Genomic DNA, 230686 nt, shown 5'->3' with positions numbered 1-230686 from the left:
ACTTGCTGAAAAAGAATGGTCCCGGCCTCGGTCAACTCGATGCCGCGATAAATGCGGTCGAACAGGCGCGTGGCCAGCTGATCCTCCAGTTTCTTGATCTGCTGGCTGATCGCCGGCTGCGTGGTGCCCAGCTCCACTGCGGCAGCGGTGAAGCTGCGCTGGCGGGCCGCTGCTTCAAAAGCCCGAAGCAGGTCCAGGGACAAATCACCCAAGGCGTCATACATAAGCTGTGCTTATCCTAGTCATTGTCTGGCATGGGCTTTACCACAACCCGCATGGAATCCATGCTCGATCGCAGCACTCTCGCATAAATATTCACTATGGAATGCCGCGATCACATGAAGCGCAAGAACATTCTTTTCATCATGGCCGATCAAATGGCCGCGCCAATGTTGCCGTTCTACGGTCCTTCGCCCATCAAACTGCCGAATCTCAGCCGCCTCGCCGCCGAAGGCGTGGTGTTCGACGCCGCGTATTGCAACAGCCCCCTGTGCGCGCCCTCGCGTTTTACCCTGGTCAGCGGTCAGTTGCCGAGCAAGATCGGCGCCTACGACAACGCGGCCGACTTTCCCGCCGACGTACCGACGTACGCCCATTACCTGCGCCGCCTCGGCTACCGCACGGCACTGTCAGGCAAGATGCACTTTTGCGGCCCGGACCAGTTGCACGGTTACGAAGAACGCCTGACCAGCGATATTTATCCGGCCGACTATGGCTGGGCAGTGAACTGGGACGAACCGGACGTGCGGCCGACCTGGTACCACAACATGTCGTCGGTGCTGCAGGCCGGACCGTGCGTGCGCACCAACCAGCTGGACTTCGATGAAGAGGTGGTGTTCAAGGCCCAGCAGTACCTGTTCGATCATGTGCGCGAAGACGGCGACCAGCCGTTCTGCCTGACCGTATCGATGACTCACCCGCACGATCCGTACACGATTCCCAAGGCCTTCTGGAACCTGTACGACGAGACCGAGATCCCGATGCCCGAAACGCCCGCGCAGACCGGTCTCGATCCGCATTCCCAGCGCTTGCTCAAGGTCTACGACCTGTGGGAAAAGCCACTGCCTGTGGATAAGATCCGTGACGCCCGCCGCGCTTACTTCGGTGCGTGCAGCTATATCGACAGTAACGTCGGCAAACTCCTGCAAACACTCGAGGAAACCGGGCTGATCGACGACACCATCATCGTCTTCTCCGGCGACCATGGCGACATGCTCGGCGAGCGCGGGCTCTGGTACAAGATGCACTGGTTCGAAATGGCCGCGCGCGTGCCGATGCTGATCAGTGCGCCGGGGCAGTTCGGCGCCCGCCGGGTCAGCGCAGCGGTGTCGACCGCCGACCTGTTGCCCACCTTCGTCGAACTGGCCGGCGGCTCCCTGGAGCCGGGCCTGCCGCTGGATGGCCATTCGCTGGTGCCGCACCTGCAAGGGCAGGGCGGTCACGACGAAGTCTTCGGCGAGTACATGGCCGAGGGCACAGTCAGCCCGCTGATGATGATTCGTCGCGGGGCCTACAAATTTATCTACAGCGAACAGGACCCTTGCCTACTCTTCGACGTACGCAACGACCCACGTGAGCAGGAAGAACTCAGCCAGTCGCCGCAACATCGCCTGCTGTTCGAGGAATTTCTCGCCGAAGCACGGGCCAAGTGGGATATCCCGGCGATCCACCAACAGGTGCTCGCAAGCCAGCGTCGTCGGCGTTTCGTCGCCGATGCGCTGACCATCGGCAAGCTGAAGAGCTGGGATCACCAGCCGCTGGTGGACGCCAGTCAGCAGTACATGCGCAACCATATCGACCTCGACGACCTGGAGCGCAAAGCACGTTATCCACAACCCTGCCAAAACCAATAATGTTAAGGGGAAGTCCATGCAAAAGTTATCCACAGTACTGACGGTCGGTCTGCTGGCTCTGGGCAGTGCGTCGGCCTATGCCGACCAGAGTTGCGAGACGGTGAAAATGGCCGACCCTGGCTGGAGCGACATCGCCGCGACCAACGCCATCACCGGGTTTCTGCTGGACGGCATGGGCTACAAGGCCAAGGTCGACACCCTTGCGGTGCCCATCACCTTCGGTGGGTTGAAGGACGGCCAGGTCGATGTGTTCCTGGGTAACTGGATGCCGGCGCAGCAGGGCTTCTACGACAAGTTCGTGGCCACCGGCGACGTGACGCAACTGGCGAAAAACCTCGACGGCACCGAATTCACCCTCGCGGTCCCGGATTATGTCTGGGACGCGGGTGTGCATAACTTTGCCGACCTGAACAAGTTCGCCGACAAGTTCGACAAGAAGATCTACGGCATCGGCTCCGGCGCGCCGGCGAACATTTCGCTGCAGGACATGATCAAGAAAAACGACTTCGACATGGGCCAGTGGAAGCTGGTGGAATCCAGCGAGCAGGCCATGCTGGCGGAAGTGTCGCGGGCCGTTAAGAAGCAGAAATTCGTGACCTTCCTCGGCTGGACCCCGCACCCGATGAACGTGCAGCTGAAAATGCATTACCTCAAGGGCGGCGAGAAATACTTTGGAGACACCGGCACCGTGCACACCCTGACACGCAAGGGTTACGCCCAGGCCTGCCCGAATGTCGGCAAGTTGCTGACCAACCTGACGTTCACCCAGGACATGGAAAACAGCATCATGGCCGACGTGGTGAACAAGAAGCTCAGCAATGCCGATGCGGCCAAGGCCTGGATCAAGGCCAACCCGGCGGTGCTGGACAAGTGGCTGGACGGGGTGAAGACCGTGGACGGCAAGGATGCGTTGGCGGCCGTCAAAGCCAAGCTTTAAGCCATTGTGTGGGAGCGAGCCTGCTCGCGATAGCGGTGTATCAGTCAGAATCACTCCATCTGATACGCCGCTATCGCGAGCAGGCTCGCTCCCACAGTGTGTTCTGCTGATACCCTTGCGCAAAATCTCCACCCGAGAGGACCCATGGCCCTTCCAAGCCGCCATTCACTCTTCCCCTTCCTCACCTGGTTGCCCCGGCAAACCCGCGCCAGCGTCGGTCGTGACCTGATCGTCGGCCTCAGCGGCGCCATCCTTGCGTTACCGCAGTCCATTGCCTACGCCCTGATCGCCGGCCTCCCGCCCGAGTACGGCCTGTACGCCGCCATCATCCCGGTGTTGATCGCCTGCCTCTGGGGTTCGTCCTGGCATCTGATCTGCGGCCCGACGGCCGCCATTTCGATTGTCCTGTACGCCAGTGTCAGCCCTCTGGCGGTACCGGCGTCCAAGGACTACATCACGCTGATCCTGCTCCTGACGTTGCTGGCCGGGATTTTCCAGTGGCTGCTGGGCTTGCTGCGATTCGGCGCCCTGGTGAACTTTGTCTCCCACTCGGTGGTGCTGGGGTTCACCCTGGGTGCGGCGGTGGTCATCGCCATCGGCCAGATGCCCAATCTGCTGGGGCTGGACGTGCCGAACCAGGCCACGGCGCTGGACAGTTTCATGATGCTGTTCCATCACCTGGGCGAGGTCGATCGACCCTCGCTGGTGCTGGGTCTGGCCACCGTCGTGGTCGGCGTGATCCTGAAAATGCTGCTGCCACGTTGGCCAACGTTGTTGATGACGCTGGTCCTGGGCGGGCTGGTGGTGTGGTTGTGGCCCTCGATGTTCGGCCACGTCGGCCTGGTCAGCGCTTTCGTCGGCCGGCTGCCGCCTTTGAGTCCCTTGCCACTGGACCTGGACATGATCCTGCGGCTGTTGCCCAGCGCCGTGGCGGTGGGGATGCTCGGGCTGGTGACGAGCCTGTCGATTGCCCGTTCCCTGTCAGCGCGCTCGCAGCAGTTGCTCGACGCCAACCAGGAAGTCCGGGCCCAGGGCTTGTCGAACATCGTCGGGGCGTTCTTTTCCGGGTCGCTGTCCGCGGGTTCCTTCACTCGCTCGGGACTGAGCTTCGAAGCAGGCGCCTGCTCGCCGCTGGCAGGGATCTTTTCGGCGGTGTGGGTGGCGTTGTTTGCCATCTTCGGCGCCAATCTGATTGCGCACATTCCGATCCCGGCCATGGCCGGCAGCATTCTGCTGATCGCCTGGGGCCTGGTGGACCACCGTGGCATCCGCGCGTTGCTGCGGGTCAGCCGCGCCGAGTTCGTCGTCATGGCGCTGACCTGCGTCGCCACGCTGTTGCTGGAACTGCAAACGGCGATCTATGCCGGGGTGCTGGCCTCGCTGTTCTTCTACCTCAAGCGCACCTCGCAACCGCGGGTGCAGCATTGGCGCGACGGCGACGAAGACATTCTGCGCGTCGGCGGCTCGATCTTCTTCGGCGCCAGCCATTACCTGCAGGTGCGCCTGCAACGGATGCACGGCGCGCGCGTGGTGATCGAGGCGCAGCAGATCAACTTCATCGACTATTCAGGGGTGGAAATGCTGCATCAGGAAGCGCGACGGCTATTGCGCCAGGAGCGCAGCCTGACATTGCGCGGCGCACGCCCACCGGTGGTGGAGGAGTTGAGAAAGCTGGAAGGCGCGGAGAAATGCCCGATCCGGTTTGAGGATTGATTGACGCGCAACCCTAGTGGGAACGAGCAGGCTCGCTCCCACAGGTCGGTTACAACGCGAGTTGCCGGCGCAGCTCGGCCAGCACCGGCACGGTGTCCGGTCGCACGCCGCGCCACAGCAAGAACGCTTCGGCCGCCTGTTCGGCGAGCATGCCCAGGCCATCCATCGACACCGCCGCCCCCTGTTCCGTCGCCCAGCGGCAGAACGCTGTCGGCTCCTTGCCGTACATCATGTCGTAGCAGACGGTCTTGCCCGGCTCGACCAGGCTGCCGGCAATCGGTGGGACTTCACCTGACAGGCTGGCCGAGGTCGCATTGATGATCAGGTCCACCGGCTCGCACAACCAATCGAAACCACTGGCCGACACCGGGCCCAGGTCGGCGAACAGCTCCGCCAGCAATTCGGCTTTTTCCACCGTGCGGTTGGCGATGATGACCGAGGCGGGCTGTTCGGCCAGCACCGGTTCAAGCGCGCCGCGCACCGCGCCGCCGGCACCCAGCAGCAGGATGCGTTTGCCCTTGAGGCTGACACCGGCGTTGACCGTCAGGTCCCGCACCAGCCCGGCGCCATCGGTGTTGTCGCCCAGCAACGTGCCATCGGCGAGTTTGCTCAGGGTGTTCACCGCACCGGCCCGCTGGGCACGCGCGGTCAGGTTGTCCGCCAGGCGAAATGCTTCCTCCTTGAACGGCACCGTTACATTCGCCCCGCGCCCCTCAACGAAAAACGCCCGGGCAAAGTCGGAAAAATCATCAAGCGGCGCCAGCGAAGTGCTGTAGTCCAGTTGCTGGGCGGTCTGCCCGGCGAACAAGCGGTGGATCAGTGGCGACTTGCTGTGGCCAATCGGGTTGCCGAATACGACATAACGGTCCATCAGAACTCCTCGTTCAGGCCTGCGCCAACCAATCGCGATCCTGCAGGAAGTAGTCGGTCAAGCGCGCTTCCTCGCTGCCGGGCTCGGCTTTCCAGTCATAGCCCCAGCGCACCTGCGGCGGCAACGACATGAGGATCGACTCGGTACGCCCACCCGATTGCAGGCCGAACAAGGTGCCGCGGTCGTAAACCAGGTTGAACTCGACGTAGCGTCCGCGACGGAATTCCTGGAACTCGCGCTGCTTGGCGGTGAATGCGTCGTGCTTGCGGCGCTGCACGATCGGCAGGTACGCGTCGATGTAGGCGTCCCCAATGGCACGGATGAACGCGAAGCAGGTGTCGAAGTCCCACTCGTTCAGGTCATCGAAGAACAGGCCGCCAATGCCGCGTGGTTCGTGGCGATGCTTGATGTGGAAATAGCTGTCGCACCAGGCCTTGTAGCGCGGATAGACGTCCGGGCCGAACGGCGCGCAGGCCTGCTCGGCGACCCGGTGCCAGTGCACGCAGTCTTCTTCATTGCCATAGTACGGGGTCAGGTCGAAGCCGCCGCCGAACCACCAGACCGCTTCTTCGCCTTCTTTTTCAGCGATGAAAAAGCGCACGTTGGCGTGGGAAGTCGGCACCTGCGGGTTGTGCGGGTGAATCACCAGCGACACGCCCAGGGCTTCGAAGCCGCGCCCGGCCAGTTCAGGCCGATGGGCGCTGGCAGATGGCGGCAGGCCGCTGCCGAAGACATGAGAGAAATTGACGCCGCCCTTTTCGATGACAGCGCCATTCTCGATCACCCGGGTGCGACCTCCACCCCCGGCCGCACGGGTCCAGGCGTCCTCAACGAACCGCGTGCCGCCGTCTTCGGCTTCCAGGGCAGCGCAAATGCGGTCTTGCAGATCGAGCAGATAGGCTTTTACGGCCTCGGTGCGGGTCGTCATGTCTTCACCTTGAATCAGGGCAAAACTACGCGGCGCTCCATCGGAGCAGGGGCCGGCGCAAATGGGCGCGTAGCATAACATCGCCGGCGCCCGCGTCGCAGTTGACGAAGATCAAGCTTAGGAGTCCGATAGGGGGCTTGGCATTTCAACCCTGGTCACCAGACCCAAGGAGCATTCCGATGGCAAAGCGTGTGCAGTTCCGCACCCATGGCGGGCCCGAAGTACTTGAGTATGTGGATTACCAACCGGCCGAGCCCGGCCCGCTGCAAGTGCGCGTGTCCAACAAGGCCATCGGCCTGAACTTTATCGACACCTACTACCGCAGTGGCCTCTATGCGCCGCCGGCCTTGCCGTCGGGCGTGGGTTCCGAAGGTGCGGGGGTGGTCGAGGCGGTGGGCAGCGACGTGACCCGTTTCAAGGTCGGTGATCGCGTGGCCTACGGCAGCGGTCCGCTGGGTGCCTACAGCGATGTGCATGTGCTGCCGGAAGCCAATCTGGTGCACCTGCCGGAGGCGATCAGCTACGAGCAGGCGGCCGGTGTCATGCTCAAGGGCCTGACGGTGCAGTACCTGTTGCGCCAGACCTACGAACTCAAGGGTGGCGAGACCATTTTGTTTCACGCGGCCGCCGGCGGCGTCGGTTCCCTGGCCTGCCAATGGGCGAGAGCCCTGGGCGTGAAGCTGATCGGCACGGTCAGCTCGCCGGAGAAAGCCGCGCTGGCGAAGGCCAACGGTGCCTGGGCGACGATCGATTACAGCGTGGAAAACGTCGCCCAACGCGTACTGGAATTGACTGACGGCAAAAAGGTCCCGGTGGTGTACGACGGCGTGGGCAAGGACACCTGGCTGACGTCGCTGGACAGCACGGCGCCTCGCGGCCTGGTGGTCAGCTTCGGCAATGCCTCCGGTGCCGTGGACGGCGTGAACCTGGGGATCCTGTCGGCGAAAGGTTCGCTGTATGTCACCCGGCCGACCCTGGCGACCTACGCCAACAATGCCGAAAACCTGCAGCGCATGGCCGACGAGTTGTTCGAGATGATCATCAGCGGCAAGCTGAAGGTGGACATCAGCCAGACATATCCATTGGCTGAAGCGGCAAAAGCGCAGGCCGAGTTGTCGGCGCGACGTACGACGGGGTCGACCGTTCTATTGCCCTGAGAACGCCTTCGCGAGCAGGCCCGCTCCCACAGGGGAATGTGAACTCCTGTGGGAGCGGGCTCGCCCGCGAAGAACGATCACGCGATCTCAATCGGGGCGAATAACGTTGCCGGTCGCCAGGTCGCGAATCACGCTGGGGTTCTTGCGCCCACCGAGGTTGCCGCCCAGCACCCCGTCAATCTGCCCGCGGAAGTACTGCTCGACGCGCAGCCGGGTGCGTGCCGCCGGCCGACCTTGCGGGTTGGCGGATGTCGAGACAAGCGGCCCGACCAACGAACACAAATCCCGCACCAGCGGGTGATCGCTGACCCGCAACGCGACCGTTTCGTGCACTCCGGTGATCCATTCGGGCAACAGGTTCTGGTGGGGCACCAGCCAGGTGTTCGGCCCCGGCCAGGTGCTGGCCATGCGATCCATCCACAGCTCGGGGAAGTCTTCGAAGAGAAAATCGAACTGGCGAATGTTGTCCGCAACCAGGATCAGGCCCTTGTCCACCGAACGACCCTTGATCAGCAGCAGACGTTCCACCGCTTCTTCGTCCCACGGGTCGCAACCCAGACCCCAGACCGCTTCGGTTGGGTAGGCAATCACCGCACCTGCGCGTACGGCTTGCGCGGCTTGTTGCACACGCCAACTGTTGACCATGAAAAACTCTCCGGAAAAAGGCTCTGCGCAGTTTACCGATCTTCTTTGTAAAACCTAGCTCACCCGCGCAAACCAGCGCCCGCTTTCGCAGATTGCGCGGCCGTCCATTTCCAGTTCGGTCAGCGCCGCCAGCACGTTGGGCAGCGCCCAACCGCTGCTGTGCGCCAACGCTTCACTGGTGTGGGGCGCTGCATGCAACAGCGCCAGCAGCGGGTGAGTGGCTGACGGCGCCTCGGTGGACAGCGGCAGCCGTTGCCAACCGCGCAAGGCTTCAAGGATATGCTCGATGGTTTCCACCAGCATCGCACCGTCCCGGATCAACTGATGACAGCCCTTGGCGCCCGGGTGATGGATCGATCCCGGAATCGCGTAGACCTCGCGGCCTTGCTCCGCCGCCAGCCTGGCGGTGATCAACGAACCACTGGCGATGCTGGCTTCGACCACCAGCACACCCAGGGACAGACCGCTGATGATCCGGTTGCGCCGGGGAAAGTTGCCCGCACTGGGTCCGGCCTCCAGGGGGAACTCGGAAATCACTGCGCTGCCCGTCGCCACCATGGCGTCCGCGAGCCGGCGGTTGCGCTGTGGATAAAAGTTTTCGAGTCCGGTGCCCAAGACACCGATCGTTCGCCCGCCCACGTCCAGAGCGGCTTGATGCGCGGCGGCATCGATCCCCAGCGCCAGTCCACTGGTGATGACAAAACCGGCGCTGGCCAGGCTGCGGGAAAAGGCGGCGGCGGTGTCCATCCCCGGTCGCGATGCACGGCGGCTGCCGACCATTGCCAGTTGCGGTTTTTCCAGGATGTCCGGATCACCCGCGACAAACAGCAACGGCGGTGCATCGCTGATTTCCGCCAGCAGGGCGGGGTAGTCAGGCTGGTCCCACATCCGTAAATGCTGGCCCGGACGCTCCAGCCAGGCCAATGCGTGGCTGGCGCCATCGCGCACTTCACTGCTGCGCCGGGCCTCTGCGCAAGCCGATGGCAGGCCCAGCGAGCGCCAGGCGCTCGCCGGTGCGCCGATGGCTTTGGAGGCCGAGCCGAAGGCTTCGAGCAATTTCCTGAAACGCGCGGGACCCAGTTCCGGCAAGCGGTGCAAGCGCAGGCGGGCTTCCAGTTCCGCAGGGGAAACCGGTGTAACGGCAGACAGCGACATGGATCATCCTTGATCGTTATAAGTCCCGAGCACACGGGAACAAGCTGTGGATAACTCTGTTGGTAACTTGTGAAGCAGGCTAAGGATTGCGCACCTTGTCCATCACCGCCAATGAGCGCGAGGCGTTGAGCACCAGTCCATAGCTGAGCTTGTCGTAGGTGCGGAAAACCATGAGCAATCCGGCACGTTCATCGGGAATCTTCAACGGCTGGCCGGTGATCCGGTCCCGCACGGTTTCGCCGGTCTTCATCACCACCAGCACGTTGCCTTCGGCCAGGCCGTCACGCTGGCCCTTGTTGAGCGTGACCACATCCAGCGCACCGATCTGCGTGACCCCGCGAGGTACATCGATGATCAGGCCGTTGATATCGCTGGCCGGCGCACTGGGCATGAAGGTCGAATTGATCGATCGCTCCTCGCTGCTGAACAGGCGATCGCCCAGCCGCACCTCCTGAGTGGTGCGTTGCAGGGCGAGGGTGGCGACATCGCCTTCGGTGGCGATCACTTCCCCACCGCCGATGTCATCGGCGTTGATTCCCAGAAACTCCTTGCTGTCGGGGTCGGTGTAGACCTTGCCCTGGCGGAAGATGCCGTAGACCGGATGGTTCTGGTCAAAATGGCCGCGGGCGAAGATCCGATCCCCGGTGCCGCTGAGCACCCGCTCGGCATCACCGGCGACGATGTAGGGCGCCTGGTCGAAATCCTCGACCTTGTCGACGATGCGGTTGCTCAACAGAAAACTGTTGATGGCCTGCAACGGAATGCTCGGGATCGCGTCGGCCACAGGGGAGCTGCGCACCCGTGGCGACAGCTTGATGGTGCCCCGGGAGGCCCCGCGGTTCAGGGTCAGCCGCGGCTGGCCATCGACGTAGACCAGCGACAGCACATCGCCTGGATAGATCAGGTTGGGATTCTGGATCTGCGGATTGACCTGCCAGAGTTCAGGCCACTTCCACGGCTCACGCAGGTATTTGCCGGAGATGTCCCAGAGTGTGTCGCCCGTGACGACCGTGTATTGCTGTGGAAAACCTTCCCTGAGCTGCACTTGCCCATGCGCGAAACCGGCCGAGGCCAGAAGGAGCAGGGCGAGTAGTGATTTCCTCATGCGGTGAATCCCTTTATTATGTGCGTTCGCGTGAAACGCCAGAGCCTTCGTGGCCCGCTCCCGGCTCACTATTGAGACCTTCTCATTATTAAGAAAAGGGAGCTACGTTTTACAACGGTAGCCGGCATCTTCAGACCCGCCAGGCCATCGACCCGACTTTACCTCACACGTGCATCAGTTGAGCTTATGGCCATTTTAGACATCCTCGAATTCCCCGACTCGCGCCTGCGGACTATCGCCAAACCCGTGGCCGTAGTGGACGACGAAGTGCGTCAGTTGGTCGATGACATGTTTGAAACAATGTATGAAGCGCCGGGCATCGGCCTTGCCGCGACCCAGGTCAACGTGCACAAACGTATCGTCGTCATGGACCTCTCCGAAGACCGCAGCGAGCCGCGGGTGTTCATCAACCCCGAGTTCGAGCCCCTGACCGACGAGATGGAGCAATACCAGGAAGGCTGCCTCTCGGTACCGGGCTTCTACGAAAACGTCGATCGCCCGCAAAAGGTCAAAATCAAGGCCCTGGACCGCGACGGCCAGCCTTACGAACTGATCGCCGAAGGCCTGCTCGCGGTGTGCATCCAGCATGAATGCGACCACCTCAATGGCAAATTGTTCGTCGACTATCTGTCCAGCCTCAAACGCGACCGAATCAAGAAGAAACTGGAAAAGATCCATCGCCAGAACGCTTGATGCCCTCCTTTCAAAGGCTTGCTGCGGCAAGCCTTTTTCTTTTGCGGCTGATTTGTAAATGACTGCTTCGTAAAATGAGAACTCTCCATGACTGAGCCACTGCGCATCGTCTTTGCCGGCACCCCGGAATTCGCCGCCGAACACCTCAAGGCCCTGCTCGACAGCCCTTACGAGATCATCGCGGTCTACACCCAACCGGACCGTCCGGCGGGTCGCGGGCAAAAATTGATGCCCAGCCCGGTCAAGCAGTTGGCACTGCAACACAGCATCCCGGTGCTGCAACCGCCGACCCTGCGCAACGAACAGGCCCAGGCCGAACTGGCGGCGCTGAAACCCGACCTGCTGGTGGTGGTCGCCTACGGCCTGATCCTGCCGCAGGTGGTGCTGGACATTCCGCGCCTGGGTTGCATCAACAGCCACGCGTCGTTGCTGCCACGCTGGCGCGGGGCGGCGCCGATCCAGCGTGCCGTCGAAGCCGGCGACAGCGAGAGCGGCGTGACGGTGATGCGCATGGAACTGGGTCTCGACACCGGACCGATGCTGCTCAAGGTCACCACCCCGATCAGCGCTGAAGACACCGGCGGCAGCCTGCACGACCGTCTGGCGCAAATCGGCCCACCGGCGGTGATCCAGGCCATCGCCGGTCTCGCGGCCGGCACGCTGGAGGGCGAAGTGCAGGACGACAACCTCGCCACCTACGCGCACAAATTGAACAAGGACGAAGCGCGCATCGACTGGAACCGTCCGGCCATCGAGCTGGAACGTCTGGTGCGCGCCTTCAACCCCTGGCCAATCACCCACAGCACGCTGAACGGCGAAGCGCTGAAGGTGCTGGCCGCCAGCCTCGCACCAGGCAAGGGCCAGCCGGGGGAAATCCTCGACGCCAGCAAGGACGGGCTGATCGTCGCCTGCGGCGAGCAAGCGCTGTGCCTGACTCGCCTGCAATTGCCCGGTGGCAAGGCGCTGAACTTCAGCGATCTGTACAACAGCCGTCGTGAGAAATTTGCCGTCGGCACCCTGCTCGGTCAAACGGCGGACGCTCGATGAATCCACGTCTGGCCGCCGCCAAGGCACTGGCCGCCGTCCTTAACGGCAAAGCCTCACTCAACAGTTCGCTGCCGACACAACTGGACAAGGTCGAGGATCGCGATCGCGGCTTCACCCAGGACCTGGCGTTCGGCACCGCGCGCTGGCAACCGCGCCTGTCGGCGCTGGCGGCCAGGTTGTTGCAAAAACCGTTCAAGGCTGCGGATGCCGATGTCGAGGCGCTGTTGCTGGTCGGCCTCTATCAACTGCTCTACACCCGCGTGCCGGCCCATGCCGCCATCGGCGAAACCGTCGGTTGCGCCGACAAACTGAAAAAGCCCTGGGCCAAGGCGTTGCTCAACGCCGTGTTGCGCCGTGCCCAGCGTGAAAGCGAAGCGCTGCTGGCCGAACTGGAACACGACCCGGTGGTGCGCACTGCCCACCCCCGCTGGCTGCAAAAATCCTTGAAGGCGTTCTGGCCACAGCAATGGGAAGCCATTTGCGCGGCGAACAACGCTCACCCGCCGATGATTCTGCGGGTCAATCGTCGCCATCACACTCGCGAGGCTTACCTGGGGTTGCTGGCTGACGCCGGCATCGCCGCCACGGCGTGCACCTACAGCCGCGACGGCATCATTCTTGAGGTCGCCGCCGATGTGCGCAGCCTGCCAGGGTTCGCGCAAGGCTGGATCAGCGTGCAGGACGAAGCCGCGCAACTGGCCGCCGACCTGCTTGACCTCGCCCCGGGCCAGCGCGTGCTCGACGCCTGCTGCGCACCGGGCGGCAAGACCTGCCACATGCTCGAAGCCGAACCTGCGCTGGCCGGTGTGGTCGCGGTGGACCTGGAAGCCAAGCGCCTGGTGCGAGTGCGGGAAAACCTCGAACGCCTGGGCCTGAGCGCCGAACTGATCGCCGCCGATGGCCGTGACACTGCAACCTGGTGGGACGGCAAACCGTTCCAGCGCATCCTGCTCGACGCACCGTGCTCGGCCACCGGTGTGATCCGCCGTCACCCGGACATCAAGCTGACTCGCCAAGCGCAGGACATCGCCGCGCTTGCGCAACTCCAGGGCGAGTTGCTCGATGCCCTGTGGATAACCCTGGAAGTCGGCGGCATCCTGCTGTACGCCACCTGTTCCACACTGCCGACCGAGAACACCGAGGTGATCGAGGCCTTCCTCGCCCGCACGCCGGGCGCCCGCGAACTGGACCTCGCCACCACAGCCGGCGTCAAGCAACCTCACGGTCGCCAGTTGCTGGCCCAGGAAGGTGGCCACGACGGGTTCTACTACGCCAAGCTGATCAAGATCGCCGCCACACGCGGTTAACCGGTTTAAGGGAGTGACTGGATGAAAATCATCATCCTCGGCGCGGGGCAGGTCGGCGGTTCGCTGGCGGAACACTTGGCCAGCGAGGCCAACGACATCACCGTGGTCGACACCGACGGCGAACGCCTGCGCGACCTCGGCGACCGGCTGGACATCCGCACCATCCAGGGCCGTGGTTCGCTGCCGACGGTGCTGCGCCAGGCCGGCGCGGACGACGCCGACATGCTGGTGGCGGTGACCAACAGCGACGAGACCAACATGGTCGCGTGCCAGGTCGCCCACACCCTGTTCCATACCCCCACCAAGATTGCCCGGGTTCGCGAAGCGTCTTATCTAACGCGGGCCGAACTGTTCGATAACGAAGCGATTCCGGTGGATGTGCTGATCAGCCCGGAGCAGGTGGTCACCAACTACATCAAGCGCCTGATCCAGTATCCCGGCGCGCTGCAGGTGATCGACTTCGCCGAAGGCAAGGCACAACTGGTGGCGGTCAAGGCCTACTACGGCGGGCCGTTGGTCGGCCAGCAACTGCGTCAATTGCGCGAACACATGCCGAATGTCGAGACCCGCGTCGCGGCGATTTTCCGCCGTGACCGGCCGATTCTGCCGCAGGGCGACACGGTGATCGAAGCCGACGACGAAGTCTTCTTCATCGCCGCCAAGGCCAACATTCGTGCGGTGATGAGTGAAATGCGCCGCCTCGACGAGAGCTACAAACGCATCGTCATCGCCGGTGGCGGGCAGATTGGCGAGCGCCTGGCCGAAGCCATCGAAAGCCGTTACCAGGTGAAGATCATCGAGATGAGTCCGGCGCGTTGCCGTCACCTCTCGGACACCCTCGACAGCACCGTGGTATTGCAGGGGAGCGCTTCGGACCGCGACCTGCTGCTGGAGGAAAACATCGCCGACGCCGACCTCTTCCTCGCCCTGACCAACGACGACGAAGCCAACATCATGTCGTCGCTGCTGGCCAAACGGCTGGGCGCGAAGAAGGTCATGACCATCATCAACAACCCGGCCTACGTCGACCTGATCCAGGGCGGCGACATCGACATCGCCATCAGCCCGCAACTGGCCACCATCGGCACCTTGCTCGCCCACGTGCGGCGCGGCGATATCGTCAGCGTGCATTCATTGCGTCGCGGTGCGGCGGAGGCGATCGAGGCGATTGCCCATGGCGATGCCAAGTCGAGCAAAGTGATTGGCAAGGCCATCGAGAACATCGGTTTGCCGCCGGGAACGACGATTGGTGCGATCATTCGCGATGAAGAAGTGCTGATTGCCCACGACGACACGGTGATCGCAGCAGGCGACCATGTGATTCTGTTCCTGGTGGACAAGAAGCATATTCGGGATGTGGAGAAGCTGTTTCATGTGGGGCTGAGCTTCTTCTGATCCGATTTTCGCTGAATCGGACGGCCCCATCGCGAGCAGGCTCGCTCCCACATTGGAATGCATGCCCCTGTGGGAGCGAGCCTGCTCGCGAAGCGGTTTCACAGATACGACAACGCGCCAGACAACCCTCAGCCAAGGAACTCAACATGCTCGAATCCCTGGAAAAAATGCTCGCCAAGGGTGTGGATAACGCGCTGCTGCGCTTCGGCCTGGGCAAGGGTTACCTGGACCTGGGTGACCACGCCAAGGCTGCCGAACATTTCCAGCGTTGCGTGGCATTCGACCCCAAGTACTCGGCGGCGTGGAAGCTGTTGGGCAAGGCGCGACTCGGGCAGGCCGATTATCCGGCCGCGCGCCAGGCGTGGGAGCAGGGCCTGGAAGCGGCCCGTGCGCACGGCGACAAGCAGGCAGAGAAGGAAATGACGGTGTTCCTGAAAAAGCTCGAGCGTCAGGCCGCTGATCAGAGGTAACGCAGGCCGATGCCTTCGGCATCCACTTGCACTACTTCCATCTTCACCCTCGGTGCACCGGTGGGCAAATCCTGTACCTGCCCGTAAACCACCGCCCCCTTGGGCAACGCCGATAACGCCGGGTGCTTGACGTACACACCTGTGGTGGACAGGTTGCGCGTCTGGCCGAGGCATTCGCCGAAGCTTTCATGGCTGATCTTGATGCGAAACGACTTGCGGTGTTCGGACATCTATTGCGCCCTTTCCTCAACAGCTGTGGATAAACCTCGATGCAAGTTTATCCACAGATCATGCCAATTGAATCAGTACCAGCGCTCTTCACCCGGCGGGCGTTTCTTGAAGCGCTTCATACTCCACATGTATTGGCTTGGATACGCCCGCACGTACCGCTCGACCACCTGGCTCATGGCGGCGCAGGAGGTTTCGGTGTCGGTGCTGTACATCGCTGGCGGCGCGGCTTCGAGGATCACCTTGTAGCCGGAACCGTCCGGCAGGCGCAGCGCATGCAGGAACACCCCGACCGCTTTGCCGCCGGCCAGCATGTTCGGTACGAACTTGCTGGTCAGCGCCTGGGTGGCGAAGAACGGCACGAAGATCCCGGCGGATTCTGCCGGTTCCGGGTCCGCAGGAATGCCCACTGCACCACCTTTGCGCACTTCCTTGATGACACTGAGGATGCCTTCCTTGGTGGACGCAGCGACCTTGTTGCCCAGTTGCACCCGCTGCTTGCGCAACAGCTCGTCCACGGCCTTGAGCTTGGGCGGACGATAGAAAATGATCGGTTTGCACTGGCTGCAATAGAAGTGGTTCAGCACTTCCCAGTTGCCCAGGTGGCTGGTGATGCCGACGACACCCTTGCCCGAGGCGAGGGCGTCTTTCAATACGTCGAGCCCTTCGACTTCACGCACCAGGTCGATGGAGCGTTGCGCCGGCCAGATCCACGCGCAGGCGCTTTCGGTCAATGACTTGCCGATGTCCTTGAGGCTCTGGCCGACCAGGCGCTCGCGCTCGGCAGGGTCCATGTCGGGAAAACATTTGGCCAGGTTGATCCGCACCACGTCGCGGGAGCGGTTCGGGGTTTTCCACATCACCCAGCCGATGGCCGAGCCCACGGCCTGTACGGCCCGCCACGGAAGCAGGGCAAACAGCCGCAGAGCGCCTACCAGCAAGGCGCCTTTAAACTTATCCACAGGTCACTCCTGATCTTGTGCTGTGCGCGAGGCGGCCATTCTAACCGGCGTTGGCCAAGGTCGCGTAGCGGTCGCAATCGCGGGTATGGTCCATGACCATTCCCGACGCCTGCATCAATGCGTAGCAGATGGTCGGACCGACGAAGGTGAAGCCGGCCTTTTTCAGGCCTTTGCTCATCTGCACCGCCTCGGGCGTGATGGCCGGCACTTCGCTGCGGTCCTTGAAATGGTTGATCTTCGGCACGTTGCCGACGAAAGACCAGAGCAGCCCCACGGGGTCCTCCAGCGCCAGCCAGGCCTGGGCGTTGCGCCGGGCGGCATTGAGCTTGAGGCGATTGCGGATGATGCCCGGGTCGAGCATCAGTTCATCGATTTCCGCGTCGCTCATCTGCGCCACGCGCTGGACGTCGAAGCCGAACAGCACCCGGCGATAATGCTCGCGTTTGCGCAATACGGTGATCCAGGACAGGCCGGCCTGGAACCCTTCGAGCAAAAGCAACTCGAACAAACCCTGCGCATCGCGCAGCGGCGTACCCCACTCCTGATCGTGATAAGCCATGTACAGCGGATCTTCGGAACACCAAAAGCAGCGTGGCATAAGGCTCCAGGGGGCGTGCGCAGTCGTGAATCGGGTATACTCCCGCTCTTTAAATCGCAGCCCAAGAAACAGGTGAATTTCGTGAGCCAGCCTACGCCAGCCGTGCGTACCTTCCAAGACTTGATCCTCGCGCTCCAGCAATACTGGGCCGAGCAAGGTTGCGTGGTACTTCAGCCCTACGATATGGAAGTAGGCGCCGGGACTTTCCACACCGCCACGTTTCTGCGCGCCATCGGCCCGGAAACCTGGAACGCCGCTTATGTGCAGCCCAGTCGCCGCCCGACTGACGGCCGCTACGGCGAAAACCCGAACCGCCTGCAGCACTACTACCAGTTCCAGGTGGTTCTGAAGCCAAACCCGGACAATTTCCAGGAGCTGTACCTGGGCTCCCTCAAGCATGTCGGCCTGGACCCGCTGGTCCACGACATCCGCTTCGTCGAAGACAACTGGGAATCGCCGACCCTGGGCGCCTGGGGCCTGGGCTGGGAAGTCTGGCTCAACGGCATGGAAGTGACGCAGTTCACTTACTTCCAGCAAGCGGGCGGCATCGAATGCTACCCGGTGACCGGCGAGATCACCTACGGCCTGGAGCGCCTGGCCATGTACCTGCAAGGCGTGGACTCGGTCTACGACCTGGTCTGGGCTGACGGCCCGTTTGGCAAGGTGACCTACGGCGACGTGTTCCACCAGAACGAAGTGGAACAGTCCACCTACAACTTCGAACATGCCAACGTCGAAAAGCTGTTCGAGCTGTTCGATTTCTACGAAAGCGAAGCCAAGCGCCTGATCGAACTCGACCAGCCGCTGCCATTGCCGAGCTACGAAATGGTGTTGAAGGCTTCCCATACTTTCAACCTGCTGGATGCGCGCCGAGCGATCTCGGTGACCGCGCGTCAGCAATACATCCTGCGCGTACGCACCCTGGCGCGTTCCGTTGCGCAAGCCTACCTGCTGGCGCGTGCCAAGCTGGGCTTCCCGATGGCGACCCCGGACCTGCGTGACGAAGTACTGGCCAAGCTGGAGGCTGCACAATGAGTGCTCAAGATTTCCTGGTTGAACTGGGCACCGAAGAACTGCCACCCAAAGCCCTGAACACCTTGGCCGAAGCGTTCCTGGCCGGTATCGACAAGGGTCTGCAAAGCGCTGGCCTGAACTACGGGACCAAGACCGTCTACGCCGCGCCACGTCGCCTGGCCGTGCTGATCACCTCGCTGGCCACCCAGCAACCGGATCGCAGCATCAACCTCGACGGCCCGCCACGCCAGGCCGCGTTCGATGCCGACGGCAACCCGACCCAGGCCGCCCTCGGCTTTGCCAAGAAGTGCGGGGTCGAGCTGAGCGAAATCGACCAGAGCGGTCCGAAACTGCGCTACAGCCAGAACATCGCCGGCAAGCCGACCGCCAGCCTGCTGCCGACCATCGTCGAGGATTCCCTGAACGACCTGCCGATCCCGAAGCGCATGCGCTGGGGCGCGCGCAAGGAAGAGTTCGTGCGTCCGACCCAGTGGCTGGTCATGCTGCTCGGTGACCAGGTCATCGACTGCACCCTCCTGGCCCAGAAGGCCGATCGCGATTCCCGTGGCCACCGCTTCCACCACCCGGAAAAAGTGCGCATCGGTTCGCCGTCCAGCTACCTGGCCGACCTGCGTGCCGCCTACGTGCTGGCCGACGCCAACGAGCGCCGCGAGATCATCAGCAAGCGCACCGAAGAGCTGGCCACCCGCCAGGAAGGCACTGCCATCGTGCCACCGGCGCTGCTCGACGAAGTGACCGCACTGGTGGAATGGCCGGTGCCGCTGGTGTGCTCGTTCGAGGAACGCTTCCTCGACGTGCCGCAGGAAGCGCTGATCACCACCATGCAGGACAACCAGAAGTACTTCTGCCTGTTGGACGCCGACGGCAAGCTGCTGCCACGTTTCATCACCGTGGCCAACATCGAAAGCAAGGACCCGCAACAGATCATCGCCGGTAACGAGAAAGTGGTTCGCCCACGCCTGACCGACGCCGAGTTCTTCTTCAAGCAGGACAAGAAGCAGAAACTCGAAGACTTCAACCAGCGCCTGCAGAACGTGGTGTTCCAGGAAAAACTCGGCAGCGTCTATGACAAGGCCGAGCGCGTTTCCAAACTCGCCGCCTACATTGCCGCGCGCATTGGCGGCAATGCATCCTGGGCGGCGCGCGCCGGCCTGCTGTCCAAGTGCGACCTGGCGACCGAGATGGTCGGCGAGTTCCCGGAAATGCAGGGCGTTGCCGGCTACTACTACGCCGTCAACGATGGCGAGCCGCAAGACGTCGCCCTGGCACTGAACGAGCAATACATGCCGCGCGGTGCCGGCGCTGAATTGCCGACGACCCTGACCGGTGCGGCCGTGGCCATCGCCGACAAGCTCGACACCCTCGTGGGCATCTTCGGTATCGGCATGCTGCCCACCGGCAGCAAGGACCCGTATGCGTTGCGCCGTGCCGCGCTGGGCGTGCTGCGCATCCTGATCGAGAAACAACTGGATCTGGACCTGAACGACGCGGTGGCATTCGCCGTCAATGCCTTTGGTGCCAAGGTCAAGGTAGCCGGCCTGAACGACGCGGTGCTGGAGTTCATCTTCGACCGCCTGCGTGCGCGCTACGAAGACGAAGGCGTCGACGTGGCGACCTACCTGTCGGTTCGCGCTCTGAAGCCGGGCTCGGCGCTGGACTTCGACCAGCGTGTGCAAGCGGTTCAGGCCTTCCGCAAATTGCCGGAAGCGGCGGCGCTGGCGGCGGTGAACAAGCGTGTGTCGAACCTGCTGAGCAAGGTGGAAGGCTCCGTGCCGACCGTCGTGGAAGCCAAGTACTTCGACAACGCCAACGAGTTCTCGCTGTATTCGGCGATCCAGCAGGCTGACCAGGCCGTGCAGCCGATGGCCGCTGCTCGCCAGTACAGTGAATCGCTGGCGCGCCTGGCCGCGTTGCGCGAACCGGTGGATGCCTTCTTCGAAGCCGTCATGGTCAACGCGGATGACGCCAATGTGCGCGCCAACCGTTATGCGTTGCTGTCGCGTCTGCGCGGGCTGTTCCTCGGCGTCGCCGACATTTCGCTGCTGGGTTGAGGGGTTGCCGTTGAAGCTGCTGATTCTCGATCGGGACGGGGTGATCAACTACGACTCCGACGCTTACATCAAGTCGGTGGCAGAGTGGATCCCTCTGCCCGGCTCGATCGAAGCCATCGCGCAGTTGAGCAAGGCCGGCTGGACGGTAGCGGTCGCTACCAACCAGTCGGGCATCGCTCGCGGCTATTACGACCTCGCCACCCTCGACGCCATGCACGAGCGCTTGCGCGGGCTGGTGGCGGAGCAGGGCGGCGAGGTCGGGCTGATCGTCTATTGCCCGCACGGGCCGGACGAAGGCTGCGAATGCCGCAAGCCGAAACCGGGGATGTTGAAAACCATCGCCGCACATTACGACGTGCCGCTGGCGAATCTATGGTTCGTCGGCGACAGTCTCGGTGACCTGGAGGCCGCCAAAGCCGTCGATTCTCAGCCAGTTCTGGTGAAGACCGGAAAGGGCGAGAAGACGTCAGCCAAGGCGCTGCCGGTGGGCACCCTGATTTTTGACGATCTTGCGGCGGTTGCCGCGCAACTTATCCACAATTAGAGTGCTTTCGAGTTCCTGACCAGGGATTGATCGGGAGTGCGCTTTATATAGACGGGCAAAGCCCGCACGGTAAACGTCGCCATGTCGATACTGCAGGCCATCAGAATCTTCCTCTTTTACCTGCTGCTGGGCACCAGCTCCTTGCTCTGGTGCAGCCTGAGCTTTTTTATCGCGCCGTTCCTGCCATTCAAGGCGCGCTATCGTTTTATCAACGTGTACTGGTGTCGATGCGCCCTGTGGTTGAGCAAGGTGTTCCTGGGCATCCGTTACGAAGTCAAAGGCGCCGAGAACGTGCCGAACCAGCCCTGCGTGATCCAGTCGAATCATCAGAGCACCTGGGAAACCTTCTTTATCTCGGCGTACTTCGAGCCGTTGAGCCAGGTGCTCAAGCGCTCGCTGCTGTATGTACCCTTTTTCGGCTGGGCCATGGCCATGTTGCGACCGATCGCCATCGACCGGGACAACCCGAAGGCGGCGCTCAAGCAGGTGGCGAAACGAGGCGATGAACTGCTCAAGGATGGCGTCTGGGTGCTGATCTTCCCTGAAGGAACCCGCGTTCCCTACGGCACCATCGGCAAGTTCTCCCGTGGCGGCACCGCACTGGCGGTCAACGCGGCACTGCCGGTGCTGCCCATCGCCCACAACGCCGGCAAGTTCTGGCCAAAGACCGGCTGGGCGAAGAAGCAAGGGGTCATTACCGTGATCATCGGCAAGCCCATGCATGCCGAGGGAAGCGGGCCACGTGCCATTGCCGAGCTCAATGATCGCGTACAGGCCTGGAACGAGCAGATGCAACGGGAAATGGGATCGCTTCCTCCCGCCCCACAAGCCCCGGCAGCCAGCGACCAGATGGCCGTGTGAACATCTGTGGATAACCTGTGTGCCGTTTTGCTGACACCTGCTGCATTTTCATTTTAAGTATTTGATTTAATTATATATTTCTTAAACTCATAAAACCCGGAAAAATGTGCATAGGTTTTTCCGGAGTTCAAAAAACCGGCTCATCGAGCCGGTTTTTTTATGCGCAAATACTCGCCGCAGCCATCAACCTAGTACATGACACCGCGCCCGCTGTGTTTCGTCTCCCAGCAGTGCCTGGGGATTTTCACAACCGACCGTGCACAGACTGCAGCGCTCTCGAAAGAAGCAGCCCTTGGGCAGATTTCGGTTACCCGGCAATTCGGTGGGCGCCGCCACCTGTTCTGCATGCAACGCGACGCCCAGTCGCGGCACCGCTTCGAGTAACAGGCGGGTATAGGGATGGCGCGGGTGATCGAGCACCTGAGCCGCGTGGCCAAGCTCAACGATCTGCCCCAGGTACATCACCGCCACCCGGTCGGCCATATGACGCACGACGGAAACGTTGTGCGAGATCAGGATGTAGGTCAGGTTGCGGGCACGTTGCAGCTCTGCAAGCAGGTTGAGGATCTGCGCCTGCACCGAGATGTCCAGCGCCGAGGTGGGTTCGTCGAGGACGATAATGTCCGGGTCGGAGGAAAGGGCCCGGGCAATGGCAATCCGTTGACGCTGGCCGCCGGAAAACTGGTGGGGAAAGCGGTCCAGGTATTCCGGACGAATGCCGACCTGGGACGCGACCCGGGCAGCCAGTTCGCGCATCTGCGTACGATCGACAAGCCCCCGGGCGTACAGCGGCTCGGTGATGATGCGCCAGATCGGCAGGCGTGGATCGAGCGAAGACTGAGGGTCCTGGAACACGATCTGCACGTTGCTGCGACCCTCGTCATCGCGGCGACTGGCCCAGTTCAAAGCGCCGCTGCTGGGTGCAATCAAGCCCATCAACAGCTGCGCCAAGGTGCTTTTTCCACAGCCGGACTCACCCACGATCCCCAGGGTTTCGCCCGCCCGTACCTGCAGATCAATGCCATTGAGGGCGTGGGCATAACCTCGCGGTCGACCCAGCCAGTCGTTACTGACGGGAAAACGCACGCGAACATCGTTGAGTTGAAGGATCGGCGGGGCCGTTGGGGTAGTACGTTGAAGGACGGCACTGTTCATCACGAAAGCTCCTTGACGGGCAACCAGCAAGCGCTTTTACGTTGGTCGTTGATGGCATTGAGGGTCGGGCGCCTGGCACAGACGGGCATGGCATATGAGCAACGCTCCTGAAACGTGCAGCCCTCGGGTAGGGAGGCGAGGTTGGGAACTTGCCCGGGAATGGTCAGCAGCGGCTGGCCTGGCTCCACCATTTCCGGGAGACCACTGAGCAGCCCGCGCGTATAGGGGTGCTGCGGATTGTTCATCACGTCGACGGTGCGACCTTCCTCGACCACCGCACCGGTGTACATGACATACACCCGGTCACAGAATTGCGACACCAGCGCCATGTCATGGGTGATGAGCAAAATGGCCGTGCCGCGTTGCCGGGCCTTTTCCCGCAACAGCAACAGCACCTGGCGTTGCACGGTCACGTCGAGGGCGGTGGTCGGCTCGTCGGCGATCAGCAGTTGGGGTTCGCAGGAGAACGCCAGCGCAATCATCACCCGTTGGCGCATGCCTCCGGAGAGTTCGAAAGGGTAGCTCTCCAACACGTGCTCGGGGCTGGCGATGTGCATGTCGCGTAGCAGGGCAATCGCCTTGATCCGCGCCTGTTCCGCACTGATCTTCTGGTGATGGATGATCACATCGAGCATTTGCCGACCGATGCGCCGGGTCGGGTTCAGGGCCGTCATCGGCTCCTGGAAGATCATCGCCGCATCGCGCCCGCGAATCTGCAGCAGGTCCTTTTCAGGGGTGGTGAGCATGTCGCGGCCGAGCATGCTGAGGCTGCCCGCCGTGATGCGATAGCTGCGCTCGGGCAGCAGGCGCATGCTGAGCATGGCCGTGACCGACTTGCCCGAGCCGGACTCGCCCACCACGCCGACGATTTCGCCGGGATTGACGTGCAGCGTCACGCCGTTCAGGGCCTTCACGTTGTTCTTGTAAGCCGGGAACTCCAGGCTCAGGTTGTCGATGGCCAGTACTGGACTCGAAGTCTGCATGATCATTTCCCCTGTTGCCGTGGGTCGAGCAGGTCGCGGACACCATCGCCCAGCAGGTTGAATCCGGTGGCGGTAATCAGAATCGCCAGGCCGGGAAAGGTCGAGTACCACCAGTTGTCGAGGATATAGTTGCGCCCGGTGGCGACCATCGCGCCCCATTCGGCGGTGGGTTGCTGGGCACCCAGGCCAATGAATCCCAGGGCCGAGGCCATGAGGATCGCGCTGCCGATATCCAGGCTCAATTGCACCAGCAACGGCGGCATGGCGTTGCGCGCCACGTGCCAGTGCACCACATGCCAGCGTCCGGCGCCGAACGTCTGGGCCGCCTTGACGTATCCCATCTGTCGAATGCTCAAGGCCTGGCCCCGGGCCAGTCGCACGTAGGATGGAATTCGCACCAGGGTAATCGCCAGCATGGCGTTGAACAGGCTCGCGCCCAGTGCAGCCGCCAATGCCATGATCAGGACCAGCGACGGCACCGACAGCATGATGTCCATCAGACGCATGACGAATGCATCGAAGCGCCCGCCGATCACCCCCGAAAAGCACCCCAGCAAGCCGCCGATAAAACAGGAGGCAAACGCCACGAACAGGCCGACGCCCACCGATTGCTGGCTGCCGAACAGCACCCGGCTGAACAGGTCGCGGCCCACTTCGTCAGTGCCAAACCAATGGTCGGCGGACGGTGGGGCCAGGCGCTCGCCGAGGTTCAGGGCATTCGGGTCATGGCTGGCCAGCCAGGGTGCGAAAATCATGCACAGCAATACGATGGAAGTGATCAACAGGCCCGCCATGGTCAGCGGGCTGCGGCGGATCTGGTACGCCAGGTAGGCCAGTTTTTCAGCCCTGCGCGGGCGACGCGCTGCCGTCAGAGTCACGGACATTTCAATTCACCTCGCCAATGCGTGGGTCGATCACGCGGTACAAAAGGTCGATGGCCATGTTCAACAGCACATAGATGAACGACACCAGAATGGCGAAGCCCATCACCGCCGGGAAATCCAGCGATTGGATCGACTTGACCACATAGGCGCCCATGCCGGGCCAGGCAAATACGGTTTCGGTCAGTACCGCGCCATACAATAAGTCCCCCAGGGTCAGCCCGAGGACGGTGACCGATGGGATGAGTGCGTTGGGCAGTGCATGACGCAGTATCACGGTCCACCGGGACAGCCCATAGGCGCGCGCGGTGCGGATGTAGTCTTCACCCAGTTGATCCAGCATGGCCGAGCGGATCTGTCGGGCGACCACCCCCAGGGTCACGAAGCCCAGCGTTGCGGCTGGAAGGATCAGGTGTTCGGCTGCATCGAGAAACAGTCGCACATCCCCTGCCAACAGCGAATCGATCAGGTAAAAACCGCTGATCGTCGGGGGCGGCGAGAGCCCTTCGGACAACCGGCCACCGCCGGGCAACCAGCCCAGATGGCCGTAGAACAACACGATTGCACCCAGGCCGAGCCAGAAGGCCGGCGTGGAAATACCAGTGACCGCCAGGGTCCGGGCGATCTGATCGATCAGTCGGTTGTGGTAGACCGCAGACAACACGCCCAGCGGCACACCCACCAGAATCGCCAGCGCCAGGGCCACCAGCGCCAGTTCCAGGGTCGCCGGGAAGAACGCCTGCAAGTCTTCCAGAACGGGGCGGTTGGTTCGGATCGAGGTCCCCAAGTCCCCGTGCAGCAGGTCCATCAGGTAACGACCGTATTGCTGATACAGCGGCAGGTCCAATCCCAGTTGATGACGGATGCCTGCCACGAGGGCATCGCTGGCACGGTCGCCGGCGATCAATCGCGCAGGGTCGCCCGGGATCAGGTGGGAAATCGAAAAGGTAATCAGCGAAACACCGAACACGACCAGGATCAAGCCGAGCAGGCGCTTGCGCAACATTGTCAGGAAGGCCATCTGGCACCTCAGTTACACGCGCGACGAAAATCAGAAGCCGCGCCAGCCACCGGGGCTGGCGCGAGGAAGCCTGTTTACTTGCTCATGCTTCCCAGGTTGAACACTTGTTCGAGCATGGGGTTGAACACGTAGCCCTTGACCGAATCACGCATCGGCAGGGTGTAGCTCTTCTGATAGAGGTAGGCATAGACGCTGTCGTCGAGCACCTTTTTCTGCGCGGTCTGGTACAGCTCGACGCGTTTGGCGGTGTCGCTGACAGCGGCCGCTTCACGAATCAGCTTGTCGACTTCCGGGTTGCTGTAGAACGAGCGGTTGCCCTGCAGGCCCTGCATCTTTGAGTCGAACCAGAAGTTCATGAACATGTACGGGTCAGCGAAGTCCGGGCTCCAGGTGCCCACGGCGATGTCGTAGTCGGCCTGGCCGACGCGTTCACGCAGGGTGGCGTTGGCGGTCTTCTCCAGCTTGAGGTTGATGCCCAGGGGAGCCAGGGCCGCCTGCAGGGTCAGGCCGATCGGTTCCCAGTTGGCGTCCTTGTCCGAGTACATGTAGTTCAGGTTGGTGATCTTCTGGGGAGCCTTGGCCAGGCTGGCCTTCGCGGCGGCCAGGTCCTGCTTCATCACCGGCAGCGAACTGTCGTAGGCCCACATGCCATCCGGGATCGGCCCGTTCAGCAGCTTGGCCTTGTCCTTGAGAATGCCCTTGACGATGCCGTTGTAGTCCACCGCCTCGGTGATCGCGCGGCGGGCATTGACGTCGGTCAGAGGCCCCTTCTTGTTGTTCAGGTACAGGTACGTGACGCGCAGTGAGGGGAAATCCCTGACCGCGACACCGGGCTTGCTGGCCAGTGCGCCCAATTGGTCTTCGGGCATGTCCTCGATGATGTCGAGGTCCCCGCGTTCCAGTTGCAGGCGACGCACCGATGGCTCCGCAATGGTCTTGAGGATCACGGTCTTGAACGCAGGCTTGGGACCGGCGAAATGAGGGTTCGGCTCCATGGTGATGGACTGGCCCTTTTGCCAGTTGGTCAGGCGGAATGGGCCGGAGCCTGCAGTGTGGCTGGACAGCCAGGCGTTGGTTTCAGCGCCCTTGTTGGCCACCAGCGGGTTAACGATCGAGGCGCCGTTATGGGCCAGGGTGAACAGGAAAGGGGCGAACGGCGTTTTCAGGGTGAAACGGATGGTCTGCGGGTCGATCACCGCCACCACCATGTCCTCCGGGAACGCACCGGATGGCCCCTGCTTCATGGTCATCAGACGATCGAAGGAAAACTTCACGGCGGCGGCATCCACGGCGGTGCCGTCGTCGAACTTGTTGCCGGGCTTGATCTTGAATTCCCAGACCAGGTTGTCCGGCGACACGGTCCAGCTTTCCGCCAGGTCGCCTGTCACTTCAGTGCTGCTCTTGTCACCGTCGGTCTTGTAGCTCACCAGTCGCTGGTAGGACGGGTAGGTGATGGTCCAGTCGTTGTTATCGAAGGTGACCGCCGGATCGAGTGTTTGCGGGTCGGCGGGCTTGCCGATGACCAGAGTGTCCTGGGCTGTTGCCGCAGAGGCGGCTTGCCAGGCGCCCAGGCTCATTGCGCTGCACAGTAAGCCAAGCGCGAGCCGGGTGGCGCGTGGAAAGGTTTTGCTGGTCACGGTGTTGATTAGGGTCATGCCGGTTTCCTTGATCATTCGATGTATGGAAGTAGGTCAGGTTTTTTATAAAAGCTATAACCGGGCAGTTGCAGGTGAAGCAGGTAACGCTGACGTTGTTGTTATCAGCCGACTGAACGTGGGCTGTGCTGCGTTTTCCCGAAACTCTGTGGTTTCTCGGGGTGTGTTGCGGTTTCAGTTGTTCGAAAAGGTGGTCTGGTCGTCTTCCAGCAAGGGGTAGTCATCGGCTTCCGGAAGCTCGTAATGCCACCACTCGGTGGGAATTGCGCGGAACCCGGAAGCGAGCATGATTCCCAGCAACAGCAGACGATTGCGCTGCACATTGACGGGCAGGTCGGGGTAGAACTGATGGGACTTCTCTTCCATGGCGTCGAAGGCGGTGCCCATGTCCAGCGGCTGTCCGTCCCCATCCACCAGGGTCAGGTCCACGGCCACGCCACGGCTATGGTGGGAACCCAAATGGGGATCGCGCACGTAATTACCGTCAGGCAATGCCTCCCACAACAGGAACTGGGCGAAGGGCGGGCGGTAGGCGTCATAGATACGCAGCGTGTAGCCGGCCAGCCGCGCCAGCTCACTGGCCTTGCCCAGGCAATCGGCCGCCTGGCGATGCAGCAGGCAACGGGCACTCGGGTAAATCACCTTTCCAGCCAGATTGTCGGCACTGGCGTAGATCAGATCGATTTGCACCTGATAACGCTCGGCATCAATCTCTACAAGGGGGCTGTTGTTCACGCAAAAACTCCAGTTGGATTGCTAGCCTTCGAACTGGCCGAAGGCCTTTTGCAGTTGACGATTTTTGGTCAGGCGTTCATCGAGACGGTCGCCATACTTCTCGGCGACCGCCGACACCATCAGGTTCAACAGGCAGGCCAGCGGGGCAGGGGAGTCCCAGAACTGTCCGACATCGGTCTTGAGTTGCAGCAGGTCCAGCGAGTAGTCACGGGCCCATGGGCACTGCAGGTCAGTGATCAGGGCCAGGGGCAGGTTGTTATCGATGGCGGCGTCGCAAAACGTCCGGGTCACACTGGAATAGGCGCGGAAATCCGAAATGATGGCATAGGGATTGGCAAAGCCCGAGTTCAGGGTTTCGGCGTAGATGCCGGACAGGCCGTCGACGTAGTAGACCTTGGGCCGGATGTATTCAAGGTGGCTATGAAATGCGGTGAGAATCCCGCGGGTCGACTGAATACCGAGAATGAACACCGCATCGGCTTCGTAGATGCGCTGCACGATATCGTCGAAGACACTGCTGCGTGCCAGGGCATAAACGTGCCGGATGGCTTCGATCTCGCGAGTCATGGAGCGGTCGAGGGCGTCTTCGCGAGTGCTCTCGGTGCGAAAGGCGCCGATACGGTCCGTGATCAGCCAGGACGCCGGCGCTTCGCCGCGCAGACTCTGTTTGACCTCATCGATGTTTTGATAGCCCAGCGACCGGAAAAAGCGCCCCACGGAAATCCCGGTGGTGGATGCCTGCTGCGCGATACTGTCGGCCGACTCGAACGGAAGCTGGTCCGGATTACCCAGTAGGTAACTGGCAATACGTTTGCCCGTCGGGGTCAGGTTGGAGAACTCCTGCTCGAGCAACTGAAGAAAGCTGTTCTTTTCTGTCGACATGTCAGCGCCACCGATCGAGGTATTGTTATTGCGGTGTCATTATCTTTATCTATGTTACATATATAACATCTATCCTCCTGACAACACCATGTTTTTTTGGTGCTTTTTGCTCCCCCACCGAGAGCGGAAAAAACCGAAAAAAAAAGCCAGCGCAATGCGCTGGCTTTTTGTTTGGCAGATCCGCTGGATCAGAAGTCCAGGTTGGACACCGCCAAGGCATTGCTTTCAATGAAGTCGCGACGAGGTTCGACCGCATCACCCATCAGGGTGTTGAAGATCTGATCCGCGCCAATGGCGTCTTCGATGGTCACCTTGAGCATCCGGCGAACACTTGGGTCCATGGTGGTTTCCCACAGCTGATCCGGGTTCATTTCGCCCAGACCTTTGTATCGCTGGATGGTGTGACGCTTGGTGCTTTCAGTCATCAGCCATTCAAGGGCTTCCTTGAACTCGGTGACGGCTTTCTTGCGCTCGCCACGCTGGACGTAGGCCCCCTCATCCAACAGGGTGCTCAACTGCGCCCCCAGCGAAACGACGGTCTTGTAGTCATTGCTGCCGAAGAAGTCGCGGTTGAAGGTGACGTAGCTCGACAGGCCGTGGGAGGTCAGTTCGACTTCCGGCAGCCACACGCCACGCTCGCGGTCTTCACGCAGGCTGGCCTTGTAGACCAGGCCAGACTTCTCGACCAGGCGCAGACGCGCTTCGTACTGGGTCAGCCACTCCTGCATCGCGGCGTGATCGCCGAGTTTTTCCAGGCTGACGGCCGGCAGGTAGATGAAGTGCTCGGTCAACTCCTGCGGGTACAGGCGCGACAGACGCTTGAGGGTCTTCATGACCATGCGGAAGTCGTTCACCAGACGTTCCAGCGCTTCGCCGGAGATGCCCGGTGCGTCTTCGTTCAGGTGCAGGCTCGCATCTTCCAGGGCCGACTGCGTCATGTATTCTTCCATGGCGTCGTCGTCTTTGATGTATTGCTCTTGCTTGCCTTTCTTGACCTTGTACAGCGGCGGCTGGGCGATGTAGATATAACCACGCTCGATCAGCTCCGGCAGCTGACGGAAGAAGAAGGTCAGCAGCAGGGTACGGATGTGCGAACCGTCGACGTCAGCATCGGTCATGATGATGATGTTGTGATAACGCAACTTGTCGATGTTGTACTCTTCGCGACCGATGCCGCAGCCCAGCGCAGTGATCAAGGTGCCCACTTCCTGGGAAGAGATCATCTTGTCGAAACGCGCCTTCTCGACGTTCAGGATCTTGCCCTTGAGGGGCAGGATTGCCTGGGTTCTGCGGTTACGACCCTGCTTGGCGGAACCGCCAGCAGAGTCACCTTCCACCAGGTACAGTTCGGAAAGGGCAGGGTCCTTTTCCTGGCAGTCGGCGAGCTTGCCGGGCAGGCCAGCGATGTCCAGCGCGCCTTTGCGGCGAGTCATCTCGCGTGCTTTACGTGCCGCTTCGCGGGCACGTGCTGCGTCGATCATTTTGCCGACGACCAGTTTGGCTTCGTTCGGGTTCTCCAACAGGAAGTCGGAGAAGTACTTGCCCATTTCCTGCTCGACCGCGGTCTTCACTTCGGAAGACACCAGCTTGTCTTTGGTCTGGGAGCTGAACTTCGGATCCGGCACCTTCACCGAGATGATCGCGGTCAGGCCTTCACGGGCATCGTCACCGGTGGTCGCGACCTTGTGTTTCTTGGCCAGACCTTCCGCTTCGATGTAGGTGTTGAGGTTACGCGTCAGCGCAGAACGGAAACCCACCAGGTGAGTACCGCCATCGCGCTGCGGAATGTTGTTGGTGAAGCACAACAGATTCTCGTTGAAGCTGTCGTTCCACTGCAGGGCGATTTCCACGCCGATGCCGTCTTCACGCTGGATGTTGAAGTGGAACACCTGGTTGACCGCAGTCTTGTTGGTGTTCAGGTATTCAACGAACGCACGCAAACCGCCTTCGTATTTGAACAGCTCTTCCTTGCCCGAGCGCTCATCCTTGAGGACGATGCCGACACCGGAGTTGAGGAACGACAGCTCACGAATTCGCTTGGCCAGGATGTCCCAGCTGAAGTGAATGTTCTTGAAGGTTTCGCTGGAAGCCTTGAAGTGGATCTGGGTGCCCGTGGTGTCGCTGTCGCCAACGATGGCCATCGGTGCCTGTGGCACACCGTGAACGTAGGTCTGTTCCCAGATCTTGCCGCTGCGGCGAACGGTCAGGACCAGTTCTTCGGACAAGGCGTTCACGACCGACACACCTACGCCGTGCAGACCGCCGGAGACCTTGTAGGAGTTGTCGTCGAACTTACCGCCGGCGTGCAGCACGGTCATGATGACCTCGGCTGCCGATACGCCTTCTTCTTTGTGCACGTCTACCGGGATGCCACGACCATTGTCGCGAACGGTGATGGATTCATCCGGGTGAATGATGATGCTGATGTCGTCACAGTGGCCGGCCAAAGCTTCGTCGATCGAGTTATCGACCACCTCGAACACCATGTGGTGAAGACCGCTGCCATCGTCAGTGTCACCAATGTACATACCGGGACGTTTGCGCACGGCATCCAGGCCTTTCAGCACTTTAATGCTCGATGAGTCGTACGTATTTTCTTCGCTCAATGCCTTCACTCCCGATGGTCGTGGGTCTGGGTGATACGGCCCTGTTCCACGTGGAACAGAGCGACCGGCGTTTCCGTCTGCCAGCCGTCCCTCAATAATTCGTGATCTACACAGGTAATGAACACCTGGCAGCGTAAGTCTTCCAACAAGCGGCAAAGCGCGCGACGGTGCTGCTCGTCCAACTCGGACGGCAAGTCATCCACCAGATAAATACACTGTCCGCGTCGGGCCTGGCTGACCAGATGCCCCTGGGCAATCCGCAATGCACAGACCACCAGCTTCTGCTGACCGCGGGACAATATGTCCGCTGCGTTGTTCGCGCCCAATCTGAGGCGCAAATCAGCACGCTGTGGCCCGGCCTGGGTGTGACCCATTTGCTGATCCCTCTGCAGGGACCCGGAGAGCACTGCACTCAGCTCGCGGTCTTTGTCCCAGCCTCGGTAATAGCTGAGCGTCAAACCCTCAAGCTCAACCAATTCGCTCAAGGTCTGTTCAAAGACTGGTTTCAAGGCTTTGATATAGGCGCGGCGGTATTCATCTATTTCAGCGCTGGCCTGGCACAGTTCCCTGTCCCAAACCGCTTGCGAAACGGCGTCAAGTGTACCATGTCGCAGCCAAGAGTTTCTCTGACGCAGGGCCTTCTGCAAGCGTTGCCAGGTCGACATGAATCGCGGTTCCACGTGGAACACACCCCAGTCGAGAAACTGTCGACGAATCTTCGGCGCACCTTCCAGCAAGCGGAAGCTGTCCGGGTTGATCAGCTGCAATGGCAGGATCTCTGCCAACTGAGCGGCACTGCGGGCATTCTGACCGTCAATGCGGATCTGGAATTCGCCTTGGCGATCCCGGGAAATCCCCAGCGCACTCTGCCCACCCTCGGCCAATTCGACTTGGCCAAACACCGTGCATGCCAGCTGTTCGTACTGGATCACCGGTAACAGACGGGTGCTGCGAAATGAACGGGCAAGCCCCAGCAGGTGAATGGCTTCCAGAACACTGGTTTTGCCGCTGCCGTTGGCGCCGTAAAGAATGTTGATTCGGGGGGAGGGGGAGAAGGTCACCGGGTGCAGATTGCGCACCGCGGTGACCGAGACGCGACTTAAGGACATCTAGTTTCTGCTGATTACAGACGCATCGGCATGACGACGTAGGCCGAGTCATCGTTGTCGGACTCTTGCACCAGCGCACTGCTGTTGGAGTCGGACAGGATCAGGCGTACCTGCTCGGTGGTCATCACACCCAATACATCGAGCAAGTAGCTAACGTTGAAACCGATCTCCAGGTTACCGCCGTTGTACTCAACGCCAACCTCTTCTTCCGCTTCTTCCTGCTCCGGGTTGTTGGCCTGGATTTTCAGTTGACCGTTGGCCAGTTGCAGGCGGATACCGCGATACTTTTCGTTGGACAGAATCGCGGTACGGCTGAACGCTTCACGCAGTGCCTGGCGGTCACCCAGTACCAGCTTGTCACCACCCTTGGGCAGTACACGCTCGTAATCCGGGAACTTGCCGTCTACCAGTTTGGAGGTAAAGGTGAACTCGCTGGTGGTGGCGCGAATGTGGTGCTGGCCCAGCACGATGCTGACAATGCCATCCGGTTCGGTGAGCAGGCGCGCCAGCTCGAGGATACCCTTGCGCGGCACGATCACCTGGTGGCGTTCCTGCTGACCGATATCGGCCTGCATCGAGCACATCGCCAGACGGTGGCCGTCGGTGGCTACCGCGCGGATCACGTCGGTGGACACTTCCAGCAGCATGCCATTGAGGTAGTAGCGCACATCCTGCTGAGCCATCGCGAAGCTGGTGCGTTCGATCAAGCGGCGCAGCTTGCTCTGCTCCAGGCTGGTGGTCAGCGAGCCTGGACCTTCTTCCACCGTCGGGAAGTCGTTGGCCGGCAGGGTCGACAGGGTGAAGCGGCTACGGCCAGCCTTGACCACCAGCTTCTGCTCATCAACCTTGATGTCGATCAGCGCGTCGTTCGGCAAGCTCTTGCAGATGTCCATCAGCTTGCGCGCCGGCACAGTGATGGAGCCTGGATCAGCAGGCTCTTCGAGTTCGACACGACCGACCAGCTCGACTTCCAGGTCGGTACCGGTCAGCGACAGTTGCTGGCCTTCGACAACCAGCAGCACGTTGGAGAGCACCGGCAAGGTCTGGCGGCGCTCGACGACGCCTGCGACCAGTTGCAGGGGTTTCAACAGGGCTTCGCGTTGAATGGTGAAATGCATGGTCTAGTCCCTTGCCTTAATTAGCTGCGCTGGAGTTCATCAAGTGGTCAGTGTACGCAGCAGGTTCTTGTAGTCCTCGCGGATGTCCGCGTCGGATTCCTTAAGCTCGTTGATCTTGCGACAGGCGTGCAAAACCGTGGTGTGGTCGCGGCCGCCAAACACATCGCCGATTTCCGGCAAGCTGTGGTTAGTCAACTCCTTGGACAACGCCATGGCAACCTGACGCGGACGTGCGACCGAGCGTGAGCGACGCTTGGACAGCAGGTCGGAAATCTTGATCTTGTAGTACTCGGCGACGGTGCGCTGAATGTTATCCACAGAGACCAGCTTGTCTTGCAACGCCAACAGGTCTTTCAGGGATTCGCGAATCAGCTCGATGGTGATGTCGCGGCCCATGAAGTGCGAGTGAGCGATGACGCGTTTGAGCGCACCCTCCAGCTCGCGGACGTTGGAACGGATACGCTGGGCGATGAAAAATGCCGCATCGTGAGGCAAATCGACTTTGGCCTGGTCGGCCTTTTTCATCAGAATCGCGACGCGGGTTTCCAGCTCCGGCGGCTCGACGGCCACCGTCAGGCCCCAGCCGAAGCGCGATTTCAGGCGCTCTTCCAGGCCCTCGATCTCTTTCGGGTAGCGGTCACTGGTCAGAATGACCTGCTGGCCGCCCTCGAGAAGGGCATTGAAGGTGTGGAAGAACTCTTCCTGGGAGCGTTCCTTGCGGGCGAAGAATTGAATGTCATCGATCAGCAATGCATCCACCGAACGGTAGAAGCGCTTGAACTCGTTGATGGCGTTCAGTTGCAGCGCCTTGACCATGTCGGCCACGAAACGCTCGGAATGCAGGTAAACGACCTTGGCATTCGGGTTCTTCTTCAGCAGGTGATTACCCACCGCGTGCATCAAGTGGGTTTTACCCAGGCCGACACCGCCATAAAGGAAGAGCGGGTTGTAGCCATGCTTGGGGTTGTCGGCCACCTGCCAGGCGGCTGCCCGCGCCAGTTGGTTGGACTTGCCCTCGACGAAGTTCTCGAAGGTGAACGTGCGGTTCAAGTAGCTGGTGTGCTTGAGCGCACCTTCAACCTGCACGGTTCTCTGTTCGGAACGGACCGGAGCCTGTTGCGAACTTGCGCCGGCCATCGGGTCGAAGCTGTCCCGCGAGGGTTCTTCATCGACGTGCGCCAGATTCTGGGTGGACGGCTTTGGCGTAGCTGCCGGAGCAGATACCGGTGCCGGGGCAATGGCCGGCGCTTGCGCGGCCTGCGCCTGGGACGCGGCGGCGGCCAGCGGTGCATTCGGTGCCGCACGGGGAGCCGAACTGCGTTTGCTGCCTATTAATAAGGAAAGCGCAGGCGCCATGCCATTGCCGTGTTCATCCAGCAGCTCGAGGACACGGCCCAGGTACTTTTCATTGACCCAGTCGAGAACAAAGCGATTCGGCGCATAGACGCGCAACTCGTCGCCTTCGGCTTCGACCTGTAGTGGACGGATCCAAGTGTTGAATTGTTGGGCAGGCAGCTCATCGCGCAAAAGCTCCACGCACTGCTGCCAAAGTTCCACTGACACGGATATCCCCTAAGTTGAAAGCCGGTGAGGCAAAAACAAGCGGCCATTGTAGCGACCAGACGCGGACTTATCCACACGAAGGTTGTTCACGGGACACGAAGAATCAACGCTTTATACGCAAAAAAGACGACCAGCGGTCTGTGCATAAGCACTGTGGATAAAAGCCCTTGAGATCGTTGCACAACTCGAGGGAAAACCCGGTGGATAACCAGCCTGTGGATAAGTACCGCTTTCACACACAGCTTATCCGACAGTCCGGCACAGGCTGAACACGGTTTTCCACTGTAGTTGTCATTCTCTGTACATCACGTCATAGAAGGCCTGGTGCCAGTTATCCACAGAGAAACGCCGCCTAAGCTTCTATAAGCTTTACAGAAAAGCTTTAAATACTTTCCTTTCTTATTTTTATATTTGCGCCGGATTGAAGGCGAGCGGAATCGCTGGAGATCTATTTATAAGGAAACGCTGGTTGGAAATTGACCTAGAGGCTTGCTTTCTCTAGAATCCCCGGTCTCTTAAAACGGGGGCCATTCCGGCCCGTTGTGGACGAACCAGGTAACACGACATGAAACGTACTTTCCAACCAAGCACTATCAAACGCGCTCGTACCCACGGTTTCCGTGCTCGCATGGCTACCAAGAACGGTCGTGCCGTCCTGTCGCGTCGTCGCGCCAAAGGTCGTGCGCGTCTGGCAGTTTGATAATCCGGCACTGCAGGTGAGTCAGGACTTCAGTCGGGAAAAGCGTCTGCTTACACCCCGGCATTTCAAGGCAGTCTTTGACTCCCCTACCGGCAAGGTTCCGGGGAAAAATCTCCTGCTCCTTGCGCGCAACAACGATCTTGATCACCCCCGTCTCGGGCTGGTTATCGGGAAAAAGAGCGTAAAGCTCTCTGTTGAGCGCAATCGCCTCAAACGTCTGATGCGCGAATCGTTCCGCCTGAATCAGGATTCCCTGGTCGGTTGGGACATCGTTATCGTCGCGCGCAAAGGTTTGGGTGATGTAGAAAACCCCGAATTGATTCAGCATTTCGGCAAACTCTGGAAGCGTCTGGCACGCAGCAAGCCAGTACCAGCAGTCAACACCGAAACTGTAGGGGTAGACAGTCCCGATGCGTAAACTGGCACTCGTTCCGATCCAGTTTTATCGCTACGCCATTAGTCCCCTGATGGCCAGTCACTGTCGTTTCTACCCCAGTTGTTCCTGCTACGCGTTGGAAGCCATCGAAAATCATGGCCTTCTGCGCGGTGGCTGGCTGACCTTTCGTCGTTTAGGTCGCTGTCATCCGTGGAATCCCGGTGGTTATGACCCGGTTCCACCTATCCCTACCTCCCGTTCTTCTTCGATGGCCGAGTAATCATGGATATCAAACGCACGATCCTGATCGTCGCCCTGGCAATCGTGTCCTACGTTTTGGTTCTGAAATGGAACCAGGACTATGGCCAGGCTGCCCTGCCGACTCAGAATGTTGCTTCCAGTACGACCGCACCGGGCCTCCCGGATACGGCCACTGGCAATAATGCTTCTGTCAGTGACGACATTCCCCGCGCCGCAAGCGATACCAGTGCACCCGCTGAAACACCAGTGGCTGCCAGCAAGGATCTCATCCAGATCAAAACGGATGTGCTCAACCTGGCTATCGATCCACAGGGTGGCGATGTTGCCCAGTTGACGCTGCCGCTGTATCCACGTCGCCAGGACCATCCGGACATCCCGTTCCAGTTGTTCGATAACGGCAACGAGCGGACTTACCTGGCTCAAAGCGGCCTGATCGGCACCAACGGCCCGGATGCAAATCCTGCCGGTCGTCCGGTTTACTCGTCGGAGAAGAAGGTTTATCAACTGGCTGACGGTCAGGACCAATTGGTCGTGGACCTGAAGTTCAGCAAGGACGGCGTTAACTACATCAAGCGTTTCACCCTGAAACGCGGCCTGTACGACGTGACCGTCACGTATCTGATCGACAACGAAAGCGCCCAGCCATGGTCGGGTGCGATGTTCGCGCAGCTGAAACGTGACGCCAGCTCCGATCCGTCTTCCAGCACTGCCACCGGCACCGCGACTTACCTGGGCGCCGCCCTGTGGACAAGTTCCGAGCCGTACAAGAAAGTGTCGATGAAAGACATGGACAAGGCTCAGCTGAAAGAAACCGTCAGCGGTGGTTGGGTTGCCTGGTTGCAACACTACTTCGTGACTGCGTGGATCCCGGCGAAGGGCGAAAACAACGTCGTCCAGACCCGCAAGGACAGCAAAGGCAACTACATCATCGGTTACACCGGTCCTTCGCTGACCGTTGCTCCGGGTGCCAAGGCTGAAACCAGCGCCATCCTCTACGCCGGTCCGAAAAGCCAGGCGGTGCTCAAAGAGTTATCCCCAGGCCTGGAACTGACCGTCGACTACGGCATTCTGTGGTTCATCGCCCAGCCGATCTTCTGGCTGCTGCAACACATCCACGCGATTGTGGGTAACTGGGGCTGGTCGATTATCTTCCTGACCATGCTGATCAAGGGGATCTTCTTCCCGCTGTCGGCGGCCAGCTACAAATCCATGGCTCGCATGCGTGCCGTCGCGCCGAAACTGGCTGCCCTGAAAGAGCAGCATGGCGACGACCGGCAGAAAATGTCGCAGGCCATGATGGAGCTGTACAAGAAAGAGAAGATCAATCCGCTGGGTGGTTGCTTGCCAATCCTCGTGCAGATGCCGGTATTCCTTTCGTTGTACTGGGTTCTGCTGGAAAGCGTTGAAATGCGCCAGGCGCCGTTCATGCTGTGGATTACCGACCTGTCGATCAAGGATCCGTTCTTCATCCTGCCGATCATCATGGGTGCAACCATGTTCATCCAGCAGCAGTTGAACCCGACGCCTCCGGACCCGATGCAGGCCAAGGTCATGAAAATGATGCCAATCATCTTCACCTTCTTCTTCCTGTGGTTCCCGGCCGGTCTGGTGCTGTACTGGGTAGTGAACAACTGCCTGTCGATCGCCCAACAGTGGTACATCACACGTAAAATCGAAGCGGCTACCAAAGCGGCTGCCTGATTTACACTGTGGATAACCACTCAAAACGCCCCCTAGTGGGGCGTTTTGCTATCTGTCACTTTTGTCTGGATACCGGTTTATGAGCGTTCCTCGTGAAACCATCGCCGCCGTCGCCACCGCTCAAGGTCGTGGTGGTGTCGGCATCGTGCGTCTTTCCGGGCCGTTGGCCAGCGTGGCGGCCAAGGCTTTCAGCGGCCGCGAGCTCAAGCCGCGTTTCGCTCACTACGGACCGTTCCTCGGTGAAAACGACGAGGTTCTGGATCAGGGCATTGCGCTGTATTTCCCGGGGCCGAACTCGTTTACCGGCGAAGACGTACTGGAATTGCAGGGACACGGCGGGCCGGTCGTTCTGGATATGCTGCTGCAGCGCAGCCTGCAACTGGGTTGCCGCCTGGCCCGGCCGGGGGAATTCAGCGAACGTGCGTTCCTCAACGACAAGCTCGACCTGGCTCAGGCCGAAGCCATCGCCGACCTGATCGAGGCCAGCTCCGCACAGGCTGCCCGCAACGCGCTGCGTTCGCTGCAGGGGGCGTTTTCGGCGCGCGTGCATCACCTCACCGAACAACTGATCAGCCTGCGCATCTACGTCGAGGCGGCGATCGATTTCCCGGAAGAGGAAATCGATTTTCTGGCAGATGGCCATGTGTTGAGCATGCTCGACAAGGTCCGCGACGAGTTATCCACAGTCCTGCGCGAAGCCGGGCAGGGCGCCTTGCTCCGCGATGGCATGACCGTGGTGATCGCCGGTCGGCCGAATGCCGGCAAATCGAGTTTGCTCAACGCGCTGGCCGGCCGCGAGGCGGCCATCGTCACCGAAATCGCCGGTACGACCCGGGACGTTCTGCGTGAACATATCCACATCGATGGCATGCCACTGCACGTGGTCGATACCGCCGGTCTGCGCGATACCGATGACCATGTGGAAAAGATCGGTGTCGAGCGTGCGCTGAAAGCCATTGGTGAAGCCGATCGCGTGCTGCTGGTGGTGGATGCCACGGCGCCGGAAGCGCTGGATCCTTTCGCGTTGTGGCCGGAGTTCCTCGAAACCCGCCCGGATCCGGCGAAAGTCACGCTGATCCGCAACAAGGCCGATTTGACCGGGGAAGCGATCGCTCTGGATGTCAGTGAAGACGGCCACGTCACGATCAGCCTCAGTGCCAAGTCTGCGGGGATGGGCCTGGAGTTACTGCGCGAACACCTCAAGGCCTGCATGGGCTACGAGCAGACGTCGGAGAGCAGCTTCAGTGCTCGCCGGCGTCACCTTGAGGCCCTGCGTCACGCCAGTGATGCGCTCGAGCACGGTCGTGCCCAACTGACGTTGGCAGGGGCAGGAGAGTTGCTGGCCGAGGACCTGCGCCAGGCTCAGCAATCGCTGGGCGAAATCACCGGCGCCTTCAGCTCCGATGACTTGCTCGGAAGAATCTTTTCCAGTTTCTGCATCGGTAAATAAAGGCGAGCGCTGTGGAAAACTTATCCACAGCGCTCTTTCGCCCTACCAGTTGTAGGACACCGTGCCCAGAAGGGTACGCTCTTCGCCCCAGTAGCACCGGCCAGCATCGTTACACCCTGATACGTATTCCTTGTCGAACAGGTTTTTCGCATTCAGGTCGACACTCCAGTGGCGATCGATCTGGTAGCCGATCGCTGCATCCACCAACGTCACATCGCCGGCATCGAGCTTTCCGTACAAGGTAGGTGCGGTATACGCGAAGGCACTGTCAAAGTAGCGGACGCCACCGCCGACGTAGAGCCCCTTCAGGCGACTTTCGAGGAAGCGATACTTGGCCCAGACCGACGCCTGGTTGCGCGGGACGCCGGTCATTTGGTGATCCTTCACCAGTGAGGTGGCGGCGTCCTTGGTAATCCGCGCATCCGTGTAGGTGTAGGCCGCCGTGAGATTCAGGTTCGGCGTCAGGTTGCTGTTGAGTTCAAGTTCCACCCCTTTGGAACGGCTTTCGCCCACCTGGCGATAGGTCGAGGTGGTGGCGTCGAAATAGGTGTCGTCCTGCTTGCGCAGGTCATACACGGACGCGGTGAACGCCGTGTCCCAACCGACGGGTTCGTACTTGAGGCCCACTTCGTACTGGCTGCTGGTGATCGGGTCCAGCGGCCGTCCGGAATTGGAAATCTGCTGGACCGGGACGAAGGCCGTGGAATAACTGACGTAAGGGGTCAGTCCATTGTCGAACTGGTACATCACGCCGCCCTGGTAGGTGAACTTCCGGTCCTGAGAGCTGATGTTGCCGGCGCTGGCCACCTTGTCGCGAAAATCACTGTCGACCCAGTCCTGGCGCCCGCCCAGCAGGAACAACCAGTGGTCATATTTGCTCTGGATCTGTGCATAAACACCTTTCATCTGCTGTTCCAGCAGGGTGTTCTGTACAGCGATCGGGGTCCGGGGATCCCCCAGGTAAACCGGGTTGTAGATATCGATGGGACCGACCAGTCCGGCATTCCAGTCCTGATTGAACGACGTGCGATCAAAACTGCCGCCGAACAACACGGTGTTCTGCAGCTCACCCAGTTGGAATTTGCCTTCCAGCTGGTTATCCAGCGAATACACCATCGCCTTGTTGAAGCGATCATAAGCGGTCATGTTCAGGCGAGTGCCGAAACCGGCGTTGTTCAGGTTGCCCGGCCAGGTTTCATGACGGGTAATACGTGACTGCATGTAGCGTGAGTTCTGCCGGAACTGCCAGTCATCGTTGAAGCTATGGCTGTATTCGTAACCGGCGCTCCAGGTTTCCCGTTCAAAGGTATTCCAGTCCGGGTCGCCCAGCATCGTGTCCTTGGACAGCTTGCCATTGGGGTTCTTTAACAGGGTGCCGGCCGCCGGCAGGCCGAGCTCCATGTTGGTATGGTCCTTCTGGTAATTGGCCAGCAGGGTCAGCGTGTTGAAATCATCGAAATTCAGCGTCAGGGAAGGGGCAATGTAGAGACGGTCATCCGGCACGTGTCGGGTCTGGGTGTCTGCATTGCGCCCCAGCATCACGATCCGGCCGAGCACGTTGTCGTTGTCGGTCAACGGTCCGGAGACATCGACGCCCAGCTGGCGCCGGTTGTTCGAACCATATCCAAACTGCACCTCACCCTGGGGAGCGGAGGTCGGACGCTTGCTCACCAGGTTGACCAGCCCGCCGGGCGCATTTTCGCCGTAGAGCAGCGACGAGGGGCCGCGGAAGACCTCAACCCGCTCCAGGCCATAGGGCTCGGTGGTGGTGTCGTATCGGTTGCCTTGCACACGCAGGCCATCGCGCAGCAGACCATAGCCATAGTCTGTCGCATTGAAACCCCGGATGAAGAATAGGTCTCCGGACAGGCTGTCACCCGCGGCGAAGGGTGGGGCGAAGATTCCGGGCACGTAGCCCAGGACCTCGGTCAGGGTCTGGGATTTCTGGTCCTTCATACGCTGTGCAGTGACGACCGATATCGAGCGTGGCGTTTCCGACAGCGGTGTGCTGGTTTTGGTGCCGATCCGGCTGTTGTTCGCCTTGTAACCGGTGTCCTGCGCGTAATCCAGGTTCATTTCATTGGGTTGCTGAGCGTTGATGTTGGTGGTGCCAAGCACCAACGGCCCGGCATCGGGCACTGATTGCAGGATGTAGCTGCCGGGCGCTTCGGCCACCGCTTGCAGTCCGGAACCTTGCAACAGGATCGCAAAACCCTGCTCCACCGAGTAACTGCCGGACAATCCCTGGGTTCGCAGGCTCGCAGTCTGTTGGGGAGAGAACGAAAGGATCACATTGGCCACAGAGGCAAACTGACTCAGGGCTTTGTCCAGCGGGCCGGCGGCAATGGCGTAACGCTGCGTCACATCGGCGGCCATGACCTGGGGCGCGATCAGGACACCTGTGGCGGCGCTGCTCATCAGCAAACCGCAGGCGATGCAATGGGGGGTAAAACACTTACGCAAGAGGGGAAGTCGCATGAGTAGGAAAGCCCTGAAGGTGGCAAATGCCGCGTTGAACCGCGATTACCTGTAGGGCCGTTACAGGGAGAAAAAAGATAACCCCCCAAGCATTTTATTTTGGCCTGGCTGGATTCAAGTCAACCGACCTGTTTGATCGACACCCAGTAACGGGTGAAATAACTGACATTGATGGGCAACGAAGCCTGAAGGTTGGCCAGCACCGCATCCGTTGAATCCAGCCGGAAGGTTCCCGATACACGCAGGCGCGCGGCCTGCGGGCCACAGTGCAGGACCCCGGGGCGATAACGGCCCAATTCACTGATCACCTGCCCGAGCTGCGCATCGAGAGCAATCAATTGGCCGTTGATCCAGGCCGTTTCAGTCGAGCGAAAGGGGTGAACGGTGCCGACGTCATGACGGTCGAAATCTGCGCCTTCGGCCGCCCGCAACACGCGTGCATGTTCGGGCTGCTCGCCAGGCTGCACGCTGACGCGGTCTTCGAGCACGCCGATGCGGGATGATCCGGACAGCTGGCGAACCGAGAAACGCGTGCCCAGGGCTCTGATCCGGCCTTCCCTGGTTTCAACGAAAAACGGTCGCAGATCACCGAGCTTGCCGGTATGAACCAGAATTTCCCCCTCGCGCAACCGTATCAATCGTTGCTCGCCATCGAACAGCACATCGATGGCGGTGCCGGTATTGAGATGAATCCGCGTGCCGTCCGCCAGTTCGATTTTGCGGCGCTGGCCCACCCTGGTCCGGTAATCCGCCCAGACGCTGCCCAGGGAGGTGTGCTGCTGAACATTCCAGCCGAGATAGCCCGTCCCGGCCACGATCAGCAGCAGTTTGAGCACCTGGCGGCGTTGTTGAGTCGAGGACAGAGCGCGTCGAGACAGGTCCCGGGGTAATCCGCCGAGATGGCGTTGGACCTGTTCCATCTGGTTCCAGGCTGTCAGATGGGCGGGGCTGCTGTCGATCCAATGCTGCCACGCCTGTCGTTGGGCAGCCGTTGGCGGTTCGGCCTGAAACTGCACGTACCAAGTGGCGGCAGCTTCGAAAACCTTGCGATCCGGAGCGGCGGACATCAGAGCGCCACCATGATCATCGAGCATTCGGTCAGGGCGCGGATCATGTGCTTCTTCACCGTGGTCAGAGACACCTGCATCTGGTCGGCAATCTGTTGATAAGTCAGCCCTTCGATTTGCGACAACATGAAGATTCGCCGGGCCCGGGCGCCGAGGTCTGCCAGAGCTTTATCCACAGCGACCAGGGTTTCGATGATCAGCGCTTTGTCTTCTTCACTGATCGCCGTGGCTTCGGGCCGTGCCGCCAGAGTTTCCAGATAAGCCACCTCAATGGCACGGCGGCGATAACGGTCGATCACCAGGCCCCTTGCCACCGTGACCAGGTAGTCCTTGGGTTCACGGATCTGGCTCGCATCGCGGGAACCCAGAATGCGCACGAATGTATCGTGCGCCACGTCCGCCGCATCGCAGGCGTCATGCAGTTTTCCCTTTAACCATCCATACAGCCACGAATGGTGCTGCACGTAGATCCGCTCGACTGCTGAGGTGTGAGATGGCATTGACATAAAGAGAAGGGGAGATGGCTTAATGATAATGGCTATTATTAGCTTTTGTTACAGCTCCTCACAATACCCTTCCCTCACCCCTTCTTGATCGATTTCCTTCACGACAGCACACCGGATGCGCAGTCGCGCCCCTGGGATTTCTCCCTATCAAGCGGTTTTCTGTGGATTAAGCCCTGTGAATAACCGCGTCTGAGCACGGTTGATAACAGCGCTCCAAACCTGGACATAACTGCCTCTGTGGATAACAGACACTTTAATCCACAGGCTTACACCGGTTATCCAAGGGGCTCCCTGGCACATGGGCACAGGGTTTTGAATCTCTGTACATATTGAATATAAAGGCCTGTAGAGATCTATCCACAGAAAGGTAGGGCACTAGAAATAAACATAAAAACAAAGATTTAATAAATTTCTCTCTTTTTAATTTCTATAACTCCGACTTCTCCACAGCTGGTTAAATTTTGTGCAAAGGGTTCTTTAGAGCAGGCGAAGTCCCTATACTTGTCGACCAGGTCCAAAAACCTGAGCCCAAACTATTCCTGAATTACCTACTTAAGCAGGCACGAGGTGCGTGGTGGATTTCCCTTCCCGTTTTGAAGTGATCGTCATCGGCGGCGGTCATGCCGGTACCGAGGCAGCACTGGCCTCAGCACGCATGGGGGTGAAAACCCTGCTGCTGACGCATAACGTGGAAACCCTCGGTGCCATGAGCTGCAACCCCGCCATCGGTGGCATTGGCAAGAGCCATCTGGTCAAGGAGATCGACGCCCTTGGCGGTGCGATGGCCCTGGCTACCGATAAAGGCGGCATCCAGTTCCGCGTGTTGAACAGCCGTAAGGGCCCTGCCGTGCGCGCAACCCGCGCTCAGGCTGACCGGGTTCTCTACAAGGCCGCCGTTCGCGAGATTCTGGAAAACCAGCCGAACCTGTGGATATTTCAACAGGCCGCCGACGACCTGATCGTCGAGCAGGATCAAGTGCGCGGTGTCGTCACTCAGATGGGCCTGCGCTTTTTCGCGGACTCCGTGGTCTTGACCACAGGCACGTTCCTCGGTGGACTTATCCACATCGGCATGCAGAATTTCTCCGGCGGTCGCGCCGGCGATCCACCGTCGATCGCCCTTGCACATCGTCTGCGCGAGTTGCCTTTGCGCGTCGGTCGGTTGAAAACCGGCACCCCGCCGCGTATCGACGCCCGATCCGTGGATTTCTCGGTGATGACCGAACAAGCCGGCGACACGCCGATCCCGGTCATGTCGTTCATGGGTTCCAAGGCGCTGCATCCACGGCAGATCAGTTGCTGGATCACCCACACCAATGCCCGTACCCACGAAATCATTGCGGCCAACCTTGATCGGTCGCCGATGTATTCCGGGGTGATCGAAGGCATTGGCCCGCGGTACTGCCCGTCGATCGAAGACAAGATCCACCGCTTTGCCGACAAGGAAAGCCATCAGGTCTTCATCGAACCGGAAGGCCTGACGACCAACGAGCTGTACCCGAACGGCATATCCACCTCGCTGCCCTTCGACGTGCAATTGCAGATCGTCCAGTCGATCCGCGGCATGGAAAACGCGCACATCGTTCGTCCCGGCTACGCCATTGAATATGACTACTTCGATCCGCGGGACCTGAAATACAGCCTCGAAACCAAAGTCATCGGCGGTCTGTTTTTCGCCGGGCAGATCAACGGCACCACCGGTTATGAAGAAGCCGGCGCCCAGGGTCTGCTGGCCGGAGCCAACGCCGCACTGCGCGCCCAGGGCAAAGAAGCCTGGTGCCCGCGCCGTGATGAAGCGTACATCGGCGTACTGGTTGACGACCTGATTACTCTCGGGACCCAAGAGCCGTACCGGATGTTCACGTCCCGTGCCGAATATCGCCTGATCCTGCGCGAAGACAACGCCGACCTGCGCCTGACCGAAAAAGGTCGCGAACTGGGCCTGGTCGATGACGTGCGCTGGGCAGCTTTCTGCAAGAAACGTGAAAGCATCGAGCAGGAAGAACAGCGGCTGAAAAGCACCTGGGTTCGCCCGGGCACCGAACAAGGCGACGCCATTGCCGAAAAATTCGGCACTCCGCTGACCCACGAATACAACCTGCTCAACCTCTTGAGCCGTCCGGAAATCGACTACGCTGGCCTGATCGAAGTGACGGGCGGTGGCGCAGAAGATCCACAGGTTGCCGAGCAGGTGGAAATCAAGACCAAGTACGCCGGCTACATCGACCGTCAACAGGATGAAATCGCCCGTCTGCGCGCCAGTGAAGACACGAAATTGCCTGTGGATATCGACTACACCGGCATCTCCGGTCTTTCCAAGGAAATCCAGAGCAAGCTGGGTGCGACCCGCCCGGAAACCCTGGGTCAGGCGTCACGTATCCCGGGGGTCACCCCGGCAGCCATTTCGCTGTTGATGATTCATTTGAAAAAACGCGGCGCGGGCCGTCAGTTGGAGCAAAGCGCTTGAGTTCGTTGGTCACCTCGCAACACGCCGAAGAGTTATCCACAGGTGCTCGCCAGCTCGGTGTCGCATTGACGCAAACCCAGCACACCCAACTGCTGGGTTACCTGGCCCTGTTGATCAAGTGGAACAAGGCCTACAACCTGACTGCCGTGCGTGATCCGGACGAAATGGTTTCGCGTCATTTGCTCGATAGCTTGAGCGTGATGTCGTTCATCGAGAACGGCCGCTGGCTGGACGTTGGCAGTGGTGGTGGCATGCCCGGCATTCCGTTGGCCATCCTGTTTCCGCAGTCGCAGGTGACCTGCCTGGACAGCAACGGCAAGAAAACCCGCTTCCTGACCCAGGTCAAACTCGAACTCCAGCTGGATAACCTGCAAGTTATCCACAGTCGCGTAGAAGCCTTCCAGCCTGCCCAGCCATTCAACGGGATCATTTCCCGGGCGTTCAGCAGCATGGAGAACTTCACCAACTGGACACGTCACCTCGGCGATACCGATACACGCTGGCTGGCAATGAAGGGCGTTCATCCGGCCGATGAGCTGGTAGCATTGCCGGCAGACTTCCACCTCGATAGCGAACACGCCCTGGCCGTACCCGGTTGCCAAGGCCAACGCCATCTGCTGATACTGCGCCGCACGGCATGATTGGGAACACAAGCAAGAATGGCTAAGGTATTCGCGATAGCGAACCAGAAAGGTGGTGTGGGTAAAACCACCACCTGCATCAACCTCGCAGCTTCCCTGGTCGCCACCAAGCGCCGGGTGCTGTTGATCGATCTCGATCCACAGGGCAACGCCACCATGGGTAGCGGTGTGGATAAACACGGTTTGGAAAACTCGGTCTACGACCTGCTGATCGGCGAATGCGACCTGACCCAGGCCATGCATTTCTCGGAACATGGCGGTTACCAGCTGTTGCCGGCCAACCGCGATCTGACTGCGGCGGAAGTGGTCCTGCTGGAAATGCAGATGAAGGAAAGCCGCCTGCGCAGTGCCCTGGCGCCCGTGCGGGAGAATTACGACTACATTTTGATCGACTGCCCGCCGTCGCTGTCGATGCTCACGTTGAACGCGCTGGTTGCCGCTGACGGGGTGATCATTCCCATGCAGTGCGAGTACTTTGCGCTGGAAGGCTTGAGCGACCTTGTGGATAACATCAAGCGTATCGCCGAGTTGCTGAACCCGGACCTGAAAGTCGAAGGCCTGTTGCGGACCATGTATGACCCGCGCCTGAGCCTGATGAACGATGTATCTGCCCAGCTGAAGGAACACTTCGGCGATCAACTGTACGACACGGTCATTCCGCGCAACATCCGCCTGGCGGAAGCACCCAGCTATGGCATGCCGGCGTTGGCGTACGACAAGACATCGCGGGGCGCCATTGCCTATCTGGCGCTGGCGGGCGAGATGGTTCGCCGTCAACGCAAAAATCCACGCACCGCCGCTGCCCAGGCAATTTAAGGAAACCCCATGGCCGTCAAGAAACGAGGTCTCGGACGTGGACTGGATGCATTGCTCAGTGGTCCGACTGTCAGCTCGCTGGAAGAACAAGCGGTCAAGGCCGATGAGCGCGAGCTTCAGCATCTGCCACTGGACCTGATCCAGCGCGGCAAGTACCAGCCGCGCCGGGACATGGACCCGCAGGCGCTGGAAGAACTGGCGCAGTCGATCAAGACCCAGGGCGTGATGCAGCCGATCGTGGTTCGCCCCATCGGCGGCGGACGCTTCGAAATCATCGCCGGCGAACGCCGCTGGCGCGCCAGCCAGCAGGCTGGCCAGGAAACCATTCCGGCCATGGTGCGCGATGTGCCGGATGAAACCGCCATCGCCATGGCGCTGATCGAGAACATCCAGCGCGAAGACCTCAATCCGATCGAAGAAGCGGTCGCCCTGCAGCGTTTGCAGCAGGAATTCCAGCTGACCCAGCAACAGGTGGCCGAAGCCGTGGGCAAGTCCCGCGTGACCGTGGCCAATCTGCTACGCTTGATCGCGTTGCCGGAAGTCATCAAAACCATGCTGTCCCACGGCGACCTGGAAATGGGTCATGCACGTGCTTTGCTCGGCTTGCCGGAAAATCAACAGGTTGAAGGGGCGCGACACGTTGTCGCACGAGGGCTCACCGTGCGCCAGACTGAGGCACTGGTACGCCAGTGGCTGAGTGGCAAACAGGAGCCTGCCGAACCGGCCAAACCGGACCCGGATATCGCCCGACTCGAGCAACGCCTGGCCGAGCGGCTAGGCTCTGCGGTGCAGATCAGGCACGGAAAGAAGGGGAAAGGGCAGCTGGTGATCGGGTACAACTCCCTCGATGAGCTTCAGGGTGTGCTCGCACACATTCGCTGAAACATTTCCTCATGTAGCGTGCAGTCGGAAATCACTACCTGACAGTTGAATAGGGGCAGAACCGCCCCTATACTCTGCGCGCATTTTGGCGGCACAAATTATGCCAAGTTATTGATTTCTGGCAGCCGACCACTGGAGAGCAAGAGTGATGGAAAGCCGCACGCCAAACCGCTTGCCGTTCCATCGACTGGCAGTTTTTCCGGTGTTGATGGCTCAGTTTGTCGTCCTGCTGGTCGCCGCGTTGGCGCTTTGGCAATGGCGCGGAGTCGTTGCCGGATACTCGGGATTGTGCGGAGGCCTGATAGCCTTGCTGCCCAATGTTTATTTCGCTCACAGGGCATTTCGGTTTTCCGGCGCCCGAGCAGCCCAGTCCATCGTCCGGTCGTTTTATGCCGGCGAGGCAGGGAAACTGATTTTGACGGCAGTGCTGTTTGCACTGGTGTTTGCAGGTGTGAAGCCATTGGCGCCGATTGCAGTCTTCGGTGCCTTCGTGCTGACCCAGTCGGTCAGCTGGTTCGCTCCCCTGCTGATGAGAACAAGACTTTCGAGACCTTAGGGCGTTTGAGGCAACCATGGCAGAAACAACCGCTTCGGGCTATATCCAGCACCACTTGCAGAACCTGACCTTCGGTCAGCACCCTACCGGCGGCTGGGGCTTTGCCCACACCGCAGCAGAAGCCAAGGAAATGGGCTTCTGGGCTTTCCACGTCGATACCCTCGGCTGGTCGGTCGCTTTGGGTCTGATCTTCGTACTTCTTTTCCGCATGGCGGCAAAGAAAGCGACTTCCGGTCAGCCTGGTGCTTTGCAGAACTTCGTTGAAGTGTTGGTCGAATTCGTCGATGGCAGCGTGAAAGACAGCTTCCATGGCCGTAGCCCGGTGATTGCACCGCTGGCACTGACCATCTTCGTCTGGGTGTTCCTGATGAACGCCGTCGACCTGGTACCGGTCGACTGGATTCCTCAGCTGGCCATCCTGATCTCCGGCGACCAGCACATTCCGTTCCGCGCCGTGTCGACCACCGACCCGAACGCGACCCTGGGCATGGCGTTCTCGGTTTTCGCACTGATCATTTTCTACAGCATCAAGGTCAAGGGCCTCGGCGGCTTCATCGGCGAGCTGACCCTGCACCCGTTCGGCAGCAAGAACATCTTCGTTCAGGCCCTGCTGATCCCGGTGAACTTCCTGCTGGAATTCGTGACCCTGATCGCCAAGCCGATCTCCCTGGCGCTGCGTCTGTTCGGCAACATGTATGCCGGTGAGCTGGTCTTCATTCTGATTGCTGTGATGTTCGGCAGCGGTCTGCTCTGGCTCAGTGGCCTGGGCGTTGTTCTGCAGTGGGCGTGGGCAGTGTTCCACATCCTGATCATCACCCTGCAGGCGTTCATCTTCATGATGCTGACCATCGTCTACCTGTCGATGGCGCACGAAGAAAACCATTAAGGCCAGTTTCGACTAGTCTGATGTCCCTCTCGGTCAAACGGGAGGGGGTCCTTCCCGGGCCACTGAAACGATTTGTTTTACCGCTTTAAATTAAAAAAACCTAAACCATACGACGTAAAAGTCGGGAGGAAAGATGGAAACTGTAGTTGGTCTAACCGCTATCGCTGTTGCACTGTTGATCGGCCTGGGCGCACTGGGTACCGCAATTGGTTTCGGCCTGCTGGGCGGCAAATTCCTGGAAGGCGCTGCGCGTCAGCCAGAAATGGTTCCAATGCTGCAAGTTAAAATGTTCATCGTTGCCGGTCTGCTCGACGCCGTAACCATGATCGGTGTTGGTATCGCTCTGTTCTTCACCTTTGCGAACCCGTTCGTTGGTCAGATCGCTGGCTAATTACTCGGATCTTCCGGGTAATTTGGTGTGATGGACAACGTAACTGCGAGGTGTTGGCGTGAACATTAATGCGACCCTGATTGGCCAGTCCGTTGCGTTCCTGATTTTTGTACTGTTCTGCATGAAGTTCGTATGGCCTCCGGTCATCGCGGCACTGCACGAACGTCAAAAGAAGATCGCTGATGGTCTGGACGCTGCCAGCCGAGCAGCTCGCGACCTGGAGTTGGCCCAAGAGAAAGCGGGTCAGCAACTGCGCGAAGCGAAAGCTCAGGCAGCTGAAATCATCGAGCAAGCCAAGAAACGCGGTACCCAGATTGTCGACGAAGCCCGTGAACAGGCTCGCGTCGAAGCTGACCGTGTGAAGGCTCAGGCTCAGGCCGAGATCGAACAGGAACTGAACAGCGTCAAAGACGCGCTGCGCGCCCAAGTGGGTAGCCTGGCCGTTGGCGGTGCTTCGAAGATCCTGGGCAAGGCAATCGATCAAAACGCGCACGCAGAGCTGGTTAACCAACTGGCTGCTGAAATCTAAGCGAGGGCGATCATGGCAGAACTGACCACGTTGGCCCGACCTTACGCTAAGGCGGCCTTCGAGCACGCTCAGGCCCACCAGCAACTGGCCAATTGGTCAGCCATGCTCGGCCTGGCAGCAGCGGTGTCGAAAGACGACACCATGCTGCGCGTGCTCAAGGCCCCGCGACTGACGAGCGCAGAAAAGGCCGCCACGTTCATTGACGTGTGTGGCGACAAGTTCGATGTGAAGGCACAGAATTTCATTCACGTCGTTGCCGAAAACGATCGTCTCCCGCTTTTGCCGGAGATTTCTGCTCTGTTCGACCTGTACAAGGCCGAACAAGAGAAGTCGGTAGACGTTGAAGTGACCAGTGCTTTTGCATTGAACCAAGAACAGCAAGACAAACTCGCCAAGGTTCTCAGTGCACGACTCAACCGGGAAGTGCGCCTGCAAGTCGAGGAAGACAAGGCCCTTATTGGGGGTGTTGTCATCCGCGCCGGCGACCTGGTTATCGATGGCTCGATTCGCGGCAAAATCGCGAAACTTGCCGAAGCATTGAAATCTTGAGTTTGAAGGGGCAGCAGAGCAATGCAGCAACTCAATCCTTCCGAAATAAGTGAAATTATCAAGGGCCGCATCGACAAGCTCGATGTGACCTCCCAAGCCCGTAACGAAGGCACTGTCGTCAGCGTATCTGACGGTATCGTGCGGATTCACGGTCTGGCCGACGTCATGTACGGCGAGATGATCGAGTTTCCGGGCGGCGTCTACGGTATGGCCCTCAACCTGGAGCAAGACTCCGTAGGTGCCGTTGTACTGGGCGCTTACACCAGTCTGGCCGAAGGCATGAGCGCCAAGTGCACTGGCCGCATCCTGGAAGTTCCGGTGGGTAAGGAACTGCTGGGTCGCGTAGTCGACGCACTGGGTAACCCTGTTGACGGCAAAGGTCCCCTGAACAACACCGAGACCGACGCGGTCGAGAAAGTTGCTCCAGGCGTGATCTGGCGTAAGTCGGTAGACCAGCCTGTACAGACTGGCTACAAGGCTGTCGATGCCATGATTCCGGTCGGCCGTGGCCAGCGTGAGCTGATCATCGGTGACCGTCAGATCGGTAAAACCGCTCTGGCGATCGACGCGATCATCAACCAGAAAGACAGCGGCATTTTCTGCGTCTACGTAGCCATCGGTCAGAAACAATCGACCATCGCCAACGTGGTTCGCAAGCTGGAAGAAAACGGCGCCCTGGCCAACACGATCATCGTGGCTGCCAGTGCTTCGGAATCTCCTGCGCTGCAATTCCTGGCACCGTACTCCGGTTGCACCATGGGTGAATTCTTCCGCGACCGCGGTGAAGACGCGCTGATCGTTTATGACGATCTGTCCAAGCAAGCAGTGGCTTACCGCCAGATTTCCCTGCTGCTGCGCCGTCCACCAGGCCGTGAAGCCTACCCAGGCGACGTGTTCTATCTCCACTCCCGTCTGCTGGAGCGCGCTTCCCGCGTTTCGGAAGAGTACGTAGAGAAGTTCACCAAAGGCGCAGTGACCGGCAAAACCGGTTCCCTGACCGCACTGCCGATCATCGAAACCCAGGCTGGCGACGTTTCCGCGTTCGTTCCGACCAACGTGATTTCCATCACCGACGGTCAGATCTTCCTGGAATCGGCCATGTTCAACTCGGGCATCCGCCCTGCAGTGAACGCCGGTGTTTCGGTATCCCGTGTGGGTGGTGCCGCTCAGACCAAGATCATCAAGAAGCTGTCCGGTGGTATCCGTACCGCTCTGGCTCAGTACCGTGAACTGGCGGCATTCGCCCAGTTCGCTTCTGACCTGGACGAAGCGACCCGTAAGCAACTTGAGCATGGTCAGCGCGTTACCGAGCTGATGAAGCAGAAGCAATACGCGCCAATGTCGATCGCCGACATGTCGCTGTCGCTGTATGCCGCTGAGCGCGGGTACCTGACTGACGTCGAAATCACCAAGGTCGGCAGCTTTGAACAAGCGCTGATTGCTTTCTTCAACCGCGATCACGCCGACTTGATGGCGAAGATCAACGTGAAGGGTGACTTCAATGACGAAATCGATAGCGGCCTGAAAGCCGGTATCGAGAAGTTCAAGGCCACCCAAACCTGGTAAGCCGCAGCGGGAGCCGCAAGGCTCCCGCTTGCTAACCTGATAGGTGTTACATGGCAGGCGCAAAAGAGATTCGCAGTAAGATTGCGAGCATCAAAAGCACGCAAAAAATTACCAGCGCCATGGAAAAAGTGGCGGTCAGCAAAATGCGCAAGGCACAAATGCGCATGGCTGCTAGCCGTCCTTATGCGGAGCGTATCCGCCAGGTTATTGGTCATCTGGCCAACGCTAACCCGGAATATCGCCACCCGTTCATGATCGACCGTGAAGTCAAGCGCGTGGGTTATGTCGTGGTGAGCAGTGACCGTGGTCTGTGTGGTGGCTTGAACACCAACCTGTTCAAGGCTCTGGTCAAGGACATGGCGGTAAACCGCGAAAACGGCGTCGAGATCGACCTGTGTGTCGTTGGTAGCAAGGGTGCGGCTTTCTTCCGCAACTTCGGCGGTAACGTCGTTGCAGCTATCAGCCACCTGGGTGAAGAGCCGTCGATCAATGACCTGATCGGCAGCGTCAAGGTGATGCTGGATGCTTATCTGGACGGCCGTATCGATCGCCTGTCCGTGGTGTCCAACAAGTTCGTCAACACCATGACGCAACTGCCTACCGTGGAGCAATTGATTCCACTGGTGGCAACCCCGGATCAGGAACTCAAGCACCACTGGGATTATCTGTACGAACCGGACGCCAAAGAGCTGCTTGACGGCTTGATGGTCCGCTACGTGGAGTCGCAGGTCTACCAGGCGGTGGTCGAGAACAACGCGGCTGAACAGGCTGCGCGGATGATCGCGATGAAGAACGCTACCGACAACGCCGGTGATTTGATCAGCGATTTGCAGCTGATCTACAACAAGGCGCGTCAGGCTGCGATCACCCAAGAGATCTCGGAAATCGTCGGCGGCGCTGCCGCGGTTTAACGGTTCAAATATTCAGAGGATCCAGCTATGAGTAGCGGACGTATCGTTCAAATCATCGGCGCCGTTATCGACGTGGAATTCCCACGCGACAGCGTACCGAGCATCTACGACGCCTTGAAGGTTCAAGGCGCCGAAACCACTCTGGAAGTTCAGCAGCAGCTGGGCGACGGCGTGGTTCGTACCATTGCGATGGGCTCCACCGAAGGCCTCAAGCGCGGTCTGGACGTCAGCAACACCGGCGCCGCCATCTCCGTACCGGTCGGTAAAGCGACCCTGGGCCGGATCATGGACGTACTGGGCAACCCGATCGACGAAGCTGGTCCGATCGACACCGAAGAGCGTTGGGGTATCCACCGCGCTGCGCCGTCGTTCGCAGAGCAGGCAGGCGGCAACGACCTGCTGGAAACCGGCATCAAGGTTATCGACCTGGTTTGCCCGTTCGCCAAGGGCGGTAAAGTCGGTCTGTTCGGTGGTGCCGGTGTAGGCAAAACCGTAAACATGATGGAACTGATCCGTAACATCGCCATCGAGCACAGCGGTTATTCCGTGTTCGCCGGTGTGGGTGAGCGTACTCGTGAGGGTAACGACTTCTACCACGAGATGAAGGACTCCAACGTTCTGGACAAAGTGGCACTGGTTTACGGTCAGATGAACGAGCCGCCGGGAAACCGTCTGCGCGTAGCCCTGACCGGCCTGACCATGGCCGAGAAGTTCCGTGACGAAGGTAACGACGTTCTGCTGTTCGTCGACAACATCTATCGTTACACCCTGGCCGGTACCGAAGTATCCGCACTGCTGGGCCGTATGCCTTCGGCAGTAGGCTACCAGCCGACCCTGGCTGAAGAGATGGGCGTGCTGCAAGAGCGCATCACTTCGACCAAGCAAGGTTCGATTACGTCGATCCAGGCCGTATACGTACCTGCGGACGACTTGACTGACCCGTCGCCAGCGACCACCTTCGCCCACTTGGACGCCACCGTCGTTCTGTCCCGTGACATCGCTTCCCTGGGTATCTACCCGGCGGTAGACCCACTGGACTCGACTTCGCGTCAGCTGGACCCGAACGTGATCGGCAACGAGCACTACGAAACCGCTCGCGGCGTTCAGTACGTGCTGCAGCGCTACAAGGAACTGAAGGACATCATCGCGATCCTGGGTATGGACGAGCTGTCGGAAGCCGACAAGCAGTTGGTATCCCGCGCTCGTAAGATCCAGCGTTTCTTGTCGCAGCCGTTCTTCGTGGCTGAAGTCTTCACCGGTGCCTCGGGTAAATACGTTTCCCTGAAAGACACCATTGCTGGCTTCAAAGGCATCCTCAACGGTGACTACGACCACCTGCCAGAACAAGCGTTCTACATGGTTGGCGGCATCGAAGAAGCGATCGAGAAAGCCAAGAAACTGTAATCCCGGCGCCCGGCAACGGGCGCTAATTTAGGTTGAGGCAATCAGATGGCTATGACAGTCCATTGCGATATCGTCAGCGCGGAAGGAGAAATCTTTTCCGGTCTGGTCGAGATGGTGATTGCGCACGGTGCACTGGGTGATCTTGGTATCGCCCTGGGTCACGCGCCGCTGATCACCAATCTCAAGCCAGGTCCGATCCGCCTGGTCAAGCAGGGCGGGGAAGAGGAGGTGTATTACATCTCCGGTGGTTTCCTCGAGGTTCAGCCGAACATGGTCAAGGTTCTTGCCGACACCGTGCAACGTGCTGGCGACCTGGACGAAGCCTCCGCTCAGGAAGCCGTCAAGGCTGCCGAGAGAGCCCTGCATGAGCGGGGCGCGGAATTCGATTACGGTTCTGCTTCCGCACGTCTGGCCGAGGCCGCAGCCCAGCTGCGCACCGTCCAGCAGATCCGCAAGAAGTTCGGCCACTAACAGGCTGTCACTTGTTGCGCGATTGATTAAAAAGGGTAGCCTCGGCTACCCTTTTTTCTTTTCCGATTTTCATCACGTTGGTCGCAGCCGCTGACCACCCAGGATTGGTAGCCAGTCATGTCTCTTGAAATCGTTATCCTCGCCGCTGGCCAGGGCACTCGTATGCGCTCGGCGCTGCCAAAGGTCCTGCACCCGATTGCCGGCAATTCGATGCTTGGCCATGTTATCCACAGCGCGCGGCAACTTGATCCACAGCGCATCCATGTGGTCATCGGCCATGGTGCCGATGCCGTGCGTGAGCGCCTGGCGGCGGATGACCTGAATTTCGTTCTGCAGGACAAACAACTCGGTACGGGTCACGCGGTTGCTCAAGCGGTGCCGTACATCGAAGCCGACACCGTGCTGATTCTCTATGGCGATGTACCGTTGATCGAAGTCGAGACCCTTCAACGCCTGCTGGAGAAAGTCGCGCCGCAACAGCTGGGTTTGTTGACCGTGGAACTGGACGACCCGACCGGTTACGGCCGCATCGTTCGCGATGCGGCGGGCAAGGTCACGGCCATCGTCGAGCAGAAAGACGCCAACGAAGCCGAACGTGCGATCACCGAAGGCAATACCGGCATTCTGGCGCTGCCTTTCGCGCAGATGAGCGGCTGGATGAGCCGTCTTTCCAATAACAATGCCCAGGGCGAGTACTACCTGACCGACGTGATTGCCATGGCGGTCAACGATGGGCTGGTGGTGGCTACCGAGCAACCCCACGATGCCATGGAAGTGCAGGGCGCCAACGATCGCAAGCAGCTGGCCGAGCTCGAGCGTCATTATCAGCTGCGTGCCGCACGCCGCCTGATGGCGCAAGGGGTGACCCTGCGTGATCCGGCACGCTTCGATGTGCGCGGTGAAGTCAGCGTCGGCCGCGATGTGCTGATCGACATCAACGTGATCCTCGAAGGCAAGGTGGTCATTGAAGACGATGTGGTGATCGGCCCGAATTGCGTGATCAAGGACAGTACCCTGCGCAAGGGTGTGGTGATCAAGGCCAACAGCCACCTCGATGGCGCGGTGCTCGGTGAAAGCAGCGATGCCGGGCCGTTCGCCCGCCTGCGTCCGGGTACCGTGCTGGAAGCGCGCGCGCATGTGGGTAACTTTGTCGAACTGAAAAACGCGCATCTGGGAGAAGGGGCCAAGGCTGGGCACCTGAGTTACCTGGGGGATGCCGAGATCGGTGCGCGGACCAACATCGGTGCGGGTACCATCACCTGCAACTATGACGGTGTGAACAAGTGGAAAACCGTGATGGGTGAAGACGTGTTCATCGGTTCCAACAACTCGCTCGTGGCGCCTGTGGATATCTCCAGCGGCGCGACTACCGCAGCCGGATCGACCATCACGCAGAATGTGGATAAAGCCCAGTTGGCGGTAGGTCGTGCTCGCCAGAAGAACATCGACGGCTGGAAACGGCCGGAGAAGGTCAAGAAGAGCTAAGTTATCCACAACGCCGGATACGTCCCTCGCGGGGTTGACCCTGCTGCAGATCGGTTGAATCAACATTCCTGTGGGAGTCACTCCACTCCCACAGGTGAGGGACTGCTCATACCTCCGTAGCGGTGGGGCCGGCGGCGAAAATTATCCACAACCCTTTTTATCACCGCCCGCTTGACGAAGTTTCGCCAATAGGTTTTGATTGCTTCCGTTATCTTTCGAATCGAAACTTACCAAGTCATGTCGAAGCGCAATACGCCCCAACGCCGCCACAATATTCTTGCCCTGCTCAACGAACAGGGTGAAGTGAGTGTGGATGCGCTGGCCAAACGTTTCGAAACCTCGGAAGTTACGATTCGCAAGGATCTGGCCGCCCTCGAAAGCAATGGTCTGTTATTGCGCCGTTACGGCGGGGCAATCACCATGCCCCAGGAATTGGTAGCCGACATTGGCCAGCCAGTCTCCACTTATAAACAGGCCATCGCCCGCGCGGCGGTCACGCGGATTCGCGAGCATGCGCGGATCATCATCGACAGCGGCAGCACCACCGCCGCGATGATCCCCGAACTCGGCCAGCAACCGGGCCTGGTGGTGATGACCAATTCCCTGCACGTTGCCAATGCGCTCAGCGAACTCGAGCACGAACCGGTGCTGTTGATGACCGGCGGCACCTGGGATCCCCATTCCGAATCCTTTCAGGGCCAGGTCGCCGAGCAGGTACTACGCTCCTACGATTTCGACCAGTTGTTCATCGGTGCCGACGGCATCGACCTGGTGCGTGGCACCACCACCTTCAATGAACTGTTGGGGCTGAGCCGCGTCATGGCCGATGTCGCCCGCGAAGTCATTGTGATGGTCGAGGCCGACAAGATCGGCCGCAAGATTCCCAACCTGGAGCTGCCCTGGAGCAGCGTCCATACCCTTATTACGGATGATCGCCTGCCGCTCGAGGCACGGGATCAGATTCAGGCCCGCGGCATCAATTTGATTTGCGCGGCTGTCAGTCAGGAGAAATAGCATGTGTGGAATTGTCGGCGCAGTTGCAGAACGTAATATCACCGCCATCCTGCTCGAAGGCCTCAAGCGCCTGGAATACCGTGGCTACGACAGCGCCGGTGTGGCGGTACTGACCAACGACGCCAGGCTCGAACGCATGCGTCGCCCGGGCAAGGTCAGCGAGCTGGAAGCTGCGCTCGACGCCGAGCCGCTGGTAGGGCGCCTGGGCATTGCCCATACACGTTGGGCCACCCACGGTGCGCCGTGCGAGCGTAATGCTCACCCGCATTTTTCCGGCGACCTGGCGGTGGTGCACAACGGCATCATCGAAAACCACGAAGCCCTGCGCGAACAACTCAAAGCCCTGGGCTACGTGTTCACTTCGGACACCGACACCGAAGTGATCGCCCACCTGCTGAACCACAAACTCAAGGACCTGGGCGACCTGACCGTGGCCCTCAAGGCCACCGTCAAAGAGCTGCACGGTGCTTACGGCCTGGCGGTGATCAGCGCTGCTCAACCGGATCGCCTGGTCGCCGCCCGTAGCGGCAGCCCGTTGGTGATCGGTCTGGGTCTGGGGGAAAACTTCCTGGCGTCCGACCAATTGGCCCTGCGCCAGGTCACCGACCGCTTCATGTACCTGGAAGAAGGCGATATCGCCGACATCCGCCGTGACAGCGTGCAGATCTGGGACATTACCGGCCAGGCCGTCGAGCGCGAAACCGTGCAGTACCGCGACGGTGCCGAAGCGGCCGACAAGGGCGAGTTCCGCCATTTCATGCTCAAGGAAATCCACGAGCAACCGGCCGTGGTGCAGCGCACCCTCGAGGGCCGCTTGAGCCCGAATGGCGTGCTGGTCCAGGCGTTTGGTCCACAGGCTGCCGAGCTGTTCGCCAAAGTGCGCAACGTGCAGATCGTCGCGTGCGGCACCAGCTACCACGCCGGCATGGTTGCCCGTTACTGGCTTGAAGAGCTGGCCGGGATCCCGTGCCAGGTCGAAGTCGCCAGCGAATTCCGCTACCGCAAGGTGGTGGTGCAACCGGACACGCTGTTCGTGACCATCTCCCAGTCCGGCGAAACCGCCGACACCCTGGCCGCGCTGCGTAACGCCAAGGAACTGGGCTTCCTCGCCAGCCTGGCCATCTGCAACGTCGGTATCAGCTCGCTGGTGCGCGAATCCGACCTGACGCTGCTGACCCAGGCCGGACGCGAAATCGGCGTCGCCTCGACCAAGGCGTTCACCACCCAGCTGGTTGGCCTGCTGTTGCTCACCCTGTCCTTGGGCCAGGTTCGTGGCACGCTTGCCAAAGGTGTCGAGGCCACACTGGTCGAAGAGCTGCGTCGCCTGCCAACCCGCCTGGGTGAAGCCTTGGCCATGGACAGCACCGTCGAGAAAATCGCCGAACTGTTCGCCGAAAAGAACCACACGCTGTTCCTCGGCCGTGGCGCGCAATTCCCGGTGGCCATGGAAGGGGCGCTCAAGCTCAAGGAAATCTCTTACATCCACGCCGAAGCCTACCCGGCCGGCGAACTGAAACACGGCCCGCTCGCGCTTGTGGATAACGACATGCCGGTGGTCACCGTCGCGCCGAACAACGAGCTGCTGGAAAAGCTGAAATCCAACCTGCAGGAAGTCCGCGCCCGTGGCGGCCAACTGATCGTGTTCGCCGACGAGAAGGCCGGCATGACCAACGGCGAAGGCACCCACGTCGTGCACATGCCGCATATCCACGACATCCTGTCGCCGATCCTCTACACCATCCCGCTGCAGTTGCTGTCGTACTACGTCGCCGTGCTCAAGGGCACGGACGTCGACCAGCCGCGCAACCTGGCGAAGTCGGTGACGGTGGAATAAGTTATCCACAGGTCGGTGGTTGATGTTTTTGATTAATAAAGGTTGTCACAAAACAATAAAGGTTGTCACAACGTAATAAAGGTTGTCACAAGGCTGGCCCCGACCGCACATCAGGCCGGAGCCAGGCCTTGGAGATTTGGGTGACAATCCTCTACGCACCGCTGTGACTGTTGTCCTGGCTGAGCCCGCTCGCTGGCATGTCCTCTTTACACGACACACCAGCCTCGTTCCGTTCGAGTGGGTCGCCCAATCATGAGCGACTTGAACATGGCATCTGCGCCCGTAGCTCCGGTCAAGGCTGCCCACCGCCAGCTGATGACCCAATCAAAAATAGATAAAAAAATTAAATCAGGCCGTGGAAGTGGAGTGAGAGATTCCTATAAACCATGGATCAAGGTGTGGGAAATCAAATCAAAGGGTGTCTCCCATATGATTGCGGGAGTTAAGATTTTCCGCACTCATCACCTGCTGTCCAATGCGGAGCGAGATTACCTCACTGTACTTGAGCACGACGCCTCGATCATTGATATCCGAGAGCAGTACCCCCTGCTTACACAGGCTGAGACTCAAGCAATTGCCTCAAGCATAAATTGTCGTCACCCTGTATATCCTGGGACGCAGATACCTGTCGTTATGACGACGGACTTTCTCATCACCTTCTTGGATCCCTCTGGTGAAACGAGGTTAGCTGCTCGCTCAGTAAAATATAGAAAGGAATTTGAGCAGGCTGATCTTCATGTGCGGAATCGAATAGCTGAAAAGCTCGCTATTGAGGAAAAATACTGGTCAATGAGGGGCGTGGACTGGAAGCTGGTCCTGCACGAAAACCTCTCGAAGATTAGATTAGCGAACCTCAGAGTTCTCAGGACTTATGCCAATATCCATCCCTCGTTGCCGACTGAGAAAAATATAGGGAACTTACTTGAATACATCGCGGGGTCAAAGACGGATCAAATACCCTTAAAAGCTCTTTTGGAAAAGGCGTCACGTGATATCTATATTGACTATATGAGCGTGAAGCGGCTCTTCCATCACCTGCTATGGATCGGCCGTTTAGAGTCTGATATTACCTCGAAAATAATAAGCTTGTCGCAGCCGTTGCACGTATGGCCGAGCCATCGGTCAGCGGCTTTGTCTCCGCCAACCGAGGTTTCTCATCATGCTTGATTTTCAAATTAACAGCATTGTTTCTCCCGGCGAAGAACCGAGCTTACTAAAAAAGGCAGTTAGGGTCTTAGGCATAAATAATGATACTGTTATCGTGATTGAGCTGAATATGAATCCAGGCAAGCCGTGGCAGATTGATAAGTCAGTTTTAATTGACGAAATTGATTCAGGGCGCGCGGTCTTAAGTCCAGAAATGGTTCCTTTACATCTGCTCAGAAGCGACGATGAAATTAGTGAAAATGAAAAGGCGAGCCGAAATCGAAATTGGAGTCTTATAAGAAGTTTAGTAGAAGATCGCTCTGCCTTGGATATTCTTGGTCCTGGTTTTGGGAAGCTTGTTGCGACGCATGCCATAGAGACAGGGGTAGAGCGTAAGCAGATATACCGGCTTCTATACCGCTATTGGAGTATGGGTCAGACACCTAACGCGTTTCTTTGGAACACAAGCGCTTGCGGCGGACGTGGGAAGAAAAAGGATCGGTCCTCAGGTATTATCCCCGGTCGGCCGCGTAAGTATCTTGGTGTCGTTGTCAATGATGGTGGTGCCATCCCGCTCGAACAGCGCCATCTCTCTCATATCCGTTTGGCTTACGGGCGAGTCGCTAGCGGCAAGTGTGGCACCCTGAAAGATGCACATAAGTGGATGTTAAACAAATTTTATAGAGCGACTCTCCCTGACGGATCGAAAGGAAATATTGTACGCGGCAGTTACCCGACTACTGCACAGCTTAGATATCACGGTAAATTATTTTTCGATGACCTGTATAAGCTCAAGGTGCGTGGCGGTTCTATCAGGTACAACAAAGACCATCGGGCTATCGTTGGCTCAGCATCCCAAGGCCTGATAGGCGCGACGCAGCGATATGAGATAGATTCCACCATCGCTGATGTCTATTTAGTGCATCGCGTTAATAGGCTGTGGCTCATTGGGCGTCCGATACTTTATGTAGTCGTCGATACCTACACCAGAATGATTGTAGGAATTCACGTGGGCCTTGAGGGGCCCAGCTGGAATGGGGCTAGACACGCGATATACAACGCTTGCACCTCAAAGGTTGAGTTTTGCAAACGATACAACGTAGACATTGAGGAAGCTGACTGGCCATGCTCGCATTTGCCAGTCGAAATTGTGGCTGACCGGGCTGAACTTCTAAGCGAGGCGGGGGCAACGCTCTCCCAAAGCTTGGGGCTTGGGGTGCAAATTTTGCCTCCTTTCAGGCCTGATTGGAAAGGGATCATCGAAAGCCGTTTCCGTCTGATCAATGAACACCTCGACTTGAAGTTCGTTCCAGGCGGAGTGGATGCTCGTAAAATGGAGCGCGGCGATAGGGACTACCAACTCGATGCCATTTTGGATATCGACGAGTTCACCGAAATGGTTATTGTAGGAGTCTTGGCTCACAATAAGAGCCTGCGGATACCACACCTTTTAAATCGCGAGATGATTGCCGGCGGAGTGGAAGCAACGCCTATAGCGATTTGGAATTGGTCGAAGGATAATAGCCCTATAAATTCAAAAGTAGTATCGCCGGCTGAGTTGAAAATCGCTCTATTGCCCTCTCAGCAGTGTCGTATAAGTCGAGGCGGTATTGTTTTCCAAGGCGTACAGTATACATGTCAAACAGCGTTACGCGAGGAGTGGTTGGAGCGCTCGCACAACCTGCGGACGAAATATGTTCGAGTATTCTATGATCCTAACTCTATTGAAAATTGTTGGATCAAGTCAGAAGCAGGTTTTGAGGCTTTAACTATTGTACCGCAGCAACGGCAGAAATATGGTGGACTCCGTATGGAGGAGGTTCTTGATATGATCCATGTCCTGAACCAAGTTTCGCCGGATGCCCGTTATGACAGTGATAATACTGCGGCGCTGGTAAGGGGGCGGCAAGAGGAAATCTTTGACCGGGCCAAATCCAAACGTGTCGCTCAGGGTGACCCGAAATCGAATGCAGATTTCAAGCGGGACAAACGTGCCAAGCGTGCTACCGAAGCTCAGACCGAGCGCGATTCCCATACCGCTGATCTGAATCAGCTACGCGTTGTGGATAACATACCTCCTGTGGCAGAAAATTCTAAGCTAGTCACCGGCAGGCCCAGTTCCGCGAGAAGCGCGGCGTTTCTGAAACTAGTCGTCAGCGAGGGAAGCGAGGCTGAGACATGAACGATTTGACGTTCTCCCCCGCAGAATACATTCCTACAGGCATGCCTCAGTACGATGGCAACCCGCTGATCGAATGCTTGCCTAGAATTCTGTCGGATGTAGATGTGGTCAGGCGCGTTGGGAACCTTCCGCCGAAGCCCGACGAGGCCGAACGAGCGTTGCCACCGAAGCTTCGCGGTCATGGGATCAACCGGCTGAAAGATGTTGTTGTTCCATTCGAAATTCACCTGCGCCTTGAAGACCTTTTCAGCCAGCTGATTCGCTACGGATATATGGGACGCAATCCGCTGTTGGCCTCATCTGTTAGGCATCGGCTGCCTTCCTCAGCGGAGGCCAAGGGCCACGGATTCATGTCCACCGCTGAGACGATGACGCTCATCGGCTTGAGTGGTATGGGTAAGACCACAGCGCTCAATTCCATCGCAAGGCTTTATCCGCAGGTGATCAGCCACAGCAGATATAAAGACGCCATTCTCATCGAAACCCAGGTCGTGTGGCTAAAGATTGAGTGCCCTCATGACGGCTCGTTGCGCGGTTTCTGTGCAGCATTCTTCTCAGCGTTGGATGCTGCGTTAGGAGTCGACAAATACTCGCGCAGGGGCGGTTCTGGCAACAGCATCAGCGTAATGCTCCAGCACATCAGTCAGCTGTGCAAAACCTTTTTCATTGGTGCTTTGATCATTGATGAAATGCAGCATCTTTGCTCCTCGCGGGGGGGACAGGATCGGGAAAAGTTGCTGAATTTCTTCGTAACTTTATCCAACGATGCAGGCGTTCCGCTGGTGTATGTAGGGACCAACGCAATGCTCCCGCTGTTTTCTGGTGTGCTGCGCAACGCCCGAAGAGCGGCGGGGATGGGACCCATCGCTTTTGACCGATTCAGCGAAGACGATCCGTTTTGGGAGCACTTGGTGTCCCAACTCTGGGCCTATGACTGGACGGCATCATGCGCCCCCCTGACGAAGGAGCTCTTGTCCAAGATCTATGATCTCGCCCAAGGCAATACTGATTTCCTAGCGAAACTGCTTATGCTTGCGCAGCGTCATGTAATTTGGGAGGGCCTCGACGCTATTACGCCAGCGGTGCTTCAGCAGGTGTATGACAATCAAATGAGGCTTCTACACAAGCCCATCGAGGCTCTACGAAGCGGTGATCCTCTTCAGATTGCTGACTTCGAGGACATGATGCCTACAAAAGACCAGATCGCCCAGATGATGAACTACGACTTGGCTCGCCGGGCCGACAGAGCTCATCTTTCGCTACTTACCCAGGCCGCGATCACTCCTCCACCTCAAGCCAAGGATAAATCGGCATCGAAGGCTACGGGTCGTACCGTGGTCCCGGTTGCTGACGGAGCATTAGCTAACGTGCATTTTTCGAAGGACGAAGACCTTCAGGCTCAGCTCGAACAGCGCGGCTGGGTGGATAGGGATTCCTCCTGGTGACATGAGGATCGGGAGCTCAAGGCAGTGGCTAACCTTCTGTTCTTCCCCCAGCCGTTCCCGGATGAGTCGCTCTACAGCCTGGCCGTGCGCTATCACAAGCTAGCGGCCAATCCAGGATACCGCGTGTCAAGCCACGAGCTCTTCGGTAGCTACTCGCGTACCTGTGGTTCCATTTTGCCATGCTGCTTAGGGGCTCTGTCTGAGCGTCTGGGAGGCGCCATTCCCGTAGGAGAGTTGATCAATCGCTTCACACTTTTACCGCTTTATTTGCCGTTTTTGAATGAACAGAAGGGCCGCGATGCCGTTGTTCTAATGGGAGGTAATCGGGGTACAGGACTCAAGATGGCCTTGGGCATAACAGCGTCGCGTTTCCTCCAACACGCCTCGTTTAGATATTGCGAGAGCTGCGTCGGACAGGACATGCTGGAGTGCGGCTTAGCCTACTGGCATCGTATTCATCAAGCTTCGGGCATTTGCGTCTGTCCGCGCCACAGCGAAGTGCTACAGGCGATGAGATTTCCCAAAGGGGCAGATTGGCGTTGCATGTTGCTACCGGGCGAATCAGGTGGAACGCCGGTTATGGACTGTGGAGAACACAGCGCGGCCATTGCGATTGCCCGTATGCAGCTATGGGGGCTCGACCACCCCGATGAGATCAAAGCGATCCAGGCTGGAAATTTTTTCAGGACCCGTTTGGACGAGATGAGTTTTATTAGGTCTGGTCGAATTAGAGAGGGAATGCTGAGAGAGTTCTTAACCAGGCGACTTCGGTGCAGTCCTAGCGCTGCCGAGTTTGAAGAAATGGTTCGGTCCTGTGACTGGGTTTTGCAGATCATACGGCGACGAGAGCGAATCGTGCAGCCCTTCAAGTTCTATTTCCTCTGCTGGCTCCTCGATCTGGAGCTGGAACACCTCAAGACCTACTGTCCAGAGGCCGATATATCCGCTGGTGTTATGGTCTGTCGTGATAGGCCGAATAACCTTACTGATGACAATGACCTCCAAGCCCGCCGGTTAGCCTTTGCAAACAGTGCTAACCCCAAATGTCATGACAAGCCGGGCTATCAGTGGTTGTACCGCCACGACAGGGAATGGTTGGTCAACTATGTTGCTGCAAACCCCTACCTCAGAGATCGAAAGATTCGAATCGACTGGCAATCCAGGGACTTCACCCTTGCGTCAGAGCTCGCTAAAGCTAGGGCGATCTTACTTTCTGTACACGGAAAGCCTCAGCAGGTCACCCGCGCTGCTCTATGCAGGCTTGTGGTAAACGCCCACGCTTTCCTTAAAATGCCGGAACATTTTCCGAGGAGCATAAGGTTGATGGCGGATTTGCTTGAGTCTACTCATGACCACCAGCTGCGTAAAATCCGGTGGGCAATCCGAGAATACTCTCTGACTGAACACTGTGCCATGAGTGTTCTCTACCGTTATGCCGGAATACGGATATCTCGCGTATCCGAAGATGAAATCCTCATGCAGATACGTGACGATATGGACTAGTTCTATTGGCTTCGTGCAAGAGTTTATTGAATATGGATTTTTTCTTCTCTCGCAGGAGGTCTTGCTCATCTTGGTTCGCTAGCAAATTTAAATAATTCTCAGCGGTGTGACATCCTAAAAATACATACATAGGAAATTTGTCACTGGTGGAGATACTGCTCGTGGTAAGTCTCGACGTAATCCCCATTTCTTTGTAAATCAGTTTGGACATATCCAGCTCGGTGCGTTCGAATTCTCTAGTGCGATTAATCATGAGGCTTGCATATGCGATAAAGTCTGCCGTTCCATCATGTATCATCGGGCCGCGGTAGCCCAGAAGATCTGCGACAAATTTGGCGTACATATGACGGGTTGATCCGAATTCTCGCTTTTGACGTCTTGACCATTTGCCCTGCTTGCTGCACTTGGCTAGGTGACCAATCTCGTGCTTTTTCAGTGGCATTGAGCAGGCCGGACATGTTTCGATTAGAGTGCAAGCATGAGTACTGCAAACCTGTACGGAACCCAACACGTGCCTGCAATGAATATAGGGGCTTCCGCAGTTATTCAAGTCTTCGAGAACGCAATCTGGACAAACTTTCTGCCAAGTCTTTGGTGTGACGATTGCGGTCGCTCGATGACGACCAAGCGCAGCTATCATAGGATACAAAGTGTGGTCGTTTAGGACTAGTTCGGAAATTTTGTGGTCGTCTAGCAGTTTTGGGTAATAAAATTCTTGATGCGGCCGCCACTCTGCTTGCACGGTGCTTAAGGTTTTACTAATCCCAAAGCCAACACGAGGTATCGGTTTTATATAGAAATCTTCAGTTTTTAGAGATTTAATACCTAGAAGCTCATTGCCTCGCTTAAGCGCTGATGCGACATATTCTCCAGGTAATGGTGCGAAAATTCTCATTAATTGAAGTGCTTGTACACGTTGCTAGACGGGCGGTATGCCATTTTAGTTAGAAGTCACCGGTATCGCATCCACATTGGTGACCGTATTGGGCTATTGTGAAGGTGGAAGGGCGCCGGACGTGCTTGGGAATCAAAATGGCTAGTCTGGCAGCCAACGCACAAGAGGAGGTCGATGCAGTGAATCCTACAAGCACTCGCCCACCTGTTGAATCGCAGGCCTTTCCACCAACGTTCCACCTGGTTCATACCCACCCCGACGGGTTGAGCCAGCTGGAGCTCCTGAGTCTAGTCCAAACAGGATTCTTTTTCAGCGACGTGAAGTGCATGGTCGAGTCATCGAGCCTGTTCAAGGCTCGTAACCTCGTCGGGCGAATCACAGGAAGATCGACCAGAAGCATTCACCGTCTGAGCCATCCCGCTCAGGCCCATCGTCTGGATGCCCAGCAGAGCGCGGTGGCGTTCCAGTATGCGAAAGGACTGGAGCTTGCATCGAAGGTATTTGGCTCTCAGATGCTCGCGGAGCAGTGGCTTTGTCGGCCGTGCGGCCGTTTGTTGGGGTTTGTACCCTTCGAGATGCTCGACACGTCGCTCGGGTTCAGCGTCGTAGCGGACTATCTTGAGCGTATACGCTTGGGTGTCTACCAGTAGCTTGCCTGAGGGCGAGGTTGGTATGCGGCGAGGAGGCAACGCTACCTCTTTTTACATGCGGGACTTACAACCTTGTAATTCCCGTATCACTCAATTGACAGCGATCAACCCCTAATCTTCAGTCACGTTTATTGGAGTGATTGAAATGAAAGTCATCAAAAGTATCACCGCTATCCTGGCCCTAGTGGCTTCGTCAGCCGTACTCGCCGAAGGAGGATCCGACCGTCTGCATGGAAAGATGATTCAGGCCAATGAGCAAGCTATGCGAGCTTATGCCGCTGCCAAGGGAAAGAACCCACCGGAGGTGATCCACTATCGCTACGGGATGCGGCTCGACGTGGCGAAGGTGATCAGCATGACGTCGACCAAGGCGAGCTGTGACGTGATGCCGGCACAGATGAATTACGAGGATTCCAACGGAGACGTGAAAATCCTTGAATACCGGACCGCTGGAGTCGGTTGCCGGGGCCAGAACTGAGCACTGAGCGAGTGGACAGGACTTACTCTGATAAAACGCCGGGTTGAAGCGTCAATTCCGGCAATAGATCGCCTGGTTACCGGCTTTCATGACTGGTGGAGTACGATGAGGACTGGTAGCTCAGGCAGGAGAGTCCAATGACTCAATCAGCGCGCACCACGGTAAAGTGCCTAGATCCCGGCGACGGCTCCGGCGATGTGATTGTGGAATTACCCGATGACATTTTGCGCGAGCTCGGGGTCACGACGGGCGACAGACTCTCCATGGAGCTCATCAACGGCGATATCGTACTCAAGCCAGTCCGCGAGCGCCGTGAATCTGACTAGCTACCCTTTGTAGCCCCTCTCTGTCGTCCTGTTGAGCTGATGAAGCTTTCTAGCGGGGGAATAAGGGACGGCAGTCAGCCTACCGCCGTCCTCCTGGTAGGTGCGTTATTTGGCTGGATAGTTGGCGACTACTTGGTCCTCGCCGCTTTTGATTAAACCAATGACTTGGTAGGCATGGCTTACGCCATCAACCTCCATGCCTGGGGACCCAGCTGGCATTCCTGGTACGGCGATCCCGACTAGATCGTTCCGCCCCCTGAGTTCTCGAATCTGCTCAGCTGGCACGTGACCTTCAACAAACTTTCCGTCGATCACAGCTGTGTGGCAGGACGCTAACCGTGGCGCTACGCCCAGCTTCTGTTTCACTGCGCTCATGTCCGTCTCAACATGGTCGGTCACTTTGAAACCATTGGCTTCCAGGTGCGCGATCCACTTCTTGCAGCAACCGCAGTTCGCGTCTCGGTGAACGTCGATGGACAATGGCTCGGCAGCATAGGCCGCCGAGGTCACCAGAAGCCCAGCGATAGCGGCTAGCCGAACGAATATCCGGTTAGTTGGCATGAGTGTGCTCCTTACCGTCTTTGTGAACATGCGTCTTTGGCGACGATGTCGGGTGGGCATCCGAATGGGCCTCGGCCGCATTGTGGTCACCGTGATGATCTGCCGCTTGAGCGGAGCCTGCGGGTGCAGCTCCATGGTCGTGAGCTGCCTGGGCATGATCGTCGTCTGCCGCTTCATCGTGATCACCATGCTCGGCACGACCGCTCCCGCCGTGCTGGCCCTCATGGTTGTGCATATCGCTTTCACCGCCGCCGTGCTGGTGGCCGCCGCTCGTGGCCACCAAGGCCTTGTACTGCTCGGCATTCATCTGGGGCAGTTGATCCAGGAACGCGACGATTCCCCAGATGTACTCATCGCCCATGCTCTTGCCCCAGGCGGGCATGCCCGTGGCTTTGATACCGTGCTTGATTGTCCAGAATGCGGCGGCTGGATCGCCTCCGACACCCACCTTGGTGAGGTCGGGTGGCGACGGGTATAGCGCTTGGCTTAGCTCAGTCTTCCCAACGCCAGGGGCAAGGTGACAGCCTATACACATGGCGTTGTAGTTGCCCGCCCCCGCTTTGATCAACGCGGCTTCCTTCAGATCAGGGACTTCGATGTCTCGCGCTCGAACCTCAATAGACCGATCACGAGCCATGGCGAGAAAGGAATGGACTGCCGGGAAGTGAGGATCATCAGCGCCGACATTCACCAGACCGAAATAGGCTGTGCCCAATACCGCAGCACTTCCGACAGCACCGGCCCCAAGCAGCGTTGTAATTGTTTTTTTCATGTTGGAATTCTCAGAACCACATCCGGATACCGGCAACGAAGCGTGCCTCATCAACATCTCCACCCTCGTCTCGGATGAAGTCAGCGGTGTTGCCGTAGGAGCGGCTCCAGGTAACGCCTATGTATGGAGCAAACTGGCGGACAATTTCATACCGTAGGCGCAGCCCGACTTCGGTATTGGCAAGGCCCGAGCCAACGCCGCGCTCAGGATCGTTCTTGCCATAGAAATTGACCTCGGCCGTGGGCTGCAAAATCAAGCGATTGGTCAGCAGGATGTCGTATTCGCCCTCAAGACGCGCAGCAGTCTGACCGTTCTCGCCTATAAACGCCGTGGCTTCGGCCTCGAAGTCATACAGAGCCATGCCCTGAATACCAAAGGCTGCCCAGGTCTGTGGGGATTCCGGTTTGAAATCCTGGCGGACCCCGGCGACCACATCCCACCAAGGGCTGACCGAGCGCCCGTACAGGAGTTGCAGCTCAGCATCTTCGGTTACCCCATTGGTGCGCTCGCCTTCCGAACGAACCCAGAGGCGATTAATGTCGCCGCCTATCCAGCCTGATGCGTCCCAGGCCAGGGTGCTGCCCTCATCGGCGTCCTGGTATTCGAGCTGGTCCAACAGGAAGAAGCTGTTGATTCCGCTGTCGTGCACTTGGTGGCCACCCAGGGGCGGAAAGGCCGACTCGCGATCCGCATCAGTGAGCACTGGAATCGGCGTGCGGCTCGTCGTGGTCGGAGAAGTCGCTGAGCTATGGTTCATCTGGGAATGGTCCATGCCCTTCATAGAGCCGTGATCCATGCCCTGCATGTTTCCATGGTTCATTTTGCTGTGGTCCATCTTGTTGTGGTCCACCGGGCTGGATTTACTCTTGCTTTGAGCATGCCCCATCTGGCTGTGATCAACAGGGGCAGGCTTTTTCTGCTGTTTGCCCATCCCCATCTTGCTGTGATCCATCGCCGGCATCGATTCGGATGGAGCAGCATCCATTTGCATGGAGCCGTGCCCCATTTTCGAATGATCCATGCCCGAGTGATCCATTTCTTCAGCAGCGAAGCTGGGCGTTACGCCCAGCATGCTGATCGAAACGGTCAGAGCCAGCAGCGAAGGCCGCCCGAGGCTATTGGCCATCTTTCCCTGCCTTAGCTTTGTCGCTGCCATGCGATTTCATCATTTTGTCGTGGTCCATGCCTTCCATCGAGCCATGGTCCATTCCCTTCATCGAGCCGTGGTCCATACCTTCCATGGAACCATGGTCCATGCCTTCATGGTTCATCCCCTGGCCCTGCTTGTCCTGCGAGCCTTTGGCTTTGCCGGCCTCTGTGGTTTTCTGGGAATGCTGATCATGATTGTCGCTGGACCACGACGACGGGGCATAAACAGCCAGAATGCCTACCATCGCAGCAGAAAGGAAAAAGGCGCTTCGTTTCATTGGTTTGCTCATCTCAAATCTCCAGTTCATTCGTCCACACGTACTTCTCGGAACATGCCCATTTCCATGTGGAACAGTAGGTGACAGTGATAGGCCCAACGTCCCAAGGCATCTGCGGTGACGCGATAGCTTCGTTTTGAGCCAGGTGGCATGTCGATGGTGTGCTTGCGAACCATGAAGTTGCCGTTCTCGTCCTCCAGATCACTCCACATACCGTGGAGGTGGATGGGGTGAGTCATCATGGTGTCGTTGACCAAGGTGATGCGAAGACGCTCGCCATATTTCAACCGCAGCGGTTCAGCGTCGGAGAATTTGATACCGTCGAACGACCACGCGAACTTCTCCATGTGGCCGGTAAGGTGCAGTTCGATTGTCCGTCCAGGCTCTCGACCATCGGGATCGATGAAGGTGCTCCGCAGATCGGCGTACGTCAGCACTCGACGCCCGTTGTTGCGTAGGCCAATTCCCGGATCGTTCAGCTTTGGCGTTGGCGACATAGTCTGCATATCGACCAGTGGGTTGTTGGTCTCGGAAGCCGGATGGCTTTGCATTGCGCCGCTCATGCCGGCCATGCCTTCATTGCCCATCCCAGTCATCTTGCTGTGGTCCATACCGGCCATGCTGCCGTGGTCCATTCCAGCCATCTTGCTGTGATCCATGCCGGCCATGCTGCCCTGGTCCATGCCAGCCATGCTGCCATGATCCATTCCGCCCATGCTGCCGTGGTCCATGCCCATATCGCTCATGGCGATGATCGGGCGTGGATCTACCGCCGGTACGGGCGCTTGCAAGCCTTCGCGAACTGCCAGGGTGCCTCGGGAATACCCGGTACGGTCCATGGATTGCGCGAAAATCGTATAGGCCTGTTCGTTTTCAGGCTCGACGATGACATCGTAGGTTTCAGCAACGGCGATCCGGAACTCATCGACCGATACGGGTTTGACGTACTGGCCGTCGGCAGCCACAACCGTCATCTTGAGCCCAGGAATCCGGACATCGAAATAGGTCATGGCCGAGCCGTTGATGAATCGCAGGCGGATCTTCTCGCCGGGCTTGAAGATACCCGTCCAGTTGCCGTTCGGAGCTTGGCCGTTCATGAGGTAGGTGTAGGTATACCCGCTCACATCTGCGAGGTCGGTGGGGCTCATCTTCATTTCAGCCCACATCTTCCGATCCGCTACAGCGGCCGACCAGCCTTTCTCGCTCACGTCGTCAACGAAGTCGCTGACCGTGCGCTTGTGGAAGTTGTAATAGTCGGACTGCTTCTTGAGTTTGGAGAGCACCCGCGCCGGGTCCTCATCCGTCCAATCGCTGAGCATGACGACGTAATCGCGGTCATATACAAACGGCTCGGGATCCTTAGCATCGATCACCAGTGCGCCATAGACCCCAGACTGCTCTTGGAGGCCTGAGTGGCTGTGATACCAGTAAGTGCCGTTCTGGTGGACCTTGAACTTGTATTCGTACATGCCATCGGGAGCGATGCCGTGAAAGCTCAAGCCCGGCACACCGTCCATATTGGCGGGCAGGATTATGCCGTGCCAGTGAATGGAGGTGTCCTGTTTCAACCGGTTGCGTACACGCAGCGTCACGGTGTCGCCTTCGCGCCATCGCAGGATCGGCCCAGGCACGGAGCCGTTGATGGCCATGGCCGTACGAGCTGCCCCCGTAATGTTGACGGGCAGTTCACCGATATACAGGTCGAATTCATTGCCGCTGAGCACGTTCGGTTGGCCAGGGCTGGTCACAGCCCAGACCGGCGCGCGCCACATGCCGAGCCCACCCAGAAGTCCGGTAGCGGCCAGGCCTTTGACGAATGATCGTCTCGTGGTTTTGCTTTGCATGCCGTTGCGTCCAGTCAGGTAGATCGCTGATATCCAGGCTGCTCGATGGCGCAGCCCTTGGGTTCGTTGGAGCTCTCACCAGTCTCGTAGACTTTCGCTACTGCGCGAGGCTGATGAGAGGCCGTAGTCTGAAACTGCCATAGTTCAGATTCCGGAGTGATTACATTTCTGTAAGCTCGGATCAGCAGCTCTCGTGGCCGACATGCTTGCTGGACTGTGCGGCGACCGGCGGCTGCTCTTTCTCCTGCTGCGCAACCTGATAGGCCTGCATGGAGTTTTGGCGAGCCGCTTCCATCCGCGCAAAGGTCCGGTCCGCGCCGCCCTCTGCCAGGGCGATGCCTGCCATGCCGAAGGTAACGACCACCACAATTGCTTTGACCATGTTCATCTGGAGATCCTCAGTGGGTTCTGCGCCTCATGGCGTCAGGTACAGGGTCAAATTAGCCTCGCGGTGCTGTCAGAAAACTGATCGCGACATTACTTTTCCGTCAGCTTCTGGTTGGGCGTCTTTTTTCCTGCAAACTGGAGATGCACTCCGCGTGGATGAGAGCAGATGAAATTACTCGTAGCCGAAGATGAGCCGAAAACCGGTGTCTACCTCCAGCAAGGCCTAACAGAGGCTGGCTTCACTGTAGACCGGGTGATGACAGGCACTGACGCCCTGCAACAGGCGCAGAGCGAAGCGTATGACTTGCTGATCTTGGACGTAATGATGCCGGGGCTCGATGGCTGGGAGGTCCTGCGCAAGATCCGGGCAGCGGGGAAAGACGTGCCGGTCCTCTTTCTCACGGCCCGTGATGGCGTAGATGATCGCGTTAAAGGCTTGGAGCTGGGTGCTGATGACTACCTTGTGAAGCCCTTTGCGTTCTCTGAGCTGTTGGCTCGGGTCCGCACACTGCTGCGCAGAGGCAACGGTGGTTCTGCTCAAACCACCATGAAGATGGCGGACCTTGAGGTTGACCTGCTCAAGCGCCGGGCTACGCGAAACGGCAAGCGGATCGACCTTACTGCCAAGGAGTTTGCCCTTTTGGAGCTGCTCATGCGCCGACGCGGGGAGGTGCTCCCCAAGTCGCTGATCGCTTCTCAGGTCTGGGACATGAACTTCGACAGTGACACCAACGTGATCGAGGTCGCGATTCGCCGACTGCGGGCCAAGATTGATGACGACTTCGCGCCAAAGCTCATCCATACCGCCCGAGGCATGGGCTACATGATGGATGTGGCAGAGTGATGCGCCCGCAATCATCGCTCGTCAAGCGACTGACCCTGATGTTCATGTTCGCGGTGACTGCTGTCTTGGTCGTTGCCGGCGTGGCTTTCTACGGGCTCAGCCAGCACCATTTCCGGATGCTGGATGAGCAGGCGCTCTCCGAAAAGCTGGAGTCAACGCGTCATATTCTGTCCATTTCAGCAGCGCGAGGCGAGCTCGGCGATCAGGAGCAGCAGCTGCGGGCATTGCTCGGCGCACATCAGGATCTTTCGGCGAAAATCACCAAGGCTGACGGAACGACCCTTTTTTCAGACTCCAAAGCCTCCCAAATTCCTCAGCGGTTCGAGCAGGCGCGCCAGGGTGCGGTCTGGGAGTGGCAGGATGAATCGCAGAACTTCCGCGGTATCACCGCCCAGATGACCATCGCGGGCGAAACGGAACCGGTGACGGCCGTGCTGATGCTCGATGTCACCACTCACGCGCATTTCTTTGTCACCCTGCAATGGTGGTTCGGCATCGGCTTGGTGATCAGCGCGATTGTGAGCGCAGGCTTGGGCTGGGTCGTTGCCAAGAGTGGGCTTCGGCCTGTCGGGCAAATCACCAAAGTGGCCACCGGGATGTCGGCAAGATCGCTCCGCGAGCGCATTCCGCTGGAGCCCGTACCGCTAGAGCTTCAGGAGCTCATCCTGTCTTTCAACGGGATGCTGGGACGGTTGGAGGATGCATTCGTTCGGTTGTCCAACTTCTCTGCCGATATCGCTCATGAGTTGAGAACGCCGGTCAGCAACCTACTTACCCATACCGAAGTGGTGCTCACCAAGAAGCGTGACCTGGATGCCTATGAGGAAAACCTCTATTCGAACCTTGAAGACCTCAAGCGCATGTCGCGCATGATCGACGACATGCTTTTCCTCGCGAAGGCGGATAACGGTCTGATCGTGCCTGAGCAGATTGATGTGGAGCTCTCCGAACTCGTATCCAAGCTGTTCGAGTACTACCAGTTTCTGGCTGAGGATCAAGGCATCCAGCTGACCCTCCAAGGTCGTGGCAAGGTTCGTGGCGATCTCTTGATGATTGACCGAGCGCTTTCCAACCTTTTATCGAACGCGTTGCGCTACACCCCGGAAGGCAACGAGATATCAGTGCAGATCGAGCAAACACGTGAAAACGTGACGTTGTCCATACGTAACAGCGGAGTAACCATCGATCCTCAGCACATTGGCAAGATCTTCGACCGGTTCTATCGGGCTGATCCAGCCAGACGCGAAGGCGGACCAAGCAATGCAGGCCTGGGCCTGTCGATAACACGCTCCATCATCGAGGCTCACAGCGGACGAATTTGGTGTACTTCAGCGGAGGGATTCACAACTTTTTACATCAGCCTTCCAGCCTCCAAGCGGTTGTTTGGTGAAGCCTCTTAATGCTGAATTCATCCCGGTAACCTATATTCGCCCATCATGAAACGCTTCATTCGACTGCTCACCATCCTGATGCTTATCGTGGCGCTTCCGCTTAACGGGATGGCGGGCATCGATTCGGCGACTGAACCTTGCCCAATGCAGACCATGGGCATGGAAATGATGGCGGGCATGGACCATGACTGCTGCCAGGACCAAGAGCCGGGCAAGACTGGTGACCATGCCAAATCCTGCAAGGTAGGCCAGGAGTGCAGAACTGCCAGCACAGTGCAGCTCAGCTTCCTGACGCCTGGACTGACCTATGCCAAGCCACGACCTGCCGATACCTACGCTGTAGGCATAGCAACAGGTTCTCCCCCCGATCCATGGCGTCCTCCCCGCGTCTGACTCCCTCTTAATTTCACACCATCGTTCTGCCTAGCAGCGGGCCGATGGCACGCGCCTGGGCGCTGATCTTTCGAGGAATCATTCTCATGACTCCCCAACGTTTTCAGGGACGAACTCCCACTGCCGTCCTTTTCATACTGCTGCCGGCTGTCTCAGCACAGGCGACAACGCTGCCGCTGGATGAAGCGCTGCAACTGGCTGAACGCAACGCTCCCTCTCTACAAGCCCGCCAAGAGCAGGCATCAGCTGCGCGCAACTTGGTCATTCCAGCGGGCGAACTACCCGATCCGCGCCTGAATCTTGGAGTACAAAACCTGCCGATTGAAGGCGCTGATCGCTGGAGCTTGAACAGAGACTTCATGACCATGCAGGTGGTTGGCCTGTCCCAGGACGTACCGAACCGGGACAAACGTAAAGCTCGCGTAGAGACAGCTCAGGCCACGGTCGAGCGAGCCGATGCTGAGGCGGTCTTCGAGCGCCTGAAGATTCGAGCGGCAACCGCGCAGGCTTGGGTTAATGCGTACACCGTGCAGCGAAAACTTGAACAGTTCGACGCTTTCTACAAAGAAAACCAGCTGCTGGCTTCTACGGTGCGGGCGCGCCTGGCCGGTGGCGCAGGCTCGACGACCGATACGCTGGCTCCGAAACAGGAATTGGCGCAGCTGGACGAGCAGAAGGATGTTTTATTGAGTCAGGCAGCTCAAGCGCGATCCGCGCTGAAGCGCTGGATTGGGCAGGACGCCGAAGTAGGGGCGCCGACGTTCCCACTCTGGCCTGTAGACGCAGCTGAATACCTGCACTCCGTACATGCCCACCCGGAGCTCAATACCTACAACGCCATGACACGCGAGGCGCAAGCCCAGGTACACCAGGCCCAGGCAGAAAAGAAGTCGGATTGGTCTTGGGGGGTGGATTATCAGCGTCGTGGCCCGGACTTCAGCAACATGGTCAGCTTGCAAGTCAGCTTCCAGCTGCCGTTGTTCACCGGCTCCCGGCAAGACCCGATGATTGCGGCACGACGCGCGCAAGTTCGTCAGTTGGAGGATGAGCAGGATGCAGCCCTGCGCGAGCATCAAGCCCAGCTTGAAACAGACCTTGCCGAGTACCAACGTTTGCAGCGGGCGGTGCGGCGCAGTCGCGAGACGCTTCTACCTCTGGCCGAGGACCGGGTACGCCTCGCTCTGGCGGACTACCGCGCCGGTAAGTCGCCGTTGAGTGAAGTGCTGTCGGCACGTCGGCAACGCGTGGAAGCGCTGTTACAGGATGTGGATCTGCAAGGACAGTTGGCTGCAACAGCAGCGCGTCTGCATTTCGTATATGGAGAGGTGCGGGCATGAGGAATAGGTCGATTGGGTTGGTTGTGGCTGCTGCCCTTGCTATTGGAGCAGGCGCGGGCTTCTGGCTAGGTGGACGGGGCACGGTTACCCCATCGCAGCCAGTAGGTGAGCAAAAAGCGCTGTATTGGTACGACCCGATGTATCCCCAGCAGCATTTCCCGGCACCCGGAAAGTCGCCGTTCATGGACATGCCGCTCGTGCCCAAGTATTCAGGCGAGACGGATGACAAGGGGCAGCCTGCGGTTCAGGTCTCGGCTGGGCTCCAGCAAAATCTCGGGATGCGATTGGCAACGGTGATGGCTGGCAGGCTTGAACGATCCCTGAGCGTGAGCGGCGTTCTGGCGTTCGACGAACGCGACTTCAGCGTGTTGCAGGCCCGTACTGGCGGTTACGTCGAACGCGTATATGGCCGGGCGGCGGGGGATATAGTTGCTAAAGGGGCTCCCCTAGCCGATGTGCTGACCCCGGAGTGGGCTGGTTTGCAGGAGGAATATCTGGCGTTGCGGCATTCCGGCGACGCTCAACTGACAGCGGCGGCACGACAGCGGCTCCTGCTCTCCGGCATGCCGGTCTACCTGATCAACCGGGTCGCGAGCACTGGAAAGGTACAGCTCTCGGTCACACTTTCCGCGCCCACTGCCGGTGTCATCCAGGTTCTCGATCTGCGACCCGGCATGACGCTGACGCCGGGGACTACCTTGGCAAGGATCAACGGAGTGGCCAACGTCTGGCTGGAAGCCGCTGTGCCAGAAGCCCAGGCTCAAGGCCTGCGCGAAGGCCAGCCTGTGCAAGCGCAATTGCCAGCTTTCCCAGGCGATCCGGTACCGGGCAAGTTGACCGCGCTGTTGGCTGATGCCGATTTGCAAAGCCGCACGTTGCGCCTGCGTATCGAGTTGCCCAACCCGGATGGACGGCTTCGTCCTGGGATGACCGCTCAAGTGGCTCTCAATCCCGGCGTGTCTGCCGAGCAGAGCCTCTTGGTGCCTGCCGAGGCGGTCATACGTACCGGCAAGCGGGATCTGGTGATGCTGGCTGAAGAAGGTGGTCGCTTCCGACCGGTGGAAGTCGTGTTGGGTCAGGAGAGCAAGGGGCAAGTTGCGGTGTTGCAGGGCCTTCAGGCAGGTCAGCGCATCGTAGCGTCGGGGCAATTCCTACTGGACTCCGAAGCTAATTTGAAAGGCATCGAAGCGGCGACGGCGCAAGACGCTCAGCCAAAAGCGGGGCCCGCCTTACATGAAGCGAACGGCCGTATCGTGCAGATAGACGGAGCCCAGCTCACCGTTGACCATGGTCCCTTCCTCACCCTGGGTATGCCTGGGATGACCATGACCTTCCCGGTGGCTGATCAGTCGCTCCTTGATGGCCTCAAGGTCGGTGCACAGATTCGCTTTGGGATACGCGAACGCGACGAGGGCATGGTGGTTGAGCAGATCAAAGTGTTGGAGGGCCAACCATGATTGCCAAACTGATCCGCTGGTCGGTAGGCAACCGGGTACTGGTGCTGCTCGCTACGCTGTTTCTGGTGGCATGGGGCTTCGTCTCGGTGCGCAGTCTGCCAATCGACGCCTTGCCCGACCTGTCGGATGTACAGGTGATCATCCGCACGTCCTACCCAGGTCAGGCTCCTCAGATCGTTGAGAATCAGGTGACCTATCCGCTGACCACCACAATGCTCTCGGTTCCGGAGGCCAAAACGGTACGCGGCTTCTCCGCCTTCGGTGACAGCTTCGTCTACGTGCTGTTCGAGGACGGCACCGATCTGTATTGGGCGCGCTCTCGGGTTCTTGAGTACCTGAGCCAGGCACAATCGCGATTACCTGCGGCAGCCAAGCCGGTACTCGGACCGGACGCCACCGGAGTCGGGTGGATTTTTCAGTATGCGCTGGTCGATCGCAACGGTGGCCATGACCTGTCGCAACTGCGCAGCCTGCAGGACTGGTTCCTGCGCTATGAGCTCAAGACCCTGCCGGATGTCGCTGAGGTGGCCACCATCGGCGGTATGGTCAAGCAATACCAAGTCCTCCTCGATCCGCTTCGCATGGCCAGCCTCGGTATCACCCAAGCTGAGGTGATAGAGGCTATAGGTAAGGCCAACCAGGAGACCGGCGGTGGTGTGCTGGAGCAAGGCGAAGCAGAATTCATGGTTCGTGCGGCCGGCTACCTAGGATCGCTGGACGATTTCAGAGCGATCCCTCTGCGACTGGCTACCAAGGGCGTGCCGGTGAACTTAGGCGATGTCGCTACGGTGCAGATAGGTCCGGAAGCCCGCAGAGGCATAGGTGAACTGGACGGCCTCGGTGAAGCCGTAGGTGGAGTGGTTATCCTGCGCAGCGGCAAGAATGCTCGTGAGGCCATCGCGCACGTCAAGGCCAAGCTCGAAACCCTGAAGAAAGGCCTGCCTGCCGGGGTGGAGCTTGTCACCGTCTACGACCGCAGCCAGCTGATCGACCGTGCTGTGGAGAACCTCAGTCACAAACTGGTCGAGGAGTTTGTGGTAGTGGCGTTGGTATGCGCAGCGTTTCTCTGGCACCTGCGCTCGTCGCTGGTGGCCATCGTGTCGCTGCCCGTGGGAATCCTGATTGCGCTGATCGTCATGCGTCATCAGGGCATCAACGCCAACATCATGTCCCTTGGCGGAATCGCTATTGCCATCGGTGCAATGGTGGACGCTGCCGTGGTCATGATCGAGAACGCCCACAAACGTGTAGAGGCCTGGCATGCCCAGCATCCTGGTCAACCTTTGCGGGGCGAAGCGCATTGGAACGTAATGACGGAGGCGGCCGTCGAGGTTGGACCAGCGCTGTTCTTCAGCCTCATGATCATCACGCTCTCGTTCATCCCGGTGTTCACGCTGCAAGCCCAGGAGGGCCGCCTCTTTGCCCCCCTGGCCTTTACCAAGACCTACGCGATGGCAGCGGCGGCTGCGCTATCGGTGACCCTGATACCGGTGCTGATGGGGTACTGGATCAGAGGGCCACTGCCTGCGGAACAGCGCAACCCGCTCAACCGGGGCCTCATCCGGCTGTACCGTCCGGCATTGGAGGTCGTCCTGCGCCGGCCCTTGCTTACCCTCGCTGGAGCATTGCTCATCCTGCTCAGCAGTCTGTGGCCCTTGAACCATCTGGGTGGCGAGTTTCTTCCCCCACTTGATGAAGGTGATCTGCTCTACATGCCTTCAGCCTTGCCTGGACTCTCCGCGCAGAAAGCTTCAGAGCTGTTGCAGCGAACGGATCGCTTGATTCGTACAGTCCCCGAGGTAGCCAGCGTCTTTGGTAAGGCCGGCCGCGCCGAATCGGCCACTGACCCTGCACCGCTGGAGATGTTCGAGACCACCGTGCGGCTCAAGCCCAAGAGTGAATGGCGTCCAGGTATGACCACTGAGAAGCTAATCGAAGAGCTTGACCGTATCGTGCGTGTGCCTGGGCTCACCAATATCTGGATTCCGCCTATCCGCAATCGGATTGACATGCTGGCCACCGGCATCAAGAGTCCGATCGGCGTCAAGGTTGCCGGCAGCGATCTGAACCAGATAGACCGGGCTACCCTTGCTGTAGAGCGGGCAGCGATAAAGGTGCCTGGAGTGACTTCGGCCCTGGCAGAGCGTTTGACTGGCGGTCGCTACATTGATTTGGACATCGACCGCCATGCCGCTGCGCGTTATGGCCTGAACATTACCGACGTACAGGCTATTGTAGCCGGTGCCATAGGTGGCGAAACCATTGGGGAAACGGTTGAAGGGTTAGCTCGCTTTCCCATTAGCGTGCGCTATCCACGTGAATGGCGTGATTCCGTGGAGGCGTTGCGTCAGCTGCCGATCTACACGTCGCAGGGGGGCCAGCTGACGCTTGGCACCGTGGCCCGCATACGTATTGCCGATGGCCCGCCCATGCTCAAGAGCGAAAATGCTCGCCCCTCGGGCTGGGTGTACGTCGATGTGCGCGGCAGAGACCTATCGTCTGTTGTGGCAGACCTGCGGCAGGTGATCGACACCGAGGTAAAGCTAGATCCGGGCATGAGCTTGAGTTACTCCGGGCAGTTCGAATACTTGGAGCGCGCTAACGCACGCCTGGCCTGGGTGGTGCCGGCGACGCTGGCCATCATCTTCGTGCTGCTCTACCTGACTTTTGGGCGCCTCGGTGAGGCGCTACTCATCATGGGCACGCTACCGTTCGCGCTAACCGGAGGCGTTTGGCTGCTGTACTTGCTGGGCTACAACCTGTCGGTGGCCACAGGCGTTGGTTTCATTGCCTTGGCCGGCGTAGCGGCGGAGTTTGGCGTGATTATGCTCATTTACCTGAATAACGCTTGGGCTGAGCGTCAGGCCAGTGGCGAAACCACACGAGCAGCGCTGCTCGGCGCAATCCGTGAGGGTGCGGTGCAGCGCATCAGACCCAAGGCAATGACCGTGGCGGTCATCGTTGCAGGCCTGCTGCCCATCCTCTGGAGCAGCGGTACCGGCAGCGAGGTCATGAGTCGCATCGCGGTGCCCATGGTCGGCGGCATGCTAACCGCTCCGTTGCTCTCCCTGTTTGTAATACCTGCGGCATACTGGCTGATCCGTCGCCGCGAACTTACTGTCACTACCCCCAACCCCTCAGGAGAAAACCAATGAAAAAGCTAATCGTCATCGCAGCCCTGGTCACAGCTTTCGCCGCCAGTGTGCATGCCCAGGACATGGATGGTATGGACATGAAGAACATGCCAGCTTCCGCCGAAGGAGGCCAAGGCACCCAGGCGGCACCCACCGCGCATGCTGAAGGGGCAATAAAGGCGCTGGATCCTCAAAGCGGAAAAATCACATTGGCCCACGGCCCGGTAGCAGAGCTCAAATGGCCGGCGATGACCATGGGTTTCCATGCTGAGCCTGCACAGCTGAAGGGCTTGAACGTAGGAGACAAGGTGAAATTTGGGTTCCGTATGGAAGGAAGCGTCGCGAAGATCGTGAGCATTCATAAGCAGTGATGTTCCAGCCTTAAATGATCGGGCACGCCTTCACACCGAGAGGATTCGGACAAGCTTACAGAAATGTAATCAATCTTCAGGACCCCGTCAGGTCGAACGCTACATACCGTCATGAGACGGTGCACTGGCATCAAATCGACCCGATACCGGAGATATGACCATGAACAGTCGCTTTGAAGAATGCATCTCGGAATGCCTGCGCTGTGCGCTGGCCTGTGAAGGCTGTGCGTCAGCCTGCCTACAAGAACAAGATGTAAAAATGATGGCTGACTGCATCAAGCTGGACAGAGATTGCGCAGATATGTGCAACCTTGCGGCTACCTTGATGGCACGAGAAAGCATGCTGGCCAAAGAGCTTTGTGCCCTATGCGCCAAAATTTGCCGGGCCTGCGGGGAGGAGTGCGGTAAGCATAAGGCAGACCACTGTCAGCAATGCGCCCAGGCCTGCATGACCTGCGCAGAATCCTGCGAAGCAATGGCTGCGTAAGCGAATTTCGCCAAACCTCCGCCTGCTTTCCATGCGCCTGATTAAGGATTTGGGTACGTCGATAATCGTCGTGCTTAGGGAGGCGGGTAGACCGCTGATGGGCATGCGCCCTGGCAGAGCCTAGCTTGGGAAGCTAGCAAACCAAAGGCGCTGCGACCCGATAGCAAAGAAGCCCGCCTCAGCGGCGGGCTATCAGATGTCTCCAAGGGGAGGCTGTAGGCCAACAAGTCTCGGAGCAAGCACTTGTAGGATACGCCTGTTGGCTCACGCCCACCAGCCCGCTTCGGCGGAAGCGAATGGTCCTACGTTCTGACGGCCGGCATTGGGAGCGGCTTGGTGAAGGCCACGTCGATTTGTAGGGCAATCCACCAAGACAAAGCCGGCTGATTATCCCCAAGCGGTATACCCTCAGGAAGAGTCAAAGGCAAAGCTAGGGGTGAATCTAGCGGGTACCCACATTTGAGGGCAAAATCACCAGCTTCGCCTACAGTGCATTGGGTTGAGGGGAAAGGTGTGGGAGCAGAGCTAGATCGGGTAAAGGATCGCAAAAGGAGCAGAGCGTTAATCGAAGACCTCTACCTGGACGCGAACCGAGTTTACGTAATTCACTACTCCTGCGAATCGTTTTATGAAAATGATACGGGGGAGTCGAAACGTGTGACATCCATCGCCACACGGAACCTAAAAACCGGCCAAACCAAATCGTGGTCCATCCATAAAGAAGCAGAGCTCAGCAAACAGCTCTCCAGCATGCAAGCAGAGCTCAATAAATTCGAAAAGTCGATGCTGAAAGGTTTTTTCCAATGGCTTGATAAGCACAAGGATTGTCGGTTCCTGCATTGGAACATGCGAGACGAAAATTTCGGGTTCTTTGCGCTTGAGCATCGCTTTCGGGTGCTCGGGGGCAAACCCGTAGAGCTGCCGGATGACAAGAAGGTTGACCTTGCGCGTGAGCTGGTTGCGTTATATGGAAGAAACTATGCCCCGCATGCCGATAGTAGGGGAAGGAAAGGCAGGATCATGGCATTGGCTGAACTCAATAATGCCAGCGACCAAGACGCACTGCCCGGCGCTGATGAGGCTGCCGCCTTTGTGAACGCTGAGTACATAAAAATGCATCAATCGACCCTAAGGAAGCTCGATATGTTTGCGAACTTCTTCGAGCGTACACATGAAAAGTCCTTGAAGACAAAATCCAAATGGTACGAGCGGAACGGGGTGCATCCTGTTGTGTTAATTGAAATCGTCAAAGACCACCCGATCTACACGACAGTTATCGTACTGAGCGGCCTTGCCATTGCCGCTGTCAATTTCAGCCGTTTCTTGGCCCTTTTCAACTAGCCCCCTGTAGTGCAAGCACCATTTCACCAATCTTTGGGCATCATTATTAGGTTTGGAGGTGTCTACAAAACTGGGACGATTCAGGTTTACTCACATGTGTTGGAGGATTAGTGCTGTCGCAGCCAGCAACGGCGCGGGCTGGGACGCTCTAGCGTGGCATTCGGGTTTAGGATACGAAGCTCATTGGAGCCTCGGGTCGAAGGCCGTCGTCACCGAACTCAAACCGCCAATACCCCACATCATGCCAAGCATCGAGCTTGAATCCGACCTGCGGAAACGTACCGATGTGCTGAAAACCGAGTCGTTCGTGCAGCCCGACACTGCCTTCATTCGGCAAGGCGATACCGGCATACGCCGAGCGATATCCCAGACGCTTCAGAACCGGCAGCAGCACGTCATAGAGCTGCCGAGCAATTCCGCTGCGGCGCTGCCCCTCGGCGACATACACCGTCACATCCACCGCCCACCGGTACGCCGCACGCGCCCGGTGCTGACTGGCGTAGGCATAGCCGACTACCCGTCCTTCTCGCACAGCCACCAGATACGGATAGGTTTGCAGCGTCGTGGAGATACGCTCACACATTTGCTCCACGCTCGGCACTGCCTCTTCGAATGAGATGGCCGTGTTGAGTACGATGGGCGCGTAGATGATCTGGATCTCTTCTGCATCCTCTGGTCTGGCGACACGAATTTCGATTCCGCTATGCATCCGACTGCTCCAAGCTGTTCAGGTGTTCGACTACTTCGTTAACTGTGCTGCGCGCGGTACGGGTGACGCCAATCAACGTCGCCGAGGCCAAGCCGGTCCAGTCGCCATATCCGACCAGCCAGAGGCGCGGCTCGCGAATAGAACGCCCCCCATCAACCTCGACCCTTCCGTAGTCATCCAGCACGTCCAGTGCCTTAAGGTGATCCAGTGCCGGCCGGAATCCAGTACACCAGACCACCACATCGACCTGGGTTTTCTCACCGTTGGGCCAGACGACCCCATCCGACGTAAATGAGGTGAAAGGCCTTACAGCACGAAGGGCCCCGCGCTCGCGAGCCCGGACTACTGAGGGCACCATGACGATATCACCAAGCCCACCGACCTGTGCGTCGATAACACGGCCCTCCTGTTGAGCCTTGAGGCGCTCGGTAGCCCGTTCGAACAGCACCCGGCCATCCACGTCATCAGGCAGAAACGCCGGTTCCTTCGTGGTTACCCACGTTGCGTCGGCGATCTCGGACAGCTCCGCGTAGATTTGCGCCCCCGAGTTGCCACCACCAACGACCAGCACGCGTTTTCCTTGGAAAGCCTCTGGTAACTGGTACTGGGCGGAGTGAATCTGCTGCCCCTGGAACAGCTCTATCCCCGGATAGGCCGGAACATTGGGCTTGCTCCAGGTCCCCGTTGCGCTGATGACGGCACGGGCTTCCCAGTTGCGGTCCTTCGAGCGCACACGAAGACCACGTGCGGTCCGCTCCACCGCCGTGATGCTGACGGGGCGAACGATAGGAAACCCGTAGCGCGCCTCGTACTGCTCCAGGTAGCTGACCACGTGATCCCTATCAGGATTACCTTCGGTGACTGGCGGCATCGGCCAGCCCGCGATGGAGCTCCAAGCGGAGGGCGAGAACAGCGTCAGCGAGTGCCAGCCATGGCGCCACGCCCCGCCCGCAGCCTCTTCAGCGTCAAGCAGCAGGAACGAGAGCTTGGCCCGCTTGAGAAAATAGGCCACCGTCAGCGCGGACTGCCCGCCGCCAATCACGATGACATCGAGTAGCTCGCCTTCGGTGGCCATGGTTTCTCCTGTCTGGCTGGAGCGCTCAGCCTTCGCCGAACTGGTTGATGTAGTTGATGTGCGCAGGCTTCTGAATCGCCCGTGGGCGAAGATCCTGCACCCATGCAATCGCCTCGCGGCGCGGCATTCCGGACTCGATCAGCAGACGGGCAGCGAACAGCCCGGTGCGGCCGGAGCCGCCCTTGCAGTGGATGGCCAGGGCCTTGTTGGATGCGAGCAAAGCGTTCAACTGGTGGCGGATCTCTCCCAGCCCGACCTCGAAGTTTTTATCCGGAGCATGATCATCCTTGATCGGCAGTTGGTACCACTCCAACCCATGCTGCTTGGCCGCGACGCCAAGCTGGGCAACTCCGTTTTCCTGAAGCTCTGCGTCCGACATCAGCGTAACCAGCGCCACGGCACCGGCCTTCTTGAGCGTATCCAGGCTTTCAGCGAGACCGCTGGTCTGGGTGCCCGGACAAGGCGTAAAAATCAGCACACCCGGAGCATGGGGCAACGATTTCAATGAGTAAGGATGCGACATGCTCATGACCTCAGATAGACCGAATATTGACTCGCTTGGATAGTTCTTCCGCCGACTCTTTGCGCTCGGAGTAGCGGTCTACCAAATAATCCTGGCGATCACGCAGCAGGAGCGTGAACTTGGTCAGTTCCTCCATCACGTCGACCAGTCGATCGTAGAAAGAAGACGGCTTCATGCGCCCGGCTTCATCGAACTCCAGGAAGGCTTTCGGCACCGACGACTGGTTCGGGATGGTAAACATACGCATCCAGCGGCCAAGCACGCGCAGTTGGTTCACCACGTTAAAGGACTGCGAGCCTCCACATACCTGCATCACCGCGAGGGTCTTGCCCTGGGTTGGGCGAACCGCGCCCATGGCCAGCGGTACCCAATCGATCTGCGCCTTGAAGACAGCACTCATTGAGCCGTGACGCTCGGGCGAGCACCACACCTGGCCCTCGGACCATTGCATCAGCTCGCGGAGTTCCAGCACCTTCTCGTGAGAGTCCGGAGCGTCATCCGGCAGCGGTAGGCCGGAAGGATCAAAGATTCGGGTTTCGGCGCCGAACTCTTCCAGCAGGCGCGCAGCCTCCTGGACCATCAAGCGGCTGAATGAGCGTTCGCGGGTCGATCCGTACAGCAGCAGGATGCGCGGTTTGTGTGTGGAAGGATCCTTCGGCGCCAGCCGCTCCAGCGACGGCAGATCAATAAGTTCTGGTTGGACATTGGGCAGGTGGTCGTTCATTTCGGTCTCCATTGATCCAGGGCCTACAGCGCGCCGATGCGGGCAAGTTCGGCTTTCAGTTCGTCCTGGCTCAGTTGCGAGAAAGGCAGCGCAATGAAGGCGCGCACGCGCTCATCAATCTTCGCAAGTGTTGTCTGGAAGGCTTCTTCGATTTCTGCCTCACTCCCGGTGACCGCCGAAGGGTCGGCCAGGCCCCAGTGGGCTTTGAGCGATGGACCGAAGAAGATCGGGCAGGCTTCGCCGGCAGCGCGGTCGCACACGGTGACAACGATGTCGGGAGGAGAGCTCTCGAAGGCATCCGAGGCCTTGCTTGAAAGACCTGCGGTGGGGATACCGGCGGCTTCCAGGGTATTCAGTGCCCGCTCATTGACCTTGCCGCTTGGGAAGCTGCCCGAGCTCACAGCTTCCATACCCTCTGGGGCCAGGTGATTGAACAGCGCCTCGGACAGGATGCTGCGGCAGCTGTTGTGGGTGCACATGAACAAGACTTTCATCAGGTATCTCCGGTTCAAAAGCTCAGGCGGATGGCCAATGCGGCCAAGGTGGCAAGCAGGATCGGCAGCGTCAGGACGATGCCGGTGCGGAAGTAGTAACCCCAGGTGATGACGATGTTCTTGCGGGCCAGCACGTGTAGCCACAGCAAGGTGGCCAGGCTGCCGATGGGGGTGATTTTCGGACCGAGGTCACAGCCGATGACGTTGGCGTAGATCATGGCCTCGCGCACGATGCCGGTGGCCTCGGCGGAATGGATCGACAAGGCCCCTACCAACACAGTGGGCATGTTGTTCATGACCGACGACAGGCCAGCGGCGAGCAGCCCCGTCCCGAGGGATGCGCCCCAGATTCCGTAGCCAGCGAAGACATTGAGGATCTGCGTCAGGTAGTCGGTGAGGCCGGCGTTACGCAGGCCATACACCACAAGGTACATGCCAAGCGAGAACACCACGACCTGCCAAGGCGCGTCCTTGAGCACCTTGCGGGTTGAAATCACGTGCCCACGCGCGGCGATCAGGTAGAGGATCAGCGCACAGGCAGCAGCGATGGCGCTGATCGGAACGCCCAGCGGCTCGATGGCGAAGAAGCCAACCAGCAACAGCGCAAGCACCCACCAGCCGGCAACGAACGTCGCCTTGTCGCGGATAGCGGCTTCGGGAGCCTTCAGTTGGTCGAGTTCATAGGTACGCGGCAGGTCCTTGCGGAAGAACCACAGCAGCATTCCCAGGGTGGCGGCGATGCTGACCAGGTTCACCGGCACCATGACCGAGGCGTATTCGCTGAAGCCAATGCCAAAGTAGTCGGCGGAAACGATGTTCACCAGGTTGGACACCACCAGCGGCAAGCTCGCGGTATCGGCGATGAAGCCCGCCGCCATGACGAATGCCAGCGTCGCCGCCGGGGAGAAGCGCAGGGCCAGCAGCATGGCGATGACGATCGGGGTCAGGATCAGTGCCGCACCGTCGTTAGCGAACAGCGCCGAGACGGCGGCGCCCAGCAGGATGATGAAGGCGAACAGCTTGCGGCTGCTGCCATTGCCCCAGCGGGCCACGTGCAATGCCGCCCACTCGAAGAACCCCGCCTCATCCAGCAGCAGGCTGATGATGATGACGGCGATGAAAGTGGCGGTAGCGTTCCAGACGATCTGCCAGACCACGGGAATATCGGACAGGCTCACGACGCCCGCCAGCAGCGCCACGACGGCCCCCAGTGCGGCGCTCCAGCCCACGCCCAGGCCTTTGGGCTGCCAGATGACGAGAACGATCGTCACCAGGAAAATCAAAAATGCGATCAGCATGACTACAACTCAATCAGCGAAGGGAATTCTCAAGCACAAGCAACAGGGCTCTGCGGCCGCTCGCCCATTTCGGCAAGGCGCAATGCATCGGGGCTCAACCATTCCTGGTTGGCATCGACCACTCCCTTCAGCATCGCGTCCACCCACTGCGGCAGTTCGGGGTGCAGTCGGTAGTACACCCATTGACCCTTGCGGCGATCCATCAGGATTCCAGCCTCGCGCAACTGGGCAAGATGCCGGGAGATCTTCGGCTGGCTCAGCTCCAGCGCGTGGGTAAGTTCGCAGACACAGAGTTCGCCTTCACGGGCGATCAGCAGGGTCATCCGGGCCCGGGTGTCATCAGCCAGGCATTTGAAAACGATGGGGGGAGTCAGTGTTTCCCGCATGTGACCTCCTGGGGAATGCGTGTACGGCCAATATCTGGAAATCCGAATATATGCCAATTCGAATATACGGTAAAGCAGATATTTACACTCGCCTCGCCTTACGGGACGTCATAAAACTGGAAAAAGCCCTCGCTTTGGGCCCTATACTGGCCGTCGATACCATCCCCAGAGTCCCCAATGAACCAGTCTGATATCTCTGTCCGATTGCTTGGTACCGATCAAATCCAAGGCCTGGCTGCGCATCTGACTGCAGCGGGCTTGCCGACCCAAGACCTTTTGCAGCCCGACCGAATGTTCTATTCCTTTCATCGGGGAGAAACGGAGCTGGGATACGGGGGCATTGAAGGAACTGGTCGGACTCGTCTGATTCGCTCACTGGTTGTCGTACCGGCCCAGCGAAAGTCAGGGATCGGTACCCTGCTGCTCAGAGCACTTGAGCGAATAGCGGAAGCTGACGGAGCCCAGAGCCTTCATCTGCTGACCACAACAGCACCCGACTTCTTCGAGGCTCGGGGATATGAGCACAGAGACCGATCTCAAGCCCCAAAGGCAATTTCCAGTTCGGAGGAGTTCAAGAGCCTTTGTCCGACCTCTGCGGTCTATATGGTGAAGGATCTGGCGACATGAACTCGGTGTCACCTCAGGGAACTCGCCTCCACGAATTTCACTGAGTCCTGCGGCGCCCTGAAGATGGCGAGCCCTGGGCCCGGCATGATTGAGCGACTTCATGAGTGAGGATACAGGCGTATCCTTGGACGGTTTTAAACCTGCCTGGTAGCGGAAAACAGTCAGTCTGGTTGGCGCGTCTGCGCTCGGAAAAGCAGCAACCCCTCCAAGATGTATCTCAGAGAAATCCATGCCCAACCCAACGATTTGTAGGGGGCTCCCAGCCAGGAGCGCTCGCACCGGTTACCACGCCCCAAAAAGATACCATCATAATTTTTTTGGGGTTTTAGCACGGGGTCCTTCCTGTGATTTTTTCTGGCTGAACCTTTGCTGTGACAACCTTTATTAAACGAAAAAGCCCGAGAAATTTTGAAAAATTATGCTTTGTGACAACCTTTATTTTTGCTTCCCTAGAAGCAGCCTCCTCGCTAGGCCGCGAAATGCAAGAGACTTTGTGACAAAGTTTATTAATCGGCAACAGTTGAAGTCGCTCCCTCCCTCGGGAAGCGGCCCCATCCAAGGCCTGACTCTGGCGAGAAACCCCGTGCTCAGAAACGTTACGGACATGGATTTAAAGCTGCTGCGTATTTTTGCCATGGTGGTGAAATGCGGTGGGTTCACGGCTGCCCAGGCTGAACTGAACATGAGCCAGTCGAACATCAGCGCGCACATTTCCGGCCTGGAAAAACGCCTGGGTTACCGGATCTGCGAGCGGGGCAAGGGCGGTTTTCGCCTGACCGAGAAGGGCCAGAGGATTCTCAAGGCGTCATCGGCCCTGTTCGGTGCACTGGATGTGTTTCGCAATGAGGCTCAGGATCTGGCCGGACGGCTGGTGGGCGACCTCTACCTGGGCCTGGCGGACAACATCGCGACCTTGCCGACGGCCCGGATCGATGCAGCCATCGCGCGGTTCTACCAGCGTGAACACGATATGCACCTGCACATTTTCGTGAACTCGCCCACCGAACTCGAATTGGCGGTGATCGACGGGCAACTGGACGTGGCCATTTCCTATTTCAGTCGTCCTCTGCCGACCTTGAACTACCAGCCGTTGTACACGGAAGAGATCGGTATTTTCTGTGGACGGGCCAACCCGCTTTTCGAGGTCGAATCGCCGAGCCTGGAACAGCTCATGGCCAGCGACTGGATCCGCCATGGCTTCCTGCCGGCCGACCAGGTGCTGCCGATTGCGCCTGGCCGCACGTCAGCCACGGCGCACCACATGGAAGCGGTGGCCCATGGCGTGCTGGCCGGGACCCACCTGGGTTATCTCCCGGCGCATTACGCCCGGCCGTGGCTGCAGAGCGGACACATGCGCGCCCTGCATCCCGCGACGCTGCGCTATGAGGTGCAACACAGCATGATCACGCATGTGGGGCACCCGCAAAGCGAAGCGGTGCGTGCCTTTATCGCTGACCTGCTGGCCGAGCACGGGTTATGAACCGGGTCTCAACCCAGGCATCGTGTGACGTGTTTGACCGATTGGTAGGCTGACAGACCCCAGGGACCGAGTTCGCGGCCGATGCCGCTGCCCTTGGTGCCACCCCAGGACGTTTCCACGAACACTGCCTGGATCGAGTTGATCCACACGTGCCCGACGTCCAGCGCATCGGCAACCTGTTGCGCCCGCTCCAGGTCGGCACTGATCACCGTGGCCACGAGGCCGAACCGGCTGTCGTTGGCCAACGCCACAGCCTGCTCCTGCGAACTGAAACGATGAGTGCACAGCACCGGGCCGAAAATTTCCTCGGTCCACAGCCGACTGGTCAGGGGCACGTCCGCGTAGAGGGTCGGGCAGACGAACCAGCCCGGATCCCGCACGGCCTCGCCACCGGCCAGGCATTGCAAACCCTCGGCGCGGGCGATGGCGAAGTACTCGCCCACCTTGGACCACTGCGCATGGCTGGTCAGGGGCCCCATGTCGACGTCTTCATCCTGGGGGTTGCCGACACGCAGGGTTTCGAACGCGACTTTCAAGCGTTGCAGCAGGGCGTCGGCGATGCTGTCCTGGACCAGCAGGCGCGAAGTGGCCGAGCACATTTGCCCGGCATTCCAGCAAATGCCGGCGACGATCCATTCAACCGCCTGATCGAGGTCGCAATCGTCGAACACCACAATCGCCGACTTGCCGCCCAACTCCAGGGTCACCGGTCGGCAATGGGCGGCGCTGCTGCGCATCACCTCGCTGCCCACGGCGTTGCTGCCAGTGAACGACAGCTTGTCGATACCGGCATGGTTGCTCAGTGCCGCACCGGTGCGGGCCTTGCCGCAGACGATGTTGAGCACGCCCGGTGGCAAGCCCAGCGTCTCGGCGATCTGGCCGTAGGCCTGCTCGATCAGCGGGGTGATTTCCGAAGGCTTGAGCACCACCGTACAGCCGGCGGCGAGGGCCGGGGCGAGTTTCCAGGCGCTGGTCACCAAAGGGAAATTCCACGGCACGATCAGGCCGACGACGCCGACCGGCTCCAGCCGGGTGTGCGCGGTAAAACCGGGCACCGATAACGGCACTTCAAGGTTCGAACGATCCGCCAGGCCCTCGGCCAGGCCTGCGTAGTAAGTGAAGGTGGCCACGGCATCGTCGATATCGACGACCGCCTCATGACGGGGCTTGCCGTTGTTCTGCATCTGCAGGGCGATCAGGCTTTCACGGCGCTGGTCGATCTGCTCGGCAAAGCCTCTCAGGAAACCGGCCCGGGTGGCGGCGCTCAGGTTGCGCCACGCGGGGAGGGCCTGGCGCGCTGCAGCGATGGCCTGGTCCACTTGCGCGGCACTGGCGGCCATGAGTTCGGCGAAAGGCTGGCCGAGGGACGGGTCGTAGACGCTGATCTGCTCGGCGCTTTCGCCGCTCAGCCAGCGGCCGTCGATGTACTGGGCGGCGGTCATGCGCTGGCTCCATGCAGGACGCCGTGCACGGCGTTACGAAAAATCCGGCTGTAATCGGCGGCGCTGAGGACACAGGCGTTCGTGTCCGAAGAGGAAATGTCGGCGAGTGCCTGTTCCCCGACCCATTGCGCGGCCTCTGTATCAATGCCGATTTCACCCAGCGAGTGCGCAATGCCAAGGCGTTGACGCAAGTGCAGGACCCAGTCGAGGAAGCCCTCGAAATCAGGCTGTGGCAGTTCCAGGTAGCGCGCCAGCCGGGCAATGTCCTGACTGATCGCCTGCCGATTGGCGACCAGCACATACGGCAGCAGGATCGCATTCAGCAACCCGTGATGCTTGTGATAGCGCGCGCCCAGCGGGTGAGCGAGTGCGTGCACGCCACCCAGTCCTTTCTGGAAGGCCACGGCGGCCATGGCCGAGGCCACCAGCATGCCTTCGCGCGCGACCATGTCCTTTCCATCGTGGTGGGCGTTGCACAGGTGCTGCTGGATCAGGCGGATGCCTTCTACCGCGACGCCCGAGGACATCGGGTGATACAGCGGTGAACAAAAGGCTTCGATGTGGTGGGTCAGCGCATCCATGCCGGTGGCGGCGGTCAGTGCCGGTGGCAGGCCGCGTGTCAGGAACGGGTCGAGGATCACGCTGGCCGGCAGCAGTTCAGGGTGGCTGATCACGCGCTTGATGTTCTGTTCGCTCAGGGTCAGCACCGCCTCGCGGCCCAGCTCCGAACCGGTACCGGCAGTCGTGGGCAAGGCGATCAGGCGGGGAAGGTCCAGGTGCGCAAAGTGCCCCAGGCTCGGGTAGTGGGCAATGACATTCGACCATTGGTATTGGTCGAGGCCTTGAGCGTCGACGGCCGCCAGGCTGATGCCCTTGGCGGCGTCCATCGCGCTGCCGCCACCCAGGGCGATCAGTGCATCGTGCTGGCCCGCCTTGAATGCGGCCACGCCCCGGGCGACGTCATCCAGGCTCGGGTTGCTGGCGATGTCGCTGAACACGGCGAAGCGGATGCCGGCCTGGCGCAGATGGTCGGTGACCAGCGCCATGGGCTCCAGGTCCAGCATGCCCGGATCGGTGACCAGCAAGGGCTGGGTCATGCCCAGCAAGGCGCAGCGTTCGGCCAGCACATCCAGCGCGCCGGGCCCACAGAAGATCTCCGTGGGGTAGTTCCAATAATGAAGAGAGGACATCTGAGCTCCAGATCAGTGAGGCCCGGTGATGGGCCCCACACGACAATCCGATGAGGTTATTCGGGACGCAATTGCAGGGGGCGACGCAGGTAGGGTTTGGCCCGGAACATGTAGATCAGGCCCAGCAGCGCGAGGACGGAGAACACCAGGATGACCGCCCAGACCTGGAACCAGGGCGCTCCCGGTGGGGCCAGCGACTCCCGTGGCCAAGCGACGTTGATGCTTTCGAACACCAGCCAGAAGAACGCGGCGAGATTGACCGGCAGGCCCCAGCGACCGAGGGTGAACGTCCCGGGCTCGACCTTCCATTGGCCGCGCAGGCGAGCGAGCAGGGCGCAACTGACGACAATCAGGAACACCACGAAGAAGCCGCCACTGCCAAAGGCGATCAGCGTGCCGACGGCCGTCGCATTCAGGCCCAGTGCCAGGCCGAAGCTGGCGAACAGCGTGCTGAAGACCATCGCGGCAAAAGGCACCTTGCGCTTGTCGACCCGGCGCAACAGCGCCGAGGCGGGCAGCATCGAGTCCCGGGCCATGCCGAACACGGCGCGGCCAATGTAGGTCTGGATCGAGACGATGCAGGCGATGAAGGCCACCAGCACCACGCCCACGAACGGTCGCTCGGACCATGCGCCAAAAGCGTCCACGACGGCGGGGGTGACCGGATCGATGACCTGGCCCGAAACCATGCCGGCAGTGTCGGTGTACGACAGGGTGACGGCGAATGCGGTCAGCATCACGGTGAGGCCCACCAGGATCATCGAGCGCAGGATGGCGCGGGGTGTGGAGGTGCGGGCGTCGGCGGTTTCCTCGGAAACCTGCGAGCAGGCGTCGAAACCCAGGAATGCCCAGCCACCGACCGCCATGGCCGTGAGGAAACCCGGCAGGTATGAGCCGTCGGTGCCTGCGGTTGACGTAAGGCCTTCGAACACCAGCGACAGCGAGTGATTGCGGAAAAACAACAGCAGCAAAACGCCAATGCCGATGGAGGCGATTGCTTCGGCAATGATGCCGGCATTCACGAAGTACTTGAGCGGGTTGATGCCGAACAGGTTCACGCCCAGGCCCAGCAACAGGAGCACGGCGCCGCTGAACACCTGGGCATTCGCCGCCGGGGGCTCACCCGTGAAGAACAGCCACAGCCAGAAACCGCCCAGATAGGCCACGGTGGTCAACGAGGCCAGCGCGGAGGCCAGGTACATGAACCCCGTGAACCAGGCCCAGCGGTCGCCCGCCAGCCGCTTGACCCATTGATAGCAGCCACCGGCGAGCGGGTACTGCGAAGCCAGCTCGGCATAGACCAGCGCCACCAGCAACTGCAACGCCAGACACAGCGGGACGATCCAGACCCAGGACGGACCGGCGTTCATGGCACCCAGCGACATCACCGAGTAAATGCCCACCACCGGGGAAACCGTGGCGAATCCAACGGAAAATGAAGACCAGAGTGACAGACCGCGATGCAGTTCCTGGGCATAGCCATGACTGTGCAACAGCGATTCGTCGGTGTTTTGCCGGGAGAGTGGGGAGGTCATTGCCCACCTCCAACAGAAGCGGGAGCGCCGATCGGTGCGCAATGACCGGCACGGCTGCGTGCAAGCGTAGGGGACATAGGAATTCCTTGGTCGGCAGACAGATTATTTTTAGGATCGCCTGGCTCAGGCGTACCGACAAAACCGCCTTCTTCATGAGGCGTGGACCGAGCTTAATTCAGCCAAACATCGAGAAAAATTCATATGTTCGTAAGCTGAGTTATGGATTTTCATATGTTTGAGCGGTGGCGAGGCGTTCACGCCGAGGGAGAGCACACACAAAAAACCCCGCATTCGCGGGGCTTTTTCTTGCTGGCTTGCGCGCTTAAACGCGGAAATGGCTGACCATCATCTGCAACTGGTTGCCCAGTCGCGCGAGCTCGACGCTGCTGGCGGCGGTTTCTTCGCTGGCCGCCGCCGTCTGTTCGGAAATGTCGCGCACGTTGATGACGCTGCGGCTGATCTCTTCGGCCACGGCACTCTGCTGTTCGGCCGCCGCCGCGATCTGCTGGTTCATCGACTGGATGTTCGACACGGTGCGCGTGATTTTATCCAGTGAAGCGCCGGCCTTGCGGGTCAGGTCGACGCTGCTGTCGGTCAGGGAGCGGCTGTTGTTCATCACGACGGCTACTTGTTGGGTGCCGTTCTGCAACGCCGCGACCAGGCCTTCGATCTCTTCGGTGGATTTCTGGGTCCGTTGCGCCAGCCCGCGGACTTCGTCGGCCACCACGGCAAACCCGCGACCGGCCTCGCCGGCCCGAGCGGCTTCGATGGCGGCGTTGAGCGCCAGCAGATTGGTCTGTTCGGCCACGGCCTTGATCACGTCCATGACGCTGCCGATCTTGTCGCTTTCCTGCTGCAGCACCGCCATCGCTTCGGTTGAGCGCACCACCTCCGAGGCCAGTTTTTCGATCTGGGCAATGGCTTCACCCACCACCTTGTCACCTTCACGGGCATCGACGTCGGCGGAAGCGGCAGCCTGGGACGCCTCTTCGGCATTGTGCGCAACTTCCTGCACCGTAGCGGTCATTTCGTGCATGGCGGTGGCCACCTGATCGGTCTCCACCTTCTGGCTGTTAACGCCGGCGCTGGTTTGTTCGGTCACGGCGGACAGTTCTTCGGCAGCGCTGGCGATCTGGGTGACGCCGTCGCGGATGTTGGTGATCAAGTCACGCAGGGTCGCGCCCATGCGCTGGATGCCTTGTTGCACCTCGCCCAGTTCATCGCGACGGGTCACGACCGCGCTATGGGTCAGGTCGCCTGCGGCGATCTTCTCGATGACCGCCAGGGTCTCGCGCAGCGGATGAGTGATTTGACGGGTGATGATCACGGCGGCCAAGGCGCCGAAGAGTAATGCCAGCAGCGCACTGATGATCTGCTGGGTGCGGGCGACGTTGCTTTCCTGATCGCGAAACTCGATCTGTACCTGATAAAGCCGGTCGCTGGTTTTTTCGATGTCGACAGCCTGGGTTTTCATGGCGTCACCGGCCGCATTGACCTGAGCGGTGGCGCTGATGAGTTGGCGCAAGGCGTCGCGGTAGGCTCGTACCGCCTTGTCCAGTGGCTCGGCGTGAGTGGCTGCGGCGGGCAAACGCTGGGCGAGGGTGCCGATGTCGGCCAGGGCTGTGTCGAACTGCTGCAAGGCATCGCGCTCGGTTTCCGGTGTGAAGTTGGCCAGGTAGCCGCGGACTTTCAGGCGAATCAGCATCAACTGGTCCTTGGTGCCGGTGGCCGCCTTGAACTGCTCGAGGCGCGAGGCATCGTCACCGGAGGCGGACTGTGCGTCACGGTTGATGGTGTCGACCAGTGCAATGGCGCGATCGGCCGCAACGGTCATCGCGTCCCGGGCGGCAAGAATGATGCGATAGCTGTCGCGCATCTTGTTCAATGACGCCTGAAACTCTTGCGTGGCCTGACTTTGCGCCTGCAGCAGCTTGACGTTTTCCGGCGCGGTTGAGACCTTGATCAGCGCCTTCTGCTGCTCGATGAAGGTGTTCAGCTTGTTCTGCACGTTGCTGGCGCTGGCATCGTTGCCGCTGGTCAACATGTATTCCAGGCGCGCGGCGCGCAGGGCGGTCAGGTCGTTGTTGAGCTGGGTAATTTCTCCCATCCTGTCGCTGCGGTCGATGACGCTGCCCAAACTGGTCCAGCCGGTCAGCGCCAGAACGCCCGTGAGCACTAGCACCACGCCGAAGCCCAGACCGAGTTTCACATTCACCCTAAGATTTGCGAACCAGTTATTCATGAGTCCCTCCAGCCGTATGTGTATGAGGCGCTTTGTTGCTGGAGCCTTGATTTTCGGGACCCAACCCTAGTTGGATCGGCCGCCTCGGCCGAAGCTGAAGAGCGTTTGGGGCGATATGTCGCCCTGTGGAAGCTGCGGCCTAGAGCGGTTATCTTGAGTCGTCTGACAACTGCGCCGCATCGGCCGGGCTCAGCGGTGTTAACGCTGTATTTCAATGCGCTGCTGAGAGTGGCGATTTTTATCTGACTCAAGGAATGCCCAGTGGACCGATTCCAGGAAATGCAGGTCTTTTCGGTGGTGGCGCAGGAACAGGGGTTCTCGGCGGCGGCGCGTCGCCTGGGCATGTCGGCGGCCAGCGTGACCCGCGCGGTGGCGGCGCTGGAAAAACGCATCGGCACCTCGCTGCTGACGCGCACCACCCGCAGCGTGCACTTGAGTGAAGCCGGCCAGCGTTATCTCGACGACTGTCGCCGAATTCTGGCCGAGGTGCAGGAAGCCGAGGATTCGGCGGCGGGCAGCCATGCTCAGCCCCGTGGGCAACTGACGATCACGGCTCCGGTGTTGTTTGGCGAGTTGTTCGTCACGCCCGTGATGGTCAATTACCTGGCCCAGTTTCCCGAGGTGATCATCAATGGCCTGATTGTCGACCGGGTGGTGAGCATGGTCGAGGAGGGCGTTGATGTGGCTGTGCGCATTGGCGAGTTGCCCGACAGCAACCAGCATGCGATCCGTGTCGGCGAGGTACGTCGGGTGATCTGCGCGTCGCCGTCATTCCTGCAGGCCCAGGGCCGGCCGGTGCATCCCCAGGACCTGGCGCGTGCGCCGGTCATTGGCACGTCCGCCATCGGCCAGCAGCGCAGCTGGCCCTTTCATGAGGCCGGCGAACTGCTCAGTGTGCGAACCGAACCGCGGCTGGTCGTGACCTCGAATCAGGCCGCCATTCGCGCCGCCAGCCTGGGGTTGGGCTTCACCCGCGTCCTGTCTTACCAGGTCGCCAGCCAGGTAGCCTCCGGGGCACTGGAAATTGTCCTGGCCGACTTCGAACTGCCGCCGTTGCCGATCCACGTCGTTTATCAGGGCGGGCGCAACGCACCGGCGCGGATTCGCAGTTTCGTGGACTTCACCGTCAAAGCGCTGCGTGAACACCCGGACCTGCAACGCTGAAGGTTTATTGCTCAGGTTGAAATAATTGATTGCGTTTGCTGGTTATTCTGTTGTTTTGACGCTGGGTGGAAGATAGCGTCCATCGGTGCTGATCACTCCTGAGCGGCGCCACTTGACTGCGGAGTCGACCATGCAAGCGATCAAACTGTACAACTTCCCGCGTTCCGGCCACGCACACCGTGTGGAACTGATGTTGTCCCTGCTGCAACTGCCGACCGAGCTGATCCTGGTCGACCTGGCCAACGGTGCCCACAAGCAACCGGAGTTCCTGGCGGTCAACCCGTTCGGGCAAGTGCCGGCCATTGATGACCAGGGCGTGGTGCTGGCCGATTCCAACGCCATCCTGGTTTACCTGGCGCAGAAATACGGCAACGGTCGCTGGTTGCCCGCCGATCCGGTCGGCGCCGCGAATGTCCAGCGCTGGTTGTCCGTGGCGGCCGGGCCGATTGCTTTTGGTCCGGGTCGGGCCAGGCTGATCACGGTGTTTGGCGCCCCTTACAACGCTGAAGAGACCATCGCCTACGCCCACGTCTGGCTCAAGCTGATCGATCAGGCGCTGCAGGATTCGGCCTATCTGGTCGGCAACGAACCGACCATCGCCGACGTCGCGGCCTACAGCTACATCGCCCATGCGCCTGAAGGCAACGTGTCGCTCGAGGACTACGCCAACGTGCGCGCCTGGCTGGCGCGGATCGAAGCCCTCCCCGGTTTTGTCGGCATGCCGCGTACGGCCGTCGGTCTGCAAAAAACTGCCTGAGGCCGGTGCGCTGCAAACCAGGCTGCGAGTCGGTTCCAGGGCTCGCAGCCGTGAGTGCTTGACCTGTAGCATCTGATGGACGCTGCCTTGAGCAGCCACAAAGGATGCCTCATGGTTTTTTTCGCCCGGCTGGCGGTCATGCTGGCGGCACTGGTGCTGCTCAACGGGTGCGAGCGGCAGGACAGGCCGGCGCTCGACCAGCAACTCTACATCTGGCAACGCCAATGGACGCCGTCCCATGCGGCCGCCCTCGAGGCGAGCCGTGCAGACTTCACGACCCTGCGGGTTCTGGCCTTGCAGGCATTTCCCCGGGCCGGTTGGAGCCGGGCGCACATCGATGCGGCGCTGCTCAAACGAGACGGCCGGCCGCTGATCGCGGTCATTCGCCTGGATGGCCAGCTCCCGTCGCTGGACCAGGATCAGATCACTGCACGGATCCAGCAGGTGCTCAGTGATTGGCAAGCGCAGGGGCTGGTGCTCGCCGGCGTGGAAATCGATCACGATGCCGGTGTCGCTCGGCTACCGGCGTATCGGAAATTTCTCACGGACCTGCGTGGGAACCTGCCGGGTTCTCTGAAGCTGAGCATTACCGCACTGCCCGCCTGGCTCGACAGTCCCGAACTGCCGGCGCTGTTGGCCGTCGTCGACAGCAGCGTGTTGCAGGTGCACGCGGTGAGCGATCCGCGACGGGGTCTGTTTGACCCTGGCCAGGCGAAAACCTGGGCCAGGGCCTGGAGCCGCATCACGTCGAAACCGTTTTACCTGGCACTGCCGGCCTACGGCGTGGCGCTGTTGCCACCCGTGGACGGCGCCCCGGTGGTGGAAAGCGAAGTGCCGGTGCAAGGAGGCGGTGAGCGCCGCGAGTTGCTGGCCGATCCGCAACAACTGCGCACCCTGGCGCTGGAACTGCGTAACGCCCCACCGGCCCACCTGGCGGGGCTGATCTGGTTCCGCTTGCCGTTGGCGAATGACCGCCGGGCCTGGAGCCTGACGACCTTGGGCGCGGTCGCCCGGGGGGAGACCCTCGACAGTCGCCTGACACTGCAACTCTCGGCCCGGGACGGCCTCTATGACGTCAGCGTCAGCAACCAGGGCAACCTCGACCGTACCTGGCCCGAACGTCTGACGCTCGTGGTGCACGGGTGTGAGGGCGCCGACGCCCTGGCCGGCTACACGTTGCAACAGCGTCCGGATCTGCTTACCTTCACCCGCCTGCGCGACGGACGTCTGCCGGCCGGCGGACAGCGAGCCATCGGTTGGGCGCGCTGTACCCGTATTGATCAAGGAGGTTCGAATGTTCACCCGTAACTGGCCCCGTCATTTGCTCTGCCTGAGCCTGAGCTTGCCACTGGGGTCGGCGCTGGCCTGCGGGCCGGACTTTCCCCTGCGCCTGCTCGACAACCGCAGCCAGTCGCTGGCGGAACTGCCCGAAGGCAGTTTCCGTTTCGAGATCAGCCGTCTCGGGCAGACGATAGCGGGTCTGAAGGTGGTCAATGACGCCCTCCACAGCGGCGATGCGGCCGAGTATGCCGAGCAGCGGGATTACGCCGAACAAGCCGACCTGACGGCGCCACAGCAGGAGTTGGTCAAGCGCCTGCGCGGATTGACCGATGCCCATGAGGTGCAAGCCCAGGGCGCGAGCCTGCCGAGTGAGCTCGTACTGTATCTGGCGGGCGCCGTGGCGTTCAACGCGGGTGACCACGGGTTGGCCGCCGAGTATTTCCGCAAAGTGCTGGCCTTGCCGGCCGAGCAGCGTCGCTTGCGCAGCACCTGGGCCGCCTATTCGCTGGGCCGGACGCTGTTCGCCCAGAGTCTCGAAACAAACGCCAGCCCCGACCTGCTGGCGCAGGCACGCAAAGCCTTTGAGCAGGCTCGGCAACTGAGCATCGACGGGTTCAGCGACCCGCTGGAACTGGGCGTCGCCAGCCTGGGCGAAGAGGCCCGTGTGGCGCGCACTGCCGGTGACTGGAACAGCGCCATCGAGCTCTATGCCACGCAGAATCGTCACGGTTCAGGCGTCGGCTACACCTCGCTGAAACTGTTGGTGGCCGACCTGACGGCGATGCCCGAGGCGCAACTGACGCCGTTGCTCGAAGGCAAACCGGTACAGCAACTGATCACGGCGTCCTTGATCAGCCGGCTGGGTTGGTCATTTGGTGATCAGCCTCCCGCTGAGCAAAAATTGATCAAGTTATTACAAGCCAGCACCCGTGGCAGTCTGGATAACGCCGATCGGCTGGCGGCCATGAATTACCAGCAGGGCGACTATGCCAGCGCCAGGGCGTTCCTCGAACACGCCGGCGACGGTGGCCTGGCGTGGTGGTTGCGGGCCAAACTGGCGATGCGCGACGGTGACAGGTCAGCGGCCGCTGCGGCCTACGCCAAAGCGGCCCGTGCCTTCCCGCAGGATGAGTCCTGGGGGGAGCGCCGCACGCCTGACTGGGCTTTCGAAACGCTTGAGCCCAAGTGCCGGGTCGAAGGCGAAAGTGCGATCCTGGCGCTGCAACGCGGGGATTACCTGCAGGCGTTCGATCAGCTGTATCGCAGCAAGGACATCTACTGGTTCGACGCCGCGACCGTCGCCGAGCGTGTACTGACCGTCGATGAACTCAAGCAGTACGTCGATACTCAAGTGCCTGCGCCGCCAGCGCTGAGTCAGCAGGATCGCGACAACTTCGTGCCGTTGCCGGTGGCGGCGAAGCTGCGTAACTTGCTCGGTCGCCGCCTGCTGCGCGAGGAGCGTTACGACGAGGCGGTGGCGTACTTCGACAGCGAAACCTTGCAGCAAAAGGCCAAGTGGTATGGGGAGTTGCGCCACGACGCCGCATCGAAATGGTGGCCCAGCAAACGCGCCTTCGCCTATTTCAACGCCGCGACCATGGCGCGTTTCCATGGCATGGACCTGCTGGGTTACGAGATGGCTCCGGACTACGCCACCTTTGGCGGCAATTACAGCCTGGAAAGCGTTGAGCTCACGGTCGGTCCGCTGGTGGCGGACGAAGAAGTCAAACGGCAGCAGGCCAGCGCCGCGCAACCCGATCTTCGTTACCACTACCGTTACGTTGCCAACGATTTAGCCAGCCGTGCTGCCGATCACTTGCCCCACACCAGCCAGGCCTTTGCCGCCGTGCTGTGTGCAGCGACAGGGTGGAACCCCGGCCAGGCCGAAAAAAGCGCGTTCTACACACGCTATGTCAAAGAGGGGCCCTATGTGGATTGGGCGGTGTTCTTCGGCGAGCAGTGCCCCTATCCGGACTTTCAGAACGCCGACAAACGTTACGTCACCCAGGCATTGAGCCCGGTGCGGGCGACGCTGCGTCCTTACAAAAAGTGGTTGGAAATCGGCGCTGTCGTAGCCTTTACAGCGGTCGCGCTGGTGCTGATCAATCGCCGTAAACGGCGGGTCCGCCCGTAGTCAGGCCTGTTGAACAAAGGCCAGGCGCACTGCGAAGCCGATCAGCAGGCTGCCAAACAACCATTGTTGCAGGCGCTGGGCCGAGGGACTGCGTTGCAGCCAGCGGCCCAGTGCGGCACCGGCCAGCGCATAGGCGCTGTCGAACAGCAAGCCGACGCTGACCAGCACCACGCCCAGGGTCGCGAACTGCGTCAACACGGCCCCGGCCTGTGGGTCGATGAACTGTGGCAACAGTACCGAGCAAAACAGCAGCGCCTTGGGGTTGAGCAGGTTGGTCAGCAAGCCACGCTGGATCGCCTGGCGCCAGCGTGGTGCTGCGCAGGACGTTGGCACCCCGTTCAAGTCCGGCAGCATCGTGGTGCGCAGGCACTGGATGCCGATCCACAACAGGTACGCCGCCCCCGCCATACGCACCACATCGAAGGTCCAGGGGGCTGCCTTGAACAACGCCGCCAGACCCAGCGCCGCCAATGCCACATGACAGCCCCGGGCAATGCCCAGGCCCACCGCGGTCGCCAGTGCCGGGCCTCTGCCCTGGCGTGCGCCGGTTTGCAGCAGGAGGATCATGTCCGGCCCCGGCAGCAGGTAAACCACCGTCAGCGCCATGAAAAACAGCCATATTCCCGCCATGTTGCCCCCCCAATACGTTGTCGATCCGGTGACACCAGTCTAGGGCGAAGGGCAGGGCAGGTGGTTGCGTAGTTTGCTTCTAAAGCCTCTGTGATTGGCATAACCTGCTACTACAAAACGCTCAAACTCTCAGGATCTGCCAAAAATGAAACTGGATGCCTACGACCGCAAGATTCTCGCGGCCCTGCAACGCGACGGTCGCTTGAGCAACGTGCAATTGGCTGACGAGATCGGTCTGTCCGCGTCGCCGTGCCTGCGCCGGGTGCGGATGCTCGAGGAAGCCGGCGTGATACGCGGTTATCAGGCCAACCTGGATCGCGATGAGGTGGGGCTGGGGCTGACGGTGTTTGTCGGGGTCAAGGTCGAGCGCCACAATGACGAACAGGCCGAAGCCTTCCGATTGGCCGTGACGGCGTTGCCGGAGGTGATCTCGGCGTTTCTGGTGTCGGGGGAATCGGATTTCCTGCTGCAGGTCGTGGTGCCGGACCTGCGTGCCTACGACCGCTTTCTGACCGGGCGATTGCTGAAGTTGCCCGGCGTCAGCGACATTCGCAGCAACTTTGCGATTCATACGGTGAAGGCGCCAGGGGCGTTGCCGTTGGAGCATTTGCCGCTTTAGACCGGGTGGTGCCCTATCGCGAGCAGGCTCGCTCCCACACTGGGGACACGCATTCCGTGTGGGAGCGAGCCTGCTCGCGAAAGCGCTCGATCTGCCTGCGCAAATATCTACATCTGCGTGGCCATCCCCTCCACATCCATCGCCGCCTGGCGCAACGCCTCGGAGCGGGTCGGGTGTGGGTGGCAGGTCAGGGCGATGTCCTCTGCGGAGGCGCTGAATTCCATCGCGACGCAGTACTCGCCAATCATCTCACTGACGCTCGGGCCCACCAGGTGCACGCCAAGGATCTCGTCGGTGCGCTCATCGGCGATGACCTTGGCGAAGCCTTCGGTCTCGTGGTTGATCTTCGCCCGGCTGTTGGCGGTGAACGGGAATTTGCCGACCTTGTAGGCCCGCCCTTCGGCCTTGAGCTGCTCTTCGGTCTTGCCCACGCTGGCCAGCTCCGGACGGGTGTAGATGACGTTGGGGATCAGCGCGTAATTGACTTCACCGGCCTTGCCGACGATCTGCTCGACGCAAGCCATGGCTTCATCTTCCGCCTTGTGCGCGAGCATCGGCCCTGACGTGACATCGCCAATCACCCAGACCCCGGATGCTTCGGTGCGATGTCCCTTGTTGGCAAGCATGCCGCGCTTGTCCGTGGCGAGGCCGACGTTTTCCAGGCCCAGGCCCTGGGTGTAGGGGCGGCGGCCGATGGCGACCAGCACGTAGTCGGCCTCCAGCAACTCGGCTTCTCCTCCGGCGGCCGGTTCAACGCTGAGCTGCACGCCATCGGCCGAGGAGGTGGCGCGGGTGACTTTCGAACTCAGCTTGAAACGGATGCCTTGCTTGCTCAGCGAGCGTTGCAGGGTTTTGCCCGCTTCAGCGTCCACACCGGGGCAGATACGGTCGAGGAACTCGACGACGGTGACCTGTGCGCCCAACCGCCGCCAGACCGAGCCCAACTCCAGGCCGATGACGCCGGCACCGATCACCACCAGGTGCTTCGGCACTTCGACGAGCGACAGCGCGCCGGTGGAGTCGAGGATGCGCTGGTTATCGATCTCGACGCCCGGCAGGGGAGTGGGTTCGGAGCCGGTGGCGATGATGATGTCCTTGGCGCTCAGCTGGGTTTTGCCGCCCTCGCTGTCCGTCACCGTGACCTTGCCCGGACCGTCGATATGCCCCCAGCCCTTGATCCAGTCGACCTTGTTCTTGCGAAAGAGAAACTCGATGCCCTTGGTCAGTCCCGTCACGCTTTCATCTTTCTGTTTCATCATCTGGGCGAGATTGAGCGTGGGCTTGACCTCGATCCCCAGGTTGGCGAATTCCGCGCCCATGGCCGCGTCGTAGAGTTCCGAGGCGTGCAACAACGCTTTTGACGGCATGCAACCGACGTTCAGGCAGGTACCGCCGAGTGTGGCGCGTCCCTCGACGCAAGCGGCTTTGAGACCCAACTGTCCGGCGCGGATTGCTGCGTTATAACCACCGGGGCCTCCGCCCAGAATCACGACGTCATAGCTGCTCATGGATTGACTCCTGAAATGAATGAAATTCGGGCTGGGTAAACCGGCTGAGTAAACGTAGCTTGCGAAAAAAATTACGAGCGTAATATGAGTGTTATCCCGCCTTTCGGTCAAGGCTTCAGCAACGCGACAGTTAGTCACCCGTAGATAGGAGGTCTCAATACAAAAAATTCACGCGGTTTGTTATATCGTAACAAGCTGTGCGTTGAGCAAAGAAACATTGGGGTGTTATGCAAGTCGATCTCGATATTGAGGGCGTCGCTGTCACCGGGCTGCCGCGCTTCCAGCAGGCGCTTGTTCACGGCCGACGGTTGCGTCGGTGGGGCTTGGGTCTTGGCGTGTTGGTTGCCATGGGGCTGGTGCTGGCGATGTTTGTCGGGCTGTTTGCGCCGCAATCGCTGTGGCCGACGTTACTGGTCAATCAGTGCGCCGGTTTGCTGGTGCTGATCGCTGGGCTGCAATCGGCGTGGTGGGTGACGCAGTGGCGTACCACGGCGCTGAAACCGGCCGAGATACCGCTGCAAGCCGACACCACTGAAACGCCCGATGGTGGGTACGAGCAGCTGTTGGAACGGATCAGCGAACGTTGCAGGCGTGTGTTGAACGCCCTTGGCGCCCCGACGCTGTGGCTCGGCGGCTGGGCGTTGCTGACGCTGTTTTGCGTCAACCAGGTCTGGAACCTGGCCCTGCAACCGAACGTGCCGACTTTTTCAGCGAACATCGGTGCGGCATTGTCGTTGTTGCTGGCGTTCGGTTTGTTGGTGCTGGAGCGGCAATTTGCCCTGGAGCCCGTGACGCAGTGGCCTGAAGCCGGAGCGCTGTCTCAGTTGACCCGCGTGGCGATCATCGGCCTGGTGCTGAGCACCTTGTGCCTGTTGTTTGCAGGGGAGGGGGCTGTGTGGCCGGCCCGGCTGGCGGTGTTGATCGGTGTGCTGCCGGGGCTCGTGGCACTCGAACTGTTGTTGCGGGCGGTCCTTTCATGGTTTACGCCCCGCCGCGAACAGCGTGAGCCTGCGCTGCTGGCCCGAAGTTTCATCGCCGAGCTGTTGCGTTGGCCACCGCAACCCCTGCTGGCGTTGCAGCGCGAATTGCATCACCGCTTCGGCATCGATCTTCGGCAAATCTGGGCGTTTTCATATATGCGCCGCGTCTTTTGGCCTGTGTCGGCGGTGGTCGCCCTGGTCGGCTGGACATTGACCGGTGTTCACGAAATGGCCCTGCAGGAGCGTGGTATCTATGAACGCTTCGGCAATCCGGTGGAAGTGTTCGGTCCGGGTTTGCACATCGGTTTGCCCTGGCCGTTGGGCCGAGTGCTGAGTGTCGAGAACGGTGTGGTTCACGAACTGGCCACCCGTGTCGACGAAGTGGCAGCGCCGATGGTCGCTGAATCGGCAGAAGGTCTGGCGCCCGCCTCCGCCAATCGCTTGTGGGACGCCAGTCACGTGAATGACAAATCCCAGGTCATTGCCAGCAGCCGGGCGGACAAGCAAGGTTTCCAGATCGTCAACATGGACGTCCGATTTGTCTACCGCCTCGGTTTGACCGATCAGGCGGCATTGGCCGCCACCTACAACAGCACGGACGTGCCGGCATTGATCCGCAGCACCGCCAGTCGGGTGCTGGTTCATGACTTCGCCTCACGCACCCTCGACGGTCTGCTCGGCGAAGACAGGGTAGGGCTCGCAGAGGACATTGGCCGGGCCGTACAAGCGGATCTGCAGGCACTCGACAGCGGCGTGGAAATTCTCGCCACGGTGGTCGAGGCCATTCACCCCCCGGCCGGTGCGGCCAATGCCTATCACGGCGTGCAAGCCGCGCAGATCGCTGCGCAGGCGCTGATCTCACGCGAACGCGGCGCGGCCACCGAGGCGGGCAACCAGGCGCAATTGCAGGCCAGCATTGCCCTCGATCAGGCGACGGCCAACGCGCGTGAAATCAATGCGGCTGCACAGGCGGCGGATCTGGGTTTTTCGGCCGAGCAGAAAGCCTACGCCAGCGCCGGTCAGGCGTTCGTGCTGGAGCGGTATTTCAGTCAGCTTTCCCAAGGCCTGGCCGGTGCTCAATTGCTGGTACTGGATCACCACCTCGGTCGCAGCGGCAACGCGCCAACCATTGATCTGCGCGCCTTCACCTTGCCGGTTGACCCGGCGCCATCGCCCAAAACCGCTCAGTCAGGAGCTGCCAATTGAGCCAGTCACACACTCACGATCACGCTGACCACGGCGGCCACGATCACGGCCATGGCGGGCATCACCATGGGCACCACCATCATCACCAGGGCGACGCGCAGGCGGCAGGTCCTTTTCCATGGCGACGCATGGGGTGGGCGGGGCTGCTGGTGGCATTTGCCATAGCGGCGGCGAGCCTGGTGCAAGTGCGTTCCGGCGAGGCCACGGTGATCACCCGCTTTGGCAATCCGTCGCGGGTGCTGCTGGCGCCGGGGTTGAGCTGGCGCTGGCCGGCGCCCTTCGAAGCGACAATTCCCGTGGATCTGCGCCTGCGTACCACCTCCAGTGGCTTGCAGGACGTGGGCACGCGGGACGGGCTGCGCATCATCGTCCAGGCCTACGTGGTGTGGCAGGTTCAGGGCGATGCAGGCAATGTTCAGCGTTTCATGCGGGCTGTGCAGAATCAGCCGGATGAAGCCGCGCGGCAGATTCGCACGTTTGTCGGCTCTGCACTGGAAACCACGGCCAGCAGTTTCGACTTGGCCAGCCTGGTGAACACCGATGCCAGTCAGGTGCGCATCGGCGACTTTGAAACGCAGCTTCGGCAGCAGATCGAGCAGCAGCTGTTGGCCACCTATGGCGTAAGGGTGTTGCAGGTCGGCATCGAACGGTTGACCTTGCCGTCAGTGACCTTGAATGCCACGGTCGATCGCATGCGCGCCGAGCGTGAAACAATTGCCACCGAACGCACGGCCATAGGCAAACGCGAGGCCGCGCAGATTCGCTCCGTCGCCGAGCGGGATGCGCGGATCGTTCAGGCGGATGCCACCGTGAAAGCGGCCGGCATCGAAGCCCAGTCTCGGGTGGAAGCCGCGCAGATATACGGTCGTGCCTACGCGGGGTCTCCCCAGTTGTACAACCTGCTGCGCTCCCTCGACACCCTGGGCACCATCGTCGGCCCGGGAACAAAACTGGTCCTGCGCACGGATGCCGCGCCATTCAGGGTCTTGGTTGACGGTCCGCCGACTCTCGACAACTTGTCCGGGTCGAAACCATGAGCCGCGTTCCACGTGGAACACATGAATCGAGCAGTCCCTGGATTCAGGCCGGGCAATTGGCCTTTCTTGCACTGTTTGCGGTGACGCTGCTGGCCGCCGTGGCGTGGGCGTTTTCCAATGTTCGGCAGATTGATCCGCAGAACCGCGCCGTGGTGTTGCACTTTGGCGCGCTGGATCGCATTCAGAATGCCGGCCTGCTGTTTGCGTGGCCACGACCGTTCGAGCAGGTGATTCTGCTGCCGGCAGCTGACCGGGTGATCGAACGGCGGATCGACAATCTGCTGCGAAGCGACGCGGCTTTGCAGGCCGATCGACTGGCTTCCTTTGCCACTCCACTGAGTGATGCGCTGGCGGGCTCCGGTTACTTGTTGACCGGGGATACGGGTGTCGTGCAATTGGATGTGCGGGTTTTTTACAAAGTCATCGAACCTTACGCGTTCGTGCTGCAGGGCGAGCATGTGTTGCCGGCACTGGATCGACTCGTGACGCGCAGTGCAGTCGCCCTGAGCGCCGCCCGGGATCTGGACACCATTCTGGTGGCGCGACCGGAGCTGGTTGGCGCCTACAGTCAGGCCGCTGAACGGCGTGAGCGCTTGCGGGGTGATCTGGTGCAGGGCATCAATCGCCGCCTCGTGGAACTCACCGCGACCGGGCAGGGCTTGGGGATCGAGGTGGTGCGGGTGGACGTGCAGTCGAGCCTTCCGGCGCCGGCGGTCAACGCCTTCAATGCCGTCCTGACAGCCAGTCAGCAAGCCGACAAAACGGTCGCAAACGCGCGCAACGAAGCCGAGAAACTCACGCAATCGGCCAACGAACGTGCCGACCGGACCGTGCAGCTCGCCCAGGCCCAGGCAAGCGAACGACTGGCCAAAGCGTCGGCGGACACCGCCACCGTATTGAGTCTGGCCAAGGCGCAACAGCAGGGCACCGATCCACAGATGATGCTGCGTATTTATCGCGAGCGCCTGCCAACAATCATGGGGCAGGCCGGTTCGGTCACCACCGTCAACCCCAAAGACGATTCCCGCCTGATCATTCAGGGAGCTGCCCAATGACTGCATCGACCGCCGCCGCACCGAGCCTGTTGTCGTCGGCCGAACAACGCAGCGCCGCGCGCCAACTGACGTTGGCCATGCTTGCCCTGGGATTGCTGGCGCTGGGTCTGGCCTGGCGCTGGTGGTCACCGCAGCAGACGGGTGTCAGCCAATTGTTGCTGGGGGGCGCCTCGCTACTGGTCGCGGTGCCGGTGATGCGCTCGGCGTGGTTCAGCCTGCGCTATCCAAGCCTGCACGGGATCACCGACCAGTTGATTGCCTTGGCCATGCTCGGCGCCTGGGCGACCGGCGATCTGCTGACCGCCGCCCTGTTGCCGGTCATCATGATCTTCGGCCACGTGCTGGAGGAGCGCAGCGTGATTGGCTCCCAGGAGGCCATCCATTCGCTGGCTCAATTGACACGCAGCCATGCGCGCAAGGTCCAGGCCGATGGTTCCATCCTCGAGGTGGACAACGGCGCGCTCATGCCGGGTGATTGCGTAGAAGTTCGCGCCGGGGATCGGGTGCCCGCCGATGGCCGTGTGCTGTCCGGCCAGGCCAGCCTCGACACGGCATCGATCACCGGGGAGTCGGTGCCGGTGGAGGCGGGCGTCGGCATGTCGATATTCGGTGGGGCCATCAACCTCGACGGCTTGCTGCGGATTGAAGTGACCCGCACGGGCAGCGATTCGACCCTCGGCAAAGTCATTGCACTGATGCAAAGCGCCGAACGTTCGAAGCCGCCCATCACCCGACTGCTCGAGCGCTACGCCGGCAGCTACAGGGTGTTGGTCTTGCTGTTGGCTGCTGTCACCTGGTTTATCACCAACGACGCCCAGGCGATGCTCGCGGTGTTGGTGGCCGCCTGCCCCTGCGCATTGGTGTTGTCGGCCCCCGCCACGGCCATTGCCGGTGTTGCGGTGGCTGCCCGTCACGGGATCCTGATTCGCAGTTCGGCGTTTCTTGAAGAGCTGGCCGACCTGACCTCGCTGGTGATCGACAAGACCGGAACCCTGACCTTTGGCACGTTGCGCCTGCAAGCCATCGACGGCCCGTCGCAGAACCAGAGTCAGCTGCTGAGGCTTGCCGCCAGTCTCGGGTCCGCCAGCAGCCATCCGGTCAGTCGTGCGCTCGCCGGCCTGGCCGCTCAGGATGACTTGCTGCCGCTCTCGGAGATTCACGAACACCAGGGACTCGGTGTGGTGGCCATGACCGGGCAGGGCAAAGCCGCACTGGGTCGACCCGAGTTGTTTGCGCAGTTGGGTATTCCGACTTCCGCGGTTCCGCAGCACGATGGCCCGATTGCCGGGCTCGCGCTCAAGGGGCAATTTCTCGCCTGGCTGTTGCTGGCGGACAGCGTCAAACCCGAGGCACGGTTTGCCTTGAGCGAGTTGCGCGAGCTTGGGCTGGGCCGGCAATGGTTGCTCACGGGAGATCGTCAGGGGGTGGCGGATGCCCTGGCTCGGGATGTCGGTCTGCCCAATGTGCAAGCCCAGGCCTTGCCCGAGGACAAGCTCAATCGGGTACTCAAGGAAATCGACAGCGGTTTCCGGCCGATGGTGGTCGGCGACGGCATCAATGATTCGCTGGCCCTCAAGGCGGGTGTGGTCGGCGTCGCCATGGGTGCAGGCGGGGCTGACATTGCCCTGGCGTCGGCGGACATCGTGCTGATTGGCAGTGACTTGCGGCGCCTCGGCACCTGCGTGCGCCTGAGTCGCCAGTGCCGCCGCACCTTGCAGATCAACGTGATCGTAGGCCTGGGCTGGACGCTGGCCATTGTGGCCTTCGCCGCGTTCGGCTGGCTGGGTGCGGCCGGGGCGATGATCGCGGCGCTGTTGCACAACCTGAGCACCTTGCTGGTGCTGGGCAATGCCGGGCGGTTGCTGCGGTTTCAGGAGCCGTTATTCAAGCTGGCAGGGGAGTCCTGACAGCGTACCGCCCTGATCGAACTGTAGGACATTTGCGCAGTCATCTGGATACGGTCATCACTTCTTTGCGTTGACGACGAGAGTTGAGCCCGGGCCGTTCATAGAAAAGGGCTATCAAATCGATAGCCTGCTATTTTTCGAGGATGGTCTAACCTCATTTCAGACGTCTGAAACCAGGGGGATATTCCATGCTCGCGCAACTTCCACCGGCCTTACAGAATCTGCAGCTCCCATTACGCCTGCGACTCTGGGACGGCCACGAATTCAATCTGGGACCGACGCCCAGCGTCACGATTGTGGTCAAGGACCCACAAATGGTTTCCCAGTTCACCCATCCTAGTCTGGACGCGCTCGGAGCCGCGTTTGTCGAAGGCAAGCTTGAGCTTGAAGGCTCGATGAGCGACGTGATTCGCGTCTGCGATGACTTGAGCCAGGCGCTTTTGGGCGAGGACGAAGACAGCCAGCCGGTGCGTGTCGCGCACGACAAGGAAACCGACGCCAAGGCGATTTCCTATCACTACGACCTATCCAACGCGTTCTATCAGCTGTGGCTCGACAGTGACATGGCGTACTCCTGCGCCTATTTCGAAACCGGCAGCGAGACCCTGGAACAAGCGCAACAGGCCAAGTTCCGGCATCTGTGTCGCAAGCTGCGCCTGCAACCCGGTGAATACCTGCTGGACGTCGGTTGTGGTTGGGGCGGTCTGGCGCGTTATGCGGCACGGGAATTCGGCGCGAAAGTGTTCGGTATCACCCTCAGCAAGGAGCAACTGGCACTGGCCCGTGAACGGGTGACCGCCGAGGGCCTGGACGACCAGGTCGAACTGCAGCTGCTCGACTATCGTGATCTGCCCCAGGACGGTCGGTTCGACAAGGTCGTCAGCGTCGGGATGTTCGAACACGTCGGCCACGCGAATCTCGCCGAGTACTGCAAGACCCTGTTTGGCGCGGTGAAGGAGGGTGGCTTGGTGATGAACCATGGCATCACCGCCAAGCACACCGACGGCCGTCCGGTGGGACGCGGTGCCGGTGATTTCATCGAGAAGTATGTGTTCCCCAACGGCGAACTGCCCCACCTGTCGATGATTTCCGCCGAAATCAGCGAGGCGGGTCTGGAGGTTGTGGATGTCGAGAGCCTGCGCCTGCATTACGCGCGCACGCTTGACCATTGGAGCGAGCGCCTGGAAGACAACCTGGAAGCGGCGGGCAAACTGGTGCCCGATCAAGCGTTGCGCATCTGGCGGTTGTACCTGGCGGGGTGCGCCTATGCGTTCGCCAGGGGCTGGATCAACCTGCACCAGATCCTCGCCGTGAAAGCCCACCCGGATGGCAGCCATGAACTGCCCTGGACCCGGGACGACATCTACACGCCTTAAAGAATCGGCGAAATAAGCCGGGCGATCCGCATGCCGACCTGTTGCAGGCGATGGGTCTCCCGGCTTTCCTGCTGGGCCACTTCATGGGCCTGGGCGAAGTCCTCGTTGAGCATCTGTTCGACCTCGCCGGCAAAGGCGCTGTCTACCGTCAACAGCATCACTTCAAAATTCAGCCTGAACGAGCGGTTGTCAAGATTGGCGCTGCCGATGGCGCTGATTTCGCTGTCGATCAACACCACCTTCTGATGCAGGAAACCCGGTTCGTAGCGGAACACCCGCACGCCGGCGCGTACCGCCTCGAAGGCGTACAGGCTGGACGCGGCGTAGACGATGCGGTGGTCGGGGCGCGACGGCAGCAGAATCCGCACATCGACACCGCGCAGCACCGCCAGGCGTAACGCTGAGAACACGGCTTCGTCAGGGATGAAATACGGGCTGGTGATCCACACGCGCTCGGAGGCCGCATGGATGGCTTCGACGAAGAACAGCGAGCAGGTTTCGTAGGGGTCCGCCGGGCCGCTGGCCAGCAATTGGCAAAGCACACCGTCGTCCGGATACACATCCGGCAGTATCAAGGGTGGCAACGATCGGGCCGCCCAGAACCAGTCTTCGGCGAAGGACTCCTGCATGCAGGCCACCACGGGCCCGCGCACCCCGACATGGGTGTCGCGCCAGGGTGCCAGAGGCGGCTTCTCGCCCATGTATTCGTCGCCGACGTTATGCCCGCCCACGAATCCGAGCACGCCATCGACCACCACGATCTTGCGGTGGTTGCGAAAGTTGACCTGGAAGCGGTTCAGCCAGCCGCTGCGCGTTGCGAAGGCTTTGACTTCGACGCCCGCATCACGCAATGACTGCACGTAACTGTGGGGCAGGGAATGGCTGCCGATGCGGTCGTACAGCAGATAGACCGCGACGCCTTCGGCGGCTTTCTTCAATAACAGCGCTTGCAGGCGTTGACCGAGGTGGTCGTCGTGAATGATGAAGAACTGGATCAGCACGGCCTCCCGGGCCTGGCTGATGGCGTCGAAAATCGCTTCGAAGGTGGCCGGGCCATTGATCAACAGCCGCACTTCATTGTTGGCCAGGCACGGCATGCGCCCCAGCTTGGGCATTGCCCGCAATGATGCATAGGCGTTGGAGGCGCGGGCCGTCAGGGCTTCTTCCACCCAGGGACGCCAGTTCAACTCCGAGATGGCCTTGCGCATTTCCTCGTTGGCCTGTCGCCGTGCCTTGATGTAGCCATCGAATGTGCTGCGGCCGAAGACCAGGTACGGGATCAGCGTGAGGTAAGGCATGAACAGCAACGACAAGGCCCAGGCGATGGATCCCTGGGCGGTCCTTACGGTCAACACGGCATGGACGGCGGCGATCAGCCCCAGGGAATGCAACAACGCGATCAGATAACCGAAAAGGTGCGGTCCAAAGTAATCCATGGGACAGCCTTGCTCCTGAAGATTCAATGCTTAACAGACCATGTTCCGTGCAGAATGTCGCTATTTAATTGGCCCCTGAACCGAAGCCCCTGGCTGACGTCTAACGGCCACTACTGATCAGGAGTGACACGATGAACGTTCGTCTGCTGGGCTTGGCCGTGGCTTTTGGTTTGGCACTCCCCGTGGCCGCTCAGGCGCAGATGCTGCAGCCGGGCCTGTGGGAGCTGACCTCGAGCAACATGAAGGTGGATGACCAGAACCTGCCGGATCTGCAATTGATCCTGGGCCAGATTCAAAGCCAGATGACGCCCGAGCAGCGTGCGCAGCTGGAGAAGCAGGGCATCACCATGGGCGGCAAAGGAATTCGCGCCTGCCTGACGCCGGAGCAGGTCAAGAGTGACAACATTCCTCTGACGGACCCTCAGTCGGGCTGCCGCCAGGAAATCACCGAGCGTACCGGCAACCAGTGGAAGTTCCGTTTCAGTTGTCCCAAAGCGCAGGGCGCGGGTGTGGCGACGTTCCTGAGTGATCGCGAGTTCACCACCAAGGTGAACGGCACGTTCAACGCCACGGGCATCCAGCAAAAGGGCAGCCTCGATACCCGTGCAGTCTGGTTGGGGCAGGATTGTGGAACGGTGAAGCCCAGGGCCTGACAGCATCGCGAGCAGGCCCGCTCCCACAGGATTACGCACGTGGGAGCGGGCACTCTCGCGACAAACTGTTCACACCACCACCGTTGACCGCAACCAGGCGCACACCGCTTCAACCGCCATCGTGCCGAAGTCCTCTCCGGTCCGGCTGCGCAACGTGACAAACCCACCTTGTTTTTCCTTTTCGCCGATCACCACCAGATATGGCACCTGTTGGCTGTGCTCGCGGATTTTGTGGCGGATTTTCTCGTTGCGCAGGTCTGCACGGGCGCGCACGCCGCTGCGGCGCAAGGTTTCAGTCACGGATTGGGCGTAGTCGGCCTGGCGATCGTCCATGCTGACGATCATTACGTGTGGCGGGGCGCGCCAGCTGTCCAGTTCCTCCTGGGAAGCCCAGCAACTGCCGTAGATTCGCTGAGTCGCGGTGCCGCTGATGTGATCGAGGGCGAATGCATGCAGCACCCTCGTTGCGGGAACGTGTGGACCGATCGACCGGCATTCGAAGTCGCCGAGCAGGTAGGGCGTCAGTCTCTCCAGGTCATCGGTGGGCGATGAGGGTTTTCGACGGCGAATCGAATGGTTGGTCGCCGCCAGCGTTTTCATGCGTGCCTCGATGCCCGCCAGATCGACGAGGTTCAGAGGACGCTCGAATTCAAACTCATGGAAGAAGCCGTCACCCAGCACCGATCCGCTCTGCAACTGTGCCTTTGGATAAAGCTGTTTCACGGCCACTGACAGCATCAGTGCGCAGGAGCGTCGCAGGATCTCCAGGCCGTCGGGCTCGCGGGGGGTGACGATACTCACCCGGGAATCGTTCTGGAGCATGAACTCACAATCGACCAGTACGCCGTCAACCCTGCCCGCGACGGCGGCTTTTGCCAGCTCGGGACTGATGCTGGCGGCGAGCTCGTACACCGACACGGGTTGGTCGTATTCAAGTAATGAACCATCGCTCAGGGTGATGTGGATCATGTCGGTGCTCTTGAGTGCTCGCGCATAAACCGTAGAGCCAAACCCGGGCAGTTGTCATCTAGACATTTGTCACGCCATGCGAGTTGGCCGGTCACCCGCTCACCGGCGGTTGAACCGACTTATCTATGCACGCCGATTCGGCGTACGAATCATGGCTGGCTCAGCGCCTGGTACAGCGTGTTGAGGTTGTATTCGAACAGGCCTGTGAACGTGCTGGCAGGGCCACTCGCGGCGAGGGCGTCTGAGTACAGGGTGCCACCGATGTGTGCGTCGCTCTCATCGGCAATCTGTTTGAGCAGGCGCGCGTCCTTGATGTTCTCCATGAACACCGCTTTGACCTTGGCCTGGCGAATCTGGGTGATCAGCGCAGCGACTTCAGCCGCTGACGGCTCGCGCTCGGTGGACAGCCCCTGCGGCGCCATGAAATCGATGCCGTAGGCCTGCCCGAGATAACCGAAGGCGTCGTGCGAAGTGACGATCTTGCGATTGCCTGGCGGCAGTGATCCGAGCTTGGCCTTGGCTTCGGCGAGCAGCGTGTAGATCTGTTTCAAGTACAGCTGGCTGTTGTGTTCGTAATCGGTTTTGTTCGCCGGGTCGGCGGCTACCAGTGCTTTGGTGATGTTTGCGATGTACAACTCGGCGTTGGCCAGGTTGTGCCAGGCATGCGGGTCGGGCAGGGTCTCCCCGTCTTCCTCCAGCGAACGGGGGATCACACCGTGGCTTGCACTGATGACCGTGGCCCTGGTGTCGGTGCTGGTCACCAGGCGATCCAGCCATGGCTCGAAACCGAGGCCATTCTTGATGATCAGCTTGGCGCCGAGCAGGGCCTTGGCATCGTCGGGCGTCGGTTCGTAGGTGTGGGCATCGGCATCGGGGCCGACCATGTTGGTGATCTGGATGTGATCGCCGCCGACCTGTTGGGTCATGTCAGCGAGGATACTGAAGCTGGTGACGACCTTGAGTTTTTCCGCCGCTGACAGCGACATCGAAAACACCAAACTGAGCAACACGAGTAAAGCGCGCATCGGGCAACACCTCATTGGGATGTGAGCAGGGGCGGGCGGCGCATCAAGCCGTGCACCGGCCCGAACACCACGGACAGCAGATACCCGCCGCCCGCCACGAGGACGATGGCCGGGCCGCTGGGCAGCGAGTAGTGGAACGACAGCAGCAGACCGAGCCACACCGACACGCAGCCAAGCAGGGCGGCCACCGCCATCAACACCGGTAGCCGTCGGCTCCAGAAGCGCGCGGCGGCAGCGGGCAGCATCATCAGGCCGACGACCATCAGTGCGCCGATGGCCTGGAAGCCAATCACCAGGTTCAGCACGACCAATGTCAGGAATACAGCGTGGGCGAGTGGGCCGAGGCGGCTGACGGTTTGCAGGAACAGCGGGTCGAGGGTATCCAGCACCAGCGGCTTGTAGATGAGCGCCATGGCCATCAGGCTGAGCCCCGAGACCCACAACATGCCTGTCAGGGTTGGACCGTCGACCGCCAGTGCCGAGCCGAACAACAGGTGCAGCAGGTCCAGGCGCTTGCCGGCGATGCCGAGAATCAGCACGCCGCTGGCGAGGGCGATCGGGTAGATCGCGGCCAGGCTCGCGTCTTCGCGCAGGCCGGTGCGCCGGGTAATCCACGCGGCGAGCCCGGCCATGCTCAAGCCAGCCCCCAAGCCTCCCAGGGTCAACGCTGGCAGGCTCAATCCGGCGAACCAGAAACCCAACGCCGCGCCGGGAAGGATGCCGTGAGCGACCGCGTCACCGATCAGGCTCATGCGCCGAAGGATCAGGAACACGCCGAGGGGTGCCGTGCTGCACGCCAGCGCCAGTCCACCGAGCAGTGCGCGACGCATGAACACGAACTCCTGGAAGGGTTGCCACAGGTGGACGACCGTCAGCATCAGGCCACCTGCGTGTGCGGTTGCTGATGGATCAGCTCGGTGCTCGGGCCAAGTACGCATCCACTGTTCCTGATCAACAGAGTTTGCGGCATGTGGTGCCGTACCGCCGCCAGGTCATGACAGACGACCACCAGGGTTCGGCCTTTTGCGTGCCACTGATGCAGGTGTTTCCACAGCAACGCTTGTCCCTCTTCATCGAGCGCCGCGTGGGGTTCGTCGAGTAACAGCAGCGGTGCTTCGGCGAGGCTCAGGCGGGCGAGGAGTGCGCGTTGCAGTTCGCCGCCGGAGAGCGCCATCAAGGGGCGTTGTTCCAACCCCGTCAGACACCAGTCTTCAAGGGCGGCGGCGAGGCGCTGACGGCGGACTTCGGCCGATTGCTTGTGGCCCCAGAAACCGGCGGCGACCAAGGCTTGCAGGCTGATCGGGAATTGCCGGTCGAGGTGTTGCTGCTGGGGCAGGAACGATAGCGAGCCTTGGCGTGGAACCTCGAGAATGACGTTGCCGCTCAGCGGTTTTTGCAGGCCGGCGATGACTTTCAGCAGGCTGCTTTTGCCTGAGCCGTTGGCGCCGATCACGGCAGTCATGCTGCCCTTGGCCAATTCAAAACTGACGGCCGGGGTGAGGGGTTGTCCAACGGCGCCCCAGCGTAATGCCTCACAGCGAATCATGCGGCCTCCCAATTCCATCGGCTCTCGGCGACGGCGTCATGGGCGTGAAGGCTTTCGGCGTGGACGACACGGACATGCAAGGCGCTGATTTCCGGGGAGCCTTTCATGGCCAGATGCAAACGCCGCGCGGCGTCTTCGCAGAACATCAGGTTTTGCCCGTTGGCGAGGGCAAAGGCTTGTTCATCGGCGCGTTTCACGGCGGTTTGCACGGCGGTGCCGAGGGCGGCTTCTGCCTCATCGATCACTTCGATCAACGGCAGTGCCTCGATACCTTCAACCAGACGAAGGCGCAATTGCGCATGGCTGCGCTGGCTATGAGGTGTTGCAACGATGCCTTTGGTTGAGCCCAGCCAGGCCAGAACGTCTGCGTGTTGCAACGAACGGTTGGCGAAGTCATCGACGAATTGCTGCTGGATCAGCTGCCGGGCCAGGGCCGCTGAACAAGGGCAGGTAGAGGAATAAGGCAACTGGATTTTTAGTTCCACGTGGAACATCGCGTTTTTCAGATGCGCTTCAATGCTGACCGGATAGCTTTTCCAACCGGACAGCGGGCTGATGAGGGCAGGCCTTTTCAGCAGCAGGTCGGTGTCGATCTTCAGGTAGGCGCGGGTCGACAGGCCTTGGTGGGAGTCGAGGAAATGCTCCAGGACTCGTCGGATCAGGTGCGGCGTCAGGTTTTCCTGCTCAAACAATTCCAACGCGAGGTATAGCCGCGACATGTGGATGCCACGCGCTTCGCCATCGTCCAGGCTGACACCGGCGTCGGCTGTCGCGCTCAAGCGTTGGCCATCGAACAGGATCGGCAAGGCAATGCCGCACATGCCCACCCATTCGAGCGGCAGGGCTTGGCGTGTAGCCTGCGCGGCGATATCCGGCAGAGTCAGCGCATTCATCAGCAGGTCCATCGTGGGAATCGAATTTGAATGTTATGTTATTACATCAAATTCGACTACGTCTTTTTCACGAGAGTTTTCACCGTGAACCGACGTGACGTGCTCAACGAAGGGCTACAGCGCTATTTCCAGAATAACCCGCAGCTCGACAGCTGCTTCGCCGGGTAACTGGCGCAAAAAAAGCGCAGGCCTAGCAACCGGAAATTCGGCTGCAGGTGAATTTGGCACTGCTGCCGCCGGAACTGGAAAAGCGATTGAGGGTGGTCCAGCCCACCCGCCGGTTGTAGCCGACCCAGGCTTCGCCGTCGGAGGCGATGCCGGTGAAAAACGTGAGTTGTCCGTAGCGGCTGTTGGTTTGCGCCCAGTAGCGTTTTCCCGCGCGTTCGAAGCCGCGCAGGTAGAGCGTGTTGCCGACGGTGTTGACGCTGTAGGCATTGCCGTCGGCATCCACGCAAGCCAGCAGGTTGGCGCTGCGGGTGCAGTTGGCCAGGCCCGGGGTTTGTGCCCGGGCGTCCAGGGTGAGCAGCAGCGAAGCGATCATCAGTGCGATTTTCAGGGCCATACGCAGAGTGTTTCTCACGGATCGGACGGGGTTCAGCATCGTGCCCTTTGTCATCGGCGGCAAGAGGGGGTGGCTTGATTGTATTGTTATACTGTAACGTAAAAATAAGCCCGACACTGCGACCGGGCATTCCTGTGAGGATTCCCTGATGCCCCATCGTCTCCCCGTCACCGTCCTGTCGGGCTTTCTCGGCGCCGGTAAAAGCACGCTGCTCAATTACGTACTGCGTAACCGCGAAGACCTGCGGGTTGCGGTGATCGTCAATGACATGAGTGAAATCAACATCGATGGCAGCGAAGTTCAGCGTAATGTCACCCTGAACCGCGCCGAAGAAAAGCTCGTGGAAATGAGCAACGGCTGCATCTGCTGCACCTTGCGCGAAGACTTGCTCGAAGAGGTCGGCCAACTCGCCAGGGATGGCCGCTTCGACTACCTGCTGATCGAGTCCACCGGCATCGCCGAGCCGCTGCCCGTGGCCGAAACCTTCACCTTCCGTGACGAGGAAGGGCGCAGCCTGTCTGACGTCGCGCGGCTCGACACCCTGGTCACCGTGGTCGACGGGGTGAATTTCCTGCTCGATTACCAAGCCGCGGAGAGCCTCGCGTCCCGTGGTGAAACCCTGGGCGAGGAGGACGAACGGCTGATCACCGAGTTGCTGATCGAGCAGGTCGAATTTGCCGACGTGATCTTGATCAGCAAGATCGACCTGATCAGCAGCAGCGAACGCCAGGAGCTGATGGCGATCCTCGAAAGGCTGAACCCGCAGGCCGAAATCCTGCCGATGGTGATGGGCGAAATCCCTTTGGCAAAAATTCTCGATACCGGTCGTTTCGACTTCGAAAAAGCCGCGCAGGCACCGGGTTGGTTGCGCGAGTTGCGCGGCGAACACGTGCCGGAAACCGAGGAATTCGGCATCGCCTCCACCGCTTACCGGGCGCGCCGACCCTTTCATCCCCAGCGTTTTTTCAACTTCATCGATGGCCCGTGGACCAACGGCAAGCTGTTGCGCTCCAAAGGCTTTTTCTGGCTGGCGAGCAAACCCATGGATGCCGGCAGCTGGTCCCAGGCCGGTGGTTTGATGCGCTATGGTTTTGCCGGTCGCTGGTGGCGGTCCGTGCCGAAAGACCAATGGCCCCAGGACGCGGAAAGCACTGCGGCGATCCTGGCGAACTGGACCGCCGCCACGGGCGATTGTCGGCAGGAACTGGTGTTCATCGGCCAGAACATCGACTTTGCACAACTCAGCGCCGAACTGGACGATTGTCTGCTGACCGATGAGGAAATGGCCCTGGGCGCCGAGGGCTGGCAATTGTGGTCGGACCCGTTCGGGCCCTGGTATGAAGAGGTGGCCGCGTAACCCTCGACCGAAGGAGGGCGCGGATCAAGGCTGGAGCCAGTGGCCCTGGCTCTGGCTTTCGCAATACGGCTTCAGGTACGCCGCGTCGGTGGCCACGCCGTAATAGTGAATATCCTGCCGGTAAGGCATATTGGCAACTTGCGCATTGCTGCACACGCCAAAGGCGCCGGCAGGGCAGTGGTCGACGTATTGCACCTCGACTTTCTGCCCGGCCAGGTTCGGCTGACAGAACCCGTCGGCGAAGAGTTTTTCCGGGATGCTGCGGTTCTCCTGGCAGACCTTCACGTCGAGTCGCTCAGCCGTGCTGTGTACCACGCACGCCTGGGCCAGCGCCTCGCCGCCAATGAGCGACAGGAGCAACGTCCAGCCAATCAACCGCATCCTCCACCTCCTCAGAAAACCTCGACCATGCTGCAGAACATTCCCACGCACGTCATCGCCGGTCCATTGGGCGCCGGCAAGACCAGCCTGATCAAGCACCTGCTGGCCCAGCGGCCGGCCAACGAGCGTTGGGCGGTGTTGATCAACGAGTTCGGGCAGATCGGTATCGATGCTGCGCTGCTGACCCGTGACGTCGATGGTATCGCACTGGGTGAAGTCGCCGGAGGCTGTTTGTGTTGCATAAATGGTGCGCCGTTCCAGATCGGTCTCGGACGCTTGCTGCGCAAGGCGCGACCGGACCGGTTGTTCATCGAACCTTCCGGGCTCGGTCATCCAGCGCAGTTGCTCAAGCAATTGGGTGAAACCCCCTGGGTCGGCGTACTGGCGGTTCAGCCCAGTGTGCTGGTGCTGGATGCCCAGGCGCTCGCCGCCGGCAAGCCCTTGCCTGTGACGCAGCAGGCGGCGTTGAGCCACGCCGGGTTGTTGCTGTTGAACAAGGCCGAACACCTCGATGAGCGTGATCGGCAGCGCATCGCCGCGCAGCTGCCGGCACGGCCCCTGTACTGGACGCAGCAAGCCGGGTTGCCGCTGAGCGAGCTGCCGGGTCTCGAGGCGAGAGCGGTGGCGGGTGTGGATAACTTCATCGCGCCCAAGGGGTTGGCGCAGATGCCGGCGGTATGGCCTGACCCGGCGCGACCGATATGCCTGAGCCAGGAACAGGACGATGGCTGGAGCATCGGTTGGCGCTGGCACCCAGGCCAGAGGTTCGATTCGGCGCGCCTTGGCCGATGGCTTGAAAGCCTTGTCTGGCGGCGGGCGAAGCTGGTTATCCACAGCGACGGGGGGTGGCTGTCGGCCAATGCGCTGGATAACGCGACACTGGCCTGGCAGCCCAGCGAATGGCGCCAGGATTCGCGGATCGAACTGATTTTCAGCGGGCCGCAGCCGGTAGACTCGTTGCAGCGCTCACTGGATCACTGTCGATCCGGTTAAGGACGCCATTTCGTGTGTTCCTGCCGCCACTGGCTAAGCTCAATCACTTCGGCGCGCGGCTTCGCCACTTCGGCCACCGGTGGCGTTTCGTCGAACGGCATCGGGTAGGGCGCCAGTTCGATCTGCGCACTGTGGGCGCCGAACTGGGTGATGGTGCCGTTATGGCGGGTTTCGCCGGTCACCGTGAATTCGAAGTTATACACACGGGCCAGGCGCCGCCGGCCGTTGGCGTCCTTGATGAAAGCGATTTTCTTCAACGCGACGTTGCCGTCCAGCAACTCGATCCCGAGTTTGCCGCAGTGCTGCTTGACCCGCTCCAGCGCGCGCTCGCGCAAGCCATGGTTGTGCCACAGCCAGGCGCCAGCCGTGGCGAGCAGCATCAACACGAAGATATTTCCGAGGGTCAGCATCAACGGGTGCTCCAACAATAGGATGTCAGCTTAACTGCGTCGCCGGTCTGTCGTACAGGCTGCGTTTAGTCGCATACTGCGCGGCTCGAATTTCAATCGTTTTACGGAACTCACGGCATGAAACGTACGCCACATCTGCTCGCCATTCAGTCCCACGTCGTGTTCGGCCACGCTGGCAACAGCGCTGCGGTTTTCCCGATGCAGCGGGTCGGGGTGAATGTCTGGCCGCTCAACACTGTGCAGTTCTCCAACCACACCCAATATGGCCAGTGGACCGGTGAAGTGCTGTCACCGCAGCAGATTCCCGAACTGGTCGAAGGCATTGCGGCGATTGGCGAGTTGGGAAATTGCGACGCCGTGTTGTCCGGGTATCTGGGCAGTGCGGCCCAGGGGCGTTCGATCCTGAAGGGCGTCGAGCAGATCAAGGCGATAAACCCCAAGGCCCTTTATTTGTGCGACCCGGTGATGGGGCATCCGGAAAAGGGTTGCAGCGTACCGGCCGAAGTCAGTGATTTCCTGCTGGAAGAAGCGGCCGCCGTGGCGGACTTCATGTGCCCAAACCAACTGGAGCTGGACAGCTTCTCGGGGCGCAAGCCGCAGTCATTGTTCGATTGCCTGGCAATGGCGCGTGCGCTGCTGGCCCGCGGTCCGAAGGCGGTGCTGGTCAAGCACCTGGCGTACCCCGGCAAACCGGCGGATGCATTCGAGATGTTGCTGGTGACGGCCGAAGCGAGCTGGCATCTGCGCCGGCCGTTGCTGGCGTTTCCGCGCCAGCCGGTGGGCGTCGGCGATCTGACATCCGGTCTGTTTCTGGCGCGGGTGTTGTTGGGCGACAGCCTGGTGGCGGCGTTCGAGTTCGCGGCCTCGGCGGTGCATGAAGTGTTGCTGGAGACCCAGGCGTGCGCCAGTTACGAGCTGGAGCTGGTCCGCGCGCAGGACCGCATCGCGCACCCACGGGTGAAGTTCGAGGCGACTGCGATCAGTCTTTGAACAGGGCAGGACCCATCGCGAGCGGGCTCGCTTCCCGCGAGGGCTTGGGTGAACATCAACCCGGTGTTCACCGCACAGCCGGCGATGTCTATCTAAAGCGCAATAGCCGCCTCAGGCATCACCCTTGATTTCCTGATAGCGCTTTTCCAGTTCCTGACGAATCTGGCGACGCTGCTGGGCCTGGATGAAGCGGCGCTTGTCTTCGCTGTTCTGTGGTTGCAGCGGCGGCACGGGCGCCGGTTTGCGGTTGTCGTCCACCGCGACCATGGTGAAGAAGCAACTGTTGGTGTGGCGCACCGAGCGCTCGCGGATGTTCTCGGTCACCACCTTGATGCCCACCTCCATCGAGGTATTGCCGGTGTAGTTGACCGAGGCCAGGAAGGTCACCAGTTCGCCGACATGCACCGGCTCGCGGAAAATCACCTGATCCACCGACAGGGTCACGACGTAGCGGCCGGCGTAACGGCTGGCGCAAGCGTAGGCCACTTCGTCGAGGTACTTGAGCAGGGTGCCACCGTGGACATTGCCTGAGAAGTTGGCCATGTCGGGAGTCATCAATACCGTCATCGACAGCTGGGCGTTTCCGGGTTCCATAGCGTTCTCACGGGTCAAGGCGGGTTTCGGAAGGGTGCACCTCTACGGGTGCCTGGGCGGTTTTTCGAACCACAGTTATCGGGACGCCGGGCGGGTGATTGCCGTCACGACAAATCTATCTGTTTCCATATATTGCACCGCCTTTCTGCCGGAAGTCGCGGTGTTACCCTGCAAAAGCCCGGTCCGAGGGCAATTCCTACGCGAAATGCGAATTTTTTTCTCGCTCGACCAGACCTTTCGCGGGCCTGGCGTTTGAGCAATGTCACCCAAGGAGCCCCACGCCATGCATGCCATCAGTTTTATTCAGGATCTGGCAGTGATCATGTTGGTCGCGGGTGTGGTGACTGTGCTGTTTCATCGCCTGAAGCAACCGGTGGTGCTGGGCTATATCGTCGCCGGCTTTATCATCGGCCCGCACACGCCACCGTTCGGTCTGATCCACGACGAAGAAACCATCAAGACCCTTGCCGAACTCGGGGTGATTTTCCTGATGTTCTGCCTGGGCCTGGAGTTCAGCCTGCGCAAGCTGTTCGCGGTCGGCGCCACGGCATTTATCGCGGCGTTCCTGGAAATCGTGCTGATGATCTGGATCGGCTACGAAATCGGCAGCTGGTTCGAATGGAACACCATGGATTCGTTGTTCCTCGGGGCCATCCTGGCGATTTCCTCGACCACCATCATCGTCAAGGCACTCAACGACCTGAAGATGAAGAACGAGCGCTTTGCGCAACTGATCTTCGGCGTGCTGATCGTCGAGGACATTCTTGGCATCGGCATCATTGCCCTGTTGTCGAGCATTGCAGTCAGCGGCACGGTCAGTTCCGGCGAAGTGTTTTCCACGGTCGGCAAGCTGTCGTTGTTCATGATCGTCGCCCTGGTGATCGGCATCCTGCTGGTGCCGCGACTGCTGGCCTACGTGGCCAGGTTCGACAGCAACGAGATGCTGCTGATTACCGTGCTGGGCCTGTGCTTCGGCTTTTGCCTGCTGGTGGTCAAACTTGAGTACAGCATGGTTCTGGGGGCGTTCCTGATTGGCGCAATCATGGCCGAGTCCCGGCAGTTGCTGAAGATCGAGCGGCTGATCGAGCCGGTCCGCGACCTGTTCAGTGCGATCTTCTTCGTCGCCATCGGGCTGATGCTGGACCCTATGATCTTGCTGCAATACGCGTGGCCGATTGCGGTGATCACCGTGGCCGTCGTGCTCGGCAAAATGCTGTCCTGCGGCCTGGGTTCCTTTATCGCCGGCAATGACGGACGTACCTCACTGCGAGTGGGGATGGGGCTGTCGCAGATTGGCGAGTTTTCTTTCATCATCGCGGCGCTGGGCATGACGTTGCAGGTCACCAGCAACTTCCTTTACCCGGTGGCCGTCGCGGTGTCGGTGATTACCACGCTGCTGACGCCTTACCTGATTCGTGCTGCCGATCCGTTGTCGATCAAGCTGGCCGCCGTGATGCCGCAGCGCCTGGGCCGCGTCTTGGGGATGTATGGCGAATGGTTGCGCAATATCCAGCCGCAGGGCGAGGGCGCGCTGCTGGCGTCGATGATTCGGCGGATTCTGTTGCAGGTGGGGGTCAACCTGGCACTGGTGATTGCGATCTTCTTCTCGGGTGCCTACTTCGCTGCGCGCATGTCCCCTTACCTGCAAGACTGGATCAGTGACCCGAGCTGGCAGAAAGCATTGATCTGGGGCGGGGCGTTGCTCTTGTCGCTGCCCTTCCTGATCGCCGCATATCGCAAGCTCAAGGCGCTGTCGATGTTGCTGGCGGAGATGGGCGTGAAGCCGGAGATGGCGGGCCGACACACGCAGCGAGTGCGTCGGGTGATCTCCGAGGTGATCCCGATCCTCTCGCTGCTGGTGATCTTCCTGCTGCTGGCGGCCTTGTCGGCCAGTATCCTGCCCACTAACAAACTGCTGGTGCTGATTGTCGTGGTCGCGGCCGCCGTGGCGGCGCTGCTCTGGCGCTGGTTCATTCGCGTGCACACGCGGATGCAGGTGGCGCTGCTCGATACGCTGGATAACCACAAGGATTCATCCGGGCATTGAGCGCGCGGGTGCCGGGCGTCTCAGCTTTCCAGCCAGACGTCCCGCGCCCAGTGCCACACCGATTCCCAGGTTTCCTCGGCAATCAGCTCTTCGTCGGCCTGCCACAGCACCACGGTGCCGTCTTCTTCGACCAGGTAGTAGTCGTCACCGTCCTGGCAGATCGGGATCATGCTGCGATCAACACCGGCATCCCAGGCATTGGCGGCCACGTCAGGCAGGTAGGTGTGGGATTGCGGGTCGGTGACGGTCACCGGCTCCAGGCTGCCGTAGACCACATCGCTGACGGTCAGCAAAAACTCCCTGAAGACAAACGGGATATCGATGAACAGTTGCTCTTCGATTTCGACCAGCAGGTCCTCGTCCGGCAGCTCCAAGGGGACGGGTACGGGTTCGTTGGCTTCACGCAGTTGTTCGATGATTTCTTCCACGTCCGGGATCCTCTTGCTTGTATGGCGCGGTTTATATGGAGCGGTTTATACAGTAGCTTGCTATGGATGCAATCGCGAAATAGAAAAACCCCGGCCTGGGCCGGGGTTTTTTACAGGGTAACGTCGCATTGGATTCGATGCGGGTCGGTTCAGCCGTTCTGGCGGATCCCTGCGACCAGCCAAGGCTGGTTCTCACCCTGGGCACGCTCCATGTTCCAGCTCTCGCTGAAGACTTCGCCCTGGTCGAAACGCGACGTCTTCGACACACCGCTGAAGGTCAGGGTGGCGATCGTCTTGTCGGCACGATCATCGACGCCATCCAGTTGGACATTGAGGTTATCAATGTAGGTGGACTGGAAGCCGTCACCCAGGTCGGCACGCTCGCGCTTGAGGAACTCGAGCAGCTGCGGGGTCACGAACTCGGCGATCTTGTCCATTTCGTTGGCGTCCCAGTGTTGTTGCAGGGACTGGAAGTGGTTGCGGGCGGCTTCAATGAAGTTGTGCTCATTGAACCAGGCCGGGGCATTGATCACCGGACGGGCGGCAACTGGCGCGGCCGAACCACCGAAGATGGAACCCATGGATGGCTTCTGCTCGAACACTTCACGCTGCATCGGTGCGCCAGCTGGAGCCAGGTGCTCTTGCTGCTTGCGGCGACGGGCGGCAATGAAACGGAAGACCAGGAAGGCGATGACCGCCATGATCAGGATGTCGAAGATCTGCATGCCCTGGAAGCCGCCGCCCATGAACATGGAGGCCAGCAGGCCACCGGCAGCGATACCGGCCAGAGGGCCGAGCCAGCGAGAGGCACCGCCGGCCTTGGCGGCAGCGCCAGCGGCACCGGCCGCGCCCGCAGTGGCAGCAGCGCCACCTGCAGCAGAAGAAGGAGCCATTTGGCTGGTCTGGTGAGTCGGCGCGGCGCCGGAGCTCTTGCCGCCACCAAAGCGCTTGGCGTTGGCGTCGAGGCTCATCGTCAGGCCGATGCACAACGCCATGGCGATGCTAAGAAAACGTTTCATAAAGGGAATTCCCATTTGTGGATGGCACGCGCGCCATGTTGCACAGCTGAAGTGTTACTGGCTAGCGGCAGAGTGTTTCGGGCTTTTGCCTGACAGGTCGGGTTCAGCTTCAGTCAGCGCAATAGGCTTGTTAACTTTGGTCCGTAGGAAGAGTAAATAAGTTCTGTAGGAGTCTGATCCTGTGGGAGCAAGCGCGCTGGCGAAAGCGGCTCCATGGTCGGTCAGAAGAACCGTGGCGCATTCCTTAGAGCCGGCTCGCTCCCACAAAAAAGCCGCTTGCTTCAGATCGCTTCCAGTTTCGCGTAACCCAGCATCAGCCATTTGCTGCCTTCGCTGAAGTTCACCTGGACCCGTGCCTGCGCGCCCGCACCCTCGAAGTTCAGGATCACGCCGTCGCCGAATACCGAGTGCCGTACGGCCTGGCCCAGGGAGAAACCGGTCTGCGGGATCTCGCTGCCGCCAAACAGGCTGGCGCTGCTTTGTTGCTGACCCCCGCCGAACGGGCGGCTGACGCTGTTCGACAGGCGTACTTCCTGGATCAGCCCTTTGGGTACTTCGCGTACGAATCGCGAGACCTTGTTGTAGGTTTCGCTGCCGTACAGGCGTCGGGTTTCAGCGTACGTCATCACCAGGTTCTGCATGGCGCGGGTGATGCCGACATACGCCAGGCGCCGCTCTTCCTCAAGACGACCGGGTTCTTCCAGGCTCATCTTGTGCGGGAACAGGCCTTCTTCCATGCCCACCAGGAACACGTAGGGAAACTCCAGGCCCTTGGCGCTGTGCAAGGTCATCAACTGGATGCTGTCTTCGTGCTCATCGGCCTGGGTGTCTCCGGCCTCCAGCGACGCGTGACCCAGGAACGCCGCCAATGGCGTCAGGTCTTCGTCCTCTTCGGTATTTTCGAAGTTGCGCGCGGCGCTGACCAGTTCCTCGAGGTTTTCCACCCGGGCCTGGCCTTTCTCGCCTTTTTCCGCCTCATGGTAGGCAATGAGACCAGATTGCTCGATGACCGTCTGGGTCATCAGGTGCAGCGGCATGTCCATGCACTTGGCCGCGAGGTTCTCGATCAGCTCCATGAACGCGCCCAGCGCGCCCGCCGCCCGGCCAGTCAGCCCTTTATTGGCGATCAGCAGGCGCATCGCTTCCCACATCGACACATCGCTGTGGCGTGCGTGCTCTCGAATCGCTTCAACGGTTTTCTCGCCGATGCCGCGAGTCGGTACGTTGATCACCCGTTCCAGCGCGGCATCGTTGCCACGGCCTTCCAGCAAACGCAGGTAGGCCATGGCATTCTTGATTTCCGCGCGTTCGAAGAAGCGCTGGCCGCCGTAGATGCGGTACGGAATGCGCTCGCGCAGCAGGGCTTCTTCCAAAACGCGCGATTGGGCGTTAGAGCGGTACAAAATAGCGATATCGCTGCGGGCCAAGCCTGTTTTCAGCGCACTTTCGATGGTTTCCACCACGTAGCGTGCTTCGTCATGTTCGTTGAAGGCCGCGTACAGGTTGATGGCTTCGCCGTCGCCGCCGTCGGTCCACAACTCTTTGCCCATGCGCCCGGTGTTGTTGGCGATCAGGGCGTTGGCGGCCTTCAGGATGCCGGCGGTGGAGCGGTAGTTCTGCTCCAGGCGAATGACTTCGGCATCCGGGAAATCGTCGGAATACTGGTAGATGTTCTCGATTTTCGCGCCCCGCCAGCCGTAGATCGACTGATCGTCGTCGCCGACCACCATCAGGCTGTCGCCACCTTTGGCCAGCAGGCGCAACCAGGCGTACTGCACGGCGTTGGTGTCCTGGAACTCGTCCACCAGGATGTGCCGGAAGCGCTTCTGATAATGCGCCAGCAGCCCCGGGTGATCGCGCCACAGGTCGAGGGCACGCAGCAGCAGCTCGGAGAAGTCGATGACGCCGGCACGCAGGCATGCGGCCTCGTAGGCTTCATAAATGCCGCGCATGGTCGCCAGGAACAGATCGCCACTGGCCTGGATGTGTTGCGGGCGCAGGCCCTCGTCTTTCTGCCCGTTGATGAACCACTGCGCCTGTCGCGCCGGCCAGCGTTGTTCGTCCAGGCCCAGCTCGCGAATAACGCGCTTGACCAGCCGCTGCTGGTCGTCGCTGTCGAGAATCTGGAAGGTCTGGCTCAGCCCGGCTTCCTGCCAATGCGCCCGCAACAGGCGGTGGGCCAGGCCGTGGAACGTGCCGACCCACATGCCGGCCGGGTTGATACCCATCAACTGCTCGATGCGATGGCGCATCTCGGCAGCGGCCTTGTTGGTGAAAGTCACCGACAGGATCGAATGGGGCGAGGCATTTTCGACCTGGATCAACCAGGCGATACGGTGCACCAGCACTCGGGTTTTACCGGAGCCAGCACCGGCCAGGACCAACTGACGACCCACGGGGGCCGCTACGGCCTGGCGTTGGGCATCGTTGAGGGAGTTCAGCAGAAGGGAGAGATCATCGCGCATCGGGGCATTCTAGGGGCCCGCGTCACACCGGGCAAACCCCGCGGTGCTTTAGCCGATGAAAGATGCGCGCGGGACGACCGGTCAGTCACCCGTCGCAGGCGTTGGCGGGGCTTGCCTGCAGGGTTTGCCGGGGGCCAAAGGGCTGAGGACTTTTGTCGAATTTATGATCTGGAGCAGTTTGGTAAGGTCATGGGCTTGTGTATGCTCCGTCCACGTTTCGGGCTCAGCTCATCATTATAAGAACAAGAACATTGCCTATGACCCCCAGCTCCGATCTGTCGGGCCCCACTGTGGAACCGCGGGTGATCCGTAAACAGTACGCCATGGAAATGGCGGTCGAGCGTACGCGCCTGCTCTATCAGGGTTCGCTGTTGCCGACGCTGTTCATGTTGATCAATGGCCTGGTGTGCGCGGGACTGCTCTGGAGTCCGCAGCGTTACTTCGTCATCACCGTCTGGCTGGTGTGGTTGCTGTCACTGGTAGCCTTGCGGGTGATCCAGGTCGCCGCCTTCGACTCGGCAATTCCCAATCGCCAGGCCCATCCCGTGTGGCGCCGCATGTTTTTGCTTGGCTCGGCCATGACCGGCCTGACGCTCGCCGGTGCCGGCATTGCGCTGGTGCCCGCCGACAATTTCATCCAGCAAGCCTGGGTGTTCGGCCTGATCGGCGCCGCCGCCCTGTCGGCCAGCGTGGCCTACGCCGTCAGCCTGCCCGCCTTCCTGTCCTTTACCTTGCCTTGCCTGTTGCCCGCCATTGCCTACCTGTTCTGGGGCGGCGACGAGCAGGGGCAGGGTTGGGGCTGGTTCGGGCTGATCCTGTTGGGCGCCTTGAGTGTCGTCGCCTGGCAGGTCAACCGGCTGATCGATGGCGGCTTGTTGCGACGTTTCCAGAATCAGGCCTTGATCGAGCATTTGCAGGCGGCGCAAACCCGCAGCGATCAGTTGAACCAGGAGCTGGCCAGGGAAATCGAACAGCGCCGCCGTGCCGAGGATGAGTTGCGTGAAATCCAGTCGGGGCTGCAAACCCGCGTCGCCGAGGGCAGCCTCGAGCTGGAGGCCGCCAACCAGGCGTTGAGTAAAAGTGAAGCGCGTCTGGCGCTGGCGCTGAAAGCCAGTGAGTTGGGGTTGTGGGACTGGAACCTGCAAACCGACGAAGTCCACCACACGCACCTCCAGGAACTGTTCGGCCTCGACCCGGAGTTCGTCACGGCGATGCTCGATCACCTCACCCCGCGCCTGCATCCTGACGACCTGCCGGCGCTGAAACGTGCGCTGGTCGAGCACCTGAAGGGGCGAAGCGAGGATTATCAGATTGAGTACCGCGTGCGCCACGGCGATGGCCACTGGGTGTGGATCGAGGACCGTGGCCGGGCGGTCGAGCGCACCGAAAGCGGCCGGGTGATCCGCATGGTCGGCACCCGTCGCGACATTACCGCCAGCAAGGGCCTGGAAGCGCAACTGCAACTGGCGGCGACGGTGTTCGAAGCCGCCAGCGAAGGCATCATGATTTTCGATCCGAATTACGCCCTGATCGCCGTCAACCAGGCGTTCAGCCGCTTAACGGGCTACGACCTCGACGACATGATCGGGCGCAACGTCGTGGAGCTGCCGTGCAGTCGCGACGCGCGCCGGCACTATGGGGCGATTCACCAGGCGCTGGAGCAACACGGCAGCTGGCAGGGCGAACTGGTGGAGACGCGCAAGAACGGCGAGCTGTACCCGCAATGGCTACAGTTGAATACCGTGCGCGATAAGCAGGGAAACATCAGCCATATCGTGGGCTTCTTCGCCGATCTTTCGGCACGGCGCGAATCCGAAGAGCGCATGCGCTACCTGACGCACTATGACGAACTGACAGGGCTGGCCAACCGTTCGCTGTTTCGCGAGCGCCTGCGCGAAGCCCACCAGCGCGTGCGCCAGGGCGGCCGCAGCCTGGCGCTGCTGCACATCAACCTTGACCGCTTCAAGTTGCTCAATGACAGCCTCGGCCATGAAATTGCCGATCAGTTGCTGCAGAAAATGGCCCGGCGCCTGGTGAACGCGCTGCCGGAGGCGGACACCATCGCACGGCTGTCCGGTGATGAGTTCGCCGTGCTGTTCGACGCCTACGGCACGCTCTCGAGTCTGGCACGGGTGGCGACGCGCCTGTCGACCAAGCTGCGGGTCCCGGTGACCGTCGAAGGGCATGAACTGGTGGTCAGTGCATCCATGGGCATCAGCATGTTGCCGGACAACGCGCGGGAAATCTCCGCGCTGGTGAGCCAGTCGAACATGGCCATGCAGCATGCCAAGCATTTGGGCGGCAACAATTTCCAGTTCTACACCGACAGCCTGCAAGCCAGCACCCTGGAGCGGCTGCAACTGGAAAACCGCTTGCGCAAAGCCATCGAAGAAAAACAGCTGAAGGTCTTCTACCAGCCAAAACTGTGCCTCGCCACAGGGCGGCTGAACGCTGCCGAGGCGCTGGTGCGCTGGGATCACCCGACCATGGGCAACGTCCCGCCCGGTGACTTTATCGGCCTGGCCGAGGAAACCGGCCTGATTGGTCCTATCGGTGAGTTCGTGCTGCGCCAGGCCTGCTGGCAGGCCTGCGAGTGGCAGCGTCAGGGGCTGGAGTCGATTCGAATCTCGGTCAATCTGTCGGTGCATCAATTGCGTCAGGGCAAACTGGTCAGCCTGGTGCGTCAGGTACTGGAAGAAACCGGTCTGGCGCCGCACTACCTGGAACTGGAACTGACGGAAAGCCACTTGCTCGACAGCGTCGAACACATCATTGCCACCTTCCAGCAACTGCGTGACCTCGGGGTGAAACTGGCGATTGACGATTTTGGCACCGGCTACTCATCCCTGAGCTACCTCAAGCGCATTCCGGTGGATTACGTGAAGATCGATCAGGCGTTCATTCGTGGCCTGGGGGAGGGCAGTGTGGATGCGGCGATCACCCGGGCAATCATCGCGATGGCCCATGGCTTGTCGTTGAAGGTGGTGGCCGAGGGGGTGGAGAAGGCCGAACAGCTCGAGTTCTTGCGGGCCGAGCATTGCGATGAGGTGCAGGGGTACCTGATCAGTCGGCCGATCGAAGCGGATGGGCTGGCGTCGCTGCTGCGCGCACAAGACGCTCGCTAAGGGGACGGAATCGCCATTGCCAAAAGGCGTGGGGGATCGTTTGGCGCCAACCTCGGCATGGGCGCTACATCGGACATTCCTTGCCAAAACAAAGAGGTCGTCAGCGATTCAGTTACGCATTTGAGCGGGCAAAAAGCCGATTCATGTAGTATAACTACAAGCTTGCTACATCTCCGGCACCTGCCCATAACAAAGAGTCCAGGCCCTTGAATCTGCTGCAACACATCGCCCAGTCACGTCACCTGTTACGCAAGTCGGAGCTCAAGGTCGCCGACCACGTGCTGCTTGACCCTGCGGCGGTGATGCACAGTTCCATGGCGGACCTCGCCCACAGCGTGGGCATCAGTGAACCGACCATCGTCCGTTTCTGCCGTGCCATCGGTTGTTCCGGGTTCCAGGACTTGAAACTGAAGCTGGCGCAGAGCCTGGCGGCGGGGGCGAGTTTTGGCCAGTTTGCGATCCATGAAGACGATTCGGTCGCCGACTACAGCCTGAAGATTTTCGACACCACCCTGCACACGTTGATGGAAGTTCGCGAGAAGCTCGATCCGGTAGAGTTGCAACGGGCGGTGTCACTCATGTCCCAGGCCCAGCGCGTCGAGTTCTACGGCTTCGGGGCATCGGGTGCGGTGGCGGCGGATGCCCAGCACAAGTTCTTCCGTTTGCTGCTGACGGCGGCAGCGTATTCCGACCCGCACATGCAGGCGATGTCGGCAGTGACGCTCAAGCCCAGCGACGTGGCGATCTGCATTTCCCAGTCGGGGCGTTCCAAGGACCTGTTGATCACCGCGAACCTGGTGCGCGAGAGCGGCGCCTCGCTGATCACCCTGTGCCCGAGCCAGACGCCGCTCGCCGAGCTGTCGACCGTCAACCTGGCCATCGACGTGCACGAAGACACCGAAATCTACACGCCCCTGACCTCGCGCATCGCCCACCTGGTGGTGATCGATGTGCTGGCCATGGGCGTGGCCATGGCGCGTGGGCCGAGCCTGGTCAACCACCTCAAGAGCGTCAAGCGCAGCCTTCGCAGTTTGCGGCTGTCGCCCAAGGCAGTAAAAGCGCTGGACGACTGACGTTGGCGTCTGGTCGTTCCCACGGGAGGTCTCGGTCAACGGTGGGAGCAAGCCCGCTCGCGATGACGTCCTCCCCACGATAACTTTCATCAGTCTGTAACCCGCCCGCCGCCAAACGGTCATCCCCTGCGCCCATTCTGTAACTCCCGTACTCGCCTTGGGAGACTCGAAATGGCCCAGCCCTACGAAGAACGCAACAGCGCCGTCAGAACCCGCCGTCAGCAGGAAGACCAGCGTCGCATGGAATTCCGTCGTGCCATCGAAGATCGCTGCGAGCGCCGCCAGCTGATGGCCGAGATCGGTGATTTTCCAGAGCTGGAGCTCAACTACTGGCAGGCTGCGCCCGCAACTTCCCGTCGAAACGCTCAACCAGGGCGCTGATCTGCACCCGTTCGCTGCGGATGAACGCAAGGAATGCGTGGGCCACCGGCGACAGCCGCTTGGCCTTGGCCTGCACCAGGCACCAACTGCGGAACAGCGGCAGCTCCTCGACCGGTAATTCGATCAGGCCACCGGTCGCCAGCTCCAGGTTCAGGGCGTGACGCGTCATCAGCGCCACGCCCAGACCCGCCAGCACGCACTCACGCTGGGCTTCGGCCGATGAGACTTCCTGTGTCTGGTTGAAGTGCACGCGTTTCTCCTTGAAATACTCCTCGCACGCCAGGCGTGTGCCCGAGCCTGGCTCGCGCAGCAGCAAGGTGTAGGGCTCAAGGTCCTGCAGGCGCAACGCGCCCATGTGGCACAGCGGATGATCCGGCGGTGCCACGGCCACGATCGGGTTGTTGAGAAAGGGCAGGAATTCCAGCCCCATGTCCTGCGGAACCATGGACATGATCACCAGGTCGTCGCGGTTGTCGGAGAGGCGGCGGATGACCTGCCCGCGGTTGACCACCGTCAGTTGCAGGTTGACCTCCGGATGCTGGCGCTTGAACGCGGCAAACAGGTGCGGCACGAAGTATTTGGCGCTGGATTCGATGGCCAGTTTCAGTTGACCCTGCAAAGATCCCTGCATGTCCGACAGTTGCATGTCGAGGTTTTCCAGGCGGCCGAAAATATCCCGGCTTGCACGCTGAAGCGCTTCAGCGGCTTCTGTCATGTAGAGCTTTTTACCGACGTAGTCGAACAAAGGCTGCCCGATCAGCTCTTCGAGCTGACGAATCTGCAGGCTCACGGCCGGCTGCGTGAGCGACATTTCGTCGGCGGCGCGGCTGTAAGAGCGCAGATCACAGACTTCGTTGAAAATTTGCAGCTGACGCAATGTCATACGCATCAATGACTTACGCATTATTTGTCTGCTCCCGCCCCTGGCTGATGTTTCAACTATAAGTCTTTACTTATGCCTGACCCAATTATTAATCATTTTTGTTAATCCCTTGTGCGGGCTAGTGTGGGGCTGCGACCAAATTGAAACATTTGGTCACGCGTCGACCTGGTCTAAGAGGTCGTGGGTACCAGCGGCTCAAGGGAAACTCCAAGTGATAACAAAGATCCTGATCGCCAACCGTGGTGAGATTGCCGTACGCATCGTACGAGCCTGCGCCGAAATGGGCATTCGCTCGGTGGCGATTTATTCCGACGCCGACCGTCATGCCCTGCATGTGAAGCGTGCGGACGAGGCCCACAGCATTGGCGCCGAGCCACTGGCCGGTTACCTGAACCCGCGCAAGCTGGTGAACCTGGCGGTGGAAACCGGTTGCGATGCCTTGCATCCCGGCTATGGTTTCCTCTCGGAAAACGCGGAACTGGCGGACATCTGCGCCGAACGCGGAATCAAATTCATCGGTCCATCGGCTGAAGTCATTCGCCGCATGGGCGACAAGACCGAAGCGCGCCGCAGCATGATCAAGGCGGGCGTACCGGTCACCCCGGGCACCGAAGGCAACGTCTCGGGCATCGAAGAGGCGCTGACCGAAGGTGACCGCATCGGTTACCCGGTGATGCTCAAGGCCACCTCCGGTGGTGGCGGCCGCGGTATCCGTCGCTGCAACAGCCGCGAAGAACTCGAACAGGCGTTTCCCCGGGTGATTTCCGAGGCCACCAAGGCCTTCGGTTCGGCGGAAGTGTTCCTGGAAAAATGCATCGTCAACCCGAAACACATCGAAGCGCAGATCCTCGGCGACAGCTTCGGCAACGTGGTGCACCTGTTCGAGCGTGACTGCTCGATCCAGCGCCGCAACCAGAAGCTCATCGAGATCGCCCCGAGCCCGCAACTGACCCCTGAACAGCGCGCCTACATCGGCGACCTGTCGGTGCGTGCAGCCAAGGCCGTGGGCTACGAGAACGCCGGCACCGTGGAGTTCCTGCTCGCCGAGGGCGAGGTGTACTTCATGGAAATGAACACCCGGGTGCAGGTGGAACACACCATCACCGAGGAAATCACCGGCATCGACATCGTCCGCGAGCAGATCCGCATCGCTTCCGGCCTGCCACTTTCGGTGAAGCAGGAAGACATCCAGCACCGCGGCTTTGCGCTGCAGTTCCGGATCAACGCCGAGGACCCGAAAAACAACTTCCTGCCCAGCTTCGGCAAGATCACCCGTTACTACGCGCCCGGCGGTCCCGGCGTGCGCACCGACACGGCGATCTACACCGGCTACACCATTCCGCCGTTCTACGACTCCATGTGCCTGAAACTGGTGGTCTGGGCGCTGACCTGGGAAGAGGCGATGGACCGTGGCTTGCGCGCCCTCGACGACATGCGCCTGCAAGGGGTCAAGACCACCGCCGCGTATTACCAGGAAATCCTGCGCAACCCGGAATTCCGTAGCGGCCAGTTCAACACCAGCTTCGTTGAAAGCCACCCTGAACTGACCAACTACTCGATCAAGCGCAAACCCGAAGAGCTGGCCCTGGCCATCGCCGCCGCCATCGCCGCCCACGCAGGCCTGTGAGGAATAAAACAATGTCCAAGAAGATTCACGTAACCGACACCATCCTGCGCGACGCCCACCAATCGCTGCTCGCGACCCGCATGCGCACCGAAGACATGCTGCCGATCTGCGACAAGCTCGACAAAGTCGGCTACTGGTCGCTGGAATGCTGGGGTGGCGCGACATTCGACGCCTGCGTGCGCTTCCTCAAGGAAGACCCGTGGGAGCGCCTGCGCCAACTGCGTGCCGCGCTGCCGAACACCCGCCTGCAAATGCTGTTGCGTGGCCAGAATCTGCTGGGTTACCGCCACTACAGCGATGATGTGGTCAAGGCTTTCGTCGCCAAGGCCGCGGTCAACGGCATTGACGTGTTCCGCATCTTCGACGCGATGAACGACGTGCGTAACCTGCGCGTGGCCATCGAAGCGGTGAAAGCCGCCGGCAAACACGCCCAGGGTACCATCGCCTACACCACCAGCCCGGTGCACACCATTGATGCCTTCGTGGCCCAGGCCAAGCAAATGGAAGCCATGGGTTGCGACTCGGTGGCGATCAAGGACATGGCTGGCCTGCTGACGCCGTACGCCACCGGTGAATTGGTCAAGGCATTGAAAGCCGAACAGTCGTTGCCGGTGTTCATTCACTCGCACGACACCGCCGGCCTGGCCGCGATGTGTCAGCTCAAGGCGATCGAAAACGGCGCCGACCATATCGACACCGCGATCTCCAGCTTCGCTTCGGGCACCAGCCACCCGGGCACCGAGTCGATGGTCGCCGCCCTCAAGGGCAGCGAGTACGACACCGGTCTGAACCTGGAGCTGCTGCAGGAGATCGGCCTGTACTTCTACGCCGTGCGCAAGAAGTACCACCAGTTCGAAAGCGAATTCACCGCCGTCGACACCCGCGTGCAGGTCAATCAGGTGCCGGGCGGGATGATTTCCAACCTGGCCAACCAGCTCAAGGAGCAGGGCGCCCTGAACCGCATGGGCGAAGTGCTGGCGGAAATCCCGCGGGTTCGCGAAGACCTCGGCTTCCCGCCGCTGGTCACCCCGACCTCGCAGATCGTCGGCACCCAGGCGTTCTTCAACGTGCTGGCCGGCGAACGCTACAAGACCATCACCAACGAAGTGAAGCTCTACCTGCAAGGTGGCTACGGCAAGGCGCCGGGCACGGTGAACGAGAAACTGCGTCGCCAGGCCATCGGCAGCGAAGAGGTGATCGACGTGCGTCCGGCGGACCTGCTCAAGCCGGAAATGACCAAGCTGCGCGAAGACATCGGCGCGTTGGCCAAGTCTGAAGAAGACGTACTGACGTTCGCCATGTTCCCGGATATCGGGCGCAAGTTCCTCGAGGAACGCGCAGCTGGCACCCTGACCCCGGAAGTGCTGTTGCCGATTCCGGAAGCAGGCAAGGTCGCCTCCGCCGGTGGCGAAGGCGTGCCGACCGAGTTCGTCATCGATGTGCACGGCGAAACCTACCGCGTCGACATCACCGGTGTCGGCGTCAAGGCCGAAGGCAAGCGTCACTTCTACCTGTCCATCGACGGCATGCCGGAAGAAGTGGTGTTCGAGCCGCTGAACGAATTCGTCGGCGGTGGCAGCAGCAAGCGCAAGCAAGCCACTGCACCGGGTCACGTCAGCACCACCATGCCGGGCAACATCGTCGACGTGCTGGTCAAGGAAGGCGACACCGTCAAGGCTGGCCAGGCGGTGCTGATCACCGAAGCCATGAAGATGGAAACCGAAGTCCAGGCCGCCATCGCCGGCAAAGTCACGGCCATTCACGTGGCCAAGGGCGACCGGGTCAACCCGGGCGAAATCCTGATCGAGATCGAAGGCTGAGTTAACAGCCACGATCACAACGCTTTAATCCTCGGGGGAGCGGGTGCTCCCCTTTTTTTTGCCTGTCGTTTGGGCGCCAGCCCACTCAATCCCCTGTGGGGGCGAGCCGGCTCGCGATGCGGTCATGCGCCTTGCGAAGGCAACACGCGTTCAGGCAATGATCAAAACGCCAGCTGCCATTGCCCCATGACGCCGTAGTTACGTGTGTCACCGCCTGTTTCGCTGGTCAGCGCCAGCCCCACGGTTTGTTGGCTGGACAGCGCCAGATCGACGCCGGCATCCAATGCCAACAGGCTACGATCTCCCGCGTTTGCCGAGACTTCAAAGCGCTTGCCTCCCTTGACCAACTGCTGTTGCGTGTCGCTCTGGAGGTCGCCATAGGTGTGTTTCCAACCCGCGCTCAAACGTGGTGTCAGCTGCATGCCGTTGTCCAGGACGTTCAGTTTGGCAACACGCAGGCCGAAGGTGCTGCTGAAGTTATCCTGGCTTTGCCCACGGACTTTCAGCGCGGCGTCCCCGCCTTTCTCGGTGTAACTGTCGCGCTCGTATCGCTGATAGCCGAGGTTGGCGAATGGCTCTACGGTCAAGCTGCCACGGCCGACATTGAGACCTGCCTCAATAAACGCGTGCTGGGTACTGGCGTCGTGACGACCTTTGAGACGGTCGCTGAAGCCGTTGAACGCCACCCGGCGCTTGCTGGTGGCATCGTGACTGGCATGGGTTGCGCCCAGGCGCAGCGCGAAGGGGCCGTCCTGGCGTACGGCATAAACACCCAGATGCCAACTATCAAGCCTGCCGTCGAATTGTCTGGCGTCGAGTTTTGTCTCTGAGCGGCCGCCGAGCACGCCGACATGCCATTGCTCAGCCAGCCGCCAATCGGCGCCCAACACCAGACCCTGAGTGGAATGCTTGAGCGGGTCGTCGAAGTGGCTGTCGACCCTGCCGCTGTTGCCAAGCGCCTGAATCCACACGCGGCTCTTATCGTTGCGGGCAGCAATCTGTGGTGCGTTGTTCATTGCACTCCCGCTCAACTGACGCATCGCCGAGAGCATGCTGGCGCTGACCGGGCTGGCACTGTCCCGGGTGGCTTTGGCGAGGTGGCCGTGTTGACTGGCCGTCAGTTGTTCAATGGCCGCGGAAGCATCGGCCATGTTGCTGCCAAGCAACGCACGGACTGAGCTGTTCGCTTCAGCAGCTTCAGGTGTGTCGACGCTGCGGGCCAGCGCTTTTTCGTTGGGTGATTCGACCGTCTCTTCTATGGCTCGGCTGTTGCGCCCATAGCTCACAAAGGCTTGGGTTTCGTTGCGGCTCAGGGTCGGTGTCAGGAATGCGAGGTTGCTGGTTACGGCGCCAAACTCGCCTTCGATCTTTCCTGCATTTACCAGTACATGCTCGGTCCTGGTCGCGTAGTTTCCCGGCATTGCAGCAATGTGTACCTGTGCGTCGCCCAAAGACGCGGTGCCCGCAACCGAAATGGCGGATGGGCCTTCGGTGGGTGATACGGCATAGGTCACGACCGCACCCTTGTCCAGCACCAGATCGCCCGCGATGACGGGGGCATTGTTCTTCGACACAAGCAGTGCACCCTCCACATAGAGGTTTCGCACAGAGCCAGGACCACCATACATGGCGCGCCGGTAGACGTGGGCATCGCCGTGAATCGACCCCTGGTTGAACAAGGAAGCCCCCGCCAGGACGTGTGCCTTGCCTTCGAACGAATGATCAAGTGTCCAGTGGCCACGGGCTACGCGCATCTCGCCAAAATTATGGGTTTCCCCGACGCTGCCTCCGCTTCTGGCATTGAGCAGCAGAACGTTGCGCCCGGCGCCGCCGTCCAGTTGGCCCTTCCAGGCAGCCCCCTTGTTGACGACCAGCAGGTCGTCGACCTCCCGTAGCTGCAAGCTGTCGATGGGCGCTGAGACCAGCGTATGTTGAGTCGTCCAGGCGTCCTTGAAGGTGCGGAAAGGATCTTCACTGTCCGGGTAGGCCTTGGCAGCCGCGACGTCAAAGTCCAGGGCGTCATAGAAGTCATCGCCGAACTCGACCTTCTGCACTTCAGGACGTGGGCTGGCGGGGGCGAGAGGGGTAATCGGGCCGGGCTTCTTCACGCCCACAACAATCTTGTTCGGGGCGGCAACAGGCTTTACGGTCTTCTTGCGCGCTTTCGCCGGCTTCGCGCCAGCACCTGGTCGCGCCGCCGGCTCTTGCGCCAGAGAAAACTCCGAGTAGCCAATGGCGAGAGCGACAGACAGCACAAGGTGTTTCAGTCGGTGGGTAGGTTGAACGGACATCGATACGGGCCTCTTTTACGGGAGGCCAGAACTCTAAAAGTGGGGCGAGGTGAGCGATGTCAGCTCGTTCCGGCGGGTCTGCACGTAGCGTCGGAGGATTTTTGGGAAAAAACACCGGAGGGGTGGCAGGGAAGGTTTTTTGCCATATTGCGTGGGGGCTTTTGCCTACAGAGAAGTCTGGTGGGCACGGGATTAAGGGAGTGTTGGCGCACTCCCTTGGCGCAGGCGCATTTGCGGGGCTTAGCCCCGACACTCCGCCAGCGTCTTCAACTGCCCCGATCCTGCCTGATTCTCATCGCTCAACCAGCGCTCGAAACCTGCGGCCACTGCCGGCCACTCCGAATCCACAATCGAATACCACGCGGTGTCGCGGTTCTGCCCCTTGACCACCATGTGCTGGCGGAACACCCCTTCAAAACTGAAACCCAGGCGTTCTGCCGCGTATTTGGAGCGGGCGTTGCCGTTGTTGCACTTCCATTCCAGGCGCCGGTAGCCCAGGGCGAACGACTCCTTCGCCAGCAGGTAAACCGCCTCGGTACTTTTCGGTGAGCGTTGCATCGGTGCGCCGAAGGTCACGTGGCCGATTTCGATACGGCCCTGGGACGGGACGATCGACATCAGGCTGAGGATGCCTTGCACGTCGCCGCTGGCGCGATCGATCACGCTGAAGAAGTAGGGGTCGCTGTTGGCGGCGTGGTTGTTCAGCCAATCATTGAAGGCACTGCGTTCCGGGAACGGGCCGTAGGGCAGATAATCCCAGAGTTTCGGATCGGCGCCGGGACCTTGCAGGGCATTGAACAAGGCGTCGCCGTGCCGCGCCGGGTCGAGTTTTTCCAGGCGAATGAATCGCCCCTCGAGGGTTTGCACGGTGGGGGCGGGGGCGCCTTTCCAGTCGGCGAGTGAAGTCGACATGCTGTTCTCCTTGAACCTTAAATGGCTTTGCGAAACTGGATGAAACCGGGGCGCTCGGCGATGCGCTCGTAGAGCTGGATCGCGGTGGCGTTGGTCTCGTGGGTCAACCAGTGGACTTTGTTGCAACCGTCGGCCTTGGCCGTGCTGTAGACGAATTCGATCAACCTGCGCCCGACGCCCGTGCCACGGGTGTCGGGCGCTACCAGCAAGTCTTGCAGGTAGCAGGCGTTTTCGATGGCCCAGTTGGAACGATGGTAGATGAAATGCACCATGCCCACCGCCTTCCCATCGGCCCAGGCCAGCGCGGCGTGGGTCGGTTCGTTCGGGTCGAGGAAGCGCTGCCAGGTGCTCTGGCTGACGGCATCGGGCAGCTCGGTATTGTAGAAGCGCAGGTAGGCCTGCCACAGCGGCAGCCACGAGGCGTGATCGTCGGCGCTGACCTGACGGATTTCAATCTGACTCATGTTCGTTCCTCAAGGCAACAAATGGGCAAGGGCGCGGTCCTGCGCGTCCGGGCTGGCGGCAAGCCCTTCGCGCACGCCGGCCATGTCTGCGCTGCTGCGGTTCTGGCTGAGTTTGCGCTTGCCTTCCAGGCGCTGGATCGGCAAGGCGAAACCGACAATGGCTTTGAGCATGCCGTCGATGTAGTCGGCCGGTGCATCGGCGACTTTCCAGGGTTGAGCACGGCCGGCTTCATGGCGATCGGTCAGTGCGCTCACCAGGTCGAGCAGGGGCTCGGCGTCGGTGATCACCTGCGCGGTGCCGTACGCGTGCACGGCAACGTAGTTCCAGGTCGGAACCACTTTGCCGTGTTCCGCTTTACCGGGATAAAACCCCGGGCTGACGTAGGCGTCGGCACCGGCAAAGATCACCAGCGCCTCAGCGCCTTCCTGCAGTTCTTTCCATTGGGGATTGGCGCGGGCGAAGTGGCCATAGAGGGTGCCATTGGGACCTTCGTTCGGGCGTAACATCAGCGGTAGATGGCTGGCCTGCAAACCCTGCGCGCCGTGGGTGACGACCATGGCCAGGCGCGTGTCGAGCATGTGCTGCTGCATCTGCTGCAAGTCGTCGATGGCAAAACTGCGTGGCGTGTACATGGAAATATTCCTTGGCGAGTGCTTGCATCCTAGGCAGGCTATTGGTCTGTTGTAAGAGCCATTAATGACCAATTTCATAGGTCCATTAGCATGACGAATGCGCCGCTTTCCTTATCGTTCAACCCGGCGGGCATTGAGCTCGACCGCCGCCAGGGCTTGAGCCGTCAGCTCTATCAGGCGTTGCGCATGCGGGTGCTCGACGGTCGATTGGCCAGCGGCACGCGGTTGCCTGCCAGTCGAGATCTGGCGGCAGCGCTGGCGATTTCCCGCAACAGCGTGGTGCGCGCCTACGATCAGCTGTACGCCGAAGGCTTCATCGAGGGCCGTGTCGGCGACGGCACTTACGTGGCGCAACTGCCTCAGGCCAAAAAACTATCCACAAAAGTATCCACAGGCTTTTCAACAGGGTTATCAACAACCTTATCCACAAATTGGCTAGATTTGCCTGTGATTTCATCCAGTAAAGTTATCCACAGCGGCGCGCTGGGTCGGGTGGAAAAGAACCATTTGGCGCTGCCGCCAAGCGGTCCGCCACGGGCGTTTCGGGTAGGCGTTCCGGCCTTCGATCTGTTCCCGTTCGAGGTGTGGGCCAAGCTGAACGCGGCTTTCTGGCGCAAACCGGATCTGCGCCAGCTATGTTATGGCGATCCAGCAGGCGACGAGCGATTGCGTGAGTTGATCGCCGCGTACCTGCGCAGTTCCCGAGGCATGCAGTGCACGGCTGAGCAAATTGTGATCACCAGTGGTGCACAGCAGGGCATCAGCCTTTGTGCACAGTTGCTGGTGGAGCCGGGTGACGGAGTGGCGATCGAAAATCCCGGGTATCGGGCTGCCGGTCATGCCTTCGCCGTGGCCGGCGCGCGCCTGCATGGCGTGGCGGTGGACGGCGAGGGCATCGATTGCAACGAACTGGCTTCGTATGGCGATTGCCGCCTGGCTTATGTCACGCCTTCGCACCAGTACCCCACGGGCGTGGTCATGAGTCTGGCCCGGCGCCTGGAACTGCTGGCCTGGGCCGAGCGCACCCAGGGCTGGATCGTCGAAGACGACTACGATGGCGAGTATCGCTACACGGGCGCACCCCTGGCACCGCTGGCGGCCCTCGATCGGCAGGGACGGGTGCTGTATGTCGGCACTTTCGGCAAAGTTGCCTTTCCGGCCTTGCGCCTGGGGTATCTGGTGTTGCCGCCAGGGTTGGTGGATGCGTTTTCACAGCGGCGCGCGGTGGATGTCCGGCATTCGGAAGTGAGTACCCAGGCGGTGATGGCCGAGTTCATGGCCGCCGGGCATTTTCAGCGGCACATCCGCCGGATGCGCCGCGCCGCCCTGAGCCGGCGCAATACACTCCTGGCCGACTGGCCTCGCGACATACCGGGCATCGGCAGCCTGCCCAGTGTCGTGGCCGGGCTGCATTTGACGGTTGGCGTCGACTCCCGGGCCCGCGAGCAAGCCTTGGTCGAAAGCGCCGCCAACGTCGATGTCGAGATCAACGCGCTGAGCAGCTACTGGTTGCCGGACTCGCAAACGCCGTTGGACCAGCGTGCCGGGCTGGTCCTGGGTTTCGCGGCGGTGCCGGAAGCCGACATCAGGGCTGCCGTGAAGCGGTTGAAAAAAGCCTGGCGCTGATGCCCGGGCCGTTCAACTTTTCGACGTGGAAGGCTTGGGCGCAGGCAGGAACAGCGACCGGGCCAATGGCGGGCTGATTTCGCTGCGATAGATCTCGATGATCTCGTTGTTCGACGAGGCCTTTCGCAGGTCAAACCCTCCGCCCAACTTGCGTTGCACGGCGGTTTTCAGGTGGGCTGCCGTGTAGCCGTCCACCGGGGTGTCGATCTTCGGATAATGAAAGTGCGCGTACCAGAGGGCCGCGCCTTTGCTGGGCCCGGGCTTGGTCGCGGTGTCTCGCACGCGAATTTCGTACTCCTCGAGAAAGTCCTTTTTAATCCCCTTGAGCCGCTGCCGGCCAGGGATCCTGACAATTTCGACCAGGCCCTGAGCATGCAGCCATTGCACCCTGGCCGCGGTCGGGGGTTGTCGTTTGATCATGTTGATTCGGGCAAGGCGTCCCTGTTCATGAAGGGCGGTTGCCCCGTCGTTGAGCTGCCTGGCCAGATTGACGGCCGACACCGGGCCGCCGTCCGTGGCGTTCAGGTCGGTCAGCGCCTGTTCGATGATATCGGCCGCTTCGGTCATCCGCCGTGCCTGTTGATTGAACAGTTCCTCGATTTCCACGGGAATGCGTCCGGCCTGGTTGGCGTGGCTTTCGGTTCGACGGGTAAACGCTGGCAGCTGGTCGAGCAGCGCCTGGCCTTGCTGAATGCTGATTTCCAGGGGGGGGCGGGTCGTTGGCGAGGGCCGTGGGGCAACATGCTCCAGCCAGTTGCCGGGCGATTTCTCGTGGAACGTCGCGATGACCTTGCCCGTCAGCGGCGACGTCACGTCAAACAGGTCCAGGTCCTCGCCCGCCGCTCGCGCGCGCGGGGTGCCGAACACGGTGCCTTTGAAGCGGGTCTTGATGATGCGCTGGCGTGGCGTCGCAGGCCGGGATGGCCCGGGCGTCGGTTCAAGCAATCTGCGCTCCTGCAACAAGGCGGCGAGTTGCGCCTTGGCGGGTTCGTTGAACGCCTTGATTCGTTCGCGCATGAGCGCCAGTGGCGCGCTCAGCAACTGTTCCGGGAATTCCTGTCCCAGGTCGGCAATTCGCTGGTCGAGGTTGGCGAATTGCTCCACCAGGTCGTTGAAACCGTCGATGCGGTCCAGCAGCTCCAGTGCTTCGCCGTCGGCGGCAAGGTCCAGAGACGACTGGATGGTGAGACCGGCGTCATCGACCAGTTGCTCCATGGCCTGGCGGGCAGGCGCGAGGTCCACCGCCGCGCCGTCGTTGAGGCAAAGCTCCTGGGCAATGCTGATCTGGAACAGCTTCAGGTCCTGCAGGTTGAAGCGCGGCAGGTGCGTCGCGTAATCCCGGCCAATTTCGCTGGCGTCCTTGCCCAGTCGGGTCAGTTCATCGATCCGGGCCTGGGCGAATTCGATCCGGTCGATGAATTGCTGCGTCATGTCGCTGGTCGATTGATGCGTCTGGCGCGGCGTTTGGGTGCTCTCGACCGTTTCGTTGTCCAGCAGTGCAAGGGATTGGCGCATGCGCTGGCTGAATGCGCGATCCTGCCGGGCAAACCACTTGCGGGTCAGCGCCAGCTGCAGGTCCAGGCAACTGACCAGGACCGGGCGATAATTCGGAATGGGCTCGAGGGCGTTGAACGCCTTGAGTTGTTCGATGTAGGTGTTGTAAGCCGCCAGATGTGAATCCAGGGTGTCGATCAGGGCCTGGTAGTCATCGTCCGTGGCGGCTTTTTCTGCACGCTCGAGTTCCTCTTCCAGCGCCTGCTTTCGCCCATCGAACGCTTCGAGCTTCTGTCTCAACTCTGCCTTGCGCTGCTGGTTCTGGCGCACGAGCGCCTGCCGGCGACCGCCACCGCGCAAACGCAGTCGCAGGTCAACGAACCATTCCCCCCTGGCCGAGTGCACCAGCAGCGGCCCTTTGATCGCCGGTGTTTTGCGCGAGTCGACGATCTGTACATCCTCGTTGTCATTGAGCATGACTTCGAACCAGCGCTCACCGACTTTCGCGTACCACTGGCTGCCGAGGCCCCGCAGGTATTGCCGGGGGCCGGCGTCGAGCGATGGCGCCTTCAGGCCAACCGGCTCGCTGATGCTCAGCGCGTCGAGCAATGTCCCCACGCTTTTGGCAGGTAATGCGCCGAGGCTGTGCAGCGTGGACTCATGCGCAGCCGGCGGCTGGCTCGAATGCCAGTCGGGCAGGCGGGTCACGCTGGATTTCGGACGGGGTAAGGCCGGGGGCTCCGGGCGCAGGGCCGGATGCTCTTCGGCGGTTCGTGCGGAGGGTTTCTCGCTGGCGGCTTGATGGGCGATCACCATGCCGAGGGTCAGCAGCAAGTCGGTCATGGCCGACCAGGCGCCCTCCGTGTCGTCATTTTCCCTGGCGTCGGTGGCCTGCTGCAGGTCGTCCATGATTTGCCAGATCCAGGCGGCGGTGCCCACGGTACGCCCGAGAAACGGCAAGGCGATGTTGAACAGCATCCACGCGCCTTGCTTGAGCGTTGCCCAGCGGGCTTCGGCGTTCGACACCGATTGGCGTTCAGCCAGGGTGATCATCGCGTCGGCGTTCGCCTTGAACAGTGCGGCAAGGGGTTCACTTTCCAGCGCGGTCGCGCTGAACGCCACGTTGGCCATCCTGCCCTGCAGCGACGTGGGCTCCACCAGCCACTGGCCGATGGTCCAGACGGACGGCAATTCGCCGGGGAAGGCGTATTGGGAATAGTTGAAGCGCACGCCGTCCGGCAGCCACGCCAGGACCGATTGGCGCAGCGTCTTGCTGTGCTTGATCGCATACAGCAGATTCGCCTCCCCCGGGTATTGCAGCAACGGGTGGTCGAGCAGCGGTCGATAGAGCAGGCAGGGACCTTTCGTCGCGAGTCGCGGCCCGATCACGAATATGTTGGCCACTTTATCCGCCGTGCTTTGGGTGTTTTCGCCGTGGACGAACGCCAGCGGGCGAATGACGATCTCCAGCCCGTCGACATAGCGGTTCGCCGGGTTTTCCTGCATGACCGCGAGCACATACTGATAGCCACGCTCGTCGATGCCCGCCTGGTTACGGAGCTTGTATTGCAGCGCTTGCAGCGGCAACTGGATGCGCAGATGACGGCTGTACAGGTTTTGCCGGCGTTCGGTTTCCTGCGCGTCACTGAGCAACTTGAGTTTGATCAGCGCCGGGTAGGTCTCGCCGATGTTCACCTGGGTCACCAGTTGTTCCAGGTACGCGGGGGTCATCCAGTCCGGCGCCGCCTCACCATGGGTCAATCGTACCGCGCGGTTGCCGGTCGGCAGGCCGATCAGGTTTTGCAGCGCCAGGTCAACCAGCGACAGGGTGAGGGTCTGGGTTTGTCCGGGCACGATGAAGGTCCCGTAGATGACCAGACTGGTGATGCTCAGTTCGATATCCTCGAGTTTCAGGGCCGTGGCGGTGGGGTGATCCTTGAGCATCTGTTTGCGCAGGCTTTGCAAGGTGAACTCGCGCAGCGATGGCACACCGTCGAGGAAGGTTTTGCCGGCGTCCTGTTCACGCAGACTGGCGAGGTCCATCAAGTGCCGACTGTAGCGAGTGAGGTCCGCCGGTGAGCCTTCTTTGAGCCAGTTGGGCAACAAGGTCTGGACCTTGCTGAAATGCGACGACGGTGCTTCGTGCGAGGCCTTGAAGTTTCTGGGATGGGCAGGCTTGCCGAACGAAAGGCTGGGCGATGACTTGCCTTGAGCCTGATTCAAGCCACCGATGGCTTCGATCTCCAGTGCAATCAGGGCACAGGCCTGGTGGTGGAAAAAATGGCCGTCGGGTTCATACAGGCGCCATTGCAGATCGGCTCCGCACTGCAGTTTTTCAGCCAACACGTCAATGGAGTCATACCGTTCGAAGCCCTGGATGATGGAGTGCGTCAGCACAAAGGTACGCTCGCCGAGTGTGCCTACGAGCACCGCGAGGTCCATCATCCGCCAGTGATTGCTCACCCCGTCTTCGACGACGTCGACATCGATCAGACAGGCCTTGATCCGGTATTTGTCCCCGGCGCGTCGGGTGGCGCGATCCGGCTGGCTGAACACCGCCTGGGCGATGGCTTTTTCGTCGTCACTCCAAGTCAGTGCCGGATCAAGGTTCCAGATGTCTTGCAGGGACCGCGAGAGCTGATGCCAGCGCGGGGTCGAGGGCCCGGTCTCATGGTTCCAGTAATCGAGCTGTTGCTGTTGATAGGCGTTGAAGAGCAGGGGTGAAAGTGAATTGATCAAGTGGCCGATCGCATCGATTTTCACCGCCAGCTTCACCATCGGCTCGTCGCCCGGGTGCAGGGTCAGAAAGTGTTCGCCATCGATGTAGTTCACGTTCGACTGCGAATACCCGACGCGTACCAGAACGTTGGTCAGGGTCTCGAACTGATTTCTCCCGGGGATCACGCGGTCTTCGGTAATCACCCAAGTCGGGGTGACCACGGTGGCGAGCGTCGGGTTGATCTTGAGCTGCGGGTACAACGCGGCCAGCGCGGGCCGCAGGACATTAGCCGCGACTTCACTGATCGAAGGGCCGGTGACCAGTTCGGTCAGTAAATCCAGTTCTTTCTGGAAGGTGGTTTCGGACATGCTGGTCTCCTGAATGTGCGAGCGGCTGTAGAGGGCACAGCGCTGGGTCGGGAGACGTTATCGGGCCGTCACCGCTGCCTGGCGGTAGATAAATATTGCAGGCAAAAAAAGACCCGCGGCTGGGCGGGTCTTCGGTTTTCGCGTGGTACGAACGTGGGGGCTGGTGCAGCGGGTTACTGCCCCCGAGCGCGTTCGAAGCCTTCGAGCACGTTTACGGCATTGATGCCAATTTCCTCGACCGCATAACCGCCTTCCATCACGAACAAGGTGGGCTTGCCGAGGCCGGCGATGCGCTCGCCCATGGCCAGGTAATCCGGGCTGTCGAGTTTGAATTGCGAGATCGGATCGTCCTTGAACGTATCGACCCCCAGGGAAACGACGATGACGTCGGCGCCGTAGCGCTCGATCTCCTTGCAGGCCTGCTCCAGTGCGGCGCTCCAGGTGTCCCAGCCGCTGCCGGCGGGCAATGGATAGTTGAAGTTGAAGCCTTCGCCCGCGCCGTCGCCCAGCTCATCGTCAAAGCCCAGGAAAAACGGAAATTCGGCTTCCGGATGGCCGTGGATCGAGGTGAAGAGCACGTCGTTGCGCTCATAGAAAATCGATTGCGTGCCGTTGCCGTGGTGATAGTCGACGTCGAGGATTGCAACCTTCCGGCGGCCCTGATCGAGGAACGCCTGGGCCGCGATGGCGGCGTTGTTGAGGTAGCAATAACCGCCCATCACATCGCTGGCGGCGTGATGTCCCGGCGGGCGGCACAGGGCGAAGGCACTATGAGCGCCGCCCTGGATGTGTGCCTGTGCAGTCAGTGCCACTTGTGCTGCGCTGTACGCGGCTTGCCAGGTACCGGCGGTGATCGGGGCGCCACCGTCGAAGCTGTAGTAGCCGAGCTCGCCGTGCAGGCTTTTGGGCTTGATCGCGCGCAGGGTGCGGGCCGGCCAGGTGTAGGGCAGCAAGTCGCCGTCGGTGTTGAACTCGGTCCAGCGTGCCCAGGCGCCTTTGAAGAAATCGAGGTACTCGCGGCTGTGGACGCGGGCAATCGGTTCGAGCCCGAAGTCCTTGGGGGCTTCGACGGCGCCAAGGTTCTGGTTCCTGACCCGTTGCAGAACGTGGTCGGCGCGCGAGGGCATTTCGAAGCAGGGCTTGAGTTGCCCGTCGATCAATTCGCAACGGCCGTGGTGCAGGTGATGATCATCCGAATAGATCGTCAGCATTTCTTGTTCTCCGCAGGCTGATTCGGTTGAACACAGTCTTGCGGTGCCGGCGGTTTTGGAAAACGGCAGGAAAGGCCAAAAGGGGATTGATGTGGCCAAAATAGTTGACCGAAATTCGCCCCTTCCCTCGGCGTTCTTTAGGCCACTATCGCGAGCAGGCTCGCTCCCACAATGACCGCGCCGCCCCTGTGGGAGCGAGCCTGCTCGCGATGACGGCATCTCAGGCAATCGATCCTTCAGGGCCGAAACTGACTCGGCGCCACCCCGCTCCAGCGCACGAAGGCGTGACGAAAACTCGCGGTCTCGCTGAAACCCAGCGCCTCGGCGATCCGATAGATCGGCATCTGATCCTCGCAGAGCATTTGCTTGGCTTGTTCGAAACGCAATTCGTCGAGCAGTTCCTGATAGCTGCAACCCATGTCCTTGAGATGCCGGCGCAAGGTTCGGGTGGAGCATTTCATCTGTTCGGCCAGGCCGTCGAGGCCGGGTGCCGCATTCAGCTGCGCGCTGAGCAGTTGGCGAATCCGCCCCAGCCACGCCTGGCGTCCGGTGAACTCGGTATTCTGCTTGCGGCAACGTTCGGCCATGGCCTGATGGGTGATGACGTCGGCCAGCGGCAAGGGTTGGTCAAGCCAGCGCTTGTCGAAGGCGAAGGCATTGTCGTGGGCGCCGAAGCTCAGCGGGCACTCGAAGTGATCGGCGTAGGTCGCCCGATAGTCGGGCGCGGCATGTTCGAAGCGCGCGACCCGCAGCGGCAGCGGGTGACCGAGCAGGTCGTCGCAGATGACTTTCAACGACACCAGGCAGAATTCGGCATTGAACACGGCCATGGCCGGGCTTTCGCGGTAGTCGGCGGCGGCGAACCAGACATACTCGTCGTCTTCCTCCAGGCGCAGCTCGAAAACTGTTCCCAATAGCGCCGGATAGCGCATCGCCAGGCGCAAAGCGTCACCGAAGGTGGCACTGGTGAGCAGCGCATAACCGAGCATGCCGTAGGACGAAACGTGCATCCGCCGGCCCAGTTCCAGGCCAATGTCGCGCTTGAGCGCCACCGCATTGGCACACACCTGCATCTCCTGGTTGGTGGTGATGCGCGTGTCGGCCCGGCTCAGGTCGGCGGTGCTGATGCCACTGCCGGCCAGCAGCGCCTCGCTGGACAAGCCGTCGGCCTTGAAGGCGTTGAGCACCAGGGAGACCGCGTTGAGGGTGGTGAGGTGGGAGTGGAGCATGGCGGCTTCCAGCCTTGGGTTTGCTGGAAAAGTGAGCAAATTATGTGCCCACCGCTGATCCTGTGGCGGCGAGCCGGCTCGCGTAGGCGGCCAATCAGGCCACCCGTTTGCCGAATGCCAGAACGCTTTCGCGAGCGGGCTCGCCCCCACGGGTTTTGTGTGGGATCAGGTCAATTCGCCGCACAGGTCGAGTTCGACGAGTTGGCGAACGTGCGCAGTATCCAGCCCGGCGCCCAGCAACCCATGCAGCTTGCCGAACGCCGCTTCGCGGGTCATGCCGCCACCGGACAGCACGCCGACACCGCGCAACCGACTGCCCGCCTCGTACACGTCCAGTTCCACGCCACCTTCATGGCACTGTGTGACCGCGACCACCACCACACCGTTGTCGCGCGCCCGCGCCAGCGCGGCGAGGAACGCCGGGTTGTCACTTGGCCCCGTGCCGCTGCCGTAGCATTCCAGCACCAGGGCCTGGATGCCGCTGTTCAGTACGCCATCGAGCTGTTCGGCGCCAATGCCGGGAAACAGTGGCAATACCGCGACCTTTGCCAGCTGTCTGGGCTGGTTGTAGTTCAGCGCGGCCGGCAGGGAAGCGGCCTTCGAGCCTCCGCCCTGACGCTCCAGGCGCTTGAACGGGTGCCGACCGAAACTGCGCACCTTCGCGCAACGGGTCGGGTCGAGCATTTCACCATGGAAATGCAGGTGCACGCCCGGCGCCAGGCCCTGGCCCAGAGCAACCAGGGCGCCGCCGAGGTTCTCCCAGGCATCGCTGTCAGGCACGCCGGCCGGGAGCATCGAACCGGTAAAGCAGACGCGGGCCTGCAAGCCGAGCAACTGAAAACTCATGGCCGCCGCGCTGTAGGCCAGGGTATCGGTGCCGTGCAGGATCAGCACGCTGTCACAACCCTGCACGTCCACCGCGTCGACCACGGCCTCGCGCAATTGTTGCCAGTACGCCGGGGACATGTTGGCGCTGTCGATCAGCGGCGACATCTCGCGAAAACGCCACGGCGGCACTACCAGGCCAGGCTGGCCGTGCAGGTACTCGCGCATCCGCGCTTCGAAACCGGATGCCGGGGCCAGACCGTTGGCACTGGCCTGCATGCCGATGGTGCCACCGGTGTAGAGCACCATGACGTGTTGGGCGGCAGGGTAGGTTGAGGAATTCATAGGGCTGCTCCGTGAACAATGACGTCCTTTTGTGGCAGCGGCGGTGCGCCGATTCGCCTTGCTCGCGAATCGTCGCACCGCCGCTGCTACCGGGGGATTTGCACTTTAACCGATCAGCGTTGCGCTGCGGGTACGCCTTGCGGCTCGGCCTTCGGCGCGGTCGCCGGTGGATTCGCCGGCCATGCGTTCAGGTCGAGATCCAGGTCCGCGAACTTGCTCGAATCGAACACAGGCGTCTTGATGCCGGCAGCACGCTGGTCATCGTAGTCGCGCAGGATGCGCATGCCGACCTTGAACAACAGGAACAGCGCAATCAGGTTCACGAACGCCAGCAGGGTCATGGTGATGTCGGCGAACGCGAACACGGTGCCGAGGTTTTCGATGGCGCCCCAGAAGATCAGCGCCAGTACCAGAGTGCGGTAGCCGATCAGCGCCTTGCGGTTTTCACCGATCAGGAAGCGCAGGTTGCTCTCGCCCAGGTAGTAGTTGTAGAGGATCGAAGTGAACACGAACAAGGCCAGTGCGACCGAGATGAACATCCGGCCCCAGTCGCCGACGACCGCAGCGAGCGAGTTCTGGGTCAGGGCAATGCCGTCGCCTTCGAAGCCCGGGGTGTAGAAGCCCGAGAGCAGGATCAGCAGCGCGGTGCAGGTGCAGATCACAAAGGTGTCGAGGAACACGCTGAACGCCTGGACCACGCCTTGTGCCACCGGGTGCTCGACCGACGCCACGGCCGCCACGTTCGGCGCACTGCCCAGACCGGCTTCGTTGGCGAACACGCCGCGCTTGACGCCCATGACGATGGCGCTGCCGATCAGGCCACCAAAGGCCTGATCCAGGCCGAACGCGCTTTTGACGATGGTCATCAGCATGGCGGGTACGTGGTCGAATTGCAGCACAATCACGTAGATGGTCACGCCGATGTACACCAGGGTTTTCACCGGCACCAGCAGGTCGGCGACCTTGGCGATGCGCTTGATCCCGCCAATGAACACCAGGCCCAGCAACACCGCCAGCGCCAGGCCGGTCCAGGTGGTGTCGAAGCCGAAGGCGTTGTTCAGCGAGTGGGTCACGGCGTGGGATTGCAGGCCGTTGAAGGCAAACCCGAAGGTCACCAGCAACAGGAACGCCATGATCATGCCCAGCCAGCGTTTTTGCAGGCCGTGCTCGATGTAGTAGGACGGGCCGCCACGGAACTGGCCTTCGGAGTCGCAGCGCTTGTAGAGCTGGCCCAGGGCGCATTCGAAAAAGCTGCTGGACATGCCGACCAGCGCGGTCACCCACATCCAGAACACTGCACCAGGGCCACCCAAGGTCACGGCGATGCCGACCCCGGCGATGTTGCCCGCACCGACTCGGCCGGCCAGGCTGAGCATCAGGGCCTGGAACGAACTGAGCTGGCCGGCGCTGCTTTTGAGGCTGTCGCGGAACACCGCGAACATGTGGAAGAAGTGACGCAGTTGAACGAAACGCGAGCGGATCGTGAAGTAACTCCCGAGCCCGACAATGAGCACGATCAGTACTTTCCCTGAGAGGAAGTCGTTGATGACTTCGAGCATGGCGTATTCCTCGCTGTTTTTATGTGAGCAAATGCTGGTCGGTCAGAAACATCGTGTTACACCCGCTTGCGCACGGCAAAACAGGCGAGTCGAAGGTTCGTCCCGGATCCAAATCGCGGGTTTGTTGTTAGTTCGGGTTTCGCTTGGTTTGGGGTCTCGCTACCGACGACCGTCCACGCGAAGAAGGGGCCGCACTATACCGATCAGTGCGGGGCCCGTCTGCACGCTTGTGGTGCAAGTTGTTTAAGCGGTGTTGCTTTGGGTTGGAGCGGGTATGCTAAAACACTTAAAAAAAAGGGCCTGGGGAATGATCCCCAGGCCCTCAAAAGGTGAGAGGTGTCTAGTCCCTCGACCTGGTGAGCGGTACTGCATGTGTTGCGTCTGATCAGGCCTTCAACGGCACCAGACGTGGAGCAATCATGTTTTCCGGGCGCAGGATGTCGTCGAGCATCGCGTCGTCGAGCAAGCCTTCTTCACGCACCAGTTCCAGCACGCCGCGGCCGCTTTCAAGGGCGATACGGGCGATGCGGGTGGCGTTTTCATAGCCGATGTACGGGTTCAGCGCGGTGACCAGGCCGATCGAGTGCTCGACCAGTTCGCGGCAGCGTGCTTCGTTGGCGGTGATGCCGGTGATGCAGTGCTCGCGCAGCATGTCCATGGCGCGTTGCAGCAGGCGGATCGAGTCGAGGATCTTGAAGGCGATCAGCGGCTCCATCACATTCAACTGCAGTTGGCCGCCTTCGGCTGCCATGGTCAGCGCGAGGTCGTTGCCGATGACCTGGAAGGCCACCTGGTTGACGGCTTCCGGAATCACCGGGTTGACCTTGCCGGGCATGATCGAACTGCCTGGCTGACGCGCCGGCAGGTTGATTTCGTTGATGCCGGTGCGTGGGCCGCTGGACAGCAGGCGCAGGTCGTTGCAGATCTTCGACAGCTTCACCGCAGTGCGCTTGAGCATGCCGGAGAACAGGACGAAGGCGCCCATGTCGGACGTGGCTTCGATCAGGTCGGCCGCCGGCACCAGCGGGTGACCGCTGATGGTGGCCAGGCGCTGAACGGCCAGGTGCTGATAACGCGGGTCGGCGTTGATGCCGGTGCCGATGGCGGTCCCGCCCAGGTTCACTTCGGTCAGCAGCTCCGGTGCCAGGGTCTTGAGGCGTGCCAGGTCTTCGCCCAGGGTGGTGGCGAACGCACGGAATTCCTGGCCGAGCGTCATCGGCACGGCGTCTTGCAGCTGGGTGCGGCCCATCTTCAGCACGTGGCTGAATTCCTGACCCTTGGCGGCGAAGGCCTGGATCAGGCTGTCGAGGCTGGCCAGCAGGGTGTCGTGACCCAGCAGCAGGCCCAGGCGGATCGCCGTCGGGTAGGCGTCGTTGGTCGACTGCGCCATGTTCACGTCGTTGTTCGGGTGCAGGTACTGATACTCGCCTTTCTGGTGACCCATGGCCTCCAGTGCGATGTTGGCGATGACTTCGTTGGCATTCATGTTGGTTGAAGTGCCAGCGCCGCCCTGAATCATGTCCACCACGAATTCTTCGTGGAAATCGCCGCGGATCAGACGGGCACAGGCTTCGCTGATGGCTGCGTGCTTGGCTTCGCTGAGGTGACCCAGCTCGCGGTTGGCGTCAGCAGCGGCCTGTTTGACCATGGCCAGACCGACCACCAGCTTCGGGTAATGCGAAATCGGGACGCCGGAGAGACGGAAGTTGTTCACCGCTCGCAGGGTCTGGATGCCGTAATACGCTTGAGCCGGTACTTCGAGTACGCCAAGCAGGTCTTTTTCTGTGCGGAATGATGCAGCGGAGGACATGACGGAAATCATCTCGATATGGACCCGGTCTGTGCCGGAACACCGCAAATGCTAGGCTTGTGGAGAATGCAGAGCCAATGCTGTTAAACACTGCCCTATGCATATTCGGCATAATGACGGTGTGACGCCGCGATTGCGGCGAGCGTGCGACCCAAATTGGTGCGTGTCCGGGAGGACCTGATGAATCTGGAAAGTAAATGGCTGGAAGATTTCAGCGCCCTGGCCGCCACCCGCAGCTTTTCCCAGGCGGCCGAGCGCCGTTTCGTGACCCAGCCGGCGTTCAGCCGCCGAATCCGCAGCCTCGAAGCCGCGCTGGGGCTGCAACTGGTCAACCGCTCGCGTACGCCGATCGAACTGACAGCGGCGGGGCAGTTGTTCCTGGTCACCGCGCGAACGGTGGTGGAACAACTCGGCGAAGTGTTGCGTCACCTCCATCATCTGGAAGGCGGGCAGGGCGAAGTGATGCAGGTCGCGGCTGCGCACTCCCTGGCGCTGGGGTTTTTCCCACGCTGGATCGCGCAATTGCGCAATGAAGGGCTGAACATCGCGACGCGGTTGGTCGCGACCAACGTGGGTGACGCGGTGCATGCGTTGCGTGAGGGGGGCTGCGACCTGATGCTGGCGTTCTATGACCCGGATGCAGCGATGCAGATGGACCCGGAAATCTTTCCTTCGCTGCATCTGGGGCACACCGAGATGCTGCCGGTCTGCGCGGCGGATGCCGAGGGCAAGCCATTGTTCGATCTGGAAGGCGAGGGCAGCGTGCCGCTGCTGGCCTACAGCGCCGGTGCGTTTCTCGGGCGCTCGGTGAATGTGCTGTTGCGTCAGCGGGCGCTGCGGTTCACCACCGTCTACGAAACGGCCATGGCCGACAGCCTCAAGAGCATGGCGCTGGAAGGCCTGGGTATCGCCTGGGTGCCGCAATTGAGCGTGCGGGCCGAACTGGCGCGCGGCGAGCTGGTGGTCTGCGGCGGGCCGCAGTGGCACGTGCCCCTGGAGATTCGTCTGTACCGCTGCGCATTGGTGCGCAAGGCCAACGTGCGTTTGTTGTGGCGCAAGCTTGAGGGTGGGGCGGCGAGCGCCAATCAATAACCTGTGGGATGGCGCGACCCGCAGCGCCGTTCAATCATCAATCCTGGCTAGACAGATAGTGCTTGATCGCTTGCCGATTGGCCGGGCTGAACGTGTAACACGTGGACCTGGCCTTGTTGGGTTCGGCGATCATGTAGGTCTCACACCACCAGCCGTTGTACTGAACTTCGGCGTCGTCATGTTTTGCGCCCAGCAAGTGGCCAATTTCATGGCCGACGTTCAAATACCTGCTCAAGGATGAAATCGCAAACTTTCCGGTGTGATGGGGTGGGTAAAGAAGTGCCGCTCCCGCTGTACGTTCATTGATGTCGTGATGGGTGAGCAGAATGACCTGACTTAAAGGATGGGCGGCGAAACCTTTTGATTCGGCTTCCTTCAAGTATGTATAACCCAGGCTCTCCCACTTTTTCAGCACGTTCATCGGGTCTTTGTCTTTATAGTTGAAGCTGCTGTAAGGTTCTCCGGAGCCCAGTACGATATTGAACTTTCTCCCGGTGAAACCCTCCAGTTCGGCGACCAGGTGGCCCAGGTAGTCAGGGTAGATACTTCTCCTGATGTCCGCTGGAACATCATTGTGAATAAGGGCGAAAATAGTGATGTCGTTTTTCTTTATGGACTTGTTGATCATAATCAGGTTCGTTCGGGTTGTAGATTAAGTTCATGTGGATTTATTGTTTGTTGTGCGCTGAAAGTTAACGTTGAAGTTAAGAGTTAGCGAGTGCTTGTCTATTTCCGGCTGTTGCCGAAGTGGGTGTTTTTTAGCAATGGTTAATCAGGCAATTTACTGATGTAGTTGATATGTTCATCCGATCGGCCGGATGCTGTTGAGGCCCTTCATCTGTTGACCTTTGAGTCAATAATCGGTGCTTTTGCGGCAAATGACAGATGGTCGAAACAGGGGCTGTTTATCTGCCGTATTGCGGTATACTGCGCGGCCTTCGGCCGGTCCTTCCGGCCATTTTTCGTACAATTCAAGCCACGCATTTTGCGTGGCTTATTGTTTTTGACGCGCCTGCGGGCGCCAGAGAGAAGAGGCACGACGATGAGTGCATTGGTTGGCGTGATCATGGGCTCCAAGTCCGATTGGTCCACCCTTAGCCACACCGCCGATATGCTGGAAAAGCTCGGCATCCCCTATGAAGTGAAGGTGGTGTCCGCCCACCGCACCCCGGACCTGCTGTTCCAGTACGCCGAAGAGGCCGAAGCGCGTGGCATCGAGGTGATCATCGCCGGTGCCGGTGGCGCAGCCCACCTGCCAGGCATGTGTGCGGCCAAGACCCACCTGCCGGTGCTGGGCGTGCCGGTGCAGTCGTCGATGCTCTCGGGCGTCGATTCGTTGCTGTCCATCGTGCAGATGCCCGCAGGTATCCCGGTTGCTACCCTGGCCATCGGCAAGGCGGGCGCGATCAACGCCGCGCTGTTGTCGGCGAGCATCCTGGGCGCCAAGCACCCGCAGTTCCACACGGTGTTGAAAACCTTCCGTACCGAACAGACAGACAGCGTGCTGGACAATCCAGACCCACGTATCGCCTGAGGTTGTTGACGATGAAGATCGGTGTAATCGGTGGCGGCCAGTTGGGTCGCATGTTGGCGCTGGCGGGCACTCCGCTGGGTATGAACTTCGCTTTCCTGGACCCCGCGCCGGATGCCTGTGCCGCCGCGTTGGGTGAACACCTGCGCGCCGACTACGGCGATCAGGATCACCTGCGCCAGCTCGCCGATGAAGTCGATCTGGTGACCTTCGAGTTCGAAAGCGTGCCGGCTGAAACCGTGGCGTTCCTGTCGCAATTCGTCCCGGTCTACCCGAGCGCCGACGCCCTGCGCATCGCCCGTGATCGCTGGTTCGAAAAAAGCATGTTCAAGGACCTGGGGATTCCGACACCGGCGTTCGCCGACATCCAGTCGCAAGCCGATCTGGACGCCGCGGTCGCGTCCATCGGTCTGCCCGCCGTGCTGAAAACACGCACCCTGGGTTACGACGGCAAGGGTCAGAAAGTCCTGCGTACGCCTGAAGATGTGGTCGGTACGTTTGCCGAGCTGGGCAGCGTCGCCTGCCTGCTGGAAGGCTTCGTACCGTTCACCGGCGAGGTGTCGCTGATCGCCGTGCGTGCTCGCGATGGCGAAACGAAGTTCTACCCGCTGGTGCACAACACCCACGACAGCGGCATCCTCAAACTGTCCGTGGCCAGCACCGATCACCCGTTGCAAGCCCTGGCCGAGGACTATTCCAGCCGCGTGCTCAAGCAACTGAATTACGTCGGCGTGATGGCGTTCGAGTTCTTCGAAGTCGATGGCGGCCTCAAGGCCAACGAAATCGCGCCCCGCGTGCACAACTCCGGGCACTGGACCACCGAAGGCGCCGAATGCAGCCAGTTCGAGAATCACCTGCGGGCCGTGGCCGGCCTGCCGCTGGGTTCGACGGCCAAGGTCGGCGAGAGCGCGATGCTCAACTTCATCGGTAAAGTGCCGGAAGCGGAGAAAGTCCTGGCCATCGCCGATTGCCATCTGCACCACTACGGCAAGGCGTTCAAGGCCGGACGCAAGGTCGGTCACGCCAACCTGCGTTGTGCCGATCGCGAAACGCTGGCCGCGCAGATCCTCAAGGTCGAAGCGCTCATCGCCGAGTAAATCCGGTTTCACGTGGCAGCGGCGGAACCATTGGGGGCCCGCCGTTCTCTCATGGCAGGATGCCAAAGTCTGACTAGGCTTCTATCTACCAAACAAGAGGGAAGTGCCATGGGAATTATTGGAACCATCTTTATCGGCTTGATCGTCGGCCTGCTTGCGCGGTTCCTGAAACCGGGCGATGACAGCATGGGCTGGATCATGACCATCCTGCTCGGTATTGGCGGTTCGTTGGCAGCCACTTATGGCGGCCAGGCCCTGGGCATCTACCAGGCAGGTCAGGGGGCCGGTTTAATCGGCGCGCTGGTCGGCGCGGTGGTCCTGCTGGTGATCTACGGCCTGATCAAAAAGAACTGATTCAAGCGACAAAGCCCTCTCTGACAAATGCGCGGGGAGGGCTAGAATGCTCGGCGTCGTAACGTCCTCCCCCTTGCCGAGCACCTTCATGCGCCGTCTTTTGTTGACTCTTGTTCTACTGGGTTCGGGCCTTGCCCATGCTGGCGAACTGCCGGAAACCGACTGGCTCGAATTGATGCCCAAGTCCGACCAGAAAGCCCTCGAGGCCATGCCCGAAATCGATCACAACTCACCCGAAGCCGATGGCACCTTTACCCAAAAGGGTGGCATGAAGCAGAGCAAAGGCCTGCCGGCGGTGATGTACTCGACCAAAACCGTGCCTTCGATGAACGACAAGCGCATTCGCATCGGCGGTTACCCGGTGCCGCTGGAGTCCGACGCCAAGGGGCGCAGTACGCTGTTTTTCCTCGTGCCATACCCCGGCGCCTGCATCCATGTGCCGCCTCCGCCGCCCAACCAGCTGGTGCTGGTGCGCTATCCACAGGGTTTGAAGCTCAACGACATCTATACGCCGTTGTGGGTGACCGGCACGTTGAAGATCGAGACGGTCAACAATGATCTGGCCGATGCGGCCTATGCGCTGGATGCGGCGAAGGTGCGAGTGGTGAAGGAATCTGATCTTTAGGCATTAAAAGGGTGGGAGCGAGCCTGCTCGCGGTGGCGTCATCACCGCCAAGATGAATGGCGGATGTGATGGCCTCTTCGCAAGCAGGCTCGCTCCCACACTTTGAGGGATTACAGGGGGCGGCTGTTGATACTCACGCCCAGGGTGTGACTCGCCCCCGGCGCCAGTGTCACCACATCGTCCATCACGTTCGCGGTCTCGATGCACAGCATGCGTTGCCAGCCATCGTCCGCCATGTCACTGAAGGCGGCCGCGCGGTCCACCCACGGATTCCAGATCACCGCCGAGCGCGACCCTCGGCTGGTCAGCTGGATGCGCCGCTCCCAGGCAGGATCGACAATGCCCAGCTTGGGCGGGGTGTCGAGGTAGATCCGGTCGGTCTCGCCGGTAAAGTGCAGGTCACCGGTCTGTGGCTTGGTTGTCCAGTCTTCCAGTGTCTCGATGTAGGTCAGGCCGTCCAGCCCTTCGACATGCACCTTGCGCACATCGCTGACGGCGAAATACGTGTGCAGTGCCTGGCTGAGGGTGACCGTGTCGGTGCCCTGGTTATGGCTGGTCAGGTCGATGTGCAGCTGCTCGTCCAGACGAATGCCCAGCGTCAGGTCCACCCGATGCGGCCACCCGGCAAAGCCACCTTCGGGGTAGGGCAGAGTGAATTCCACCTTCAGGCTTTCGCCTTCGGCTTCGATGCCCCGCAACGCCCAGTCCGTTGCCCGGACAAAACCATGGGCCGTGGGCGGCTCGCTGCTGGTGCGCATGGCCTGAACACCCTGAGGGTTGCGCAACAGGTTGCCGAACCACGGCCAGCACACCGGCACGCCAGCACGGATGTTGTTGCCGGTCTTGAACACGGCTTCGTCGTTGAGCCAGATCAGCGGCGGTTGCCCGGCCAGTTGATAACTGAGGATGTGCGCCCCTTGCTGAGCGACCAGCAATTCGGCCTGACCGTGGCGAATGCGCCAGCAATTCAGTTCATCCAGCTTCACGGCTTCAACGTTGGGCGTGCTCATGGGGCCACTCTCTATCGGGAACAGGACTGCAATGGACCGCAAAACAGGGGCTGTGTTTAACGTGCGCGTGGCGGAACCGAACGGGTGCGGCCACTGCCGTCGATGGCGACGAACACAAACACGGCTTCCGTGACTTTACGCCACTCGCTGGACAGTGGATCGTCGCTCCAGACCTCGACCATCATCTGGATCGAGCTGCGGCCGATTTCCAGCGCCTGGGTGTAGAAGGACAACTGGGCGCCCACCGCGACCGGAACCAGGAACGCCATGCGGTCGATGGCGACGGTGGCGACGCGACCGCCGGCGACCTTGCTGGCCATCGCGGTGCCCGCCAGGTCCATCTGGGCCACCAGCCAGCCGCCGAAGATATCGCCGAAACCGTTGGTTTCACGCGGCAGCGCGGTGATTTGCAAGGCCAGGTCGCCCTGCGGGATTGGATCTTCTTGTTCGAGCTCTATCATGCCGGGGGTGCCTCTGACCCGTGACTCTCATTGTCTTTCAAGGTGAATAGCCGTCTGAAGAAAAACGATTCAGCCCCGAACATACTCTGTTCGTCACGTTTTTCGTAAGGCGCCTGAAGGGAAACTCTGCGAAACCGCCTGAATCCCGGCAGGCGTTTTCGCACAGCAACCCTTGAAACTGTCGCAAGACCCCGAGTATATCGGTCGATAGACTCCGAGACGACCGTCCGGTTCTCATTTTGACCGTCAAATACGCACCTCTATGTGCTTTTTCGAACAATTTGTTATCGTGCCGGTCCTGCCCAAGCCCCGGCCAGCGTTGTCGAGGTTGCAGATCCGTCTATAAAGAGAAGCCTTGCCATGACCACAGCGCCTTCGAGCATCGCGCAGCCGACCCAACCCGCACGACCGCTGACCCGCAATGACTACAAGACTTTATCGCTGTCCGCCCTGGGCGGCGCGCTGGAGTTCTACGACTTCATCATTTTCGTGTTCTTCGCCACGGTGGTGGGCAAGCTGTTCTTCCCGGCCGACATGCCCGAGTGGCTGCGCCTGATGCAGACCTTCGGCATCTTTGCCGCGGGCTACCTGGCACGGCCGCTGGGCGGCATCGTGATGGCGCACTTCGGTGACCTGCTGGGGCGCAAGAAGATGTTCACCCTGAGCATTTTCATGATGGCGGTGCCGACCCTGATCATGGGCTTGCTGCCGACCTACGCGCAGATCGGCCTGTGGGCGCCGATCCTGTTGCTGTTGATGCGGGTGATCCAGGGCGCGGCGATTGGCGGTGAAGTGCCGGGCGCCTGGGTCTTCGTTTCCGAACACGTACCGCAGCGGCATATCGGCTACGCCTGCGGCACCCTGACCAGCGGTCTGACGGCGGGCATTCTCCTGGGGTCGCTGGTCGCCACGGCGATCAATAGCCTTTACACCCCGGTGGAGGTGTCGGATTACGCCTGGCGGATCCCGTTCCTGCTCGGTGGTGTGTTCGGTCTGTTCTCGGTGTACCTGCGCCGTTGGTTGCACGAAACCCCGGTGTTCGCCGAACTGCAACAGCGCAAGGCGCTGGCCGAAGAAGTGCCGCTGCGTGCGGTGTTGCGCGACCATCGCGGGGCAATCGTTATTTCCATGTTGCTGACCTGGCTGCTGTCGGCCGGCATCGTGGTGCTGATCCTGATGACGCCAACCGTGTTGCAGACGGTCTACCACTTCTCTCCGACCACGGCCCTGCAGTCCAACAGCGTGGCCATTGTAATGTTGAGCTTTGGTTGCATCATTGCCGGGGCATTGGCGGATCGCTTCGGCGCAGGCCGCGTATTCGTATTTGGCTGCGCGGCCCTGCTCGCCAGTTCCTGGACCTTCTACCACAGCCTGGCCGACCATCCTGACTGGCTGTTCCCGCTGTATGCCCTGACCGGCCTGCTGGTCGGCACCATCGGCGCGGTGCCGTACGTGATGGTCAAGGCTTTCCCACCCGTGGTGCGTTTCAGCGGCCTGTCTTTCTCCTATAACGTCGCCTACGCCATTTTCGGTGGCCTGACGCCGATGGTGGTCAGCCTGCTGCTCAAGGAAAGCCCGATGGGGCCGGCGTACTACGTGGCGGTGCTGTGTGGGGTCGGGATCGTGCTGGGGGCCTACCTCTGGAAGAAGGGGCGTTGATCCGTCTTGTTCATCGCCGGCGTGCCGGCGATGAAGCGATGATGGCCTTTCATCCAATTGTCATATTTCAGCCATAGAGTGTTCATACGGCCTGCCGATACTTGGCCCCCGACTTAACACACTCTATCTGCTAGGAGTAAGGCATGAAACTGAAGCGTTTGATGGCGGCAATGACTTTTGTCGCTGCTGGCGTTGCGACTGCCAACGCGGTTGCCGCTGTTGACCCTGCTATCCCGAGCTACACCAAGACCACCGGTGTGTCGGGCAACTTGTCCAGCGTCGGCTCCGATACCCTGGCCAACCTCATGACCCTGTGGGCCGAGAACTACAAAAAAGAATACCCGAACGTCAACATCCAGATTCAAGCCGCCGGCTCGGCCACCGCGCCACCTGCGCTGACTGAAGGCACCTCCAACCTGGGCCCTATGAGCCGCAAGATGAAGGACACCGAACTGGCGGCCTTCGAGCAGAAGTACGGCTACAAGCCAACCGCTATCCCGGTGGCCGTGGACGCCCTGGCTGTCTTCGTGCACAAGGACAACCCGATCCAGCACCTGACCATGGAACAGGTCGATGCGATCTTCTCGTCCACCCGTCTGTGCGGCGCCAAAACCGATGTGAAAACCTGGGGTGACCTGGGTGTGACCGGCGACCTGGCCAACAAGCCGGTGCAACTGTTCGGTCGTAACTCGGTATCCGGCACCTACGGCTACTTCAAGGAAGAAGCCCTGTGCAAAGGCGACTACAAGGCTAACGTGAACGAACAACCGGGCTCGGCTTCGGTCGTGCAGTCGATCAGCTCCTCGCTGAACGGCATCGGTTACTCGGGCATCGGTTACAAGACGGCCAGCGTGAAAACCGTGGCCCTGGCCAAGAAAGGCGGCACCGAGTTCATCGAAGACACCGAAGAAAACGCCCTGAACGGCAAGTACCCGCTGTCCCGTTTCCTGTACGTCTACGTCAACAAGGCCCCGAACAAGCCTCTGGCCCCGCTGGAAGCCGAGTTCGTGAAGCTGGTCCTGTCCAAACAGGGCCAGGAAGTGGTGGTGAAAGACGGCTACATCCCACTGCCAGCCAAGGTCGCAGCAAAAGCACTGGCTGACTTGGGTCTGCAGGAAGGCGGCTCTGTCGCAAAGCAGTAACAAACTGAGTCTAGGGTGAACCCCTAAGGACTCCCAGGGGGGCGGCAATGGCCGCCTCCCTGCATTTCGAATTCTCAATCCACTGCTGGTCCTGCCAGCGGCGGATTCGTCGCGTCACTGCACTGTCATCTTTCTGTCATACAGGATCGCTAGGGTGTGCGAATGAATGATCTGGCCAATTCCAACATGACTACAAATCCCCCCAAGCGAATTGATTTCAATACGCCTGAGTTGCAACGCAAGCGCCGCATTCGCGCGCTCAAGGATCGCCTCACCCGTTGGTATGTGCTCGTTGGCGGCCTCGCCGTGCTGGGGGCGATCACCCTGATTTTCTTTTTCCTGGCCTACGTCGTCGCGCCCCTGTTCCAGGGGGCCAGCCTGACGGCCAAAGACGCGATTACCCCCGCCTGGATGCAGGACGCCGGCAAGCCGCTGATGATCTCCCTGGAAGAGCAGAACCAGGTGGCCATGCGTGTTTCCGACAAGGGCCAGGTGCTGTTTTTCGACATCGACAGTGGCGCTGAGCTCAAGCGCGTCGATCTGCCGGTTCCGGCCGGTGCCAGCGTAACCTCCATCGGCGAAGACCAGCCCGGTCACCCATTGGTGGCGGTAGGGCTGTCCAATGGCCAGGCGCTGGTGTTCCGTCACACCTATAAAGTCAGTTATCCGGATGGCAAGAAAACCATCAACCCGGCCATCGAGTACCCCTACGGCGAAGCGCCGATCGCGGTGAACGAGGCGGGCGGGGCGCTGGAGCATGTCAGCCTCAATGCCACCGATACCACGCTGATGCTGGTGGGCTCCACCGGGTCGCAACTCAATGTGCTGTCGCTGACCAGCGAAGAGAACATGATGACCGGTGAAATCACCAGCGAGCAGAAGCGTATCGAGCTGCCGCAGATGACCGAGCCGGTGAAGCACATCTTCGTCGACCCGCGTCAGCAGTGGCTGTACGTGATCAACGGTCGTGCCCAAGCCGACGTGTTCAGCCTGCGCGACCGCAGCCTCAACGGCCGCTACAAGCTGCTGGAAAACGGCGAGGCGCAAGTCACCGCCGCCACCCAACTGGTGGGCGGTATCTCGCTGATCATCGGCGATTCCAGGGGCGGCCTGGCCCAATGGTTCATGGCCCGCGACCCGGATGGCGAGCAACGCCTGAAGCAGATCCGCACCTTCCAGATGGGCAGCACGCCCATCGTTGAAATCACTGCCGAAGAGCGTCGCAAGGGCTTCATCGCCCTGGATGCGTCCGGCAAGCTCGGCGTGTTCCACAGCACCGCGCACCGCACCTTGCTGGTGGACCAGGTGGTGGACGGCCAGGGCCTGTTCGGCCTGTCGCCCCGGGCCAACCGCGTGATCGTCGAAGCGGGTGGGCAGATCAAACCGCTGCTGCTCGACAACCCTCACCCGGAGGTGTCCTGGAGCGCGCTGTGGAGCAAAGTCTGGTACGAGAACTACGACGAGCCTAAATACGTCTGGCAATCGACGGCGGCCAACACTGATTTCGAACCGAAACTGAGCCTGTCGCCGCTCACCTTCGGCACCCTGAAAGCCGCGTTCTACGCCATGTTGCTGGCCGCACCCCTGGCCGTTGCCGCCGCCATCTATACGGCGTACTTCATGGCGCCGGGCATGCGCCGCAAGGTCAAACCGGTGATCGAGCTGATGGAAGCGATGCCGACCGTGATCCTCGGCTTCTTCGCCGGCCTGTTCCTCGCCCCGTATGTGGAAGGGCACCTGCCGGGCATTTTCAGCCTGCTGATGCTGCTGCCGATCGGCATCCTGATCGCCGGTTTCAGCTTCAGTCGCCTGCCTGAGTCGATTCGCCTGAAAGTCCCGGACGGCTGGGAAAGTGCCCTGCTGATTCCGGTGATCCTGTTTGTGGGCTGGTTCTCGTTGTACATGAGCCCGTTCATGGAGAACTGGTTCTTCGGCGGTGACATGCGCATGTGGATTTCCCACGATCTGGGCATCACCTACGACCAGCGCAACGCCCTGGTGGTCGGCCTGGCCATGGGCTTTGCGGTGATCCCGAACATTTACTCCATCGCCGAAGACGCCGTGTTCAGCGTGCCGCGTGGCCTGACCTTGGGCTCCCTGGCCCTGGGCGCCACACCGTGGCAGACCATGACCCGCGTGGTGATCCTCACTGCCAGCCCGGGCATCTTCTCGGCGCTGATGATCGGCATGGGTCGCGCGGTTGGTGAAACCATGATCGTGCTGATGGCCACCGGTAACACCCCGGTCATGGAAATGAACCTGTTCGAAGGCCTGCGCACCCTGGCCGCCAACGTCGCGGTGGAAATGCCCGAGTCGGAAGTCGGCGGCAGCCACTACCGCGTGCTGTTCCTCTCGGCGCTGGTGCTGCTGTTGTTCACCTTCGTCATGAACACCCTCGCGGAACTGATTCGTCAGCGTCTGCGCAAGAAATACTCGTCGCTTTAAGAAAGGTAGAAGTCTGTGAAACAGAACTCCCTGAAAGGATGGTTCAAGAGCGGCGCCCCCGGCGTCTGGATCAGCGGTGGCGCGGTGTCCATCGCGGTCATCATGACCATTGGCCTGTTGGCGGTGATCGCCGTGCGCGGTCTGGGTCACTTCTGGCCGGCGGACTTGATTCACGCCAGCTATGACGTACCGGGCCAAGGCAATCACCTGGTCGTCGGCGAGGTGGTACAGAAGGAAGAAGTGCCGCGTGCTCGGCTGAAAAGTGCGGGCCTGCCAGTGCCCGATCAGGGCCCCGAGTTCATGACCCGCGAGCTGATCAAGGTCGGCAACCGTGACCTGAACGGCAATGACTTCACCTGGATCGTCGGTGACTGGCTGACCCAGCAGACCACACCACCCGAGTTGATGGCCATCGAGCGCCGCGAGTGGGGCAATTTCTACGGTTACCTGGTCAACGTCAAAGAGGGCGGCAAGGTCGTCGCCGAAGGCGAAGCGGCGTGGCCGGAACTGCAAGCGCGGATCGATCGGGTGAACCAGCTCGCCGCCCAGCTCAAGACCCTTGAGAAGTCCGATATCGGCGCGATCAACTCCGGCCTCGAACGCATCCGCCTGCACGGCCGCAAGCTGGAGCTGGAAGGCAACATGAGCGCGGCTGCGCAAGCGGACATGGAATCCGAGCGCGCCGAACTCAATGCCCGTTACCAGGACATCGAAGCGCGTCTGACCGATCTGCACGCGCAGTTCAATCGCGACTCGCTGACCGCTCGTGACGCCAACGGCAAGGAACTGGAAATCAGCCTGGGCAAGGTGGTTCATGCCTACCAGCCGAATGCCATGGGCACGTTCACCAAGATCGGCTTCTACTTCAGCAAGGTCTGGGAATTCCTCAGCGACGATCCGCGGGAAGCGAACACCGAAGGCGGGATCTTCCCGGCGATTTTCGGCACCGTGATGATGACCCTGATCATGGCCATGATCGTGACGCCGTTCGGTGTGCTGGCGGCGGTGTACCTGCGTGAATACGCCAAACAGAACACGCTGACCCGGGTGATCCGCATCGCGGTGAACAACCTGGCGGGCGTTCCGGCGATTGTCTATGGCGTGTTCGGCCTGGGCTTCTTCGTCTACGTGCTGGGCGGCTCGGTCGACCGCTTGTTCTTCCCCGAAGCGCTGCCGGCACCGACCTTCGGTACGCCGGGCCTGCTGTGGGCCTCCCTGACCCTGGCGCTGCTGGCGGTGCCGGTGGTGATCGTGGCCACCGAAGAAGGCCTGGCGCGGATCCCCCGTACGGTGCGGGAAGGCTCGCTGGCCCTTGGCGCGACCAAGGCGGAAACCTTGTGGAAGATCGTGCTGCCGATGGCCAGCCCGGCGATGATGACCGGCATGATCCTCGCCGTGGCCCGCGCCGCCGGCGAAGTGGCGCCGCTGATGCTGGTGGGCGTAGTGAAACTGGCGCCGTCGTTGCCACTGGACGGCAACTACCCGTACCTGCACCTCGACCAGAAAATCATGCACCTGGGCTTCCATATTTATGACGTCGGCTTCCAGAGCCCGAACGTCGAAGCCGCACGGCCGCTGGTGTACGCCACCGCGTTGCTGCTGGTGCTGGTGATTGCGACGTTGAACCTGTCGGCAGTGTGGATCCGTAACCACCTGCGCGAAAAATACAAGGCGCTGGATAGCTGATTTCAATGTGGGGGCGGGCAGGCCCGCTCCCACACTGAAGCGCATCCGCAGGAATATTGATGAGCATTGCGACAAGCAGTGTTCCGAACCGAATTTGTCAGCACAGGGAGCCTCCCATGCAGCACGAAACCCATACCCACGGCATCAACATGTCTGCCTTGGGTCGCGACAAACAGAGCCTGAACCTGGCGCAGGAAACCGTGGCCATCGAAGTGCCGGGCCTGAACCTGTTCTACGGCGACAAGCAGGCGCTGTACGACGTCAGCATGAACATCCCGAAACAGCGCGTGACGGCGTTCATCGGCCCGTCCGGCTGCGGCAAGTCCACGCTGCTGCGCACCTTCAACCGCATGAACGACCTGGTCGACGGCTGCCGCGTGGAAGGTGAGATCAACCTCTACGGCAACAACATCTACCGCAAGGGCGAGGACGTGGCCGAGCTGCGTCGCCGGGTCGGCATGGTGTTCCAGAAGCCCAACCCGTTCCCGAAAACCATCTACGAAAACGTGGTTTACGGCCTGCGTATCCAGGGCATCAACAAAAAACGCGTGCTCGACGAAGCGGTCGAGTGGGCGTTGAAAGGCGCGGCGCTGTGGGACGAAGTCAAGGACCGCCTGCACGACTCGGCACTGGGCCTGTCCGGCGGTCAGCAGCAACGTCTGGTGATCGCGCGCACCATCGCCGTGGAACCGGAAGTGCTGCTGCTCGACGAACCGTGCTCGGCACTCGACCCGATCTCCACACTGAAGGTCGAAGAGCTGATCTACGAGCTGAAATCGAAGTTCACCATCGTCATCGTGACCCACAACATGCAACAGGCCGCTCGTGTTTCCGACTACACGGCGTTCATGTACATGGGCAAACTGGTGGAGTTCGGCGACACCGACACCCTGTTCACCAATCCGGCGAAGAAACAGACCGAAGACTACATCACCGGTCGCTACGGCTAGGACATCGTGGTTGCTCACTGAACTGACGCTGCGGTCCACCGCACCTTACCGGACGCCCCAAGGACGCCAACAATGATTAGTAAAGAAGGCCTTACCCATCACATTTCCGCGCAGTTCAACGCCGAGCTCGAGGAAGTGCGCAGCCACCTCCTGGCCATGGGCGGGCTGGTGGAAAAGCAGGTCAATGACGCGGTCACGGCGCTGATCGAGGCTGATTCCGGCCTGGCCCAGCAGGTGCGCGAGATCGACGAACAGATCAACCAGATGGAACGCAACATCGACGAAGAATGCCTGCGCATCCTGGCCCGTCGTCAGCCGGCGGCGTCCGACTTGCGTCTGATCATCAGCATTTCGAAATCGGTGATCGACCTCGAGCGCATCGGCGACGAATCGACCAAGATCGCCCGCCGCGCCATCCAGCTGTGCGAGGAAGGCGAAGCGCCACGCGGTTACGTCGAAGTGCGCCACATCGGTGACCAGGTGCGCAACATGGTGCGTGACGCCCTGGACGCCTTTGCCCGCTTCGATGCCGACCTGGCGTTGTCGGTGGCGCAATACGACAAGATCATCGACCGCGAATACAAGACCGCCCTGCGTGAGCTCGCCACCTACATGATGGAAGACCCACGCTCTATCTCGCGGGTCTTGAGCATTATCTGGGTCCTGCGCTCGCTGGAACGCATTGGCGACCACGCGCGCAATATCTCTGAGCTGGTGATTTATCTGGTGCGCGGCACCGATGTGCGTCACCTGGGCCTCAAGCGCATGAAGGAAGAAGTTGAAGGCACAAGTGGTGAAACCGCTAATGTTCCGGGCGAAGCTGACGATAAATAAGATTGCCCTAGTAAAGCGCCCGGTCTTTTGGCCGGGCGTTTTTGTTCACGGGGCTGGATTCGACAGCAGCACCCGCGAACGAAAAGTCCCGGCGTGACTGAAGGTTTATGGCGAAGTGCCATCAGTAAAGCGGTATGCTTGCCAGGATTTTTTAAAGGGGTGATGGATGAGTAAGGTCAGTGTGTTGGTCGTGGACGATGCGTCGTTCATTCGTGACCTGGTGAAGAAGTGCCTGCGTAACTACTTCCCGGGCATTCGCATCGAAGACGCCATTAACGGCAAGAAGGCCCAGGCCTTTCTGGCGCGGGAAGCGTTCGACCTGGTCCTGTGCGACTGGGAAATGCCGGAAATGTCCGGCCTGGAACTGCTGACCTGGTGCCGCGAACAGGACAACCTCAAGACCATGCCCTTCGTGATGGTGACCAGCCGTGGGGACAAGGAGAACGTCGTCCAGGCGATCCAGGCTGGCGTTTCCGGTTACGTCAGCAAGCCGTTCACCAACGAGCAACTGCTGACCAAGGTCAAGCAGGCGCTGAACAAGGTCGGCAAGCTCGATACCTTGATGAACAGCGCACCGACCAAAATGAATTCGGCGTTTGGCAACGATTCGCTGAGCGCACTGACCGGCGGCAAACCTGCCGTGGCCGCCGCTGTGTCGGCGCCCGCTGCGGCGCCAGCACCGGCCACTGCAGCCGCTGCCCCCTCCCGTGGTCTGCTCAACAGCCCGCCGGTGAAAGCGCCGACGCCCGCGGCCAGCGCTGCCAACGGCGGGCGTGGCCAGGGTCAGTTGCGCCTGCCCAATGGCGTGCAGCAATGCGTGATCAAGGCCCTGAGCCTCAAGGAGGCGCTGTTGGTGGTCAAGCGCGCCGAAGCGCTGCCACAAGTGCTAGACAGTGCAGTACTCGACCTGGAGCAGGGCGACAACGCTGAAGTTGCGCGCCTGAACGGCTATCTGCACGCCATCGTGGCCCACGAGCAGAAACCCGACAGCGAATGGCTGCAACTGACGTTCCGCTTTGTCGACAAGGACGCGCAGAAGCTCGATTACCTGTCCCGCCTGATCGCCCGTGGGACGGCGCAGAAGCACTTCGTCCCAGGCGCATGATCCTCGTCGCCTGACAGTCCGCCTTCGCGCGCCGGCTCGCTGCCACGGGGAAATGCGTTTCCTTGTGGGGGCGAGTCGGGCCTTGCGAAGGGGGCATCCAGCAGCCCGCCCTAGCTCGTTTCACCCTCCGCCTATCCGATAACTCAACGCTCGTCTTGAGTTATATCTGTTCTGATATAGCCTGTTTGATAACGCGCCCTTTGGGCATGCCTTGAAACAACCCGGACCACCTTGTGTGGGTATCGTCGATTACGCTTTTCCTGTCACCAACAGGAGAAGTCGATGTCGAGGCACAAGGATGTGGTGTTTGTCGCGAGCTCACTCAAGGATCTGCGGGCTTTCCCGCTCGATGCACGCAGAGCTGTCGGTTTTCAGCTGGATATTCTGCAACAGGGTGAGGAGCCCTTTGACTGGCGGCCGATGAAAACGGTGGGGCAGGGCGTTAACGAAATCAGAGTCACAGAGGCGTCAGGGGTGTTTCGGGTGTTTTATGTGGTTAATCGGCCTGAGGCTATTTACGTGCTGCATGCCATCCAGAAGACCACGCGAAAAACCGAAACACGGGATATCGAACTGGCACGTGTCAGATTGCAGGAAATAGGTTAAGACATGACGGACCTTCACGACCAAGGACAGCGCTACGCCAATATTTGGGATGCGTTGGAAGACACGCCGCAGGAAGCTGCAAACATGCGACTGCGCTCCAAACTGATGCTGGAACTGTGCAAGACCATCCGCGGGTGGGAGCTTTCTCAGGTAGAGGCTGCCAGACGGTTGAAGATCACTCAGCCGCGGCTCAACGATGTGCTCAGCGGCAAGATTGATAAGTTCTCACTCGATGCGTTGGTGAATCTATCCGCAGCGGCGCGGTTGGACATCGATATTTGTTTTTCGCGAAATGAGGCTATGTCCCTGGGCTGATCCGGCGGTGCAACTCGCACTGCAACCTCTGTCGACTACCCGGGTCCATTGCAGCTGCTAGGCTCTTTCCCAGATCCTACTCGACAGAATTCTGCCCATGCTCGCGCGACTGATGTTTTTCTGCGGTCTTTTCATGGCTTGCGCCCAGGCGTCGGCCATGACGATCTACAAGTCCACCGACGCCAACGGCGTGGTCTCCTATAGCGACCGCCCCTCGAAAGGCGCCCAGGTGTTCACCTTTCGTGATCGCATGGTCGAGCACCTCGAGCGCCAGGTGTACCTGGTCATCACCAAGAAAAAGGGCGCAGACAGCGTCTACGTGCGCAATGACCTGTATGCGCCGGTGGAGATCGAGTTGAGCTTTGCCGGGCTGCAGAACGTCAACGGTGCGCCGAGCCGGCCGATTCGCCGGGTCATGCCCGCTCGCAGCAGCATTCGCCTGGCGTTGCTCACGGCGATGAACGCCGAGAAGCCGCTGGCCTATGTGCCCAGGTTCGAATATTCCCTGGGCGACCCCTCAGGGGCTGCCCTGGCCTATCAATACCCATACCCCTGGCGTGGCGGGCCGTTTCGCCTGAGTCAGGGTGCCAATGGCCAATACAGCCACTTCGGGCCCAGGAACCGCTACGCCATGGACATCGCGATGCCCGAGGGCACGCCAATCATCGCGGCGCGCGGCGGGGTGGTGGTGAAAACCGAAAATGCGCAGACCGGGCGCGGCAGCGATCCGGCGGGCAATTTCGTCCGGGTACTGCACGATGACGGGACGATGGGCGTGTACCTGCACCTCAAGCAAGGCTCGGTCAGCGTTCGCGAAGGGCAGCGGGTGTCGGTAGGCAGCCCGTTGGCGCTGTCGGGCAACACCGGCAACAGCAGCGGGCCGCACCTGCATTTCGTGGTGCAGCGCAATACCGGGCTGGGGTTGGTCTCGATCCCTTATCAGTTCAGGCAACCGATGGGCAGTCTGCCGAATTTTGCACTCGGCAAGCAGTGACGGGGGCCGGTCTGTCGCGAGCAGGCTCGCTCCCACAGCACTGGTGGGAGCGAGCCTGCTCGCGAAGGCATCGACGCGGTGCAGGCCCGGGCCGACTCAATCGAGCATCAACACCTTCGCCAGAATGATCTTCGGCCCCTTCATCTTCTTGATGATGATCCGCAGGCCTTCGACTTCCAGCACTTCTTCCTCTTCCGGCACCCGTTTCAGGGATTCGTAGACCAGACCGGCCAGGGTTTCGGCTTCGACGTGATCCAGGTCGATGCCCAGCAGCCGCTCGACCTTGAACAGCGGGGTATCGCCACGCACCAGCAACTTGCCCGGCTGGTAGGCGAGGATTCCGCGCTCGGCCTTGCGGTGTTCGTCCTGGATATCGCCGACCAGCACTTCCAGCACGTCTTCCATGGTCAGGTAGCCGATGATGTTGCCATCGGCTTCTTCGACCAGGGCAAAGTGCGAGCCGCCCTTGCGGAACTGCTCCAGCAACTGCGACAACGGCATGTGCCGCGAGACGCGTTCCAGCGGGCGGGTCAGTTCAGCCAGGTTGAACGACTCGGGAATGTGGTCCAGGGCCGCCAGTTCCAGCAGCAGGTCCTTGATGTGCAGCAGGCCGACGAACTCCTGACGGTCGCTGTCGTACACCGGATAGCGGCTGAACTTGTGGCGACGGAACATCGCCAGGATTTCCTTGAGCGGCGCATTGAACTCCAGGGTCACCAGGTCTTCGCGGGAATTGGCCCAGTCGACCACTTCCAGCTCGCCCATTTCCACCGCCGAGGCCAGCACGCGCATGCCTTGGTCGCTCGGGTCCTGGCCCCGGCTGGAGTGCAGGATCAGTTTCAGTTCTTCACGGCTGTAATGGTGTTCGTGATGCGGACCGGGCTCACCCTGGCCGGCGATCCGCAGGATGGTGTTGGCGCTGGCGTTGAGCAGGTAGATCGCCGGGTACATGGCCCAATAGAACAGGTACAGCGGGACGGCAGTCCACAACGACAGCAGTTCGGGTTTACGGATCGCCCAGGATTTCGGGGCCAGTTCGCCGACCACGATGTGCAGGTAGGAAATGACGAAGAACGCGGCGAAGAACGACACCCCCTTGATCACTTCGGGCGACTGCACGCCCACGGTTTCCAGCAGCGGTTCGAGGATGTGCGCGAAGGCCGGCTCACCGACCCAGCCCAGGCCCAGGGAGGCGAGGGTAATACCCAGCTGGCACGCCGACAGGTAGGCATCGAGCTGACTGTGAACGGTGCGCAGGATGTGCCCGCGCCAGCCGTTCTTGTCAGCGATGGCTTCGACCCGGGTCGAGCGCAACTTGACCATGGCGAATTCCGCCGCAACGAAAAAGCCGTTGAGCAAAACCAGGATCAAAGCAAAAAGAATCATGCCGAAATCGGCGAAGAGTGTCGCGAGGGTCAAGCCAGGGGAAGGGTCCATGATGGAGTTTTGCGGGTTCCGTGTATTCGAAAAGGGATCAATGACATGCCTGAAAGGCAGGCACAAGTCAGCCAATGTAGCGGCTGACTTGTCGATTGCCTAGTGGCGCGTGCTGGCCGGTATCAGTCGGTCATGCTGATCGCCCGGGATTTGCTGACCTGTGCCGGGGCGAAATGGCAGGTGAACGTACTGCCGTGGCCCGGCACGCTGCTGATCTCCATGCGGGCGCGGTGGCGCAGCAACACGTGCTTGACGATGGCCAGCCCGAGCCCGGTGCCGCCGGTGTTGGAGTTGCGGCTGGAATCGACCCGGTAGAAGCGCTCGGTCAGGCGCGGCAGGTGTTTGCTGTCGATGCCGATACCCGAATCCTGCACGCTCAGGTGTGCGCCTTGCTCGTCGCCCCACCAGCGAATGCGGATGTTGCCCTCCGCCGGGGTGTACTTCACCGCGTTGAACACCAGGTTGGAAAACGCACTGCGCAGTTCGGCCTCGCTGCCCTTGAGGTTGATCGTCGGGTCGGCTTCCAGGGTGATGCGCTGGTTTTTCTGCCCGGATAACTGCTGGGCGTCGCTCTTGATCGATTGCAACAAGCTCTCGACGGCCACGGGGTGGTTGTCCGACGGGTAATCGGTGGCTTCCAGCTTGGCCAGCAGCAACAGGTCGTTGAGCAGCGTCTGCATGCGTCCGCCTTGTTGCTGCATTTGCTGCAGGGCACGGCTCCAGCGCGGGTTCACCTCGTCGACGTTGTCGAGCAGGGTTTCCAGGTAACCGCAGATCACTGTCAGCGGTGTGCGCAGTTCATGGGACACGTTGGCGATGAAGTCCTTGCGCATCTGCTCCAGTTGATGGATGCGCGTCACGTCGCGCACCAGCATCAGGTGTTCGTTGTTGCCGTAGCGGGTGATGTACAGCTGAATGCGCACGCGGTCGTTGGTCGGTGAGGGGATTTCCAGCGGCTCGGCGTAGTTGTCCTGCTCGAAGTATTCCTTGAAGCGCGGGTGACGCACCAGGTTGGTCACCGGCTGCCCGCTGTCCTGCGGCGTCTTGAGGCCCAGCAGGGTTTCCGCCGCGCGGTTCCACCACTCCAGGTTGCCGTCGGTGTCGAGCATGATCACCGCGTCTTTCAGAGCGGCGGTGGACTCCTGAACCCGGTCGATCACCGCTTGCAGGCGCCCGCGTACCCGTTGGTCGCGACGTTGCAGGTGATAGATGCTGTCGAACACTTCGCCCCACAGGCCATAGCCGTCGGGCGGTGCTTCATCTGGTTTGTGCAGGCGCAGCCACTCGTGCAGACGCAACAATTGCTTGAGGGTCCAGGCCAGGTAAAGACCCAGGCCTGCGGCGAGGCTCCAGCCGTAATAGCCGGTAATCAGGCCGATCACCAGGCAAGCGGTGACCAGTAGCAGCATGTGGCGAATGAGGATGCCATGCCAGTTTTGGTTCACGTTAACGCGCGTCCTTGTCAGCTTGTCGGGCGGGAAGGTCCGGATCAGGCTTTGGTGGAGAACCGATAGCCGGTGCCGCGCACGGTTTGTACCAGATTTTCGTAAGCATCACCGAGGGCTTTGCGCAGGCGACGAATGTGCACGTCCACGGTGCGCTCTTCAACGTAGACATTGCCGCCCCAGACCTGATCCAGCAACTGGCCGCGGGTGTAGGCGCGTTCCTGATGGGTCATGAAGAATTGCAGCAAGCGGTATTCGGTGGGGCCCATTTCGGCCGGTTTACCGTCGATGGTCACGCGGTGGCTGATCGGGTCCAGCAGCAGGCCGCCGACTTCGATCGGTGCCTCGCCATCGGTTGGCCCGGCACGGCGCAGCACGGCCTTGAGACGTGCCACCAGCTCACGGGGGGAAAACGGTTTGGTGATGTAGTCGTCGGCGCCGACTTCCAGGCCCTGGATCTTGTTGTCCTCTTCGCCCTTGGCCGTGAGCATGATGATCGGGATATCCCCGGTCAGCTCATCGCGTTTGAGGCGGCGGGCCAGTTCGATGCCGGAGGTGCCGGGCAGCATCCAGTCGAGCAGGATCAGGTCCGGCTTGCGGTCGACGATAATGGCATGAGCCTGCTGAGAGTTCTCGGCCTCCAGGCAGTCATAGCCGGCCATTTCCAACGCAACGGCGATCATCTCGCGGATGGGCGCTTCGTCGTCGACGATCAGAATGTTCCTGCCAACCATGCCATTAACCCTCTTGTCATTTAACTGTCTTGCGCCGCATTAGATAACGGAATTATTGCAGTCGTGTGACAACATTTTAGCTGCACGGCGATTGTGGCGTTCCTGAACTATTCTCTAAGTCCGAATCCTGACAACCACAAAAGAAGGTTTCCATGACTCACTACTCGCAATCCCTTAAAGCCCTGATGCTGGCCGCTGCCCTGTCTGTGCCGGCAATGGCCTTCGCGGCGGAGCCTGCGATGATGCAAGGCGGAGTGATGACCGACCACAAGGGAATGACCTTGTACACGTTCGACAAGGACACGGGCGGCAAGTCGGTGTGCACCGGTCAGTGCGCGGAAAACTGGCCGCCACTGAAGGCCGAGGACGGTGCCAAGGCCGACGGCAAATGGACGATCATCACCCGTGACGACGGCAGCAAACAATGGGCCTACGACGGCAAGCCGCTGTACTACTTCATGAAGGACAAGGCGCCGGGCGACAAGACCGGTGACAAGATGAAAGACGTCTGGCACGTCATCACCAATACGGGTGCGAAAATGTAGGAACTGCTCCGTTCCCGGACTGGGATCCCTCTGTGGGAGCGAGCCTGCTCGCGATGGACGTCAACGATGACGCGGGGTACCTGAGAGCCCGCGGCGCCTGCACGACCTTCGCGAGCAAGCTCGCTCCTACAGAAATCGTGTTGGTTTAGCGCAGCGCGTAATCCAGCACGATCCCGACAAAAATCGCCAGCCCCGCCCAGTGGTTATGCAGGAACGCCTTGAAGCAACGCATCCGGTCCTTGCCCCGGGTGTACCAGAACTCCCAGGCAAAACAGCCCGCCGCCACCAGCAACCCCAAGTGGAACCAGACGCCCAGCTCGAATTTCGAACCGGCCAGCAGCAGGCAACCCAACGCCAACCCCTGCAAGGTCACGATGATCACCCGGTCCGCTTCGCCAAACAGGATTGCCGTGGATTTGACCCCGATCTTCAAGTCGTCGTCGCGGTCGGTCATGGCGTAATAGGTGTCGTAGCCCACCGTCCACAACAGGTTGGCGATCCACAGCAACCACGCCACCGCCGGCAACTCGCCGGTCTCGGCGGTGAATGCCATCGGCATCCCCCAGGAAAACGCCATGCCCAGTACCACCTGCGGGTAGTAGGTGTAGCGCTTCATGAACGGGTACGTGCACGCCAGGGCCAGGCCGCCGAACGACAGCCAGACCGTCGCCGCGTTGGTGCACAACACCAGCAGGAAGCTGATGCCCATCAGCACCGCGAAAAACACCAGGGCTTCGCGCGAGGTGATCTTGCCGCTGACCAGCGGCCGTTGCTCGGTACGCTTCACATGGCCATCGACCTTGCGATCCGCCCAGTCATTGATCACGCAACCGCCGGCACGGGTGAGCACCACACCGAGCACGAAAATCACCACGTTGGCCACGGACGGCGAACCCTCGCCGGCAATCCACAGCGCCCACAAGGTGGGCCACAGCAGCAGGTAGATGCCGATCGGCTTGTCCATGCGCGTCAGCTGAATGAAATCCCAGGCCCGTGGGTTCAAGCGGTTCAGGGACTTGAGCAGGCTCTGGTACATCAGCAATTCTCCGGGTGGGCGCGGGTGGCGAGCCACAAGGTCGGCAGGAAAATTTCGGCCACCAGCACGCTCAAGGCGCCACGGTCGAAGCGCGAGCGGCGTCCCCACAACTGCGGTGCCCGGGACTCCGGCGGCAGCCAAGCCTGAGGGTAGTGACAGACCTCGATGGCGCGCCGCGCAAACGCATGATCACAAAACAGCAACTCGCCCAGCGAACGGCTGCCCAACTCATCCATGTGCAACCCGTCGCCCTGCAACGCGCTGCGTGCCGCCACACTGCGGGCGAACACCCAGGCTTCGCCGTGGCCGCGCAGATACACCTCGCGCACCCAGCCCTCGCTGCCTTCGGCCAGGTCCAGCGCCATGCATTCGTCGGCGCGCAGTGTTTGCCAGCCTTCGAACAGCGGCGTGACGCTGAAACCGTCGTTCGACAGGCGGATCAGCCGTCGGGTCAGCGAGCCTTCATCGAAGAGCCAGTCCAGCGTAGTGGCGTCGGGGAGGGGGTTGAGTTGGCTTTGAAGCAGCCATTGCGGGGCGGTTGTGTGTTGCACAATGAGTCATTATTGGCAGCAAATGAGGCGGCGAGCTTACCATGGCAGCTCATCATTTTGAGTGATCGGGCGGCCCGGAGCGTCGAACAGGCTTGCATCTGCGAGGCACGATCAGTACAAAACGCCCTGAGCCGGATGGCAACGCTGCACCATCGACCGTCCGCGCCGGCAATGCGCCTGAACCTGAGGAAGTAGCTGAATGAAAAAGTGGCAATGTGTGGTCTGCGGGCTCATCTACAACGAAGCCGACGGCTGGCCGGATGACGGCATTGCGCCGGGCACCCTGTGGCAGGACGTGCCGGAAGACTGGCTGTGCCCGGATTGTGGCGTCGGCAAGATGGATTTCGAAATGATCGAAATCAACTGAGACCTTTCAAGGAGCAAGGCATGAACGCACCTGTCGTGATCGTGGGCACTGGCCTGGCGGGCTATAACCTGGCCCGCGAGTTTCGCAAGCTCGATGGCGAAACCCCGCTGCTGCTGATCACCGCCGACGACGGGCGTTCCTACTCCAAGCCGATGCTGTCCACCGGCTTTGGCAAAAACAAGGACGCCGACGGCCTGGCCATGGCCGAACCGGGCGCCATGGCCGAGCAGTTGAAGGCCGAAGTGCGCACCCACACCCGCATCAGCGGCATCGACCCCGGCCACAAACGCTTGTGGATCGGTGAAGAGGCGGTGAGCTACCGCGACCTGATCCTGGCCTGGGGCGCCGAAACCGTGCGCGTGCCCATCGAAGGCGATGCGGCGCACGCCGTGTTCCCGATCAACGACCTCGAAGACTACGCACGCTTCCGCGCCTTTGCCGCCGGCAAGCGTCGGGTGTTGCTGCTGGGTGTCGGCCTGATCGGCTGTGAATTCGCCAACGACCTGATCCTCGGCGGGTATGAAGTGCAACTGGTGGCGCCGTGCGAGCAGGTCATGCCGATGCTGCTGCACCCGGCTGCCGCCGCAGCGGTGCAGGCCGGGCTGGAAAGCCTGGGGGCGCGCTTCCACCTCGGGCCGGTGCTCAACCGCTTGCAGCGCGTGGCGGATGGCCTGGAAGCGCACCTGTCGGACGGTCAGGTCATCGCCTGTGACGTCGTGGTCTCGGCCATCGGCCTGCGCCCGCGCATCGACCTGGCGGCTGCCGCAGGTCTGCAGGTCAATCGCGGCGTGGTCGTCGACCGCCACCTGAAAACCTCCCACGCCAACATCTACGCCCTGGGCGACTGCGCCGAAGTCGACGGGCTGAACCTGTTGTACGTGATGCCCCTCATGAGCTGTGCGAGAGCGTTGGCCCAGACCCTCGCCGGCAACCCGACGGCGGTGAGCTACGGCGCGATGCCAATCACCGTCAAAACGCCGGTCTGCCCGTTGGTGGTTTCACCGCCGCCACGGGGTTCGGAAGGCGTCTGGACGGTCGAAGGCCAGGGCGCCGACGTCAAGGTGCTGTGCCGCGATGCGACCGGCAAACTGCTGGGTTACGCCCTGACCGGCACCGCCGTGATGGAGAAACTGGCGCTGAACAAAGAACTTCCACCGCTGCTGGCGTAAATAGCGGGCGTTCTGTCGCAATCACCCCTCTTTTGTCGAGACAAACGTCGCGCGCAGGCTGGCGCGGCTTCTCGGCGCGTGCCATCCTCACTCCCGTCTGCCGCAGAGTAGAGCACCTGCGGCGCTTTGGGCGCTGCTCCAACGAGAGCAGCACGGACATAACAACAAAAAACCGTCAAAGGGGCTTCACTTATGCGCAAACCAGAACTCGCCGCAGCCATCGCGGAGAAAGCAGATCTCACCAAAGAACAGGCCAACCGCGTTCTCAACGCCGTTCTCGAAGAAATCACCGGCGCCCTGCACCGCAAGGACAGCGTGACGCTGGTCGGCTTCGGCACCTTCCTGCAACGCCACCGCGGCGCCCGCACCGGCAAAAACCCGCAAACCGGCGAGCCGGTCAAAATCAAGGCCAGCAACACCGTTGCCTTCAAGCCAGGCAAATCGTTGAAAGACAGCGTCAATCCGTAATCAGTATTCCCGGCCCGCACAGCGGGAAGCGAATGAAGAATGGGCACACCCTTCCCGGGTTGAGTGCCCATTTTTTGTGCCCGGCATTGGGTGCCGCAGCCCTCCGTGGGAGCGAGCCTGCTTGCGATGAAACCAGAGAGCACCGCGGGGCATCAGAGCCCCATGAACCGGCGTCGGAGCCCGGCCCGCAATCGCCTCACGCCTACCAATACCCGCGCAGAGGGCCTGGATGTCATTCAGCGCTACCAACTGCCGAAAGGTATTCCGAATTTTTCGATGTAGGCGTTGGATTGTTCTGAAAGCGGTCGATGTTTTCCATTGGACGTGCCGACGTAAGGGCGTTCGGGATTGATCGTGCCTTGGACGCGGGTGACCTCGGTGGCATTCAGACAGGCACCTCCCCACCACACCTTGGCGATGCCGCCTGGTGCCAGTGGATATCCCGGCGTATGCCTTTTCAAGTTATCTATTTGAGCCTTCCAACTTCCGATACGGTGGTTAGCAGTGGCACAATTGCGAGCAGCCCGGTTTTGTCGTTATAAAAAACCTGACTCCATTAGCCCGACAGTTAACGCCATAAACATATAAATGCTTATAACTGTCCGATACAGAGCTACAAGCTTAAATCTGAGATGCGAAGGAAAATTTTTAATATCCTCGGCGCTGACCGTTCCATGCTTTATAAAGAAGTTAGGGAACGTCAAGACACAGGCGATTCCACCAACGAACTGCAACTGTCGGTAAATATAACTGTATCCATTTCCGGGATTTATTAATGCAGGAGAATTTTCTTTGAAGTGCTCACGCATTAGGTGTCCTTGTGTATGACCCAGATAAACAGCATATGCGGTGCAAGCGCATAGCGCTAACAGCACCACACCGCAGGTGTAGCCAACTATCAGTTTGGTGATGCTCATTCTTCAATCTCAAAAATGACTTCGCCAAATTTCTCGCCATACCTGTTACCCAGCATGCTGCCTGTATAAGAGATGAGACCCACTACGACAACGCCGCATGCCAATGTCGCCAGCCCTGCTGTAGGTAATCCCAATCCGATGCAGACTGTGCCAACAATTGGTGTTTGACTTAACATCAAGCCCGCAGTAATACCACCGCCGACACCGCCAGCGAATGCCCCCGACTCAGTAAATTTAACTCGCTCACATTCTTCAGCGCTGCCTGCAGAACACACTTCTCGAACCTTCAACACAGACGCCCCACCACCAACAGCTGTCCCAACCCACCCGCCGGCCTTGACGTATTTGGAAGCCTTCGCCACCCCCTCAAGATGGGTGGCGTAACCCGGTATTTGCCCGGTAGCCCCGGCTGCGGTCCAGCGATGGATCAGACTTTGGCTGGACAGGCCCAGTGCGCGTTTCAAGTTGGGGTGGTCGGGGAAGCCAATACCCTTTTTCGTCAAACGGGTGAGGTGCGTATTGAGATTGGCGAGCAAGCGTTTGCGTTCTGCAAGGAAGTTCGGGGAGCGCAAATGTCCATCTTTTTGAAATGACAGTTGGTGAAGGGCTTCAATTTCCTGCAGGGTTTTTCTCACGTTATCCAGATTGTTATTGAAAATACTTTGCCCGACGCCGATGGCATTTGAACCCAAGGCCAGAAAGGTCTGGATTTCGTCGCGGTGGCGAACCATGAAATCCGCTTCCTCCGGGCTAAGCGTATCGATGATCTGATTGGTCTTGGCTGCCACCTCCATGAGCAAGGCTTCTTGTCGAGTGCATTGGTGATTGTTGGGGTCGCTGAGCACGATCATGGAGCCCGCTTTGACATCGCTGAGGAGCGGGTTAAGTAACTTGAATTTATCCATCACCGCCGGATCGCGCAGGACGAACAGATTGGACTCGAGTCGTTCGCGGGTTGTGCTTTGGGGAACGACGTAGAAACCGGGCTCATGAGCATCGGCACTATTTATCCCTTTCGAGGAATAACTGGGGACCCGTTCACGGTGAAGCCGGCTGTTCGCGGTGCGATCGATTCCCTTGCCGTTTTGTAGCGTCAGCCCTTGCTCTTCGACTTCCTCTTCTTCTTCCTCCAGTTCATCCACAGGGTCGTATTTCGCAGGCACCTGCGTCTCCTCCGGAAGTACTCCGCCGCCCTCGACAATCGGCACACTGCTGAAAATCCCCTCGGTGTTGATGACGATGTGGTGGCCTCCTGCGCTGAGCGTCAGGCTCGTTTGCGCATCGATCACCACATTGGAGGCCGTGACATGTGCCCGTTGGCCGGCCTGAATCACCAACGAACCGTCGGCTGTCGTGCGGCTGTTGCCGCTGATGGCGATCAGCTCATCACCGCCAATCACCGTGGTTCGCCGGCCTTCGGTGGTATGGTTTTCGTCGCCTTTGATCAGGCAAGTGCTGTTGCGGAAGATCAATTGCTCGAGGTCGCGTTGCGCGCGCAGGGCGATTTTTTCCTGCCCGGCACGGTCCTCGATCGACAGTTCGTTATAACCGCCGTTACGGGGTGAGCTTCGGCTGCGCAGTACGGTTCTGGTCTTGTGTGCGGGCAGAGGGTGGGCGAGCGCGTTGACCCGATTGGCCACGCATCCGGTAATCAGCGGTTGATCCGGATCGCCTTCCAGAAAGGTGACGACCACTTCCATCCCGACGCGTGGAATGGTCACCGCGCCAAATCCCTCACCGGCCCAACTGGACGCTACCCGCAGCCAGCAACTGCTGAACTCACTGTCAGGCTCGGCGCGATCCCAGTGGAACTCGACTTTGACACGGCCATATTCATCGCAGTGGATCTCTTCATTGGCCGGGCCTGTCACACGGGCAGTCTGGCTTATCAGCTTTTTGCGAGGACGCAGCGGTGGGCGATAGACGATGTCTGCTTGAATGGCGCTGAACTCGTTGCGATAGCCCTGGCTGAAGCCATCGGTGGGCTGTGTCTCGTGGCCGATAGCCTCCTCAAGGACCTGTGGTTGTTTGCCAGTGTGTTTGACGCTGACCAGCAGCCACTTGTCATTGCAGGCTTTGCGCGGATGTTCGGTCAGGTCAAACAGGTGTCCGCTGCGCAACGTGGGCTGATTGCTCTTGCCCTCAACCCACTGATAGTCGACCCGGTGCCGCTCCAGTGCCAGGCGGGCGAGCCGTCGCCCGTGTTCTTCCGTCTCCATCCGCAGCGGGTAGCGATAATCTTCAAGCTCGGGGGTGAATGCAGCCGTGAAGCGATTTTCCAGCAGTCGGCTTGGGCGTTTCAGGTCATAGCTGCGACGGGTCACCCTGCTGGTGCGAGTGCTGAAAGCCAGGGTGAGGCGGCTGACGACCGGCTGTTCTGCGACCATCCCGGCGTCCTGTCGATAGGGGGTGGCGCCGAGCATCGGGAAAAATACCGAGTCGTCGGTGAACACCAGCAGATGACGTTCGCAAGCATGCTGGTGATGCCAGGCGATTCCGTCCTCCGCGCATAGGCGTCGGATGAACTCGAAGTCACTTTCGTCATATTGAGTGCAGTATTCGCGCTCTTCGCTGGTACGTACGTGGAAGGTGAACACATCGGTCTGCATACCGTGCTGTTGGAGCACCTGAGTGATGATCTGCGGCACTGTCAGTTTCTGAAAAATTCGTTGGTTGTAGCTGTATTTCAGATAATGCAGTGCAGGCACCAGCGTTAGCTGATAACGCGTCAGGCGCTCGCCGACCTCTCCGGCAACCACGTTTTCGATCCGGCCATGGATGCCTTCGTCTCCGGGCCCGAATTGTAAAAAAGCCGGTTGGCAAAGCAGATCCTCAATGTCGAAATCCCGGTATTCACTGACCACTTCGACCTTGATGGAATACAGGGCATTGAGGGCTTCGCTGCCCATGAAATTGAGAACTTTGAAATTGTTGCGGATGTTCGGGATCGTGAGGGTGAAAAAGGCAGCATTAGCCGATGAGAGCATGTTCTTGATCCTTTTTGTTTTTCAGCCCTTCCTTGAACTGAGATAGAAGTAAAGCGCGACGCCGAGCCCTGGGGGTCGTGATTGTTCGTCAAAATATTACGCAACCTAACAATGAATTCTGAAGAATTATGTCGGACGGATCCCAAAGCTAAGTGTGAAATTTCCGCAACATATAAGTGTAACTATTGAGTTTTATTTAAATGTGTCTGCCTCGGCATTCTGATGGTCGTTCGTCATTTTCTTCATGACACCGGCAATATTTCGGAACGGTCCTACATTTATATTGTTTTATTTTTGGCATGCTTCGGATCCTGTCTCGGCGGGCCATGGCCAGTGAATACGGGGTCTTGGTGGGCGTTAATGTTTTGAAGGCTCTATCTCAATGCTTTCAAGTGATCTTGAACATGAGGGTTATAAGAATTTGGCCAGTAACTCACCATTGGACAGAGGGGACGCCCGCCCAAACATTATGAAACATGCCTGGGTACCGAGCTCGGTGCCTTTAAATGGCGGTTATAGAAATAACTGCAAACAATCCTGATGCACGTCCGAATGCAACTGTAAAAAGCTTTTTTATTTTTTGTAATCATTCCACGCCACTGGGAGTTCCGGTTGGCGGATAACTGCAGTCCAGACTGAAGAACATGGCCTACTCAAGCAAACTTTCCATTCATTATCTCGAACTCGCCAGAACCCCCGTCTCCACAGGGAATTTTGCGGGTGAAGATGTTCGTTTCTCGAATGATTACGAAAGTCTGGAGAGCGAGCTGGCGAAATCCTCGTCGATGCATGAAAGCGGTCAGGTCGACTGGCTGAAAATTCGTGAAATCAGCGAAAGGCTGCTGAGCACCCAATCCAAGGATCTGCGTGTTGGCGCCTGGCTGACATGGGCGTTGTATCAGTGTGAGTCCTTTCAGGGGTTGCTCGCCGGACTTGGACTGCTGCATGACCTGTGCGAAAACCATTGGGGAGACGTTCATCCGAACAAGGCGCGCACCCGTGCTGCGGCGATCAGATGGTTGGTGCCGCGCCTTGAACAGGTGCTGACTGAGAACATCGCGATCAAAGAGCAGTTGCCGATGTTCCAACTGCTGGTCGAGCATCTGGAAGGCCTGGATGCCGCCTGCACTCAGCACTTGGGTGAAGATGCGCCTTTGCTGTTGCCGATCTGTCGCCGTCTGAAAAGCCGGGTGCAGCGTGTCTCCGAAGATCAGCCAGAGGTGGGTGTGGTCGGTGCAGCAATGGCCCAGGTCAAACAGGTTGCCACGCAACTGTTCACGCCTGGCGCTCCGATCGACAGCGAGAAGGATGCCCATAAGGCCATGCGTGCGCAGCAGGAAAGTGCACGTGCGTTGTGCGCCTGGTGGCTCAAGCAAAAAGCGACCGATCTGCGCGCCCTGCGCCTCAATCGCACTTTGGTATGGCTGCCGATCGACACGCTACCCGAGCGTAACGCCGAGCAGATTACGCCGCTGCGCAATCTGCCAGCCGATGAGCTCAAGAATTATCAGGGCCGGTACGACCAGGGCCAGCATGCCGACCTGTTGGTGGAGCTGGAGACGAATTTGTCGAGGGCGCCGTTCTGGCTTGATGGTCAGCGTATGGTTTGGGAGTGTCTCCGGGCACTGAATGCCGACACGGCGATGCACGAAGTGGAAATCCATTTCGCGCTCTTGGTTCAGCGCCTGCCAGGCCTCGTCGAATTGCATTTTCATGACGGATCCCCATTCGCTGATCCGCTCACCCGTGCCTGGATCAGCACCCATGTCATGCCGCACCTGCAGCCCGCCACCGCACAGCTCAAGGTTGACGTCACCGAGGCTCACCCTGCGTGGGAGCGGGCCCTTGAAGATGCCCTGACGATCTTGCGCAAGGACGGGTTGAAGGTGGCCGTGCAAATGCTCAAACAAGGCCTGAAAAGCGCCAATGGCGGGCGTGTGCAGTTCTTCTGGAGGTTCGCCCTCGCGCGCCTGTGCTTCACCGCCAGGCAGTACGAGCTGGCCAAGACTCAGCTCGAAACCCTTGACCAGACACTACACGGCTCAGGCTTGAATGCCTGGGAGCCCGATCTTGCGCTGCAGGTACTGCATTTGCTGTACAGCTGCTGCGAATTGCTGCCGCAGAACCATGCGGTGCGTGAAAGCAAGGAAGAGATTTATCGCAGGTTGTGCCACCTCGATCTCGAGGTGGTACTCGAATAGGCCCCAGGGCCGCAACCGCAAGGAGAAACACATGGCCAAAGAAGGCTCGGTCGCCCCCAAGGAACGCATCAACGTCACTTTCAAGCCGGCTATCGGTGGTGCTCAGGAAGAAATCGAACTGCCTCTGAAGTTACTGGCAATCGGGGACTACACCCATCGCAGGGACGAACGCAAGGTCGAGGACCGAAAGCCGATCAGCATCGACAAGATGACGTTCGACGAAGTGCTGGCCAAGCAGGAATTGCAACTGACGATCAGCGTACCGAACCGCCTTCAGGAGGGCTGCGATACAGACGAACTGGCCGTGGAACTGCACGTCAATTCCATGAAGGACTTCAACCCGGCGAGTCTGGTCGAGCAAGTGCCCGAGTTGAGAAAACTGATGGAACTGCGCGATGCGCTGGTGGCACTCAAGGGCCCGCTGGGAAACGCTCCCGCGTTCAGAAAAGCCATTGAAGGCGTGCTTTCTGACGACGAGTCCCGCAGCCGCGTATTGGGTGAGTTGGGCCTGAACCTCGCCGCCCAGGACGCCTGAGTCTCTATCAGCCAAGGAAGACAACATCATGAGCACCAATGCAGCGCAGGAAAACAGCCACGAGAACGGCCAATACAGCATTCTCGACAGTATTATCGCCGAAACCCGGCTGACGCCGGATGACGAAGCCTACGACATCGCCAAGCGTGGTGTATCGGCCTTCATCGAGGAGCTGCTCAAACCGCAGAACAACGGTGAACCCGTCAAGAAAGCGATGGCTGATCGCATGATTGCCCAGATCGATGCCAAGCTCAGCCGCCAGATTGACGAGATCCTGCACCACCCTGAATTCCAGTCCCTGGAGGCATCGTGGCGTGGCCTGCAATTGCTGGTCGACCGCACCAACTTCCGCGAAAACATCAAGATCGAAATTCTCAATGTCTCCAAGGACGATCTGCTGGAAGATTTCGAAGACTCGCCGGAAGTCATGCAGGCGGGTTTGTACAAGCACGTTTACACCGCTGAATACGGGCAGTTCGGGGGTCAGCCGGTAGGGGCGATCATTGCCGATTACTTCCTGTCGCCCAGCTCGCCTGACGTGAAGCTGATGCAGTACGTATCCAGCGTGGCCTGCATGTCTCATGCTCCCTTCATCGCGGCCGCCGGCCCGGCCTTCTTCGGCCTGGAAAGCTTTACCGGCCTGCCGGATCTGAAGGATCTGAAAGATCACTTCGATGGCCCGCAATTTGCCAAGTGGCAGAGCTTCCGCATGTCCGAAGACGCCCGTTACGTGGGGCTGACCGTGCCACGTTTCCTGCTGCGAAACCCCTACGATCCGCAGGAAAACCCGGTGAAATCGTTCGTCTACAAAGAGAACGTTGCCAACAGCCACGAGCATTACCTGTGGGGTAATACGGCCTACGCGTTCGGCACCCGGCTGACCGACAGCTTCGCCAAATTCCGCTGGTGTCCGAACATCATTGGCCCGCAAAGCGGCGGTGCCGTTGAGGACCTGCCGCTGCACCACTTCGAAAGCATGGGCGAAATTGAAACCAAGATTCCCACCGAGATGCTGGTTTCCGATCGTCGCGAATACGAACTGGCCGAGGAGGGCTTCATCTCCCTGACCATGCGCAAAGGCTCCGATAACGCGGCGTTCTTCTCCGCCAGCTCGGTACAGAAGCCGAAGTTCTTTGGTATCAGCGCGGAGGGCAAGACGGCTGAGCTGAACTACAAGCTCGGTACCCAACTGCCGTACATGATGGTTGTCAACCGCCTGGCTCATTACCTGAAAGTGCTGCAGCGCGAGCAACTCGGTTCGTGGAAGGAACGCACCGACCTCGAGCTGGAGCTCAACAAATGGATTCGTCAGTACGTGGCCGACCAGGAAAACCCCAGCGCCGAAGTTCGAGGGCGTCGTCCATTGCGCGCCGCCCAGATCATCGTCAGCGATGTCGAGGGCGAGCCTGGCTGGTACCGCGTCAGCCTCAACGTGCGCCCGCACTTCAAGTACATGGGGGCCGATTTCACCCTGTCGCTGGTTGGCAAGCTGGACAAAGAGTAAGCGGAGTCAGTCATGAGGGGGTACGGCAGCCTTTTCGAACGCCTGGGGGGCGACGTGGAAGAGCGCCTCGGCTGGAGCCGCGAAGCTTGCGCGATGGCATCGGTGGCCGCCCACCTGGCCAAGATGCTCAGCACCCGCGCCGGCAGCGTGCAGACACTGCCCGATTACGGGTTGCCGGATCTCAATGACATGCGCCTGAGCCTGCATGACTCGCTGATTCAAGCCCGAGAGACCATCGAACGCTTTATCGAAGGCTACGAACCGCGCCTGAGCAATGTGCGGGTCATTGCCTTGCCGCGTGATTTCGACCCGCTCCGTCTGTCGTTCGGTATCGAAGGCCTGCTGGAGGTGGAGGGCTTCCAGCGTCAGGTCAGTTTCACCGCGTGCCTGGATGGCAGCGGTCAAGTCAAGGTCAGCTAAGGAGCTTCATACTGTGTCCTTCAACCACTACTACCAGAGCGAACTCACTGCCCTTCGCCAGCTGGGTCGCCGATTTGCCGAGCGCAGCCCGGCATTGGCCCCTTTCCTGGGGCAGGCCGGGCGTGACCCGGATGTGGAGCGGTTACTTGAGGGTTTTGCATTCCTGACAGGGCGTCTGCGTCAGAAGCTTGATGACGAGTTGCCCGAGCTCACCCATTCGCTGATGCAATTGCTGTGGCCCAATTACATGCGGCCACTGCCGGCGTTCAGCATTCTGCAGTTCGACCCGTTGAAGCGAACAGGTCCTGCGTTACGGGTCGAGCGTGATACCCCCATCGAAAGCGTGCCGGTCGAAGGTGTGTGTTGCCGCTTTCGTACCTGCTACCCGACCGAAGTCATGGCGGTGCATCTCGCGGCACTCAATTACTCGGTCAAGGGTGACGGTTCGTTGTTGAGCCTGCGTTTGCAAATGAGCGTTGATGGGCACCTCGGTGAACTCGAGCTGAGTCGCTTGCGTCTGCACCTGGCTGGCGAGCGCTACATCAGCCAGATGCTCTACCTCAGCTTGTTGCGCCATCTGGAAGGCATCGAACTGATTCCGCTGGACGGCACCGGCAACCCCATCGACGGGGGGGAAGGCACACCGACGGTGATGAAGATGCACAGCAATCGTGTGCAACCGGTCGGTTTTGCCGAAGAGGAGGCGCTGATCCCGTACCCGCTGAATACTTTCCGTGGTTATCGCTACCTGCAGGAATACTTCGCTTTCCAGGATAAATTTCTGTTCGTCGACATCAACGGATTGGACCTGCTCAGCGCATTACCGGAGAGCGTGCTCAAGCAGGCTCGCGGATTCGAGCTGCGCTTTGACATCCGTGACCGTGGCATTCAGAGACTGCGCCCGACACTCGACAACGTGAAGCTCTACTGCACACCTATCGTCAACCTGTTCAAGCACGACGCCTTGCCAATACGCCTGGACGGCAGGCAGGACGAGTACCTGTTGCTGCCTGTCCAGCACGATCTGAAAAGCTGCGGGGTGTTCTCGGTGGAGACCGTGACCGGCTGGAATGCTGGCGGTCGGGGCTATCAGGTGTATGTGCCGTTCGAATCCTTCGAACATGACCCGAGTTTCGACGTGCCCATCAGCCGCCCGCATTACAGCATCCGTCAGCGTGCGTCCTCGTTGCACGACGGTCTAGACACCTACCTGAGTTTTGGCGTCCGCGACACCGCAGAGCAGGAAACCCTGTCGATCGAGCTGACGTGCACCAACCAGAACCTGCCGCGCCAGCTCAATCTCGGTGACATCTGCATCGCGTGTGAAAAAACACCGGAGTTTCTGACTTTCCGCAACATTACATCCGTGACCAGCAGTTTTGCGCCTCCGGTAAACCGGGACTTTCTCTGGAGGCTGATCAGCAACATGTCACTCAATTACCTGTCGTTGGCCGACGTCAATGCATTGAAGGTGATTCTCGAAACCTACGACCTGCCGCGGTACTACGACCAACACGCAGAAAAAGTCAGCAAACGCCTGTTGGGCGGCCTCAAGTCGATCAGGCATCAGCACGTCGATCGGTTGCATCAGGGTCTACCGGTACGTGGGCTACGCACCGAGCTGACCATCGATCCGCAGGGGTATGTCGGCGAGGGCGACCTGTTTGTCTTCACGTCGGTTCTCAATGAGTTTTTCGCGCTGTACGCCAGCCTCAATTCGTACCACGAGTTACAGGTCAAAAGCACACAGGGAGAGGTGTACCAATGGACGCCACGTATGGGCCTGCAGCCGCTGCTCTAAGTGGGCTGACCCAAGGCATTCGCGAATATTCGCTGTTTCAGGCTGTGCTGCTGGTGATTAACCGGCTGCGCAACGCTCACCCGCATCTGAACGAAGACGACCTTTACGATCAACTGGAGTTTCAGGCCAACCCGAGCCTCGGTTTTCCCGGCACAGATGTCGACCGTGTCGAGTTCTTTCATGAGCACGGGCAGTTGCGCGCGCGCCTGCGGTTCAACCTGATCGGCTTGATCGGTGCCGGTTCTCCGCTGCCAGCGTTTTACGGTGAACAGGCGTTGGGCGACAGCGAGGACGGCAACCCGACCCGCCGCTTCCTCGATCTTTTTCACCATCGCTTGCACCGTTTGATGTTGCCGATCTGGAAAAAGTACCGCTACCGCGCCAGCTTCGAAAGTGGCGCCCTCGATCCGTTCTCGGCGCAGCTGTTTGCCTTGGTCGGGCTCGGTGGCGAAGAAATCCGCCGTGCCCGGGATCTGAACTGGAAACGTTTGCTGCCCTACCTTGGGCTGCTCAGTCTGCGAGCGCATTCGGCAGCGTTGATCGAAGCGGTGCTGCGTTACTACTTCAAGCATGCCGAGCTGACCATCGAGCAGTGCATCGAGCGCCGGGTGGTCATTCTCGACGAGCAACGCAATCGACTGGGCAGCGCCTCCAGCCTGCTGGGCGGTGACCTGGTGCTGGGGGAACAGGTGCGTGACCGCAGCGGCAAATTCCGGATCCACATCCGTGAGCTCGATTGGCAACGCTTCCACGAATTCCTGCCGGTCGGTTTTGGCTACCAGCCGCTGTGCGCGCTGGTGCGTTTCACCCTGCGTGACCCGCTTGGGTACGACATCCGCCTGGTGTTGCGTCAGGCAGAAATCCACGAACTGCGCATAGGTGCGCAGAACGTCTGTCGACTGGGGTGGACTAGCTGGCTCGGTCGCGACAATGCGAACGGCGTGGTGACTCTGGGTAGCACGATTCATTAAAGGACTGATGAACAATGATCAATGTCGACCTGCAACAACTGATTCAGGCACTGGACGCCGAAACCCGCCGTGATCTGGAACGCGCTGCCGAGCGGTGTGTCACCCGTGGCGGCAGCAAGGTACTCATCGAAGACATGCTGCTGTGTTTGCTCGAACGTCCCCAAGGCTTGCTTGCACGCGCGTTGCAAGACGCCGAAGTGGAGGTGTGTGAGTTGAGCGCCGCTTTGCAATCGCGCAGCGAGGACAGTGCGTCGCGTAACCCTGTGTTCGCCCTGGAGCTGGTGCAATGGCTTCAGGACGCGCTGCTGGTGGCCAACCTGGAGTTGGGCCGGAGTCAGGTCGGGCAGGCTGCGCTGATACTCGCGTTGCTGCGTAACCCGATGCGCTACGCCGGCAGTCGTTACCAGCCATTGCTGGCCAGGTTGAACATCGAACGCTTGATCGCATTCGCGCTTTCCCAACCCGATCAAGCGGTGGCAAGTCACCCCGGCATGTCGAACGACTCGCTGCTGGAGCGCTTCACTCATAACCTGACCCAGCAGGCTCGAGACGGCAAACTCGACCCGGTGTTGTGCCGCGATGGTGCGATCCGGCAGATGGTCGATATCCTCGCGCGGCGACGCAAGAACAATCCGATCGTGGTGGGGGAGGCGGGCGTCGGTAAAACCGCGATTGTCGAAGGGTTGGCCACGCGCATCGTGGCCGGTGAAGTACCCCAGGTATTGAAAGGTGTCGAGCTGCTGTCCCTGGACATGGGCCTGCTGCAGGCCGGAGCCAGCCTCAAGGGAGAGTTTGAGCGTCGCCTCAAGGGTGTGATTGAGCAAGTCAAGGCATCCCCGAAGCCGATCATCCTGTTCATCGACGAAGCGCACACGCTGATTGGTGCTGGCGCAAATGCCGGTGGCTCCGACGCTGCCAACCTGCTCAAGCCGGCGCTGGCGCGAGGCGAGTTGCGCACCATCGCTGCGACCACCTGGGGCGAGTACAAGAAGTACTTCGAAAAAGACCCTGCACTGGCTCGTCGTTTTCAGGCGGTCCAACTGCATGAACCGAGCGTTAACGAAGCGGTGACGATCCTCCGTGGCCTGGCACAGGTTTACGAGAAAAACCACGGGGTCTACCTGCGCGATGACGCGGTGGTGGCCGCCGTCGCGTTGTCCGCGCGCTACCTGGCGGGCCGACAGTTGCCTGACAAGGCGGTGGATGTGCTCGATACCGCCTGCGCTCGTGTGCGCATCAGCCTCGCCGCTGCGCCGCAAAGCCTGGAGCTGCTGCGTGGCGAACTGGCTGAGGGTGGCCGTCAGAGTCAGGCGCTGCGCCGTGATGCCGAAGCCGGCCTGTCGATCGACCACGAGGCACTCGCCGCCTTGGAAGATCGTCTGGCCGCCGCTGAAGATGAGAGGGTTGCGCTGCACGCCCTGTGGACTGAACAGCGGACGCTCGCCGAGCGCCTGCTGGACCAACGTCAGCAACTCGCCGCGTCGCGTCAGTCCGATGCCATCGAAGTCACCGATAAACTGGCAGCTGCACTGAATGATACCCACCGTGCCCTGACCGAGGCCCAGATCAAGCAGCGTCTGGTGAGTTTTGAAGTCTGTCCAAGGCTGGTCGCCGAAGTCATCAGCGCGTGGACCGGTGTGCCACTGGCGCAATTGGCTCGAGAGCACAACGCGAAGATTGCCGGTTTTGCCGTCGACCTGGGGGCCCGGATCCGCGGCCAGGAGCAAGCGGTCCACGCCCTGGACCGTGCAATACGTGCCGCCGCTGCCGGCATGAACAAGCCTGACGCACCGGTCGGCGTGTTCCTGCTGGTTGGCCCGAGTGGCGTCGGCAAGACCGAAACCGCCTTGGCCCTCGCCGATTTGCTGTACGGCGGTGACCGTTTCATCACCACCATCAACATGTCCGAGTTTCAGGAGAAACACACCATCTCGCGCCTGATCGGTGCGCCACCGGGATACGTCGGTTATGGCGAGGGCGGCATGCTCACTGAAGCGGTACGCCAGAAGCCTTACTCGGTGGTGCTGCTCGATGAAGTCGAAAAAGCCGACCCGGATGTGCTCAACCTGTTCTACCAGATCTTCGACAAAGGCGTGGCCAACGATGGCGAGGGGCGCGAGATCGATTTTCGTAACACCTTGATCCTGATGACCTCGAACCTGGGCAGCGAGCACATCGGCAAACTCTGCGAAAACGGCGCGCGTCCCCCAGTCGAGAGGCTGGAAGAAACCCTGCGGCCGCTACTCACCGAGCACTTCAAGCCGGCGCTGCTGGCGCGTATGCGAGTGGTGCCTTACTACCCGGTTAGCGGGCCGGTGATGCGTGAGTTGATCGAACTCAGACTCGGGCGTCTGGGCGAGCGCTTGAGTCGACGTCAGCTGGACTTCACCTACTCGCCAAGCCTCGTCGATCACCTCGCCGAGCGCTGCAGCCAAAGCGATAGCGGTGCTCGGTTGATCGACCATTTACTCGACCTGCACGTAGTGCCAAGGGTGGCCGATCGCTTGCTTGACGCGATGGCCAGTGGTGAAAGCCTCAAGCATGTTCACGTAACGCTCGCTGGCCTTGCCGGCGTGACCTGCGAGTTTGCCTGAGGTGGGGACGATGTTTGCACATGTACCGCAGCCGCTGGTCTATGCCGAAGCCTTGTTGGCGCATTTTGCCAGCCTGTCCATTGCAGCGGATGAGCATGCGCTGTTAGGCGATTTCGTGCGCGCAGCAGCCAAACTCAGCGGTTGTGAGTTGACGCAGTTGTACTTGCTGGACGCGCCCGGTAACTCGCTGGGCATGAAGGTCGAGTGCCTGGACGGCATTCTGCAACCCCGCGAACCGGCAAGCCTGCCGACGGATTACAACGGTGAACAGCTACTGCAATTTGCTCTGCGGCAAAACCGCGTGGTCAGCCTGGGTGAGCTGAGTGGCAGCTTGCACGAGACCCGTTTCCTGCCCCCGCACTCCAAGCCTTGGCAGTCGCTGCTGTGCGTACCTCTGGTCAATCAGCACACCGCTGTCGAAGGCTTGTTGCTTTGTGCCAGTCGCCGACACCTCGACCTGCAAGGCTTCGCCGAATCCCTGGGCCGGTTGGGTTCGTTTGTGCTCGGTCACTTGCATGTGTTGCAGCGGCTGCGAGCGCCGGCAGGCAATGCCAGGCCGGCCCGGATCAGCGCTCCGGACGCCCGTGGTTACGGCTTGATCGGCAAGAGCAAGGCCATGCGGGACACCTATTCGTTGATCAGCAAAGTCTTGCAAAGCCCGTACACCGTGCTGCTTCGTGGTGAGACGGGCACTGGCAAGGAAGTCGTTGCGCGGGCGATTCATGACGGCGGCCCGCGCCGCTCGCAGGCGTTCATCGTGCAGAACTGTGCGGCGTTCCCCGAGAGCCTGTTGGAAAGCGAACTGTTCGGCTATCGCAAGGGTGCCTTCACCGGTGCCGACCGCGATCGTACCGGTCTGTTCGATGCGGCTCATGGCGGTACCTTGTTGCTTGATGAGATCGGCGACATGCCGTTATCCCTTCAAGCCAAGTTGCTGCGCGTATTGCAGGAAGGCGAGATCCGGCCGCTGGGTTCCAATGTCACCCACAAGATCGACGTGCGCATCATTGCCGCCACGCACCGGGATTTGTCAGTGCTGGTCCGCGAAGGCAAGTTTCGTGAGGACTTGTACTACCGCCTTGCGCAATTCCCGATTGAGCTGCCTGCATTGCGTCGGCGCGCAGGAGACATTCTCGACCTGGCCCGACATTTTGCCGACCAGGCCTGCGCGTTTTTGCAACGTGATGCGTTGCGTTGGTCCGATGCAGCGTTGGGTTGTCTGGCTGGTTACGCCTTTCCTGGCAACGTGCGTGAGCTCAAAGGACTGGTCGAGCGCGCGGTGTTGCTGTGCGAGGACGGCGAGTTGCTGGCCGAGCATTTCTCCCTGAGCATGCCCGTCATACCAGAAGACAACAGCCAGAATCTGCGTGAACGCATGGAGCAGATCGAACGCGGGCTGTTGCTCGATGGCCTGCGCAAAAACCACGGTAACCAGACACTCACCGCTCGTGAACTCGGTCTTCCGCGCCGCACGCTGCTGTATCGCCTCAAACGCTTGAACATCAATCGGGGTGACCACGATGTCTAGGTCGCCCATCGTCTGTTCGACGTCATCCGTTTCCGATAACGCCGTCCGAAAGGGCTGGCGCCATGTGCATGGTCTTTCTCTGGAGTCCTACTGATGCCTGTTCGTTACTGGCAAGCCGTCGTGCTGTCGCTCGGCCTTCTCTGCGGCCTCAGCGGTTGCGGCGGCAATTACAAATTCAACGACAACACCTATCGCCCATTGGGTGATCCCCAGGCGGTCAATCGCGGCAAGTGACCGCAAGGAGCTCTCCATGGAATTGGTTTTTGAAATCTTGAACCATAAGCAGTTCGTGCCCGGCGTCGTGTGGCGCAAGACCTTCAATCAGGATGGTGGTGTGATTGGACGGGGCGAGGGTTGCGACTGGGTCATCCCGGACCGCAAACGTCAGGTATCCAAGCATCACGCGACGATCAGCTACCGCGACGGCATGTTTTTCCTGACCGATACCAGCCGTAACGGTGTCCAGGACTGCAGGAGCGGTGCGCTCCTGTGCAAGGGCGAAGCGACGCGCATCGATCAGGACGGTCTTTACAGGCTGGGGGATTTCGAGATTCGTGCACGACTGGTGCGCGCGCCGGCAACGCTCGGTGCTGAGACCGGGCAACCACGGGCAGCGGGCAGCACCATCCCGGACGACGCGTTCCTCGACCTGGATCCGCTGCGCGCCCTGAATCATCAAGAGCGTATGTGCTCGACATTCAGCCCACTGATTTCCCCTGATCCGACCCTCGCAGACACCTGTTCGCAAGCTGATTATGCGTGCATCGACAAGGAGCACCTGATCGTGCCGGCGTTGGTGAATGTTTCGCCTGAACCTGAGCCGGACCTTGCGGAGCGTCCGAGTGAAGGTTTCTGGGGGCGGTTGGGGGCTGTGCTGGGGATGGACCTTGAGGGCCACGACTCCGACGCTCGCGAGGCCCTGGCGCTGAACACTGCGCGCCTGCTCAAGCAATGTGTCGACGGTTTACAGCAGAGCTTGCGCACCCGAAGCGAGCTGAAAAACGAGCTGCGCCTGGCATTGACCACGGTGCAAGGCCCAAACAGGAATCCGTTGAAACTTGCCGTCGACACGGATGAAGCATTGGACATTCTGTTGCAGCCCGACAAGCCAGGTCAGTTGTCCGCCCAGCAGTCTATCTGCCGTGCCTTTCGCGATTTGCAGGCGCATCAGGTGGCGCTGCTTGCCGCCAGCCGCGCTGCGGTTCGTGGCACGCTCGAGCACCTCTCGCCGCAGCAGTTGGTCTTGCGTTTCGACCGCGACAATCCACCTTTGCTGTCCACTTCCGGTAGCCGTTGGAGGGCCTACAGCCGTTATCACCAGACCCTGCGTCAGAACGATGACTGGAGCGAGCGTCTGTTGGCCCGTGATTTCGCTCAGGCCTACGAAGAACAGATCCGCCTGATCGCCACCCTTCATTCCGACCATTGAGGACATTACGCATGTCTGGTTATTCGAGCGTTTTATTCAAAAGGCTGCTGGCGATAGTGGCGCTGGTGTCGCTGGCCGGGTGTTCGTGGCTGTCGCCGTATTCCCACGTCACCAAGGTCAACCTGAAGCTCAGCGGCAGCGACCGGTTGAACCCGGACCTCAATGGACGTCCCTCGCCGATTGTCGTGCGCCTTTACGAACTCAGGCACCCGGTGGCTTTCGAGAACGCCGATTTTTTCAGCCTGTACGAACGCGCCAGGGAATCTCTGGCCCCGGACCTGGTGACCAGCGAGGAACTGGAACTGCGCCCTGGTGAAACCGTGGAACTCAAGCTCAGCGTCCAGGAGGGCAGTCGGTATGTCGGCGTTCTGGCGGCCTACCGTGACCTGCCGGAAGCCCAATGGCGCTACACGGCAGAAGTGACACCGGCACAAGTCACCGATGTCGCGCTGGTGCTCGACCAGGCCGGTATTCGCAACAGCAGCCCATCCCTCGCCTATGCGGATGACCGACCATGAACGCCCATAAAGTCATCTGGCAGGAAGGCATGTTGCTGCGTCCGCAGCACCTGCAGCACAACGACCGTTACTACGACCATCAGATGAAGACCCGTACCCGGCTGTTGGGCAGTTACACCTGGGGATTCCTGAATCTTGAGATCGACCTGCAGTTCCTCAACATGGGCAAGCTGGTGATCAGCCAGGCCTCCGGGATCCTGCCGGACGGCAGCTTGTTCGAGCTCGGTGGCAGCACCGAACCGCTGGCACTGGATGTGCCGCCGAACACCGCCAACACGCCGATTTACCTGGCATTGCCGATGGTCACCGGCAATCACATCGAGTCGCGTCGCCCCGAGCAATCGGACGTCCTGGCTCGCTATACCGCATACGACGCCGAAGTGGTTGATTCCAATGCTGGCGAAGACTCTGCCAGCCAGGTCAGTTGCGGCCGGCCGGACTTGCGGCTGTTGCTCGGCGAACGCCAGAGCGACCAGGCCTACGTGAAGCTCAAGGTCTGCGCCGTGCTCGACACTACATCCGACGGCGCGATCAGCCTCGATCCTGAGTTTGTGCCAACGTACCTGCAGGCGCACTCCTCAAGCTACCTGCTTTCGTGCCTGAAAGAAGTGATCAGCATGCTCGGGAACCGCGGCGACACCCTGGCCGAACGCATCCGCTCCAGCGGGAAAGTCGGCGGGGCGGAAGTGGGTGATTTCATGATGTTGCAACTGATCAACCGCTCAGAGTTGCTGCTGCGCCACTGTCTCGGGCTGGAGCAGATTCATCCGGAAGCGTTGTATCGAACGCTGCTGACCATGCTCGGCGATCTGGCGACGTTTTCCAACGATATCAAGCGCCCGCGCCTGGACGGTCACTACCAGCACAGCGATCAGGGCACGAGCTTTCGCCAGTTGATGACGCCCATTCGTCAGGTGCTGTCGATGGTGCTCGAACAGCACGCCATGGAACTCGCCCTGCAAGCGCGCCAGTACGGGATCATCGTTTCCCCCCTGCATGACCACAAGCTGTTGGGCTCGGCCTCGTTTGTCCTGGCCGCCAGTGCCAGCTGCGACGCTGAAGAACTGCGCCATCGCCTGCCGGCGCACCTCAAGGTCGGACCGGTGGAAAGCATTCGTCAACTGGTCAACCTGCATCTGCCAGGCATCAAGATCAAAGCGTTGCCCGTGGCGCCGCGGCAGATCGCTTTCCACTCCAACAAAACCTATTTCATTCTCGAGCCCAGTCCTGACGACCTGGCACAACTGGGGCGTTCTGGCGGTTTCGCGTTCCATGTTTCCGGTGACTTTGCCGAGCTTGAGCTGAAATTCTGGGCCATCAGGAACTGAACGACATGACCAGGGACATGGAACACCATCAGGATGATAAAACGGTTTTGCTTGATCGGCGCGGAGACGCTCCAGCGCGAGAACCGCTGACTGATTTCGCGGCACCACCGCGCTTTGAATGTCTTGAAGACCGAATGATCTATGCCGCGCGTTTGAATGCGACGCATACGTTCAATGTCAGCCTCAATACCCTGGTGGCGGCGGCGGGTCACCTGCTCTCGGAAGTGGTGAGGCTAAAGCACGACAATCCCGCAGAGGACGTGCAGGCGCTCCACGAGCGACTCGTCAACGGGCTGAAACTGTTTGAAGCACGCGCACTGCGCGACGGCACCGAGGAAAACCAGGTGACAACCGCACGCTACGTACTCTGTACGGTGGTCGACGAAGCCGTCGTGACCACATCGTGGGGCAGCGTGAGTGCGTGGTCGCAGATGAGTCTGCTCAGTACTTTCCACAACGAGACGTTTGGCGGCGAGAAGGTTTTCAAGCTGCTGGATCACCTGTCGAAATCCCCGGTCAAGCATTTGCCGATGCTGGAGCTGATTTACCTGTGCCTGTCCCTCGGTTTTGAGGGCAAGTATCGTGTGCAGGCGCGCGGCATGCTTGAGCTTGAGGGGCTGCGCGATGGTTTGTATCGGCAGATTCGCCAGCTGCGTGGCGATGTGCCGTGTGAGCTGTCGCCGCATTGGGAGGGCCTGAGCGATCAGCGTCGTAGCCTGGTGCGTATCGTGCCGGCGTGGATGGTGGTGTCCTTCACCCTGGCCTGTCTGGTGGTGATGTATTCGGGTTTTGCCTGGGTGTTGGGGGTGCAGCGAGACTTCGTCATGCAACCTTATCAATCGTTGAACCCCGCCGTGGTCCAGCCACTGTCGCAGCCGTAAACAGGGACGTGTGATGAAATCTTTTTTCAGGAAAGTTGGCGGTTCCCTGTGCAAGACGTGGTTATGGAGCTTGCTGCTGGTGTTGTTGACGGCGCTGATGGTGTGGTCCATCGGGCCGCTGCTGGCAGTCGACGACTACAGGTTCTGGGAAGGTACGGTTTCGCGACTGCTGACCATCAGTGTGCTGTTCCTGATGTGGGGGCTGACCATGGTCTTCGTCAACTGGCGTGCCGGCGTACGCAAGAAAGCGGCCGAAGATACCGAGGTCGGTCAGGAGCGCATCCTGCGTGAAGCACTGATCGAGACAGCGCAGAAGGAGCTGCGCATGCGTTTCAAGGGCGCTGTGCGAACCCTCAAGACATCGAGCCTTTACCGCGGTTGCAATGAGCGCTGGCGCAATGATTTGCCCTGGTACTTGTTGATTGGCCCGCAGGGAAGCGGCAAGACCAGCCTGCTGGATTTTTCAGGCCTTGAGTTTCCGCTCAACACAACCGAGCGCAAGCTGACCCGGGACACCGATGGCACTTGTCATTGCGACTGGTATTTCGCCGACCATGGCGTGCTGATCGACACCCCTGGACGTTACCTGACCCAGCCGGAAATCGAGGTCGATAACCCTGCCTGGAACACCTTGCTCGACCTTTTGCGGAGACGGCGCCGCAATCGCCCCTTGAACGGTGTGCTGGTGATGATCCCTGTGGACATGCTGCTCAATGCCAATGACACGGTCCTCGAGGCGCTGGCTCGTCAGGTGCGTGCACGTTTGCAGGACGTACATCGCAAACTGCATGTCGATGTGCCGGTCTATCTGGTATTGAGCAAAGCCGACGCGTTGAGCGGGTTCGAGGAGTTCTTCGACCAGCTGACCCGTGAAGAAAGCAATCAGGTGTTGGGGGCCAGTTTTGCTAAAGGGCAGGGCGGTACCGACGTCACCGTGCTGCGGGCCGAGTTCGAGGCGCTGCTTCGTCGCCTCGACAGTCAGGTGATCATGCGCATGCACCAGGAGCGCAACACCCGGCGCCGTGGGCGGATTCTCGACTTCCCGCACCAACTGGGACAAATCGGCGAGGCTTTGTGCCGGTTCGTCGACATGGCATTCACGGGCAACCGTTACCAGCGTGCCGCTCGGTTACGTGGTTTTTACTTGACCAGCGCACCGTACCTGGCTGAGGAACGGGGTGACCTGGATTCGGGCCGCAGGAGCGAGGTGCTGCCGCTCATACGCACTGGTCGATCGCGATTCATTCATCACCTGCTCAGCCGGGTCATTTTCCCGGAGGCGGTCCTGGCCGGGCTGGACAAGCGTGAGCGCAGGCGCATCCATTGGGGCCAGCGGACTTTGTACCTGAGTGCATTGGCGGTGCTGGCGTTGACCGGATTGTTATGGGCAGGCAGTTTTTCGGCCAACCATGAGCGCCTTGAACATCTGCGTGGTGTGGCCAGCCAGTGGTTGCAACTGCGTTCGTCGCCGCATGGGCAAGACGATTCGATGGCGGCACTCAAAGTACTGGACAGCAGCTACGCGGCGACGCAGGTCTTCGCCAGAAAGGCTGACGTGTCGTTCAGGGAACTGGGCGGTTTGTATCAGGGAAATGACGTCAATCCGCTGGTCAACGCATCCTATGAACGTGAGCTTGAGGTACAGCTGTTGCCCAAGGTTGCGACCCTGCTGGAAGCGCAGATCCGCGCCAACATGAAGAACCGTGAACGCTTGCTCGGCAGCCTGCGCGCCTATCTCATGCTGGGCATGGGCGATCGACGAGACGCGCAGTGGCTCGCGGATCGGCTCGCTTCCGATTGGTCCCTGCGTTACGCCGGTAATACGGCGGTACAGGACGGTTTGAACAGGCATTTCGAGCGCTTGCTCAAGCAGCCGTTCATTTACCCGCTGAACGATCAGTTGGTGGGGCAGGCGCGTCAGGTCTTGCGTGGTGAATCGTTGGCCAATGTGGTTTACCGAATGTTGCGCGAGCAGGCGCGTACGTTACCGGACTACCGCTTGAGCCAGCGCCTGGGCCCTCAGGGAGCGCTGTTGGTCGGCACCGATTACGTGATCCCGGGTTTCTACACTCAGCGGGCTTATCAGCAGCATTTCTCGGTCCGGGGCATGGCGTTGGTTTCCGACATCCTGCGGGACAACTGGGTCCTTGGCGACGGTCCAGGTATCAGCAGCATGGAGTTGCGGCACTTGATGGTTGAGCTGGAGCAGTTGTACTTTCACGACTACGCCAACGTCTGGAGCGAAGCTGTCGGTCAGGTGGCACTGCCTCCTGTCAACGATGCGGCGCAGGCCGCCGATCTCCTGGCGGGTCTGACGTCGGCCAATTCGCCGTTACTGCAACTGTTGGTGGAGGTGCGCGAGAACACGCGATTCTCGATGATTGCCGACAGTGCAGCAGGCGCCGCAGACAAGCTGGGCGACCAGGGCGTCAATCCAGGAAAGCTCGCTGCGGCCGTTGCAGGAAAAGCGGCGGACATGCAAAAGAGCTTGCCCGACACGGCGAAACAATCCCTGCAACGCCGTTTCGAACCTTTGCACCGTTTGCTGGACGATCACAACGGCCCGGCCGCTGATTTGCCCTTGGCACTGAGTGCGCTGGATGACCTGCAGATTCAGCTGGCCAGTCTCGCTCGCGCCAGTGCGCCGGAGCAATCCGCCTTCGAAATGGCCAAGGCCCGCATGAGCGGCCAACGGGATGCACTGAGCCAGCTACGCCAGGCGTCGAATCGCCTGCCGCGCCCGATCGGCGTGTGGTTCAACGTATTAGCCGAGGACACCTGGCGACTGGTGCTCAGTGATGCCTACCGGTACCTGAACCAGCGTTATCAGAGCGAGCTGTACACCTTCTATGGCAAGGCGATCAACCAACGCTACCCCTTCAGCGCCCACAGCAGCAGCGATGTGGCGATCAGTGATTTTCGCGAGTTCTTCAAGGCCCAGGGCGTTGCCGAGCGTTTTTTCGAGAGCTACTTGCGGCCGTTCGTCAATGGCGATCCGGGCAACTACCGTTTGCGCAGTGTCGATGGGCACAGTCTGCCGATTTCCAGGGCCTACCTCGACCAGATGGCGGCCGCGCAAGTGATCCGCCAGAGCTTTTTCTCAATCGACCCGCATGAGCCGCACGTGCGGTTCACGCTGGAGCCCTACACCCTCGACCCGTCCGTCAGTCGTTCCGAATTCAGGTTTGGCGATAGAACCGTCGAATACCGCCACGGTCCGATCCTGCCGGTGTCATTTACCTGGCCAACGGACGCTGGAGACGGTCGCTCCAGCCTGGTGCTGGATAGAACCGTCGGCCGCCCCATTGGCATTGAGAAGAGCACCGGACCGTGGTCAGTGTTTCGTCTGTTCGACCAGATGCAGAGCGAGTACCTGAGTGGCCGTGACGTGTTGGTTCTGAAAGCCGACGTGGGTGGCCTGCGCGCCAATTACCTGCTGTCCAGCCAGCGTACGCCAAACCCGTTCGATATGAGCGTGTTGCGCACCTTCCGCATGCCGGTGCAGCTCTGATGCAGGTTGCCAGCCTCTGGCGCAGCGCCGGGCGCACCGACGCCGGCAAGGTGCGGGTGCGCAACGAGGACGCTTTTCTCGACGCTCCGCAGCAGGGGCTCTGGGTCGTTGCGGACGGCATGGGAGGCCATCGGCATGGGGACATTGCCAGTCGGTTGATCGTGGACAGTCTGGCTGAATTGCCCTCAGAGATTGATTTTGATCAGCGACTCCAGGGCATTCGCCATTGTCTGCATTGGCTTAATCGCCGCTTGGTCCAGGAGTTGACGGTCATTGCCGGACGTCACGACAGCATCATGGGCAGCACCGTGGTGGCGCTGCTGGTGGAGGGCAAGCGTGCGGCCTGCATCTGGGCCGGCGATAGCCGTTGCTACCTGTGGCGGGGCCGGCGTTTGTATCAGCTGTCCAGGGATCATTCGTTACAACAGCAACTCATCGACGAGCAACAAACCAGTCTGGAAGACGCCCGCGCTCACCCCGAGGCGCATGCCTTGACCCGTGCCATTGGCGCTGCGGAGCAATTGACGCTGGACGTGCTGGAACTCGATGCCCATCCGGGGGATGCGTTTCTGTTGTGCAGCGACGGCCTGTACCACGGGCTGACTCACCATGCCTTGGGCGCGGCCCTGAGCTTGACCACGCCACATGTCGCGCTGAAGACCTTGTTCGATGATGCGCTGCGTGGCGTGGCACGAGACAACCTGACGGGTGTGGTGATCCGTCAATGACTCAGCTGTTGCTGGCGTTCGACGATGTCTGGGTGAACTCACAGCAAGCCAATCGCCTGACCTGCCATGCATTGGTCAAAGCGAACACAGCACAGGGCTCCAGTGTTGACGGAGTGCCCGACGTGCTGGCGGGGCGATACCGGATCGAGCGCCTGTTGGGGGTTGGCGGCATGGGCCTGGTTTACCGTGCACGGGATCTGCTGAGCGAACAATTCGGCGATCCCGACCCTTACCTGGCACTGAAAGTCCTCAGCGAAGAGTTTGCCGACTCGCCGGATGCCAGTGTGTTGCTCTACAGCGAGTTCGCCCTGACCCGACGCTTGCGCCACGACAACGTGCTGCGACCGTTCAGCTTTGAAGTGGACACCGGCTGCCACCGCGCCTTCATCACCATGGAACTGATGCGTGGGCTGACGTTGGACAAGCTGCTCTGCGAACGACCTTCAGGCGTGCCATGGAAGGAACTGCGCGATATTGCATTGCCGCTGCTCGATGCACTGGCCTACACCCACGCTCGTGGCGTGCTGCACGGTGACATGAAGCCCAGCAACGTGATGCTCAGCGAAGAGGGTGTACGCCTGTTCGACTTCGGGTTGGGTCGGGCCGAAGAAGGTGTTCTGCCCGGATTGGCGCACCTGAGCCGTGATCGTTTCAATGCCTGGACCCCAGGCTACGCGGCGCCGGAACTGTTCGAAGGGCAGCCGTTGGCGGCCAATGCCGACGTCTACGGCGTGGCTTGCGTGCTCTATGAGTTGGCGAGCGGCAAACATCCATTCCGCCGTTTGCCCTCGATCCAGGCCCGTAACGAGCGTCTCGATCGTGAGTTACAAGCCCCCCGTAACTTGCCTGGACACGGTTGGGCAGCGCTGCGAACGGCGTTGGCACTGGATGCGGCGGAACGAACGATAACAGCCGCAGAACTTCGTGATGCCTTGGGCGGAACCTGGATGCAAAACATGACTTGGTAGGCACCTGAGGAACAGGGGTAACGCCCACCGCAAGCACTGAAAAAACCCCGATGTGCAGGAACGCACCCATCGGGGTCGCTGACGGCGGGTTGGCTTAGCAGGCTTTGCCTTCTTGCTTGGCGAATATGGCCGCCATCTCCGGCTCATCCAGATGATCCAGCGCACGCTCAATCAACAAGTACACGCCGTCGGCCATGCGGCTGATCGTCAGGGCAACAGAGCGGCTGGAATCGTCCATCTCATCGGCGAGTCTTGCAGCGATGGTGCTGATCCCCAACATGTCTTCCGAGGCGTTGGCGAGCAGGGTTTCAGTGTTGACGTCTTCGCTGACAGTGAAAAGCGTTCTCTTGCGTTTTTGGGCTTCTGCCTGGCTGGGAGGGAAGTGATGGTCAAGGGCGCGCTGGGCCGCTTCGTGGAGCGTCGTTGAGTCGAGGCTTTCGTAGGGAGAGGTGTCTTCGTGTTGTGGAGGGTTGGGTGTTGGTTTGATCATGGGTGTACTCCGATATGTATTTCAAGAAGCTGACACCCGCTCGCTTGCATTCGAGTGAGGGTGGCGGCCGTACGTAGGTGTGCAAGACCGGGCATATCGGACCCCGGCAGACCCCAAAGGGACCTCCCACGCACAGCCGCCATATGACGATCCATCAAGCATCTCTATGCTAATGGGCTACAGGCATTTGCGCGCCGATATGTACCGGACTTGCACGTCCGTGTCACCGTTTTTTGCGATGACGAACACAGGCTATCCGTGAAGGCGAAGACTGCCTAGTTCATCAGGGGCGCCGCGTGTTGAAGGAAACTTCCTGTGGATCGGAGCGTATAAGCGGCAATATTCAGTGGCATCTAAACAGGCTTGTTTAACTTGTGACTTGGCAGTCATCAGCGTCAAAAATACAGCCATCGTCTTCTAAAGTTATCCGATAGTGGCGTTCTACCGTGAAGTCGCTACACTGCGCCAGCCGTTCATTTTTCCTTTTGAGGCCGTGCGCATGAAGTTTCGTTTTCTTTTATGGATGCTGGGTGTGTTGATGGCCAAGGCAAGTAGGACCAATCCTGCGTTTCAGCAACAATTGGGCGACAAGGAGCTGGTGTTTCAGCTACAGACCCAGGACGGGAAAGTCGCACGGCATTTCCGGGTGAAGGATCAGCGCATTACCAGCCAATCAGGCGAGTACGCCGAGCCAGCGTTTGCGATTGCCTTCAAGGATGCCGCCTATGGCTTCGCGACGATGCAGGCCAAGAACAAGCAGCTGGCGTTCATGACGGGAATTCAGGACAAGTCGATCCAGATCAAGGGCAACCCGGCGTTGGTGATCTGGTTCCAGGGGTTGACCAAGTATTTGAAGCCGCGCAAGGCGAAGGCTGTGGCGAAGGTTTAAACGGGGGGTGGACTCATCGTTGGCAAGCCAGTTTCGCTCCAACGCTTAGTGGTCCGGTTACTCTGACTCTTTGACTTCAGTGGGGGTCTTGAGCTGTAGCGAATTCTGAAGGTATCCCGCTGCTTCGAAATCGCCGAACGGATCAAACGTCATGCGTCGGGTTTCTGCGAGCGCCTCTCTTGAAGATAGCGTCCCTGAAGCTTCAGGGTTTCGTACTTGTTCAGAACGCCTTTTTTCTTGAGATTGACGAGCAACTGCTCAATGCCATCCAACTCGACGACATCGCCTGCCAAACGGGTAATGCCCTCGGCCATAAGACTCATGTCGTCACGAACTGTGGTGACTTGGTGCTCTTTGGCAAGCCTGCGGACTTCGCTTGCAACACTGACAGTAGCTGTTTGGGTCATCGGAAAGCCCTCTGTTTGCCGTCAAATCATAGCAGGGCGCTTGTTTGTTGTCCTTGATTGGCTCAGAGCCGGCGATGAGGGGAAGTGGGGGGAGATTGGATCGAGGCGAGCTCGCCGGTCTCGCCCCACAGAGCCACGAATCCTGTGGGGCGAGGCGGTTGTTCAGGCCTGGGAGAATTGCGACGCCAGTTCGCGCAGCAGCACTTCAGCCTCGAGCACTTTGCTGACCACGTCGTTGGCTTTGTCGCGGGTCAAGCCCACGCGTTCCAGCAGGGCGTCGGGGATGTCTTCGTCCGGGCCGGAGCCGATGCCGCGTGCGCGCAGCAGGCGGACCGCCAGGCACACCAGGTTCGGGTACTCGGCGTAGGCGCCGTCGTAGTTCGGGTCGTGCTGGAAGCGCAGGGCGGTGGACAGTTCGTCGGGCATGTCCCAGTAGCGCATCAGCCATGAGCCGATCTGTTCGCGGCTGATGCCCAGCAGGTGTTGCTCGATGTAGCTGTGGCACAGGTGCGGGTTGACCTCCAGGTGGCGGCAGATCAGCGAGAAGTGCGGCGGGAATACGTGGGCCAGCAGCAGGTAGCCAAAGTTGTGCAGCAGGCCGGCCAGGTACGTCAGGCCGGCTTCCGGGCGCTGGGCGCGGGGCATGGCGCGGGTCAGGCCTTCGATGACCGCGGCGGTGTAGATCGACTGCTGCCAGTACGGCGTGGTGTGTTGCGGGTGGTCCTTGGGCAGGCTCAGGGTCTTGCCCAGCGCCAGGCCCAGCGCCAGGTTGATCACCAGGTCGAAACCCAGCACCCGCACGATGGCATCTTCCACCGAACGAATCTTGCCCGGCGAGGCGTAATACGGCGACGCCGCCCAGCTCACGACTTGCGCGGCCAGGGCCGGGTCGGTTTCAACGACGCCGGTGATGTCGTCGATGGTGGCGTTGGGGTCGACGCGCAGCTTGATGATTTTCTGCGCGGTCTCGGCCAGCGGCGGAATTTCGATGGTGGCTTCCAGGCGTTGCTGGATGCGCCGCGCGGTGAACGCTTGAACGGCCTGGGTGATTTCCTCGCGGTCGTCGTCGGGGCGGTCGAGGTTGGGGCGGATGCTGCTCAGGTTTTCGCCGAAGCTGGCGGCGCTGGCCTTGGTCAGCATCGACTTGAAGTCTTCGCGGGAGATTTCCAGTAGCAGGCCGGCCTCGCCCGAGTTGATCAGCAGCTTGGGTTCGCGCAGCAGGCTTTCTTCGTACAGGCATGGCGAACTGGTCAGCGCCGGAAGGCCGGGCAGCAGGCTCAGGCTGTGTTTGCCGAGCATTTTTTCCAGGCGTTCGGTGGACACGGCGGTCAGGCGCCGGCCGGTCAGTTCGGTGAGGCGATTGAGGTCGAGCAGTTGGCTCTGCGCAAACAGCACCATCAGTGCGCCGACGGCGTCGTCGAGCAACACGGCCTGCACTTTGCGCGAGGTGTTCAATGCGTGATGTTCGAGGACTTCTTCGTAGGCGATGCCCAGTTTGGCCAGCAGCAGCCGAATCACAGACGGAGCGTGCGGGGTTTCGGGGACGAGGGCAGCGTCAGTCATGGTGTGTATCCGTATTCAAACAGTTGCAGGAGTATAACCAGCTTGTCTAAAAGCATCGTCCACAAACTGCGACGATGCTCACACTTGGCCGTATTGCTGCCCGTGGCGCAGCCAGCGGTCGAGCAGCGGGCTGACGTGGGCGGGCCAGCGTTCAAGCAGGGCTTGCGCGGCGTCGCGAACCGCCGGCAACAAATCGGCGTCGCGCATCAGGTCCGCGACCTTGAATTGAAGCAGACCTGTCTGCCGCGTGCCGAGCATTTCACCCGGGCCGCGCAGTTCGAGGTCTTTTTCGGCGATGACGAACCCGTCATTGGTTTCGCGCATGATGCCCAGGCGCTGCCGGCCGATCTGTGACAGCGGCGGGTGGTAGAGCAGCACGCAATGGCTGGCGGCACTGCCGCGACCGACCCGGCCACGCAGCTGGTGCAGTTGCGCCAGGCCCAGGCGCTCGGGGTTTTCGATGATCATCAGGCTGGCGTTCGGGACGTCCACGCCCACTTCAATCACGGTGGTGGCCACCAGCAGTTGCAGGTGACCGGCCTTGAACTCGGCCATGACCGCGGCTTTTTCCGCTGGCTTCATGCGCCCGTGGATCAGCCCGACCTTCAGTTCGCCGAGGGCGGCGGTGAGGTCTTCGTAGGTGGTCTCGGCAGCCTGGCAGGTCAGTTCTTCGGACTCTTCGATCAGCGTGCACACCCAATACGCCTGGCGCCCTTCGGCACAGGCGCTGCGCACCCGTTCGATGACTTCGACGCGCCGGGTGTCGGTGACCAGCACGGTGTTGACCGGGGTTCGACCGGGCGGCAGTTCGTCGAGGATCGAGGTGTCGAGGTCGGCGTAGGCACTCATGGCCAGCGTGCGCGGGATCGGCGTGGCGGTCATGATCAACTGGTGCGGGCACATCCGGCCGCCCACGCCTTTCTGGCGCAGCGCCAGGCGCTGCTGCACGCCAAAACGGTGTTGTTCGTCGATGATCACCAGCGCCAGGTTCTTGAACTGCACTTCATCCTGGAACAGCGCATGGGTGCCGACCACCATCGGTGCGCCGCTGGCGATCTGTTCCAGTGCGGCGCTGCGGTTCTTGCCCTTGAGCTTGCCCGCCAGCCACGCGACTTCGATGCCCAGCGGTTCGAGCCAGCGCTTGAAGGTGATGAAGTGCTGTTCGGCGAGGATTTCGGTGGGCGCCATCAGCGCCACCTGGTAACCCGCTTCCAGCGCTTGCAGCGCGGCGAGGGCGGCCACCACGGTTTTACCCGCGCCCACGTCGCCCTGGATCAGTCGCAGCATCGGTTCGTGCTGGCTCAGGTCGTAGGCGATTTCGTTGCCGACACGCTGCTGCGCGCCGGTTGGCTTGAAGCCCAGGTTGGCCAGGTAGCGGGCCGGCAGCCGGGTGGCTTTGGGCATGGCGGGGGCGCGCAGGGAGCGCAGGCTCTCGCGCAAGCGCTGCTGGGACAGTTGATGGGTCAGCAGTTCTTCGAACGCCAGGCGGTGCTGGGCCCAGTGGTGACCGAGGGCGAGTTCGTCGACATCGGCATCGGCGGGCGGGTTATGCAGGTAGCGGATCGCGTCGGCGAGCGGCGCCAATTGGTAGTCGCGGGCGAGTTCGAGCGGCAGCCAGTCCGGAAGGCTGGTCGGGCCGAGCATCGTCAGGGTCTGCATGCACAGCTGGCGCAGGCGTTGCTGGGTCAGGCCTTCGGTCAGCGGGTAAACCGGCGTCAGGGTTTCATCCACGGGCGGCGGTTCGTCGCCGGTGATCGCGCGGTATTCCGGGTGGTAGATCTCGAGCCCCGACGCACCGGGCCGCACTTCGCCGTAGCAGCGAATCCGCGTGCCACGCTTGAGGCCTTCCTTCTGTGCATTGCTGAAGTGGTAAAAGCGCAGGCTGAGCCCGCCAGTGCCGTCCTGCAAGCGCACTACCAGGCTGCGGCGACGGCCCATGACCACGTCGGCACCGCTGACGGTGCCTTCGACCACGGCGTCCTGGCCGGGCCGCAAATGGCCGATCGGGACCACGCGGGTGCGATCCTGATAGCGCAGGGGCAGGTGAAACAGCACGTCCTGGAGATTCTCCAGGCCGACCTTGGCCAGTTTCTCGGCCATGGCCTCGCCAACGCCCTTGAGTGCCGTCACCGACACTTGCGACAACTCGGTCATGCTCGTGACTTAAGCTGCAACCACCGGCACCGGGGGCTTGGCCACCGAGCACAGGCGTATGGAGTCGGCGAGGATTTCAATCGCCTTGGGCCGCGGGAAACTTGCGCGCCAGGCGATGGCCACGGTGCGGAAGGGGACGGGCGGCGTCAGTGGGCGCACTTCGATCACGCCGGGGGCGTAATGGTGGCTGTCCACGGCCGACAGCGGCAGGACCGAGATGCCGAGGCCGGAGGCGACCATGTGGCGGATGGTTTCCAGCGAGCTGGATTCCACGGTGGTGTGTTTGGCACCTTCGCTGCCCTTGGTCAGGGTCGGGCAGGCTTCGAGCACCTGGTCGCGGAAGCAGTGGCCTTCGCCGAGCAGCAGCAGGCTCTTGTCATTGAGCAGGCCGGCATCGATGGTTTCTTTCTGCGTCCAGGGGTGCTGGGCCGGCATCAGGACATAGAAGGGCTCGTCGTAGAGCTGCAGGGTCAGTACGTCGGCTTCGTTGAACGGCAAGGCGATGATGATCGCGTCGAGCTCGCCGTTGCGCAGTTTGTCGCGCAGCACGTGGGTGAAGTTTTCTTCGATGTACAACGGCATCTGCGGGGCCACCCGGTGCAGTTGTGGAATCAGGTGGGGAAACAGGTACGGGCCGACGGTGTAGATCGCGCCGACTTTGAGCGGGGCGGTCAGTTGGTTCTTGCCGGCCTGGGCCAGTTCACGGATGCCCTGGGCTTGCTCCAGGACCTTCTGCGCCTGGGCCACGATGCCTTCGCCGACCGGGGTCAGGCGCACGGCGCTCTTGCTGCGCTCGAAAATCAGCACACCGAGTTCGTCTTCAAGCTTTTTCACGCCCACCGACAGGGTCGGCTGGCTGACGTGGCAACGCTCGGCCGCGTGGCCGAAGTGCTGCTCTTGGGCGAGGGTAACGATGTAGCGTAATTCTGTAAGAGTCATAGCAAGCGTCCATGAAGTTGCGGGCCAAGCATACCGGCTGCAATCGATAGACGCACGTTATCAGACTGTGAGTGTCGAGTGACACCGTGCAATGCAGGTTTGCTTCAAGCGGATACGCTAAAGGCACCTTTTGGGTGCCTTGGTTTGGTTGCTCCACAACGCTGTGGGAGCGAGCCTGCTCGCGAAGAGGACATCACCTTCAACATAGGGTTGATGTGCTTTCGCTGGCAAGCCGGTCCCGCTCCCACCGAGGGGCCCGCCGTGACTTAGCGCCGGCGCTCCAGCGAGTAAACAAACGGCGCCACAATTTCAATGGAGCCATTGTTCAGCATGTCGGCCGGTGGCTTGGGCAGCGGCTGCGCACGTCGGATCATTTCCAGGGTCGCCCGGTCCAGATCGGCGTTGCCGGAGCGGCCCACCAGTTCGAACGACAGCACGTTGCCTTCGGCATCCACGACAAAGCGCAGGCGGTTCAAGCCTTCCTTGCCCCGTGCCTGAGCACTGGCCGGGTACTTTTTGTACTTGGCCAGGTGAGCAAGCAGGGTGCCCTGCCAACTGGCCTTGGCAGCCATTTGCGCGGGCGATGGGCCCGGTGCCGGCTGTGCGGATTTCTCCGTGGGGGCCTGAGTCGGTTGCGTGTCGGCCGGTTTTTCCTCGGAAGGTTTTTCCTTGGGCGGCTCCGGCTTTTTCTCCACCGGCTTGGGCGGTTGAGGCTTGGGCTTGGGCTTGGCCGGTTTCGGCACGGCAATTTCGGCCTTCGGCGCTTCAGCCAGCTTCGGAATCGGCAGTTCTTCTACCGGGGCCGGTGGTTGTGGTGGCGTTATCACCTTGGGCGGTGCCGGTGGTGGCGGGGCCGGAACCGGCGCCAACTCGACCATCATCGCCTGCGGCGGCAGCTCGATCGGTGGGCGCGATGTCCAGTTCAGCGCCAGCGCGATGGCCAGCGCATGGACACCGAGCACCACGGCCAGGCTACCGCTGTAACGCGTCAGCTTTTGGCGCGTCGTGATCATTTTTTCACTGCCGTCTCGAGACCGACCAGACCGACCTTCAGGTAACCGGCCGAGCGCAGGTTGTCCATCACGCTCATGAGGTCGCCGTAATCCACGCCTTTATCAGCCTGGAAGAAGATGGTCGTGTCTTTCTTGCCCTGGGTTTTGGCGTCCAGCGTGGCGCCCAGTGCTTCGGGCTTCACTTCGTCTTCACCCAGGTACAGGCGTTGGTCAGCCTTGACGCTGAGGAACACCGGCTTCTCCGGCCGCGGTGCCGGTTTGGCGGTCGAGGCAGGCAGGTCAACCTTGATGTCCACGGTGGCCAACGGCGCGGCCACCATGAAGATGATCAACAGCACCAGCATGACGTCGATGAACGGTGTGACGTTGATTTCGTGGTTCTCGGCCAGATCGTCGTCTGCGCCTTCTTTCAAATGCAGGCCCATGGCCGATTACCCCACTTTCACCATGTGCGGTTGCGAGCTGCGCTCAGGCTGGTGGTCGAGGTCGCGGCTGACCAGCAGCAGCACTTCAGCCGATGCGTCGGACACCTGCGCCTTGTAACCGGCGATGGAGCGGGCGAAGACGTTGTAGATCACAACGGCCGGAATTGCGGCAACCAGGCCCAGCGCGGTGGCCAGCAGGGCCTCGGCGATGCCGGGGGCGACAACGGCCAGGTTGGTGGTCTGGGTTTTGGCGATGCCGATGAAGCTGTTCATGATGCCCCACACGGTGCCGAACAGACCGACGAACGGCGCAGTGGAGCCGATGGTGGCAAGCACACCGGTGCCGCTGCTCATGTTGCGGCCGGCGGCTGCCACCAGGCGCTCGAGACGGAAGGCGACACGTTCCTTGATGCCTTCTTTTTCGCGGGCGTTGGTCGACAGGTGCATTTCTTCAAGGGCGTCGTGCACCAGCAGGTTGGCGAGGGTGCCTGGCTTGGTCGCGGTGGCACCGGCCTCCTTGAGGGTGGTGGCCTTTTTCAGGTGGACGATTTCAGCGCGCAGACGACGCTTGGCGCCCATCAGCTCGAAGCCTTTGGCGATCCAGATGGTCCAGGTGATGATCGAGGCGATGGCCAGGCCGATCATCACGATTTTCACGATGATATCGGCGTTCTGGTACATGCCCCATGGCGACAGGTCGTGGGCCATGCCCAGGGTGTTGTCGGCTTCGAGGACTTCAGGCAGGTCTTCGACCGGAACGTCGGCAGCCGGGGCCGCGTCGGTGGCCGCCGGAGCCGGTGCCGCGTGATCGGCAGCGTGTTCGGCTGGAGCGGTGGCGGCGGCTGGCGTGGCGGGTGCCTGGGCGTCGGCGAATGCGGCGGTTGGCGCCAGCATCAGGCTGAGCAGCAAGGCGGCCAATGCGCTCCAGGCGCGAGGTCGTTTGGTTGGCGAGGCGGAGAATTGATTGCGTGTCATGCTGGCCGGACCTAAGGAAAAAAAACGGTAGATGTTCTTCCAGGCCTCGAAGGCCGAGAACAAAAGTGGCGGGCATTATTGCAAGTAATTCTTGTTAACAGAAGTAATACAGTTACTTTTTTTCCCGCACGGCTAGCCGCTCGTCCATTGCTGGCGCTAGTCTGTGCCTTTGAAATAGGAGTTTTTTAATGTCCGCGCCCTCTGTTTTGATCGCCGGCTGCGGTGATGTCGGCAGTCGTCTGGCCACGCAACTGCTGGATTTCGGGTGGGAGGTTCACGGCTTGCGTCGTAACGTCGCACGCCTGCCCGATGGCGTGATAGGGGTTGCCGGTGATTTGTTCAACAAGGATTGTCCGGCGACCTGGCCCATCGGTGCCGTGGATTACCTGGTGTATTGCGCGGCCGCCACCGATCACGATGAAGCGGGCTACCGCGCTGCTTACATTCAGGGCCTGCAGCATGTGCTGGAGTGGTTGAACGATTACGGGCAGGCACCCAAGCGCCTGGTTTTCGTTTCCAGCAGCAGCGTGTACGGGCAGCAGAATGGCGAATGGGTCGACGAAACCTCGTCGGCGGTGGCGGCCGGTTATTCCGGGCAGGTCATGCTTGAAGCCGAACAACTGGCACTGAACAGCGGTTTCCCGGCCAGTATCGTGCGCTTGACCGGTATTTACGGCCCGGGCCGGGAATGGTTGCTGACCCAGGTGCGTCGCGGTTACCGGGTGGTGACCGAGCCGCCGCTGTATGGCAACCGCATCCACGTCGATGACGCGGCCGGCCTGATGGCGTTTCTGCTCGAGGCGGACCATCGTGGCGTCGCGCTGGATGACGTTTACATCGGTGTCGACGACGCGCCCGCGCCACTGGCGGACGTGGTGGCCTGGTTGCGCGAATACCTGGGTGTGACCGAATGGGCGGACGATGCGAGCGTGCGGCGCACGGGCAGCAAGCGCTGCAGCAATGCCCGGGCGAAAGCCCTGGGTTGGACGCCGAAGTACCCGAGTTTCCGCGAGGGCTATGCCGCCATTCTTGAAGGTCGCTGCTGACCCGGTCGGTTGCCCGGAACCAGCAGTGAGGGCCAGCCTGCTCGCGATAGCGATGGGTCAGTGACATCTATGTCGCTGAAACACCGCTATCGCGAGCAGGCTCGCTCCCACCTTCATTCGTCGCTTACTGCTTCTCCAGCATCCACGTGCGGTTGCCCGGCATGAACTGCGGCATTTCATCTGCCTGAGCGGTGTTCACCGCCTGGAAGATTTCCAGCTCCTTGCCCTTGCGGGTAAAGATCCAGGTGTTGCCCTGGCCGTTGAGCTGCAGCCACATGTTGTCGTTGCCGCCGCTCATCGATGCACAATCACCGGCCAGGCACAGCGCATAGCGATCGGCATTGGGCAGGCCCGTCACCTGGCCATCGGCCTGGAATTGCACGGAATTGCCTTCACCCGGGCCGCTGACGATCTTCCATTCGCCGCCCATGTAGGCCGAGTACAACGCGCGCTCGAAGCTGGCGCCGATCGGTGCGCCTTCCGGCACCGGGATCAGTGCGCGGTCAAAGACCTGCGCGGCTTCGTTTTCGGTCGCCGCCTGGCTCAGTTGCTTGCCGTCACGTTTCAGTTCGCTGCCGGAACTGCCGTAGAAATCGATTTTCCAGGCGCCGGACTCTTCGCCCAGCAACTTGCCTTCGACATTCTCGAAACCATTGGTATAGCGAGCCTGACCGGCTTTGGTGTTGACGTCCCATTCCAGGTTCGGGCCATAAGCCTGCAGCGCTTCGCGCAGGGGGCCGCCTTTGGAGGCTGCATCGATCGCCACCTGGTTGATCCAGGTGCCGCTGATGTCACGGTCGGCAGGGTTGCTGGCACAACCGCCCAGGATCAGGGCGACCAGCGAGAGGGCTAGCGCTTTGCGCATGGTGGAATCCTTTCAAAACGCTTTGATACGGTTCACAGCGGCGCAGCCCCCGGGGCTGCGCCACAGGCATTACTCGATGACCAGAATGGCATCCATTTCAACCTGCGAACCCTTTGGCAGGGCCGCTACGCCGATGGCCGCGCGGGCAGGGTAAGGCTGGTCGAAGTACTTGCCCATGATCTCGTTGACCTTGGCGAAGTGGCTCAGGTCGGTGAGGAAAATGTTCAGCTTCACGATGTCCTTGAACGAACCACCTGCTGCTTCGGCCACGGCTTTCAGGTTTTCGAACACCTGAACGGTCTGCGCTTCGAAGCCTTCGACCAGTTCCATGGTTTTCGGGTCCAGTGGAATCTGGCCCGACATGTAGACGGTGTTGCCAGCCTTGATCGCCTGGGAGTAAGTACCGATGGCGGCCGGGGCCTTGTCGCTGGTGATAACGGTCTTGGTCATTGATGACTCCTTGTAAGGGTTCGGCTATGGAGCGAGCTATGCACGCATGCGGGTGATGCGAATCACCCCGGTCAATGCGCGCAGTTTCTTGATCACGCGGGCCAGGTGTACGCGGTCGTGCACGCTGACCACCAGTTGGACCACGCTGATGCGACCATCGCGTTCGTCCATGCTGATTTTTTCGATGTTGCCGTCGGCCGCGTTGACGCTGCTGGCCAGCAGCGCGATCAGCCCGCGCTGATGTTCCAGCTCGACGCGCAGTTCGACATTGAATTCGCCGGTGACATCCTTGGCCCACGAGAGCTGGATGCATTTTTCCGGGTTGTGGCGGATTTCGCTGATGTTGCGGCAGTTGTCCAGGTGCACGACCATGCCCTTGCCCGCCGACAGGTGGCCGACAATCGGGTCGCCCGGAATCGGTGTACAGCACTTGGCGTAGCTGAGTACCAGGCCTTCGGTGCCGCGAATCGCCAGCGGACCTTCGGGGCTGGGCAGCTGTTCGCCTTCGCCGAGCAGTCGGCGTGCCACCACATAGGCCATGCGATTGCCCAGGCCGATGTCTTCGAGCAGGTCTTCGATCAGTTCGAGGCGGTACTCGCTGAGCATCGCCTTGACGCGCTCGGCCGGGATCTGGTCCAGGGCGCTGTCGAAGCCGTTGAGGACCTTGTTCAGCAGGCGCTCGCCAAGGCTGATGGACTCGGAGCGGCGCTGCAGTTTCAGGGCGTGGCGGATGTGGGTCCGCGCCTTGCCGGTCACGACGAAGTTGAGCCATGCCGGGTTCGGTCGTGCGCCCGGGGCGCTGACGATCTCGACCGTGGAGCCGCTTTGCAGCGGTTCGGACAGCGGGGCGAGACGACGATTGATCCGGCAGGCAATGCAGCTGTTGCCCACGTCGGTGTGCACCGCGTAGGCGAAGTCGACCGCCGTGGAGCCTTTGGGCAGCTCCATGATCCGGCCCTTGGGCGTGAACACGTAGACCTCGTCCGGGAACAGGTCGATCTTCACGCTCTCGATGAACTCCAGCGAGTTGCCGGCACGCTGCTGCATTTCCAGCACGCCCTTGACCCACTGGCGTGCGCGGGCATGGGTGCCTTTGGGCTGCTCGTCGCCACTGGATTTGTACAGCCAATGAGCGGCAATGCCGTTATTGGCCATTTCTTCCATTTCACGGGTGCGGATCTGGATCTCGATCGGCACGCCGTGCATGCCGAACAGTGTGGTGTGCAGCGACTGATAGCCGTTGGCCTTGGGGATCGCGATGTAATCCTTGAAGCGACCCGGCAACGGTTTGTACAAATTATGAACGGCGCCCAGCACGCGGTAACAGGTATCGACCTTGTCGACGATGATCCGGAACGCGTAGACGTCCATGATTTCGTTGAAAGCCCGGCGCTTGCCGCGCATTTTCTTGTAGATGCCGTAGAGGTGTTTCTGGCGACCGCTGACCTCGCCCTGGATGCCATCGATGGCCAGGCAGTGGCTGAGGGACTCTTCGATCTTGTTGACGATTTCCTTGCGGTTGCCCCGGGCGCGTTTGACGGCCTGGTTGATCCGCGCGGAACGCATCGGGTGCATGGCCTTGAAACCCAGGTCTTCGAATTCTATGCGGATGGCGTGCATCCCCAGCCGGTTGGCAATGGGGGCATAGATTTCCAGGGTTTCCTTGGCGATGCGCCGGCGCTTCTCGCCGGACAGCACTTCCAGCGTGCGCATGTTGTGCAGGCGGTCGGCCAGCTTGACCAGGATCACGCGAATGTCGCGTGCCATGGCCATGGCCATCTTCTGGAAGTTTTCAGCTTGCGCTTCGGCCTTGGTCTCGAAGTTCATCTGGGTCAGTTTGCTGACCCCGTCGACCAGTTCGGCCACGGTCTCGCCGAACTGCGCTTGCAGCGCTTCCTTGGCAATACCGGTGTCTTCGATCACGTCATGCAGCATCGCCGCCATCAGGCTCTGATGGTCCATGTGCATGTCGGCCAGAATGTTCGCCACCGCGAGAGGGTGCGTGACGTAGGCCTCGCCACTGCGGCGGCGTTGGCCGTCGTGGGCTTGTTCGGCGTAGAAATACGCTCGGCGGACCAGATTGACCTGGTCCGTGCCGAGGTAGGTCGATAAGCGATCGGCGAGGGCGTCTATGCTGGGCATGATATCTCCTGCCGCAAGCTGTGATCCCGCGCCGTGCTACGTCGACCAGGCATAGGCTTAGACGGCCTCGTTGGACTCGTCCTCGAAGGCGGCAAAAAGCGGTTCATCTTCAACGATTTCGGCTTCGGCGATAGCGGCGTAGTCGATCAGGCCTTCAGCAATTTCACGCAGGGCGACGACGGTAGGCTTGTCGTTTTCCCAGGCTACCTTCGGCTCTTTGCCGCCGGTGGCCAGTTGACGGGCACGCTTGGTAGAGAGCATGACCAGCTCAAAGCGGTTATCCACGTGTTCTAGGCAGTCTTCAACGGTTACGCGGGCCATGGTATTCCTCGGAGCGAATGCAATATGCGCGCTGCCCGGTTGGGCGAGCGGACTCAACAGTTTAAAAAATCACCAGCGATTAGGGAAGCGCTGATTTTTTGACCAGGCCCTTCGAAGCGCTGCAAGTGCCAATGTAAAGCGCTTGCAGCGGTTTTGGGAAGTGCTGTTTAGTCGAGCAATTCAGCCAAAAGTTTGCCGTGACGCTGTTGCTGGCGCTTCTGATTGAGCTGATTGGAGCGGAAAATCGCCTGCAAATCGCGCAAGGCGTGGGCGAAATCGTCGTTGATGATCAGGTAGTCGTAGTCGACATAGTGGCTCATCTCGCTGACAGCTTCGCGCATGCGGCCATTGATGATCTCGTCGCTGTCCTGGCCGCGGTTGGTCAGGCGCTGGTGCAGGGCCTGCAGGGACGGCGGCAGAATGAAGATCGACCGGGCCTGGGGCATCAGCTTGCGCACCTGTTCGGCGCCCTGCCAGTCGATTTCCAGGATCAGGTCGTGGCCTTCGTCCAGGGTCTGCTGCAGGGTGCTTTGCGACGTGCCGTAAAGGTTGCCGAAGACTTCGGCACGCTCGAGGAAGTCGCCGTGTTCGATCATCTTCACGAACTCGCTGCGTTCGACGAAGTGGTAGTTCACGCCGTTCACTTCACCGGGACGCATGGCGCGGGTGGTGTGGGAGACCGAGACGCGGATCTCCGGGTCAGCGTCGGTCAGGGCCTTGACCAGGCTGCTCTTGCCCGCGCCCGAAGGGGCGGAAATGATGTACAGGGTGCCGGTGATGTGGGTCATGTCGGGGTTGCCTTACTCAATGTTCTGCACTTGTTCGCGCATCTGTTCGATCAACACCTTGAGGTTGACCGCTGCCTGGGTGCTGCGCGGATCGAAGGCCTTGGAGCCCAGTGTGTTGGCTTCGCGGTTGAGCTCCTGCATCAGGAAGTCCAGGCGCCGTCCGGCTGCGCCGCCGGACTTGAGCACCCGGCGAACTTCGATGATGTGGGTGCTCAGGCGATCCAGTTCTTCGGCGACGTCGCTCTTCTGAGCGAGCATGACCATTTCCTGCTCCAGGCGCTGCGGGTCCATCTCGGCTTTCATGTCGGCGAAGCGGTCGAGGACTTTCTGGCGCTGGGTGGCGAGCATCTGCGGGACCAGCTCGCGCAAGGTCACCACGTCTTCCTCAATGGAGGTCAGGCGCTCGTTGATCAGCCGCGCCAGCTCCGCGCCTTCGCGCTCGCGGCCGGCCTTGAGTTCCTTCAAGCCTTCATTGAACAGCGCCAGTGCCTCGGCGTTCAGGGCTTGCGGGTCGGCCGCATCGCCGACCCGCAAGCCTGGCCACGCCAGGACTTCCAGTGGATTGAGCGCTGCCGGATTCTTGATCAGGCCGGCGATGGTCTCGGCGGCCGCCACCAGTTGCGCGGCGCGTTCACGATCCACTTGCAGGGGTTTGTCGGTATTTTCCTCGGTAAAGCGCAGGGTGCATTCGAGCTTGCCGCGGGAGATGGCCTGGCGCAGCGCTTCGCGGGCCGCGCCCTCAAGATCGCGAAAGGTCTCGGGCAGGCGCAAGTGCGGTTCCAGGTAGCGGCTGTTGACCGAGCGCAGTTCCCAGCTCAGGGTGCCTTGGGCGCCGGCTTTTTCGACGCGGGCGAAGGCGGTCATGCTGTGCACCATGGAGGTACCTCGCAATTCGGGTTTGCGTTACCAAAGGTTTCGCGCAATCCGGTATCTGTGAATTAAAGCCGACAGGCAGCAAAGGCGCAGGATTGTAGCGCAGTGGGGCGGATGCGCCCAAACGCCGGGCGCGACAAACCGCTGCAGGGCGTCGGTAAAGTGCTGTTGCGGGCTCAAGTCCGCGCCTTCAATCGTCGGACGGATTTTTTAGAAGTGCCCAGGCTCGGTGCACGGCTCTATAATGCTCGGCAGTTTTCCGTCCTCCGTACAGGTATTCCCTATGAAACGTCCAAGTGGTCGCGCTGCCGATCAGCTCCGCTCGATCCGCATTACCCGCAACTACACCAAACACGCCGAGGGATCTGTACTGGTCGAGTTCGGTGATACCAAGGTGATCTGCACCGTCAGCGTCGAAAACGGCGTGCCGCGTTTCCTCAAGGGCCAGGGCCAGGGCTGGTTGACCGCCGAGTACGGTATGCTGCCGCGCGCCACGGGCGAGCGTAACCAGCGTGAGGCCAGCCGCGGCAAGCAAGGTGGCCGGACCCTCGAGATCCAGCGCCTGATCGGCCGTTCGCTGCGGGCTGCCCTGGACATGTCCAAGCTGGGCGATGTCACCCTGTACGTCGACTGCGATGTCATCCAGGCGGATGGCGGCACCCGTACCGCGTCCATCACCGGCGCCATGGTTGCGCTGGTCGACGCCTTGAAAGTGATCAAGAAGCGCGGTGGCCTGAAGGGCGGCGATCCGCTCAAGCAAATGATCGGTGCCGTGTCCGTCGGCATGTACCAGGGTGAGCCGGTGCTTGACCTGGACTATCTTGAAGACTCGGCTGCCGAGACCGACCTGAACGTGGTGATGACCAGCACGGGCGGCTTCATCGAGGTTCAGGGCACCGCTGAAGGCGCGCCGTTCCAGCCGGAAGACCTGAACGCGATGCTGGAGCTGGCGAAAAAGGGCATGACCGAGATCTTCGAACTGCAAAAGGCCGCACTGGCCGACTGATACCGCTCCAGCAAGGAGGACATCATGAGTGATGAACAAGAGCTGCTACCGATCCCGAGCAAGGAGGCCCGGCAGTGGGCAATGTTCTGTCACCTGTCCGCCTTGCTGGGGATCTGGATCCCCTTCGGAACACTGATCGGCCCGCTGATCCTGTGGCAGATGAAGCGCGACTCGGACCCGTTCGTCGATGCGCAGGGCAAGGAGGCGCTGAATTTTCAGATCACCGTCGCCATCGCTTCCGCCATCTGCTTCCTGCTGATGGTGGTGATCATCGGGTTCTTCCTGTTTGGCTTGATCGCCATTGGCGCCCTGGTACTGACCATCATTGCCGGGGTGAAGGCCAATGAGGGGTTGCCTTACCGGTATCCGTTCACCTGGCGGTTGATCAAGTAAACACTGTTCCCACATCGGAAATCAGCGTGCACAAAAAAGCCGACACTTGAGGTCGGCTTTTTTGTGTCTGCTTAGATGGTCAGCGTCCAGTCGTAGTCCACGATCAGTGGCGCGTGCTGCGAGAACCGCGGCTGACGTGGCAGGCGTGCGCTTCTGACGAAGCGACGCAGGCCCGGCGTCAGGATCTGGTAGTCGAAGCGCCAGCCAAGGTTGAGCATCTCGGCCTGTTCGTTGTCCGGCCACCAGCTGTACTGGTCGCCTTCGCGACTGACTTCGCGCAGGGCATCGACATACCCCATGTTGCCGACAATCTCGTCCATCCAGGCACGCTCAGGTGCCAGGAAGCCCGGGGATTGCTGGCTGTCACGCCAGTTCTTGATATCCAGCTTCTGTTGCGCCACGTACAGCGAGCCACAGTAAATGTACTCGCGCCGCTTGCGCCGCTGTTTATCCAGATAACGGCCGAAGTCGTCCATTAGCTTGAACTTCTGGTTCAAGTCTTCATCGCCGTTCTGCCCCGAAGGGAGCAGCAAGGTCGCGATGCTGACCTTGTCGAAATCGGCTTGCAGGTAGCGCCCGTAGCGGTCGGCTGTCTCGAAGCCGAGACCGCTGATGACTGCCTTCGGCTGCAACCGCGAATACAAAGCCACGCCACCCTGGGCAGGAACTTCGGCTTCGCAGGCATAAAGGAAGTAGCCATCCAGTTGGAAGGCTGGATCGTCCAGTTCAAAGGCGGAGGCGCGGGTGTCCTGCAGGCAGATGACGTCGGCATTCTGTGCTTGCAGCCAACTGAGCAAACCTCGCTCGACTGCAGCCTGAATACCATTGACGTTCACACTGATGATCCGCATAAATGGCCCCAAAAATCGCGTGCGTGTATGATACACGGCGTCAACCTATTTAGCTAAATCCGTGGTATTTGGGGTTTTTTTCATGCAGGCGTATCAGCGCGATTTCATTCGTTTTGCCATCGATCGCGGCGTTTTGCGCTTCGGTGAGTTCACCCTGAAGTCCGGGCGCACCAGTCCGTATTTCTTCAATGCGGGCTTGTTCAACTCCGGCTCCGCCCTGGCACAGTTGGGGCGTTTCTACGCGGCGGCCATCGTCGAGAGCGGCCTGTCGTTCGACGTGCTGTTCGGCCCGGCGTACAAAGGTATCCCGTTGGCCGCCGCCACCGCAGTGGCCCTGGCCGAACACCACGAGCGTGATGTGCCATGGTGCTTCAACCGCAAGGAGGCCAAGGCCCACGGTGAAGGCGGCAGCCTGGTCGGCGCCCCGTTGACCGGCGACGTGCTGATCATCGACGACGTGATCACCGCCGGCACCGCCATCCGTGAGGTGATGCAGATCATCGCCTCCCAGGAGGGCGCGAAGGCCAAGGGCGTGCTGATCGCCCTGAACCGGCAGGAGCGCGGCAACGGCGAGTTGTCGGCGATCCAGGAAGTGGAGCGTGACTTCGGCATTCCGGTGATCAGCATCGTTTCGCTGAACCAGGTGCTGGAGTTCCTGGCCGACGATCCGCAACTCAAGCAGCACCTGCCGGCCGTGGAAGCGTACCGCGCCCAGTTCGGCGTCTGATATTGCGCTCCCTCGGGGGAAGGTTTGGTGGCAAAAAAAGACCCCGCTCAGCCAGGCTGAGCGGGGTCTTTTTGTCTCGGCCAGCGTTTAAGGGCGCTTGCGATTGCTGATCAGGGTGCCGACGCCGGTATCGGTGAAGATTTCCAGCAGGATCGCGTTGGGTACGCGTCCGTCGATGATCAGCGAGCTGCCCACGCCGCCCTGGACCGCTTCCAGCGCGCAGCGGATCTTGGGCAGCATGCCGCCGTAGATGGTGCCGTCGGCGATCAGGGCGTCGACCTGCTGGGTGCTCAGGCCGGTCAGCACCTTGCCTTCCTTGTCCATCAGGCCGGCGATGTTGGTCAGCAGCATCAGCTTCTCGGCTTTCAGGGCCTCGGCCACTTTACCGGCCACCAGGTCGGCGTTGATGTTGTACGACTCACCGTTGGCGCCCACGCCAATCGGCGCGATGACCGGAATGAAATCACCCTTGACCAGCAGGTTCAGCAGGTCGGTGTTGATTCCGACCACTTCGCCGACATGGCCGATGTCGATGATTTCCGGCTGGGTCATCTCCGGGGTCTGGCGGGTGACGGTCAGTTTCTTCGCGCGAATCAGCTCGGCGTCTTTACCGGTCAGGCCGATGGCGCTGCCGCCATGACGGTTGATCAGGTTGACGATGTCCTTGTTGACCTGGCCGCCGAGGACCATTTCCACCACGTCCATGGTCGCTGCGTCGGTGACGCGCATGCCGTCGACAAAATGGCTTTCGATCGACAGGCGCTTGAGCAGGTCGCCGATTTGCGGGCCGCCACCGTGAACCACCACCGGGTTGATGCCCACGGCTTTCATCAGGACGATGTCGCGGGCGAAGCCGGTTTTCAGCTCCTCGCTTTCCATCGCGTTGCCGCCGTATTTGATCACCAGCGTCTTGCCGACATAGCGGCGAATGTAAGGCAGCGCTTCGGACAGGACCTTGGCGGTGTTGGCGGCGGCTTCGCGTTCGAGGGTCATTCAGGGCTCCGGGTGAATCAGAACGGTAGTTGGAGATCAGGTGCAACACGCTTCAGCTGGACGCGGAAGACGTCCTTGATGCGTTGCAATTCAGCCTCGTCATCGGCCTCGAAGCGCAGCACCAGCACCGGCGTGGTGTTGGAGGCGCGAACCAGGCCCCAGCCTTTGGCATAGTCGACTCGCACGCCGTCGATGGTGGTCAGGTCGGCGCCTGTGCCCCACTGCGCGTCGTGCAGTGCATCAATGATGCTGAATTTGCTCTCTTCGGTCACATGGATATTGATTTCCGGCGTAGAAATATCGTTCGGGAAGGTTGCGAACAGCTCTTCCGCAGTGGATTTCTCCTTGCTCAGGATCTCCAGCAACCGGGCGGCGCTGTAGATGCCGTCGTCGAAACCGAACCAGCGCTCCTTGAAGAAGATGTGTCCGCTCATTTCGCCGGCCAACAGGGCGCCGGATTGTTTCATTTTCTTTTTGATCAACGAATGACCCGTCTTCCACATTAGCGGCCGACCGCCGTATTCCTTGATCAGCGGCGTCAGTCGACGGGTGCATTTGACGTCGAAGATGATTTCCGCGTCCGGGTTGCGCGCCACCACGTCGCGGGCGAACAGCATCAACAGGCGGTCGGGATAGACGATGCTGCCGGTGTTGGTCACCACGCCGACGCGATCGCCGTCGCCGTCAAAGGCCAGGCCGATGTCGGCCTTGGTTTCCTTGACCTTGGCGATCAGGTCCACGAGATTCTCGGGCTTGCCCGGGTCCGGGTGATGGTTCGGGAAGTTGCCGTCGACTTCGCAGAACAGCGGGATGACTTCGCAGTTCAGCGCTTCGATCAGTTGCGGGGCGATCACGCCGGCCGCGCCGTTGCCGCAGTCGACCACGACTTTCAGGCGGCGGGCCAGTTTGATGTCCTGGACGATTTCGGTGTTGTAGCGGTCGAGGATTTCGACCTGCGTGACACTGCCATTGCCGCTGGTCAGATTGTTGGTCTTGAGGCGTTCGTGCAGGGCCTGGATCTGTTCGTTGGCCAGCGTGTCGCCAGCGATGACGATCTTGAAGCCGTTGTAGTTCGACGGGTTGTGGCTACCGGTGAGCATGACCCCGGATTTGCCGGCCAGCACGTTGGCCGCGTAATACAGCGCAGGGGTGGGTACCAGGCCAACGTCGCTGACGTGGCAACCGGCCTCGGCCAGGCCCTTGATCAGTTGCGCCACCAACTCCGGGCCGGACAGGCGGCCGTCGCGACCTACCGAAACGTTCGGCTCACCCTGAGCCAGGCTCTGTGCGCCGATGGCGCGACCGAGCCAGTACGCAGTTTCAGCGTTGAGGAATTCCGGCACGGTGCCACGAATGTCGTAGGCGCGGAAAATGCTGTCGGGGAACGTAGGGACGACTTGGGCGGGGGTGTTCATCGGTAGGGATGCTCCATCTCGAAAGTGGCTGGACCCTGGCGCCAAAAACTCGCCAGCAGGCTCAAACTGAAGGGTATGACGGCGTTTTGCGCAGAGAGTTCGTGGTGCGAAAAGGCCATGCCACCTCTGCCGACCGTCATCTGGCCAACCAATGCCCTGATTTCAAGCGCTTAACCCTGGAGATGCCAGGGTCGACTTTTTCAGCTTCGAACCTGTGGGAGCAGACCGGCTCCCACTGTGCGACATTCGCGATCACTGGCGACCGGAGTGACCGAAACCCCCGCTGCCGCGCTCGGTCTCGACGAACTCTTCGACCATCTCGAAGTGCGCTTGCACCACTGGAACCAGCACCAACTGGGCCAGGCGCTCGCCGACCACGATGTTGAAATCGCTCTGGCCGCGGTTCCAGCATGACACCATCAACGGGCCCTGGTAATCGGAGTCGATCAGGCCGACCAGGTTGCCCAGCACGATGCCGTGCTTATGACCCATGCCGGAGCGTGGCAGGATCAGTGCGGCCAACCCCGGGTCGCCGATGTAGACGGACAGGCCGGTCGGGATCAGCAGGGTTTCGCCTGGCTTGATGACGGTGTCCTTGTCCAGCATGGCGCGCAGGTCGAGGCCGGCGGAGCCAGGCGTGGCGTACTGGGGCAGCGGGAATTCGCTGCCGATGCGTGGGTCGAGGATCTTGGCTTGCAAAGCGTGCATTCGATTAAACCTGGTTCAGACGTTCGGCGATAAAAGTGATCAGTTGGCGAGCGATTTTGCTCTTGCTGGTCTGGGCGAAAAGGGTGGCGTGCAGCGCCCGGTCGATCACGCTGCAGGCGTTTTCTTCGCTGTTGAAGCCAATGCTCGGGTTGGCGACGTCGTTGGCGACGATCAAATCGAGGTTCTTGTCTTTCAACTTGCGTGCAGCGTAGTCGAGCAGGTGTTCGGTTTCGGCGGCGAAACCGACACTGAACGGACGGTCGGGGCGCGTGGCGATGGTGGCCAGGATGTCCGGATTGCGCACCATCTGTAGCAGCAGGCCGTCGCCGTTCGTAGGGTCTTTCTTGAGTTTTTGCGGGGCGACCACTTCCGGGCGGTAGTCCGCGACCGCGGCCGAGGCGATGAACAGGTCGCAAGGGATCGCGGCTTCGCAGGCAGCGAGCATGTCGCGGGCACTGACCACGTCGATACGCGTGACGCGATCCGGGGTCGGCAGGTGTACCGGGCCGGTGATCAAGGTGACGCGGGCGCCCGCTTCCACGGCGGCTTCGGCCAGGGCAAAGCCCATTTTTCCGGAGCTGTGGTTGGTGATGTAGCGCACCGGGTCGATGTTTTCCTGGGTCGGACCGGCGGTGATCAGCACGTGTTTGCCGGTCA

At 60.5% G+C, this 230686-nt stretch carries 207 protein-coding genes and 5 pseudogenes (2 of these 212 only partly in view); 113 read left to right on the top strand and 99 right to left on the bottom strand.

The window, feature by feature from the left end; translation table 11 throughout:
- On the bottom strand, window positions 1-224 hold the 5' portion of the coding sequence (locus IB249_RS19210; protein WP_192307279.1) for a choline sulfate utilization transcriptional regulator. The gene continues 727 nt to the left of window position 1, outside the view; the window shows 224 of its 951 coding nt (coding positions 1-224); it begins with the start codon at window positions 222-224; the stop codon falls past the left edge of the window.
- A gap of 114 nt (window positions 225-338) precedes the next feature.
- On the opposite strand from IB249_RS19210, the gene betC reads away from it, so the two are divergent.
- The 3 genes from betC to IB249_RS19195 all read left to right on the top strand — a co-directional run bounded on the left by betC (window position 339) and on the right by IB249_RS19195 (window position 4503).
- Window positions 339-1853 (top strand): choline-sulfatase, encoded by a 1515-nt coding sequence (gene betC, locus IB249_RS19205; RefSeq protein ID WP_192307278.1) that lies wholly within the window; start codon window positions 339-341, stop codon window positions 1851-1853.
- A 16-nt stretch (window positions 1854-1869) separates the two neighbouring features.
- Entirely contained in the window at window positions 1870-2790 is a 921-nt protein-coding gene (locus IB249_RS19200) for a choline ABC transporter substrate-binding protein (RefSeq protein ID WP_192307277.1), read from the top strand.
- A 144-nt stretch (window positions 2791-2934) separates the two neighbouring features.
- Entirely contained in the window at window positions 2935-4503 is a 1569-nt protein-coding gene (locus tag IB249_RS19195; RefSeq protein ID WP_192307276.1) for a SulP family inorganic anion transporter, read from the top strand.
- A 49-nt stretch (window positions 4504-4552) separates the two neighbouring features.
- On the opposite strand, the gene aroE is transcribed toward IB249_RS19195, so the two are convergent.
- Both aroE and hemF read right to left on the bottom strand, forming a co-directional pair.
- The gene (gene aroE, locus IB249_RS19190) at window positions 4553-5374 is read right to left on the bottom strand and encodes a shikimate dehydrogenase (RefSeq protein ID WP_192307275.1); all 822 of its coding nucleotides are present in this window, start codon (window positions 5372-5374) and stop codon (window positions 4553-4555) included.
- A gap of 13 nt (window positions 5375-5387) precedes the next feature.
- Entirely contained in the window at window positions 5388-6302 is a 915-nt protein-coding gene (gene hemF, locus IB249_RS19185) for an oxygen-dependent coproporphyrinogen oxidase (protein WP_192307274.1), read from the bottom strand.
- A gap of 179 nt (window positions 6303-6481) precedes the next feature.
- Here hemF and IB249_RS19180 point away from each other — a divergent pair, with 179 nt between their 5' ends.
- Complete coding sequence (locus tag IB249_RS19180) at window positions 6482-7459, top strand: NADPH:quinone reductase (RefSeq protein ID WP_192307273.1); 978 nt, start codon at window positions 6482-6484, stop codon at window positions 7457-7459.
- An 87-nt stretch (window positions 7460-7546) separates the two neighbouring features.
- Here the strand turns inward: IB249_RS19180 and IB249_RS19175 are convergent, their stop codons facing one another.
- The 3 genes from IB249_RS19175 to IB249_RS19165 form a co-directional block, all read right to left on the bottom strand.
- The gene (locus tag IB249_RS19175; RefSeq protein WP_192307272.1) at window positions 7547-8104 is read right to left on the bottom strand and encodes an L-threonylcarbamoyladenylate synthase; all 558 of its coding nucleotides are present in this window, start codon (window positions 8102-8104) and stop codon (window positions 7547-7549) included.
- 54 nt (window positions 8105-8158) lie between these two features.
- Window positions 8159-9259 carry a DNA-processing protein DprA gene (dprA, locus tag IB249_RS19170; protein ID WP_192307271.1) on the bottom strand — a complete coding sequence of 367 codons (1101 nt, stop codon included), beginning with the start codon at window positions 9257-9259 and terminating at the stop codon, window positions 8159-8161.
- Between the two features lie 79 nt (window positions 9260-9338).
- A complete protein-coding gene (locus IB249_RS19165) occupies window positions 9339-10364 on the bottom strand; it encodes a LysM peptidoglycan-binding domain-containing protein (RefSeq protein WP_192307270.1) in 1026 nt (341 codons plus the stop codon).
- 186 nt (window positions 10365-10550) lie between these two features.
- Here IB249_RS19165 and def point away from each other — a divergent pair, with 186 nt between their 5' ends.
- The 5 genes from def to IB249_RS19140 all read left to right on the top strand — a co-directional run bounded on the left by def (window position 10551) and on the right by IB249_RS19140 (window position 15276).
- The gene (def, locus tag IB249_RS19160) at window positions 10551-11057 is read left to right on the top strand and encodes a peptide deformylase (protein WP_192307269.1); all 507 of its coding nucleotides are present in this window, start codon (window positions 10551-10553) and stop codon (window positions 11055-11057) included.
- Window positions 11058-11144: 87 nt separating this feature from the next.
- Window positions 11145-12104: a methionyl-tRNA formyltransferase gene (fmt, locus tag IB249_RS19155; RefSeq protein ID WP_192307268.1), complete on the top strand. Its 960-nt coding sequence runs from the start codon at window positions 11145-11147 to the stop codon at window positions 12102-12104.
- Window positions 12101-13411 carry a 16S rRNA (cytosine(967)-C(5))-methyltransferase RsmB gene (gene rsmB, locus IB249_RS19150; RefSeq protein ID WP_192307267.1) on the top strand — a complete coding sequence of 437 codons (1311 nt, stop codon included), beginning with the start codon at window positions 12101-12103 and terminating at the stop codon, window positions 13409-13411. Before fmt ends, rsmB begins: the two co-directional genes overlap by 4 nt.
- 21 nt (window positions 13412-13432) lie before the next feature.
- On the top strand, window positions 13433-14806 hold the full coding sequence (trkA, locus tag IB249_RS19145) for a Trk system potassium transporter TrkA (protein WP_192307266.1): 1374 nt from the start codon (window positions 13433-13435) through the stop codon (window positions 14804-14806).
- Between the two features lie 146 nt (window positions 14807-14952).
- A complete protein-coding gene (locus IB249_RS19140; protein ID WP_192307265.1) occupies window positions 14953-15276 on the top strand; it encodes a tetratricopeptide repeat protein in 324 nt (107 codons plus the stop codon).
- On the opposite strand, the gene IB249_RS19135 is transcribed toward IB249_RS19140, so the two are convergent.
- From IB249_RS19135 to tag, 3 genes are all read right to left on the bottom strand, one after another.
- Entirely contained in the window at window positions 15267-15506 is a 240-nt protein-coding gene (locus IB249_RS19135) for a PilZ domain-containing protein (protein WP_192307264.1), read from the bottom strand. The genes IB249_RS19140 and IB249_RS19135 overlap by 10 nt on opposite strands.
- 72 nt (window positions 15507-15578) lie before the next feature.
- A complete protein-coding gene (locus tag IB249_RS19130) occupies window positions 15579-16466 on the bottom strand; it encodes a lysophospholipid acyltransferase (RefSeq protein ID WP_192307263.1) in 888 nt (295 codons plus the stop codon).
- A 40-nt stretch (window positions 16467-16506) separates the two neighbouring features.
- Complete coding sequence (gene tag / locus IB249_RS19125) at window positions 16507-17064, bottom strand: DNA-3-methyladenine glycosylase I (protein ID WP_192307262.1); 558 nt, start codon at window positions 17062-17064, stop codon at window positions 16507-16509.
- Between the two features lie 81 nt (window positions 17065-17145).
- On the opposite strand from tag, the gene glyQ reads away from it, so the two are divergent.
- The 4 genes from glyQ (at window position 17146) to IB249_RS19105 (ending at window position 21555) form a co-directional block, all read left to right on the top strand.
- On the top strand, window positions 17146-18099 hold the full coding sequence (gene glyQ / locus IB249_RS19120) for a glycine--tRNA ligase subunit alpha (RefSeq protein ID WP_003213601.1): 954 nt from the start codon (window positions 17146-17148) through the stop codon (window positions 18097-18099).
- Window positions 18096-20150 carry a glycine--tRNA ligase subunit beta gene (glyS, locus tag IB249_RS19115; RefSeq protein WP_192307261.1) on the top strand — a complete coding sequence of 685 codons (2055 nt, stop codon included), beginning with the start codon at window positions 18096-18098 and terminating at the stop codon, window positions 20148-20150. Before glyQ ends, glyS begins: the two co-directional genes overlap by 4 nt.
- Before the next feature lie 4 nt (window positions 20151-20154).
- Window positions 20155-20694, top strand: a complete 540-nt coding sequence (gene gmhB, locus IB249_RS19110; RefSeq protein WP_192307260.1) for a D-glycero-beta-D-manno-heptose 1,7-bisphosphate 7-phosphatase — start codon at window positions 20155-20157, stop codon at window positions 20692-20694.
- An 81-nt stretch (window positions 20695-20775) separates the two neighbouring features.
- Window positions 20776-21555, top strand: coding sequence for a lysophospholipid acyltransferase family protein (locus tag IB249_RS19105; protein ID WP_192307259.1), 780 nt, complete (start codon window positions 20776-20778; stop codon window positions 21553-21555).
- Between the two features lie 183 nt (window positions 21556-21738).
- Here IB249_RS19105 and IB249_RS19100 read toward each other — a convergent pair whose 3' ends face one another.
- From IB249_RS19100 to dnaA, 11 genes are all read right to left on the bottom strand, one after another.
- On the bottom strand, window positions 21739-22710 hold the full coding sequence (locus IB249_RS19100; protein ID WP_192307258.1) for an ABC transporter ATP-binding protein: 972 nt from the start codon (window positions 22708-22710) through the stop codon (window positions 21739-21741).
- On the bottom strand, window positions 22710-23693 hold the full coding sequence (locus tag IB249_RS19095; protein WP_192307257.1) for an ABC transporter ATP-binding protein: 984 nt from the start codon (window positions 23691-23693) through the stop codon (window positions 22710-22712). Before IB249_RS19095 ends, IB249_RS19100 begins: the two co-directional genes overlap by 1 nt.
- A 2-nt stretch (window positions 23694-23695) precedes the next feature.
- Window positions 23696-24577: a D,D-dipeptide ABC transporter permease gene (gene ddpC, locus IB249_RS19090; protein ID WP_192307256.1), complete on the bottom strand. Its 882-nt coding sequence runs from the start codon at window positions 24575-24577 to the stop codon at window positions 23696-23698.
- 1 nt (window position 24578) lies between these two features.
- Window positions 24579-25595: an ABC transporter permease gene (locus tag IB249_RS19085; RefSeq protein WP_192307255.1), complete on the bottom strand. Its 1017-nt coding sequence runs from the start codon at window positions 25593-25595 to the stop codon at window positions 24579-24581.
- A 74-nt stretch (window positions 25596-25669) separates the two neighbouring features.
- Window positions 25670-27250: an ABC transporter substrate-binding protein gene (locus IB249_RS19080; RefSeq protein WP_192307254.1), complete on the bottom strand. Its 1581-nt coding sequence runs from the start codon at window positions 27248-27250 to the stop codon at window positions 25670-25672.
- 174 nt (window positions 27251-27424) lie between these two features.
- On the bottom strand, window positions 27425-27985 hold the full coding sequence (gene ddpX, locus IB249_RS19075; protein WP_192307253.1) for a D-alanyl-D-alanine dipeptidase: 561 nt from the start codon (window positions 27983-27985) through the stop codon (window positions 27425-27427).
- A 21-nt stretch (window positions 27986-28006) separates the two neighbouring features.
- Window positions 28007-28867 (bottom strand): MurR/RpiR family transcriptional regulator, encoded by an 861-nt coding sequence (locus tag IB249_RS19070; protein WP_192307252.1) that lies wholly within the window; start codon window positions 28865-28867, stop codon window positions 28007-28009.
- A 188-nt stretch (window positions 28868-29055) separates the two neighbouring features.
- Window positions 29056-31473: a DNA topoisomerase (ATP-hydrolyzing) subunit B gene (gene gyrB / locus IB249_RS19065; protein WP_192307251.1), complete on the bottom strand. Its 2418-nt coding sequence runs from the start codon at window positions 31471-31473 to the stop codon at window positions 29056-29058.
- A gap of 5 nt (window positions 31474-31478) precedes the next feature.
- Complete coding sequence (gene recF, locus IB249_RS19060; RefSeq protein WP_192307250.1) at window positions 31479-32582, bottom strand: DNA replication/repair protein RecF; 1104 nt, start codon at window positions 32580-32582, stop codon at window positions 31479-31481.
- A 14-nt stretch (window positions 32583-32596) separates the two neighbouring features.
- Window positions 32597-33700, bottom strand: coding sequence for a DNA polymerase III subunit beta (dnaN, locus tag IB249_RS19055; protein WP_192307249.1), 1104 nt, complete (start codon window positions 33698-33700; stop codon window positions 32597-32599).
- Between the two features lie 39 nt (window positions 33701-33739).
- Entirely contained in the window at window positions 33740-35263 is a 1524-nt protein-coding gene (dnaA, locus tag IB249_RS19050) for a chromosomal replication initiator protein DnaA (protein ID WP_192307248.1), read from the bottom strand.
- Between the two features lie 565 nt (window positions 35264-35828).
- Between dnaA and rpmH the strand changes: the two genes are divergently transcribed.
- The 5 genes from rpmH (at window position 35829) to mnmE (ending at window position 39751) form a co-directional block, all read left to right on the top strand.
- Window positions 35829-35963 (top strand): 50S ribosomal protein L34, encoded by a 135-nt coding sequence (gene rpmH / locus IB249_RS19045; protein ID WP_003213577.1) that lies wholly within the window; start codon window positions 35829-35831, stop codon window positions 35961-35963.
- A gap of 16 nt (window positions 35964-35979) precedes the next feature.
- Window positions 35980-36381: a ribonuclease P protein component gene (gene rnpA, locus IB249_RS19040; protein WP_003187205.1), complete on the top strand. Its 402-nt coding sequence runs from the start codon at window positions 35980-35982 to the stop codon at window positions 36379-36381.
- Entirely contained in the window at window positions 36374-36619 is a 246-nt protein-coding gene (yidD, locus tag IB249_RS19035; protein WP_010207715.1) for a membrane protein insertion efficiency factor YidD, read from the top strand. The genes rnpA and yidD overlap by 8 nt, the downstream gene beginning before the upstream one ends.
- Before the next feature lie 2 nt (window positions 36620-36621).
- Complete coding sequence (gene yidC, locus IB249_RS19030) at window positions 36622-38301, top strand: membrane protein insertase YidC (protein ID WP_192307246.1); 1680 nt, start codon at window positions 36622-36624, stop codon at window positions 38299-38301.
- Between the two features lie 79 nt (window positions 38302-38380).
- Window positions 38381-39751, top strand: coding sequence for a tRNA uridine-5-carboxymethylaminomethyl(34) synthesis GTPase MnmE (mnmE, locus tag IB249_RS19025; protein WP_192307245.1), 1371 nt, complete (start codon window positions 38381-38383; stop codon window positions 39749-39751).
- 42 nt (window positions 39752-39793) lie between these two features.
- Here the strand turns inward: mnmE and IB249_RS19020 are convergent, their stop codons facing one another.
- The 3 genes from IB249_RS19020 to IB249_RS19010 all read right to left on the bottom strand — a co-directional run bounded on the left by IB249_RS19020 (window position 39794) and on the right by IB249_RS19010 (window position 43802).
- Complete coding sequence (locus IB249_RS19020) at window positions 39794-42229, bottom strand: TonB-dependent siderophore receptor (RefSeq protein WP_192307244.1); 2436 nt, start codon at window positions 42227-42229, stop codon at window positions 39794-39796.
- Between the two features lie 119 nt (window positions 42230-42348).
- On the bottom strand, window positions 42349-43296 hold the full coding sequence (locus IB249_RS19015) for a FecR domain-containing protein (RefSeq protein WP_192307243.1): 948 nt from the start codon (window positions 43294-43296) through the stop codon (window positions 42349-42351).
- Window positions 43296-43802, bottom strand: a complete 507-nt coding sequence (locus IB249_RS19010; RefSeq protein ID WP_192307242.1) for a sigma-70 family RNA polymerase sigma factor — start codon at window positions 43800-43802, stop codon at window positions 43296-43298. Before IB249_RS19010 ends, IB249_RS19015 begins: the two co-directional genes overlap by 1 nt.
- Window positions 43803-44376: 574 nt before the next feature.
- Here IB249_RS19010 and mnmG point away from each other — a divergent pair.
- The 20 genes from mnmG to IB249_RS18910 all read left to right on the top strand — a co-directional run bounded on the left by mnmG (window position 44377) and on the right by IB249_RS18910 (window position 66480).
- Window positions 44377-46269 (top strand): tRNA uridine-5-carboxymethylaminomethyl(34) synthesis enzyme MnmG, encoded by a 1893-nt coding sequence (mnmG, locus tag IB249_RS19005; RefSeq protein WP_192307241.1) that lies wholly within the window; start codon window positions 44377-44379, stop codon window positions 46267-46269.
- Window positions 46266-46910, top strand: a complete 645-nt coding sequence (rsmG, locus tag IB249_RS19000) for a 16S rRNA (guanine(527)-N(7))-methyltransferase RsmG (RefSeq protein ID WP_192307240.1) — start codon at window positions 46266-46268, stop codon at window positions 46908-46910. Before mnmG ends, rsmG begins: the two co-directional genes overlap by 4 nt.
- A gap of 18 nt (window positions 46911-46928) precedes the next feature.
- Window positions 46929-47726 (top strand): ParA family protein, encoded by a 798-nt coding sequence (locus IB249_RS18995; RefSeq protein ID WP_192307239.1) that lies wholly within the window; start codon window positions 46929-46931, stop codon window positions 47724-47726.
- A gap of 9 nt (window positions 47727-47735) precedes the next feature.
- A complete protein-coding gene (locus tag IB249_RS18990) occupies window positions 47736-48608 on the top strand; it encodes a ParB/RepB/Spo0J family partition protein (RefSeq protein WP_192307238.1) in 873 nt (290 codons plus the stop codon).
- A 148-nt stretch (window positions 48609-48756) separates the two neighbouring features.
- Window positions 48757-49164, top strand: a complete 408-nt coding sequence (locus tag IB249_RS18985; RefSeq protein ID WP_192307237.1) for a F0F1 ATP synthase subunit I — start codon at window positions 48757-48759, stop codon at window positions 49162-49164.
- Window positions 49165-49180: 16 nt separating this feature from the next.
- Entirely contained in the window at window positions 49181-50050 is an 870-nt protein-coding gene (gene atpB, locus IB249_RS18980) for a F0F1 ATP synthase subunit A (RefSeq protein WP_192307236.1), read from the top strand.
- A gap of 133 nt (window positions 50051-50183) precedes the next feature.
- Window positions 50184-50441, top strand: a complete 258-nt coding sequence (atpE, locus tag IB249_RS18975; protein ID WP_003097235.1) for a F0F1 ATP synthase subunit C — start codon at window positions 50184-50186, stop codon at window positions 50439-50441.
- Window positions 50442-50499: 58 nt separating this feature from the next.
- Window positions 50500-50970 carry a F0F1 ATP synthase subunit B gene (locus tag IB249_RS18970; protein ID WP_192307235.1) on the top strand — a complete coding sequence of 157 codons (471 nt, stop codon included), beginning with the start codon at window positions 50500-50502 and terminating at the stop codon, window positions 50968-50970.
- Window positions 50971-50982: 12 nt separating this feature from the next.
- The gene (locus tag IB249_RS18965) at window positions 50983-51519 is read left to right on the top strand and encodes a F0F1 ATP synthase subunit delta (RefSeq protein WP_192307234.1); all 537 of its coding nucleotides are present in this window, start codon (window positions 50983-50985) and stop codon (window positions 51517-51519) included.
- 21 nt (window positions 51520-51540) lie between these two features.
- Window positions 51541-53085, top strand: coding sequence for a F0F1 ATP synthase subunit alpha (atpA, locus tag IB249_RS18960; RefSeq protein WP_192307233.1), 1545 nt, complete (start codon window positions 51541-51543; stop codon window positions 53083-53085).
- A 50-nt stretch (window positions 53086-53135) separates the two neighbouring features.
- Window positions 53136-53996, top strand: coding sequence for a F0F1 ATP synthase subunit gamma (gene atpG / locus IB249_RS18955; protein ID WP_192307232.1), 861 nt, complete (start codon window positions 53136-53138; stop codon window positions 53994-53996).
- A gap of 27 nt (window positions 53997-54023) precedes the next feature.
- The gene (atpD, locus tag IB249_RS18950) at window positions 54024-55400 is read left to right on the top strand and encodes a F0F1 ATP synthase subunit beta (protein WP_192307231.1); all 1377 of its coding nucleotides are present in this window, start codon (window positions 54024-54026) and stop codon (window positions 55398-55400) included.
- A gap of 45 nt (window positions 55401-55445) precedes the next feature.
- Window positions 55446-55871, top strand: coding sequence for a F0F1 ATP synthase subunit epsilon (locus tag IB249_RS18945; protein WP_192307230.1), 426 nt, complete (start codon window positions 55446-55448; stop codon window positions 55869-55871).
- A gap of 117 nt (window positions 55872-55988) precedes the next feature.
- Window positions 55989-57356, top strand: a complete 1368-nt coding sequence (gene glmU, locus IB249_RS18940) for a bifunctional UDP-N-acetylglucosamine diphosphorylase/glucosamine-1-phosphate N-acetyltransferase GlmU (RefSeq protein ID WP_192307229.1) — start codon at window positions 55989-55991, stop codon at window positions 57354-57356.
- Window positions 57357-57593: 237 nt separating this feature from the next.
- Window positions 57594-58370, top strand: a complete 777-nt coding sequence (locus IB249_RS18935) for a DeoR/GlpR family DNA-binding transcription regulator (RefSeq protein WP_192307228.1) — start codon at window positions 57594-57596, stop codon at window positions 58368-58370.
- 1 nt (window position 58371) lies between these two features.
- Window positions 58372-60204 (top strand): glutamine--fructose-6-phosphate transaminase (isomerizing), encoded by a 1833-nt coding sequence (gene glmS / locus IB249_RS18930; protein WP_192307227.1) that lies wholly within the window; start codon window positions 58372-58374, stop codon window positions 60202-60204.
- 267 nt (window positions 60205-60471) lie between these two features.
- Window positions 60472-61371, top strand: a complete 900-nt coding sequence (locus IB249_RS18925; protein WP_049695266.1) for a TnsA endonuclease N-terminal domain-containing protein — start codon at window positions 60472-60474, stop codon at window positions 61369-61371.
- A complete protein-coding gene (locus IB249_RS18920; protein WP_031312167.1) occupies window positions 61364-63532 on the top strand; it encodes a Mu transposase C-terminal domain-containing protein in 2169 nt (722 codons plus the stop codon). Before IB249_RS18925 ends, IB249_RS18920 begins: the two co-directional genes overlap by 8 nt.
- Window positions 63529-64977 carry an ATP-binding protein gene (locus tag IB249_RS18915; RefSeq protein WP_023048574.1) on the top strand — a complete coding sequence of 483 codons (1449 nt, stop codon included), beginning with the start codon at window positions 63529-63531 and terminating at the stop codon, window positions 64975-64977. Before IB249_RS18920 ends, IB249_RS18915 begins: the two co-directional genes overlap by 4 nt.
- Window positions 64978-65001: 24 nt before the next feature.
- Complete coding sequence (locus IB249_RS18910) at window positions 65002-66480, top strand: TnsD family Tn7-like transposition protein (protein WP_031312166.1); 1479 nt, start codon at window positions 65002-65004, stop codon at window positions 66478-66480.
- On the opposite strand, the gene IB249_RS18905 is transcribed toward IB249_RS18910, so the two are convergent.
- Window positions 66452-67375 (bottom strand): TniQ family protein, encoded by a 924-nt coding sequence (locus IB249_RS18905; protein WP_128611062.1) that lies wholly within the window; start codon window positions 67373-67375, stop codon window positions 66452-66454. The genes IB249_RS18910 and IB249_RS18905 overlap by 29 nt on opposite strands.
- A gap of 137 nt (window positions 67376-67512) precedes the next feature.
- On the opposite strand from IB249_RS18905, the gene IB249_RS18900 reads away from it, so the two are divergent.
- The 3 genes from IB249_RS18900 (at window position 67513) to IB249_RS18890 (ending at window position 68829) form a co-directional block, all read left to right on the top strand.
- Complete coding sequence (locus IB249_RS18900; RefSeq protein ID WP_023048572.1) at window positions 67513-68025, top strand: antitoxin Xre/MbcA/ParS toxin-binding domain-containing protein; 513 nt, start codon at window positions 67513-67515, stop codon at window positions 68023-68025.
- Between the two features lie 145 nt (window positions 68026-68170).
- Window positions 68171-68503, top strand: a complete 333-nt coding sequence (locus IB249_RS18895) for a DUF2790 domain-containing protein (protein ID WP_012316932.1) — start codon at window positions 68171-68173, stop codon at window positions 68501-68503.
- 137 nt (window positions 68504-68640) lie between these two features.
- A complete protein-coding gene (locus IB249_RS18890; protein WP_192307226.1) occupies window positions 68641-68829 on the top strand; it encodes an AbrB/MazE/SpoVT family DNA-binding domain-containing protein in 189 nt (62 codons plus the stop codon).
- 105 nt (window positions 68830-68934) lie between these two features.
- Here IB249_RS18890 and IB249_RS18885 read toward each other — a convergent pair whose 3' ends face one another.
- The 6 genes from IB249_RS18885 to IB249_RS18860 form a co-directional block, all read right to left on the bottom strand.
- Window positions 68935-69390: a DUF411 domain-containing protein gene (locus tag IB249_RS18885; RefSeq protein WP_023048571.1), complete on the bottom strand. Its 456-nt coding sequence runs from the start codon at window positions 69388-69390 to the stop codon at window positions 68935-68937.
- Window positions 69380-70162 (bottom strand): c-type cytochrome, encoded by a 783-nt coding sequence (locus IB249_RS18880; RefSeq protein ID WP_012316930.1) that lies wholly within the window; start codon window positions 70160-70162, stop codon window positions 69380-69382. The genes IB249_RS18885 and IB249_RS18880 overlap by 11 nt, the downstream gene beginning before the upstream one ends.
- Before the next feature lie 10 nt (window positions 70163-70172).
- Window positions 70173-71288 carry a copper resistance protein B gene (locus tag IB249_RS18875; RefSeq protein ID WP_012316929.1) on the bottom strand — a complete coding sequence of 372 codons (1116 nt, stop codon included), beginning with the start codon at window positions 71286-71288 and terminating at the stop codon, window positions 70173-70175.
- Window positions 71278-71601, bottom strand: a complete 324-nt coding sequence (locus tag IB249_RS18870) for a hypothetical protein (RefSeq protein WP_012316928.1) — start codon at window positions 71599-71601, stop codon at window positions 71278-71280. The genes IB249_RS18875 and IB249_RS18870 overlap by 11 nt, the downstream gene beginning before the upstream one ends.
- A 14-nt stretch (window positions 71602-71615) precedes the next feature.
- The gene (locus IB249_RS18865) at window positions 71616-73433 is read right to left on the bottom strand and encodes a copper resistance system multicopper oxidase (protein ID WP_012316927.1); all 1818 of its coding nucleotides are present in this window, start codon (window positions 73431-73433) and stop codon (window positions 71616-71618) included.
- Window positions 73434-73614: 181 nt separating this feature from the next.
- Entirely contained in the window at window positions 73615-73821 is a 207-nt protein-coding gene (locus tag IB249_RS18860) for a co-regulatory protein PtrA N-terminal domain-containing protein (protein ID WP_012316926.1), read from the bottom strand.
- A 165-nt stretch (window positions 73822-73986) separates the two neighbouring features.
- Here IB249_RS18860 and IB249_RS18855 point away from each other — a divergent pair, with 165 nt between their 5' ends.
- The 9 genes from IB249_RS18855 to IB249_RS18815 all read left to right on the top strand — a co-directional run bounded on the left by IB249_RS18855 (window position 73987) and on the right by IB249_RS18815 (window position 84575).
- Window positions 73987-74664 (top strand): heavy metal response regulator transcription factor, encoded by a 678-nt coding sequence (locus IB249_RS18855; protein ID WP_012316925.1) that lies wholly within the window; start codon window positions 73987-73989, stop codon window positions 74662-74664.
- Window positions 74664-76064: a heavy metal sensor histidine kinase gene (locus IB249_RS18850; RefSeq protein WP_023048570.1), complete on the top strand. Its 1401-nt coding sequence runs from the start codon at window positions 74664-74666 to the stop codon at window positions 76062-76064. Before IB249_RS18855 ends, IB249_RS18850 begins: the two co-directional genes overlap by 1 nt.
- Before the next feature lie 36 nt (window positions 76065-76100).
- Window positions 76101-76448: a hypothetical protein gene (locus tag IB249_RS18845; RefSeq protein ID WP_023048569.1), complete on the top strand. Its 348-nt coding sequence runs from the start codon at window positions 76101-76103 to the stop codon at window positions 76446-76448.
- An 86-nt stretch (window positions 76449-76534) separates the two neighbouring features.
- Window positions 76535-77785: a TolC family protein gene (locus IB249_RS18840; RefSeq protein WP_023048568.1), complete on the top strand. Its 1251-nt coding sequence runs from the start codon at window positions 76535-76537 to the stop codon at window positions 77783-77785.
- Complete coding sequence (locus IB249_RS18835; protein WP_023048567.1) at window positions 77782-79242, top strand: efflux RND transporter periplasmic adaptor subunit; 1461 nt, start codon at window positions 77782-77784, stop codon at window positions 79240-79242. The genes IB249_RS18840 and IB249_RS18835 overlap by 4 nt, the downstream gene beginning before the upstream one ends.
- A complete protein-coding gene (locus tag IB249_RS18830) occupies window positions 79239-82397 on the top strand; it encodes an efflux RND transporter permease subunit (RefSeq protein WP_023048566.1) in 3159 nt (1052 codons plus the stop codon). Before IB249_RS18835 ends, IB249_RS18830 begins: the two co-directional genes overlap by 4 nt.
- On the top strand, window positions 82394-82747 hold the full coding sequence (locus IB249_RS18825) for a copper-binding protein (RefSeq protein WP_023048565.1): 354 nt from the start codon (window positions 82394-82396) through the stop codon (window positions 82745-82747). Before IB249_RS18830 ends, IB249_RS18825 begins: the two co-directional genes overlap by 4 nt.
- Before the next feature lie 160 nt (window positions 82748-82907).
- The gene (locus tag IB249_RS18820; RefSeq protein ID WP_371263243.1) at window positions 82908-83234 is read left to right on the top strand and encodes a four-helix bundle copper-binding protein; all 327 of its coding nucleotides are present in this window, start codon (window positions 82908-82910) and stop codon (window positions 83232-83234) included.
- A gap of 657 nt (window positions 83235-83891) precedes the next feature.
- A complete protein-coding gene (locus IB249_RS18815; protein ID WP_172439589.1) occupies window positions 83892-84575 on the top strand; it encodes a hypothetical protein in 684 nt (227 codons plus the stop codon).
- A gap of 166 nt (window positions 84576-84741) precedes the next feature.
- On the opposite strand, the gene IB249_RS18810 is transcribed toward IB249_RS18815, so the two are convergent.
- Genes IB249_RS18810 through IB249_RS18780 form a run of 7 tightly spaced genes read right to left on the bottom strand, consistent with a single transcriptional unit; the run spans window position 84742 to window position 89784 of the window.
- Window positions 84742-85284, bottom strand: coding sequence for an arsinothricin resistance N-acetyltransferase ArsN1 family B (locus IB249_RS18810; RefSeq protein ID WP_023048562.1), 543 nt, complete (start codon window positions 85282-85284; stop codon window positions 84742-84744).
- Complete coding sequence (locus tag IB249_RS18805) at window positions 85277-86359, bottom strand: ArsO family NAD(P)H-dependent flavin-containing monooxygenase (protein ID WP_023048561.1); 1083 nt, start codon at window positions 86357-86359, stop codon at window positions 85277-85279. The genes IB249_RS18810 and IB249_RS18805 overlap by 8 nt, the downstream gene beginning before the upstream one ends.
- A 25-nt stretch (window positions 86360-86384) precedes the next feature.
- A complete protein-coding gene (locus tag IB249_RS18800; RefSeq protein ID WP_080992800.1) occupies window positions 86385-86888 on the bottom strand; it encodes a cyclin-dependent kinase inhibitor 3 family protein in 504 nt (167 codons plus the stop codon).
- Window positions 86889-86892: 4 nt separating this feature from the next.
- Entirely contained in the window at window positions 86893-87606 is a 714-nt protein-coding gene (gene arsH / locus IB249_RS18795) for an arsenical resistance protein ArsH (protein WP_023048559.1), read from the bottom strand.
- Window positions 87607-87629: 23 nt separating this feature from the next.
- Window positions 87630-88100, bottom strand: a complete 471-nt coding sequence (locus tag IB249_RS18790) for an arsenate reductase ArsC (RefSeq protein WP_023048558.1) — start codon at window positions 88098-88100, stop codon at window positions 87630-87632.
- 14 nt (window positions 88101-88114) lie between these two features.
- Complete coding sequence (locus tag IB249_RS18785) at window positions 88115-89398, bottom strand: arsenic transporter (RefSeq protein ID WP_049695270.1); 1284 nt, start codon at window positions 89396-89398, stop codon at window positions 88115-88117.
- 29 nt (window positions 89399-89427) lie between these two features.
- Entirely contained in the window at window positions 89428-89784 is a 357-nt protein-coding gene (locus IB249_RS18780) for a metalloregulator ArsR/SmtB family transcription factor (protein WP_049695271.1), read from the bottom strand.
- Between the two features lie 177 nt (window positions 89785-89961).
- On the opposite strand from IB249_RS18780, the gene arsN2 reads away from it, so the two are divergent.
- Complete coding sequence (gene arsN2, locus IB249_RS18775; protein WP_023048556.1) at window positions 89962-90411, top strand: arsenic resistance N-acetyltransferase ArsN2; 450 nt, start codon at window positions 89962-89964, stop codon at window positions 90409-90411.
- 583 nt (window positions 90412-90994) lie between these two features.
- A complete protein-coding gene (locus tag IB249_RS18770; protein ID WP_192307225.1) occupies window positions 90995-91891 on the top strand; it encodes a LysR family transcriptional regulator in 897 nt (298 codons plus the stop codon).
- A gap of 8 nt (window positions 91892-91899) precedes the next feature.
- Here the strand turns inward: IB249_RS18770 and IB249_RS18765 are convergent, their stop codons facing one another.
- The 5 genes and pseudogenes from IB249_RS18765 to IB249_RS30220 all read right to left on the bottom strand — a co-directional run.
- A complete protein-coding gene (locus IB249_RS18765; RefSeq protein WP_192307224.1) occupies window positions 91900-93333 on the bottom strand; it encodes an aldehyde dehydrogenase family protein in 1434 nt (477 codons plus the stop codon).
- Window positions 93330-94523, bottom strand: a complete 1194-nt coding sequence (locus tag IB249_RS18760) for an iron-containing alcohol dehydrogenase (protein ID WP_192307223.1) — start codon at window positions 94521-94523, stop codon at window positions 93330-93332. The genes IB249_RS18765 and IB249_RS18760 overlap by 4 nt, the downstream gene beginning before the upstream one ends.
- A gap of 56 nt (window positions 94524-94579) precedes the next feature.
- The gene (locus tag IB249_RS18755) at window positions 94580-96058 is read right to left on the bottom strand and encodes an APC family permease (RefSeq protein ID WP_192307222.1); all 1479 of its coding nucleotides are present in this window, start codon (window positions 96056-96058) and stop codon (window positions 94580-94582) included.
- A 322-nt stretch (window positions 96059-96380) separates the two neighbouring features.
- A pseudogene (locus IB249_RS30225) lies at window positions 96381-96977 on the bottom strand (methyl-accepting chemotaxis protein); the annotation flags it as partial.
- A 306-nt stretch (window positions 96978-97283) separates the two neighbouring features.
- Window positions 97284-98300 (bottom strand): annotated as a pseudogene (locus IB249_RS30220) (methyl-accepting chemotaxis protein); the annotation flags it as partial.
- 261 nt (window positions 98301-98561) lie between these two features.
- Between IB249_RS30220 and IB249_RS18745 the strand changes: the two are divergent.
- The 4 genes from IB249_RS18745 (at window position 98562) to IB249_RS18730 (ending at window position 103636) form a co-directional block, all read left to right on the top strand.
- Window positions 98562-99464 (top strand): LysR family transcriptional regulator, encoded by a 903-nt coding sequence (locus tag IB249_RS18745; RefSeq protein ID WP_192307220.1) that lies wholly within the window; start codon window positions 98562-98564, stop codon window positions 99462-99464.
- 130 nt (window positions 99465-99594) lie between these two features.
- Entirely contained in the window at window positions 99595-100221 is a 627-nt protein-coding gene (locus tag IB249_RS18740) for a glutathione S-transferase family protein (RefSeq protein WP_192307219.1), read from the top strand.
- Between the two features lie 111 nt (window positions 100222-100332).
- Window positions 100333-101529 (top strand): DUF3142 domain-containing protein, encoded by a 1197-nt coding sequence (locus IB249_RS18735; RefSeq protein WP_192307218.1) that lies wholly within the window; start codon window positions 100333-100335, stop codon window positions 101527-101529.
- Window positions 101516-103636, top strand: a complete 2121-nt coding sequence (locus IB249_RS18730; protein ID WP_192307217.1) for a hypothetical protein — start codon at window positions 101516-101518, stop codon at window positions 103634-103636. The genes IB249_RS18735 and IB249_RS18730 overlap by 14 nt, the downstream gene beginning before the upstream one ends.
- Here IB249_RS18730 and IB249_RS18725 read toward each other — a convergent pair whose 3' ends face one another.
- Complete coding sequence (locus IB249_RS18725; RefSeq protein WP_192307216.1) at window positions 103637-104266, bottom strand: LysE family translocator; 630 nt, start codon at window positions 104264-104266, stop codon at window positions 103637-103639.
- A gap of 145 nt (window positions 104267-104411) precedes the next feature.
- Between IB249_RS18725 and IB249_RS18720 the strand changes: the two genes are divergently transcribed.
- Window positions 104412-104885, top strand: a complete 474-nt coding sequence (locus IB249_RS18720) for an Lrp/AsnC family transcriptional regulator (RefSeq protein ID WP_007969928.1) — start codon at window positions 104412-104414, stop codon at window positions 104883-104885.
- Window positions 104886-104992: 107 nt separating this feature from the next.
- Here IB249_RS18720 and lpdA read toward each other — a convergent pair whose 3' ends face one another.
- The gene (gene lpdA, locus IB249_RS18715; RefSeq protein ID WP_192307215.1) at window positions 104993-106393 is read right to left on the bottom strand and encodes a dihydrolipoyl dehydrogenase; all 1401 of its coding nucleotides are present in this window, start codon (window positions 106391-106393) and stop codon (window positions 104993-104995) included.
- A gap of 227 nt (window positions 106394-106620) precedes the next feature.
- Here lpdA and hflK (IB249_RS18710) point away from each other — a divergent pair, with 227 nt between their 5' ends.
- The 5 genes from hflK (IB249_RS18710) (at window position 106621) to cfaB (ending at window position 113954) form a co-directional block, all read left to right on the top strand.
- Entirely contained in the window at window positions 106621-108579 is a 1959-nt protein-coding gene (hflK, locus tag IB249_RS18710) for a protease modulator HflK (RefSeq protein ID WP_192307214.1), read from the top strand.
- Window positions 108576-109616 (top strand): protease modulator HflC, encoded by a 1041-nt coding sequence (gene hflC / locus IB249_RS18705; RefSeq protein ID WP_192307213.1) that lies wholly within the window; start codon window positions 108576-108578, stop codon window positions 109614-109616. The genes hflK (IB249_RS18710) and hflC overlap by 4 nt, the downstream gene beginning before the upstream one ends.
- A complete protein-coding gene (hflK, locus tag IB249_RS18700) occupies window positions 109613-110671 on the top strand; it encodes a protease modulator HflK (protein ID WP_192307212.1) in 1059 nt (352 codons plus the stop codon). Before hflC ends, hflK (IB249_RS18700) begins: the two co-directional genes overlap by 4 nt.
- On the top strand, window positions 110668-112578 hold the full coding sequence (locus tag IB249_RS18695; RefSeq protein ID WP_192307211.1) for a heavy metal translocating P-type ATPase: 1911 nt from the start codon (window positions 110668-110670) through the stop codon (window positions 112576-112578). Before hflK (IB249_RS18700) ends, IB249_RS18695 begins: the two co-directional genes overlap by 4 nt.
- Before the next feature lie 188 nt (window positions 112579-112766).
- Entirely contained in the window at window positions 112767-113954 is a 1188-nt protein-coding gene (cfaB, locus tag IB249_RS18690) for a C17 cyclopropane fatty acid synthase CfaB (RefSeq protein WP_192307210.1), read from the top strand.
- Here cfaB and cls read toward each other — a convergent pair.
- The gene (gene cls, locus IB249_RS18685; RefSeq protein ID WP_192307209.1) at window positions 113951-115390 is read right to left on the bottom strand and encodes a cardiolipin synthase; all 1440 of its coding nucleotides are present in this window, start codon (window positions 115388-115390) and stop codon (window positions 113951-113953) included. The genes cfaB and cls overlap by 4 nt on opposite strands.
- A 131-nt stretch (window positions 115391-115521) precedes the next feature.
- Between cls and IB249_RS18680 the strand changes: the two genes are divergently transcribed.
- Complete coding sequence (locus tag IB249_RS18680) at window positions 115522-116043, top strand: DUF3617 domain-containing protein (protein WP_192307208.1); 522 nt, start codon at window positions 115522-115524, stop codon at window positions 116041-116043.
- Between the two features lie 69 nt (window positions 116044-116112).
- On the opposite strand, the gene IB249_RS18675 is transcribed toward IB249_RS18680, so the two are convergent.
- The 6 genes from IB249_RS18675 to IB249_RS18650 all read right to left on the bottom strand — a co-directional run bounded on the left by IB249_RS18675 (window position 116113) and on the right by IB249_RS18650 (window position 121044).
- The gene (locus tag IB249_RS18675; protein WP_192307207.1) at window positions 116113-117012 is read right to left on the bottom strand and encodes a His/Gly/Thr/Pro-type tRNA ligase C-terminal domain-containing protein; all 900 of its coding nucleotides are present in this window, start codon (window positions 117010-117012) and stop codon (window positions 116113-116115) included.
- Between the two features lie 149 nt (window positions 117013-117161).
- The gene (locus IB249_RS18670; RefSeq protein ID WP_192307206.1) at window positions 117162-118037 is read right to left on the bottom strand and encodes a metal ABC transporter substrate-binding protein; all 876 of its coding nucleotides are present in this window, start codon (window positions 118035-118037) and stop codon (window positions 117162-117164) included.
- An 11-nt stretch (window positions 118038-118048) separates the two neighbouring features.
- On the bottom strand, window positions 118049-118915 hold the full coding sequence (locus IB249_RS18665) for a metal ABC transporter permease (RefSeq protein WP_192307205.1): 867 nt from the start codon (window positions 118913-118915) through the stop codon (window positions 118049-118051).
- Window positions 118915-119583, bottom strand: coding sequence for a metal ABC transporter ATP-binding protein (locus IB249_RS18660; RefSeq protein WP_192307204.1), 669 nt, complete (start codon window positions 119581-119583; stop codon window positions 118915-118917). Before IB249_RS18660 ends, IB249_RS18665 begins: the two co-directional genes overlap by 1 nt.
- Complete coding sequence (gene folE2, locus IB249_RS18655; RefSeq protein ID WP_192307203.1) at window positions 119580-120476, bottom strand: GTP cyclohydrolase FolE2; 897 nt, start codon at window positions 120474-120476, stop codon at window positions 119580-119582. The genes IB249_RS18660 and folE2 overlap by 4 nt, the downstream gene beginning before the upstream one ends.
- 190 nt (window positions 120477-120666) lie before the next feature.
- Window positions 120667-121044 carry a glutamine synthetase gene (locus IB249_RS18650; protein WP_192307377.1) on the bottom strand — a complete coding sequence of 126 codons (378 nt, stop codon included), beginning with the start codon at window positions 121042-121044 and terminating at the stop codon, window positions 120667-120669.
- Window positions 121045-121186: 142 nt separating this feature from the next.
- On the opposite strand from IB249_RS18650, the gene zigA reads away from it, so the two are divergent.
- Window positions 121187-122395: a zinc metallochaperone GTPase ZigA gene (gene zigA, locus IB249_RS18645; RefSeq protein WP_192307202.1), complete on the top strand. Its 1209-nt coding sequence runs from the start codon at window positions 121187-121189 to the stop codon at window positions 122393-122395.
- 24 nt (window positions 122396-122419) lie between these two features.
- Here zigA and IB249_RS18640 read toward each other — a convergent pair whose 3' ends face one another.
- The gene (locus IB249_RS18640) at window positions 122420-122776 is read right to left on the bottom strand and encodes an NADH:ubiquinone oxidoreductase (protein WP_192307201.1); all 357 of its coding nucleotides are present in this window, start codon (window positions 122774-122776) and stop codon (window positions 122420-122422) included.
- A gap of 27 nt (window positions 122777-122803) precedes the next feature.
- Here IB249_RS18640 and IB249_RS18635 point away from each other — a divergent pair, with 27 nt between their 5' ends.
- Window positions 122804-123769, top strand: coding sequence for a CobW family GTP-binding protein (locus IB249_RS18635; RefSeq protein ID WP_192307200.1), 966 nt, complete (start codon window positions 122804-122806; stop codon window positions 123767-123769).
- Here the strand turns inward: IB249_RS18635 and IB249_RS18630 are convergent.
- Window positions 123766-124179, bottom strand: a complete 414-nt coding sequence (locus IB249_RS18630) for a DUF3301 domain-containing protein (protein ID WP_192307199.1) — start codon at window positions 124177-124179, stop codon at window positions 123766-123768. The genes IB249_RS18635 and IB249_RS18630 overlap by 4 nt on opposite strands.
- A gap of 117 nt (window positions 124180-124296) precedes the next feature.
- On the opposite strand from IB249_RS18630, the gene pdxY reads away from it, so the two are divergent.
- On the top strand, window positions 124297-125169 hold the full coding sequence (pdxY, locus tag IB249_RS18625) for a pyridoxal kinase PdxY (protein WP_192307198.1): 873 nt from the start codon (window positions 124297-124299) through the stop codon (window positions 125167-125169).
- A gap of 111 nt (window positions 125170-125280) precedes the next feature.
- On the opposite strand, the gene IB249_RS18620 is transcribed toward pdxY, so the two are convergent.
- Window positions 125281-125763, bottom strand: a complete 483-nt coding sequence (locus IB249_RS18620; protein ID WP_192307197.1) for an acyl-CoA thioesterase — start codon at window positions 125761-125763, stop codon at window positions 125281-125283.
- Between the two features lie 283 nt (window positions 125764-126046).
- Here IB249_RS18620 and IB249_RS18615 point away from each other — a divergent pair, with 283 nt between their 5' ends.
- Entirely contained in the window at window positions 126047-127810 is a 1764-nt protein-coding gene (locus tag IB249_RS18615) for a cation:proton antiporter (RefSeq protein WP_192307196.1), read from the top strand.
- Between the two features lie 20 nt (window positions 127811-127830).
- Here the strand turns inward: IB249_RS18615 and IB249_RS18610 are convergent, their stop codons facing one another.
- The 3 genes from IB249_RS18610 to uvrD all read right to left on the bottom strand — a co-directional run bounded on the left by IB249_RS18610 (window position 127831) and on the right by uvrD (window position 131722).
- Complete coding sequence (locus IB249_RS18610; RefSeq protein WP_192307195.1) at window positions 127831-128238, bottom strand: SMI1/KNR4 family protein; 408 nt, start codon at window positions 128236-128238, stop codon at window positions 127831-127833.
- Window positions 128239-128387: 149 nt separating this feature from the next.
- Entirely contained in the window at window positions 128388-129257 is an 870-nt protein-coding gene (locus IB249_RS18605; RefSeq protein ID WP_192307194.1) for a Tim44 domain-containing protein, read from the bottom strand.
- A 281-nt stretch (window positions 129258-129538) separates the two neighbouring features.
- On the bottom strand, window positions 129539-131722 hold the full coding sequence (gene uvrD / locus IB249_RS18600) for a DNA helicase II (RefSeq protein WP_192307193.1): 2184 nt from the start codon (window positions 131720-131722) through the stop codon (window positions 129539-129541).
- 257 nt (window positions 131723-131979) lie between these two features.
- On the opposite strand from uvrD, the gene IB249_RS18595 reads away from it, so the two are divergent.
- The 3 genes from IB249_RS18595 to IB249_RS18585 all read left to right on the top strand — a co-directional run bounded on the left by IB249_RS18595 (window position 131980) and on the right by IB249_RS18585 (window position 136301).
- Complete coding sequence (locus IB249_RS18595) at window positions 131980-134847, top strand: EAL domain-containing protein (RefSeq protein WP_192307192.1); 2868 nt, start codon at window positions 131980-131982, stop codon at window positions 134845-134847.
- A gap of 206 nt (window positions 134848-135053) precedes the next feature.
- On the top strand, window positions 135054-135920 hold the full coding sequence (gene hexR, locus IB249_RS18590; RefSeq protein WP_192307191.1) for a transcriptional regulator HexR: 867 nt from the start codon (window positions 135054-135056) through the stop codon (window positions 135918-135920).
- Between the two features lie 171 nt (window positions 135921-136091).
- Window positions 136092-136301 (top strand): PA3496 family putative envelope integrity protein, encoded by a 210-nt coding sequence (locus tag IB249_RS18585; RefSeq protein WP_192307190.1) that lies wholly within the window; start codon window positions 136092-136094, stop codon window positions 136299-136301.
- Here the strand turns inward: IB249_RS18585 and IB249_RS18580 are convergent.
- On the bottom strand, window positions 136243-137205 hold the full coding sequence (locus IB249_RS18580) for a LysR family transcriptional regulator (protein WP_192307189.1): 963 nt from the start codon (window positions 137203-137205) through the stop codon (window positions 136243-136245). The two genes, IB249_RS18585 and IB249_RS18580, sit on opposite strands and share 59 nt — an antisense overlap.
- 190 nt (window positions 137206-137395) lie before the next feature.
- Here IB249_RS18580 and IB249_RS18575 point away from each other — a divergent pair, with 190 nt between their 5' ends.
- Window positions 137396-138811, top strand: a complete 1416-nt coding sequence (locus IB249_RS18575; RefSeq protein ID WP_096514169.1) for an acetyl-CoA carboxylase biotin carboxylase subunit — start codon at window positions 137396-137398, stop codon at window positions 138809-138811.
- Window positions 138812-138822: 11 nt separating this feature from the next.
- Window positions 138823-140631 (top strand): sodium-extruding oxaloacetate decarboxylase subunit alpha, encoded by a 1809-nt coding sequence (oadA, locus tag IB249_RS18570; protein ID WP_192307188.1) that lies wholly within the window; start codon window positions 138823-138825, stop codon window positions 140629-140631.
- A 161-nt stretch (window positions 140632-140792) separates the two neighbouring features.
- Here oadA and IB249_RS18565 read toward each other — a convergent pair whose 3' ends face one another.
- The 4 genes from IB249_RS18565 to IB249_RS18550 all read right to left on the bottom strand — a co-directional run bounded on the left by IB249_RS18565 (window position 140793) and on the right by IB249_RS18550 (window position 144931).
- Entirely contained in the window at window positions 140793-142922 is a 2130-nt protein-coding gene (locus IB249_RS18565; protein ID WP_192307187.1) for an autotransporter domain-containing protein, read from the bottom strand.
- A 240-nt stretch (window positions 142923-143162) separates the two neighbouring features.
- Complete coding sequence (locus IB249_RS18560) at window positions 143163-143834, bottom strand: GNAT family N-acetyltransferase (protein ID WP_192307186.1); 672 nt, start codon at window positions 143832-143834, stop codon at window positions 143163-143165.
- A gap of 17 nt (window positions 143835-143851) precedes the next feature.
- Complete coding sequence (locus tag IB249_RS18555) at window positions 143852-144298, bottom strand: GNAT family N-acetyltransferase (protein WP_192307185.1); 447 nt, start codon at window positions 144296-144298, stop codon at window positions 143852-143854.
- 9 nt (window positions 144299-144307) lie between these two features.
- Window positions 144308-144931, bottom strand: a complete 624-nt coding sequence (locus tag IB249_RS18550) for an FMN-binding negative transcriptional regulator (protein ID WP_192307184.1) — start codon at window positions 144929-144931, stop codon at window positions 144308-144310.
- 90 nt (window positions 144932-145021) lie between these two features.
- Between IB249_RS18550 and IB249_RS18545 the strand changes: the two genes are divergently transcribed.
- On the top strand, window positions 145022-146557 hold the full coding sequence (locus IB249_RS18545) for a PLP-dependent aminotransferase family protein (RefSeq protein ID WP_192307183.1): 1536 nt from the start codon (window positions 145022-145024) through the stop codon (window positions 146555-146557).
- 12 nt (window positions 146558-146569) lie between these two features.
- Here IB249_RS18545 and IB249_RS18540 read toward each other — a convergent pair whose 3' ends face one another.
- From IB249_RS18540 to aspA, 6 genes are all read right to left on the bottom strand, one after another.
- Entirely contained in the window at window positions 146570-151138 is a 4569-nt protein-coding gene (locus tag IB249_RS18540) for a hypothetical protein (RefSeq protein WP_192307182.1), read from the bottom strand.
- Window positions 151139-151311: 173 nt separating this feature from the next.
- The gene (locus IB249_RS18535; RefSeq protein ID WP_192307181.1) at window positions 151312-152349 is read right to left on the bottom strand and encodes a histone deacetylase family protein; all 1038 of its coding nucleotides are present in this window, start codon (window positions 152347-152349) and stop codon (window positions 151312-151314) included.
- 236 nt (window positions 152350-152585) lie between these two features.
- Window positions 152586-153578, bottom strand: coding sequence for an AraC family transcriptional regulator (locus tag IB249_RS18530; protein WP_192307180.1), 993 nt, complete (start codon window positions 153576-153578; stop codon window positions 152586-152588).
- Window positions 153579-153743: 165 nt separating this feature from the next.
- Complete coding sequence (locus tag IB249_RS18525; protein WP_192307179.1) at window positions 153744-154748, bottom strand: asparaginase; 1005 nt, start codon at window positions 154746-154748, stop codon at window positions 153744-153746.
- A gap of 113 nt (window positions 154749-154861) precedes the next feature.
- Window positions 154862-156307, bottom strand: coding sequence for an alanine/glycine:cation symporter family protein (locus IB249_RS18520; RefSeq protein ID WP_192307178.1), 1446 nt, complete (start codon window positions 156305-156307; stop codon window positions 154862-154864).
- Between the two features lie 385 nt (window positions 156308-156692).
- Window positions 156693-158117, bottom strand: coding sequence for an aspartate ammonia-lyase (gene aspA, locus IB249_RS18515; protein ID WP_192307177.1), 1425 nt, complete (start codon window positions 158115-158117; stop codon window positions 156693-156695).
- A gap of 180 nt (window positions 158118-158297) precedes the next feature.
- Here aspA and IB249_RS18510 point away from each other — a divergent pair, with 180 nt between their 5' ends.
- Complete coding sequence (locus tag IB249_RS18510; RefSeq protein WP_192307176.1) at window positions 158298-159209, top strand: LysR substrate-binding domain-containing protein; 912 nt, start codon at window positions 158298-158300, stop codon at window positions 159207-159209.
- Between the two features lie 37 nt (window positions 159210-159246).
- On the opposite strand, the gene IB249_RS18505 is transcribed toward IB249_RS18510, so the two are convergent.
- Window positions 159247-159837, bottom strand: a complete 591-nt coding sequence (locus tag IB249_RS18505) for a hypothetical protein (protein WP_192307175.1) — start codon at window positions 159835-159837, stop codon at window positions 159247-159249.
- Window positions 159838-160251: 414 nt separating this feature from the next.
- Here IB249_RS18505 and purE point away from each other — a divergent pair, with 414 nt between their 5' ends.
- The 4 genes from purE (at window position 160252) to IB249_RS18485 (ending at window position 162816) form a co-directional block, all read left to right on the top strand.
- Complete coding sequence (purE, locus tag IB249_RS18500) at window positions 160252-160743, top strand: 5-(carboxyamino)imidazole ribonucleotide mutase (RefSeq protein WP_192307174.1); 492 nt, start codon at window positions 160252-160254, stop codon at window positions 160741-160743.
- An 11-nt stretch (window positions 160744-160754) separates the two neighbouring features.
- Window positions 160755-161837: a 5-(carboxyamino)imidazole ribonucleotide synthase gene (locus IB249_RS18495; RefSeq protein ID WP_192307173.1), complete on the top strand. Its 1083-nt coding sequence runs from the start codon at window positions 160755-160757 to the stop codon at window positions 161835-161837.
- A gap of 108 nt (window positions 161838-161945) precedes the next feature.
- Window positions 161946-162191 (top strand): GlsB/YeaQ/YmgE family stress response membrane protein, encoded by a 246-nt coding sequence (locus tag IB249_RS18490; RefSeq protein ID WP_192307172.1) that lies wholly within the window; start codon window positions 161946-161948, stop codon window positions 162189-162191.
- A gap of 88 nt (window positions 162192-162279) precedes the next feature.
- Window positions 162280-162816 carry a DUF3299 domain-containing protein gene (locus tag IB249_RS18485; protein WP_192307376.1) on the top strand — a complete coding sequence of 179 codons (537 nt, stop codon included), beginning with the start codon at window positions 162280-162282 and terminating at the stop codon, window positions 162814-162816.
- Window positions 162817-162926: 110 nt separating this feature from the next.
- Here IB249_RS18485 and IB249_RS18480 read toward each other — a convergent pair whose 3' ends face one another.
- Both IB249_RS18480 and IB249_RS18475 read right to left on the bottom strand, forming a co-directional pair.
- Entirely contained in the window at window positions 162927-163826 is a 900-nt protein-coding gene (locus IB249_RS18480; RefSeq protein WP_192307171.1) for a D-hexose-6-phosphate mutarotase, read from the bottom strand.
- 56 nt (window positions 163827-163882) lie between these two features.
- Window positions 163883-164287 carry an acyl-CoA thioesterase gene (locus IB249_RS18475; RefSeq protein WP_007896491.1) on the bottom strand — a complete coding sequence of 135 codons (405 nt, stop codon included), beginning with the start codon at window positions 164285-164287 and terminating at the stop codon, window positions 163883-163885.
- A gap of 360 nt (window positions 164288-164647) precedes the next feature.
- On the opposite strand from IB249_RS18475, the gene IB249_RS18470 reads away from it, so the two are divergent.
- From IB249_RS18470 to IB249_RS18425, 10 genes are all read left to right on the top strand, one after another.
- On the top strand, window positions 164648-165946 hold the full coding sequence (locus IB249_RS18470) for an MFS transporter (RefSeq protein WP_192307170.1): 1299 nt from the start codon (window positions 164648-164650) through the stop codon (window positions 165944-165946).
- A 143-nt stretch (window positions 165947-166089) separates the two neighbouring features.
- The gene (locus IB249_RS18465; protein ID WP_192307169.1) at window positions 166090-167088 is read left to right on the top strand and encodes a phosphate ABC transporter substrate-binding protein PstS family protein; all 999 of its coding nucleotides are present in this window, start codon (window positions 166090-166092) and stop codon (window positions 167086-167088) included.
- 411 nt (window positions 167089-167499) lie between these two features.
- Complete coding sequence (locus IB249_RS18460; protein WP_192307375.1) at window positions 167500-169533, top strand: ABC transporter permease subunit; 2034 nt, start codon at window positions 167500-167502, stop codon at window positions 169531-169533.
- A 15-nt stretch (window positions 169534-169548) separates the two neighbouring features.
- On the top strand, window positions 169549-171219 hold the full coding sequence (gene pstA, locus IB249_RS18455) for a phosphate ABC transporter permease PstA (RefSeq protein WP_192307168.1): 1671 nt from the start codon (window positions 169549-169551) through the stop codon (window positions 171217-171219).
- Window positions 171220-171335: 116 nt separating this feature from the next.
- Window positions 171336-172169: a phosphate ABC transporter ATP-binding protein PstB gene (pstB, locus tag IB249_RS18450; protein WP_192307167.1), complete on the top strand. Its 834-nt coding sequence runs from the start codon at window positions 171336-171338 to the stop codon at window positions 172167-172169.
- A 72-nt stretch (window positions 172170-172241) separates the two neighbouring features.
- The gene (phoU, locus tag IB249_RS18445) at window positions 172242-173003 is read left to right on the top strand and encodes a phosphate signaling complex protein PhoU (protein WP_192307166.1); all 762 of its coding nucleotides are present in this window, start codon (window positions 172242-172244) and stop codon (window positions 173001-173003) included.
- Between the two features lie 166 nt (window positions 173004-173169).
- Window positions 173170-174108, top strand: coding sequence for a response regulator (locus tag IB249_RS18440; RefSeq protein WP_192307165.1), 939 nt, complete (start codon window positions 173170-173172; stop codon window positions 174106-174108).
- 282 nt (window positions 174109-174390) lie between these two features.
- On the top strand, window positions 174391-174714 hold the full coding sequence (locus IB249_RS18435; protein ID WP_192307164.1) for a type II toxin-antitoxin system RelE/ParE family toxin: 324 nt from the start codon (window positions 174391-174393) through the stop codon (window positions 174712-174714).
- Window positions 174715-174717: 3 nt separating this feature from the next.
- Window positions 174718-175029, top strand: a complete 312-nt coding sequence (locus IB249_RS18430; protein ID WP_192307163.1) for a helix-turn-helix domain-containing protein — start codon at window positions 174718-174720, stop codon at window positions 175027-175029.
- Window positions 175030-175126: 97 nt separating this feature from the next.
- Window positions 175127-176023 carry a peptidoglycan DD-metalloendopeptidase family protein gene (locus IB249_RS18425; RefSeq protein WP_192307162.1) on the top strand — a complete coding sequence of 299 codons (897 nt, stop codon included), beginning with the start codon at window positions 175127-175129 and terminating at the stop codon, window positions 176021-176023.
- 96 nt (window positions 176024-176119) lie between these two features.
- Here IB249_RS18425 and IB249_RS18420 read toward each other — a convergent pair whose 3' ends face one another.
- The 3 genes from IB249_RS18420 to phoB form a co-directional block, all read right to left on the bottom strand.
- Entirely contained in the window at window positions 176120-177460 is a 1341-nt protein-coding gene (locus tag IB249_RS18420) for a hemolysin family protein (RefSeq protein ID WP_192307161.1), read from the bottom strand.
- A 122-nt stretch (window positions 177461-177582) separates the two neighbouring features.
- Window positions 177583-178869 carry a phosphate regulon sensor histidine kinase PhoR gene (gene phoR, locus IB249_RS18415; RefSeq protein WP_263864721.1) on the bottom strand — a complete coding sequence of 429 codons (1287 nt, stop codon included), beginning with the start codon at window positions 178867-178869 and terminating at the stop codon, window positions 177583-177585.
- Window positions 178870-178949: 80 nt separating this feature from the next.
- Window positions 178950-179639 carry a phosphate regulon transcriptional regulator PhoB gene (gene phoB / locus IB249_RS18410; RefSeq protein ID WP_192307159.1) on the bottom strand — a complete coding sequence of 230 codons (690 nt, stop codon included), beginning with the start codon at window positions 179637-179639 and terminating at the stop codon, window positions 178950-178952.
- A 152-nt stretch (window positions 179640-179791) separates the two neighbouring features.
- Here phoB and IB249_RS18405 point away from each other — a divergent pair, with 152 nt between their 5' ends.
- Window positions 179792-180184, top strand: a complete 393-nt coding sequence (locus IB249_RS18405) for a hypothetical protein (protein WP_192307158.1) — start codon at window positions 179792-179794, stop codon at window positions 180182-180184.
- A 145-nt stretch (window positions 180185-180329) separates the two neighbouring features.
- Here IB249_RS18405 and ubiA read toward each other — a convergent pair whose 3' ends face one another.
- Together ubiA and IB249_RS18395 are read right to left on the bottom strand one after the other, a co-directional pair.
- Entirely contained in the window at window positions 180330-181220 is an 891-nt protein-coding gene (gene ubiA, locus IB249_RS18400; protein ID WP_192307157.1) for a 4-hydroxybenzoate octaprenyltransferase, read from the bottom strand.
- Window positions 181220-181771 carry a chorismate--pyruvate lyase family protein gene (locus tag IB249_RS18395; protein WP_192307156.1) on the bottom strand — a complete coding sequence of 184 codons (552 nt, stop codon included), beginning with the start codon at window positions 181769-181771 and terminating at the stop codon, window positions 181220-181222. The genes ubiA and IB249_RS18395 overlap by 1 nt, the downstream gene beginning before the upstream one ends.
- 199 nt (window positions 181772-181970) lie before the next feature.
- On the opposite strand from IB249_RS18395, the gene IB249_RS18390 reads away from it, so the two are divergent.
- The 3 genes from IB249_RS18390 (at window position 181971) to IB249_RS18380 (ending at window position 183775) form a co-directional block, all read left to right on the top strand.
- Window positions 181971-182138 carry a rubredoxin gene (locus IB249_RS18390; protein ID WP_007954349.1) on the top strand — a complete coding sequence of 56 codons (168 nt, stop codon included), beginning with the start codon at window positions 181971-181973 and terminating at the stop codon, window positions 182136-182138.
- A gap of 20 nt (window positions 182139-182158) precedes the next feature.
- Window positions 182159-183307: an NAD(P)/FAD-dependent oxidoreductase gene (locus IB249_RS18385; RefSeq protein WP_192307155.1), complete on the top strand. Its 1149-nt coding sequence runs from the start codon at window positions 182159-182161 to the stop codon at window positions 183305-183307.
- A 192-nt stretch (window positions 183308-183499) separates the two neighbouring features.
- Window positions 183500-183775, top strand: a complete 276-nt coding sequence (locus tag IB249_RS18380) for an HU family DNA-binding protein (protein ID WP_003213368.1) — start codon at window positions 183500-183502, stop codon at window positions 183773-183775.
- Window positions 183776-184017: 242 nt separating this feature from the next.
- On the opposite strand, the pseudogene IB249_RS29785 reads toward IB249_RS18380, so the two are convergent.
- The 3 genes and pseudogenes from IB249_RS29785 to tssI all read right to left on the bottom strand — a co-directional run.
- Window positions 184018-184218: pseudogene (locus IB249_RS29785) on the bottom strand (hypothetical protein); the annotation flags it as partial.
- A 93-nt stretch (window positions 184219-184311) separates the two neighbouring features.
- Window positions 184312-184692, bottom strand: a complete 381-nt coding sequence (locus IB249_RS18375; RefSeq protein ID WP_192307154.1) for a hypothetical protein — start codon at window positions 184690-184692, stop codon at window positions 184312-184314.
- Window positions 184689-187679, bottom strand: a complete 2991-nt coding sequence (tssI, locus tag IB249_RS18370; RefSeq protein WP_192307153.1) for a type VI secretion system tip protein TssI/VgrG — start codon at window positions 187677-187679, stop codon at window positions 184689-184691. The genes IB249_RS18375 and tssI overlap by 4 nt, the downstream gene beginning before the upstream one ends.
- A gap of 644 nt (window positions 187680-188323) precedes the next feature.
- On the opposite strand from tssI, the gene tssA reads away from it, so the two are divergent.
- The 16 genes from tssA to IB249_RS18290 all read left to right on the top strand — a co-directional run bounded on the left by tssA (window position 188324) and on the right by IB249_RS18290 (window position 208596).
- Window positions 188324-189880, top strand: coding sequence for a type VI secretion system protein TssA (tssA, locus tag IB249_RS18365; protein ID WP_192307152.1), 1557 nt, complete (start codon window positions 188324-188326; stop codon window positions 189878-189880).
- 31 nt (window positions 189881-189911) lie between these two features.
- Window positions 189912-190415 (top strand): type VI secretion system contractile sheath small subunit, encoded by a 504-nt coding sequence (gene tssB / locus IB249_RS18360; protein ID WP_192307151.1) that lies wholly within the window; start codon window positions 189912-189914, stop codon window positions 190413-190415.
- Between the two features lie 28 nt (window positions 190416-190443).
- Window positions 190444-191919 carry a type VI secretion system contractile sheath large subunit gene (tssC, locus tag IB249_RS18355; RefSeq protein WP_192307150.1) on the top strand — a complete coding sequence of 492 codons (1476 nt, stop codon included), beginning with the start codon at window positions 190444-190446 and terminating at the stop codon, window positions 191917-191919.
- A 12-nt stretch (window positions 191920-191931) separates the two neighbouring features.
- Window positions 191932-192339, top strand: a complete 408-nt coding sequence (tssE, locus tag IB249_RS18350; RefSeq protein WP_192307149.1) for a type VI secretion system baseplate subunit TssE — start codon at window positions 191932-191934, stop codon at window positions 192337-192339.
- 13 nt (window positions 192340-192352) lie between these two features.
- Entirely contained in the window at window positions 192353-194140 is a 1788-nt protein-coding gene (gene tssF, locus IB249_RS18345) for a type VI secretion system baseplate subunit TssF (protein WP_192307148.1), read from the top strand.
- Window positions 194104-195111, top strand: a complete 1008-nt coding sequence (gene tssG / locus IB249_RS18340; protein WP_192307147.1) for a type VI secretion system baseplate subunit TssG — start codon at window positions 194104-194106, stop codon at window positions 195109-195111. The genes tssF and tssG overlap by 37 nt, the downstream gene beginning before the upstream one ends.
- A gap of 14 nt (window positions 195112-195125) precedes the next feature.
- Window positions 195126-197705 (top strand): type VI secretion system ATPase TssH, encoded by a 2580-nt coding sequence (gene tssH, locus IB249_RS18335; protein WP_192307146.1) that lies wholly within the window; start codon window positions 195126-195128, stop codon window positions 197703-197705.
- A gap of 10 nt (window positions 197706-197715) precedes the next feature.
- Entirely contained in the window at window positions 197716-199233 is a 1518-nt protein-coding gene (locus IB249_RS18330) for a sigma-54 interaction domain-containing protein (RefSeq protein ID WP_192307145.1), read from the top strand.
- A gap of 93 nt (window positions 199234-199326) precedes the next feature.
- Window positions 199327-199467 (top strand): type VI secretion protein, encoded by a 141-nt coding sequence (locus IB249_RS18325; RefSeq protein ID WP_192307144.1) that lies wholly within the window; start codon window positions 199327-199329, stop codon window positions 199465-199467.
- Between the two features lie 16 nt (window positions 199468-199483).
- Window positions 199484-200662 carry a type VI secretion system-associated FHA domain protein TagH gene (gene tagH / locus IB249_RS18320; protein WP_192307143.1) on the top strand — a complete coding sequence of 393 codons (1179 nt, stop codon included), beginning with the start codon at window positions 199484-199486 and terminating at the stop codon, window positions 200660-200662.
- Window positions 200663-200673: 11 nt separating this feature from the next.
- The gene (gene tssJ, locus IB249_RS18315) at window positions 200674-201180 is read left to right on the top strand and encodes a type VI secretion system lipoprotein TssJ (protein WP_192307142.1); all 507 of its coding nucleotides are present in this window, start codon (window positions 200674-200676) and stop codon (window positions 201178-201180) included.
- A complete protein-coding gene (gene tssK, locus IB249_RS18310) occupies window positions 201177-202508 on the top strand; it encodes a type VI secretion system baseplate subunit TssK (RefSeq protein WP_192307141.1) in 1332 nt (443 codons plus the stop codon). Before tssJ ends, tssK begins: the two co-directional genes overlap by 4 nt.
- A gap of 5 nt (window positions 202509-202513) precedes the next feature.
- Window positions 202514-203389, top strand: a complete 876-nt coding sequence (icmH, locus tag IB249_RS18305) for a type IVB secretion system protein IcmH/DotU (RefSeq protein WP_192307140.1) — start codon at window positions 202514-202516, stop codon at window positions 203387-203389.
- 13 nt (window positions 203390-203402) lie between these two features.
- Window positions 203403-206900 carry a type VI secretion system membrane subunit TssM gene (gene tssM / locus IB249_RS18300; RefSeq protein WP_192307139.1) on the top strand — a complete coding sequence of 1166 codons (3498 nt, stop codon included), beginning with the start codon at window positions 203403-203405 and terminating at the stop codon, window positions 206898-206900.
- Complete coding sequence (locus IB249_RS18295; RefSeq protein ID WP_192307138.1) at window positions 206900-207628, top strand: PP2C family protein-serine/threonine phosphatase; 729 nt, start codon at window positions 206900-206902, stop codon at window positions 207626-207628. Before tssM ends, IB249_RS18295 begins: the two co-directional genes overlap by 1 nt.
- Entirely contained in the window at window positions 207625-208596 is a 972-nt protein-coding gene (locus tag IB249_RS18290; protein WP_192307137.1) for a serine/threonine-protein kinase, read from the top strand. Before IB249_RS18295 ends, IB249_RS18290 begins: the two co-directional genes overlap by 4 nt.
- Window positions 208597-208690: 94 nt before the next feature.
- On the opposite strand, the gene IB249_RS18285 is transcribed toward IB249_RS18290, so the two are convergent.
- Entirely contained in the window at window positions 208691-209086 is a 396-nt protein-coding gene (locus tag IB249_RS18285; RefSeq protein ID WP_192307136.1) for a DUF6124 family protein, read from the bottom strand.
- A 499-nt stretch (window positions 209087-209585) separates the two neighbouring features.
- On the opposite strand from IB249_RS18285, the gene IB249_RS18280 reads away from it, so the two are divergent.
- The gene (locus IB249_RS18280) at window positions 209586-209975 is read left to right on the top strand and encodes a helicase (protein ID WP_192307135.1); all 390 of its coding nucleotides are present in this window, start codon (window positions 209586-209588) and stop codon (window positions 209973-209975) included.
- 60 nt (window positions 209976-210035) lie between these two features.
- Here the strand turns inward: IB249_RS18280 and IB249_RS29780 are convergent.
- The 8 genes and pseudogenes from IB249_RS29780 to exbB form a co-directional block, all read right to left on the bottom strand.
- Window positions 210036-210128, bottom strand: a pseudogene (locus IB249_RS29780) (cell filamentation protein Fic); the annotation flags it as partial.
- Complete coding sequence (locus IB249_RS18275; RefSeq protein ID WP_192307134.1) at window positions 210125-210382, bottom strand: hypothetical protein; 258 nt, start codon at window positions 210380-210382, stop codon at window positions 210125-210127. The pseudogene IB249_RS29780 and the gene IB249_RS18275, both read right to left, overlap by 4 nt.
- Before the next feature lie 162 nt (window positions 210383-210544).
- On the bottom strand, window positions 210545-211945 hold the full coding sequence (locus IB249_RS18270) for an aminoacyl-tRNA deacylase and HDOD domain-containing protein (RefSeq protein ID WP_192307133.1): 1401 nt from the start codon (window positions 211943-211945) through the stop codon (window positions 210545-210547).
- 78 nt (window positions 211946-212023) lie between these two features.
- Entirely contained in the window at window positions 212024-214099 is a 2076-nt protein-coding gene (recG, locus tag IB249_RS18265) for an ATP-dependent DNA helicase RecG (RefSeq protein ID WP_192307132.1), read from the bottom strand.
- Between the two features lie 9 nt (window positions 214100-214108).
- Window positions 214109-215038 carry a hydrogen peroxide-inducible genes activator gene (locus IB249_RS18260; protein WP_192307131.1) on the bottom strand — a complete coding sequence of 310 codons (930 nt, stop codon included), beginning with the start codon at window positions 215036-215038 and terminating at the stop codon, window positions 214109-214111.
- A gap of 266 nt (window positions 215039-215304) precedes the next feature.
- The gene (locus tag IB249_RS18255) at window positions 215305-216051 is read right to left on the bottom strand and encodes an energy transducer TonB (RefSeq protein ID WP_192307130.1); all 747 of its coding nucleotides are present in this window, start codon (window positions 216049-216051) and stop codon (window positions 215305-215307) included.
- Window positions 216048-216476, bottom strand: a complete 429-nt coding sequence (gene exbD / locus IB249_RS18250; RefSeq protein ID WP_192307129.1) for a TonB system transport protein ExbD — start codon at window positions 216474-216476, stop codon at window positions 216048-216050. The genes IB249_RS18255 and exbD overlap by 4 nt, the downstream gene beginning before the upstream one ends.
- 6 nt (window positions 216477-216482) lie before the next feature.
- Window positions 216483-217451 carry a tonB-system energizer ExbB gene (exbB, locus tag IB249_RS18245; RefSeq protein WP_192307128.1) on the bottom strand — a complete coding sequence of 323 codons (969 nt, stop codon included), beginning with the start codon at window positions 217449-217451 and terminating at the stop codon, window positions 216483-216485.
- A gap of 188 nt (window positions 217452-217639) precedes the next feature.
- Here exbB and IB249_RS18240 point away from each other — a divergent pair, with 188 nt between their 5' ends.
- On the top strand, window positions 217640-218497 hold the full coding sequence (locus IB249_RS18240) for an SDR family oxidoreductase (RefSeq protein ID WP_192307127.1): 858 nt from the start codon (window positions 217640-217642) through the stop codon (window positions 218495-218497).
- Between the two features lie 124 nt (window positions 218498-218621).
- Here the strand turns inward: IB249_RS18240 and IB249_RS18235 are convergent, their stop codons facing one another.
- The 6 genes from IB249_RS18235 to IB249_RS18210 all read right to left on the bottom strand — a co-directional run bounded on the left by IB249_RS18235 (window position 218622) and on the right by IB249_RS18210 (window position 223939).
- The gene (locus IB249_RS18235; RefSeq protein WP_192307126.1) at window positions 218622-219362 is read right to left on the bottom strand and encodes a hypothetical protein; all 741 of its coding nucleotides are present in this window, start codon (window positions 219360-219362) and stop codon (window positions 218622-218624) included.
- A gap of 69 nt (window positions 219363-219431) precedes the next feature.
- A complete protein-coding gene (locus tag IB249_RS18230) occupies window positions 219432-219812 on the bottom strand; it encodes a RidA family protein (protein ID WP_003229509.1) in 381 nt (126 codons plus the stop codon).
- A 36-nt stretch (window positions 219813-219848) separates the two neighbouring features.
- Window positions 219849-221954 carry a bifunctional GTP diphosphokinase/guanosine-3',5'-bis pyrophosphate 3'-pyrophosphohydrolase gene (spoT, locus tag IB249_RS18225; RefSeq protein ID WP_192307125.1) on the bottom strand — a complete coding sequence of 702 codons (2106 nt, stop codon included), beginning with the start codon at window positions 221952-221954 and terminating at the stop codon, window positions 219849-219851.
- Window positions 221955-222011: 57 nt separating this feature from the next.
- On the bottom strand, window positions 222012-222275 hold the full coding sequence (rpoZ, locus tag IB249_RS18220; RefSeq protein ID WP_007921129.1) for a DNA-directed RNA polymerase subunit omega: 264 nt from the start codon (window positions 222273-222275) through the stop codon (window positions 222012-222014).
- A 167-nt stretch (window positions 222276-222442) separates the two neighbouring features.
- Window positions 222443-223063: a guanylate kinase gene (gmk, locus tag IB249_RS18215; protein ID WP_192307124.1), complete on the bottom strand. Its 621-nt coding sequence runs from the start codon at window positions 223061-223063 to the stop codon at window positions 222443-222445.
- Between the two features lie 12 nt (window positions 223064-223075).
- Window positions 223076-223939 (bottom strand): YicC/YloC family endoribonuclease, encoded by an 864-nt coding sequence (locus tag IB249_RS18210; RefSeq protein ID WP_192307123.1) that lies wholly within the window; start codon window positions 223937-223939, stop codon window positions 223076-223078.
- A gap of 280 nt (window positions 223940-224219) precedes the next feature.
- On the opposite strand from IB249_RS18210, the gene rph reads away from it, so the two are divergent.
- Window positions 224220-224942, top strand: coding sequence for a ribonuclease PH (gene rph / locus IB249_RS18205; RefSeq protein ID WP_150742910.1), 723 nt, complete (start codon window positions 224220-224222; stop codon window positions 224940-224942).
- A gap of 24 nt (window positions 224943-224966) precedes the next feature.
- Window positions 224967-225335, top strand: coding sequence for a DUF4870 domain-containing protein (locus IB249_RS18200; protein WP_192307122.1), 369 nt, complete (start codon window positions 224967-224969; stop codon window positions 225333-225335).
- Between the two features lie 71 nt (window positions 225336-225406).
- On the opposite strand, the gene IB249_RS18195 is transcribed toward IB249_RS18200, so the two are convergent.
- Window positions 225407-226186, bottom strand: coding sequence for an exodeoxyribonuclease III (locus IB249_RS18195; protein ID WP_192307121.1), 780 nt, complete (start codon window positions 226184-226186; stop codon window positions 225407-225409).
- Between the two features lie 82 nt (window positions 226187-226268).
- Between IB249_RS18195 and pyrE the strand changes: the two genes are divergently transcribed.
- Window positions 226269-226913, top strand: a complete 645-nt coding sequence (pyrE, locus tag IB249_RS18190; RefSeq protein ID WP_192307120.1) for an orotate phosphoribosyltransferase — start codon at window positions 226269-226271, stop codon at window positions 226911-226913.
- Between the two features lie 87 nt (window positions 226914-227000).
- On the opposite strand, the gene argB is transcribed toward pyrE, so the two are convergent.
- From argB to coaBC, 4 genes and pseudogenes are all read right to left on the bottom strand, one after another.
- Window positions 227001-227906: an acetylglutamate kinase gene (argB, locus tag IB249_RS18185; RefSeq protein WP_192307119.1), complete on the bottom strand. Its 906-nt coding sequence runs from the start codon at window positions 227904-227906 to the stop codon at window positions 227001-227003.
- 17 nt (window positions 227907-227923) lie between these two features.
- Window positions 227924-229297: pseudogene (locus tag IB249_RS18180) on the bottom strand (phosphomannomutase/phosphoglucomutase); the annotation flags it as partial.
- A 276-nt stretch (window positions 229298-229573) separates the two neighbouring features.
- The gene (gene dut / locus IB249_RS18175) at window positions 229574-230029 is read right to left on the bottom strand and encodes a dUTP diphosphatase (protein ID WP_192307117.1); all 456 of its coding nucleotides are present in this window, start codon (window positions 230027-230029) and stop codon (window positions 229574-229576) included.
- Between the two features lie 4 nt (window positions 230030-230033).
- A protein-coding gene (coaBC, locus tag IB249_RS18170) for a bifunctional phosphopantothenoylcysteine decarboxylase/phosphopantothenate--cysteine ligase CoaBC (protein WP_192307374.1) crosses the window boundary here: on the bottom strand, window positions 230034-230686 show its 3' portion. The gene runs 556 nt beyond the window's last position; 653 of the gene's 1209 nt are visible here — the last part of the coding sequence; its start codon lies beyond the right edge, outside the window; the stop codon is at window positions 230034-230036.

Source organism: Pseudomonas sp. PDM04, from assembly GCF_014851765.1.
Lineage (GTDB): Bacteria > Pseudomonadota > Gammaproteobacteria > Pseudomonadales > Pseudomonadaceae > Aquipseudomonas.
The sequence above is the reverse complement of the archived record's forward strand: the minus strand, read 5'-3'. Positions and strand labels throughout refer to the sequence as shown.

Excerpts from the sequence above, each read along its gene's own strand:
- betC (WP_192307278.1), top strand. The coding sequence starts at position 339 with ATGAAGCGCAAGAACATTCTTTTCATCATGGCCGATCAAATGGCCGCG.
- IB249_RS19200 (WP_192307277.1), top strand. The coding sequence starts at position 1,870 with ATGCAAAAGTTATCCACAGTACTGACGGTCGGTCTGCTGGCTCTGGGC.
- IB249_RS19195 (WP_192307276.1), top strand. The coding sequence starts at position 2,935 with ATGGCCCTTCCAAGCCGCCATTCACTCTTCCCCTTCCTCACCTGGTTG.
- aroE (WP_192307275.1), bottom strand. The coding sequence starts at position 5,374 with ATGGACCGTTATGTCGTATTCGGCAACCCGATTGGCCACAGCAAGTCG.
- hemF (WP_192307274.1), bottom strand. The coding sequence starts at position 6,302 with ATGACGACCCGCACCGAGGCCGTAAAAGCCTATCTGCTCGATCTGCAA.
- IB249_RS19180 (WP_192307273.1), top strand. The coding sequence starts at position 6,482 with ATGGCAAAGCGTGTGCAGTTCCGCACCCATGGCGGGCCCGAAGTACTT.
- IB249_RS19175 (WP_192307272.1), bottom strand. The coding sequence starts at position 8,104 with ATGGTCAACAGTTGGCGTGTGCAACAAGCCGCGCAAGCCGTACGCGCA.
- dprA (WP_192307271.1), bottom strand. The coding sequence starts at position 9,259 with ATGTCGCTGTCTGCCGTTACACCGGTTTCCCCTGCGGAACTGGAAGCC.
- IB249_RS19165 (WP_192307270.1), bottom strand. The coding sequence starts at position 10,364 with ATGAGGAAATCACTACTCGCCCTGCTCCTTCTGGCCTCGGCCGGTTTC.
- def (WP_192307269.1), top strand. The coding sequence starts at position 10,551 with ATGGCCATTTTAGACATCCTCGAATTCCCCGACTCGCGCCTGCGGACT.
- fmt (WP_192307268.1), top strand. The coding sequence starts at position 11,145 with ATGACTGAGCCACTGCGCATCGTCTTTGCCGGCACCCCGGAATTCGCC.
- rsmB (WP_192307267.1), top strand. The coding sequence starts at position 12,101 with ATGAATCCACGTCTGGCCGCCGCCAAGGCACTGGCCGCCGTCCTTAAC.
- trkA (WP_192307266.1), top strand. The coding sequence starts at position 13,433 with ATGAAAATCATCATCCTCGGCGCGGGGCAGGTCGGCGGTTCGCTGGCG.
- IB249_RS19140 (WP_192307265.1), top strand. The coding sequence starts at position 14,953 with ATGCTCGAATCCCTGGAAAAAATGCTCGCCAAGGGTGTGGATAACGCG.
- IB249_RS19135 (WP_192307264.1), bottom strand. The coding sequence starts at position 15,506 with ATGTCCGAACACCGCAAGTCGTTTCGCATCAAGATCAGCCATGAAAGC.
- tag (WP_192307262.1), bottom strand. The coding sequence starts at position 17,064 with ATGCCACGCTGCTTTTGGTGTTCCGAAGATCCGCTGTACATGGCTTAT.
- glyS (WP_192307261.1), top strand. The coding sequence starts at position 18,096 with ATGAGTGCTCAAGATTTCCTGGTTGAACTGGGCACCGAAGAACTGCCA.
- IB249_RS19105 (WP_192307259.1), top strand. The coding sequence starts at position 20,776 with ATGTCGATACTGCAGGCCATCAGAATCTTCCTCTTTTACCTGCTGCTG.
- IB249_RS19100 (WP_192307258.1), bottom strand. The coding sequence starts at position 22,710 with ATGAACAGTGCCGTCCTTCAACGTACTACCCCAACGGCCCCGCCGATC.
- IB249_RS19095 (WP_192307257.1), bottom strand. The coding sequence starts at position 23,693 with ATGCAGACTTCGAGTCCAGTACTGGCCATCGACAACCTGAGCCTGGAG.
- ddpC (WP_192307256.1), bottom strand. The coding sequence starts at position 24,577 with ATGTCCGTGACTCTGACGGCAGCGCGTCGCCCGCGCAGGGCTGAAAAA.
- IB249_RS19085 (WP_192307255.1), bottom strand. The coding sequence starts at position 25,595 with ATGGCCTTCCTGACAATGTTGCGCAAGCGCCTGCTCGGCTTGATCCTG.
- IB249_RS19080 (WP_192307254.1), bottom strand. The coding sequence starts at position 27,250 with ATGACCCTAATCAACACCGTGACCAGCAAAACCTTTCCACGCGCCACC.
- IB249_RS19070 (WP_192307252.1), bottom strand. The coding sequence starts at position 28,867 with ATGTCGACAGAAAAGAACAGCTTTCTTCAGTTGCTCGAGCAGGAGTTC.
- recF (WP_192307250.1), bottom strand. The coding sequence starts at position 32,582 with ATGTCCTTAAGTCGCGTCTCGGTCACCGCGGTGCGCAATCTGCACCCG.
- dnaN (WP_192307249.1), bottom strand. The coding sequence starts at position 33,700 with ATGCATTTCACCATTCAACGCGAAGCCCTGTTGAAACCCCTGCAACTG.
- rpmH (WP_003213577.1), top strand. The coding sequence starts at position 35,829 with ATGAAACGTACTTTCCAACCAAGCACTATCAAACGCGCTCGTACCCAC.
- yidD (WP_010207715.1), top strand. The coding sequence starts at position 36,374 with ATGCGTAAACTGGCACTCGTTCCGATCCAGTTTTATCGCTACGCCATT.
- yidC (WP_192307246.1), top strand. The coding sequence starts at position 36,622 with ATGGATATCAAACGCACGATCCTGATCGTCGCCCTGGCAATCGTGTCC.
- mnmE (WP_192307245.1), top strand. The coding sequence starts at position 38,381 with ATGAGCGTTCCTCGTGAAACCATCGCCGCCGTCGCCACCGCTCAAGGT.
- IB249_RS19020 (WP_192307244.1), bottom strand. The coding sequence starts at position 42,229 with ATGCGACTTCCCCTCTTGCGTAAGTGTTTTACCCCCCATTGCATCGCC.
- IB249_RS19015 (WP_192307243.1), bottom strand. The coding sequence starts at position 43,296 with ATGTCCGCCGCTCCGGATCGCAAGGTTTTCGAAGCTGCCGCCACTTGG.
- IB249_RS19010 (WP_192307242.1), bottom strand. The coding sequence starts at position 43,802 with ATGTCAATGCCATCTCACACCTCAGCAGTCGAGCGGATCTACGTGCAG.
- IB249_RS18995 (WP_192307239.1), top strand. The coding sequence starts at position 46,929 with ATGGCTAAGGTATTCGCGATAGCGAACCAGAAAGGTGGTGTGGGTAAA.
- IB249_RS18990 (WP_192307238.1), top strand. The coding sequence starts at position 47,736 with ATGGCCGTCAAGAAACGAGGTCTCGGACGTGGACTGGATGCATTGCTC.
- IB249_RS18985 (WP_192307237.1), top strand. The coding sequence starts at position 48,757 with ATGGAAAGCCGCACGCCAAACCGCTTGCCGTTCCATCGACTGGCAGTT.
- atpB (WP_192307236.1), top strand. The coding sequence starts at position 49,181 with ATGGCAGAAACAACCGCTTCGGGCTATATCCAGCACCACTTGCAGAAC.
- atpE (WP_003097235.1), top strand. The coding sequence starts at position 50,184 with ATGGAAACTGTAGTTGGTCTAACCGCTATCGCTGTTGCACTGTTGATC.
- IB249_RS18965 (WP_192307234.1), top strand. The coding sequence starts at position 50,983 with ATGGCAGAACTGACCACGTTGGCCCGACCTTACGCTAAGGCGGCCTTC.
- atpA (WP_192307233.1), top strand. The coding sequence starts at position 51,541 with ATGCAGCAACTCAATCCTTCCGAAATAAGTGAAATTATCAAGGGCCGC.
- atpG (WP_192307232.1), top strand. The coding sequence starts at position 53,136 with ATGGCAGGCGCAAAAGAGATTCGCAGTAAGATTGCGAGCATCAAAAGC.
- atpD (WP_192307231.1), top strand. The coding sequence starts at position 54,024 with ATGAGTAGCGGACGTATCGTTCAAATCATCGGCGCCGTTATCGACGTG.
- IB249_RS18945 (WP_192307230.1), top strand. The coding sequence starts at position 55,446 with ATGGCTATGACAGTCCATTGCGATATCGTCAGCGCGGAAGGAGAAATC.
- glmU (WP_192307229.1), top strand. The coding sequence starts at position 55,989 with ATGTCTCTTGAAATCGTTATCCTCGCCGCTGGCCAGGGCACTCGTATG.
- IB249_RS18935 (WP_192307228.1), top strand. The coding sequence starts at position 57,594 with ATGTCGAAGCGCAATACGCCCCAACGCCGCCACAATATTCTTGCCCTG.
- glmS (WP_192307227.1), top strand. The coding sequence starts at position 58,372 with ATGTGTGGAATTGTCGGCGCAGTTGCAGAACGTAATATCACCGCCATC.
- IB249_RS18925 (WP_049695266.1), top strand. The coding sequence starts at position 60,472 with ATGGCATCTGCGCCCGTAGCTCCGGTCAAGGCTGCCCACCGCCAGCTG.
- IB249_RS18920 (WP_031312167.1), top strand. The coding sequence starts at position 61,364 with ATGCTTGATTTTCAAATTAACAGCATTGTTTCTCCCGGCGAAGAACCG.
- IB249_RS18915 (WP_023048574.1), top strand. The coding sequence starts at position 63,529 with ATGAACGATTTGACGTTCTCCCCCGCAGAATACATTCCTACAGGCATG.
- IB249_RS18905 (WP_128611062.1), bottom strand. The coding sequence starts at position 67,375 with ATGAGAATTTTCGCACCATTACCTGGAGAATATGTCGCATCAGCGCTT.
- IB249_RS18900 (WP_023048572.1), top strand. The coding sequence starts at position 67,513 with ATGGCTAGTCTGGCAGCCAACGCACAAGAGGAGGTCGATGCAGTGAAT.
- IB249_RS18895 (WP_012316932.1), top strand. The coding sequence starts at position 68,171 with ATGAAAGTCATCAAAAGTATCACCGCTATCCTGGCCCTAGTGGCTTCG.
- IB249_RS18890 (WP_192307226.1), top strand. The coding sequence starts at position 68,641 with ATGACTCAATCAGCGCGCACCACGGTAAAGTGCCTAGATCCCGGCGAC.
- IB249_RS18885 (WP_023048571.1), bottom strand. The coding sequence starts at position 69,390 with ATGCCAACTAACCGGATATTCGTTCGGCTAGCCGCTATCGCTGGGCTT.
- IB249_RS18880 (WP_012316930.1), bottom strand. The coding sequence starts at position 70,162 with ATGAAAAAAACAATTACAACGCTGCTTGGGGCCGGTGCTGTCGGAAGT.
- IB249_RS18875 (WP_012316929.1), bottom strand. The coding sequence starts at position 71,288 with ATGGCCAATAGCCTCGGGCGGCCTTCGCTGCTGGCTCTGACCGTTTCG.
- IB249_RS18870 (WP_012316928.1), bottom strand. The coding sequence starts at position 71,601 with ATGAGCAAACCAATGAAACGAAGCGCCTTTTTCCTTTCTGCTGCGATG.
- IB249_RS18865 (WP_012316927.1), bottom strand. The coding sequence starts at position 73,433 with ATGCAAAGCAAAACCACGAGACGATCATTCGTCAAAGGCCTGGCCGCT.
- IB249_RS18860 (WP_012316926.1), bottom strand. The coding sequence starts at position 73,821 with ATGAACATGGTCAAAGCAATTGTGGTGGTCGTTACCTTCGGCATGGCA.
- IB249_RS18855 (WP_012316925.1), top strand. The coding sequence starts at position 73,987 with ATGAAATTACTCGTAGCCGAAGATGAGCCGAAAACCGGTGTCTACCTC.
- IB249_RS18850 (WP_023048570.1), top strand. The coding sequence starts at position 74,664 with ATGCGCCCGCAATCATCGCTCGTCAAGCGACTGACCCTGATGTTCATG.
- IB249_RS18845 (WP_023048569.1), top strand. The coding sequence starts at position 76,101 with ATGAAACGCTTCATTCGACTGCTCACCATCCTGATGCTTATCGTGGCG.
- IB249_RS18840 (WP_023048568.1), top strand. The coding sequence starts at position 76,535 with ATGACTCCCCAACGTTTTCAGGGACGAACTCCCACTGCCGTCCTTTTC.
- IB249_RS18835 (WP_023048567.1), top strand. The coding sequence starts at position 77,782 with ATGAGGAATAGGTCGATTGGGTTGGTTGTGGCTGCTGCCCTTGCTATT.
- IB249_RS18830 (WP_023048566.1), top strand. The coding sequence starts at position 79,239 with ATGATTGCCAAACTGATCCGCTGGTCGGTAGGCAACCGGGTACTGGTG.
- IB249_RS18825 (WP_023048565.1), top strand. The coding sequence starts at position 82,394 with ATGAAAAAGCTAATCGTCATCGCAGCCCTGGTCACAGCTTTCGCCGCC.
- IB249_RS18820 (WP_371263243.1), top strand. The coding sequence starts at position 82,908 with ATGAACAGTCGCTTTGAAGAATGCATCTCGGAATGCCTGCGCTGTGCG.
- IB249_RS18810 (WP_023048562.1), bottom strand. The coding sequence starts at position 85,284 with ATGCATAGCGGAATCGAAATTCGTGTCGCCAGACCAGAGGATGCAGAA.
- IB249_RS18805 (WP_023048561.1), bottom strand. The coding sequence starts at position 86,359 with ATGGCCACCGAAGGCGAGCTACTCGATGTCATCGTGATTGGCGGCGGG.
- IB249_RS18800 (WP_080992800.1), bottom strand. The coding sequence starts at position 86,888 with ATGAGCATGTCGCATCCTTACTCATTGAAATCGTTGCCCCATGCTCCG.
- arsH (WP_023048559.1), bottom strand. The coding sequence starts at position 87,606 with ATGAACGACCACCTGCCCAATGTCCAACCAGAACTTATTGATCTGCCG.
- IB249_RS18790 (WP_023048558.1), bottom strand. The coding sequence starts at position 88,100 with ATGAAAGTCTTGTTCATGTGCACCCACAACAGCTGCCGCAGCATCCTG.
- IB249_RS18785 (WP_049695270.1), bottom strand. The coding sequence starts at position 89,398 with ATGCTGATCGCATTTTTGATTTTCCTGGTGACGATCGTTCTCGTCATC.
- IB249_RS18780 (WP_049695271.1), bottom strand. The coding sequence starts at position 89,784 with ATGCGGGAAACACTGACTCCCCCCATCGTTTTCAAATGCCTGGCTGAT.
- arsN2 (WP_023048556.1), top strand. The coding sequence starts at position 89,962 with ATGAACCAGTCTGATATCTCTGTCCGATTGCTTGGTACCGATCAAATC.
- IB249_RS18765 (WP_192307224.1), bottom strand. The coding sequence starts at position 93,333 with ATGACCGCCGCCCAGTACATCGACGGCCGCTGGCTGAGCGGCGAAAGC.
- IB249_RS18760 (WP_192307223.1), bottom strand. The coding sequence starts at position 94,523 with ATGTCCTCTCTTCATTATTGGAACTACCCCACGGAGATCTTCTGTGGG.
- IB249_RS18755 (WP_192307222.1), bottom strand. The coding sequence starts at position 96,058 with ATGACCTCCCCACTCTCCCGGCAAAACACCGACGAATCGCTGTTGCAC.
- IB249_RS18740 (WP_192307219.1), top strand. The coding sequence starts at position 99,595 with ATGCAAGCGATCAAACTGTACAACTTCCCGCGTTCCGGCCACGCACAC.
- IB249_RS18735 (WP_192307218.1), top strand. The coding sequence starts at position 100,333 with ATGGTTTTTTTCGCCCGGCTGGCGGTCATGCTGGCGGCACTGGTGCTG.
- IB249_RS18730 (WP_192307217.1), top strand. The coding sequence starts at position 101,516 with ATGTTCACCCGTAACTGGCCCCGTCATTTGCTCTGCCTGAGCCTGAGC.
- IB249_RS18725 (WP_192307216.1), bottom strand. The coding sequence starts at position 104,266 with ATGGCGGGAATATGGCTGTTTTTCATGGCGCTGACGGTGGTTTACCTG.
- IB249_RS18720 (WP_007969928.1), top strand. The coding sequence starts at position 104,412 with ATGAAACTGGATGCCTACGACCGCAAGATTCTCGCGGCCCTGCAACGC.
- lpdA (WP_192307215.1), bottom strand. The coding sequence starts at position 106,393 with ATGAGCAGCTATGACGTCGTGATTCTGGGCGGAGGCCCCGGTGGTTAT.
- hflK (WP_192307214.1), top strand. The coding sequence starts at position 106,621 with ATGCAAGTCGATCTCGATATTGAGGGCGTCGCTGTCACCGGGCTGCCG.
- hflK (WP_192307212.1), top strand. The coding sequence starts at position 109,613 with ATGAGCCGCGTTCCACGTGGAACACATGAATCGAGCAGTCCCTGGATT.
- IB249_RS18695 (WP_192307211.1), top strand. The coding sequence starts at position 110,668 with ATGACTGCATCGACCGCCGCCGCACCGAGCCTGTTGTCGTCGGCCGAA.
- cfaB (WP_192307210.1), top strand. The coding sequence starts at position 112,767 with ATGCTCGCGCAACTTCCACCGGCCTTACAGAATCTGCAGCTCCCATTA.
- cls (WP_192307209.1), bottom strand. The coding sequence starts at position 115,390 with ATGGATTACTTTGGACCGCACCTTTTCGGTTATCTGATCGCGTTGTTG.
- IB249_RS18680 (WP_192307208.1), top strand. The coding sequence starts at position 115,522 with ATGAACGTTCGTCTGCTGGGCTTGGCCGTGGCTTTTGGTTTGGCACTC.
- IB249_RS18675 (WP_192307207.1), bottom strand. The coding sequence starts at position 117,012 with ATGATCCACATCACCCTGAGCGATGGTTCATTACTTGAATACGACCAA.
- IB249_RS18670 (WP_192307206.1), bottom strand. The coding sequence starts at position 118,037 with ATGCGCGCTTTACTCGTGTTGCTCAGTTTGGTGTTTTCGATGTCGCTG.
- IB249_RS18665 (WP_192307205.1), bottom strand. The coding sequence starts at position 118,915 with ATGCTGACGGTCGTCCACCTGTGGCAACCCTTCCAGGAGTTCGTGTTC.
- IB249_RS18660 (WP_192307204.1), bottom strand. The coding sequence starts at position 119,583 with ATGATTCGCTGTGAGGCATTACGCTGGGGCGCCGTTGGACAACCCCTC.
- folE2 (WP_192307203.1), bottom strand. The coding sequence starts at position 120,476 with ATGAATGCGCTGACTCTGCCGGATATCGCCGCGCAGGCTACACGCCAA.
- zigA (WP_192307202.1), top strand. The coding sequence starts at position 121,187 with ATGCCCCATCGTCTCCCCGTCACCGTCCTGTCGGGCTTTCTCGGCGCC.
- IB249_RS18640 (WP_192307201.1), bottom strand. The coding sequence starts at position 122,776 with ATGCGGTTGATTGGCTGGACGTTGCTCCTGTCGCTCATTGGCGGCGAG.
- IB249_RS18635 (WP_192307200.1), top strand. The coding sequence starts at position 122,804 with ATGCTGCAGAACATTCCCACGCACGTCATCGCCGGTCCATTGGGCGCC.
- IB249_RS18630 (WP_192307199.1), bottom strand. The coding sequence starts at position 124,179 with ATGCTGACCCTCGGAAATATCTTCGTGTTGATGCTGCTCGCCACGGCT.
- pdxY (WP_192307198.1), top strand. The coding sequence starts at position 124,297 with ATGAAACGTACGCCACATCTGCTCGCCATTCAGTCCCACGTCGTGTTC.
- IB249_RS18620 (WP_192307197.1), bottom strand. The coding sequence starts at position 125,763 with ATGGAACCCGGAAACGCCCAGCTGTCGATGACGGTATTGATGACTCCC.
- IB249_RS18615 (WP_192307196.1), top strand. The coding sequence starts at position 126,047 with ATGCATGCCATCAGTTTTATTCAGGATCTGGCAGTGATCATGTTGGTC.
- IB249_RS18605 (WP_192307194.1), bottom strand. The coding sequence starts at position 129,257 with ATGAAACGTTTTCTTAGCATCGCCATGGCGTTGTGCATCGGCCTGACG.
- uvrD (WP_192307193.1), bottom strand. The coding sequence starts at position 131,722 with ATGCGCGATGATCTCTCCCTTCTGCTGAACTCCCTCAACGATGCCCAA.
- IB249_RS18595 (WP_192307192.1), top strand. The coding sequence starts at position 131,980 with ATGACCCCCAGCTCCGATCTGTCGGGCCCCACTGTGGAACCGCGGGTG.
- IB249_RS18585 (WP_192307190.1), top strand. The coding sequence starts at position 136,092 with ATGGCCCAGCCCTACGAAGAACGCAACAGCGCCGTCAGAACCCGCCGT.
- IB249_RS18580 (WP_192307189.1), bottom strand. The coding sequence starts at position 137,205 with ATGCGTAAGTCATTGATGCGTATGACATTGCGTCAGCTGCAAATTTTC.
- oadA (WP_192307188.1), top strand. The coding sequence starts at position 138,823 with ATGTCCAAGAAGATTCACGTAACCGACACCATCCTGCGCGACGCCCAC.
- IB249_RS18565 (WP_192307187.1), bottom strand. The coding sequence starts at position 142,922 with ATGTCCGTTCAACCTACCCACCGACTGAAACACCTTGTGCTGTCTGTC.
- IB249_RS18560 (WP_192307186.1), bottom strand. The coding sequence starts at position 143,834 with ATGTCGACTTCACTCGCCGACTGGAAAGGCGCCCCCGCCCCCACCGTG.
- IB249_RS18555 (WP_192307185.1), bottom strand. The coding sequence starts at position 144,298 with ATGAGTCAGATTGAAATCCGTCAGGTCAGCGCCGACGATCACGCCTCG.
- IB249_RS18550 (WP_192307184.1), bottom strand. The coding sequence starts at position 144,931 with ATGTACACGCCACGCAGTTTTGCCATCGACGACTTGCAGCAGATGCAG.
- IB249_RS18545 (WP_192307183.1), top strand. The coding sequence starts at position 145,022 with ATGACGAATGCGCCGCTTTCCTTATCGTTCAACCCGGCGGGCATTGAG.
- IB249_RS18540 (WP_192307182.1), bottom strand. The coding sequence starts at position 151,138 with ATGTCCGAAACCACCTTCCAGAAAGAACTGGATTTACTGACCGAACTG.
- IB249_RS18535 (WP_192307181.1), bottom strand. The coding sequence starts at position 152,349 with ATGCTGACGATCTATTCGGATGATCATCACCTGCACCACGGCCGTTGC.
- IB249_RS18530 (WP_192307180.1), bottom strand. The coding sequence starts at position 153,578 with ATGCTCCACTCCCACCTCACCACCCTCAACGCGGTCTCCCTGGTGCTC.
- IB249_RS18525 (WP_192307179.1), bottom strand. The coding sequence starts at position 154,748 with ATGAATTCCTCAACCTACCCTGCCGCCCAACACGTCATGGTGCTCTAC.
- IB249_RS18520 (WP_192307178.1), bottom strand. The coding sequence starts at position 156,307 with ATGCTCGAAGTCATCAACGACTTCCTCTCAGGGAAAGTACTGATCGTG.
- aspA (WP_192307177.1), bottom strand. The coding sequence starts at position 158,117 with ATGTCCTCCGCTGCATCATTCCGCACAGAAAAAGACCTGCTTGGCGTA.
- IB249_RS18510 (WP_192307176.1), top strand. The coding sequence starts at position 158,298 with ATGAATCTGGAAAGTAAATGGCTGGAAGATTTCAGCGCCCTGGCCGCC.
- IB249_RS18505 (WP_192307175.1), bottom strand. The coding sequence starts at position 159,837 with ATGATCAACAAGTCCATAAAGAAAAACGACATCACTATTTTCGCCCTT.
- purE (WP_192307174.1), top strand. The coding sequence starts at position 160,252 with ATGAGTGCATTGGTTGGCGTGATCATGGGCTCCAAGTCCGATTGGTCC.
- IB249_RS18495 (WP_192307173.1), top strand. The coding sequence starts at position 160,755 with ATGAAGATCGGTGTAATCGGTGGCGGCCAGTTGGGTCGCATGTTGGCG.
- IB249_RS18490 (WP_192307172.1), top strand. The coding sequence starts at position 161,946 with ATGGGAATTATTGGAACCATCTTTATCGGCTTGATCGTCGGCCTGCTT.
- IB249_RS18485 (WP_192307376.1), top strand. The coding sequence starts at position 162,280 with ATGCGCCGTCTTTTGTTGACTCTTGTTCTACTGGGTTCGGGCCTTGCC.
- IB249_RS18480 (WP_192307171.1), bottom strand. The coding sequence starts at position 163,826 with ATGAGCACGCCCAACGTTGAAGCCGTGAAGCTGGATGAACTGAATTGC.
- IB249_RS18475 (WP_007896491.1), bottom strand. The coding sequence starts at position 164,287 with ATGATAGAGCTCGAACAAGAAGATCCAATCCCGCAGGGCGACCTGGCC.
- IB249_RS18470 (WP_192307170.1), top strand. The coding sequence starts at position 164,648 with ATGACCACAGCGCCTTCGAGCATCGCGCAGCCGACCCAACCCGCACGA.
- IB249_RS18465 (WP_192307169.1), top strand. The coding sequence starts at position 166,090 with ATGAAACTGAAGCGTTTGATGGCGGCAATGACTTTTGTCGCTGCTGGC.
- IB249_RS18460 (WP_192307375.1), top strand. The coding sequence starts at position 167,500 with ATGCAGGACGCCGGCAAGCCGCTGATGATCTCCCTGGAAGAGCAGAAC.
- pstB (WP_192307167.1), top strand. The coding sequence starts at position 171,336 with ATGCAGCACGAAACCCATACCCACGGCATCAACATGTCTGCCTTGGGT.
- phoU (WP_192307166.1), top strand. The coding sequence starts at position 172,242 with ATGATTAGTAAAGAAGGCCTTACCCATCACATTTCCGCGCAGTTCAAC.
- IB249_RS18440 (WP_192307165.1), top strand. The coding sequence starts at position 173,170 with ATGAGTAAGGTCAGTGTGTTGGTCGTGGACGATGCGTCGTTCATTCGT.
- IB249_RS18435 (WP_192307164.1), top strand. The coding sequence starts at position 174,391 with ATGTCGAGGCACAAGGATGTGGTGTTTGTCGCGAGCTCACTCAAGGAT.
- IB249_RS18430 (WP_192307163.1), top strand. The coding sequence starts at position 174,718 with ATGACGGACCTTCACGACCAAGGACAGCGCTACGCCAATATTTGGGAT.
- IB249_RS18425 (WP_192307162.1), top strand. The coding sequence starts at position 175,127 with ATGCTCGCGCGACTGATGTTTTTCTGCGGTCTTTTCATGGCTTGCGCC.
- IB249_RS18420 (WP_192307161.1), bottom strand. The coding sequence starts at position 177,460 with ATGGACCCTTCCCCTGGCTTGACCCTCGCGACACTCTTCGCCGATTTC.
- phoR (WP_263864721.1), bottom strand. The coding sequence starts at position 178,869 with ATGCTGCTACTGGTCACCGCTTGCCTGGTGATCGGCCTGATTACCGGC.
- phoB (WP_192307159.1), bottom strand. The coding sequence starts at position 179,639 with ATGGTTGGCAGGAACATTCTGATCGTCGACGACGAAGCGCCCATCCGC.
- IB249_RS18405 (WP_192307158.1), top strand. The coding sequence starts at position 179,792 with ATGACTCACTACTCGCAATCCCTTAAAGCCCTGATGCTGGCCGCTGCC.
- ubiA (WP_192307157.1), bottom strand. The coding sequence starts at position 181,220 with ATGTACCAGAGCCTGCTCAAGTCCCTGAACCGCTTGAACCCACGGGCC.
- IB249_RS18390 (WP_007954349.1), top strand. The coding sequence starts at position 181,971 with ATGAAAAAGTGGCAATGTGTGGTCTGCGGGCTCATCTACAACGAAGCC.
- IB249_RS18385 (WP_192307155.1), top strand. The coding sequence starts at position 182,159 with ATGAACGCACCTGTCGTGATCGTGGGCACTGGCCTGGCGGGCTATAAC.
- IB249_RS18380 (WP_003213368.1), top strand. The coding sequence starts at position 183,500 with ATGCGCAAACCAGAACTCGCCGCAGCCATCGCGGAGAAAGCAGATCTC.
- IB249_RS18375 (WP_192307154.1), bottom strand. The coding sequence starts at position 184,692 with ATGAGCATCACCAAACTGATAGTTGGCTACACCTGCGGTGTGGTGCTG.
- tssI (WP_192307153.1), bottom strand. The coding sequence starts at position 187,679 with ATGCTCTCATCGGCTAATGCTGCCTTTTTCACCCTCACGATCCCGAAC.
- tssA (WP_192307152.1), top strand. The coding sequence starts at position 188,324 with ATGGCCTACTCAAGCAAACTTTCCATTCATTATCTCGAACTCGCCAGA.
- tssB (WP_192307151.1), top strand. The coding sequence starts at position 189,912 with ATGGCCAAAGAAGGCTCGGTCGCCCCCAAGGAACGCATCAACGTCACT.
- tssC (WP_192307150.1), top strand. The coding sequence starts at position 190,444 with ATGAGCACCAATGCAGCGCAGGAAAACAGCCACGAGAACGGCCAATAC.
- tssE (WP_192307149.1), top strand. The coding sequence starts at position 191,932 with ATGAGGGGGTACGGCAGCCTTTTCGAACGCCTGGGGGGCGACGTGGAA.
- tssG (WP_192307147.1), top strand. The coding sequence starts at position 194,104 with ATGGACGCCACGTATGGGCCTGCAGCCGCTGCTCTAAGTGGGCTGACC.
- tssH (WP_192307146.1), top strand. The coding sequence starts at position 195,126 with ATGATCAATGTCGACCTGCAACAACTGATTCAGGCACTGGACGCCGAA.
- IB249_RS18330 (WP_192307145.1), top strand. The coding sequence starts at position 197,716 with ATGTTTGCACATGTACCGCAGCCGCTGGTCTATGCCGAAGCCTTGTTG.
- IB249_RS18325 (WP_192307144.1), top strand. The coding sequence starts at position 199,327 with ATGCCTGTTCGTTACTGGCAAGCCGTCGTGCTGTCGCTCGGCCTTCTC.
- tagH (WP_192307143.1), top strand. The coding sequence starts at position 199,484 with ATGGAATTGGTTTTTGAAATCTTGAACCATAAGCAGTTCGTGCCCGGC.
- tssJ (WP_192307142.1), top strand. The coding sequence starts at position 200,674 with ATGTCTGGTTATTCGAGCGTTTTATTCAAAAGGCTGCTGGCGATAGTG.
- tssK (WP_192307141.1), top strand. The coding sequence starts at position 201,177 with ATGAACGCCCATAAAGTCATCTGGCAGGAAGGCATGTTGCTGCGTCCG.
- icmH (WP_192307140.1), top strand. The coding sequence starts at position 202,514 with ATGACCAGGGACATGGAACACCATCAGGATGATAAAACGGTTTTGCTT.
- tssM (WP_192307139.1), top strand. The coding sequence starts at position 203,403 with ATGAAATCTTTTTTCAGGAAAGTTGGCGGTTCCCTGTGCAAGACGTGG.
- IB249_RS18295 (WP_192307138.1), top strand. The coding sequence starts at position 206,900 with ATGCAGGTTGCCAGCCTCTGGCGCAGCGCCGGGCGCACCGACGCCGGC.
- IB249_RS18290 (WP_192307137.1), top strand. The coding sequence starts at position 207,625 with ATGACTCAGCTGTTGCTGGCGTTCGACGATGTCTGGGTGAACTCACAG.
- IB249_RS18285 (WP_192307136.1), bottom strand. The coding sequence starts at position 209,086 with ATGATCAAACCAACACCCAACCCTCCACAACACGAAGACACCTCTCCC.
- IB249_RS18280 (WP_192307135.1), top strand. The coding sequence starts at position 209,586 with ATGAAGTTTCGTTTTCTTTTATGGATGCTGGGTGTGTTGATGGCCAAG.
- IB249_RS18275 (WP_192307134.1), bottom strand. The coding sequence starts at position 210,382 with ATGACCCAAACAGCTACTGTCAGTGTTGCAAGCGAAGTCCGCAGGCTT.
- IB249_RS18270 (WP_192307133.1), bottom strand. The coding sequence starts at position 211,945 with ATGACTGACGCTGCCCTCGTCCCCGAAACCCCGCACGCTCCGTCTGTG.
- recG (WP_192307132.1), bottom strand. The coding sequence starts at position 214,099 with ATGACCGAGTTGTCGCAAGTGTCGGTGACGGCACTCAAGGGCGTTGGC.
- IB249_RS18260 (WP_192307131.1), bottom strand. The coding sequence starts at position 215,038 with ATGACTCTTACAGAATTACGCTACATCGTTACCCTCGCCCAAGAGCAG.
- IB249_RS18255 (WP_192307130.1), bottom strand. The coding sequence starts at position 216,051 with ATGATCACGACGCGCCAAAAGCTGACGCGTTACAGCGGTAGCCTGGCC.
- exbD (WP_192307129.1), bottom strand. The coding sequence starts at position 216,476 with ATGGGCCTGCATTTGAAAGAAGGCGCAGACGACGATCTGGCCGAGAAC.
- exbB (WP_192307128.1), bottom strand. The coding sequence starts at position 217,451 with ATGACACGCAATCAATTCTCCGCCTCGCCAACCAAACGACCTCGCGCC.
- IB249_RS18240 (WP_192307127.1), top strand. The coding sequence starts at position 217,640 with ATGTCCGCGCCCTCTGTTTTGATCGCCGGCTGCGGTGATGTCGGCAGT.
- IB249_RS18235 (WP_192307126.1), bottom strand. The coding sequence starts at position 219,362 with ATGCGCAAAGCGCTAGCCCTCTCGCTGGTCGCCCTGATCCTGGGCGGT.
- IB249_RS18230 (WP_003229509.1), bottom strand. The coding sequence starts at position 219,812 with ATGACCAAGACCGTTATCACCAGCGACAAGGCCCCGGCCGCCATCGGT.
- spoT (WP_192307125.1), bottom strand. The coding sequence starts at position 221,954 with ATGCCCAGCATAGACGCCCTCGCCGATCGCTTATCGACCTACCTCGGC.
- rpoZ (WP_007921129.1), bottom strand. The coding sequence starts at position 222,275 with ATGGCCCGCGTAACCGTTGAAGACTGCCTAGAACACGTGGATAACCGC.
- gmk (WP_192307124.1), bottom strand. The coding sequence starts at position 223,063 with ATGACCCACATCACCGGCACCCTGTACATCATTTCCGCCCCTTCGGGC.
- IB249_RS18210 (WP_192307123.1), bottom strand. The coding sequence starts at position 223,939 with ATGGTGCACAGCATGACCGCCTTCGCCCGCGTCGAAAAAGCCGGCGCC.
- rph (WP_150742910.1), top strand. The coding sequence starts at position 224,220 with ATGAAACGTCCAAGTGGTCGCGCTGCCGATCAGCTCCGCTCGATCCGC.
- IB249_RS18200 (WP_192307122.1), top strand. The coding sequence starts at position 224,967 with ATGAGTGATGAACAAGAGCTGCTACCGATCCCGAGCAAGGAGGCCCGG.
- IB249_RS18195 (WP_192307121.1), bottom strand. The coding sequence starts at position 226,186 with ATGCGGATCATCAGTGTGAACGTCAATGGTATTCAGGCTGCAGTCGAG.
- pyrE (WP_192307120.1), top strand. The coding sequence starts at position 226,269 with ATGCAGGCGTATCAGCGCGATTTCATTCGTTTTGCCATCGATCGCGGC.
- argB (WP_192307119.1), bottom strand. The coding sequence starts at position 227,906 with ATGACCCTCGAACGCGAAGCCGCCGCCAACACCGCCAAGGTCCTGTCC.
- dut (WP_192307117.1), bottom strand. The coding sequence starts at position 230,029 with ATGCACGCTTTGCAAGCCAAGATCCTCGACCCACGCATCGGCAGCGAA.